We start from the raw sequence: 189,295 nt of genomic DNA, 5'->3' as shown, positions 1-189,295 counted from the left end.
GACCGGGCGCCCCTGGGACAACAGCACGTCGACCTGGCGCAGCTTCGCGACGATCTCTTCAGGCTTGTGCTTCTTCTGCGGCATAATGGGCATCCTCCAAGGCTCGAAAGCCTACTTCAGGGAGGGCCACTTTTCAGGGGGCAGGCCATTCGTCGCGATCGGCCACAAGCCGGCCACCGAGCTCTTCACCGGCCAGCTTGCCATGCGCGAATCGGGATATCTCGAAGTGACGCCGGGCACGACCCAGACCAATGTCCCCGGCGTTTTCGCCGCCGGCGACGTCACCGACGAGCACTACCGCCAGGCCGTGACCGCCGCCGGATTGGGCTGCATGGCCGCTCTCGATGCCGAGCGCTGGCTCGCCGCCAATGAAAGCGAGCTCAGCGAGGCCGCCGAGTGAGGCTCCCGTGATCCATCAGTGTTGCTGATGGATCACGCCACTAGTTTAAGGGCTAAAAATCAGGCATCCGGCAAAGGAAACATTGACCTCTCGCACCCACCCTCCCATCATGCGCTGAATGCATAACGGGGGAGGAAAGCGGTGGATTGGGACCGCATCCGTATTTTCTACACGGTCGCAGAATCGGGCAGCTTCACCAAGGCCGGTGACGGGCTTGGGCTGAGCCAGTCCGCCGTCAGCCGCCAGATCGGCGCGCTCGAACGCGAGCTGCGGGCCCCGCTCTTCCACCGGCATACCCGTGGCCTGATCCTGACCGAGCAGGGCGAGCTGCTCTGGCGCGCCGCCCGCGAGATGACGCAGCGGCTCGAGCGGACGCGGGCCCAGCTCTCGGAAACGCGCGAGCACCCGTCCGGCGAGCTCAAGGTCACCGCGACCCGCGGGCTCGGCGGCCATTGGCTGACGCCGCGCCTGGCCGAGTTCCTCGATCTTTATCCCGACATCAAGGTCGACCTGATCCTCACCGACGAGGAGCTCGACCTTTCGATGCGCGAGGCCGACATCGCCTTGCGCCTGCGCCAGCCGCAGCAACCGGACCTGATCCAGCGCCGGCTCTTCACCGTGCACTTCCACGTCTACGGCTCGCCGGCCTACATCAAGCGCTTCGGCGAACCGAAGAGCTATGAGGATCTCGACAATCACCGGCTGCTCTCATTCGGCAACACCTCGCCATCCTATCTGACCGCCGTGCACTGGCTCGGCACGCTTGGCCGCGACCAGCGCAATCCGCGCCCGATCCATCTCACCGTCAACAACATCACGGCGATGAAGCGGGCGGTCGACTCGGGAGCCGGCATCGCCATCCTGCCGGATTATCTGATCGAATCGGGCTCGCCGCTCGTGCAGCTGATGCGCGAGACGGAGATGCCGCAGCTGGAAAGCTATCTAGTCTATCCGGAAGAGATGAAATCGGTCGCCCGAGTACAGGTTTTCCGGGATTTTCTTATCCAGAAGGCCCAGCGCTGGACGTTCTGAGCCCTGACTATCTTGCGGGCAGAGCCTGCCCGAAAACCCGGCGACGGGCTCGCCCGTCCCGCCTCTGATGCATTGCCAAACGTCAATTATGGCAATTATGTCAAATTCTAGCATTTCATCATGCCATGGATGCATGGCCGCCCCGCCCAATGCTGCATTGCAAAAAAGCAGGTCCTGCTCGATATTGTGCTCACGGTTGTTCGGAACGGGCTCCGCATTCTCCTCCCGGCGTTGAGTTCGTTCCAGCCGTTCCCCTCTGAGATGTTTGGCGCTTGCGCCGAATATTTCAAACTTCTAGGCCGGCTCCTTCGGGACGCCGGCCTTTTTTCTTGGCCACAGCCCGACGACTACCGTCATTCTGGGGCTGCGCCGCTTCGCGGCTTGCCAGGAATGACACCGCGCTCTTCGTTGGATTGGCCTGCTGCCCTATCGCCGCCGGGCTTCCAGCGGCAGCGAATCGAACAGCGACGGCTCGGCACTGGTCCGCGCCTTCTCGATCGTCAGGATTCGAAGCTTGGTCTCGACGCCGCCATCGGCCGAGAAGCCGCCGGTCTTGCCGCCGGCCGCCAGCACGCGATGGCAGGGCACGATGATCGGGATCGGGTTCTGGCCGAGCGCCACGCCGACGGCGCGCGCCGCACCGGGCTCGCCGATCCGGGCCGCGACCTCGCCATAGGTCAGCGTCTCGCCGGGCGGAATCGCCAGCGTGACGCGATAGACGCGCTGGTTGAACTCCGACGTGGCACTGAGATCGATCGGCAGATGGGCGAGATCGCGCTGCTCGCCGGCCAGCAGGGCGACGATCTCGGCGATCGCTTCCCGCACGAAAGCAACGGGCTCGGCCTCGCCAGCCTCCGGAAAACGGCGGGCCAGGCGCCTGCGGGCCGTGGTCTCGTCATGCTCCGGCAGTTGCGCGGCGATGATCGTCTCGCCCTGCCACACCAGGGCACAGCTGCCGATCGCGGTTTCGAAGAGACAGAAGCTTTGCATGGCGCGAAGCTAACGCAGGCGAAGGCCTTACGGCACCCGGTTTCTGCCCCCTCCCTGTTCAACCCGGACGAGCGGCGAGGCCGCGCCGGGATGACAAACGAGACGCGGAGCCAAGCGCCAACTCAGGCCCAGAGCCGTTCCTTCTCCAGTCCCTTGTAGAGATCGGCGACCTGCTCCCCATAGCCGTTGAACAGCAGGGTCGGCCGCCGCTCGCGCGAGCCCAGCACCTGCTCGCTCGCCTGGCTCCAGCGCGGATGCGAGACCTCCGGGTTCACATTCGCCCAGAAGCCGTATTCCGACGCCTGCAAACCCTCCCAGAAGGTCTTTGGCCGCTCGGCGACGAAGCTGATCTTGTTGATCGACTTGACCGATTTGAAGCCGTATTTCCACGGAACGATCAGCCGCATCGGCGCGCCATGCTGGTTCGGCACCGGCTTGCCGTAGATGCCCGTCACCATCAGCGTGAGCTCATTGGTCGCCTCGGCGATGGTCAGCCCCTCCGTATAGGGCCAGGGATACCAGCGCTGCGACTGACCGGGCGCGACGCGCGGGTTCATGAAGGTCTGCATCTGCACGTATTTCGCGCCCGAAAGCGGCTTGGCGAGCTCGACCAGCTTCTTCAGCGGAAAGCCGGTCCAGGGTACCGCCATCGACCAGGCCTCGACGCAGCGGAAACGGTAGAGCCGCTCCTCCAGCGGCATCTTCCGGATCAGCTCGTCGATGCCGATCTCGATGGGCTTCTCCACCAACCCGTCGATCGTCACCGTCCAGGGCCGGGTGCTGAGGCGCTTCGCCGAGGCGACCACGTCCTTCGAGGTCCCGAACTCGTAAAAATTATTGTAGTTCGCGGCCAGCTCCTCCTCCGTCACCGGCCGGTCGAGCGTGTAGGCCGCGTTGCGCTTGGCGGGATAGAGATCGAGTGTCGGCTCCGGCCCCTGGGCGAAGGCCAGCTCCGGCAAGGCGGAGCCCGCGATCAGCCCGGCGCCCGCTGCGATGAAGCGGCGACGATCGAGGAAAACCGTCTCCGGCGTGGCCTCGCTCTCGGGGATTTCCCAGCCGGGACGGCTCTTGATCAGCATCGGATGACGAACTCCGGTTGTCCGGGGCAGCTAGTCCACAGCGCGATCCGATGCGCAATTCACGAGGGGGAGAGGATCAGCGGCGCTCTGTCGCGCCTTGCGGCAGGGCCACCGGGCGGCGCCATCCCTCTTGCATCGCGGTCATGCTCGCCATGCTCGCCGGCAGGGCGTGCCCGGATCGCAGGCGCATGCTAGAAATTTCGGCAATGGTCGGACAGTCAGCTCCGCTCGGTAGAGAGTTCGGGCCTTTCGGAGGAAGGGCCTGTCGCGCGTCCCCGACCAGCGCGGCCAAACCACGGGCGGAAGCTGCACCAACCTTGAGGAGACGATTGCGATGGGCAAGTTGAAATTCCTGGTCGGAACGGCCTTCGCCGCCACCCTTCTGGCCGCTCTGCCGGCCCGCGCCGAGATCGTCATCGGGCTGATCGCGCCGCTGACCGGCGCCGTCGCCGCCTATGGCGACCAGGTCCGCAACGGCGCCGAAGCCGCCGTCGAGGCAATCAACAAGAAGGGCGGCATCCTCGGCGAGAAGGTGGTGCTGAAGCTCGCCGACGATGCCGGAGATCCCAAGCAGGGCGTCTCCGCCGCCAACCTCCTGGTCGGCGAGAAGATCAAGTTCGTCGTCGGCCCGGTGACCTCCGGCGTCGCGATGGCGGCTTCCGACGTCCTCGCCGAGCACGGGGCGCTGATGGTGACGCCGACCGCGACCGCCCCGGCTCTCACCAGCCGCGGCCTGAGCAATGTCCTGCGCACCTGCGGCCGCGACGATCAGCAGGCCGAAGTGGCGGCCAAATACGTCCTGAAGAACCTGAAGGACAAGCGGATCGCGGTGCTCCACGACAAGGGCACCTATGGCAAGGGCCTCGCCGATTCCTTCAAGAAGGGCATCAATGACGGCGGCGTCAAGGAAGCGCTCTATCTGACGCTGACGCCCGGCGAGAAGGACCTTTCGGCCGTCATCACCCGGCTGAAGGCCGCCAATATCGACCTGATCTATTTCGGCGGCTACCACCCTGAAGGCGGCCTGCTGGCCCGCCAGCTCAAGGACGCCGGCATCGCTGCCACCATCATCGGCGGCGAGGGCCTGTCCAACACCGAGTTCTGGGCGATCGCCGACCAGTCGGCGGCCGGCTCGCTGTTCACCAACGCGACCGACGCCCAGAAGAGCCCCGATTCGGCCGAGGCCGTGGCGGCGTTGAAGGCGAAGGGCATCCCGGCCGAAGCCTTCACGCTCAATGCCTATGCCGCCGTCGAAGTGCTCAAGGCCGGCATCGAGAAGGTGGGCAAGGCCGACAGCGCCACCGCCGTCGCGACCGCGCTGAAGTCCGGCATGACGGTGCCGACCGCGATCGGCAAGCTGTCCTACGGCAAGAACGGCGACCTCAGCTCGCCGGCCTTCTCCATGTTCAAATGGGAAGACGGCAAGATCGTCTCCGTCGACTGACGAAAAAGGTCCGGTGCGGAAACCTCTCCGCACCGGCCCTGATCTTGAACCGATATGCGCGGCCCCGGCCGGGACCACGCATGCGACGATAAATCGCCTCAGCCGCGCGCTTCGAGCGCCTTGATGATGGCCTCGCCCATTTCCGTGGTCGAGACGGCGTTGGCGCCGGGCGCGGCGATGTCCTTGGTGCGGGTGCCGGCGCCAAGCACATCGGCGATCGCGCCTTCGAGCCGGTCGGCCGCCTCGCCTGCGCCGAAGGAATAGCGCAGCGCCATGGCGAAGGACCCGATCATCGCTATCGGGTTGGCCAGGCCCTTGCCGGCGATGTCCGGAGCCGAGCCGTGCACGGGCTCGTAGAGCGCCTTGCGCTTGCCGGTCGCCGGATCCTCGGCGCCGAGCGAGGCCGAAGGCAACATGCCGAGCGAGCCGGTCAGCATCGCCGCGACGTCGGAGAGGATGTCGCCGAACAGGTTGTCGCAGACCACGACGTCATACTGCTTCGGCCAGCGCACCAGCTGCATCGCGCAATTATCGGCAAGCACGTGCTCGAGCTCGACATCCTTGTACTCGGCAGCGTGCAGCGCTGTGACCGTCTGCTTCCAGAGCACGCCGGTCTTCATGACGTTGTGCTTCTCGGCCGAGGAGACCTTGTTGCGGCGGGTGCGCGCCAGCTCGAAGGCGACGCGCGCGATGCGCTCGATCTCGCCGGTGGTGTAGAGCTGGGTGTCGACGCCGCGCTTCTGGCCGTCTTCGAGCGTCACGATCTCCTTCGGCTCGCCGAAATAGACGCCGCCGGTGAGCTCGCGCACGATCAGGATGTCGAGGCCCTCGACCACTTCCGGCTTCAGCGACGAGGCCGAGGCCAGCGCCGGGTAGCAGATAGCCGGACGCAGATTGGCGAACAGGCCGAGATCCTTGCGCAGACGGAGCAGGCCGGCCTCGGGGCGGTGCTGATAGGGGACATCGGCCCATTTCGGCCCGCCGACCGCGCCGAAGAGCACGGCGTCGGCTTCCTGGGCGAGCTTCATGTCGCCTTCCGAGATCGCCGCCTTGTGGACGTCATAGGCCGAGCCGCCGACGAGGCCGCGCTCCATCGAGAAGGACGCGACGCCCTGTTTCTCGAACCAGGAGACGATCTTCTCGACCTGGCCCATCACCTCGGGGCCGATGCCGTCGCCGGGGAGCAGCAGGAGCTTGTGGTTCGCCATGGTCGCCTCTCGGGATGCTGTTCTCTTCAGGGCCTTCGCGCCCCTGCGCGCTGGTTACGGGCGGAAGCCCGGCGAAGCAAGCCGCAGGCTGGACTTGGGCGCAGCGGAAGCCTATCCCTGACGGGTCTCAACGGGGTGCCCGGCAGCCGGGCTGAGAGGGGCGCGTAAAGGCGCCACGACCCGTAGAACCTGATCCGGGTCGTGCCGGCGGAGGGATTGAGCATCGTCGCCCGCTGCGGGCGACGCACAGCCCTCCCCGTCAGAACCCCAACGATGCATGCGGGGACGTCATGACTGGTCTGAGCGGCAGAACGGGCCTGATCGCCGGAATGCTGGCGGCACTGCTCTTCGCAGCGCCGACGCTGGCGCAGGACAAGCCGGCGCTGAACGTCTACACCTATTCCTCCTTCACCGGAAAATACGGCCCCGGCGCCAAAGTGAAGGCCGCCTTCGAGGCCCAGTGCCAGTGCACGCTGAACTGGGTCGCCGCCGACGATGCCGGCTCGCTGCTCGCCCGGCTGAAGCTGGAAGGCGAAACGACCAGAGCCGATCTCGTGCTCGGCCTCGACATGAACCTCGCCGCCGAAGCGAAGGCGACCGGCCTGTTCCAGCCGCATGGCCAGGACAGCACGACGCTCACCCTGCCGACGCCCTGGACCGACGACACCCTCCTGCCCTTCGACTGGGGCCACCTCGCCTTCGTCTATGACTCAACCAGGCTGGCGACGCCGCCGCAGAGCCTGAAGCAGCTCGTCGACGATCCCAAGGGACCGAAGCTTGTGCTGCAGGACCCGCGCACCTCCGCGCCCGGCCTCGGCTTCCTGCTCTGGATGCGGGCGGTCTATGGCGACGAGGCCGACGCCGCCTGGGGCAAGCTGAAGCTGCGCATCGTCACCTTCACCAAGGGCTGGTCGGAGGCCTATGGCCTGTTCCTCAAGGGCGAGGCCGACATGGTGCTCTCCTATGCGACCTCGCCCGCCTATCATCTCGGCGCCGAGAAGAAGACGCAGTACAAGGCCGCGCCCTTCGCGGAGGGGCACTACCTCCATGTCGAGCTTGCGGGCATGACGCGGGCGACGAAACAGCCCGAGCTGGCGAAGCGCTTCCTCGCCTTCATGCTCTCCGACGCCTTCCAGTCGCTGATCCCCGAGGGCAACTGGATGATGCCGGCGAAGCAGCCGGCAACCGGCCTGCCGACCTCCTTCGCCGAGGTGATCAGGCCGGAGAAGACGCTGCTGGTCGCGCCCGAAACGGTTCGCAGCCAGCGCCGGGCCTTCATCGACGCCTGGCTCGCCGCGACGAGCCGCTGAGACCTTGCTCCGGCCGGCCACGCTCACCGCACTCGCGATCCTCGCCCTCGCCTGCGGCTCGCTCATCGGCCTGGCGCGGGCCGGCTCCGACTTCGCGTCCCTGCTGACGCTCGGTCCCTATCTCGCGCGCTTGCTCGCCTCGGCCGGGCTGCAGGCGGCGCTTTCGACGCTGCTTTCTCTATTGCTGGGCACCGCGCTCGCGCTCGCCCTGTTGCGCCGGTGCTTTCCCGGCCGCGAGCTGCTGCTCGCTTTGCTCACCACCGCCGCGGTAGCGCCCACCATCGTCATCGCCTTCGGCGTGGTCGCGATCTATGGCCGCTCGGGGCTGTTGGGCTCGCTCATGCGCGGCATCGGCGCCGAGCCGCCCTCGATCTACGGGCTCCACGGCATCGTCCTCGCCCATGTCCTGATGAACATGCCGCTGGTGACGCGCGCTTTGCTCCACGCCTTCGAACGCGAACCAGGCGAGCGGCGCCGGCTCGCCGCGGCCCTCGGCTTCACCGCCGCCGATTGCTTCCGGCATCTCGACTGGCCGGTGATCCGACGCGAGGCGCCGGCGCTTGCCGTCCTCGTATTCCTGCTCTGCTTCACCAGCTTCGCCATCGTGCTCTCGCTCGGCGGTGGGCCGGCCAATGCGACGCTGGAGGTCGCGATCTATGAAGCCGTGCGCTTCGAGGCGGACTTCGTCCGCGCTGCCGCTCTAGCTGGCCTGCAGCTCGTGATCTGCCTCGGCCTCGCCGCAAGCCTCAGCGCACTGACGCCGCGGGCCCGCGCCGAAGCCGGCGCCGGACACCGCGCGCCGCGGCCCGATCTTCGCACCATGCGCGGCATCGATGCAGGCGTGCTTGCCCTCGGCACGGTGCTGGTCGCGCCACCGCTCCTCAGCGTCGCGAGCGGCCTCGCTCATCTGCCGAGCCTCGCCTCCGTGGAGTTCGTCCGCGCCGCCGCAACCAGCGCCGTCATTGCCATCACGGCCGGGCTGCTCGCCTGCCTGCTCGCTCTGCTGCTCGCCAGCAGCGCGCGCCGGTTGCCGCAGCGCTCGCGCCTCGCCGATCTCGCCGCTTTCGCCCTGCTCGGCCTGCCGCCCTTCGCCTTCGTCGCCGGGCTCTATGTCCTGCTGCGCGGCCTCGGTGACCCCGCTTCGCTCGGCCTGGTGCTGGTGCCGCTGGTCAATGCGCTGATGGCCCTTCCTTACACCTATCGCCTGCTCGCTCCGGCGCTCGCCACCAGCGCGGAGCGGCATGGTCGGCTGGCCGAGAGCCTGGGACTCGCCGGCTGGAACCGGCTGCGCCTCGTCGAATGGCCGGCGCTGCGCGGCGCACTCGGCGCCGCCTTCGCCTTCGCCACGGCGCTCTCGCTCGGCGATTTCGGCGTCATCGCTTTGTTCGGCGGCCCGGAGCTGACCACCCTGCCCTATCTGCTCGCCAACCGCCTCGGCGCCTATCGCATCGACGAGGCGGGGGCTCTGGCGCTGGTGCTCGTCCTCAGCGCCGGCGGCCTTGCCTTCCTGACCCAGCGCTGGAGCGCGCGCCATGCTTGAGATCGCCGGCCTCGCCTTGCGCTATCCCGGCTTCACGGCACGCTATGAGCTGACGGTACCCACCGGCGCGCTCTGCGCCGTGATCGGCCCATCCGGCGGCGGCAAGACGACGCTGCTCCACGCCATCGCCGGCTTCGAACAGCCCGAGGCAGGCTCCTTGCGCTTTGCCGGTCAGGATCTGCTGCCGCTGGCCCCGGCGCAGCGGCCGGTCTCGATCCTGTTCCAGGACCACAACCTCTTCCCACATCTGACCGCGGCCGAGAATGTCGCGCTAGGACTGAAGCCCTCGCTCAGACTCGACGCCGGCGAAAGAGAGCGAGTCGCTGCGGCGCTGGCCGAGGTCAATCTGGCAGAGTTAGCCTCCCGGCGGCCGGCGGAGCTGTCGGGCGGCCAGCGCCAGCGCGTCGCGCTCGCCCGCGCCCTGCTGCGCGGCAAGCCGCTCATGCTTCTCGACGAGCCTTTCGGCGCGCTCGATCCCGGCCTGCGCCGCGAGATGATCGCGCGCGTCGACGCGCTCAGGCGCAGCCATGGCCTGACCGTGCTGATGACGCTGCACACCCCCGAGGAGGCGGCGCAAACCGCCGACCTCTTCGCCTTCGTCGCCAATGGCCGCGTCGAGACCTCGGGCCCCTGGGGCAGGCTGACCGCGAAGGACGGGCCGGCACCGGTCAGGCGCTTCCTCGGCCTTTGAAGCCCGTCAGAGCCGCCCGCCCTTCAGCGCGCGCAACACCTTTTCGCCCGGCCGGCCGGTCGGCTCCATGCCGATCTTGCCTTCGACATCCTTGATCGCCGCCCGCGTCAGCGAACCGACGGCGCCATCGGGCTCGCCGACATTGTAGCCGCGCGCGATCAGCAGGCGCTGCAATTCGCGGCGCTGCTCGCGCGACAGCGGCAAATCGTCGGTCGGCCACTGCCCTTGCACGCCGGGCCGGCCGCGCAGCCGGTCGGAGAGGAGCGAGATGGCGAGCGCGTAGGAATCAGCGCCATTATAGCTGAAGGCGGCGTCGTAGTTCTTGAAGACCAGGAAGGCCGGGCCGTTGCGGCCCGCCGGCATCAGGAGACCTGCATTGCCCGTGCCGTTCAGGGCCGAGCCGTCGAACTTGACGATGCCCTGGCCCGCCCAATGCGAGACCGGCCGCTTCGGATTGCGCCCGGTCGCGCCGGAATAGCTGCGCGGCACCTTGACCTCATAGCCCCAGGTCGCCCCGGTGACCCAGCCGGCCTTGTCCATGAAGTTCGCGGTCGAATGCAGCGCATCGGGGATCGAATCGACGAGGTCGCGCCGCCCGTCGCCATCCCCGTCGACGCCGAGCCTGAGATAGGTCGAGGGAATGAACTGGGTGTGGCCGAAGGCGCCGGCCCAGGAGCCCACCAGCCGGTCGGCCCGGACATCGCCGCGCTGGATGATCTGCAGGGTCGAGATCAGCTCGCCACGGAAGAAGGCGTTGCGGCGCGGCGCGAGACAGGCGCCTGTTGCCAACGCCTGGACCAGCGGCCAGCGGCCCTTGGCCTTGCCGAAATCGCTCTCGACGCCCCAGACCGCGACGATGGTGTGCCGGTCGACGCCGAAGCGGCTTTCGGCGGCCGCCAGCGTCGAGGCGTGCTGACGCAGCATGGCCCGCCCTTCGGCGACCTTCTCATCGTCGACCAGCGTGCCAAGATAGTCCCAGATCGGCGTCTTGAACTCCGGCTGGTTGTTCATCGCCTCGATGATCTTCATGTCGGGCGTGACGCCGGCCATGGCCCGGTCGAAGGTCGCGCCGGAGACGCCCTTGGCAGCGGCGGCCGAGCGCAGCCCGGCGACGCAGCTGTCGAAATTGGCGAAGGCCGCCGGGGCGGCGAGGACGAAAGGCAAGGCCAGGATCAGAGCGCGCATGGGTCCACCGAATCGCAGGAATGGCACGAAACTAGGGCGCTGCGGTTAAAGGAGGTTAACCATGCGGCTTTTCGTGGCTGAGCCAGCTTCGTGCCTTGTCTGTCGCGCGCAGGCACGTCCTGATCTATGCCTGCGCAGAAGCGCGAATCGCCCCCGGACCAGCCATGCAGACCGCCCTGATCGAGACACTCGGTTTCGCCGCCGCGACGCTGACGACCTTGTGCTGGCTGCCACAGGCCGTGCAGACCATCCGGACCCGCGACACCCGCGCCATCTCGCTCTGGACCCAGGCGATGTTCGCCAGCGGCATCGTTCTCTGGCTGCTCTATGGCCTGTTGATCGCTTCCTGGCCGCTGATCGGCGCGAATGCCATCTCGCTTTGTCTGGTTTCGGTCATTCTCGCCATGAAGCTGCGCCACGGCTGAGACGCGCGGACGCCACTTCGAGACTTCAGAGCCAGCCCACCAGGGAACCGAGACATGCCCGCTATCACGACCGCGCATCTCTTGCCGATCGTCATGCTGATCGCCTCCAATGTCTTCATGACCTTCGCCTGGTACGGGCATCTTTCCTACAAGAGCTCAGCAATTTGGCTGGCGATCCTGGCGAGCTGGATGATCGCCCTGCCCGAATACATGCTTGCCGTACCGGCGAACCGCATCGGCCACGGGGTCTATTCGGCCGCCGAACTGAAGACGATCCAGGAGGTCGTCACGCTCTGCGTCTTCGCGCTGTTCTCGGTATTCTGGCTGAGGGAATCGCTCAGCTGGAACCACGCCATCGGCTTCGCGCTGATCGCGGCCGGTGCCTTCTTCATCTTCCACGGAAAGGCCTGATCGATGGCGCGCTACCCCGCTACCGGCCACCCAGCGGTCGAGGCCTATCTCGCCGATGGCTATGAGCGGGTCGTCGGCATGTCCTCGCGCTTTGCCGCCGCGATCTGCGCCAGGCTGCTGCGGCTCCAGACCGAAGAGGGGGTTGGCGGCCCGATCGCCGAGATCGGCGCCTTCGAGGGCCGCTTCTTCATCGCGCTGGCGCATGCGCTCGAGCCCGGCGAGCTCGCCCTCGGCATCGACATCTTCGAATGGCCGAATCCGCAGGTGCAGGAGCGCTTCGAGGCCAACTGCCTGAAACACGGCATCGTTCCCGAGCGCCGCGTCACCATCAAGGGCGATGCCGGCGCCATGGCACCGGCCGAGCTGATCGCCCATGCGCGGGGCGAAAGACTGCGCTTCATCCATGTCGACGGCGAGCATTCGCGCGCCGCGCTGGCGAAGGACCTTTCGCTCGCCACCGCCTGCCTCGCCGAGGGCGGGCTGATCGTGCTCGACGACATGCTGCACCCCGGCTATCCGACGCTAATGGTCGCGGTGCAGGACTATCTCGAAGCCAATCCCGGCATCGTTCCTTTGTGCATCATCGATCGCGAGAGCATTGTCGGCGCGACCAAGTTCGTGCTCTGCCAGAGGGATCGGTTCGAACGCTATCAGGCGGCGATGCTCGCGATCTTCAAGGATCAGATCTGGCCGCTCGGGGCCGATTTCGAGCCACATTGGTGCCTCGTTTTGTCGCTCGATACCCGGCTCGCCGAGATCACCTGACTCGCCCACCAAGGACCACCGACATGAAGAAACTGGCATTCCTCGCCAGCACGCTTGCCATTGCCGCGAGCCCGGCGCTCGCGGGACCGACCTGCGCGCCGTCAGACAGCCGTGCCCAGATCCTCGCCTCGGCGATGATCGACGATCTCCACCCCGCCTGGCGCGGCGGCAAGCGCGTCGGCTATGGCTGGTCCCTGCAGGTCCGGCGCAACGCCCATGACGATGCCGGGATCACCTATTATGTCGGCGACCTCTACGACACCCGTGGCCAGCTTTCGACGCGCAATGTCTTCGTCGTCGAAAGCGAATGGGATTGCGGGCCGTGAGGCAGACTGCTCACTGAGCATTGCTCTCACTTGCCGTCATGATCGGTCTTGTTCCGACCATCCACGTCTTTGCCATTCGAGGTCAGTGTTCAAGACGTGGATGCTCGCCACAAGGGCGAGCATGACGGGCTGGAGCGGCGGCATGTTCATGGGTTCCGGGCTCGCCGCTTTGCGGCGCCCCGGAATGACCGCGGAATCTACCGCGCCGGCCGGACGCGCAGGATCTTGCCCTTCGCGTCGTCGCTGAGCAGGTAGAGATAGCCGTCCGGCCCCTGCCGGACGTCGCGGATGCGCTCGCCGATATCGGTCAGCAGCCGCTCCTCGCCGGTAACCCGCTCGCCCTGCGTCGAGAGACGCACCAGCATCTGGCCGGCGAGCGCGCCGACGAAGAGCGAATTCTTCCAGGCCGGCCAGCGCTCGCCGGTGTAGAAGGCAGCGCCCGACGGTGCGATCGACGGATCCCAGTAGAACAGCGGCTGCTCCATGCCGGCCTTGGCCGTGCCCTCCCCGATCCTGAGGCCGGAATAGTCGATGCCATAGGTGATCACCGGCCAGCCATAGTTCAGCCCGGCCTTCGGCGTGTTGATCTCATCGCCACCGCGCGCGCCATGCTCGGCCGTCCAGAGCTGCCCGGTCTGCGGGTGGAGTGCCGCTCCCTGAACGTTCCGGTGGCCGATCGACCAGATCTCCGGCTGCCAGCCCGGCTTTTGCGGATTATCGGCCGGAACCCCGCCTTCCGGGCGGATGCGGATGACCTTGCCGATATGGTTCTCCGGGTTCTGCGCCTGGTCGCGCTGGCCGTAGCGGTCGCCCGTGGTGACGAAGAGCGCCCCCGTCCGGTCGAATACGAGCCGCGAGCCGAAATGCATGTTGCTGTTGACCGTCGGCATCTGCCGGAAGATCACGCTCGTCCCTTCCAGCGCAGTTCCGGCCGCATTCAGCTTGCCGCGCGCCACGCTGGTGCCGTTGCCACCAGCCCGCGGCTCGGAAAAGGAGAGATAGACCAGACGGTTCTGCGCAAAGCCGGGATCGAGCACCACGTCGAGCAGGCCACCCTGGCCGCGCCCGGTGACGTTGGGCACGCCAGAAAGCGGGGGCGAGAGCTTGCCGTCCGCCGCGACCAGCCGCAGCCGCCCCGGCCGCTCCGTCACCAACATGCGGCCGTCGGGCAGGAAGGCGAGGCCCCAGGGGTTTTCCAGCCCGCCTGCCACCGTCTCGACCAGCAATTCCCCCGCACTCGACGGGTAGCGCTGCTGTGCGCCTGCCGGCAGTGCCGCGAACATGGCGGCGAGGCAAAGCGGCGCGAGGAAAAGGCGCATGAGGTTCTCCCTGAACGATCCTGTCCGGATCAGATAGGGAGAACCGCGCCGCTCACCAAGCGTGAGCCGCGAGCTCGCGCCGGAGTTGGACGATCTGGGAGGCCTCGTCGAGCACGACATCCTCCGCCGTCACCACCGCACCGGCAGCGACATCCCGCTTCAGCTTGACATGGTGGGCGAGCCCGATCGGCAGCGCGCCGCTGGCGCGGCTCGCATCAGCCGACATCAGCTTGCCGTAGACGGTGTAACCGCCCTCGCCGTCCAGCGTCTCGCCGGCCTTCAGCGCGCGCTTGGCGGTCGCCACCGCATCGCCGCGCCAACCGCGCGTCGCGCCCGTCGCCTCGCCGCGCAGCGCCGCGTTCAGCACAGAGATCGAGAGTTCGAGCCCGATCAGGTGGAAGGGCTTGTACATCGCCGCGTAAAGGCCGCTGGAATCGGTCGGCAGTCCGTATTGCTTGAAGCAGGCGGCGGCATAGGCGTTCGGCGCCTTCAGCACGACATAGACGCCCCAGCGCAGGTCGCGAAAGACCGGGCGGCCATCGCGCTCCAGCGAGGACACCACCTCGACCATGCCGTCGCGCTCGAGCTGGCCGCCGACCGCCTTCGGCCGCAGCAGATGGGCGAGATCGTCGACGCCGCAGGGCGGGAAGGACAGCCCGTCCTCCGGCACGGCGAGCCCGCAGGCATTGGCGATAGCCGCCATCTCGATCGCCGATTTGGTTCCGTCGAGGAAAGAGTTGAACATTTGCGGGTTCATGCCGGCGGCCTTGGCCGCTTCGGGCGTCAGCCCGTAATGGCCCCAGACCTCGTCCGGCGTCACCCGGTGATAGGAAGGCAGGTATTTCGTGCCCTTGCCGGCGGCCGCGACGGTGAAGCCGGTCGCCCGCGCCCAGTCGACCATCTCGGAGACCAGCGCCGGCTGGTCGCCATAGGCCATCGAATAGACCACGCCGGCCGCCCTGGCCTTCGCCGCCAGCACCGGGCCGACCAGAACGTCGGCCTCGACATTGACCATGACGACATGGCGTCCGGTCGCGATCGCGGCGAGCGCGTGCCTGGCGCCGGCCGCCGGATGCCCGGTCGCCTCGATTACCACCTCGACGCCGTCCATTTCGGCCGCGCTGACGCCGCTATCGACGAAGCATGTGCCGGCGATGCGGGCCTCGTCCCAGCCGACTGCGCGACAGGCATTGCGCGCCCGCTCGGGATCGAGATCGGCGATCACCGCGACTTCGAGCCCTTCGATATGCGGCACTTGGGCGAGGAACATCGAACCAAATTTGCCGGCCCCGATCAGGGCGCAGCGAACGGGGCGGCCGGCCTCGGCACGGGCGGCGAGTTTTGGCATCAGGTTCATGCAGTCCTCCCGAAAGAACCGCAGCCCTCATCCTGAGGAGCCGCGCAGCGGCGTCTCGAAAGATGTTCCAGAGCGCGCTGGAAACATCCTTCGAGACGCGACCTGCGATCGCTCCTCGGGATAAGGGCTGCGAATATCAACGCCTGAAACTAGATCACTCCGGCTTCACGCCGGCTTCCTTGATGATCTTCTCCCAGGTCGCGATCTCCTGGAGATGGTAGGGCTTGAAGGCGGCGGGATCGCGCACCTTCAGGGTGAAGCCGAGCTTCAGGATCTTCTCGGTGATCTCCGGCTTGGCGATCGCCGCCATCACCGACTGCGAGAGCTTCTCCAGCACCGGTGCCGGCGTCGCCGCGGGAGCGAAGAAGGCGGCCCAGCTATCGGCGTCGGCATCACTGACGCCCTGCTCGCGCAGCGTCGGAATGTCCTTGGCGCGCGGATTGCGCTCCGGCGAGGCCAAGGCCAGCGCCCTGAGATTGCCGGCATTGATCTGCTCGAGCACCGAAGGCAGCGTCGAATTGGCGATATCGATGCGCCCGCCGATGATCTCCTGCACCAGCGGCGCCGCGCCGCGGAACGGCACATGCGTCATCCTGATGCCGGTGCGCTGCATGAACAGCTCCATGGCGAGATGAGAGCCGGAGCCGACGCCTGTCGAGCCGTAGTTCAGCTTGTCGGGATCGGCCTTGGCGAGCGCGACCAGCTCGGCGATGTTCTTGGCCGGCAGGTCCTTGCGCACGACGAAGGCATGCTCGAAGGCACCGACGCCCGCGACCGGCGCGAAATCCTTGACCGCGTCATAGCCCGGCTCCTTCAGCAGGAACATGTTGTTCCCATGCGTCTGGTTGTTGCCGAAGATGAAGGTGTGGCCGTCCGGATCGGCCTTGGCGACGGCGCGCGTGCCGACCGCACCCGAGGCACCGGCACGGTTGTCGACCACGACGTTCTGGCCGATCGTCGCGGACATTTCCTGCGCCACGAAACGCGCGATCGCATCGGTCGGCCCGCCCGCCGGATAGGGCACCACCAGGGTGATCGGCTTCGACGGGAAGCTCTGCGCCCGGGCGATGGCCGGAGCGAAAACGGCGCCAGCGACGAGGCCGAGCGTGGAACGGCGGGTAAGCATCATCAAATTCCTCCCGGAAGCCCGATCCTGCGACGGGCGTTGGGCCGAGGATTACGGGCAAAGCGCCGATGCGTCCAGCACTGGCCGGCGCGGCACACCAAGCTGTAGCCTGTGGGCAAAGACGTCAGAGTCGGATCCGACTCCGGGGAGGAATGCCGCATGACCGTCCGCATCGAGCGCGAAGGCAAGGTCGCGACCGTGATCCACAGCCGCCCCGAGGCACGCAATGCCATGGACCCGGACAGCGCCATCGCGCTGACGCAAGCCTTCCGGGAGCTCGACGCCGACCCGCACACCGCCGCGATCGTGTTCTGGGGCGAAGGCGGTGCCTTCTGCGCCGGCTGGGACCTGAAATATGCGCAGGCCTTCACCGATGCCGGACGCTTCCAGAGCGAGATCGTCGAGGGCCTCGCCTTTCCCGAGGGCGACGCTCCGGTGCCGCGTGGACCGATGGGCCCGTCGCGGCTGGAGATGAACAAGCCGCTGATCGCGGCGATCGAGGGACCGGCCGTGGCCGGCGGCATGGAGCTCGCGCTCTGGTGCGATGTCAGGGTGATGGCGCATGACGCCTATTTCGGCGTCTATTGCCGGCGCTGGGGCATCCCCCTGATCGACGGCGGCACGGTGCGTCTTCCCCGCCTCGTCGGCCAGGGCCGGGCGCTCGAGATCATCATGACCGGCCGCAAGGTCGAGGCGCAGGAAGCGCTGCGGATCGGGCTCTGCGAACAGGTCGTCGGCCGCGGCCAAACCCGTGCCGCCGCCGAGGCGATGGCCCAGCAGATCGCCCGTTTCCCGCAAGGGGCGATGCTCGCGGATCGCAGAAGCGCCATTGCCGGCCACGGCCTGCCCATGCGCGAGGCGCTGGCGCGCGAATGGAAAGGCGGCGTCCAGACCATCGCGACGGAAGGCGCGGCCGGCGCCGGCCGCTTCGCCGCCGGAAAGGGCCGCGGCGGCGATTTCGGGGATATCTGACAGCGACGTCATTCTCGGACGGAGCGAAGCGCAGATCCGAGAATCTCACGACCAGCTAACGGGTTTTCGAGATGCTCGGGTCAAGCCCGAGCATGACGCGACTCAAGCCGCGAAGCCCGCCCGCTTCAGCCGCTGGATCGCCAGGTCGAGCGCCTGCAGAAAGGCAGAGCGATCCCTCGGCGAGAACGGCTTCGGCCCGCCGCTCGCCGCCCCCATCGCCCGCAGATCCTCCATCATGTCGCGCGTCGCCAGCGCCATGCCGATCGAGGCCTCGGTGAAGGGTTTGCCGGTCGGCCCGATCACCTCTGCGCCCGCCTTGAGGCAGCGATCGGCCAGTGGGATGTCGGCGGTGATCACGATCGCGCCGCGACGGGCCCGCTCGGCGATCCAGTCATCGGCCGCGTCGAACCCGTCGGAGACGATGACGCGTTCGATCCAGGGCTCGCGCGGCACCATCATGAAGCTGTTGGCGACGACGAAGACCTTCAGCCTGTGCCGTTCGGCGACGCGGTAGATCTCCGGCTTCACCGGGCATGCGTCGGCGTCGACATAAATCGCGATGGTGTTGGGGCTTTCATCCATGGAAGGGCCATCGCAGGGACGAGGCGCGCATGCAAGCCGGCCCTTATGCCGGCCTTATGCGCCGCCGCACCTTCCGCATGGCGGCCTTATCGGCGTCGGACATACATCCAAAGGCCTCAACGGAGGTCGAAATGTCGACTGAAACTGCCCTCAAACGCAATTCCCAGCAGCGCCGCGCCAACGCCGTCTACAGCAGCCTCGCCCATAAGCGCCCGATGATCGGCATCCTCTGCACCGAGATGCTCGCGCTCGCCGTGCTCACGCTCGCCATCGCCGGCATCATCGGCCTGCGCGCCTGGCTCGCTCTGCCGAATTGAGACCCGCCATGCCCCGTTCCAAATCTCTTCTGCCGCTCGGCGCCGAAAGCCATCTCTTCCTCGTCGGCCAGTCGAAGCGCGGCTTCTGGGTGGCGCGCGATCTCGAAGGCCGCAGCGAAGGCATCTTCCGCGACCAGAAGGAAGCGATGCGCTTCGCGCTCTACGAGGGCGGGCACGCCAACGCCGTGCTGCTCTCGCCCGCCCCGGTCGAGCCCTCCTTCGGCACAGGCATCCACTGACCCATCCCCGTCATGCCGAGCGGGCAGCGCGTGCTTTGGAGCGCGCGCTGCTCGAAATCTTCCTGGAGGCCGCGGGCGCGCTGATCGACCAGCTCGTCGAAGCCGGCATCCACGATCCCGCCGACATCGCCCGCCGGCTCAACCGCCGCGGCTTCCCCTGCTTCGGCCGCCCGCGCTGGAACGCCGTCGCGGTCTCGACGGTGCGGCGCCGGCGCCAGCGCCTGGCGGAGGTCGGCTGAGATATCCTGCCCCCCATCCTGGCCGTCGGGGTGCAGCCAGGTCATTCGTGTTGCTTCTGGCCGATATCAAGGAGTTGCGCTTGCGGTACCGGCGCTTGGGTCCTAAACCACGCCCGCGCCTGAAGGCGCGCCCTGCAAGCTCCCGGAGATATGGATCATGGCTTTCCTTGCCGACGCCCTGAAGCGCGTGAAGCCGTCTGCGACCATCGCCATCACGCAGAAGGCGCGCGACCTGAAAGCGCAGGGCAAAGACGTGATCTCGCTCTCCGTCGGCGAGCCCGATTTCGACACGCCGGACAATATCAAGGAGGCGGCGATCGCCGCCATCCGCCGCGGCGAGACGAAGTACACGCCGGTCGCCGGCATCCCGCAGCTGCGCGAGGCCGTCGCCGCCAAGTTCAAGCGTGAGAACGGGCTCGACTACAAGCCCGGCCAGACCATCGTCTCGACCGGCGGCAAGCACGTCATCTACAACGCGCTGCTCGCCACGCTGAACCCCGGCGACGAGGTGATCTGCGTCGCGCCCTACTGGGTCAGCTATCCCGACATGGTCCAGCTCTGCGGCGGCAAGGCGACCTTCGCCAACACCCGCATCGAGGACAACTTCAAGCTCCAGCCGGAAGAGCTCGAGCGCGCCATCACCCCGAAGACCAAATGGGTGATCATGAACTCGCCCTCGAACCCTTCGGGCGCGGCGTACACCCATGACGAGATGAAGAAGCTCACCGACGTGCTGATGCGCCATCCGCATGTCTGGATCCTCTCGGACGACATGTACGAGCATCTGGTCTATGGCGAGTTCCAGTTCGTCACTCCGGCCCAGGTCGAGCCCGGCCTGTACGAGCGCACGCTCACCATGAACGGCGTCTCGAAGTCATATGCGATGACCGGCTGGCGCATCGGCTACGCGGCCGGCCCGCAGCAGCTGATCACGGCGATGGACACCGTGCAGGGCCAGCAGACCTCGGGCACCTCGGCGATCTCGCAATGGGCCGCCGTCGAGGCGTTGAACGGCACGCAGGACCATCTGCCGGTGTTCAAGAAAGCCTTCGAGCGTCGCCGCGACCTCGTGGTCTCCATGCTGAACCAGACCCGCGGCCTGAAGTGCCCGGTTCCCGAAGGCGCCTTCTACGTCTATCCGGACTGCTCGGCCCTGATCGGCAAGACCATGCCGAACGGCAAGAAGATCGAGACCGACGAGGATCTGGTGCTCGGCCTGCTCGAAACCGAATCGGTCGCCGCCGTGCACGGTTCCTCCTTCGGCCTCGGCCCGAACTTCCGCATCTCCTACGCCACCGCGGACGAGACGCTGGAAGAGGCCTGCCGCCGCATCCAGCGCTTCTGCGCCGAGCTGCGCTGAGATTGAAGGTAGAGGCCGGCGGTTCAGACTGCCGGCCTCGGCCCTGCTCCACGATGAACCTCGACGAACAGCGCGCCCTGATGCGCTCGGGGCAGATGTATGACGATCACACCCAGGAGCTGATCGCGGCCCGCGCCCGTGCCGTCGGGATGACCGACGCCTATAACCGCAGCTTCGGCCAGCCGGCCGCGGAACGCGAGGCGTTGCTGCGCACCTTTCTGCGCGAGGTCGGCGACGGCGCGCTTTTCGAGCCGAACTTCCGCTGCGAGTTCGGTTTCAACATCTCGATCGGCCGCAGCTTCTACGCCAATTTCGACTGCGTCATGCTCGACGGCGCCGAGATCACCATCGGCGACAACGTCCTGCTCGGGCCGCGCGTCGGCATCTATACCGCCAACCACGCCATCGACCCGGCCGAGCGCGTCGCCGGTGGCTGCTATGCCAGGCGGGTCAGCATCGGCAACCGGGTCTGGATCGGCGGCGGCGTCCAGATCAACCAGGGCGTCAGCATCGGCAACGACAGCATCATCGGTGCAGGCAGCGTGGTGACGCGCGACATCCCCGCCGGCGTGATCGCGGCCGGCGTGCCCTGCAAGGTACTGCGCGAGATCACCGAGGCGGACAAGACCGGCTTTCGCCCGTTACGCGGCTGAGAGCCGCGGTCGCTGCGCCGCTTCCAGGCATCGTGAATTGCAGTCCCTGGCGGCATTCGCTAACGCTCCGGCATGACACGCCGCGCCTTCCTCGCCATCGCTGCCCTGCTCCTGCTGCCGCCTCTCGGCCAGGCCCAGGCGCCCGCTCCCTCGCTTTCGGTCCGCGAGGCGCATGAGGCCGCGCAGGCGGGGCGCGTCGTCCTCGTCGACATCCGCACGCCCGAGGAATGGGCCGATACCGGCCTTCCCGAGGGCGCGATCCGGCTCGACATGGAGGGCGCCGGCTTCGAAGCCCGCCTCGCCGGCGTGAAGCTCGACAATCCCGGCAAGACGATCGCGCTGATCTGCCGGACCGGCAACCGCTCGTCCAGCCTGCAGCGCAAGCTCGCCGGCCGCGGCTGGCGCGATGTCGTCGACGTCCGCGGCGGTCTACTCGGCAATCCCCGGGACAAGGGCTGGCTCAGCGAGAACCTGCCGGTGAAGGCGTATCCGTAAAGCGCCGGGCGACCTACGCGTGCCGTCCCAGGCGGAGCGAAGCGTCGACCCGGGACGACGACGCTTCCTTTGGTAAAGCCGCGGTCACGGCTTCAGCAAATCCGGCCTTCTTTCCCTCGTGATCTTCTCCGCCTGCTCGCGCCGCCAGCGCGCGATGCGGGCATGGTCGCCCGAGAGCAGCGCCTCTGGCAGGCCCCTGCCCTCCCATTCGCGCGGCCGGGTATAGTGCGGGTATTCGAGCAGCCCGTTCTCGAAGCTCTCCTCCTGCCCGGAGGCCTGCTTGCCCATCACGCCGGGAATCAGCCGCACGCAGGCATCGAGCAGCACCATCGCCGCCATCTCGCCGCCGGAGAGGATGTAGTCGCCGATCGAGATCTCGGTCAGGCCGCGCCCCTCGATGACGCGCTCGTCGACGCCCTCGAAACGCCCACAGACGATGACGACGCCCTCGCCCGCCACGAAATCCCGGACCATGCGCTGGTCGAGCCGGCGCCCGCGCGGCGACATCAGCAGGCGCGGGCGCGGATCGTCGGCAGGGACGGCGGCATCGATCGCCGCCGCCAGCACGTCGCAGCGCAGCACCATGCCGGCACCGCCGCCGGCCGGATTGTCGTCGACATTGCGATGCCGGCCGATGCCGTGATCGCGGATCTGGTGGGTGTCGAGCGACCACAGCCCGCTGCGCAGGCCCTCGCCGGCCAGCGAGGCGCCGAGCGGGCCCGGGAACATGTCGGGATAGAGCGTCAGGATCGAGGCATGGAAGGTCATGGCCTTCTGCTGGCACGAAACGACGGCCGCGTCATCAGCGCGCCACGGCCGTCGCTCCCTTAGCCACGCCTTGCGGCGCGCTATGCGGCCGAGCCCGCCTTGCTGCGCTGACGCCAATGGGCATGCAGCCCCTCGATGTCGGCGCTGGTCAGCAGCGGCATGGCATCGCGCAGATGTGCATCGCTCCAGTCCCACCACGCCATGTCGAGCAGCATCGCGATCCTGGCCTCGTCGAAGCGCTTGCGGATCGGCTTAGCCGGATTGCCGCCGACGATGGCGTAGGGCTCGACATTACGGGTCACCAGCGCCCGCGTCCCGATCACCGCGCCATGGCCGATCGTGATGCCCGGCATGATGATTGCCTCGGAACCGATCCAGACATCGTTGCCGATCACCGTATCGCCCGCCGGCAGATAGCCGTCGCGCGCGCCCGCGAAATGCGGCTGGTCGGGCACATAGTGGAACGGGAAGGTGCTCGCCCATTCGTTCCGGTGGCCCTGATTACCGGCCATGATGAAGGCGGCGCCCGAGCCGATCGAGCAGAAGCTGCCGACGATCAGCCGGTCGGCGCCTTCGTGCGGGAGCAGATAGCGCGCGCAATCGTCGAAGCTGTGCCCGTGATAGTAGCCGGAATAATAGCTGTAGCGCCCGACGCGGATATTGGGATGGCGCACCTGCTCGGTCAGCGGAATGCCCTTGAACGGGCTCTCGAAGTAGTTGGTCATGAGTTGCTGCTCGCAAAGCCGCGCGCTCGTGGAGCGCTGCCGGCTGGAAGACATGGGAAAAGCGGGCGCGCGACCTGGCCGGCGCCCTCCGGTCTTCGTCCCTCGGCTCAGTGGCGCGGGGACGCGATGCAGCTGGTACAGTGTGCCTGCTTCATGATGCCCGACCATAGCCGCCGCTGCGGCCTCGGGGCAAATCCGCGGGGCCGGAGGCAAACCAGCCCGGCATGTCAGGCGAAGCGTAGCGCCGGCAGCCCGTCCAGCGCGGAAAAGTCCGGCACGCTGGCGATGACGTTGTCGAAGCCGGCGAAGGCCTCGGCGTCGAGCATGGTCAGGAGCGCGACCGCGCGCATGCCGGCACGCCGCGCCGCCTCGACGCCGTTCGGTGCATCCTCGAAGACGATGCAGTCGGCCGGATCGACGCCCATCCGCTCGGCGGCGGCGAGGAACATGTCCGGGTGCGGCTTGCCGGGATAGCCCTGGCTCGGCGAGACGATGGTCGCGAAGCGCTCGCGCAAGGAGAGCGTATCAAGGATCAGCGCGATGTTCGGCGGGGCCGCGGCGGTCCCAACCGCCATCGGCACGGCATGGCTGCGAGCCCGGTCAAGCAGGCCGACCAGGCCGTCGATCGGCGCGACATGCGGCCTGTAGGTCTCGCGGTAAAGGCGCTCCTTCTCCTCGGCGAGCCGCTCGAGCTCGGCCGCATCGGCGCCGGGGAAATGCGGGCCGATGATGTCGGAGATCGCCATGCCCGCAGTGCGCGCCGAGAAGGTCGCGCGCTCGAAGGGCAGGCCGTGGCCGCCATACCAGCGCTCCCAGGCATCGTCATGGAAGCGCATATTGTCGACGATGGTGCCGTCCATGTCGAAGATCAGCGCCTTCGCCGGCATGTCACGCAGCATCGTCATCCTCGAACAGGCCGGCCGGCGGCAGCGCCTCGATTCGCTTGCCGGCGACATCGATGCGCGGCGTAAAAGCCTTGGTGAAGGGCATCAGCACCGAGCGGCCATCCGGCGTCTCGATGTCGAGCAGGTCGCCGGCGCCGTAATTGGCGACGGCGGTGACGGTCCCGAGAACGGCCCCGTCGGGGCCGATGACCGAGCAGCCGACGAGATCGGTCTGCAGGAACTCGTCCTCGTCCTCGGGCGCCGGCAGGCGCGAACGCTCGACGAAGAGCTTGACGCCGTTCAGCGTCTCGGCTCCCTCGCGGCTGGTCACGCCCTTGATCTGGGCGACGACCACTTCCTTGGCCGGGCGCAGCGACGAGATCTCGAAGCGCCGACCCTTCTCGTCGGTGAGCGGGCCGTATTCGGCCAGCGCCAGCGGATCGCCGGTGAAGGTCTTGATCCGGACCTCGCCGCGCACGCCATGGGGCGCGCCGACGATGCCGAGCAGCACGAGGGAGTCGTCAGCAGCCACGGCTTACACCACCACGCAAGGACGGCCTCCCCGTCATGCTCGCCCTTGTGGCGAGCATCCACGTCTTGAACATGAACACCGCACGCGACCAGTAAAGCCGTGGATGGTCGGGCCAAGCCCGACCATGACGACCGGCATCGCGGGCCGCGATCGGCATCACGCCTCGGCTTCGGCCGGGGCAGCGTTCTTGGCGGCGTGCTTCTCGGCGCGCTCCTTGGCCTTCTCGCCGGGAACCGCCTTGTTCGGGTTGTTGCGGGCCGGGCGCTTGGCGATGCCGGCGGCATCGAGGAAGCGCAGCACGCGGTCGGTCGGCTGGGCGCCCTTGGCGAGCCAGGCCTTGGCCTTCTCGACGTCGAGCACGACGCGCTCCGGCGAATCCTTCGCCTTCATCGGATCATAGGCGCCGATCTTCTCGATGAAGCGGCCATCGCGCGGCGAGCGAGCGTCGGCGACGACGATGCGGTAATAGGGGCGCTTCTTGGCGCCGCCACGGGTCAGGCGGATCTTCAGGGACATGGTCTTCTTCCTTCAGTCTTGCTTCTTGCTTCACTTGACCGGCCATGAGGCCGGCGTCTCTCCGTCATGCCCGGGCTCGTCCCGAGCATTCACGTCTTGAACACCAGATGCGACCAGCGAAGACGTGGATGCTCGGCACCAAGCCGACCATGACGCCCTGAGCGCAGGCAGGTGAACCTCTCACTTCTTCTTCCCGAACGGGTTGCCGAGGCCGGGCATGCCGCCCAGGCCCGGCAGCTTCGGCATCATGCCGGCAGGCGGGGTGACGCCCTTGGGCAGGCCCGGAAAGCCCCCCGGAGGCAGAGAGGGAAGTCCCCCGCCGGCACCGAGCTGCTTCTGGAGCTCGGCGAGCTGTGCCGGGTCCATCTTCGAGGGATCGGGCATGCCGGCCGGCAGACCGCCCATGCCGCCGCCGAGCCCGAACATCTGGCCGAGCTTGCCGAGCATGCCGCCCTTTTGGCGGGCCATCTGCTTCATCATGTCCGCCATCTGGCGGTGCATCTTGAGCAGCTTGTTGATCGCCTCCGGCGAGGTGCCGGAGCCAGCGGCGATGCGCTTCTTGCGGCTGTTCTTGAGCAGGTCGGGATTCTTGCGCTCGGCCGGCGTCATCGAATTGATGATCGCGATCTGCCGGCCGATGACCTTGTCGTCCATCTTGGCGTTGGCGAGCTGGCTCTTCATCTGCGCCATGCCGGGCATCATGCCCATGAGGCCGCCGAGACCGCCCATCTTCTCCATCTGCTGGAGCTGGGTGCGCAGGTCGGAGAGGTCGAAATTGCCCTTGGCGAGACGCTGCGCCAACGCCTGCGCCTTGTCGGCGTCGACGGTCGCGGCCGCCTTCTCAACCAGGCCGACGATGTCGCCCATGCCGAGGATGCGGTTGGCGACACGCGAGGGATGGAAATCCTCGAGCGCATCGGTCTTCTCGCCGGTGCCGACGAGCTTGATCGGCTTGCCGGTGACGGCGCGCATCGAGAGCGCCGCGCCGCCGCGGCCGTCGCCGTCCATGCGGGTCAGGACGATGCCGGTCAGCCCGACCCGGCCGTCGAAGGCGCGGGCGGTGTTGACCGCGTCCTGGCCGGTCAGAGCGTCGGCAACGAGCAGGACTTCATGGGGATTGGTCGCCGCCTTGACCTCGGCGACCTCGGCCATCAGCGCCTCGTCGAGGGTGACGCGGCCGGCGGTGTCGAGCATGACGACGTCGTAGCCGCCGAGCCGGGCGGCCTCGACCGCGCGCCTCGCGATCTGCACGGCGGACTGGCCGGCGATGATCGGCAGCGTCTCGACGCCGACTTGGCTGCCGAGCACGGCGAGCTGCTCCATCGCGGCCGGACGGCGCGTATCGAGCGAGGCCATCAGGACCCGCTTCTTGTTGCGGTCGGTCAGGCGCTTGGCGATCTTCGCGGTCGAAGTCGTCTTACCGGAGCCTTGGAGACCCACCATCAGGATCGGCACCGGCGGCACGGCGTCGAAAGTGATGCCCTCGCCCTCGCCGCCGAGCGTGTCGATCAGGACGTCGTTGACGATCTTGATGACCTGCTGGCCGGGCGTGACCGACTTCAGCACCTCGGCGCCGACGGCGCGCTCGCGCACCTTGTCGGTGAAGCTGCGGACGACCTCGAGCGCCACGTCGGCCTCGAGGAGCGCGCGGCGAACCTCGCGCAGCGCGGCGTTGACGTCTTCCTCGGTCAGCGAGCCCCTGCGGGTCAGGCCCGAGAGGATGCCGGAGAGTCTGTCGCTCAGCGTGCCGAACATGCGTTCCTGCTTACTGCCTCAATGCCGGCCCGACCAGGCTCAACCCCCAAGCGGTTTCGCGCCCGAGGGCGCAGACGCGCTGTCGGGCGTTGACCTCCGGGCTCATAGGGCTCATGCGAGCGGCCCGGTCGGCGGATGAAGTCTCGTCGATGCGGCGAAACGGATGGCGCCTTAAAGCGGAAGATTGCGGCGAAAGTCAAGCTGAACGCCACAATAGAGCCGCGGCTGCCGGCGGGCGCACGGCGCGCGGGCAGCCCTCTTGTGCCCTGAAACCCGGTTCCGACCCGCCTTCACCTAGGAGACGACATGAAGCTCTTGGCCATCACCGCGACAATGCTGGCGCTGGGCCTGACCCAGGCGCAGGCGCAATCCTGCGAGGGCAATTTCTCGGTGGTCGGCACGCCGATGCTGACCGGCTTGACCTACAAGACCTGGGACAGCATCGCCAGGCGCGCCCCGGCCGCGGTGCTCAAGGACCTCGCCGCCGCCGTCTCGGCCGAGGGCTTCGCCGATATCCGCATCGACAAGGCGACAAGCTCGGTGCTCGCCGTGCAGGAGACCTCCGGCTCCGGCCGCCCGCAGACCTTGCGCATCACCGCCCGCAAGAGCGGCGGCGGCACCCGCGTCGACGCCGCCTTCGTCGTCCAGCAGGGTCAGGTCGCGCCGGAAGCCTATACGCGCGCCGCGCTCTGCCGGGTCATCGCCGGCGGGCGCGGCTGACGCGCTGCGACATTCTCGGGCGCAGCGACATTCTCGCCCGAATCCGGCATTAGGCCGTCCCGCTGCCCGCATGCGGCGGAACGGACAAAGATCGATGAGCATGATGTCACCCTCGGGCGCTGCCCTCCTGGCCGCCCTTTTCCTGGCCGGCTGCGCCGGAAGCCAGCGCGAGACCATCGCGCCGAATGCAAAGCGGCAGGAGCGCCTCGCCGCCGTCAGGCTCGATCCGGCCGAGGCGGTGCGCATCCTCAACGCCCATCGCGCCGAGCGTGGCCTCGGCGCGGTTCGGCTCGACCCGGCCCTGACCACGATGGCCCAGCGCCAGGCCGATGCGATGGCGGCCTCCGACAGCCTCTCGCACACCGCCGCCGGGACCTTCACCGCGCGCGTCCATGCCGCCGGGCTGGACACGGTGCGGGCGGCCGAGAATCTCGGCGCCGGCTATTTCTCGACACAGGAAGCCTTCGAGGGCTGGAAGAAATCCTCCGGCCATGCCGCCAACCTCGTCATGCCGCAGGCGACACGCATGGGCATCGCCCTCGCCAAGAATCCGCAGACCCGCTACGGCGCCTGGTGGACGATCGTGCTCGCCGCCGAGCCGGAAAAGCGCCAGGAACTCTCCGCCGGGCCGCTGGTACCGGCCAGTGGCCGCGGCACCACCACATTCCGCTGGGGGCCGCCGCTCTGAGCGCGGATCGGCGCCCGGCATATCGTCTCTTCCAAGCGTCTTGTCGTCATCCCGGCCGAAGAGAAGCGGAGCGATGGGATTCGGCGCGGCTGTCGCGGCTTGTCCGGGAAGAAGGCAGCGGCTCTCTGACGCTTCGTCAGACCGGCCGAACTGCCCCTTTACAATCCGCCCCGGCTGGTGATGGCTCTCGTCTTTAACGGGAGCCTTTCCTCATGACCTTCGAAACCTGGGCCGCCTTCGCCGCCGCCACCGCCGTCCTGCTCGTCATTCCCGGCCCGACTATCCTTCTGGTGATCTCCTATGCGCTCGGCCAGGGTTGGCGCACCGCCTTCCCGATGGCGGTCGGCGTCGCTCTCGGCGACTTCACCGCGATGACGCTCTCCATGCTCGGCGTCGGCGCCCTGCTCGCGACCTCGGCGACGATCTTCACCGCCCTGAAATGGATCGGCGCCGCCTATCTCATCTATCTCGGCATCAAGCTCTTCCGCGCCGGCGGCAGCCTGAACGCCGAGCCCCGCAAGGACGCGACCTCAGCGTGGAAGATGCTCGGCCATGCCTGGCTGGTGACGGCGCTGAACCCGAAGGGCATCACCTTCTTCGTCGCCTTCCTGCCGCAGTTCCTCGATCCCAAAGCCGATTTCTGGACGCAGATGCTGATCTTCGAGGCGACCTTCATCGGCCTCGCCTTCGCCAATGCGCTCGGCTACGCGCTGATCGCCTCGCGCGCCCGCTCCGTCGTGAGCAATCCGCGCGCCATCGGCCTGTTCAACAAGGCCGGCGGCACCCTGCTGGTCGGAGCCGGGATCGCGACGGTCGCGATGCGCTCCGGCAGCAACTGAGGACCCCATCATGCCTGCACGCGACAGCGCCACGCTCGGCTTCTACGTCGAAGAAGCCGAGACCTATGCGGGGCGCGGGCGGGAAGCCGATCTCGCCCGCATCGAGCGCTTCGCCAGCCTGCTTCCGGCGGGCGGGCAGGTGCTCGAACTCGGCTGCGGCGGCGGGCAGGACAGCGCCGCCCTGTTGGGGCGCGGCCTCGAGGTCACCCCGACCGACGGCTCGCCGGAACTCGCCGCCCAGGCGGCGCTGCGGCTCGGGCGGCCGGTCTCCGTCCTGCTCTTCGAGGACCTTGATGCCAGCGCGGCCTATGACGGCGTCTGGGCCAAGGCCTGCCTGTTGCACGTTCCGCGCACCGCCCTCCCCGCCATCATCGCCAAGGTCCATGCAGCCTTGCGGCCGGGCGGCGCCTTCTATGCCAGCTTCAAGGCCGGCGAAGCGGAAGGGCGCGACCGTTTCGGGCGCTACTACAATTACCCCTCGGCCGAATGGCTGCGCGAAACCTATGGCACTAGCGCCTGGCACAGCCTCGATATGACCGAAGAATCCGGCGGCGGTTATGACGGTCAGCCGACCCGCTGGTTGCACGCCTTCGCGATCAAGAACGCTTGAACGCGGTGCTGCCCCTGCTTTCCGTCCAAGCCTGCGACTTGAAACCATCCGATCGCCGCCCACATCGGCAGTCATGAACCGCCGAAAATTCCTCCGCTTCCTCGGAATCCCCGCCCTCTTTGCCTCCGGTGGCGTCGCCTGGGCTTCCTATCAGCGCTCGCGCAACCCTTATTATCAGGGGCCGGTCAGCGACCATTTCAACGGCCTGACCTTCAGCGACGGGCGGCCGGTGACCAAGGGCTTGCTCGATTTCCTGCGCTGGCAGACCGGGAATCGCGAGAAGGAGGCGTTTCCGGAGCATTTTCCGGCGCCGCCGCAGGACCAGCCCCCGGCAAGCGTCGAAGGCCTGCGCGTCGCCCATCTCGGCCACGCTTCCTTCCTGCTCCAGGCCGCCGGCCTCAACATCCTCATCGACCCCGTCTATTCCGAGCGGGCGAGCCCGTTCTCCTTCTTCGGTCCGAAGCGAGTGAATGCGCCCGGCGTCGCCTTCGCCAACCTGCCGAAGATCGATATCGTCCTGGTCACCCACAACCATTACGACCATCTCGACGTCGACACGCTGGCGCGGCTGCACCAGCGCGACCGGCCGCGCATGATCATGCCGCTCGGCAATGACAGCATCGTCAAGGGCCATGACGCCACGATCCAGGCCGAGGCGCATGACTGGGGCGTGCGCCTTGCGCTGTCCGACAACGTCACCGTGACCTTGGTGCCGAGCTATCACTGGTCGGCGCGCGGTGCCTTCGACCGGCGCATGGCGCTCTGGTGCTCCTTCATCATCGAGACACCGGCCGGCAAGCTCTTCCATATCGGCGACACCGGTTTCCATGACGGCTCGCTCTATCGCGAGCTCGGCGAAAAGCACGGACCCTTCCGCCTCGCTCTGCTGCCGATCGGCGCCTATGAGCCGCGCTGGTTCATGGGCGACAATCATATGAACCCGGAAGAGGCGGTCGAGGTGATGCGCCTCCTGCGCGCCGAGCAGGCGCTCGGCCATCACTGGGGCACCTTCCAGCTCACCGACGAAGGGGTCGGCCGGCCGCCCGAGGCGCTCAAGGTCGCGCTCGGCAAGGCCGGGATGCCGCCGGAGCACTTCAGGGCGATGCAGCCCGGGTTGGTCTGGGAGGTCTGAGCCATCGCCCGCCATGCTCGCCCTTGTGGCGGGCATCCACGTCTCGAACACCGCATCCGACCAGTTAAACGAAGACGCGGATGGTCGGACGGGCCCGACCATGACGGCAAGGCCGTGCGTTACTTCGGCTGCACGTAGACGTTGATCTCGAGATTGGGGTCGCCCGGGTCCTTGAGCTCGCCGACATATTCCTCGAGGAAGGCGTCCTTCACCACGATGTTCTTGGCCTCGAGATAGGCGGTGATCGTCTCATAGGTCGAGTCGATGTCGTCATAGGGCGCCGTATGGACGAAGCGCAGCGAGCGCCCGGTCGGCGACTGGCCAGCCCGCACGCCATTGGCAAGAGCGCCCGACGCTGCTGCATCCGGCGCCCGATCGACCGGCAGCATCGCCTCGAACTTGAAGCCGTTGTCGTCGGTCTCGACGAACAGGGCGAGCGGGCGTCCCGCGATCTTCAGCCCGGCCTTGCCCGCCTCGGCACGCAGCAGGTTGATGCTCTCGGAGAGACGCTGGAAGCCCTGGTCCCAGCTCGCCTGGCCCGGCAAAGCGAGCACCGGCCGGGCGGTGAGCGCGACCTCGTCGACATCGGACGGATCCCCGGGCTTGCCGGCGAGGGTGGCGTTCGGATTTGGCGTGCCTGTCTGCTGCTGCGCCGGCGGCGCCGGCAGCGGATTGGGCAGGGTCGGCGGCGGCTGCACGGGTTGCGGCTCGGCCGGCGCCTGCGGGGCGGGCTGGACCGGCTGCGGCGCCGCGGGAGCCGGTAGGGTCGGCGGCGGCTGGACCGGCTGCGGTTCGGCCGGCGATGTCTGGCCCTGCGCCGGCTGCCCTTGCTGCGCCTGGGCCGACGGGGCGTTCTGCGCCGGCGCGGCCGCTCCGGATGGCGGCGCCAAGGGCGTGCTTTCGACGCCGGCCGGCGGGGCGACCCTGGTCTGGGCCGGCACGGCGACGGGGGTCGTGAGGCAGGCCGCCAGGGCGATCATGCACAGGTTGGAGTGTCGCATCCCGATAGTCCCGACCTGACACGACCGATTCGCGTCGTTGCGCCGCAAGCTACGCCGTTCGTATCGCCAGACAAGAGCCCTACAGGGTGGCGTTTTTTCGACGTCTCGGTCATAGAGCCGCATCATCATGGACATGTGACGACATGAACGCTCTCGCGCATCGCCGGTTCCTCAGGATGAACGGCCTCGGCAACGAGATCACCGTGCTGGACCTGCGCGGAACCAAAACTGTCGTATCGGCAGGCGAGGCGCGTGCCATCGCCGCCGCACCCGGCATGCATTTCGACCAGTTGATGGTCCTGCACGATCCCAGGACGCCCGGAACCGACGCTTTCGTCCGGATCTACAACACCGACGGCTCCGAAGCCGGCGCCTGCGGCAACGGCACGCGCTGCGTCGCCTGGGCGATGATGGCGGATCCGCAAATGGGCGATCCCGCAAAGAAGACGCTCACCCTCGAGACCAAGGGCGGCCTGCTGCCGGCCAGGCGCCTCTCCGACCTCGTCTTCACCGTCGACATGGGCGAGCCACGTCTCGCCTGGGACGAGATCCCGCTCGCCGAGCCCTTCCACGACACCAGCGGCTTCGAATTGCAGATCGGTCCGATCGACGCGCCGGTCCTGCACACGCCGGGTGCCGTCAACATGGGCAACCCTCACGCCGTCTTCTTCGTCGACGATCCCTATCGCTTCAATCTCGAGCAGATCGGCCCGCTGCTCGAGAACCATCCGATCTTCCCCGACCGCGCCAATATCGGCCTCGCCGCCGTCAAGGCGCCCGACCATATCGTGCTGCGCGTCTGGGAGCGCGGTGCCGGCATCACCCGGGCCTGCGGCTCCGGCGCCTGCGCGGCCCTGGTGGCCGCCGTCCGGCGCGAACTCAGCGACCGCAAGGCCACCGTCAGCCTGCCCGGCGGCGATCTCGTCATCGAATGGCGCGAGAGCGACGGCCATGTCCTGATGACCGGGCCGGTCGAGCTCGAGCGCGAAGGCGTGCTGGAGCCGGCGCTGTTCGCCGCCTGAGATGCCGATCGAGACCCTCACCTTCGGCTGCCGCCTCAACCTCGTCGAGAGCGAGGCGATGCAGGCGCGGGCCGAGGCGGCCGGCTTGCGCGACATCGCCATCGTCAATAGCTGCGCCGTCACGGCCGAGGCTGTCCGCCAGGCCAGCCAGGCGATCCGCAGGCTGGGGCGTGAACAGCCGGACCGGCCGGTGATCGTCTCGGGCTGCGCGGCGCAGATCGAGCCGGCACGCTTCGCCGCCATGCCGGAAGTCGCTGCGGTGCTCGGCAATGCCGAGAAGCTCGAGCCTGAGAACTGGCGCCGGCTCGCCGCCTCGAACAGTCTGCGGGGTGGTGCCGTCCGGGCTCCCGAGGAGAAGCTGCAGGTCGGCGACATCATGCAGGCGCGCGGGGCCGCACCGCAGCGCACGCGGCCGCTTGCCGAGCACACGCGCGGCTTCCTGCAAGTGCAGAATGGCTGCGACCATCGCTGCACTTTCTGCGTCATCCCGCTCGGCCGCGGCAATGCCCGCTCTTCCACGATCGAAGCGGTCATCGCCCAGGGACGGGCGCTCGTCGCCGAAGGCGCGCGCGAGATCGTGCTGACCGGCGTCGATTTGACCAGCTATGGCCGGGAGCGGCCGGGCACGCCTTCGCTCGGCGCCCTCGTCCGCAGCCTTCTGGCGGCGCTGCCCGAGCTGCCGCGTCTGCGCCTGTCCTCGCTCGACGCGGTCGAGATCGACGATGAGCTGCGCGATCTCGTCGCGACCGAGCCGCGGCTGATGCCGCATCTGCATCTTTCCCTGCAATCGGGCGACGACCTCATCCTGAAGCGCATGAAGCGCCGCCACGGCCGGGCCGATGCCGTCCGGTTCTGCGCCGAGATGCGGGCCCTGCGCCCGGAGATCGTCTTCGGCGCCGACCTGATCGCCGGTTTCCCGACCGAAGAGGAGGCGATGTTTTCCCGCACCCTCGCTTTGATCGAGGAATGCGGCCTGTCCTATGTCCACGGCTTTCCGTTCTCCGCCCGGCCCGGGACGCCGGCGGCCCGCATGCCGCAGCTTCCCGGCGAGATCGTACGCGAGCGGGCCCAGCGCCTGCGCGATGCGGCGCAAGCCGCCCACCAGCGCCATCTGGAGGCCAGGATCGGCCGCAGGCTCGCCGTCCTGACCGAGCGCGGGGACAGCGGCCGCGCCGAGGACTTCACCCTGGTCCGCTTCGGTCACCATGTTCCGGCAGGTCGGATTCTGCCGGTCACGGCCACCTCATGCGGCGACAAGGCGCTGCTCGCAGCTTGACGCACCACCCGCTTGCCCTTCATGCAACGGCAGACGGCGCAAACGTCTCGCCCATGTCGCAATCCGGACCCAAGCCTCACGCCATGATCGACCGCTTCCGCAAGACCGCCCTCCTCGCCGCGCTCCCGCTCGCCCTCGCCTGGACTTCAGCCAGCGCCCAGTCCTATGGCGACGCGGCCTCGGGCCTTTCCGTGTCTCCGCCCAAGCCCTTCGTCGGCAAGGCCGGCAAGCCGCATCCGCAGTTCGACGTCACCATCGACATCGATTCGAGCACCGGCACGCCCAAGGCGGTCAATGCCGATGGCCGGCTCTGCACGCTCGGCTTCAAGCCCGCCGCCCAGAACGCCGCCCTCAACCGCGAGGCCATCAATGCCCAGATGGCCAAGCCGGAATGGCAGAAGCTCTATCGCGACATGTTCGAGACGATCGGTACCGTCTCCGATCTGAAACTGTTCGAGCACCAGGGCTTCAGCGGCATCGAGCTGATCGTGACGCCGAAGGCCGGCCCCAATGCCGAAAATGTGCGGATGTTCACCTCGACGCTCGAGACGCCCAAGGGTCGCACGGCGCTGATCTGCGTCACCGACAAGGCGGGGCTCGCCTCCGCGCTGACGCAGTTCAAGGCGCTGCGGGCGACGATCCACGCGCCCGAATGACCGGCACCCCGGCTGGGGCGCCGCGCCTCAGCCCTTTTTCGCCGAGGCGGCGACCTCTTCGCGCAGCGCCCGGCGCAGCACCTTGCCGACATTGGTCTTCGGCAAGCTGTCGCGGAAGATGATCTGCCTGGGCACCTTGTAGCCGGTCAGGCTGTCCTTGCAGAAGCCGCGCAATGCCTCGGCCGTCAGCGCCGGATCCTTCTTCACCACGAAGGCGGCGACGGATTCGCCGGAATGCTCGTCGGGCAGGCCGATCACCGCCGCTTCGAGCACGCCCGGATGGGCCGCAAGCACGTCCTCGACCTCGTTCGGATAGACGTTGAAGCCCGAGACCAGGATCATGTCTTTCATCCGGTCGACGATCTTGACCTGGCCGTCGGGCAGCATGATGCCGATGTCCCCCGAGCGGAAATAGCCGTCCGGCGTCATCACCTTGGCCGTCTCGTCCGGCCGCTTCCAATAGCCTGACATCACCTGCGGCCCGCGAATGCAGATCTCGCCGGGTTCGCCCAGCGGCGTCTCGTTGCCGTCGGCATTGCGGATCACGATGTCGGTCGAGGGCAGCGGGAAACCGATCGTACCGGTGAACTCGCTGATGTCGGGCCGGTTGACCGAGGCCATCGGCGAAGTCTCGGAAAGGCCATAGCCCTCGATGATCGGCTTGCCGGTCACCTCGCGCCAGCGCTTGGCGACGATCGCTTGCGTCGCCATGCCGCCGGCGACCGAGAAGCGCAGCTCCGAGAAATCGACCTTGCCGATGTCGGGATGGTTGCCGAGCGCGTTGTAGAGGGTATTGACCCCGGAAAAGAGCGTGAACCGGCTCGCCTTAAGCGTCTTGATGAAGCCGGCGATGTCGCGCGGATTGGCGATCAGCAGCCCCTTGGCGCCGATGCGCAGCATGAACAGGCAGCAGCAGGTCAGCGCGAAGATGTGGTAGAGCGGCAGCGCCGTGACCATGACGTGCTGGTAGTCGCTGCGTCCGAGCGGTGGCTCGATCGCCCAGCCCAGCCAGAGCCGGGCCTGCTCGACATTGGCCGCGACGTTCCGGTGGGTCAGCATCGCGCCCTTGGCGACACCGGTGGTGCCGCCGGTATATTGCAGGAAGGCGATGTCGTCGGGCACCACGGTGACCGGCGCCATGGTGGCGGGACCGGCCAGGATCTCCTTGAGCTGGAAAGAGCCCGGCAAGGTGAAAGGCTTCACCACCTTCTTGATCTTGCGAGCGACGAAATTGACGATTGTGCCCTTGAAGCCCATCAGGTCGCCGGCCGTCGCCACGACGATCGCGTCGAGTTTCAGATGCGGGCGCGCCTCCTCGACGACATGCGCGAAATTCTCGATCACCACCAGGGCGCGGGCGCCCGAATCGGTCAGCTGATGCGTCAGCTCGCGCGCCGTGTAGAGCGGATTGACGTTGACGACGGTGTAGCCGCCGAGCAGTGCGCCGAAGATCGTCGCCGGATAAGCGAGGATGTTCGGCATCATCAGCGCGATCCGGTCGCCCTTCCGGAAGCCCTGCCCCTGCAGCCAGGCGCAGAATGCCCGCGCCGCACGCCCGATCTCGGCATAGGTCAGATTCTTGCCGAAGCTCTCGAAGGCCTCGCGCTGCGGATAGCGCTCGCAGGCCAGGCGGATCAGCTCGGCCAGGGTCCCTGGCGCGGCCGGATCGATTTCGGCCGGCACCGCTGCCGGATAATGGGCCAGCCAGGGCCGCAGGTCCGAACCGGTGCCCGCGGCGGTCATCGCGCTCATCATCGTCCTCCCTTACCGCTCCTTACCCTGTCGCCGGGCTTGCGGAGCTCTCCCGAGGCGGCTCGCCCAGCCATTTCGGCGGCGGAAAACCGTCTCTTCTCATGGCCTTGCTACACTGCGAAATGCTTGCGGCGGGTGCAAGCACCCGCCGCGGCCTCGCCACAGATAGTTTATGTATAAACTTATTCGCCGCAACCGGATTATCGCGCCTGCGCCATGGCCTGCGCCGCGACCACCGCATCGGCCGGTTTGCCGGCGAGTTCGGCGAGATGGTCGAAGCGGGCGCTGAACGAGCCGACGCCGGACGTCGCCGAGCGCAGCTCGACGATCAGCCCCGCCATTTCCGCCTCCGGCACCTGGGCATTGATCTGGTCCCAGCCACGCCAGCCCGGCCGGGCGTCATAGCCGACGATCTGCCCCCGCCGCGCCGAGACCAACGCCGAGGCGCGCGACATCGCATCCGAGGGGATGACGATCTCGACCGCCAGGATCGGCTCGAGCAGCACCGGCTTCGCCTGCGGGCAGGCCTCGCTCATCGCGATGCGGGCCGCCTGGCGGAACGCCATGTCGGAGGAATCGACGGTGTGATAGGAGCCGTCGGTCAGGGTCACCTCGATATCGACCAGCGGAAAGCCGAGCGGCCCGCGCTGGCAGAAATCGCGCACTCCGGCCTCGACCGAGGAGATGTACTGGCGCGGCACGACCCCACCGGTGATCCGGTCGACGAAGCGGACACCCTCGCCGCGCGGCAGCGGCGCGACCTCCAATACGACGTCGCCGAACTGGCCATGGCCACCGCTCTGCTTGCGATGCCGGCCCCGCGCGCTCGCCTTGCCACGAATGCTCTCGCGATAGCCGACTTCCGTGGCAGCACTCTCGACGGAGACGCCATAGCGTCCCGAGAGCCGTTCCAGCGCGACCCGCAAATGCATCTCGCCCTGGCCGGAAAGACGCATCTCGCCGAACTCGGAGAGATGCTGCAGGCTCAGCCCCGTATCCTCCTCGATCAGCCGGGCCAGGGCCGCGGCCAGCCGGACATCGTCCTTGCGCTCCTTCACCGTCACTGCCAGCGCATGCACCGGCTCGGGTGGCGCAACCGCGCTGATCGCGTCCGGCCTGACCTTGCCGGCGGCGATCGCATCGCCGGTGCGCACGCCTTCGAGCCGCGAGAACGCCGCGACCTCACCCTCCTCGGCCGCCTGCAGGCGCGACTGCTCGGCCCCCTTCAGCTCGAGCACGCCGCCGATCCGGGCCTCGTTGCCGGCCGAGGACGTCACCATGTCCCCCTCGGAAAGCCGGCCGCGCAGCACGCGGGCGAGCGAGAGTTTACCGCCCTGGCCGGAATGCCAGGTCTTCATCACCAGGCCGAGCGCCGCACCGCCTTCGACCACCCCGATGCGACCACGCGTCGTCTCCAGCCCCGGCGCCTCGTGCCGGAGCGCCTTGAGCAGGCGGGTCACGCCATTGCCACGCTCCGCCGCGCCGATCAGCACCGGCACGACATGGCGTTCCCGGAGCTCGCGGGCGAGATCGTCGAAGATCAGGTCGCGCGGCGGCTCGATGTCGCCGAGCAGATCCTCCATCAGGGTGTCGTCGTAATCGGCGAGCTTTTCGAGCATCGAGAAGCGGGCGTCACGTTCCCGTTCGATCTCTTCGGCTGCGAGCGGCACCACCTCGCTCGGCGCATGCTCGCGGTAGACGAAGGCGCGCTCCAGAGCCAGGTCGATGAAGCCGACCGCAATGCCGTTGCGCCAGATCGGGATCTGCCGCAGCAGCAGCGGCGTGCGCGAGGCGCGCTGCAGCAGCGCAAGCGTCTCGCGGACCCGGCGCGTCGCGGTGTCGATCTTGTTCAGGAACAGGAAGCGCGGGATGTCGGCTTCCTCGAGCTCGCGCAGCACCAGTTCCAGCGCGGGCGCCTTGCGATCATCCGCCTCGCAGACCACGACCGCGGCATCGACCGCCGTCAGGACATGGCGCATTTCGTGCAGGAACTCGACCGAGCCGGGACAGTCGACGAAGGTGAAGCGTTCACCGAGGAAATCGACGGTAGCGACGTTCGGCTCCGTGCTCATCTGATGGGCGCGGGCCTCTGTCGAGGCGTCGCCGACGCTGTTGCGGGTTTTGACCGAGCCAGCGCGCGAGACGGCGCCGCAGCGTTCCAGGATGCTTTCGAACAGGCTGGTCTTGCCGCTCTGGAAGGGGCCGACGATGGCGATGCATCGTGGCCCCCTGGCTCTGACCCCGGACGAAGTTCCTCCATTGGCGGGAGCCGCAGCCATGTCGTCCTCCTTCGGTTATGGCCGCGTGAGGGCATCAAGGCCGAAGGCCCCCGCTCCCGGCGGCGGAAAACCGGCGGGACCGGAAAGCGCCCACGCCGGGAAGGCGGCGGTCGCTCGGGCCCGACAGGGTCGGGCGGCCGTCGAAGAGGGATGTCGAGCCGAAGGTTCGCGCCGAATGCGGGCGCGCGCAAGGAGAATGTTGTCGCGGCTGCTAGCTCGCGGCTCAGCGGTTGCGTCGCTGCCCGCGCAGGGTCGGCAGGCCGATGCCGACCGCGTCGAAGCCGCCATCGACGGCGAGCACCTGGCCGGTGATGTAACTCGCCTTGTCGCTGCACAGGAAGAAGATCGCCTCGGCGAGCTCCTCCTCCAGCCCGTAGCGGGCGAGCGGGATCGCGTCGTGATAGTCGGCGCGGATCTCCGGCGAATGCACCGCCTTGGCCATGGCGGTCTCGACCGGGCCGGGCGCGACCGCGTTGACGCGAATGCCGAGCCCGGCGAGCTCTGCCGCCTGCTGCTTGGTGAGATGGGCGAGCGCCGCCTTGCTGGTGCCGTAGGCGACCCGCAGCGTCGAGGCCCGCAGGCCCGAGATCGAGGTGATGTTGACGATCGCACCGCCGCCATTGTCGGCCATCGCCGGAGCGGCGGCCTGGGTGGTCAGGAACGGCCCGGTCAGGTTGACGTCGAGCACGCGCTGCCATTCCTGATGGGTGGTCTCGAGCAATGGCTTGAACACCGCCGTCCCGGCATTGTTGACGAGGGCGTCGAGCCGGTCGAAGCGCTCGACCGTCGCGTCGACAGCCGCCGCGACCCCGGCGGGATCAGCAACGTCGCAGACCAGCGACAGCGTCACCGTCGGCGCATCGAGCTGCGCCATCGCTTCGCCGAGGCCATGCGCGTCGATGTCGAGCAGGGCGACGCGCCAGTTGTCGGCGAGGAAGCGCTTGACCGTCGCCAGCCCGATGCCGCGCGCCGCGCCGGTGACGAGAACGGTCCTGATCGAGCTATCCGACATTTCACTGAACTCCGGACGACGGGCCTTTCGCCCTCCTTACAACCGGCGAGCGCCGGCCGGAAGCGTGTGCGCCGGTTGCCGGCGCTGCAATCAGCGGAAAGCGGCTGCGATCAGGAAGAGCCCCGAGAACAGCATCATGCCGTCGAGCAGGAGCTGGAAGGTCCCCCGGTCCATGCGCATCACCAGCGCCTTGCCGGCGAAGGTGCCAAGCATCAGCGAGGCCCCGACGATCAGTCCCTTGGCGAAGATGGCGAGCGGCATCGCGCCGAGCGAGCGGAAGGTCGCGACCTTGGTGACGTAGATGAACAGCGAGGTCGCGGCCTCGGTCGAGAGCAGCGCCCCCTTGGTCAGCCCATAGGCCATGAAGGCGGGGATGCTGAGCGGGCCGGTCGAGAGCACGAGCCCGGTCAAGAAGCCGATCACGGCTCCAGCCAAGCCGAGCTGCCCGAGCGAGAGCCTGATCCGCCGCGCCTCGAGCCAACGCCGGCCGGGAATCATCGCGAGGAAGAACAGGCCGAGCCCGATATCGATCGCGGCCGAGGGTAGGCGCAGCAGCGTGCTCGCGCCCAGCATCGCCGCCGGAATGCCGGGCAGCGCATAGGCCAGGAAGGCGCGCCAGTCGACCTCGCGCCACCAGGCGAGGACACGCGCGAGATTCGCCATCACCGCAGCAACGGCCATGATCGGCACCGCCTGCTTCGGCCCGAAGGACCAGACCAGCACCGGCAGCAGCATGATCGACGAACCGGTCCCGACCACGCCGCTGACGACGCCGGCAACCAGCCCGACCAGCAGCGTGAACAGGGAGGCGTAGCTCACGATATCCGCCACTCTGCTCTACCCCGTCGCACCGCCACCCGTGGCTCACCGCATCCGATTCTGCTATTCTCGCGCAAGCCCTGTCACAAGCGCGGCCGTTTCATGCCGCCTGCGGCACCGCCGCCATCTCGACAAACCCGCCACGCTCCTGTATGGCCGCGCTCTCAACTGAAAACAGCGAGCCGTAACGCCCGCGCTCAGCGCGAACACGGCCATGGAGAGACCCATGAACATCATCGAGCAGCTCGACCAGGAGCAGATCGCCAAGCTCGCCCAGAGCAAGGAAATCCCGCATTTCCAGCCCGGCGACACCGTGCAGGTCAACGTCAAGGTCAAGGAAGGCGAGCGCAGCCGCGTCCAGGCCTATGAGGGCGTCTGCATCGCCCGCAATGGCGGCGGCCTCAACGAGAGCTTCACCGTCCGCAAGATTTCCTATGGCGAGGGCGTCGAGCGCGTCTTCCCGCTCTATTCGCCGAACCTCGACTCGATCAAGGTCGTCCGCAAGGGCAAGGTTCGCCGCGCCAAGCTGTATTACCTGCGCGATCGTCGCGGCAAGTCGGCCCGTATCGCCGAGCGCGTCGAGGCCAAGGGCACCAAGGGTGCCAAGAACGGCGGCAAGTAAGCCTCGCAGCCTGAAATATGACGGAACGCGGTCCCTCGGGGCCGCGTTTTGCGTTTCAGGGCGTCGCTCGGGGAAGGCCTGCGAGCACCCGCCCTGGCTAGCGCTCGCGCTAGGCGAGGCTCGCCAGCCGCGCGAGCAGGGCTTCGGCATCGGCGGCATTCTGGTAGAGTCCGAAGCCGAGACGCAGACGGTCTCCGCGCAAATCGACGGTGATGCCGGCCTGCCTGAGCTTTTCATGCCAGAGAGCCGCATCGGCATGGCGGAAGGTCAGGAAGTTGCCGCGTGCCGTTTCCTGCAGCGGCACGACGAGATTCTCGAGCGCGAGTACACCGCAGGGCCGCCGCGCCAGCCCGTCGGCAACGATCGCCTGCAGCGCCAGCGCATGGGCATGGATCTGCGCGGCATCGAGCGCATGGCCGTCGAGCCAGTCGAACACCGCACCCATGCGGTAGAGGCCGGATGGATCGAAGGTCGCGCCCATGAAGCGCCAGCCATTCTGCGCATAGCCGATCTCGCCCTGCGGGCCCGCGAGCGCGCCGAACGAAGCGTACCAACCCGTGTCGCGCGGCCGCATGCCGAAGCCCGGCGGGCAATGCATGAAGCAGGCGCCCTCGCCCGACATCGCGTATTTGTAGCCGCCGGCGATGTAGAAGGCCTTGTCGGCGATGCCGGAGAGATCGGTCGGCCGCGCCAGGAAGCCGTGATAGCCGTCGATGACGACGAGGCGACCGGGCGCCGAGACGCCCTCGACCAGCGCGTCCAGATTCGTCAGCGCATAGCCGGAATTGAACTGGACCTGGCTGACGAAGACCATGTCGATGCCGGCATCGGCTCTTGCCGCTGCGACCAGCCGCTCCGGCAAGCTCGCGAAGGGCTCGGCCGGCACCGCGACGAGTTCGACCAGCCCGTCTTCGGCGAGCCGCTCCACCTGCCGGCGGAAGGAGTGGAACTCGGCATCGCTCGTCAGGATGCGGGGCTTGCGTTCGCGCGGCAGGCAGGAAAGCAGCCGGTTGACGAATTCATGCGTGTTGCTCGCCGGCACGAGCCCGTCGGTTCCCGGCAGGTTCAGATGCTTCGCGATGCCTTGCGCGACACGCTGCCAGACCGGGCCGAGCACCTCTTCCCATTTGCCGTCGACCAGCCGGGCCGCGTCGTCCCAGCAGCGCAAATGGGCGGCGCGCGTGGCGTCCGGCCAGAAATGATGGCTGTGCGCCGCGAAATGCAGCCGCTCCGGCCAGTTCTGGCGAAAGCGCGAGAACTCCGTAGCAAGGTCGAAGGGCGGAGCACCTGTCTCCGGCGTCGCCACCGCAGCAATCTCACCGGAAACCGTCATCGCAACCTCGCCGCAGCTTGTCCGCCCGTCGAAATACTTTAAACTTAAAATATCCGGCCCCCACCTTGCGTCAAGGCGCCGGATCGCAGGCAAGGAGGCCGCGATGACGGGCAATACAGGCAGCACGGGCAGCCGGATCGAGCCCGGCATGACGACCGATTTCAAGGACCGGATGGACTACGGCTCCTATCTCGGTCTCGACCTCTTGCTCGCGGCGCAGAAGCCGCTCAGCGACGCCCCCGACGAACTGCTGTTCATCACCATCCACCAGGTCCAGGAGCTCTGGCTCAAGCTCGCGACCCATGAGCTCGACGGCGCCATCGCCGCGCTTCGCGACGACGAATTGCAGCCGGCGTTCAAGTCGCTGGCGCGGGTCTCACGCATCCAGGCCCAGCTGATCAGCGCCTGGGACGTGCTCTCGACGATGACACCGGCCGACTATCTCGCCTTCCGCGGCGCGCTCGGCCAATCCTCCGGCTTCCAGTCCTACCAGTACCGCGCCCTCGAATTCCGGCTGGGGGCCAAGGACCCGCGCATGCTGGCGATGCACAAGCACCATGAGGCGCATCACGCCCATCTCGAAGCGCTGCTGGCGGCGCCGAGCCTCTATGACGAGGCCTTGCGGCTGCTCGCCCGGCACGGCCTGCCGGTGCCGGCCGAATGCCTGGAGCGCGACTGGCGCCAGCCCCATGTCTCGAACCCGGCGGTGCGCGCGGCCTGGCTCACGGTCTATCGCGACACCCATCGCTATTTCGACCTCTACGAGCTCGCCGAGGAACTGGTCGACGTCGAGGACCAGTTCCAGCAATGGCGCTTCCGCCACATGAAGACGGTGGAGCGCATCATCGGCTTCAAGCCCGGCACCGGCGGCTCCAGCGGCGTCAAGTTCCTGAGAACGGCGCTGGAGCGCTCCTTCTTCCCGGAGCTCTGGGAGCTGCGCAGCGAGCTCTAGGTCGCAGCCGTCAGCCCGCTCCCGAATTCCCGCTCGTCATGCTCGCCCTTGTGGCGAGCATCCACGTCTTGAGCATCGCTCTCGCGCAGAGAAGACGTGGATGGTCGGGACAAGCCCGACCATGACGGAAAAAATCCGGTCCGACTTCGGGGCTCAACGGCTCGCGTCCCCCCAAAGAGCGATGGCGGAACTACGTCCTACTCCTGATTGCCGAAGGTCATGTCGCGCCGCGCCGTCAGGATACTGATCGAATAGCCGGCGACGACGTCGACCAGCGACATCAGCGTGATGATCAGGAAAGTGCCGGTGCCGAAGCCCGGAACGAACAGGAAGATCAGCCCGCAGGCGATGAACAGCACCAGCGACAGGCCGTGATTGAAGATCGAGCTCGATTTGGCACTGGTCGCGTTCATGATCTCGAAGAACAACACGATGGTCGAGATCGAGAGCAGGAGCTCGCTCATCGTCAGGGTGAAGACCGAGCCGGACGGCAGCGCAAGATTCAGGAGTTCGCGCGAGAGCGGCACGCCCATGGCGGCGACCGCGACGCCGTAGGCGACGACCGCCAGCAGCATGAAGGGAAAGAAGCGCGCCATCTCGTAATCCTGTCATTGTCGGGCCGCAGCCTGTCGTTGCGGAACACCCGGAGCCGTTAAAGCATGTCCGGCCGCATCGGGAAGTAATTTTGCGGCAGGAGCGGGTCCGCGCCTCGATTTCTATCCAGCACCCTTTCGGCGCGCCAATACGCGGCTGCCGCAAGGGCGCTCTGCCGCCGCTTCGCGTTGCCGCCGCAGATTGGAACTGATAGAACCACGCCATGAACAAGAAGCCGCACATTCAGGACGGTTGCCGGCGCGTGCTGCGCCGCACGCTGAATCCGCGCCGCTTCCCGACGACGCAGGGCTTTGCCGCGTTGCATGACCACGCCCGCCTGCCCTGGCGCTTCTTCGGCCGCTTCACCGCTTCGCTCGCAGCCGGCCTTAGCCAGGCCTGAGACCGGCCGTCCGGCCGGCGACAGGCCCGCCTCACGCGCCCCGGCCCGCCCGGCCACCCAGTTCGATTTCCGTACCGAAGGCACGAAGCCCATGACTGCGACCAAAGCCCCGACCACACTCTACGACAAGATTTTCGACGACCATGTCGTCGACCGCCAGGACGACGGCACCTGCCTGCTCTATATCGACCGCCACCTCGTCCATGAGGTCACCAGCCCGCAGGCGTTCGAAGGGCTGCGCATGAGCGGCCGCAAGGTCCACGCGCCGGAGAAGACGCTCGCCGTCGTCGACCACAACATCCCGACCACCGACCGCAGCAAGGGTATCGCCGAGGAGGAGAGCCGCATCCAGGTCGAGGCTCTGGCCAAGAACGCCAAGGAATTCGGCGTCCTGTATTTCGATGAGCTCGATATCCGCCAGGGCATCGTCCACATCGTCGGCCCCGAGCAGGGCTTCACCCTGCCCGGCACGACCATCGTCTGCGGCGACAGCCACACCTCGACGCATGGCGCTTTCGGCGCACTGGCACACGGCATCGGCACCTCAGAGGTCGAGCATGTGCTCGCGACCCAGACGCTGATCCAGAAGAAGGCCAGGAACATGCTCGTCCAGGTGGACGGCACGCTGGCCAAGGGCGTCACCGCCAAGGACATCACCCTCGCCATCATCGGCGAGATCGGCACCGCCGGCGGCACCGGCTCGGTGATCGAATATGCCGGCGACGCCATCCGCGCCCTCACCATGGAAGGGCGGATGACCGTCTGCAACATGGCGATCGAGGGCGGCGCGCGCGCCGGCATGGTCGCCCCCGACGAGAAGGCCTTCGCCTATCTCGAGGGCCGGCCGCGGGCACCGCAGGGCGCCGCCTGGGACGAGGCCGTGCGCTACTGGGAGACGCTGCGCTCCGACGAGGGCGCGCATTTCGACCGCATCGTCAAGCTCGACGCCAACAACCTGCCGCCGATCGTCTCCTGGGGCACGAGCCCCGAGGACGTGATCTCGGTCGCCGGCGCCGTGCCGGATCCCGATCAGATCGCCGACGAGGTCAAGCGCGCCTCGAAGAAGCGGGCGCTCGAATATATGGGCCTGACCGCCGGCACCAAGATGACCGACATCCCGCTCGACGTGATCTGGATCGGCTCCTGCACCAATGGCCGGATCGAGGATCTGCGCGCCGTCGCCAAGATCGTCGAGGGCAAGAAGATCCATGCCAGCCTGGACTACGCCATGGTGGTGCCGGGCTCGGGCCTGGTGAAGCAGCAGGCCGAGGCCGAAGGCATCGACAAGATCCTGATCGCCGCCGGCTTCGAATGGCGCGAGCCGGGCTGCTCGATGTGCCTCGGCATGAACCCCGACCAGCTCAAGCCGGGCCAGCGCGCCGCCTCGACCTCGAACCGCAATTTCGAGGGCCGGCAGGGCTATCGTGGCCGTACCCACCTCGTCTCCCCCGCCATGGCGGCGGCTGCGGCGCTGGCCGGCCACTTCGTCGACGTGCGCACGCTGGGCTGAAGCGCGAGGCGGTCGCGGGAGGACGTCATGAGCACCGATCCCCGCGAGGCCGCCCGTGCTGGCGAAGCCAAGGAGACCCTGGACCGCGTCAAGCGCGATTCCGAGAGCTTCCTCGGTTCGTCCATGGGCCGCGCCGCCGACCATTTCTCCGGCAAGGACGCGCCGGAAGGCGACAAGATCGAGCTCTGGGGCCGTCGTATCGGCCGCGGGCTCTCCCTGATCGCCTTCATCGGCCTGTCCTGGTGGCTCGGATACCAATTGAAGATCTGGTGATGGCAGGCGTTTGATGGCAAGCGTTCCCTCGATCAAGGCCTCCGCCCCGGCGGAAAGCTCGCAAGGGCTCGACTGGGACGGCGTGCGCGCACCGTCGGGCGCCGAGTTCGAGATCCTCGCGCAGGCAGCCTATGACCGCCTGCCTGAGGATTTCCGCAAGCTCTGCGCCGACCTGATCATCAACGTCACCGAGTTTCCCGAGGACGATGTCCTGAAGGAGCTCGAGGCGGAGAGCCCGTTCGACCTGCTCGGCCTGTTCTCCGGCGTCGGCCTGCCGCAGCAGGGCTATGCGCCGCAGACCGGGCAGATGCCCAACACCATCCATCTCTACCGCCGCCCGATCCTCGATTACTGGGCGGAACATGACGAGAGCCTGGGGGCGATCGTGACCCATGTCCTGGTGCACGAGATCGGCCACCATTTCGGCTTCGACGACGACGACATGGAAGCGATCGAGCGGGCGGCGGGCTGACAGGCCACCGCAAGCCGCCTTCCCAACAGCATTCAGGAGATCAAGCCATGCAGCCCTTCACTACCCTGACCTCGACGCCCGCCCCGCTGAAGGTGATCAATGTCGACACTGACATGATCATCCCCAAGCAGTATCTGAAGACGATCAAGCGCACCGGGCTCGGTACCGCGCTGTTCTCGGAGATGCGCTACAAGGAAGACGGCTCGGAGAATCCGGACTTCGTCCTGAACCAGCCGGCTTATCGCAAGTCGGAGATCCTCGTCGCCGGCGACAATTTCGGCTGCGGCTCGTCGCGCGAGCACGCCCCCTGGGCCCTGCTCGACTTCGGCATCCGCTGCGTGATCTCCACCAGCTTCGCCGACATCTTCTACAATAACTGCTTCAAGAACGGCATCCTGCCGATCAAGGTCTCGCAGGAGGACCTCGACAAGCTGTTCGACGATGCCGATCGCGGCTCGAACGCGACGCTGACCATCGACCTCGAGAGCCAGACCATCAAGGGCCCCGACGGCGGCACGGTGACCTTCGAGATCGACCCGTTCCGCAAGCACTGCCTGCTCAACGGCCTCGACGATATCGGCCTGACCATGGAGAAGGCCCCGAAGATCGAGGCCTATGAGGAGAAGCTCAAGACCCGCGCCTGGGCTTGACCCCTGCGTTCGGGCCATGTGGCGGCACGGCCTTTGTCAAAAAATTCGGCCGCGGCTCCTACGAGCCGCGGCTTTTTCGTGGGCCGGCATGGCGGGCGTGACTTGAAAACGCCCTACCGCGGTGCAACATAAGCGGGCGAGGACGACCTCCCCCGTGACGGGCAGAACCGCTGGGACGACCCGGCCCGTCTCCAAGGGAGAAGATCATGGCCTGGCTCTACCTCATCGTCGCCGGCGTCCTCGAAGTCGTCTGGGCATTCTACATGAAGCAGTCGGACGGCTTCACCAAGATCACGCCGACCGTCATCACCCTCGTCACCATGATCGGCAGCTTCGCCTTGCTGGCGCTTGCGATGCGCAGCCTGCCGCTCGGCACGGCCTATACGATCTGGACCGGCATCGGTGCGGTCGGTGCTTTCATCGTCGGCATCCTGGTGCTGGGCGAGGCCGCGACGCCGATGCGCCTCGCCGCCGCCGGCCTCATCGTCTCCGGTCTGGTGATGATGAAGCTGTCGACCCACTGACACCGACCGGCTCGGCCTCGCAACCCTACGCGCATAGCCGGCAGGCAGTCGTTATTGCGAAAGGCGGCGCATCATCATGAGCGCCGCCTTCGCCTTGTCTATGTGCCATCGCCCGGTGCGGCAGCGCATCCGGGCGATGGCGATAGCTGCTGATCAGCGGATCGGCGGAGCGAACTGAATGCCGCCCTTGGACCAGAGATTGTTCAGCCCGCGCGGCAGGTTGATGCGACTGCCGGAGCCGAGATTGCGCTCATAGGACTCGCCGTAATTGCCGACATGCCGGACGATCCTCGCCGCCCACTCTGCCGTCAGGCCGAGCCCTTCGCCGAGCTTCGTGCCGACGCCGAGCAGGCGCTGCACTTCCGGATTGTCGGATTTCAGCATCTCGCCGACATTCGCAGAACTCACGCCGAGCTCCTCGGCATTGATCATCGCAAAGACGGTCCAGCGCACGATGTCGAACCACTGGTCGTCGCCCTGGCGGACATAGGGGCCGATCGGCTCCTTCGAGATCACCTCCGGCAACAGGATGTGCTCGGCGGGATCCGCCATCTTCAGCCGGTAGGAGACCAGCTGCGAGATGTCGGTCGAGATCGCGTCGCAGCGGCCGCTCTCATAGGCCTTCACCGTCTCGTCGATGCCCTGGAAGGCGACGACCTCGTACTTCATCTTGTTGACGCGGAAATAATCGGCGAGGTTCAGCTCGTTGGTGGTGCCCTGCACGGTGCAGATCGAGGCGCCGTCCAGCTCCTTCACCGACTTGATGCCGGCCTTCTTGCGCAGCTGGAAACCCTGGCCGTCATAGTAGTTCACCGCCGTGAAATCGAGGCCCTGGCCGGCGTCGCGGCTGAGCGTCCAGGTCGTGGTCCGCGGCAGCACGTCGATCTCGCCGCTTTGCAGCGCGACCAGCCGGTCCTTGCTGGCGAGCGGGATGAAGTTGACCTTGCCGGGATCGTCGAAGATCGCCGCGGCCAAAGCCCGACAGACATCGACGTCGAGCCCCGACCATTTGCCCTGTCCGTCGGCGAGGCTGAAACCGGCAATGCCGGTGCTGGTGCCGCAGAGCAACTGGCCGCGCTCCTTGACCTTCGCCAGCGTCGTCTGCGCCAGGGCACCGGTGCTGATCAGCAGTGAGCCGGCCAGCGCCAGCAGCGCGGTCTTTCCGATCCGGGACATGAACTTTCCTCCTGCGGTTGATGGTGATCGAGCCGAATTCGGCTTTCAGAGGCCCAGGCGCTCATAGCGCCGGTGGGCGGTGGGCTTGGGCGCGGGGTCGTCGCTGATCGCGATGATCTCGGCCGGATGGCTGGCGGGCGCGGCCTCGCCTTCACGCCAGAGCCAGTAATGGTTCTCCGGCAGGCCGTTGACGGCGACGACCTTGTGACCATCGGCGGCGTCGATCGCATGGATGGTGACGCGGCCGATCAATCCGCCCTTCAGGGCGCGCATGTCGTCGACGGCCTCATGGACAGCCTCCTCCACGCTCATGCCCATCTTCATGTAGAGCACCACGGCGCGGGCGGTGCCGGCCCGGATGCTCATTTCGCCGACGCCGGTGCAGGCGCAGGCGCCGTAGCGGGTATCGGCATAGGAGCCGGCCCCGATGATCGGGCTGTCGCCGAGGCGGCCAGGGTATTTCCAGCCCCAGCCGGAGGTGCTCGTCCCCGCCCCGATATGGCCAGCCTTGTCCTGCGCCAGGAAGACGGTGGTGTCGCGGCCGATCTCCGGGTCGATCGCCTGTTTGCAGAGCTCGGCCATCGGCACGTCGGGCCAGGCGGAACGATCGGCCTCGCCGACCTCGTCCGCGAACCAGCGCGCCCAGGCGGTGCGGGCATGCGGCATCAGGAGTTCCCCGGCCTCGGCCCCGATCTCGGCGGCGAAGCGCCGCGCACCCTCCCCGACCAGGAGCACATGCGGCAGCCGCTCCATCACCTGACGGGCGATGCTGATCGGATGCAGATAGCCGCCGAGCGCCCCAATCGCCCCCGTGCGAAGCGTCGAACCATCCATGACCGATGCGTCGAGCTCGACCTCGCCGAGCAGATTCGGCCAGCCACCGCGCCCGACCGTCCGAACGCTCTCATCGGCCTCGACCAGCCGGACGCCTGCCTCGATCGCGTCCAGCGCCCTGGCGCCGCCGAGGAGTTCCCGTGCCGTCGCACCGATGCCGCTGGCCCCCTCATTGTTGCTGATCGCGATCATTTCAGGCGCCTTTAGAAGAATTGAATATTGAATCCAATTTTTCTGTATCGGATGCAACCGACGTTCGCAACAGCGCCATTCTGAGGAAATGGCGCTCTCCAATGGCCTCTCGCGCAATAATTCATAGGATCCAAAATATCCGCCATAGAGCGTTCACGGGGGCGCCGGATTGAAAGAAGTACGGTTTTCCGGCAGGAACGGAGGCAAGCCGCCGAGGCCGGGAATCCAGAAATCAGGCGATGACAACCGCGACCAGCCCCGAGAAGACCATGACGCTGCACCGCGTCACGACGACCGGCCGGGTCGTCGACCTCCTGCGCGAGCAGATCCTGTCCGGCGCCCTGCCGGAAGCGACCTTGCTGCGGCAGGAGAAGCTGGCGGCAGAGTTCGGCGTCAGCCGCGTGCCGATCCGCGAGGCGCTGCACCAGCTCGAGGCCGAGGGGCTGGTGACCATGCAGTCCCATAAGGGCGCGGTCGTCTCCAGCCTGTCGATCGACGATCTCGAAGAGGTCTACGAGATCCGGGCCCGGCTCGAGACCTGGCTCCTGGAACAGTCCATGCCGCTGCTCTCAGAGCCGCATTTCCAGAAGGCCGAGGCGCTATTCGCCCAGATGGTCGAGGACCGGCGCGACGAGAACTGGTCGAACCTCAACTGGGATTTTCACGCGACGCTCTACGAGCCGGCCAATCGTCCCCAGACCCTGGCGCTGGTACGCAAGCTCTATCTCAACGCCTATCGTCACTTCCCGCTGCCGATCAGGCTGACCGGTTCGCGCGAGAAGATGAACCGCGAGCATCAGGTCCTGCTCGACCTCTGCCGGCAGGGCGACGTCGCCCGCGCCAGCGCGCATCTGGAGCAGCACATCCTGATGGGCGCCCGCCATCTGATCAGCCGGCTGAAGGCGCTGCGGCGGCAGGAGGCCGACACCGGCCGCGCCTGAACGCGCCAGCCGTTACATCACCACCGTGATCGTCTCGGCCGCGCGGGTCAGGCCGGTATAGAGCCAGCGCGCCCGATGCTCGCGAAAGGCGTAGGCCTCGTCGAACAGCACGACATCGTCCCATTGCGAGCCCTGCGCCTTGTGGACGGTGAGGGCGTAGCCGAAGGTGAACTCGTCGGTGTGGCGCCGCAGCTCCCAGGGCACCTCCTCCTCGGTGCCGTCGAAGAAGTACGGCAGCACCGAGACTTTCACCGGTTTCCCGCCGGTATCGTCCTCCGGCGTCACCCGCATGGTGACCAGCCCCTTCTTCGAGGTCTTCAGTTCCTGCACGATCCAGGCGCCGCCATTGAGCAGCCCCTTGCTCTTGTCGTTACGCAGGCAGACCAGCTTCTCGCCGACGACGGGCACGTTCGAGCTGTGCCCCATCAGCTGCCGCATCCGGGCATTGTAGCCCCGGCGCGTCTTGTTCAGGCCGACCAGCACCTGCCCGGCCGAGAGTACGATCTCGGGCGTGATCTGATCACGCCTGATCACGCGGCTCTCGCCGTATTCGCCGACCTCGAGCCGCCCGCCCTCGCGCACGATCATCGACATCCGCACGATCGGGTTGTCGGCCGCCTGGCGGTGCACCTCGGTCAGCATGATGTCGGGCTCGGCCTCGGTGAAGAAGCCGCCGCCCTTGACCGGCGGCAGCTGCGCGGGGTCGCCCAGCACCAGCACCTTTGTGCCGAAGGAGAGCAGGTCGCGGCCGAGCTCCTCGTCGACCATCGAGCATTCGTCGATGATGATCAGCTTGGCCTTGGCCGCGACACTCTCGCGGTTGAGCACGAAGGTCGGGCTCTCCTCGTCCACTCCGCGCGAGCGGTAGATCAGCGAATGGATGGTCTGCGCGCCCTCGCAGCCCTTGTTGCGCAGGACGAGGGCCGCCTTGCCGGTGAAGGCGGCGAAGACGACCGTGCCGTCGACATCCTCGGCGATGTGCCGGGCGAGCGTGGTCTTGCCGGTACCGGCATAGCCGAACAGGCGGAAAAGCTGCGGCGAGCCACTCTTCAGCCAGTCCGAGACGGCACGGAGCGCGTCGTCCTGCTGTGGCGACCAGTTCATGATGAGATCGATTCTGCGGACATGGCGCCCAATGGCCGCGAGTCGCGCTCATACGGCAAGTGCCGATCACGCAGAGCGCAGGCGTCGTGCGAACTGGTTCGCCTCGACCTGCAATGCGGTGATGCGCTCGTCGAGCCGTCTGGCACCGCTCGCTCCTTGCTCGGCACGCGTCACGCTGAGGGAATTGGCCTCGACGATCGCCGTCATCGCCTCGACGCCGCCACGTGTCACTTCCGATATGCGGGCGATGGTCTCGCCAAGATTCTGCAGCAGGCCGCTATGCGAGGCGACCATGCTGGAAATCTCGGTGCTGGTCTGCTCGACCGCACCGACACGCGTGACGATGCCGGAGATCGCGGTCGCCGCCTGCGACAGCGCCTCGTCGACCGCAACGATCCGCGTGGCCACCTTCGCCGTGGCATCGGCCGTCTGAGCCGCGAGCGCCTTGACCTCGCTCGCGACCACGGCGAAGCCGCGGCCATGCGCCCCCGCGCGGGCGGCCTCGATCGTGGCGTTCAATGCGAGCAGGTTCGTCTGGCGCGCGATCGCCTCGATCAGCGCGACGACATCGCGGATCTGGCCGGCATTATCGGTCAGCCGCCCGACCAGACTGGCCGTTCCGGCGGCGTCACGTGTCGCTTCGGTCGCCGTCTGCGAAACGCGACGGACCTCGTGATTGATCTGCTCCACCACGTCCTCGAGCCGCAGAGCCGCATCCGAGATCCGGTTCGCTTCCTCGGCGGCGTCGACCACCGCCCCCGCGGCAGCCCCGCCGCTCTGCGAGATCTGTTCGGCCTGGACGGCGGAATCGCCGAGCGCGGCCCGCAAGCCCTCGCTCGCCGCGGCGATGTCGCCGAGCAGGCGGCCGATCTTCGTCTCGAATTCCTCGGCGATGCGATGCAGCTCCTCGGTGCGGCGCGCCTGATGCGCCTGCGCCAGCCCGGCTTCGGCATCACGCGTCACCAGCGTGGCGCGCACCTCGCTCAAAGTCCGCACCGTGCGGGCGAGCTCGCCGATCTCGTCGCGCCGGCGCCGATGCGGGACCTCGATGACATGCTCGCTCGCCATGGTCGCATCGATCGCCGCCATCAGCTCGCGCAATGGCCGGGTCAGATGGGCGCGCAGCAGGGTGATGGCGAGCGCTCCACCGGCGAGCGGCAGGCCGACGGCGATCAGGAGCACCCGCAGCCGCACCTGATGCGCCAGCATCTCGGCACTCGAGGCGGCCTGCCCCGCCTGCCGGTCGAGATCGTCACGGATCGTCGCGGTGACGCTGATGATCTGGCGGACATTCTCCTTCGCCGCTTCCGCCGAGGCCTCGATCAGCGCTGCCTTGGCCGAGACGCGGCGGCCGATGTCGACAATGTCGCGCTGAAAATCGATGAAGGTGCGGATGCTGGCATCGAGCGTCGGATGGGCCTGCGACAGCTCCGGCGGCAGCGCCGAGACCAGGCTCGCACGCGCGGCATCGACCAGTTCGATCGCGGCATCGAGAGCATCGAGAGCCTGCTCGACCTGTTGTGGACTGGCGCCGTCATCGAAGCGGCTGAGCAGCGAGGCCTGCGCCACGCGGCTCGACAGCAGCGAGGCACGATTGGCGAGCTGAAGCCCGTTGAACGCTTCGCGGTCGATCTGGTGCACCGAGGCAAGGCCACCGAGCGCGCCCGCCAGCCCCAGCGCCGCAGCGATCCCGAACAGCGCGAAGAGCAGGGTGATCTTCGCCGTCAAACCAAAGCGCCGCATCTCGCCTCACTACCGTTTCGCGCGCGGCCTTTCTCGCAACCGCGAGCGAACAGATCCTTAATGAAGCCAGCTAAGCATTTGAAATAATAAGAATTTTTCGACAGGACATCGGCCGAGACTCAAGCCATCAGGCTGTCGAGGCCACGGCGCAGACCGGGCTGCTCACCGACGCGCCGCGCCGCCAGCAAGGTTCCCCCCACATAGGGAGCAGCGGAGGTGCCGGCATCGTGGCGAATGACCAAGCGCTCATCCTCAAGGCCGAACACCGCCTCGCAGGAGAGTACGAAGCCGGGCATGCGCAGCGAATGCACCTGTACCGGATGCGGCACACCGATCGCGCCGCCGCGCGTCTCGCGGACCCCGCCGAGCGCGGAGACGGGCAGCGAGGTCGCGGCCATGCGCTCGGCAGCGAGCGTTTCGGCCAGTTCGAAACCCGTGCCCGAGGGCGTGTCCGGCTTTCCGGGCGAGGAATAGTCGATGATCTCGACATCCGGCACATATTTCACCGCCTCGCGGGCGAAACGCCGCAGCAGCGTCGCGGTGATCGAGAAATTGCCGGCGGCGAGCACCCCGACGCCCGCTGCGAGCGCGGCCTGCTCGATCCCGGCATAGTCCGCGCCCGACATGCCGGAGGTGCCGACCACGACATGGCGCCCGGCGGCGATCGCCGAAAGCACGTTGCTCTTCACGCTGTCCGGCTTGGTGTAGTCGATCAGCACATCGCTCGGCACGCCAAGCGCCTCCGCGACCGTTGCGAAGATCGGCAGCCCGCTCGCCGGCAATTCCGCCGCCTCGCCGAGATCGCGCCCGGCGGCCTGGCGCGAAACGCCCGCGACCAGTTCGAGATCGGGCGCGGCCATGATCGCGGCGACGAGCGCCTTGCCGACCCAGCCGGTGCAGCCGGCAAGCGTGATGCGGATCATGAACGGTTCCTCACAAGCTTCGAACAAGCGAGGATTAGGCGAGCGTCTGGCTCAGGTCCATCGCGACCGGCTTGTGGACAGCCGCGGCATTTACCAGGGGATCGTTTCGCCCTTCCAGGTCCGGAAGCTGTTGGTCTGCGCCATGCCGGAAGCGTCGATGGTTTCGATCAACCCGGCGGCGCTCTCCGTCGCCGGGATATCGGCCCCGCCGCCACCCATATCGGTCTGCACCCAGCCGGGATGGAACAGCAGCACGGCGATCTCGCTGGCGCGCACCGCATTGCCGAGGACGACCATCACCATGTTCACCGCGGCCTTGGAGGATCGGTAGGCGATGGCGCCGGACGGATTGCCGCCGAGCGAGCCCATTCGGCTCGAGATCGTCGCGATCTTCCGCCCGCTGCCCGCCTCGAGATTGGGCAGGAAGGCCTGCGCCACCCGCAAGGGCGCGTAGACATTGACCTCGAAGACCTCGCGCCAGGCGTCGAAATCCATATCGAAGGCCGATTGTCGGTCCCGCGGCCCGTAAATGCCTGCATTGTTGACGAGCACGTCGAGCGGCCGCCCGGCGAGCGCCCGCTTGGCAGCGGCGACGCTTTCGTCGGAGGTCACGTCGAGTTCGAGCGGCGTCAGTTGCCCGACATGCACGCCTGCCAGCTCGGCCAGCGCCCCGCCCCAGGGATCGCGCGCCGCGGCGATCACATGATCGCCCCGCCGCAGCAACTCCATGGTCAGGGCCAGTCCGATGCCGCGATTGGCACCGGTGATCATCCAGGTCTGGGGCATGGTCGGTCTCCTTCGCGCAAGCGTCGTTGCAAGGAGACTTCAGCCGGCGGAGCAATCCAAGGCGACAATGCGCAATTCCGGATTGCTTCGCCGTGCTCCCGACGACGACAAGCGAGGAGCTATGCCTCAGCCCTTGCGCTTTCCATAGCCCCCGGCCGTCGGCGTCAGCACGGTCACCGCCTCGCCGGCCTCCAGGAAGGTCTGGTCGGAGGGCTTGAGCTCCTCGACCTCGCCCGAGAGCCGGCGCACCAGCGTCCGCCCGAGCTCGCCCGGCTCGCCGCCCTTCATGCCGAAGGGCCTGACCTTGCGATGCGAGGCGAGGATGGCGCAGTCCATGCTCTTGCGGAACCGGATGGTGCGGCTGGTGCCGTCGCCGGCATTCCACTCGCCCTTGCCGCCGGAGCCGGCGCGGATGTGGAAGTCCTCGAGCACGACCGGGAAGCGCGTCTCCAGGATCTCCGGATCGGTCAGGCGCGAATTGGTCATGTGGACATGCACGCCCGAGGTGCCGTTGAAGCCCGGCCCCGCCGGCGAGCCCGAGCAGATCGTCTCGTAATACTGGTACTCGTCATTGCCGAAGGTCAGGTTGTTCATCGTGCCCTGCGAGCAGGCCATCGCCTCCAGCGCGCCGAACAGCGTGTTGGTCACCGCCTGGCTGACCTCGACATTGCCCGCGACGACGGCGGCCGGATAGCGCGGCGCCAGCATCGAGCCTTCCGGCACGATCACCTTGATCGGCCGCAGGCAGCCGGCATTCATCGGGATCGCATCGTCGACCATGACGCGGAAAACATAGAGCACGGCGGCGCGGGTGACGGGCGCCGGCGCGTTGAAGTTGTCCTCGCGCTGCGGCGAAGTGCCGGTGAAATCGACGGTCGCCTCGCGCTTCTCGCGATCGACGGTGATCTTCACCTTGATCGCGCAGCCCTGGTCCATCGGATAGGTGAACTCGCAGTCATGCAGACGGGCAAGCAGCCTGGCGACGCTCTCGGCGGCGTTGTCCTGGACATGGCCCATATAGGCCTGGACGACGTCGAGGCCGAAGGAGCCGATCATCTTCTTCAGCTCTGCCACGCCCTTTTCATTGGCCGCGATCTGGGCCTTCAGGTCGTTGACGTTCTGGACGACGTTGCGCACCGGATAGCGCGCGCCGGTCAGGAGCTGGACCAACTCCTCCTCGCAGAAGCGGCCGCGATCGACGATCTTGAAATTGTCGATATAGACGCCTTCCTCCTCGATATTCGTCGCCAGCGGCGACATCGAGCCCGGCGCGGTTCCGCCGACATCGGCATGGTGGCCGCGGCTGGCGACCCAGAACAGGATCTCCTTGTCCTGCGTATCGAAGACCGGCGTGCAGATCGTGATGTCGGGCAGGTGCGTGCCGCCATTATAAGGCGCGTTCAGGCAGTAGACGTCGCCCGGCCGGATCACCGGATTGTTCGCGATCACGGTCTCGACCGACTTGTCCATCGAACCGAGATGCACCGGCATGTGCGGGGCATTGGCGACGAGGCCGCCGGTCTGGTCGAAGACCGCGCAGGAGAAGTCGAGCCGCTCCTTGATGTTCACGGAATAGGCGGTGTTCTGCAGCGTCACGCCCATCTGCTCGGCGATCGACATGAACAGGTTGTTGAAGATCTCGAGCATCACCGGATCGGCCTTGGTGCCGATCGCCGCCTGCTGGACCAGCGGCTTGCTGCGGGTCAGCACGAGATGATCCTTGGCCGTGAGCCTGGCGCTCCAGCCCTCCTCGACCACCACGGTCTGGTTGGGCTCGATCACGATGGCAGGGCCGGCAATGTTCTGGCCGGGCTTCATCGCCTCGCGGCGAATGATCGCCGCGTCATGCCAGCGCCCCTGCGAGAACAGGCGGGTGCGCTCGGCGGCGACCGGCTCGCCCGCGCCTTCGCTCGCCAGCGCTTCCTCGAACCGGGCGCCGCCGCCGACCGCCTCGACCTCGACCGCCTCGACGACCAGAGCCTTGGTCTCGTCGATGAAGCCGAAGCGCGCCTTGTGTGCGCTCTGGAAAGCGGCCTGCATCTCCTCCCGGCTGCCGAAAGGCGTCGCGATCGCCGTATCGGTCCCGGCATAGCGGATATGGGCGCGCACATGCAGGGCGATATCGCCCTCGGCGACGCCCTGGCCGGCGACCTCCGCCTTCGTCTCGGCACCGAGGCGCTCCGCGACCGCCGCGATCGCGGCCTTGGCCTCGGCATCGAGGGCGACGTCGAGCGCCGCGGTCCGCGTCGCACGAATCTCGGCGAGGCCCATGCCATAGGCCGAGAGCAGGCCGGAGAACGGGTGCAGCAGCACGGTCTTGATGCCGAGCGCGTCGGCGACGAGGCAGGCATGCTGGCCGCCGGCGCCGCCGAAGGAGTTCAGCGCATAGCGGGTGATGTCATAGCCGCGCTGCACCGAGATCTTCTTGATCGCCTCCGCCATGTTGGCGACGGCGATCTGGATGAAGCCATCGGCGACCTCCTCTGGCGAGCGGCCATCGCCGACCTCTGCCGCCAGCGCCGCGAACTTGGCGCGCACCGTCTCGACGTCGAGCGGCGCATCCTGCTTCGGGCCGAAGATCGCCGGGAAATAGGACGGGATCAGCTTGCCGACCATGACGTTCGCGTCGGTCACGGCGAGTGGGCCGCCGCGGCGATAGGCGGCAGGGCCGGGATTGGCGCCGGCTGAATCGGGACCGACGCGGAAGCGGGCCCCGTCATAGTGGAGAATGGACCCTCCACCTGCGGCAACCGTATGGATCAGCATCATCGGCGCGCGCATGCGCACGCCGGCGACCTCGGTCTCGAAGGCGCGCTCGTATTCGCCGTCGAAATGGGCGACATCGGTCGAGGTGCCGCCCATGTCGAAGCCGATCACCTTGTCGAACCCGGCAGAGCGGCCGGTCTCGGCGAGGCCGACGACGCCGCCGGCCGGACCCGACAGGATCGCGTCCTTACCCTGGAAGAGTTCGGCCGCGGTGAGCCCGCCCGAGGACATCATGAACATCAGCCGCGCGCCGGTGCGGACGATGTCGAGCTCTTCGGAAACCTGCGCGACATAGCGGCCGAGGATCGGCGAGAGATAGGCGTCGACCACCGCCGTGTCGCCGCGGCCGACCAGCTTGATCAGCGGCGAAACCTCATGGCTGACCGAAACCTGCGGAAAACCGATCTCACGGGCGATGCGCGCCGTGGCCTGCTCATGCGCCGAATAGCGATAGCCGTGCATGAAGACGATGGCGACGGCGCGGAAACCGTCATCATATCGCGCCTGCAGTGCGGTGCGGATCGCGGCCTCGTTGGGAGCACGCTCGACCGTGCCGTCGGCAAGGACCCGTTCCTCGACCTCGACCACAGCCTCATAGAGCTGCTCCGGCTTGATGATCTCCTTGGCGAAGATGTTCGGGCGGGCCTGATAGCCGATGCGCAGCGCATCGCGGAAACCTTTGGTCGTGACCAGCAGCGTCCGATCGCCCTTGCGCTCGAGCAGCGCATTGGTCGCGACCGTGGTGCCCATGCGCACTTCGCCGACCAGCCCGGCCGGAATCGGCTCGCCCGTCTTCAACCCGAGATGGTCGCGAATGCCCTGCACGGCCGCGTCGCGATACGCCCCCGGATTCTCGGAGAGCAGCTTCCTGGCGTGAAGCTTGCCTTCGAGATCGCGGCCGATCACGTCGGTGAAGGTGCCGCCACGATCGATCCAGAAGTCCCAACGGCTGGCAGTCATCGCACCCTCCCGGAGATCAAAAAACAACATCGACACTTCATCGATAAATCGTCGATGAAAAATTGACAAGCTCATTCCGCCGGCTACGATCTCGATTGTGACCGGAACAAGGCAGAGGGGCCAGACCGTGCAAGCAACCAGGAGAGGGCAATGACGGGATCGGCACTGGCCGCCGGCAGGCGCGTCGCAAAACGACGCGACCTGACGGCGCATGGCGAGGCGCGCGCATGATTCGTCGCATACTCGACATGCTCTACCTGGTTTCCGGCTGGCTCGCCGGGATCAGTCTCGTGGCGATCTTCGCTTTGATGATGTTCCTGTCGATCGGGCGCGAGATCAACTTCAACATTCCCTCCGGTGACGACTTCGCCTCCTGGGCCTTGGTGGCGATGGCCTTTCTCGGCCTGGGCCACACCTTCAAGCGCGGCGAGATGATCCGCGTCGGCCTGCTAATCGAGCGCCTGGAAGGCGGCCGCAGGCGCGCCGCAGAGCTGAGCGCCCTGACGATCGCCGCAGCTTTCATCTGCTATTTCACCTATCAGGCCGGACGCTTGGCCCATGATTCCTGGCGCTTCGACGACATGTCGACCGGCGTCGTCTCGGTGCCCTTGTGGATCCCGCAGCTCGGCATGGTAATCGGGCTCGGCATTCTGCTGATCGCGCTAATCGACGAATGGGTCATCGTCGCGCGCGGGGGTCGGCCGACCTATCTGCCCAAGCCGCCACAATCGGTCGAGGAACTGGTCGAGCGCGTCGCCCAGGGCGGGGGCGTCTGATGGCGCTGCCCGAACTTTCGCTCGTCCTGCTCCTCTTCCTCGTCGGCATTCTCGCGAGCGGCGTCTGGATCGGTGTCGGCCTCGGCCTGGTCGGCCTGCTGGCGATGAATCTCGTCACCGATGTGCCGATCGGCCAGGTCCTGGCGACCACGGTCTGGAGCTCGACGGCCTCCTGGACGCTGGCCGCGTTGCCGCTCTTCATCTGGATGGGCGAGATCCTGTTCCGGACGCGGCTCTCCGAGCAGATGTTCCAGGGCCTCTCCCCCTGGCTGCAATGGCTGCCGGGCCGGCTGATCCACACCAATATCGTCGGCTGCGGCATCTTCGCGGCGGTTTCGGGCTCCTCCGCGGCGACGGTCGCGACGATCGGCAAGATCGCCCTGCCCGAGCTCAAGAAGCGCGGCTATGACGAGCGCCTGAGCCTCGGCACGCTCGCCGGCTCGGGCACGCTCGGCCTGCTGATCCCGCCATCGATCCCGATGGTGGTCTATGCCGTCACCGCCAATGTCTCGGTGCTGCAGGTCTTCCTCGGCGGCTTCCTGCCGGGCCTGCTCGTGATGGCGCTCTATATGGGCTATGTCATCGTCTGGTCCTGGCTAAACCCGGACAAGACGCCGCCGCGCGATCCCGCCATGCCACTGCGCGAGAAGCTGCGCCAATCGGCCAAGCTGGCGCCCTGCCTGCTGCTGATCGCCGCCGTGTTCCTGGCGCTGGTGCTCGGCTTCGCGACGGCAACCGAATGCGCCGCTTTCGGCGTCACGGGCGCGCTCTTCCTGGCCTGGTGGAGCGGCACGCTGACCTGGCCGACCTTCCTCGAAAGCATCATGAGCGCGACGCGGCTCACCTGCATGATCATGCTGATCCTGGCAGGTGCAGCCTTCTGCACGGCGGCAATGGGCTTCACCGGCATTCCGGCGGCGCTCGCCGCCTGGGTCAAGGGCCAGGAGCTCTCGCCGCACATGCTCGTGCTGGCGCTGACCGTGATGTACATCATCCTGGGCTGCCTGATCGACGGCATCTCGATGATCGTGCTGACCGCCGTCATCGTCCTGCCAATGGTCAAGGAGGCCGGCTTCGACCTCGTCTGGTTCGGCGTCTACCTCGTCATCCATGTCGAGATGGCGCAGATCACCCCGCCGGTCGGCTTCAACCTGTTCGTGCTGCAGAACATGAGCGGCAAGGACACCTGGACGGTTGCGAGGGCCGCTTTTCCGTTCTTCATTCTGCTGAACATCGCGGTGCTGATCATCACGACCTTCCCGCAGATCGTGCTCTATTTGCCGAAGCTCGCCTTCCCGGATTGAGATCAAGACCAAGACCAAAGCCAACAGAGAGGGAAAACGACATGTTCGACCGCAGATCCGCCATCGCCGCCTTCGCGCTCGGCTGCAGCGCCTTCGCGCTTGCCGCCCCGGCCTCCGCCCAGACCAAATGGAATTTGCCGGCCGCCTATCCCGCCGACAACCCGCATTCGGAGAATCTCGCCCTCTTCGCCAAGGACGTCGAGAAGGCGACATCGGGCAAGCTGCAGATCACCGTCCACCCCGGCGCCGCGCTGTTCAAGGCGCCGGAGATCAAGCGCGCCGTCGCCAGCGGCCAGGCCCAGATGGGCGAAGTGCTGATGTCGATCCACGAGAACGAGGACCCGGTCTTCGGCATCGACGTCGTGCCCTTCCTCGCGACCTCCTTCGCGGACTCGATGAAGCTCTACAAGGCCTCCAAGGCGGCGATCGAGAAGAAGCTCGACAGCCAGGGCATCAAGCTCCTCTTCATGGTCCCCTGGGCGCCGCAGGGCGTCTACGCCAAGAAGGAGCTCAACACGATCGAGGACATGAAAGGCCTGAAATGGCGGGCCTATAATGTCGGCACGGCGCGCCTCGGCGATCTGCTCAGCATGCAGTCGGTGACGATCCAGGCGGCCGAGCTGCCGCAGGCGCTGGCCACCGGCGTGGTCAACTCCTTCATGTCGTCGGGCGGCACCGGCTATGATTCCAAGGCCTGGGAGACCCTGACCCATTTCTACGACGTCCAGGCCTGGATCCCGAAGGACGCGACTTTCGTCAACAAGGCCGCCTTCGCCGCGCTCGACAAGCCGACGCAGGATGCCCTGCTCAAGGCCTCGGCCGATGCCGAGGCGCGCGGCTGGAAGATGTGGGAAGAGAAGACCAACTGGTATCTCGACCAGCTCAAGGCCAAGGGCATGAAGGTGCAGGCGCCCTCTCCGGCGCTCGCCGCCGGCTTCAAGAAGGCCGGCGAGACGCTGACGGCCGACTGGCTGAAGAAGGCCGGCGCCGACGGCCAGGCGATCATCGACGCCTACAAGAAGATGTGAGACCACGCGGCGCCGCCCTTTCGCGGGGCGGCGCCGCCGACGCGCTGGCGATGAATGGCCCGCCGGGCCAGCGATCAAGGCCCCGGCGACCCCCACCAGCGAGAACGCAGGCGCGATGCAGGACCCCGACGCCGCCATGTCCGATCAGAAGCCCGCGGTTGCCCCGCTCGGCCCCATCGTCTCCTCCGGCCACCTCGCCTCCGGCGCCATGCCGGCCCTGTCGGAGTTCGAATTCGCGCTCTCGATGACCGTGCATGCCTTCCATCGCTGGATGCTGCGCGGCATGACGGCCTCCGGCCTCGCGGATCTGACGCCGATGGACGTGCTCGTCCTGCACAATGTCAACCATCGCGGCAAACCCAAGCGGCTCGCCGACATCTGCCTGATCCTCAACATCGAGGACACGCATGTCGTGAACTACGCCCTCAAGAAGCTCGAGCGCCTCGGCCTGATCAAGGGCGGGCGCAAGGGCAAGGAGAAGACCGCCGCAGTAACGCCGGCGGGCGAGGAAGCCTGCCGGCGCTATGCACAGGTACGCGAACAACTCCTGGTGAAATCTGTCCTCGCCTCCGGCATCGACCCGCAGCGCCTCTCCGAGATCGCCGCCGCGATGCGCTCTCTTTCGGGACAATACGACCAGGCGGCACGGGCAGCGGCGAGCCTGTAACCACCGCCATCGCAACGCGAAGCCCTGCCGACCGGACAGGCGACATAGCCGCGCCGACTGTCCGCGAGCCGTCATCGAGCGCGGTCCCTGTGATGATGTCCGGCGTTTCGCCTCAACCTTGATGACGGTGCCTGCTCGGCACCTTCAGGCGGGGCTCTGCGGCAGATCGGCGTAGCGCGCAGCGTACTCCGTCTCGAGCCCGCCAAGCCTCGACCAGAAACCGCGCGGCGCCGCGCCGGCGAGCCGATCCTCGAGGATGCCGAGATGCAGGTGCCAGCCGCCGGAGACGCTGGTCATCTCGGTCCTATCGGCGAGCTTGCGATGCGTGACGACGAGCCGGACACGCTCGCCTTCCGGGGTGAGCTCGAACGTCACCTCGGATTTCGTCGGCGCCTCGCCCGGCCAGGTGAAGGCGATCGCCCGAAGCGGCTCGTAGCGCGTCACCGCACCATGGCCGAGCCAGCCCTTCTCATGCGCCTCGCGATAACGCTCGGGCGGCGCCTCGTCGGTGATCTCAGAATGCTTGAACAGCAGCGCGACCTTGCCGCCGACGCGCGGCTCGATCTCGCCCGACGCGAGCCAGGTCCCGCGCTTGCCGGACTCGGTGATGTAGGCCCAGACCCGCTCCAGAGGTCCCGGCAGGATCCGCTCGAAGCGCACCGCCCCGCTTTCCAGAACAACGCCATGCTCGTTCATCATTCCACTCCCTCATCTGTCCCGGGCTTTGCCAGTTCCTGCTCGAGCCGGCCGAGCGAGGCGGTCCAAAAACCGCGCACCTGCCGGACCCAGGCCTCGAACGTGTCCAGGCCGCCGGGCTCGAGCCGGTAAATGCGGCGCTGGCCGCTGATCTCGACGGTCACCAGCCCGGCCGCCTTCAGAACCTTGAGATGCTGCGAGATCGCCGGAGCACTGACTTCGAAGCGCGCCGTGATTTCGCCCGCTGCCAGGGCGCCTTCGCCCAGCATCTCGATGATGCGTCGACGGGTGGGGTCTGCGAGCGCCATGAACCGATCCATGGCCATATATTTCTTATCTCACTTAATTAAGTCAATACGAAAATAAAGTATGCCAGCGGCCTTGTGCAGGACGCGGCCTGCCCTTGCGTCGGGCGACTTGCTTCGGCGTCGGCTACGGGCGATGGAACCGGCTCCTGCTCTGCCCAAAAGATCGCCATGCCCAGCCGCAACACCACGCTCGCCGGTATCGCCATGATGCTGCTGGGCATCCTGCTGTTCTCGCTCAACGACGTGATGGGGAAATGGCTGGTCGCGACCTATACGGTCGGCCAGGTCCTGCTCCTGCGCTCGGCTGCTGCGCTGCTGGTGATCATCCCCTTCGTGGTGAAGCAGGGCGTCGGCCGCACGCTCCGCCCCGAACGGCCGGGCCTGCAACTGCTGCGGGTCACGCTCGGATCCTGCGAGGTCGCGCTGTTCTATTGGGCGGTCTCCTATCTGCCGCTCGCCGACACGATGACTCTCTGGCTGGCCGCACCCGTCTGGGCGGTGGTGCTCGCCGCATTGCTGCTCGGCGAACGGGTCGATGCCGGCCGCTGGCTCGCCGTCGCCGCGGGCTTCGTCGGTGTCGCGATCGCACTCAACCCCTCCGGGCAGAGCCTGTCCCTGCCGGCATTGATCGCGCTGGTCGGCAGTTTCTCCTTCGCCGCGATGATGATCACCGGCCGGCAATTGCGCAGCACGCCCGACGTCACCCTGGTCTTCTGGCAGACGCTCGGCGCGCTGGTGATGGGCCTCCTGCTGCTGCCCACCGGCTGGGTGACGCCGACCCTGGCCGATCTCGGCCTGCTCGCCTTGCTCGGCATCATCGCCATGGTCGCGCATCTGTGCGTGACGCGCTCGCTGAAGCTCGCCGAAGCCTCTGTTGTCGTGCCCTATCAGTACACGCTGATCGTCTGGGCGCTGGTCTTCGGCTGGTTCGTTTTCGGCGACTGGCCGACGCCCGCCATGCTGCTGGGTGCCGCCCTGATCGTCGCCGCGGGCCTCGCTCTGCTCGTTCTCGAAAGGCGCGCCGGCAATGCGGCCGCCGAAGCCGCCAAGGAACGGGTGACGATCGAGCAGCACTGACGGCGGGGCGGGAGCGAAAAGGACGGGACCGCCTGCTCACGCGAGCGCGACCGACATCGCGATCGAAATGGCGATCGGTTGTTGCCGCGGCCTGTCGAGCCCACCGCATGACGGCGCCTCGCTTCGCCAACATCGCGTTCTCGCCGGGGCGTCCTGCACCGGTGTCAGGACGCCGGGGGTGGCATCGATGGCGCGAACGCGCGACAAGACAGCCGACCGGCCGCAGCGCCGAAAGCTCGCGAGGAAATGTGATGGCGACGATCTCCTATCTGACGACGGTGCAGTTCGGCTTCGGCGAGCTCAAGACGGTTGCTGACGGCCTCGCCCAGCTCGGCATCTCCCGTCCGCTGATCGTCACCGATCGCGGCCTCGCCGCCACCGACCTGATCGATCGCCTGCGTGCCGCCTCCCCTGTCCTCGGCAATGCCGCGCTCTTTTCGGAAACGCCGACCAATCCGACCGAGGAAGCCGTTCTCGCGGCGCTGGCGGTCTACCGCGAACATGGCTGCGACGGCCTGGTCGCGATCGGCGGCGGCTCGCCGATCGACCTCGCCAAGGGCGTCGCCCTGCTCGCCGGCCATGACGGTCCGCTCGAAAACTATGCCGCGATCCTCGGCGGCATCCCGAAGATCACCGCCAAGGTCGCGCCCGTCATCGCCATCCCGACCACCGCCGGCACCGGCAGCGAGGTCGGCCGCGCCGCGCTGATCACGCTGAACGACGGCCGCAAGCTCGGCTTCATCTCGCCCCATCTGATCCCGAAGCTCGCGGTCTGCGACCCCGACCTGACGCTCGGCCTGCCTTCCTGGCTCACCGCCGCGACCGGCATGGACGCGATCACCCATTGCATCGAGACCTATCTCAGTCCGCGCGACAACCCGGTCGCCGAAGCCATCGCCCTCGACGGGCTGAAGCGCGCCGTCGGCCATATCGAACGCGCCGTCGCCGACGGCTCGGATCGCGAGGCCCGCAAGGAGATGCTGATGGCGGCCCTGCAGGGCGGCCTCACCTTCCAGAAGGGGCTCGGCGCCGTGCACGCCCTCTCCCACCCTCTCGGCGGACTGAAGCAGATCTCGCTGCATCACGGCACGCTCAACGCCGTGCTGCTGCCGGCCGTGCTGCGCTTCAACGAGCCTTCGGCCAAGGAGAAGTACGCCGAGATCCGCCGCACGCTCGAACTTGCCCCCGATGCCGATCTCGCGGCATGGATCGCTGGCCTGACCGCGCGCCTCGGCATGCCGGCGAGCCTTTCGGCCATGGGCGTGCCGCACGAGGTGCTCCCGGCGATCGCGCAGGCCGCCGTCCAGGATCATTCCAGCGCCACCAACCCGCGCGCCGCCACCGCCTCCGACTACGAGGCCATGCTGGTCGCGTCCTTCGGCTGACCGAAAAGCGCGATAGGAAAGTCACAACCCGCGACGGTTTGCGGCCGGAACGCAACCGTCGCCTTGACCGGGACGGGCCTCGCCTCCATCGTAGCGCGACGGATTCAGTCCCATTTTCCGAAGGCCGCCCATGCGCCGCGTTTCGCTTTTCTCGGCCCTTGCCGCCACGCTCTGCCTCGCAGCCCTGCCGGCTCAGGCAGGCGGCGAACCTTATGGCGACCCGGCCTATCGCTCGGGCGGCCGCTATGTCGACCCGGCCGACCGGGCCGAAGCGCGCATCATCCCGATGCATGGCAATCTGCCGGCCTGCGAGGATCCGGCCGTGCTCGGCGAGATCACCAGCTGGTTCAACTCGCGCGAGGCCAAGTTCTGGGGCCCGCTGCAGATCGTCAATTTCGATCGGGTCAGGCCGATCGCCTGGCGCCCCTGGGGCGCGGACTTCATCCCGCGCCGCTTCTGCACCGCCCGCGTCATGACCAATGACGGCGTGCTGCGCCGCGTCGACTATTCGGTGCGCGAGAATCTCGGCCTGTTCGGCTGGACCTGGAACGTCAACTGGTGCGTCGACGGCCTCGACCGCCATCGCTCCTACGCCCCCGGCTGTCAGATGGCGCGCCCCGGCCCCGAGCGGTAACATCCAACCATGAAGCTCCCGCGCGCCTGGCTGTCAGCGCTGGCGCTGCTCGGTCTTGCGGCGTTCGGCGCTCCGGCGCAGGCGCAGTATGGCCGCGGCGGCGCACCCGGTGATTTCGACTTCTATGTGCTCGCACTCTCCTGGTCTCCGGGCTTCTGCGAGCTCGAAGATGGCGGCCGCGGGCGCTCGCGCGAGCAATGCGCGCCCGGGGCCAATCCCGGCTTCGTCGTGCACGGGCTCTGGCCGCAGAATGAACGCGGCTATCCGACCGATTGCGGCCCGGCCGGGCGCAGCCCGTCGCGCATGGCGTTGTCGGAAGCCGAGGGCTTGTTCCCGACGGAAGGCCTGGCCCGCTATCAATGGCGCAAGCATGGCACCTGCACCGGCTCCAGTCCCGCCGGCTATTTCGCCGATGTCCGCCGTGCCCGTGAGAAGGTCGTGATTCCGCCGGCGCTGCGCGGCAGCGACCGCGAGCAGACCTGGACACCGATCGAGCTCGAACGCGCCTTCGTCGCCGCCAATCCCGGCCTGCGTACCGACATGATGTCGGTCGCTTGCCGCCGCGGCCTGCTGCAGGAGGTGCGAATCTGCTTCACCCGCGATCTGCGTGGCTTCCGCAGCTGCCAGGAGGTCGACCGCTCCGGCTGTCGCGCGCCCGATATCAGAATCACGGCCAGCCCCTGAGCGCATGCGGCGGCGGCCGATATCGGCCGGGCGCAAAGCAGGCTATAGCATCGGACCGAGAAGTGGATTCCACTTTTCGAAAAACTCCGATGCGATAACAAAGAGATAGATCACCGTGACCGCGTCCGAACGGACGCGCGGCGATCTAAGAGCGCCCCATGAATTACCGACACGGTTTCCACGCCGCGAACTTCGCCGACATCCTCAAGCACGTCGTGCTGATGCGCATCCTCACGCATCTCAACGCCAAGGATAAACCCTATCGCGTCATCGACACGCATGCCGGGGCCGGACGCTACGATCTCGGCTCTGACGAAGCCCTGCGCACGCATGAATGGCGCGACGGCGTGGCACGACTCGATCAGGCGCCGCTCGCGCCGGCGGTCGAGACGCTGCTCGTCCCCTGGCGCAAGGCGGTTGCGGCCGCGCGCGCCCTCTACGGCGCAACCTCCTATCCCGGCTCACCGTGGTTCTGCCGCCAGGCGATGCGCGACGACGACCGGCTGATCGCCGCCGAACTGCATGAAGGTACCTATAGCAAGCTCGTCCAGGCGATCGGCCGCGACGCGCGCTGCAAGGCACTCGCCATCGACGGCTGGACCGCGCTCGGCGCCAATGTCCCGCCGAAGGAACGGCGTGGTCTCGTCCTGATCGACCCGCCCTTCGAGGAGAAGGACGAGTTCGAGACGCTGGCCCGCGCCCTCATCGCCGCCTGGCGGAAATGGCCGACCGGCATCTATGCGCTCTGGTATCCGATCAAGGACCGGCGCGCCGTCGACCACCTGATCGAGGCCATTGACGAAGCGGGCATCGGCCGCCTGCTCAGGCTCGAGATCGATGTCGATCGCCCCGAGGCGGCCGGCGGGCTGAGCGCCACCGGGTTGCTCGTCGTCAACCCACCCTGGTTGCTGATGCAGGAAGCCGAGATCCTGCTGCCGGCCTTGTGCGAGCGCCTCGCGCAGGGGCCGCGTCCGCGCTATCGATGCGAGGCGATCCGCCCCGACGGCTGATCCCGCTTCCGATTCGCTTCGAGCCCGAAAGCCCTGCCATGCTGATCCTGCGCTCCTCGCCCGCCTCCCCCTTTGGCCGCAAGGTCAAGCTCGCCCTCGCCGAACTCGGCCTGAGCGACCGGGTCGAAGTCGCCGCCACCGATACGACCAATCCCGCGGATTCGCTGCGCACCCAGAACCCGCTCGGCAAGATCCCGACGCTAGTCCTCGAGGACGGCACCACGCTGTTCGATTCGCGCGTCATCGTCGAATATCTCGACCATCTCGCCGGCGGCGGCAGGATCATCCCGGCAGGCGCAGAACGCTTCGCACAATTGCGGCTGCAGGCGCTCGCCGACGGGATCTGCGATGCGGCACTCCTGCAAGTCTACGAGGTTCGCTTCCGGCCCGCCGAAATCCGCCATGCCGGCTGGGTCGAGAACCAGCAGGGCAAGATCGACCGGGCACTGGCGGCGCTCGAAGCCGAGCCGCCGGCCTTCGCCGACCGGCCGCGGATCGGCGAGATCGCGCTCGCCTGCGCGCTCGGCTATCTTGATCTTCGTCATGAGGGCAAATGGCGCGCCGCGCATCCTCGGCTCGTCGCCTGGCTCGACGCTTTCTCCGCAAAGATGCCGGCCTTCGAGGCGACGCGCGTCAAGAGCTGAGGGCCCGACGGCTCCGGCAGCGCGCGCCGCGCAAGTCGCCGGCGCGTTCATATTTCAGCGTCACAAGATCAAGGCCGCCTCCAAGGCGGCCTTTTGCATGTTCGGGCAGGACCACATCCTCGGCCACGCCGTGCTCCAGACAAAGAAAAACCCGGTGGCCGAAGCCACCGGGTCCGTTCCGTCTCCGTGAGGAGAGATCAGAACTTGTAGCTGAGGCGGGCGCGCACGACCGAGAAGTCGGTGCCGACCTTGGTGCCAGCGCCGGCGATGTTCTTCTCGCCGAGGTCGACGTAGAGGTACTCGACGCCGCCGATCAGGTTGTTGGTGAAGGCGTACTCGACGCCGCCGCCGACAGTCCAGCCGCCGGTGTGCGAACGATCCGACGAGAAGGCCAGGGTCGGGATCGAGGTCTTCACGTTGCCATAGGCCCAACCACCGGTGATGTAGGGCATGAACCGGTCGAAGGCGACGCCGACGCGAGCGCGGACGGTGCCGAAGTATTCGGTCTTGACGCTGTCACCGAAGACGTTGCGGCCGGTGCCGAGGTCGGCGCCCTGGATGTCGGCTTCGGCGCCGATCACGAACTGGCCCATCTGGTAGTTGTAGCCGATCTGGCCACCACCGACGAAGCCGTCGAGATTGCCGATGTTGTTGGCCCAGCCGTTGAGGTTCACATTGCCCCAGCCGTAGCCGGCGTTGGCACCGACGTAGAAGCCGGTCCAGGTGAACACGGGAACGTAAACCGGGGCAACGACCGGGCCCTTGCGGCTCGGAAGGTCGGCAGCGGAGGCAGCGCCAGCGGCGACGAGACCGAGGGCCGCAACGCCCGAAAGCAGGAACTTCTTCATGGTGTACTCCTTGATAGTCGTCGCTGAGGCCGGCACCGGTCCGGCAGTGATATCGATGACCCCTTTATAAGGTCGATAGCCAGCCGTGTCTGTTGCGGCAAGAACACATCTGCTTGCCAGACCGCGGCGAAATTGCGGCAGAATGCGGAAGCAAGAAGGCATATTGATCAACGCCAGTTAGTGATTGTTAAGACAGAGTGAATGGTGAATCAAATACTAACGCAACGGCAGGCGCCAAAACACCGAACGGCCGGGGCCACCACACAAACGCCGCAATCCGAATTGGGTTCCCGTTCGCACCGATAGGCGCCGGGGCCGGGCTTGCTTGCAGGGGGCGGCAGCCCATGCTTAAGCCGGGATGCCCTCCCACAGAGACGTCTGCGTGCCGCCTATCTCGATCTTCATCATCGCCCGCGACGAAGCCGACCGGATCGGCCGCACCATTGCGGCGGTACGCTCGCTCAGCGACGACATCGTGGTGGTCGATTCCGGCTCCACCGACGGCACGCAGGCCGTTGCAGCCGAACTGGGCGCTCGCGTCATAGAGAATCCCTGGCCAGGCTATGGCCAGCAGAAGCGCTTCGCCGAGGAGCAATGCCGCCATTCCTGGCTGCTCAATCTCGATGCCGACGAGGTGGCACCTCTCGAACTCGTGAACGAGATCGCCGCTCTCTTCGCAGCCGGCGAGCCCTCCGCGGACGCCTACAGGCTGCGCATTGCCGAGGTCTTCCCCGGCGAAGGCGCACCGCACCGCTTCGCCTATGCCCTGACTCCGGTCCGCCTCTACCGCAGCGACAAGGGACGCTATTCGCCCTCGCCGGTTCACGACCGGGTCGAGCTGCAGCCCGGAACGCGGGTCGGCAGCCTGAAGGGCACGATCCATCACTATTCCGTGCGTTCGCTCGGCGAGCAGATCGCCAAGTTGAATTCCTATAGCGATGCCCAGGCCGAGGATCTCGACCAGCGCGGCGAAACGCTCTCGGCCTTGCGGCTGGCGCTGGAATTCCCCGGCAACTTCTTCAAGGCCTATATCGGCCGCCGCCACGCTCTGCGCGGCGTCTACGGCTTCATGACGGCCATGAATTACGCGTTCTACCGCTATCTACGCGTCGCCAAGCACTGGGAGCGCCGGCTCCAGCGTCGCGGCGAACGCCACGAAGGAGGCCCGAATGGCCGGTGAGGTCGCACTCGTCACCGGAGGAGCCCGTCGCATCGGCCGCGCCATCGTCGAACGTCTGGCGGAATCCGGCTATGCGGTGGTGATCCATTGCAACCAGTCGCGCAGCGAGGCCGAGGAACTCGCCGCGCAGATTCGTACGAAAGGTGGCCAGGCCGCCGTCGTCACCGCCGATCTGGTCGATGCCGCAGCGGTCGACGGCGTTCTGCCGGCCGCGGAAGCAGCCTTCGGCCCCGTCACGCTGCTGGTCAACAACGCCTCGAGCTTTCTGATCGACGATGTCCGCTCGCTCGAGGTGCTGCGCTGGAACCGGCAATTCTCGATCAACCTGCGGGCCCCTTCGGTCCTCGCCGGGGCGATGGCCAACCGGCTTCCGGCGGAGCGGCAAGGTGCGATCGTCAACATCATCGATCAGCGCGTCCGGAAGCTGACGCCGCAATACTATTCCTACACGCTGACCAAATCGGCCCTGCTTGCGGCGACGACGACCATGGCGCAGGCGCTCGCCCCGCGCATCCGCGTCAACGCCGTCGGCCCCGGCCCGACCTTCGCCAATGCGCATGGCGGCGAAAGCGCCCTTGCCGCCGAGGCGGCCGGGACGCTGCTGAACCGCAAGGTCGAACCCCGGGAGATCGCCGATGCCGTACTTTATCTTGCCCGCGCCGAAGCGATCACCGGCCAGATGATCGCGGTCGACGCCGGCCAGCATCTCGCCTGGCGCACGCCCGATATCGTCGACTGACGGCGCCGGCCGCTCAGACTTTCGCCTCGGTGCTGTAGGGCGCCCGGCCGCTCGCCAGCGCGTCGTCGAGCAATTCGAGCCTGTCCTGGCCCCAAAACACCTCGCCGCCGAGGACATAGCTCGGCGCGCCGAAGACACCGGCCTTCACCGCCGCCTCGCTCGAAGCCGCATAGCGCGCCGCAACCGCCTCCGACTCGGCTTCGCCGACCAGCGCCTCGCCGTCGAGCCCGGACGCATCGGCCATCCCGATCACCAAATCGCGCTGTGACAGGTCGAGCTCCTGCGCCCAGACGCCGGCCAGCACGCGCTCCATGAAGCCGCCAGGGTCCTTGCCGGCGAGCGTCGCGGCGATCAGCGCCCGGTCGGCCAGTGCGATGTCGAGCGGGAAATGGCGCGGGAACAGGTTCAGCGCCTTGCCGCGCCGCTCGCGCCAGCGCTGCAATTCGAGGATGCGATAGCGCTGGCGTACCGGGTGGCGCTTGGGCAGCGGCAGGCCGCCGGTCTCGTCGAAGACCGAGCGCAACGGCACCGGAAGATAGTTGACGGCGCAGCCATGACGCGCGGCGATCGACAGGAAGAGCTCGTGCCCGAGATAGGTCCAGGGCGAAAGGAGGGAAAAATAATAGTCGATCTGTCGCTGCATCGCCGGTCTCCACGCAAGGCGTGCGAGATTGCCCTCCCGCAACGCGCCGCGACAAGGGGTTCCTGCGCGACGGCTCATGCGCGAATCGCGTGTACGGATCGAAGGCCAGCGCCCTCCGCGCGGGCGCAGCGAATTCCGGCGGAATACGCCTCAGGCGGTCTTGTTCTTCACCGCCCCGATGATCGCCGTCAGGATCGCGCCGCCGGCACCGCCGCTGATCAGGTTGGCGAGAATGCCGCCGATGCTGAGATTGCCGCCCGCCGCCGCCGCGGTGATCGCCGGCAGCACGATCGGGACCAGTTGGCCGAGCACGCCGCCGCCCACAAGTCCGGCGATGGTGTTGCCGATGGTGCCCAGATCGAAGCTTGGCGAGGCCTTGCCGGCCGCATTGCCGCCGATCGCGCCGGCGACCAGATTCATCAGAATCTGTTCCATATGTCCCCCGCAGCCATGTTGATGGTGGATGACCGCGGAAGGATGACTCCGTCCCGTCCCGCAAGCAACCAGAGATGACGCAAGGGCAGGCCGGCAGTGATCAGGTCAGCGTGATCGCCGAAATCAGCCGGCCGTAATCCCCCTCCTGGCGATGGGTGGTGCGGCGGTAGCTGTAGAAGCGCGCCTCGTCGGCATAGGTACACAGGCCAAGATCGATGAAACGACCGATCCCCGCCTCCTGGGCGCGATGGGCAATGAAGGCCGGCAGGTCGAACATCGCATGCGCCGGACGCTCCGAGGCATGAAAGAAGCGCGAGAAGGTCGGATTTTCCGCCTTGAAGCGCTCGATGAACTCCGGCCCGACTTCATAGGCCGCGGCACTGATCGTCGGGCCGAGCACGGCGATGATGCGCTCGCGCCGCGCGCCGAGCTTCTCCATCGCCGTCACGGTCGCGCCGACGATACCGCTGAAAGCGCCCTTCCAGCCCGAATGCGCGGCACCGATGACCCCGGCCTCGCTGTCGGCGAACAGGATCGGCCCGCAATCGGCGCTGGAGACGCCGAGCGCGACACCGTGAGCGATCGTCACCATCGCATCGGCCTGCGGACGCTCGGCCGGCCAGGGCCCGGTCACGACAGCCACATCGGGCGAATGCACCTGGTAGACGCTGACGAACTTGTCGCGCTCGACGCCGAGCTGCGCCGCCATGCGCGCCCGATTCTCGGCGACATGGCCCTGGTCGTCACGCGAACCGACGCCGCCGTTCAGCGAGGCGTAGATCCCGGTCGAGACCCCGCCCTCGCGCGTGAAGAAGGCATGCCGGATGCCGGTTTCACCGGCAAGATCGGGAGAGGTGATGAACATCGCTTTCCAGCTCCGATTCAGGGGGCGGCCTGCTCTGGCAGGCGATGAAGGTCAAATCCGGGCAGCAAGGGCAGGCGCGGGTCGGCCAGTGCCAACACCTTGAAGAGCTGCCCCATATCAGTCCCACGGTCGGCTGCGACGAGCCGGCTCGCGCCGGCTGCGAGCCTCGCCGCATGCTCCGGCACCGCCCGCCGCGACAGCGCCGCAACGCGCTGTTCGAGCCCCAGCGCCAGCAGGAAATCGCGCTGCCTAACCGCGCCATGCACTGCCGCGCCAGCCGCCCGACCAGCCTGCGCCATGCGCGCGAAATCGACGTGGACGGTCAGATCGGCATCACCGGGCTCGGCCAACGGATCGACGAAGCCGTGCTGCCGCATCGCCTGCAGGGTATCGCCGAAGCCGGTCTGCACCGCGCCATAATCGATGAAGAGACCCACACCGCCCTCTGCCGCGACATGGCGCGCAACGGTCGCGACCGTCTCCAGCGCCGCGAGCGGCTGCTCCAGCACGGCGCCTTGCGAGGCTGGGCGCGCAATCCGCCCTTCGGGTGCGGCAGACAAGCCGAAAGCGAAGCGCCCCTCGCCGTCGAGGCCGACCAGCCGCTCGCGCCAGCCTTCCGGTGTCAGGACGAACTGGTCGAGCGGCAGGGCGTCGAGGAATTCATTGGCGACGATGAGCGCCGGCCCATCCAGCGCGTCCTCGATCCGCTCATACCAGACGGGAGCCATGCCGCTCGCGGCCAGCGTCGCCCTCTGCCGCTCGCGCAGCACCGGGCTGGTCTCGACCATGTGGACGGTCAGCGCCTCGCGAAAACCGGACACGACCTTGCCGGCTCGCAGCATGTCCTGCATCAGCGTGCCACGGCCGGGGCCGAGTTCGACAAGGCGGAACGGCGCCGGCTTGCCCATCATGCGCCAGGCGGTCGCCGCCCAGAGCCCGATCAGCTCGCCGAATATCTGGCTGATCTCCGGCGCCGTGGTGAAGTCTCCGGCAGCGCCGAACGGATCCTGCTTCATGTAGTAGCCATGACGCGGATGGCCGAGGGCGAGTGCCATGTAGCGGGAGACGCTGAGCGGCCCCTCGTCGCGGATCAGCCGGGCGAGCTCCTGCCCCAGCGGCGTCACGATTGCGCCTGCCCTCGCCGCGCACGCAGGACCAAAGCGAGCCCCGCCAGGAACAGCGGGATCGACAGCAGCATGCCCATGGTCAGCCCGCCGCCGCTGCCCATGCCGGTGCCGAACAGGAAGCCGAGCTGCGGATCCGGCTCGCGGAAGAACTCGGCGGCGATGCGCGCCACCGCATAGCCCATGCCGAACACGCCGGCGACGAGGCCCGGCCGCCTGAAGCCGCCGGCCCGCACGACCAGAGCGAGCAGGAGGAAGAGCACCAGCCCCTCGCCGAAGGCCTCGTAGAGCTGGCTTGGATGGCGCGGCACCGGCCCGGCATGCGGGAAGACCATCGCCCATGGCACGTCCGGCGCCGGCCGGCCCCAGAGCTCGGCATTGATGAAATTGGCGATGCGGCCGAGGAACAGGCCGATCGGCACGACCGCAGCCGAGAGATCGAAGACACTGAGCACCGGCACGCCGCGCCGGCGCGCGAACAGGACGAGCCCGGTCGCGGCTCCGACCAGCCCGCCATGAAAGGACATGCCGCCCTGCCAGACCGCGACGATGTCCTGCGGGCGCGCCAGATAGCGCTCGAGATCGTAGAACAGCACGAAGCCGAGGCGCCCGCCGAGAACCACGCCGAGCGCGACGAAGAGCAGCATGTCGTCGAGCTGGTCGGCGCCCGGCCGGGCGCGGCCGCCCCACAGCCCGTCGGCCATCACCAGCTTGCGGGCATACCACCAGCCGCCGAGTAGCCCGGCGACATAGGCAAGACCATACCATTTGATCGCGACCGGCCCGAGCTGGAGCGCGACCGGATCGATCACGGGGAAGGGAATGGCGAAGACGGGCATCGGCAGGCAATCCGGGAGGCTGAGCGCGTGATGTCGAACGCTGACAGGGCGCGGTCAAGCGGAAATGCGCACCGCTCGCCCGCTGGCGACCGCATTGACGGGCCCGGCCTGCGCTCCGGTCAGGGCAACCCGGAATAGCCGAACCGCGGTCAGTTGTCCTTGGTCCGGCGACGGCGAACCGGCTTCGCCTCGCTCGGCTCCGGCAGCTTGGCCTTGGCTTCGGCCTCGATCGCTTCCTTGGCGAGACGCAGCGCCTTCAGGCGCTCCGTCTTCTGTCGCAACTGGAGGGCTTCGTCCTCGATCGTCTGCCAGACCAGCGAGGCATCGCGCTTGCGCTGTTCGGATTTCTCGAAAGCGACCTGCGCGCGCGCCTTGGCATCTTCCAGCTTCATGTTGCGGCTCGACATGGCAACCTCTCTCCAGCTGGTGTCGGATGCGCGTCAGCTCGCCGGGCGGGGCGCCATGCCGGGCCGGGGCGTCCTGCCAAGCGGTGGCTTGCGCTTCGGCGCGGGCAACAGGCCGTCGCGCTGCGCCTGCTTGCGCGCCGCTTTCCTTGCACGCCGGATGGCATCGGCGCGTTCGCGCACACGCCGCTCGGACGGCTTCTCATAGGCCCGGCGCTGCTTCATTTCCCGAAACACGCCTTCGCGCTGCATCTTCTTCTTCAGGACACGCAGCGCCTGATCGACATTGTTGTCGCGCACAAGAACCTGCATCGGCATCCTTTCTTCAAAAAACAAAAAAGGGCCGGGCTTGATGTCCCGACCCCTCGATAGCCCTTGCCTCAGAGCGTTACGTGATGGCGCCAGTACATCCGTGGTCGCCGTTCAGATCGCTTCGCCCGTGGCAGCGGGCCTTCATTCGGCGCGCAGATTATCCGCCGACATCTTGCCGGAGCGCTTGTCCTGGACCAACTCGTAGCTGATCTTCTGGCCATCGCGCAGATCGCGCATGCCTGCCCGCTCGACGGCGCTGATATGGACGAACACGTCCTGACCGCCATCATCCGGCTGAATGAAACCAAAACCCTTGGTGGCGTTGAACCACTTGACCGAACCCGAGCTCATCGGAGCCTCCTACAGTCGTGCTTGATGAAGCCGCACGAAACAGTGCAGCGGCGATTTCGAACAGAGGAGGAAGATCGTCAGCGCGGCGCATTCACGAGCGCCGAGGCCAAGTCGTTCGGCCCAATATCGAAACACAGATATAGAGTCCGGGATCGATTTTGTCAATAAAAAATTCAAAAAGAGGTCAAATCACCTCTCGGCCGCCCTTGCAGATCGCCCGGAAAATCTCGATCACATCAACGGAAAATGAGCAAGCCGACCGCCTGAATACAAAGCTATTCAAGCGGGCGAACGACCCGTTCATCGGCGCGAAACCGTACGTGATGCGCCGGGCAGGACGGAGCCGCTCCTGACATGACGAAGCGCCTGCGGCATCCTACATGCAGACCATGAATCGCGAACGCCCCGACATCCCCGAAGACGAGATCGAGCTGGAGGACGAGACCAGCCTCCCCGCGCCTGAGCCTGCGCTCGACCTCGGCGAGGCCTCTCCCGGCGCGCTCAAGGCCGGCATCGAGGTGATCGCCGAATTCGCCAGGCACCTGCCGAACAAGCCCGGCGTCTACCGGATGTTCGATCGCGCCGGCGAGGTGCTCTATGTCGGCAAGGCCAAGAGCCTGAAGAACCGGGTCTCGGCTTACGCCCGTGGCATGGCCCACACCAATGCGGTGGCGCGGATGATCGCCGAGACCGCGAACATGGAGTTCGTCACCACCGGCACCGAGACCGAGGCGCTGCTGCTCGAATCGAACCTGATCAAGCAGCTCAGGCCGCGCTACAATGTGCTGCTGCGCGACGACAAATCCTTCCCCTACATCTTCCTCTCCGGCGACCATCCGGCGCCGCAGATCGCCAAGCACCGCGGCTCGCGCCAGCGCAAGGGCGATTATTTCGGTCCCTTCGCCTCGGTCTGGGCGGTGGAACGCACCATCGACGCCCTGCAGAAAGCCTTCCTGCTGCGCTCCTGCTCGGACAGCTATTACGAGAACCGCACGCGGCCCTGCCTGCTCTTCCAGATCAAGCGCTGCTCGGGCCCCTGCACCGGCGAGATCTCGCATGCCGACTATCAGGCCCTCGCCGATCAGGCGCGCGACTTCCTCTCCGGCCGCTCCTCGGCGGTGAAGCAACTGCTCTCCGAACGCATGCAGGCGGCGGCCGAGGAGCTCGAATTCGAGAAGGCAGCGCGTTATCGCGACCGGCTGGCGGCGCTCTCGGCGGTGCAGGCCGGGCAGGACATCAACACCCAAGGCGTCGAGGAAGCCGACGTCTTCGCCATCGACGAGCAGGCCGGTCAGTTCTGCGTCGAGATCTTCTTCTTCCGCAACAAGCAGAACTGGGGCAACCGCGCCCTCTTCCCGCGCGCCGACAAGAGCCTGAGCCCGGCCGAGGTGCTCGCCTCGGTCGTCACGCAATTCTACGACGACAAGCCGCCGCCACGGCTGGTCCTGGTCTCGCATGATCTGCCCGAGGCCGAGCTGATCGCCGAAGCGCTCTGCACCCGCGCCGGCCGCAAGGTCGAACTCGCCGCCCCCAAGCGCGGCGAGCGGCGCGATCTCGTCGCCCATGCCCAGAAAAACGCGCATGAGGCGCTCGCCCGCAAGCTCGCCGACAATGCCGGCCAGCAGAGCCTGCTCAGCGCGCTCGGCGTCGCCTTCGGCATGGCGAAGGCGCCGCGCCGCGTCGAGGTCTACGACAACTCCCACATCATGGGCACCAACGCGGTCGGCGGCATGGTGGTCGCGGGCAGGGACGGCTTCATGAAGAGCCATTACCGCACCTTCAACATCTCCAGCGACACCATCGCAGGCGACGATTTCGGCATGATGCGCGAGGTGCTGAAGCGGCGCTTCTCGCGGCTGGCGAAGGAGGGAGCAGCAGCAGATCCCCCTTCCAGCCCTCATCCTGAAGCGGCCGTCTCGAAGGATGCTCCAGAAGGCGACCGCGCTTCGGCCATCATCCTTCAAGACGCGCCTAACGGCGCTCCTCAGGATGCGGTTTCCGCTGGGACGGATGAACCAGCGCCCGAGGCCGACGACGCCCCCTTCCCCTCGCGGCCCGACCTCGTCATCGTCGACGGCGGCAAGGGGCAGTTCGAGGCGGCGCGCAAGATCATGGCCGAATGCGGCGCGAGCGACATTGCGCTCGTCGCCATCGCCAAGGGCGAGGACCGCAACGCCATGCGCGAGACCTTCTTCATGGTGGGGCGCGAGCCGTTCAAGCTGCCACCGCGCGATCCGGCGCTCTATTTCATCCAGCGGCTGCGCGACGAGGCTCACCGCTTCGCCATCGGCACGCATCGCGCCAAGCGCAAGCGCGACATCACCAAGAACCCGCTCGACGAGATTCCCGGCATCGGCCCCGCCCGCAAGCGCGCGCTCCTGCTACATTTCGGCACGGTCAAGGCGATCCAGCGCGCCAAGCTCGACGACCTGATGAAGACGCCCGGCGTCAATGCCGCGACCGCCAAGGCCGTTCACGACCATTTTCACGAGCGCTGAGCCCCTCTCACGGCTGATCGGCCCGATCTGAGCCGGGCCGGCCTCGCCAACGGCGGCCGGCGTCGAAACGCAGCTTCGCCATGCAATCACCTTGTTCCGTGTTGACGCTGTCGCAAAGGCGCGGCTTGGTGTTCTTCGTGACGATTCTTCCTGATGCTATCCGGCGCCGCGGCCCCTGGTCGCTGCCAAATCTTCTGACCTATGGCCGGATCGCTGCGATTCCGGCGCTGGTGGCGCTGCTGTTCTGGCCGCGCGACGACTGGGCCCGCTGGGCGGCGCTGGCGATCTATGTCGCCGCCGCGATCACCGACTATCTCGACGGCTGGCTCGCGCGCGCCTGGAGCCAGCAATCTGCGATCGGCCGCATGCTCGATCCGATCGCCGACAAGCTCCTCGTCTGCGCGCTCCTGCTGATGCTGGTCCATACCGAGACGATCAAGGGCTGGTCGATCTGGGCGGCGATCGTCATCCTCTGCCGCGAGATTCTGGTTTCGGGCCTGCGCGAGTTCCTCGCCGACCTCAAGGTCAGCGTCCCCGTCAGCAAGGTCGCGAAATGGAAGACGACCGCACAGCTCTTCGCGCTCGGCTTCCTCGTCGTCGGCCCGGCCGGCGACCAGGTCCTGCCCCACAATACCCAGATCGGGATCGTCATGCTCTGGATCGCCGCCGTGCTGACGATCTATACCGGCTGGGACTATTTGAACGCCGGCATCCGGCATCTCGTCGCCATGGATGAGCGCGCGCCATGAACCAGCATGTAGCCGCCCCGCCCCTGAAGCTCGTCTATTTCGCCTGGGTGCGCGAGCGCGTCGGCCTCGCCGACGAGATCGTCTCGCCGCCGCCCGGCACCGCGACCATCGCCGAGCTGGTGCGCTGGCTGAAGACCCGCGGCGAAGGCTATGAGCTCGCCTTCGAGAACGAGGCGATCGTGCGTGCCGCCATCGACCATACCCATGCCAAGCCCGCAGCCTCGATCGCCGGGGCCCGCGAGATCGCCTTCTTCCCGCCGATGACCGGCGGCTGAGCGGGGACGGACGATGACCCCGGTGGTCCGCATCCAGCGCGAGGATTTCGACCTCGGCGCCGAGGTCGCGGCGCTCGCCCGCGGCGATGCCGATATCGGCGCCGTCGTCAGCTTCACCGGCCTGTGCCGCGACGAGAGCTGCCGGCTCGCCGCTCTGGAACTCGAGCATTATCCGGGCATGGCCGAGGCCGAGATCGCGCGGGTCGCTGCGGAGGCCGCCGCGCGCTGGCCGCTCTCCGGCCTCCTCGCCATTCACCGCTTCGGCCTGATCAGGCCGGGCGAGCAGATCGTCCTGGTCATCGCCGCATCGAGCCATCGCCGCGAAGCCTTCGAGGCCGCCGATTTCCTGATGGATTATCTCAAGACCCGTGCCCCGTTCTGGAAGCGCGAGCATCTCGCCGATGGCAGCATCGGTGGCTGGGTCGAGGCCAAGGCGGATGACGACAGGGCGGCGGAACGCTGGAGCTGACGGTGGGCACGCTATGGTTTCTAACGAGGCTGGTCCCGCTCTGCGGCGCGATGCTCCTGGCTGCGATGGTCCCGGCATCGGCACAGGGCCAGAGCAAGACCTTCCGCGACTGGACCGCCGGCTGCGACAACCTTCGCAGCTGCACGGCGCTCTCACTGCCCGATGAAACCGCCCAGACCGTCGGCTATCTCAGGCTCGAACGGCCCGCCGGCCCTGGCGGCGCCGTCTCCCTCTCACTCAAGCTGACGGGCGAGAAACTCAAGGCGCCGCTCACGATCGGCCTCAAGCTCGACGACGCGCCATTCCCGGCCGGCGGCAAGCCGCTTGCCGCCGGCGTCGAGGACGGCGAGACCGCCCGTATCGTCTTTTCGGAGGTCGACACCGCGGCGCTGATCGCTGCTGCGCGCAAGGCGAGCAGGCTTTCAGCCACGCTGGCCGGCAAGACCTATGCGATTTCGCTCGCCGGCTCGGTCGCGGCCATGCTCTGGATCGACGAGCAGCAGGGCCGGCTCAACACCATGACGGCGCTGATCCGCAAGGGCCCGGCCGCCGCGAGCACCGTGCCGTCTCCGCCGGCCCTGCCGGTGATCGCCGCCAGGGCGACCGGCCCGGCGCTGGCCGACGGTACGGCGAAGGCGTTGGGCGCCGCCCTGCGCAAGCATCTGAAGGCGAGCGACCCGGACGCCTGCGAGGACGATGACAGGGGTGCCCGCCACAACCCGGACCGGGCCTGGCCCCTCGATGGCGGACGCAAATTGATCGGGCTGTATTGCGGCGCCGGCGCCTACAACATCCTCACCGGCTACTGGCTGGTCACGGGCGACGCGATGGCCGGCGCACGCAAGGTCGCCTTCGCCGGCAATGACGACAATGTCCTGATCAACTCGGATTACACCCCGGAGAGCGGCCAGATCGGCTATTTCGCCAAAGGCCGCGGCATCGGCGACTGCGGTGGCTCGGGCAACTACGCCTGGACCGGCTCCGACTTCGCGCTCACGGCGCTCAGCGCGATGGGCGAATGCCGGCAGCTGCCGTCGGACGACTGGCCGGTGCTCTTCCGCAGCGAAGTGAAGGTCACGAAATGAAAAATCCCGGGCAGCGGAGCTGCCCGGGACGAATTCAAACCAAGATGTTGGGCAGCCTCAGGCCGCCTTGGACTTCGGACGAACCTCGTCCGAATAATCTTCCATGACCACCTTGCCCATATTGCCGGTGACGAAGTTGTAGGGTCCGATCTCGGAGACCAGCGTCACCTCGGCGGCCGAGCCGGTGATGAAGCACTCGGAGAAGCCTTCCAGCTCCTCCGGCCGGATTCGGCGCTCGACCACCTCGAAACCGCGCTTCCTGCACAGTTCGATCACCGACTGGCGGGTGATGCCGTTCAGGAAGCGGTCGGCGGTCGGGGTGTGGATCACGCCGTCCTTGATGAAGAAGATGTTGGCGCCCGTGCATTCGGCGACATTGCCTTCCCAGTCGAGCATCATCGCATCGGCATAGCCGGCGCGCTCCGCCTTGTGCTTGGAGAGCGTCGCGATCATGTAGAGGCCGGCGGCCTTGGCATGCACCGGGGCGCAGGCCGGGTCGGGACGGCGATAGGTCGCGATGTCGAGGCGCACGCCCTTCAGCTTCTGCGCCATGTCGAACATGCTCGGCCATTCCCAGACCGCGATCGCGGTATGGATCGCGTTGTTCAGACCGGAGACGGCCATCATCTCCGAGCCGCGCCAGGCGACCGGGCGGACATAGGCGTCGCGCAGGCCGTTTTCCTTGAGGCAGAGATACTTGGCTTCATCGAGCTCGGCGACCGAATAGGGGATCGTGAAATCCATGATCTCGGCCGATTTGTGCAGGCGCTGCGAGTGCTCGGTGCACTTGTAGATCACGCCGTCATAGGCGCGCTCGCCCTCGAAGATGCAGGATCCGTAATGCAGCCCATGGGTCAGTACGTGCACCTTGGCGTCCTTCCACGGCACGAGCTTGCCGTCGAACCAGATGACGCCGTCGCGCTGGTCGAAAGGAATGACTGACATGGTACAGATCCTCCTGATCCTCTTCTTGCAGCCGACATCGCCACAAGGCGAAACCGGGTGCAAGCGCGGTATCAAAACTACGCCGAAGCCGGCGCTTGCGACATAATCGGTCGCACCGCGTGCTTGACCGGTAATCTTACGTCTGAGATATGTCAACAAGGCTGACATAAAAAGAGATCACGAACGTGAGCACGCCCACCCCGACTCCCGTAGCACCGGCCGCATCAGAAACGTCGAGCCAGCCGGTGCCCTACGACCTGATCGAGCTGTTCTTCTTCGCATATCGCGACTTCGTCGGCGATCCCGACCGCATCCTCGCCGATTACGGCTTCGGCCGCGCCCATCACCGCGTGCTGCACTTCGTCCAGCGCCGGCCGGGCATGACCATCGCCGAGCTGCTCGATATCCTGCAGATCACAAAGCAGAGCCTCAACCGGGTGCTGAAGGAGCTGGTCGAGACCGGCTTCGTCGAGCAACGGCCCGGCACCCGCGACAAGCGCCAGCGCAAGCTGCACGCCACCGCGGCAGGGCGCGAGCTCGCCATTCGCCTCGCCGAGTTGCAGGCCAGGCGCATCGGCCGCGCCCTCGAAGCGGCGGGCCCCGAAACGGCCCCGATCATCGCGCGCTATCTCGCCGGACTGATCGATCCGGCCGCACGACGCGGCGTTATGGCGCATCTGGCTGGGTCGACCTGACGCTTCGTGCTAGTCGGAAGGGCATGAGCCCGAAGACGACATTGGCGAGAGGGATGGGATGATGGCGCCGAGCGGCCAGCGCAAGCCGATTCCGGACGAGGCCCCGCATATCCTGGTGGTCGACGACGACCGCCGCCTGCGCGACCTGCTGGCGCGCTTCCTCGGCGACCACGGCTACCGCGTCACCACCGCCGCCAACGCGGCTGAGGCCGATAATCGTCTCGGACATCTCGTCTTCGACGCCATGGTGCTCGACATCATGATGCCCGGCGAGAACGGCTTCGACTTCGCCCGTCGCCTGCGCACCGGCTCGGAGATCCCGATACTGATGCTGACGGCGCGCGCCGACAGCGGCGACCGCATCACCGGGCTGGAACTCGGCGTCGACGACTATCTTTCCAAGCCCTTCGAGCCGCGCGAGCTGATCCTGCGGCTCGGCAACATCCTCAAGCGAAACGCCCAGCCCGAACCGCCACCCCCGCCGCCGCGCCCGGACTATGTCCGCTTCGGCCCTTTCATCTTCGGTCTCGCCCGCGGTGAGTTGCGCCAGGGCGAGGAATCGATCCGCCTGACCGAACGCGAGCGCGAGATCCTGACCGTTCTCGCCGAGCGGGCCGGCGAGCATGTGCCGCGCGAGCAGCTCGCCAATCAGGGCTCGGCCGCCAACGACCGCACCATCGACGTCCAGATCAACCGGCTGCGCCGCAAGATCGAGCGCGACCCGACCGATCCGCTCTATCTCCAGACCGTCCGCGGCGTCGGCTACCGCCTCGTCGTCGACCGGGGCTGAAGGTCATGGCCGACGCCTCGCTCCGGCGCCGCCTCCTCCCCCTCGCCACGGGGATCGGTACCTGGCTGCGCCGGGTGGGCACCGTTCTGGCGCGCATCGGCGCCGCCCTGTTCGCACCGCTCAAGCGCCTGCAGAAGCGCCCGGCGCGGGCGATCAGCCGGGTCATGCCCAAGGGCCTCTATCCGCGGGCGCTGGTCATCGTCATCGCGCCGGTCGTGCTGCTGCAATCGGTCATCGCCTATGTCTTCATGGAGCGTCATTGGCAGACGGTGACGCAGCGGCTCTCCGCGGCGGTCTCGCAGGACATCGCCGCACTGATCGACGTCTATGAGAGCTACCCGCAGGACAAGGACGCGACCCTGCTCTCGCGCATCGCCGAGGAGCGGCTCGGCCTCGATGTCGACATCCTGCCCGACACCGACCTGCCGGCGCCGGGTCCGCGCCCCTTCTTTTCGCTGCTCGACAGCGCGCTCTCGACCGAACTCAGCCAGCAGGTGAAGCGGCCGTTCTGGCTCGACACCGTCGGCCGCTCCAGCCTGATCGAGATCCGCATCAAGCTCGGCAAGGACGTAATGCGTGTCCTGACCCGGCGCAGCCAGGCCTATGCCTCGAACAGTCACATCTTCCTGCTCTGGATGACCGGCACCTCGCTGATCCTCCTGACCATCGCCGTGCTCTTCCTGCGCAACCAGATCCGGCCGATCCTGCGCTTGGCCGACGCGGCCGAGGCCTTCGGCAAGGGGCGCGACGCCGATTTCCGCCCGCGCGGGGCCCGCGAGGTCCGCCGCGCCGGCAATGCCTTCATCGAGATGAAACGCCGCGTCGAGCGCTCGATCGGCGAGCGCACCATGATGCTGAACGGAGTCAGCCACGATCTGCGCACCATCCTGACCCGCTTCAAGCTCTCGCTCGCCTTGCTCGAGCGCTCTCCCGACCTCGAGGCGATCGAGAAGGATGTCGACGAGATGAGCCGCATGCTCGAGGACTATCTCGCCTTCGCGCGCGGCGATGCCGGTGAATCGCCGGTCGAGACCGATATCCGCTCGCTGCTGGAGCATCTCAAGGCCGATGCCGAGCGCCAGGGCCACCAGACCGAACTCACCGTCGCCGGCGACCCGCTCGTCGTCGTCCGCCCCGACGCCGTCCGCCGGCTGCTGACCAATCTGGTTTCCAACGCGGCCCGCTTCGGCGACCGCATCGCCATCCGCGCCACGCATGATGCGCGCTATCTCATCGTCATGGTCGATGATGACGGGCCGGGCATCGCGCCGGAGCTGCGCGAGGACGTGTTCAAGCCGTTCTTCCGCCTCGACGAGGCCCGCAATGTCGATGGCGGCGGTACCGGTCTCGGCCTCGCCATCGCCCGCGACATCGCCCGCTCGCATGGCGGCGACATCATGCTGGGCGACTCCCCGCTCGGCGGCCTGCGCGCCACGGTGCGCCTGCCGGTCTGAGCGGGCGGACTCTCCAGCCTGTGCGCAAGAAGCCCCGGGGTCGAGCTACGCTCGCCCGGGCCCACGACCGATGGCCCGTTCGGCTGGAAGCGCTCTACTGGCGCCAGGGCGCCTTGCGGGCCGAGCGGTTCACGCGCTCGACATCGCTCTGCGACAAGGCGAGATCGGACAGCGCCTGGTCGTCCATGCGGTAGAGGGCACGCGCGCTCGCCCGCCTGGCGAGCCAGTCCTCGAAACGCAGCAGCAGCCCGGAAAGGCCCATAGCGGCATGCTTCTCGGCGAGTTGGGATAGATTTTCTGTGGCGGTCCTGGCCGGCATGGCGGCCTCCTGTCATGGCGATTATGCTCATGAATCTGCGCCTTGCGGACCAGCCGAGCAAATGAGAACTTCTACGCTTCCGCCCAAGCTGAACTTGGCCAGTCAATGTCCCGTCGCCAGCTTCCGCCACTGACCGCGCTGCGCGCCTTCGAGGCGGCGGCGCGGCATCTCAACTTCGAGCGGGCCGGCGACGAGCTGGCGGTCACCGCAAGCGCCATCGGCCAGCAGGTCCGGGCGCTCGAGAGCTGGCTGCGGCGCCCCCTTTTCACCCGGCTGCCGAGCAAGGGCGTAGCGCTGACCGCCCTCGGCGAGCGCTATGCCACCACGATCTCGGGCCTGTTCGACCAGCTCGACGAAGCCACGGCGCAGGCGATGCGTCCCGATGCCTCGACCGCGCTGACGGTCAGCACCATGCCGAGTTTCGCCCTGAGCTGGCTGATCCCCAGGCTCGGCTCGCTGAAGGAGCGCCATCCCGAGCTCGAAGTGCGGATCTCGATCTCGGCGCATCTGACCGATTTCGGGCGCGAGGATGTCGACGTGGCGATCCGCTTCGGCCAGGGTGTCTATCCCGGCCTGCGCTCCGACCTGCTGATGGAGGAGCACTTCTTCCCCGTGTGCAGCGCCGCGCTGCTCGGCAACCCTCAGCGCCCCTTGCGCGAACCCTCCGACCTTCGTCATCACACTCTGCTGCACGAGGCGGCGGAGAGCATTCCCGGCTACATCACTTGGCCGCGCTGGCTCGCCATGGCCGGCGTCGATGGGGTCGATTCCGCTCAGGGACCCCGCTTCTCGCACACCTTCCTGGCCTTGCAGGCTGCCGCCTCGGGCCAGGGCGTCGCGCTCGCGACCAGCGTGCTGATCGGAGATTATCAGGATGCGGGCCGCCTCGTCCGGCCCTTTCCGCATCAGGTCAGGAGCCCCTACCAATATTATCTGGTCTGCCCGGAAGCCTCGGCCGAGCGGCCGGCGATCGCGGCGTTCCGCAATTGGATACGAAACGAGGCGAAGGCCCACAACGAACGGCACTGACCCGGATCGCCGGGATCAGGCGCCGGGCTCCGGTCGGATCACCGGCAATTGCTGCAGCCGCGCCACGGCATGGTCGAGGAACACCCTGACCTTCGACGCCAGCTGCTGGCCGCCTGGTACGACGAGCTGGACCGGCGCGGCCGCGGGCTCCCATTCGCGCAGCAGCCGGATCAGCGTGCCTTCCGCGAGATCCGGCGCGACCTGATAGGACAGCGCCCGTGCCAGGCCGCGCCCGGAACGGGCCGCGATCAGCACCGACTCGACTTCGTTGACGATCAGGCGTGGCGTGATCGTCACGCCGGCGTCGCGGCCGCTGCCGGCGAAGCGCCAGAACAGCGTCTGGCCGGCGGCGATGCTGGCGATGGTGTCGTGCCCGGCAAGATCGGAGGGCCGCTGCGGGATGCCACGCCGCGCGAGATAATCGGGAGACGCCACCAGCACCCGCCTGACCTCACCGACCTTGCGGGCGACCAGCCGCGAATTCGGCAGCGCCCCGATCCGAACGGCCAGGTCGAGCCCCTCCTCGATCAGGTCGAGATTGCGGTCGGACAAGGTCAGCTCGACCTGCACCTCGGGATGAAGGTCGAGGAACTCGGCCACGATCGGCGTGACATGGCGCCGGCCGAAGGCGAGCGGCGCCGTGATCCGCAGGACCCCGCGCACCGGCGCGCCGGCGACGTCCGACAGCGAGGCATCATATTCCGACAGGATCCGCCGCGCCGAGGCCGCCAGTTCCCGTCCGGCTTCGGTCGCCATCAATTGCCGTGTCGTGCGCGCGATCAGGCTGACACCGGCTCGCCTTTCGAGGGCGGCGAGCGCCCGCGTCACCGCCGGGCGCGAGCGTCGCAATTGCCTTGCCGCCCCGGCGAGGCTGCCCGTGTCGATGATCGCGACGAAGATCGAAAGCTCGTCGAGACGGTCCAGCTTCGTTGCTCCGAATGGAATTCTGATTTGCGACGATACTGTCTTTCGACCGTCAGGCGAAACAATCAGATTTGCCGGGCAACAAGGAGGTCCCCATGTCCGGCTCCCGCATCGTCCTGCACGGCACCGCTCTCTCCGGTCACACCCACCGGGTCGAACTCCTCCTGCGCGCATTGGAGCTGGCGTTCGACTTCGTGCCGGCGCCGGCGGAAGTCCGCCGGGCCGAAGCCTTTCGCGCCCTCAACCCGTTCGGCCAGATCCCGGTGCTGCAGGATGGCGACCTCACCCTCGCCGACAGCAACGCCATCATGGTCTATCTGGTCAGGCGCTATGCGCCGCAGAGCAACTGGCTGCCGGACGAGCCGGTCGCGGCAGCCCAGACCCAGCGCTGGCTCTCAATCGCCGCCGGCGAGATCATGCACGGGCCGGCCATCGCCAGGCTGATCGCCCAGTTCAACTTCCCCGACGAGCCGGGCCGGGCCGAACGCATCTCGACCCGTCTCCTCGCCTTCATGGATGGGCATCTCCAGGATCGCAGCTTCCTCGCCGCCGGGCATCCGACGCTGGCCGATCTCGCCTGCTACTCCTATGTCGCGCATGCCCCGGAAGGCGGCATCGACCTCGCCCCCTATCCAGCCGTCGGCGCCTGGCTCGCCCGCGTCGAAGCGCTGCCCTTCTTCAAGCCGATGCCACGCTCACCCGTTCCGGCGAGGGGGTGACCGCGATGGACGGGCAGCCTTTCCACCCGGGCGAGCTGAAGGCGCAGGCGCTTGCCGGGCAAAGCTCACGCGGGACCGGAATCCGCAGCTTCATGCCGGACCAGCATCGGGAGTTCTTCGCGCTGCTGCCCTACATCTTCGCCGCCGGACTCGACACGGCCGGCCATCCGATCGCGACCGTGCTGACCGGCGAAGCAGGCTTCGTCACCAGCCCGTCGCCGACCGAGCTTGCGATTGCCGCCCGGCCCGCGGCGTATGACCCGGCCATGGCGGCCTTCGCGGCCGGAGCGCCGATCGGCCTCCTCGGACTGGATTTCCGTACACGTCGGCGCAACCGTGCCAATGGCAGGATCACCGCGCTCACCGACGGCGGCATGACGGCCGCGATCGGCGAAAGCTTCGGCAACTGCGCCAAATACATCCAGGCCAGGCAGCACGAAGCCGTGCCGGCCTCGGCACCGACGACCGAAGAACTCGCTGGTCTCGCCGCGGCGGCCAGAAGCCTGATCGCGCAGTCGGACACGCTCTTTATCGCCAGCGCCTCGAAAAGCGGGGTCGATATCTCGCATCGCGGCGGCCGGCCGGGCTTCGTCGCCGTCGAGGGCGACCGCCTGACGGTCCCCGATTTCGCCGGCAACAGCTATTTCAACACGCTCGGAAACCTGCTGCTCGAACCAGCCGCCAGCCTGCTCTTCATAGATTTCTCGAGCGGCGATCTCATCCAGCTCCAGGGCGAGACCGAGATCGTCTGGGGCGGGCCGGAATGCGACGAACTCGCCGGTGCGCAGCGGTTCTGGCGCTTCCACAGCCAGCGCGGCTGGAGGCGCCGGGAAGCGCTGTCGTTGCGCTGGTCCGCCCCGGAACCTGCCCCCACCACGCTCGCGACGGGGCGCTGGCGGCCGACATCAGCGGCCGCCGGCTGACCGCTCAGTACATCCGCCCGCCATCCGGAACCGGCAGCCCGGGCCCGATCAGCACGACCTCGCCATCGGCATCGGGAATGCCGAGCGTCAGCACTTCCGACATGAACTTGCCGATCTGGCGCGACGGGAAATTCACCACCGCCAGAACCTGCCGGCCCGGCAGGTCCTCGGGCCGATAGTGCCTGGTGATCTGTGCCGAGGACTTCTTGCGACCAATCGTGCCGCCGAAGTCGATGACGAGCTTGATCGAAGGCTTGCGCGCCTCGGGATAGGGCTCGGCCTCGACGATGGTGCCGACGCGGATATCGACCTTGAGGAAATCCTCGAAGCCGATCGGCGCTGCGGGCTCGGACGACGTGCTCAAAATTCCTCCCAACCGCGATCATTGCTGGCGAGAACCGGCTTGCGTGGCACCGCATGGCCGTTGCTAGCGGCCGCGCGCGTCGGGCGCGGCGCCGGTGCCGGTGCCGGTGAAACGTTCGCGACCTCAGCCATCCTCGCGGCCATGGCCTTGAGCGCGGTCACGTCGCCACCGAGCTTGAAGCGCGAGACCAGGGCGGCGAGGCGGTCGGCCTCCTGCGCCAGCGCCTGCGAGGCGGCAGTCGACTGCTCGGCCATCGCCGCGTTCTGCTGCGTCGCCTGGTCCATCTCGTTGACGGCGGTGTTGACCTCCTGCAGCCCCGTCGCCTGCTCCCCGGCAGCCGAGGCGATCTCGGCGACGAGCGAGGTGGCGCGGGTGATCTCGCCGGACATGCGCTCGAGCGCCTTGCCGGTCTGCCCGACCAGCGCCACGCCCTTCTCGACCTCGACCGAAGAGGCGGTGATCAGCCCCTTGATCTCCTTGGCGGCATCGGCCGAACGCTGGGCGAGCGCCCGCACCTCGGAAGCGACGACCGCGAAGCCCTTGCCGGCATCGCCGGCACGCGCTGCCTCGACGCTGGCGTTGAGCGCCAGCAGGTTGGTCTGGAAGGCGATTTCGTCGATCACCCCGACGATCTGCGAGATCTCCTCGGAGGATTTCTCGATGCCGCCCATGGCGGCGACCGCCTCGCGGACGATCTGGCCGGACTGCTCCGCCTCACCCTTGACCTGGGTCGTCGCCTGGCTGGCCTGGCGCGCGCCTTCGGCGGTCTGGCGCACCGTCGCGGTGAGCTGGTCGAGCGCGGTCGCGGTCTCCTCCACGGACGAGGCCTGCTGCTCGGTCCGGCTGGCGAGATCGTCGGCAGCCTGACTGATTTCGCCGGCGCCGGCCTTCATGCTCTCGGTATTGTTGGCGATCTGGCGCATCGTCTCTTCGAGCTGAGCGATCGCCGCGTTGAAATCCTGCTTCAGCTTGGCGTACTCACTGCTGAAGACGGCATCGATGCGATAGGTCAGATCGCCAGCGGTCAGGTGCTCGAGACCGGCGCCCAACTCCGCCACGACAACGGCCTGCTTCTGCGCCTCGTCGCTGCGCTGCGCCTCGTTGAGGCTGCGCTGCGTATCCGCGGCACGGCGCTGCTCGCTCGCATCGGCTTCGGCCTGGGCCTTCTCGGCCTCGACCTGTTGCTTGGCCAGGGCCGCATCGCGGAACACGACCAGCGCCCGCGCCATGTTGCCGACCTCGTCCTGGCGCTCCTGATGGGCGATCGCGACCTGAAGATCGCCAGCGGCGAGCGCGCTCATGTTCTCGGACAGCCCTGCGAGCATGCGTGAGGCACGACGGCTCAGATAGAAGACCAGGCCAAACATCAGCAAGGCAAGCGGCACGAGCACGATGGCGACGTCCCGGACCAGCTCGGCGAAGGCCGTGTCGACGCTATCGAGATGCGTCCCGGTCCCGATCACCCACTGCCATTTCGGCACGGTGGCGACATAGGACATCTTCAACGACGGATCCTTGTCCCCCGTCTTCAGCCAGTGATAATCGACGAAGCCTTCACCCCGAGCCTTGCCGAGCTCGACCATGTCCTTGACGAAGAAGCGGCCATTGGCGTCCTTGAAGCCCATCATGTCCGACCCGACCAGCTTGGGGTTGGCATGGGCAATGTTGACGCCGTCGAAGCGCACCACAAACAGGTAGTTGCCATTGTCGAAGCGGGCATTGGCGATGGCGTCGATCGCCAGCTTCTGGGCGTCCGCCTCCTTCAGCTCGCCCTTCTCGACCCGCGCAAGATAGGCGTTCACCGTGGAAGCCGCCGCCTCGACGATCTCCTTCACCTCGGACCGCTTCAGCTCCACCAGATCGATACGCGCCTGATTGAGCGTCACCGCGACGCTGACCACCGCAATCACGGCGGCGAGAATCGCGACCACGCCGAACGAGCGGCCGATCGACAGCAAGGCAAATTTCTTCAGAAGGGGCATGCGCGGGCCTCGGAGGAGAGATGCCGCACAGTTGCCAGAAATCGCTAAGGGCCACTTAATGGCGCCACGTTTCCGCCACGATAGGGCGCGGCAGCTCAGATCGCCGTCGCGTAGCCATCGCCTTCTTCGCTGCGCATCCGCTCCCTTCGGCTCTCGCGCCGGCCGCCGCATAGCGCCCGCGCGAGGCCGCGCAGCGGCGCGGTGAGCCGGTGCACATCCTCGACACGGGCCATGATCCGGCCGGCGGATTTCAGCTCGCGATCGAGCTTGGCCATCGTCCGCGACAGCTCCGGCTCGTCATCATCGAGCCAGGTCTCAGCGACGCGGCTCATCAGCAGCACCGCGCCGCGGACCCTGACGGCACCGAGGCTGTCCTCGGTCGGGATGCCCGCCGAGGCCAGCAGATAGCGCCAGGAATTCACGGCGTTGCGGCCGAGCGCCGCCAGCGCCAGCGGGTCACGCCGCAACGCCGGCATCACGGCGCGCAGCCCGGCCTTGTAGGGCGCCAAGGCGTCGAGCCGGCGCATCACCAGATCGAAGACGCGCTCCTTGTAGCTTTCCTCCATCAGATCGTCGGAGTTTCCCGCCAGCACCGCGTCGTCGGCGATCCGCCCGAGCCCGCCGAGAATGGCGAGCTTGGAAGGGAACAGGCCACGCATCTCGGCCAAGCTCAGCCCGGCCTCGCGGGCGATGTCGGGCAGTTCGATCTCGTCCCAGGAGCGATTGGCCGCGAGCCGGAACAGCGCATTGATCACGGCGCGGCGCGGATCGGACTTCGGGGCCGCCGGTTTCGCGGCGGCCGGCTCGGCTTTGGGGGAAGCGGGCTTGCGTGCCATCGGATTCTCCTGTCGCCTGCTGATGCCCTGAATCTAGGCTCCGCAGGCGCCGGATGAAAGGCCGCTCAGCCGGAAAGCTCTTCAGCGCGACGTTTGGCGGCAGCAACCGCACGCCGCATCAGCAGCGGCATGCCGTCCTCAGCCATCAGGACCTCGAGCGCGGCGGCGGTCGTGCCGCCCGGCGAGGTCACATTCTGGCGCAGCGTCCCCGGAGCAAGATCGGACTGGAACAGCATCTCGCCGGCGCCTTCGACCGTCGCCCGCGCCAGCCGCCCCGCCAGATCGGCCGGCAGGCCGGCAGCTGCGCCGGCAGCCGCGAGGCATTCGACGAGATGGAAGACATAGGCAGGCCCGGAACCCGAAACCGCCGTCACGGCATCGATCAGCCCCTCGTCACCCAGCCATTCGACCTTGCCTATGCTGCCGAGCAGCGCGTCCGCCATCTCCCGCTGGCCGGCGCTGACGCCGGGGCCGGCGGCGGCGGCGGTCACGCCGCGCTGCACCGAGGCCGGCAGATTCGGCATGGCACGCACGATCGCCCCGGCATTGGGCAGGCGCTGGGCGAGATCGCCCAGCGTCTTGCCGGCGAGGATCGAGATCAGAAGGGTGCGCGGGCCGATCAGCGCCTGCACCGACGGCGCCGCAGTGTCGAGCATCTGCGGCTTGGTCGCCAGCACCACGACCTCGGCCGGGGCGACCGTCGGTGGGTTGACCGTCATCCCCTTTTCCGCAGCCAGCGCCGACATGGCATCGCTGATATGCGGGTCGACCAGGGTGATCCCCGGCCCCTTCATGCCGATACGGAGCCAGCCCTCGAGCATGGCGCCGCCCATTTTGCCTGCGCCGACGAGCACGAGGGATTGCGGAAGCTGGCTGGACATGGGCGTCTCTCTTGTCGATGCCGCGCGTCATTCTCGGGCGCAGCGAAGCGAAGACCCGGGAATCTCCTTCCGGAGACGCTCGGGTCAAGCCCGAGCATGACGCGCAATGGCGGTCCTCGACAAGCCTATGCTTCGCCGACCGTCTCCAGCATGGCGCCCTCGAGCCCCTCGCGGGCGCTCTTCCCGGCCCAAACGACGAACTGGAAGGCCTGGAAATAGCGCTCGCAGGCGTCGATCGCCGCCTTGATCATCCCGGCGGCCTGCTCCTCGGTCGGCTCGGCGCCGCCCGAGAGCAGCAGCGCATGGCGATACATCACCACGTTCTCATTGCTCCACAGGTCGAAATGGCCAAGCCAGAGCTGCTCGTTGACCAGGCTCACCAGGTTCAGGACTTCGGTCCGGCGCCGATCCGGCACCCTCAGGTCGAAGGCACAGGCGACATGGATCGACTCCACTTCCGAGAGCCAGGTGATGGCGACATGGTAGTCCGCCCAGCCGCCGGTGACGGCGACGGAGAGCTCGTCGTCGCTGTCGCGGTCGAAGCTCCAGTGGTTGAGGGCGGCAAGGCGTTCAATCAGATCGAGAGGATTGGAAGGCCGATCACTCTCGGCATCCAGATCAAGGTCCATCATGCCCAGGGTCCAACTGCCGGCGCCCTGCCCGCAAAGCAGGTCCGACGCGTTTGAGAACAGGAACACGGCGACTGGGAAAAGCGTAAGGCACACAACCCGACTGAACGACCGCGAGCGGCCGCCGGATCATCGGAAAGCTTCGCGGGACGAAGCCTGCCGACGAATCACCTCTCTTCATCGACGATAGCGCAGGCGGTCAACGTGCCCAACACGCTATCCAAGCTCGGCGGATTCGACCGTCGGCTCAATCCCCTCGCGGCGCTGTCCACAGCGCGAGACATGCGAGGGGAGCAGTTCAGTCCTTCGCGGACTTGCCCTCGAGCGCGGCGAGGCGGGCGGCGAGCTTCTCGTTCTCATCGCGCGCCAGCAGCGCCATCTCGCGCACCGCCTCGAATTCCTCGCGGGTGACGACGTCCATGTCGCGCAAGAGCCGCTCGATCTGGGTCTTCACCACGGTCTCGACCTCCCGGCGTACGCCTTGCGCCGCCCCGGCGGCGTCGGTGGCCAGACGGGCGATGTCGTCGAGGATGCGGTTGCTGGTGCTGACCATGGCGGCCTCCGGCGCTGCGGCGCCCTGCGCGCCTTGAACCGGAGATATGGCGAAGGAGCGCGCCAGGCGCAATCGCGCGCTGCGGGACGCTGCGATTTCGTCGCGGGCGACCGCTTCGTCCGACCGGCTCGCCAGCCCGTCGGGTCCGCGCTATCCATGTTCGACCAGCATCGCCGGACGGTTCCTGCCATGGCTCTGCACTTCTCGCCCGCCGAGTTCGCCCGCCGCCGCGATGCCCTGCTCGCCGCGATGGCGCGCGACCGGCTCGACGCCGCCTTCCTGTTCCAACAGGAATCGATGTTCTGGCTCAGCGGCTACGACACGTTCGGCTTCTGCTTCTTCCAGTGCCTTGTCGTGAAGGCGGACGGCACCATGGCGCTGCTGACCCGCTCAGCCGATCTGCGCCAGGCACAGCACACCTCGAATCTCTCCGACATCCGGATCTGGAAGGATGGCCGCGACGCCAACCCCGCCCGCGATCTGCTGGAACTGGCGCGCGAGATGGGACTCGCCGGCAAGCGCATCGGCGTCGAGTTCGAATCCTACGGCCTTGTCGCCGCCAATGGCCGCAAGCTCGAAGCCGCCTTCGCCGGCATCGCCGAACTCGTCGATGCTTCTCTTCTGGTGACGCGACTGAGGGCGGTGAAATCGGCGGAGGAGATCGTCCATGTCCGCCGCGCCGCTTCCCTCTCCGACGCGGCCGACAAGGCGGCGCTCGACCTGATCCGCGCCGGCGCCGACGAAGGCGAGATCCTCGCCGCCCAGCACAACGCGATCTTCTCGGGCGGAGGCGACTATCCCGCCAACGAGTTCATCATCGGCTCGGGCCGCGACGCCCTGCTCTGCCGGTACAAGAGCGGCCGCCGCAAACTCGACACCGACGACCAGATCACCCTCGAATTCGCCGGTGCCGACCGGCACTACCATGCCGCGATCATGCGCACGGTCGTGGTCGGCAGGCCGCGCCCGCTGCACCTGCGCTATCACGAGGCAGCGAAAGCCGCGCTGCTCGCCTGCGAGGCGGCGCTGAAACCCGGCAACACCGCCGGCGACGTCTTCGCCGCCCATGCGAGCAGCTTCGACGCCCATGGCCTGTCAAGCCACCGGCTCAACGCCTGCGGCTACTCGCTCGGCGCCAAATTCACCCCGTCCTGGATGGATTGGCCGATGTTCTACGAAGGCAATGACTGGGTACTGGAGCCCGGTATGGTGATGTTCGCCCACATGATCCTGATGGATTCGGAAAGCGAGACCGCGATGTGTCTGGGCCGGACCTATCTCGTCGGCGAAACCGGCGCCGAGGCGCTGAACCTGCCCGATCTCGACCTGACTGTGCGCTAGACAAGGCGACAGATTCGGGCCGTGGCGCGGCAAGAGCGACGAGGTGACAAGGGGGACGTCCCGCCGCGACAGCCAGTCAGAGCGCGCCAGCCTCGCGTTTTTCAGCGTTCCATCGTTCGGCGGAGCGCGCTCCCATCAGGAAGATCGCGCCCATCGCCAAATCGACCAGCGACATCAGGAAACCTGGCAACGCGATCTCGCCCAAGCGCCAGGAAATCAGCATCAACAGGCAGAACACCGCCTTCGAGAGGCCGAAGATCGTCAGCACGGGAGCATCGAGCATCGGCCGACGCGCCTGCCAAAGCCCCACGAGCCCGAACAGCAGAATATTGCTGGCGACGAAGCCACTGTGCAGGAATGGCACCGAAGCCGGCAGACCTGCCATTCCGCCGAATGTTTGCGGCATCAGAAACGTGAAGAAGCCCATCAGATTATAGGCGACGGTAAAATAGAGCGTCCGCCGCAACAGCTTTTCCGAGATCGTCATTCTGGCTCCCTCCAGAAAACCGACGGCGGCCGAGCCGCCTGCACGCAACTTGTCGAAGCCGAGCAGTGTCCGGTCCGGGCGCTCCGTATTGAAGGCGCCTCTCCCGCTCTCCTGCCATCGAAGTAGTCGTAGCGCCCTTGCTGGCCATCGTTTCGCGTGGAGGATGCCCCAGCCTGATCTCGGCGCACGGATCCCACCGCGGGTCCCCGGCGATCTCCACAAAAGCCTTGCTTCCCGTCATCGTCGCGCAATGCGGTACCGTCCTCGCAAACCTCTCGTTCGCCAACCGGAAACTGCCCGTTTCAGCTGGTCTTGTGACCAACGCGGCGAACCGACAGATCAAATCGCCGTACTGCATCTAATCGGGTCGGATTTCGGGCACGAGCCGGATGTTTCACTTTACCGCGACATGATCTAGAACGAGCGAAGCAGGGAAGACCAAAGCAATCCGAGCCCGACAACAAACAGGGCGGGAGGCAATATGTCGAATTATCGTTCCGCCCCTCTCCTCGGGGCTATCGCCGCGCTTGCGCTCGCCGGCTGCCAGGAGACCACGACGGCAGCCCGCCCGCGGGTCGATGCGCCAGGCGTCCCCGTCTCCGTGCAGAGCATTTCCGGCGCGCCGGATCAGGTCACCACCGCCTTTGCCGGCCTGCTCGGCGAAGCCGCGGCCGAGCGCCGGATGGAGATCGTGCCTGGCGACAAGCCCGCCCGTTTCCGGGTCCGCGGCTATCTGACGGCGCAGCCCACTGCTGATGGCCAGACCGCGCTCGCCTTCGTCTGGGACGTCTATGACGAGACCAAGAAGCGGGCACAGCGCGTCCAGGGCGAGAGCATCGGCCGCGGCAGCGGTGGCAGCGACCCCTGGGCCGGCGTGAACCAGACCATTGTCGCCAAGGCCGCCTCCGATTCGATGGACGCGATCGCCGGCTTCTTGACCACGGCGCCCGCGGCGGAAGCCAAGCCGAACGCACGCGAGGCCACCCGCACCGCCCAGGCGGCGCCGGCGAAGCGCCGCTGACCTTAGGTCGCCGACCGAACACCCGAGGCCGATCGGCCACAGAGCGCGTGCAAACGTAAATTTGCACGCGGAACGCCCGCGTCTTTTGTCGACTCGGCGTCATCGCACTGTTATGAGCCGCTCCAATTTGAACCGCCCCGCGGGCGGCCATTCCCGTCTGCGTTTCTGGTGCGCTCGGTATGAATTCCTCGATCAAAGTCGTCGCCGGCAACTCCAACCGGCCGCTTGCGGAGGCGATCTGCGCCTCGCTCGGTATCCCGCTCGCCAAGGCTTCCGTACGGCGCTTCGCCGACATGGAGGTCTTCGTCGAGATCCAGGAGAACGTCCGTGGTCAGGATGTCTTCGTCATCCAGTCGACCTCGTTCCCGACCAATGACCACCTGATGGAGCTGCTGATCATCACCGACGCCCTGCGCCGCTCCTCGGCCCGGCGCATCACGGCGGTGATCCCCTATTTCGGCTATGCACGGCAGGATCGGCGCGCCTCGGGCCGCACCCCGATCTCGGCCAAGCTCGTCGCCAATCTGATCACCCATGCCGGCGTCGACCGGGTGCTGACGCTCGACCTGCATGCCGGCCAGATCCAGGGCTTCTTCGATATCCCGACCGACAACCTGTTCGGCGCCCCGCTGATGGCGCGCGACATCAAGGACCGGCTCGACTGGAAGAACGCCATGGTCGTCTCGCCGGATGTCGGCGGCGTCGTGCGCGCCCGCGCCCTCGCCAAGCGCATCGATGCGCCGCTCGCCATCGTCGACAAGCGGCGCGACCGGCCGGGCGAGTCGGAGGTGATGAACATCATCGGCACGGTCGCCGGCCGTTCCTGCATCCTGCTCGACGACATCGTCGATTCCGGCGGCACGCTCTGCAATGCCGCCGAGGCGCTGCTCGAACAGGGCGCTAAGGACGTCTACGCCTACATCACCCATGGCGTGCTCTCCGGCGGCGCCGTGGCGCGCATCGCCAATTCCAAGCTCAAGGAGCTGGTGATCACCGATTCGATCATGCCGACCGAAGCGGTGAAGGTCGCGCGCAACATCCGCGTCATCTCCATCGCCAATCTGATGGGCGAGGCGATCGAACGCACCGCGAGCGAGACCAGCGTCTCCAGCCTGTTCGACTGAACGGCAGAGCGCCCCTTTGAAGTCATGGCCCGGAAACGCAGCGTCATCCCAGGCGACCGAAGGTCGACCCGGGACAACGCTGCGGCCGTGACGACTGGAATGCCATGAGCAATTCCCGCGCCCTCGTCCTCTTCTCGGGCGGCCAGGATTCGACCGTCGCCCTCGCCTGGGCGCTGGAGCGTTTCGCCGCCGTCGAGACGGTCGGCTTCGACTACGGCCAGCGCCATCGCATCGAGCTGGAAGCCCGGCTGACGATCAGAGACAAGCTGCCCGCGCTCGACGAAACCTATGCCGAGCGCCTCGGCCCCGATCATCTGCTCGACCTGACGACGCTGGGCAGGATCTCTGACACCGCCCTGACCAGCGAGAGCGAGATCGCCTTCGCCGAGAACGGCTTGCCGACGACCTTCGTGCCCGGCCGCAACCTGATCTTCCTCTCCTTCGCCGCCGCCCTCGCCTATCGCCGCGATTGCCGGCACATCGTGCTCGGCGTCTGCGAAACCGACTATTCCGGCTATCCCGACTGCCGCGACGACACCATCAAGGCGATGCAGGTCGCGCTCGGCCTCGGGCTCGACCGCAGGCTGGTGCTGCATACGCCCCTGATGTGGCGCGACAAGGCCCAGACCTTCGCGCTCGCGCGCCGGCTCGGCGGCCAGGCCCTGCTCGACCTGGTGGTCGAGGACAGCCATAGCTGCTATCTCGGCGACCGGAGCAGACGGCACGCTTGGGGCTATGGCTGCGGCCACTGCCCCGCCTGCGATTTGCGCTCAAGGGGGTTCGCGGCTTATCAGACGGCTCCAGACGACAGCGGACCGAGTTATGACGACTGACCGGCAACGGCGCATCGAAGGGCTGATCGCCCTCGTTTTCTTCGGGCTGAGCATTCCGGCGGCGAATTGGCTGATCGGCAATGCCGGCACCGTCTGCGTGCCGAACGGGCCCTGCCTGGTGCCGGTCGCCCCCGGCGTCATGGCGCCGAGCGGCGTCCTGATGGTCGGGCTCGCGCTCGTGCTGCGCGACATCGTCCAGCGTCGGCTGGGCGCGAAGGCGGCGCTGATCGCGATAGCCGTAGGCGCCCTGCTCTCCGGGCTGCTCGCGCCGCCGGCCATCGTCATTGCCTCGATGGCGGCCTTCCTGCTGTCGGAGCTGACCGACTTCGCCGTCTACACGCCGCTTCAGCGCCGCAACTTCGTAGCGGCGGTAGCCGCATCCGGCGTCATCGGCCTGGTCGTCGACAGCATCGTCTTCCTGCAGCTGGCCTTCGGCAGCCTCGATTTCATCGGCGGTCAGATCATCGGCAAGGCCTGGATGGTGCTGCTGGCTCTGCCGCTGATGCACTGGCTGCGCCGGCGCGACGAACGGCTTGGCCTGGCACCGGCCTGAGCGCATTTTTCCGACAATTCGAGGCAACGACGCAACCAGAGGTTCATGCCCTTGCGGCATGATCGCCAAATCGTGCTCGTCGCTGCCCCGAGGCTTGTTTGGACTCCGTCGAACGTCTCCAGTCCCTGCAGAATGCAACCCTGGAGGCGATCGCGCGCGGCGAGCAGCTGGCGGCTATCATGCTGTCGCTGTGCCTACGGGTCGAAGCCATCGCCCCCGACATCGTCTGCTCCGTCGTCGCCGCCGATGCCGAGCGGAGGCTGCAGCCGCTGGCCGCGCCGAGCCTGCCTGCGAGCTATTCCGACGCACTTCGGGGTGCTCCGTCCGGACCACGGGCCGGCTCCTGCGGAACCGCGATCCATCGCGGCTGCGCCGTCGAGGTCACGGACATCGCGACCGATCCACTCTGGCAGGGCTATGAGCATCTCGTGCTGCCGCTTGGCCTGCGCGCCTGCTGGTCGAGCCCGATCAAGGCCCGCGACGGCCGCGTGGTCGGCAGCTTCGCCTTCTACTACCGCAGCAGGCGCGGCCCGGACGCGCTGGAGCGCCGGATCGTCGCGACCTGCGTCCATCTCTGCGCCATCGCGATCGAGCATGACGAGGTCAGGGCGCGCAATCATCAGCTCGCCTATTTCGACAGCCTGACCGGCCTGCCGAACCGGGCGCAGTTCAACGACGCCATCGCCCGCATGACCGCCAGCGCCGAACCGCGCTTTGCCCTGCTGCTGATCGACATCGACCATCTCAAGGCGGTCAACGACACGATGGGGCACGCCACCGGCGACCGGCTGATCGAGACGGTCGCGGCCAGGTTGGCGAAGATCGCCGGCACCGCCTTCCGCATCGGCGGCGACGAGTTCGCCGTGCTGCTGCCGGATTGCGGCCAGACTGCGCAGCTCCGCTCGGCCGCCAACGGCATTCTCGCCGCCATGCCGGCGCCTTTCGACTACGACGGCAACACCATCATCCCGAGCGTCACCATCGGCGCCGCCCTGGCGGGAGCCGACGGCTCTGACAGCGTCACCCTGCGCCAGAACGCCGATTTCGCGCTCTATCACGCCAAGGAGACGCGGCGCGGCCGCTATGTCCGCTTCAAATACGGGCTGCGCACCACGATGATGCGGCGCGTCCAGATCGTCCAGGCGGTCGGCGACGCCCTTGCCGGCGGGCGCGTCCTGCCACATTACCAGCCGGTCGTCCGCCTCGACACCGGGCAGGTCTCAGGCGTCGAGGCGCTGGCCCGGATGCGGCTCGACGATGGCCGCATCGTCGCCGCCGGCGAGTTCCATGAGGCGATGCTCGATCCCAAGATCGCCTACCGGATCTCGGGCCAGATGCTCGCGGCGGTCACGGCCGACATGGCCAACTGGCGGCGCGCCGGGCTCGATCTGCGCCATGTCGGCATCAATTTCACGACGGCGGACTTCCAGAAGGGCGACCTCGTCCAGCGCATCACCCGCGCCTGCGAGCGCGCCCAGCTGCCACTCGACAACCTCGTCGTCGAGATCACCGAACAGGTCATCATGGGTGGCCGGCGCGACGGCGTGGCCCGCACCATGGAAGCGCTGCGCGAGCGCGGCATCCAGGTCGCGCTCGACGATTTCGGTACCGGCTTCGCCTCGCTGACGCATCTGCTCGACTTCCCGGTCGACATCATCAAGATCGACCGTTCCTTCATCGGCGGCATCGAGGCGGGGGCGCGCAGCAGCGTCATCGTCGAAGCACTGGTCGGCATCGCCAACCGGCTCGGCGTCAAGATCGTCGCGGAGGGTATCGAGACGTCCGAGCAGTTCGCACGCCTGCGCGCCATGGGCTGTGACCTCGGCCAGGGCTACCTCTTCTCCCGGGCCGTTGCCGCCGAGGACGTGCCCGACCTCATCCGCGAGCTGTGCCCGCGCAAGCCGGCGCCGCGGAGTCCGACGCACGCCGCGACGGCTGCCTGAGCCGGAAGGGGTTGAGATCATCCGGTATTTCGCCTATGAGCCTGCCTGCGCTCCACTGACACCCTTGGAGGCAGGAGCGCGAACCGAGACGGCCGCCATCAGGCGGCCTTGTCATTTACAAAGCAAGGACTAGATCCATGACCGCTGTGAAGCAGATTCAGGCTTCGGCGCGCGCTCAGGTCGGCAAGGGGGCCGCCCGGGCAGTTCGTCGCCAGGGCCTCACCCCCGCCGTCATTTACGGCGCCGGCGAAGCCCCTCAGGCCATCGCGCTCAATGCCAACCAGACCCGCCTGATGATCTATGCGGGCCACTTCCTGACCACGCTGCTCGAGATCGACGTCGACGGCAAGAAGACCCGCGTCATCCCGCGCGACTATCAGCTCGACCCGGTCCGCGACACCCCGCTGCATGTCGACTTCCTGCGCGTCGCCACCGGCCAGACCATCAAGGTTCAGGTCCCCGTGCACGTCGTCGGCCAGGAGGACAGCCCCGGCCTGAAGAACGGCGGGACCATGCAGATCGTCGAGCACACCGTCGAGATCGACGTCGCTCCCGAGAGCATCCCGGACTTCCTCGAAGTCTCGGTAGCTGGCCTCGAGGTCGGCGACACCCTCCACAGCAACGACATCAAGCTGCCGGCCGGCGTCTCGCTGACCTCGCGTGACAACCTCACGCTGGTCACGATCGTGCCGCCGACGGTCGATGCCGAGGCGGAAGCGGCTGCCGAGACGGAAGCCGCCAAGGCCTGATCGGGCCCCTTTCGCCATACGGGGCGACTACCGTCAGACGGCCGGGCTCGCCCGGCCGTTTTCTTTTGGCAGATGCTGGAGAGCAGGAATGCTGATCTTCGCCGGCCTCGGCAATCCGGGCACGCGCTATGCGCGCAACCGCCACAATATCGGCTTCATGGCGGTCGACGAGATCGCCCGTGCCTGCCGCGCCGCGCCCTGGCGCGTGCGCTTCCAGGGCCAGGCCAGCGAAGCCACGATCGGCAACGAAAAGGTCCTGCTGCTCAAGCCGCAGACCTATATGAACGAGTCCGGCCGGGCCATCGGCGAGGCGGCGCGCTTCTACAAGGTCGCGCCGGCCGACGTAATCGTCTTCCATGACGAGCTCGACCTTGCGCCGGCCAAGCTGCGGATCAAGCTCGGCGGCGGCAATGCCGGGCATAACGGGCTGCGCTCGACCACGGCCGCGATTGGAAACGAGTATCGCCGCGTGCGCATGGGCATCGGCCATCCCGGCGACAAGGCCCTCGTCCACGCCTATGTGCTGAACGATTTCGGCAAGGCGGAGGAGCCCTGGGTCGAGGATCTCTGCTCAGCCTGCGCCGACAATGCCGCCCTGCTCGCCGCCCATGACGATACCGGCTTCCAGAACAAGGTCCATCTCTTCATGGAGGCACGCGGCCATGGCGCGGTAAAGCGCCTCGGCGAGAAAGCCGACTGAGCGGGGGCGGGCGCTGCCGGGAGCTTTCGACACCCAGAGCGCCACGCCATGCAGTTTCACACCGGCCACCTTCCGGCCTGCCATCTTGTGTTTTTGCCGCCGGGCACCAATAACGCCCCTGAGAAACCAATAATTCGACAGCAGCCGCCGGAGCGCGGCCGCCACTGACGAGCGAGCGAAAATGGGCTTCAAATGCGGTATCGTCGGCCTGCCGAATGTCGGCAAGTCGACCCTGTTCAACGCGCTGACGCAGACCGCGGCGGCCCAGGCGGCGAACTATCCCTTCTGCACGATCGAACCGAATGTCGGCGATGTCGCGGTGCCCGATGACCGGCTTGAGAAGCTCGCCGCCATCGCCGGCTCGAAGGAGATCATCCCGACCCGGCTGACCTTCGTCGACATCGCCGGGCTGGTCCGCGGCGCTTCGCGCGGCGAAGGCCTCGGCAACCAGTTCCTCGCCAATATCCGCGAATGCGACGCCATCGCCCATGTCGTGCGCTGTTTCGAGGATGGCGACATCACCCATGTCGAAGGCAAGATCTCGCCGATCGACGATATCGAGACCATCGAGACCGAGCTGATGCTGGCCGACCTCGAAAGCCTCGAGAAGCGCGTGCAGCCGCTGGAGAAGAAGGCCAAGTCCGGCGACAAGGAGGCCAAGGAAGCGGCGGAGCTGATGAACCGCTGCCTCGCTTTGCTGCGTGACGGCAAGCCGGCGAGGCTGGTTCAGGTCGCCGCCGAGGAGCGCAAGGCCTTCGCCATGCTCGGCCTGCTCTCCTCCAAGCCCGTGCTCTATGTCTGCAATGTCGAGGAGGCGAGCGCCGACAAGGGCAATGCCTTCTCCGAGCTGGTCAAGGCGCGCGCCGCCGAGGAAGGCGCGGTCGCCGTCGTCGTCTCCGCCAAGATCGAGAGCGAGATCGCGGTGCTGCCGCAGGCCGACCAGAAGGACTATCTCGACGCGGTCGGCCTCGAGGAGCCCGGCCTCAACCGGGTGATCCGGGCCGGCTACGCCCTGCTCAACCTCGTCACCTATTTCACCGTCGGCCCCAAGGAGGCCCGCGCCTGGACGATCGAGGACGGCACCAAGGGCCCGGCTGCCGCCGGCGTCATCCATACCGATTTCGAGAAGGGCTATATCCGGGCCGAGACCATCGCCTTTGACGACTACATCGCCCACAAGGGCGAGGCAGGCGCGCGTGAGGCCGGCAAGTTCCGGCTCGAAGGCAAGGAATATGTCGTCGCCGACGGCGACGTGCTGCATTTCCGCTTCGCCAACTGAGCCCGGCGCGATGCGGTATTTCGAGGATTTCGCCGCCGGTCAGGTCATCGAGACGGAAAAGCTCGAAATCACGCAGGCCGACCTCGTCGCCTTCGCCTCGCGCTTCGACGCCCAGGACTTCCATACCGATCCGGAAGCGGCGAAAGGCAGCTTCGTCGGCGGCCTGATCGCGTCGGGCTGGCACAGCTGCGCCCTGCTGATGCGTCTGATCGCCGAAAGCTTCATCCTCGAATCGACCTCGATGGGCTCGCCCGGCATCGAGGAGGTGAAGTGGCTGCGCCCGATCCGGCCTCAGGACCGGCTCTCGGCCCGGCACACCATCCTGGAGACGCGCGAATCCCGCTCCCGGCCGGAGATGGGCCTCGTCCGCTTCCGCTGCGAACTGCTGAACCAGGACGACAAGCCCGCCCTGGAGCAGACCTATTGGATCATGTTCGGCCGCCGCGGCTCCGGCTTCGAGACGCCGGCAGGCGACTGGTTGGCGCATTCGCGCAGCTATCTCGCCCCCGGCCGGACCAGCGAGGTCGAGCCGGCTGCCGGCCCGGCGATCCCCGCCCGTTTCTTCGACGACCTCGTCCTCGACGAGAGCCACGAGCTCGGCAGCCTTGTCTTCACGCCGGACGAGATCGTCGCCTTCGCCCGTTCCTTCGACCCACAGCCCTTCCATATGGACGAGGCCGCGGCCCGCAACAGCTCCTTCGGCGCGCTCTGCGCCTCCGGCTGGCACACGGCCGCAGGCTGGATGGCGGCGATGGTCGTCCACCGCCGCCGGCAGGAGGCCGCGTTCAAGGCCGCCTTCGGAGCCGGAAGCCCGCCGCGCCTCGGCCCCTCCCCCGGCTTCAAGAATCTGCGCTGGCTGAAGCCGGTCTATGCCGGCGACCGCATCAGCTATCACTCCAGGATCGTCGACAAGCGCGCCAGCGCTTCGCGGCCGCAATGGGGCCTGTTCTTCCACCACAATACTGGCGTCAACCAAAACGGCGAGACCGTGTTCAGCTTCGAAGGCTGCGCTTTCGTCGAGCGCCGCAGCTGATCAGCTGGCGGCGCGCCTCGGGCCGAGCGGCCCGCCCGCCGTCTCGATCCGGTCACGGCCATTGCGCTTGGCCGCATAGAGCGCCTCGTCGGCCTGGGCGTGCAGGCCGGTACCGTCGAGCGGCCCCTGCCCGGCTCCGAGCCCGATCGAGACCGTCACCGCCGTCAGCTCGGGATGCAGCTTCTGCCAGCACACCTGGTCGAGCGCGCGGCGAATGGCTCCGGCGATGTCATGCGCGGCCTCCAGGCGCTGTCCGGCGAGCAGAACACCGAATTCCTCACCGCCGATCCGCGCCACCAGCGCCGAGACCGGGGCGACCTGGTCGGCGACGACCTTCGCGATCATCCGCAGGCAGGCATCTCCGACCAGATGGCCGAAACGGTCATTGATCGACTTGAAGTGGTCGGCATCGATCATCATCAGCGAGACCGGCTGCGCCAGCGCGACCGCCTCCGCCAAGCGCGCGACGAAACGGCGCCGGTTGGCAAGCCCCGTCAACCCATCCGTCTCGGCCAGCTCCGCCAGCGCGGCATTGGCCCGGCGCAGTGCCTCCTGGGCCTCCAGCAGTTCCATCTGCTGGCGCTTGGCGACGGTGATGTCGGCATGGGTGAAGAAACTGAGGCCGCCGGCGCTGTGCCGTGCGATCAGCCTGAGCCAGCGCTGGCCCGGCAGCTCGATCTCGAAGGGCACCCCGTCATAACGCAGCCCGTTGCTGATGGCGGCGCGCCAGGCACCGACCGGCGGGAAGCCCGACCAGCAGCGGACAATGATCTCGTCGAGCTTGCGCCCCACCACCGCCGCGCCGCGCGGCAGGCCGTAGAGGCGGCGGAACGCATTGTTGGCCGCGATGATCCGCTCATTCGCATCGAGGATCGTCGCGCCATCGGGAATGAAGGGCAGCGCGTCGATCAGCGGCAGCGTCATCTCGGGCGCCGTCTCGGCCTGGCTGTCAACATCGAGTCGCTGCCACAGGCGCACGCGCCCGCCATCCGGCGCCTGCAGCGAGGCGGCGCGCAGGCGCCGCCCGTTATGGATGAACTCGAAAGGTTGCGTCTGATTCTCGTGGCGCGCGACCCCTTCCGCCACATGCCGGTCGATATCCGGCAGCTCCTCGGGCGGCAGACGGCGCCGGTAGAAGCGCAGCAGATTGTCGGCATAGGGTTCGCCGACATAGATCTCGCCCTCATCCTCTGGGAAGAACTGCAGGAAGGTGCCGTTCCAGCCTAGAGCCCGCATATCGGCATCGTATTCGCAGGCCCCGATACCGAGGGCGTCGAGCGAATCGAGCAGATAGCGCGAGAGCTTCATGCCCCTTGATTAGAGAAGAGGCCTTAACAAGCAGTAAGATGCGCCCTTAAGATCATCCGACCTTTCCGTAACCCGCGAACTTCGCCGAGACCCGCTCCATCTCGGCCGCATCGAGGATCACCGGTTCGAGCCCGGACGCGAGCAGGTCGAGATATTGCCCCGCGAGGTTCTCGACCTCGGCGACGATGGTGTGGGCGCCAGCAAGGCTGCCACCGAGCGCGATCACCCCGTGATTGGCGAGCAGCACCGCCTTGCGGCCCTCCAGCCCCTTCACCGCATTAGCCGCCAGTTCAGGCGTGCCGAAGGTGGCGTATTCGGCGCAGCGCACATCGGCCCCGCCGCAGAGCGCGATCATGTAATGGAAGGCCGGAATGCCGCGACGAGCGCTGGCGAGCGCGGTCGCGCGCGGCGAATGCGTATGAACGATCGCCTGCGCATCCGGGCGCGCCTTGTAGATCTCGGTATGGAACGGCCATTCCGAGGAGGGCTTGCCCGCTCCGGAGAGCACGGTACCGTCCAGCGTCAAATGGAGCAGATCCTGCGGCTTGGTCTTCGCATAGGGCAGACCAGACGGCGTGATCAGCAGCCCGCCTTCGAAGCGGGCCGAGACATTGCCCGATTTCGACGGGCAGAATCCGGCACGGTCGATCGCCTGCGCCACCTCGACGATCCCTTGGCGAAGTTCGATCTCGGTCATTTCACGCGCTCCTGCGCCAATTCGGGGAAAAGCCGGCTCAGCCCCTCGAAGCTCGCCGGCGCGACGCCGCGCTCGGTGACGAGGCCGGTGACGAGCCGGGCCGGCGTAACGTCGAAGGCCGGGTTGGCCGCCGGGCTACCCGGCGCCGTGACCTGGAAGAGCCCCGGACGGCCATCGGCGCCCAGTCCGCGCAGATGCGTGACCTCGCCGGCCGCGCGTTCCTCGATCGGGATCTCGGCGAGCCCGTCGCTGAGCGACCAGTCGATCGTCGGCGAGGGCAGCGCGACATAGAACGGCACGCCGTTGTCATGCGCGGCCAGCGCCTTGAGATAGGTGCCGATCTTGTTGGCGACATCGCCGGTCGCCGTCGTCCGGTCGGTGCCGACGATCACCATATCGACCTCGCCATGCTGCATCAGATGGCCGCCGGCATTATCGGAGATCACCGTATGCGGCACGCCATGCGCTCCAAGCTCATAGGCGCTCAGCGCCGCGCCCTGATTGCGCGGCCGTGTCTCGTCGACCCAGACATGCACCGGGATGCCCGCATCATGCGCGAGATAGATCGGCGCCAGCGCCGTGCCCCAGTCGACGGTGGCGAGCCAGCCGGCATTGCAATGCGTCAGGATATTGGTCCGCTCGCCAGCCGGCTTGCCGGCAGCGATGGCGCGGATCAGCCCGAGGCCATGCTCGCCGATGGCACGGCAGAGCGCGACGTCCTCGTCGCAGATCGCTGCGGCCTCGGCATAGGCGGCCGCGACCCGCTCCGTCTCCGGCAGGTCGATCAGCCGCGTCCGCATCCGCGCCAGCGCCCAGTGCAGGTTGACCGCGGTCGGACGCGTCGCCCCCAGCAAAGCGAGCGCCTGTTCCAGCGCGGCATCTGAGCTATCGCCCCGCAGGGCGAGCGCCACACCATAGGCGGCGGTCGCACCGATCAGCGGGGCGCCCCGCACGATCATGTCGCGGATCGCTGCAGCCGCCTCCTCGACCTGCGTCAGCCGGACCGTCTCGAAGCTGAAAGGCAGCCTGGTCTGGTCGATGACCACGACGCTCCAGCCATCCTCGCCCAGCCAGATCGTGCGATAGGCTTTTCCAGCGATCTTCATGCCCGCCTCAGTGCCCTTCGAAGGAGACCAGTGTGCGCACCGGCACGCCGAGACGGCGGACCTTGTCGGCACCGCCGAGATCCGGCAGGTCGACGATGAAGCAGGCGGCCACGACCTCTGCTCCCAGCGAGGAGAGCAGCTTGACCGCGCCCTCCGCCGTGCCGCCGGTCGCGACGAGATCGTCGACGAGCAGCACGCGCTCGCCCGGCCGGACCGCGTCCTTGTGGACCTCGATCTCGTCGCTGCCATACTCCAGCGAATAGGGCATGCTCACGGTCTGGTGCGGCAGCTTGCCCTTCTTGCGCACCGGCACGAAGCCGGCCGAGAGCTGGTGCGCCACCGCTCCGCCGAGAATGAAGCCGCGCGCCTCGATGCCGGCGATCTTGGCGATCTTCAGCCCGGCGAAGGGCTGCACCAACTCGTCGACCGCCCGCCGGAAGGCGCGCGCATCACCGAGCAGCGTTGTAATGTCTCGGAACAGGATTCCCGGCCTGGGATAGTCGGGTATGGTCCGGATCGCGTTCTTGAGATCGGCAAAAAGGGTCCGGTCCATCGGGTCTTCCATCGGCTGCGCTGCCTCCTCTTAGAGCAGGAGGCGAAGCGGTGGGAACCTGTTTCCGCATGAGCCCCGCCCTGCTCGTCCGTGTGAGACGAATCCGGCCGCGCGTGCACCTGAGGCAGGCGGAACTCAGCCGAGCGGCCGCAGCACCCGCCCCGCCACGGCATCGAGCTTGGCGAGCAAAGCGGGGTCGCGGAACGCCGGCGCCGTGATCAGAGCGAAGTCGAGCGCCTTGTCCGAGCCGACGGGACAGGGCTGACGTTCGGCCGGAAAATCCGCGGCGAGCCGCGCCACCAGCCGGCGCGCCTTGTCGGCGTTCTCGTGCAGCACCGCGATCACCGAGGCGACGTCGACCGCGCCGTGCTCCTCGTGCCAGCAATCGTAATCGGTCACCATCGCGACGGTCGCATAGGTGATCTCGGCCTCGCGGGCGAGCTTGGCCTCGGGCATCGCCGTCATGCCGATCAGATCGTAGCCGAGGCCTTTATAGGTCAGCGATTCCGCATAGGTCGAGAATTGCGGGCCTTCCATGGTGACGAGCGTGCCGCCATCGACGAAAGGCAGCGCCTCGGCTCGCGCCGCATCGGCTATCCGCTGGCGCAGCGCCGGGCCGACGGGATGCGCCAGCGAGACATGGGCGACGCAGCCCCGGCCGAAGAACGAGTTCTGACGTCCGGCCGTGCGGTCGACGAACTGGTCGACCAGCACGAACAGGCCGGGATAGAGCTCGGCCTTGTAGGAGCCGCAGGCCGAGAGCGAAACCAGATCGGTGACGCCGGCGCGCTTCAGCACATCGATATTGGCGCGGTAATTGATCTCGGAGGGCGGGATCGCATGGCCGCGGCCATGGCGCGGCAGGAAGACGATCCTCGTCTCTCCCATCCGCCCGATGCGGAGCACGTCGGAAGGCTCGCCCCAGGGGCTGTCGATGCGCTCCTCGCGCAGATCGGTCAGCCCCGGCAGGTCGTAAATGCCCGACCCACCGATGATTCCCAGAACCGCTTCAGCCATGTCCACTCTCCGATGCTTGCCGGATAAGGATCGAGATTCGTGACAGCCGCAACACGGTGGCGCGTTCGAGCAAACGCGTCGTCCCGGGCGGTGGAGCCGCGCCGTCATTCCGGGCGCGCCGCTTCGCGGCGCTCAGAAATGACCGAAGCCCCCAATAACAAAAAGGGCCCCGTCGCCGGGGCCCTTTTCAACTCAGGTCTCGCTCAGTGCGACGAGGCGTGCTCGGGCAGGCGCGACCAGACCTTCTTCTTGGTGTAGTAGAGCAGGCCCGCGAAGATGATCAGGAACAGCATGACCTGCATGCCGATGCGCTTACGCGCCTCGAGATGCGGCTCGGCCGTCCAGACCAGGAAGGCCGAGACGTCCTTGGCGTATTGCGCCACCGTCTCCGGCACCTGCGGCTTGCCGTCCGGCCCCTTCGGATACTCGACCTGGCCGTCATTGAGCGGCTGCGGCATCGCGATCAGATGGCCGGGCATATAGGTGTTGAAGTACTGGCCCGGCAGCAGTGGCGCGTGGCCGGCCGGCGGCTCGGTATAGCCCCGCAGCAGCGCCGTGATGTAGTCCGGCCCCTGCTCCTGGTACTGCGTGAAGATGTCGAAGACGAACCAGGGGAAGCCGCGCTCATAGGTACGCGCCTTGGCCAGGACCGAGAGGTCCGGCGGAAAGGCGCCGCCGCTCGCGGCGCGGGCCGCCTGCTCGTTCGGGAAGGGCGCCGGGAAGGCGTCCGCCGCCCGGCCGGGCCGCTCGAACATCTCGCCCGCATCGTTCGGGCCGTCCTTGATCTGGTAGGTCTGGGCCAGCGCCGCGACCTGCGATGCGGTGAAGCCCGGGCCGCCCGGCTGCGACAGGTTGCGGAACCGGATCAGGTTCATCGAGTGGCAGCTGGCGCAGACTTCCTTGACGACCTTGAAGCCGCGCTGGAGCTGGGCCTGATCGAACCTGCCGAAGGGACCGGAGAAGGACCAGGTCTCGGCCGGCGGCTTGATGCGGTCGCCGGCGCCGAAGGCCGGGCCGGCCAGCGCCATGACGGCGAGGCCAGCTGCGATCGTGAGACGGAAAGGGATCATGCGCATGGTCTCATCAACCCTTGGCGTTCGGTTCGGAGGCGGTGGCGGCACCGAGGCGCGCGCCGGAGCCACTCTTGATGTTTTCCAGCACCGAGTCCGCGATGGAAGCCGGCAGGGGCCGCGGCCGCTCGAAGATGCCGATCAGAGCCAGCGCGACGAAGTAGCCGAAATAGAGCACGGTGAAGATCTGCGAGGCGATGACGTAGCCGCCTTCCGCCGGCATGGCGCCGAGATAGCCGAGCGCGATGCAGACCACGAGGAACGCCCAGAAGAACTGACGGGCGATCGGACGATAGGTCATCGACTTGATCTTCGAGGTGTCGATCCAGGGCAGGAAGGCGAGGACGACGATGGCCGCACCCATGGCGAGAACGCCGCCGAGCTTGTCCGGGATGGCGCGCAGGATCGCGTAGAAGGGCAGGAAATACCATTCCGGCACGATGTGGGCAGGCGTCGCCGCCGGGTTCGCCGGGATGTAGTTGTCGGCGTGCCCCATGAAGTTCGGCTGGTAGAACACGAAATAGGCGAACACGAAGATGAAGCAGACCATGCCGAACAGGTCCTTGATCGTCGCGTAGGGCGTGAACGGCACCGTGTCCTTGGCGACGTTCTTCACCTCGACACCGGTCGGGTTGTTCTGGCCGACATGGTGCAGCGCCCAGACGTGCAGGATCACCACGCCGAAGATCATGAACGGCAGGAGATAGTGCAGCGAGAAGAAGCGGTTCAGCGTCGGGTTGTCGACCGAGTAGCCGCCCCACAGGAAGGTGACGATCGTCTCGCCGATCACCGGCAGGGCCGAGAACAGGTTGGTGATGACGGTCGCGCCCCAGAAGGACATCTGGCCCCAGGGCAGGACGTAGCCCATGAAGGCGGTGGCCATCATCAGCAGGAAGATCACGACGCCGAGGATCCAGAGGACCTCGCGCGGCGCCTTGTACGAGCCGTAATAGAGACCACGGAAGATGTGGATGTAGACGGCGACGAAGAACATCGAGGCGCCGTTGGAGTGCAGGTAGCGCAGCAGCCAGCCATAGTTCACGTCGCGCATGATGTGCTCGACGGAGTTGAAGGCCATGCTGGCATGCGGGGTGTAGTGCATCACCAGGATGATGCCGGTGACGATCTGCGCCACCAGCATGAACATCAGGATGCCGCCGAAGGTCCAGAGATAGTTGAGGTTGCGCGGCACCGGATAGGACACCGCCGAATCGTGCATCAGCCGCACGATCGGCAGGCGCGCGTCGAGCCAACGCTCGATACCCGTCTTCGGTTGATAGGTGCTGTGACCGCTCATGCTGCTTGCCTCAAGCTCTCTCAAATCCGCTGAATGCCGTCCTCGCCCGATTACGCAGGCTCAGCCGATCCTGATCTTGGCGTCCGCCGTGAATGCGTAGGGCGGGACCGGAAGATTGAGCGGCGCAGGCCCCTTCCGGATGCGGCCCGACGAATCGTAATGCGAGCCGTGGCAGGGGCAGAACCAGCCATCGTAATCGCCCTTGTTGTCGCCGGGCGCATTGCCGAGCGGCACGCAGCCGAGATGGGTGCAGTTGCCGTAGACCACGAGGAACTGCTCATGGCCTTCCTTGACCCGGGCCTGGTCGGTCTGCGGATCGGGCAGGGTCGCGACGTTGACCGCGCGCGCCTCGTCGATCTCCTTCTTGGTGCGGTGACGCACGAAGATCAGCTTGCCGCGCCAGAACAGCTTGATCGCCTGGCCTTCCGCGATCGGCGAAAGGTCGAGGTCGATAGGTGCGCCGGCGGCGACAGTCTGCGCGTCGGGGGCGAGCTGGCTGATCAGCGGCACCAGCACGGCGCCGGCTCCAACAATGCCTGCAGCCCCGGTCGCCAGCATCAGGAAGTCGCGGCGGGTGGTCTCGGTGCCTGTCGTCTCGGTCGCGTGCGCCACGATCCAGTTCCCTACTCGGCCGCCGGCCCTGCCGGCTCAAACAAAATGTCAGGCGCCCGCAATGCGAACGCCAGCCTCGGCCGCCGTGAGGCAGCTTGTCGGCTCGGGGCTCTTTGGCATGCAGTTTTGATGAAGTCTACTGTCGCGCTCGCCGCAGCCCGTCGCATTGCAGCATCTCTGCCGTGCGGCTGGGTCAGGCCGGAATTTCGTCGCTGTCCGCCAGCGCCAGGAAGCCGCCCGACTGGCGCGCCCAGAGCCGGGCATAGAGGCCGCCGCGCGCGACGAGCTCGGCATGGCTGCCGCTGTCGACGATTCTGCCCTTGTCGAGCACGATCAGCCGGTCGAGCGCCGCGATCGTCGAAAGCCGGTGGGCGATCGCGATCACCGTCTTGCCTTCCATCAACGTGGCGAGCTGGGCCTGGATCTCGGCCTCGACCTCCGAATCGAGGGCCGAAGTCGCCTCGTCCAGGATCAGGATCGGTGCATCCTTGAGCAGCACGCGGGCGATCGCGATGCGCTGGCGCTGGCCGCCGGACAGCTTGACGCCGCGCTCTCCGACCCGCGATTCGAAGCCCTTGCGCCCGTCCTGATCTGTCAGGCCGAGCACGAAGTCATGGGCGGCGGCGCGCCGGGCCGCCTCGGCGATCTCGGCCTGCGTCGCGCCGATCTTGCCATAGGCGATGTTGTCGCCGATCGAGCGGTGCAGCAGCGAATTATCCTGCGTCACCATGCCGATCTGGGACCGCAGCGATTCCTGCGTGACCCCGACGATGTCCTGCCCGTCGATCAGGATGCGGCCGCTTTCCAGCGGGTAGAGTCGCAGCAGGAGGTTGACCAGGGTCGACTTGCCGGCCCCGGACGGCCCGACCAGGCCGACCTTCTCGCCCGGGCCGATCGCGAGGTCGAGATCCTCGAACAGCCCCGTCTTGCGGCCATAGTTGAAGCGGACGTGCTCGAAGTGCACGGCGCCTTGAGTGACAGCCAGCGGCTTCGCGTCCGGCGCGTCGCTGAGATCGTGCGGCTTGGCGATCGTCTCCATGCTCTCCTGCACCGAGCCGATGTTCTCGAAGATGCCGCGCACGAGGTGGATCAGCCAGGTCGACATCTGGACGAGGCGCAGGACGAGACCGATTGACGCAGCCACCGCCCCGGGCGTCATTTCGCCCTGGCTCCACAGCATCAGGCACAGCCAGGCCGTCACCACGACGAGCAGGCTGTTCATCGTCTGCAGGATGACGCTGACCCCGGTGATCAGCCGCGACAGGTTGAGGAAGGAATCGTTCCAGCGCGTCAGCGAATCGCGCACCGCCGAGCGCTCGGCATCGGCGCGGGCGAAGAGCTTGACCGTGAGGATATTCGAGTAGGCATCGACGATGCGCCCGGTCGTGGTCGAGCGGCCGAGCGAGTTCGCCTCCGAGCGCTTCTTGGCGCGCGGCACGAAATAGACCAGCAGCGCGACATAGGCCGCGAGCCAGACGATCACCGGCAAAGCGAGCCAGAGGCTGGTCGAGCCGAAGAAGCCAATCGCCACCGAGGCGAAGATCAACGCGTACCAGAGATCGTCGATCACCTCGATGGTGGCGCCGCGAATGGCCTGGCCGGCCTGGATCACCCGCGCGGAGAGCCGGCCGGCGAAATCGTTCTGGAAATAGGAGAGCGCGTGGCCGAGCGTGTAGACATGGTTGCGCCAGCGGATCTGGTTGGTGATCTGCGGCACCACGACCTGGTCGACGATGGCGTGGTTGGCGAAATAGATCAGCGGCCGCACCACGACGACGAGGAAGGCCGCGCCAGCGAGCAGCCAGCCATGCTCGCGGAACACCGTCTGCGGCGACTGCGTGGTCAGCAGGTCGACGAACCAGCCGACCATCAGATACATCGCCGCCTCGATGCCGGAAAAACCGAGGCCGGTCAGCATGATCAGCGCCATCCAGCCCTTCACGCCCTTGATGTGGTGCCACATGAAGGGGAAGACGCCGCGCGGCGGCGTGCGGGTCTCGTCGAAGGGCTCGAAGACGTCGACGCGGCTTTCGAGGAACCGGAACAGCGGGGCGAACATGGAACCGCCCTCCTCGGACCGGCATGCTGGTGATGATGACGCCCTGCTATATGGGCCGCATGACAGCCGAGGGCCAGAGCATGGCCACACCGCAGCTTGACGCCCGCCGCGCGCCGGCCGCATGACGCAGGCCATGTTGCGCCTTGCCCTCTACCAGCCCGACATCCCGCAGAACGCCGGCACGATGATCCGCATGGCGGCCTGCCTCGGCATCGCCGTCGACATCGTCGAGCCGGCCTCCTTCGACGTCTCGGACCGCAATTTCCGTCGCTCGGGCATGGACTACCTCGAGCGCGCCGCGATCACGCGGCATATTTCCTTCGGCGCCTTCGAGAATTGGCGCCGCCAGGCCGGCCACCGCCTCGTGCTGGCCGAGACGGACGGCGCGACCGCCCATACCGAATTCGCCTTCCTGCCGGGCGATATCGTCCTGGTCGGGCGCGAATCGGCCGGTGTCCTGCCCGAGGTCGCGGCGGCGGCCGAGGCCAGCGTGCATGTGCCGATGCGCCCGGGCTTGCGTTCGCTCAATGTCGCGATCGCTGCCGCGCTGTTAGTTGGCGAGGCCTTGCGGCAGCTTGGCGGCTATCCCGGCCCGGCGGCCTGACGCGTTCGAACGAGTAGAGACATGCACAAGCAAGAGACCGCGAGCCAAAGCTTCGACCCTGCCACCGTGGAGGCGCTGAAGCCGCGTGCCGCCGCCTGGTTCGAGAGCCTGCGCGACCGCATCTGCGCCGCCTTCGAGGCGCTTGAGGACGAGGCCGTCGGCCCCTATCCGCCGGAGACCGCGACGCCCGGCCGCTTCGTCCGCACCCCCTGGCAGCGTCGCAACCATGACGGCGCGCCCGGCGGTGGTGGCGTGATGTCATTGATGAGCGGGCGCGTCTTCGAGAAGGTCGGCGTCCACGTCTCGACCGTGCATGGCACCTTCGCGCCGGAATTCGCCGGCCAGATCCCGGGCTCGGCCGAGGATCCGCGCTTTCATGCGACCGGCATCTCGCTGATCGCCCATCCCTGGAATCCGCACGCGCCGACCGTGCACATGAACACCCGCTTCGTCGTGACGACCAAGCCCTGGTTCGGCGGCGGCGCCGACCTGACGCCGGTGCTGGTGCGCCGCCGCGAGCAGGACGACCCGGACGCGCAGGCCTTCCACGCCGCGATGCGGGTGCCTTGCGAGGCCCATGCCGGCGTCGCCGACTATGCCCGCTTCAAGGCCTGGTGCGACGAATACTTCTTCCTGAAGCATCGCAACGAGCCGCGCGGCATCGGCGGCATCTTCTACGACTATGTCTGGAGCGGCGAGCCGGAGGCCGACCTAGCCTTCACCCGCGCCGTCGGCGAGGCCTTCCTCGACATCTACCCGAAGATCATGCGCGCCAATCTCGGCACGCCCTGGACCGAGGCCGACCGGCATGAGCAGCAGGTCCGCCGCGGCCGCTATGTCGAGTTCAACCTGCTCCACGATCGCGGCACGATCTTCGGCCTGAAGACCGGCGGCAATGTCGATTCGATCCTGTCTTCGCTGCCGCCGACGGTGCGCTGGCCGTGAAGCCATGGGTCCGCATGCGGCGCGATCTGGCGATGCCTGTACCGGCTCCGATCTGGCCTGCGGGATATCGCCTCGCGCCGTTCGCGACCGCCGACCTGCCGCTGCTTCATGACCTGCTGACGCTCGGCTACGGCCTCGGCGGCAGCCATGTCCCTCCGTTCGAGGATTGGCGGGCCGCCCTCCTGGCCGACAGCGATTTCGATCCGGCCCTGGTCTTCGTCGTCCGCGGCACCGGCGATGCCGTCGCCGCGATCTGCCTATGCTGGAGCTCGGCCTTCATCAAGGACCTGGTGGTCCATCCCTCGGCGCGACGGCAGGGTCTCGGGGAGGCCCTCCTCCGACAGGTCTTCACCACCTTTGCCGCCCGCGGCGCCGATGCCGTCGACCTCAAGGTCGAGCTCGACAACCCGACGGGTGCGAGGCGGCTCTACGAGCGCGCGGGGATGAAGGAGGTCGCCTGAGCACCGGACCGTTCCAAGGACCGTTCCAAGACCTGCCGGTCAGCGATTCGCCCCAGCGGCGGCCTCGCCCAGCATCCGCGATTGCGCCTCCCGCCCCGCCGGGCAGCCTGCCTCGATCCAGGCCTCGCGCGCCGCCTCGAGCACCTGTCCGACCTTCGGGCCGGCTCCGACACCGAGCGCCAGCACCTCCTTGCCGGTCGGCAGGAAAGGCGGCGTCCGAGCCAGTTCGGCGATCCGCGCTTGAATTTCAGTCGACGTGCCGTCGGGGCCCAGCAGCACCAGCCCGCCCGCGACGGCATCGGCTCCGATGCGGTGAGCCAGGCGGCGCAGGCCCGCGATCTCCGGCAGCGCGCCCTTGCCGGACAGCGCCTCCAACGCCGCGGCGATGCTTGAAATCCGCTCGAACTCGGCATTCGACAGCCGCAGCCGCTCGCGCAGCCGGAGCGTATCCTCGATAACGGAGACCGCCAGCGCCGCCAGCCGGAAGGCCGGGTAGACGCCCTCCCCCGCCTCCCCGGCGATCGCTGCGAAGCGCGAGAGACGGGGCACGCCGCCGATCACCGGCATCAGCAGCCCGGCGCCTGCCATCACCTGCAGGGTTTCTGCAGCACGCGGCGCGGCCAGCAGCTTGCGCAGTTCCGCCCAGACCCGCTCGCGCGACAGCCCCTCCAGCCCCGCGCGCCCAGCGATGCAGGCATCGAGCGCCACCCGATCCGGCTCGCCGCCACCGTAGCGGGCATGGAAACGGAAGAAGCGCAGGATGCGCAGGTAATCCTCCGCGATGCGTTGCCCCGCTGCGCCGATGAAACGCACCTTTCGCAGCGAAAGATCGGCCAGCCCGTCGGCATAGTCGTGCAGCCCGCCCCCCGCATCGAGGCCGAGCGCGTTGATGGTAAAATCGCGCCTGAGCGCGTCCTGCCGGAAATCGCGGCCGAAGGCGACGACGGCACGGCGCCCATCGGTCTCGACATCGCGGCGCAGCGTCGTGACCTCGAAAGGCATGCCGGCGACGACGACGGTGATCGTGCCGTGCTCGATCCCGGTTGGCACCGGCTTGAAGCCGGCCGCCTTGGCGCGGCGCACGGTTTCCTCCGGCAGCGCCGTCGTCGCGACGTCGATATCGGCCACCTCTTCGCCGATCAGCGCATTGCGCACCGCGCCGCCGACGATGCGCGCCTCCTCGCCGTCCCGGTTCAGCGTCGCCATCAGCGCCGCGACCTCCTCCTGCGCCAGCAGCGGCGCGAGGCGGCCGTGCTCAGGGTTTGTCATTGAACTGGCCCGGCACCAATCGGCCGTCCTCGACATGCGGCGGCACGAAGGCACCGGTATGCCGTGGCGCGACGATACCGGCATAGATGAAGGAGCCGATGCCGAAGACGAGCCCGACCACCGAGAGCCAGAACAGATGGCCGCTCCAATGCTCGACATCGAACGGATTACGCCGCCGGATCACGAGATAGCCCGCGAACAGGCAGAAGGGCAGGACGAAGAGCAGGAACTCCTCGATCAGCGTGCGCAGCATCAGGCGTGACCTATCCCCAAGAGCACCATGCCGAAGGCGGGGTTGCGATACTCGAACGGCATCATGCTCCTCTCACGACTCTCCGGCGGCGAGGCGCTCGTAAAGATTGCGGATCATCCCCGCCGTCGCGCCCCAGATATAGTGACCCTCATGCGGCATCGCATAGTAGGTGCGACGTCGCCCATTCCATTCGCGACCATGACGCTGGTGATTGGCCGGGTCCATCAGGAAGGAGAGCGGGGTCTCGAAGGCCTCGTCGACCTCATGCGGATTGATCGTCAGCACAAGCGGCGGCTCGACCAGCCCGACCACCGGCACGACACGATAGCCGGTGCCGGTCAGATAGGCGTCGAGATAGCCGACGGTGCGGACCTTGTCGCGTGCCAGCCCGATCTCCTCTTCCGCCTCGCGCAGCGCCGCGACTAGCGGCGAGCCGTCGACCGCATCCACCCGCCCGCCGGGGAAGGCGACCTGTCCCGAATGATTGCGCAGCGCGGTCGCCCTCTGCGTCAGCAGCATGGTCGGCCCGGCAGGATGCAGCACGATCGGGATCAGCACCGCCGCTTCGATCGCAGCCGCCTCGTCGGGGATTTCGACCGGCTCCTCCTGCAGGTCATGGTCGCCGCGCGGCCGGGCGATCAGATCGCCATAGGCCGGCGGCTGGGCGCGCAGCCGCCCCGCCAGAATGTCGGCGATGTCGGAGAAATCCCAATCCTGCCCCTGCCGCAGCAGCCGCCCCGAAACCGGCATCACAGTCCCTCGATCTCGCTCGCCGGAGCGACCACGTAGAACGCCCCGGCGACCGCGATGCCGAACTGCGCGACGCCGTCGACCTCCCGGATCTCGCCGAGCGCCAGCAGGTCATAGGTCAGGGCCCGCGTCACACGCGCCCAGAGGTCGCGCCGGACATGGACATAGGGCTTCACCCCGTCGCCGGCAGAGCGTTCGAAACGAATCGGGTGCTTGGCATCGACGCTCACGACCTCGTCGACCTGCGTCCTGAAAGCGATACTGCGCCCGTCCGCGTCGCCCGAGACCGCCATCTCGACCGCCTGGAACGGCGCATCCTCGACCTTGATTCCGACTTTCTCGACCGGGGTCACGAGAAAGTAATCGCCGCCCTCGCGCCAGAGCACCGAGGAGAAGAGCCTGACCAGAGCCGGTCGGCCGATCGGCGTGCCCAGGTAGAACCAGGTGCCGTCGCTGGCGATGCGCATGTCGAGATCACCGCAGAAGGGCGGGTTCCAGCGCTCCACCGGCGGTAGTCCGCGCGCTTTTCCACCGCCCAGCGCGCCCAGCAACCGGTCCATGGCGCTTCCCGTCTCACTCATCTGTGACCCATGTCCTGCCTGCGGCCTGCTTGTTGCATCGCCTTCTCGCCTTGAACTCTACATAATCGTGAAGCGCACTATTGTGCACCGCCGCTCTCAGGCCCCTTGAGCCGGCATCGCGCCGGGGCCACAGTTCTGGATTACACCTCATGGCCGCGCCGCGGCGAGGCTGAAGGAGATCGCCATGGTGGCGCAAGCCCGCGCACAAGCCCAGGAAGCTGGAGCCCCGATCAATCTCGACGACGGTGTCGTCGAGGCGGCCGAGGCGGCCCTCGCCGCCATCGGCGCCGCCCGCGACGAGATCGGCCAGGTGATCTTCGGCCAGCAGAAGGTCGTCGACCTCTCGCTGGTCACGCTGCTCGCCGGCGGTCACGGCCTCTTGGTCGGCGTGCCCGGCCTCGCCAAGACCAAGCTCGTCGAGGCGATGGGCACGGTGCTCGGCCTCTCGGCGCGCCGGGTTCAGTTTACCCCGGACCTGATGCCATCCGACATTCTCGGCTCCGAGGTCCTCGACGAGAGCGCCGACGGCAAGCGCCATTTCCGCTTCATCCGCGGCCCGGTCTTCGCTCAGCTGCTGATGGCCGACGAAATCAACCGCGCCTCGCCGCGCACCCAGTCGGCGCTGCTCCAGGCGATGCAGGAGCATCATGTCACCGTCGCCGGTGAGCGCCATGATCTGCCGGCGCCCTTCCATGTCCTCGCGACCCAGAATCCGATCGAGCAGGAGGGCACCTATCCGCTGCCCGAGGCGCAGCTCGACCGCTTCCTACTCCAGATCGACGTCGACTACCCCGATCGCGAGGCCGAACGCCGCATCCTGCTCGAAACCACCGGTGCGACCGAGCACAAGCCGGTGCAGGCGATGACCGCCGAGACGCTGATGTCGACGCAGCGGCTGGTGCGGCGCCTGCCGGTCGGCGAGGCGGTGGTCGACGCCATTCTCGACCTCGTCCGCTCGGCCCGCCCGGGCGATGGCGACAAGGCGATCACCGACAAGCTCGCCTGGGGTCCGGGCCCGCGCGCCAGCCAGGCGCTGACGCTCGCCGCCCGCGCCCGCGCCCTGGTCGAAGGCCGCCTCGCGCCCTCGATCGACGATGTCGCGGCCCTTGCGGGACCGGTGCTGAAGCACCGCATCGCATTGACCTTCGCCGCCCGAGCCGATGGCGAGACCGTCGAAAGCGTCGTCGCCAGGCTGGTGGAGCGCCTGGGGTGAGGAAAAGCTGATGCTGCGCACGCGCGTCCTCGGACCGGCCGAACGCCAGCCGGCCCGGGCGGTCCTCAAGGCCTCGCTCGATCTCGCCGCCCGCCTGCCGCGGCTGGTGCTCGAGGCGCGCCGGGTCTCGGCCAGCGTGCATGGCATCCATGGCCGCCGGCGCTCCGGCCCCGGCGAGACCTTCTGGCAGTATCGGCCTTTGGTCACCGGCGAATCCGCCTCGCGCATCGACTGGCGCCGTTCGGCCAGAGATGGCCATCTCTTCGTGCGCGAGCGCGAATGGGAGGCCTCGCACGCGATCTGGCTGTGGATCGACCGCTCGGCCTCGATGGGGTTTTCCTCTTCGCTCGCCCAGGCCAGCAAGGTCGACCGCGCCCTCGTCGCCGGCTTCGCGCTGGCCGAAGCGCTGGTCGAGGGTGGCGAGCGCGTCGGCCATATGGGCCTGACCCGGGCGCTGGCCTCGCGCCGCATCGTCGAAACCCTGGCGCAGGCGATCCTGGCAGACAGGGATGGCGGGCAAGCCGATCTGCCGCCGGACCAGCCGCTACCGCGCCTCGCGGAAGCCATCCTGATCACCGACGCGCTCACCCCGGCCGAAGGTCTCGCCAGGCGCATCGCCACCATGGCGAGCAGCGGCGCCAGGGGGCACCTCCTGCTGATCGTCGACCCGATCGAGGAGACCTTTCCCTTCTCCGGCCAGGCCGAACTCTTCGATCTCGAGGACGGGCTGTCACTGCGCGTCGGCGATGCCGGCGCCTGGGGCGAGGAATATCGCCAGCGCCTGCAGGCACATCGCGACGCCATCCGCGAGGCCTGCCGCCATGCCGGCTGGACCCTGACCCTGCACCGCACCGACCGGCCGGCCAGCGAGGGCGTGCTGCGCATCGCCAGCCTGATCGCCGCTTCGCGAGGGGTGGGGTCATGAGCATGAGCGCTCGTCATTACCTTCTTCGTCATCCTGGGCGACCGAAGGCCGGCCCGGGATCCATCGAAGGGCACCAAGCTCCACGATGGGTCCCGACGCTACGCTTCGCTCCGGCCAGGATGACGGCGGTCTGTTGGTCGAACTCTTGCGTGGGGGCCAGGTCATGCTGAGCTCCCTGCCGATCGCCTTCTCCGCTCCGCTGGCCCTGATCGCGCTGGCTCTGCTGCCCGCGCTCTGGCTGATCCTGCGGGTGACGCCGCCCCGGCCGCGGCGGATCGACTTCCCGCCGCTGAAGATCATGCGCGACCTCGTCGCCAAGCGCGAAATGCCGGCCCATACGCCCTGGTGGCTGCTGGCGCTGCGCATGACCGTGGCGGCGCTCGCGATCCTCGCCGTCGCCGGCCCGGTCTGGAATCCGGTGCGCGACACCGCGGCCCTGCGCGGCCCGCTGCTGCTGGTGATCGACAATGGCTTCGGTGCCGCGACCGACTGGACCGAGCGGCTCGCCATCGCCGAGAACCGCGTCGCCGCCGCGGCCCGCGACGGCCGCGCCGTCGCGCTGGTCGGCCTCGCCGAAGCCCCGGCCGACATCGCGCTGTCCGAGCCGCGCGCCGCGGTCGAACGCCTGCGCGCCTTCTCGCTGCAGCCTCATGCTCCCGATCGCGGCGCGCATCTCCAGCGCCTAGAAGCCTTCTGGCGGGCCCAGGCGCAGGCCGAGACCGTCTGGATCGCCGACGGGCTCGGGCTCGGCGGCGACGAAGATTTCCTCGCGAGGATGCGGCAGGAAGCCTCGGCGGGGCGCCTGTCGATCCATACCAGCCCGGCCGACCAGCTCGCTCTGGCGGCGCCGGAGAATCTCGCCGGCGCGCTCACCGTCAAGGTGCTGCGTCCGAGCCTGAATGCCGCCGCCAGTGGCCAGGTCAGGGCGCTCGACCTCAAGGGCCTGCCGCTCGGCGATGCGCCCTTCGTCTTCGGCGCCAGCGAATTGCAGACCAGCGCCCGGCTCACCCTGCCGATAGAGGTCCGCAACGCCGTCTCCCGGCTCGAGATCACCGGCGAGCGCAGCTCCGGGGCCGTCGCCTTGCTCGATGACCGCGCCAAGCGCCGCCGCGTCGGCATCGTCTCCGGCACCACCGCCGACACCGCCCAGCCCCTGCTCTCACCGACCTATTACGTCTCACGGGCGCTCTCGCCCTTCGCCGAGATCCGCGAGCCGCGCGCCGGCTCGATCGATCCGATCGGCGAGCTGCTGGCCCAGAACCTCTCCGTCCTGGTACTGGCCGATATCGGCGCGCTCGATCGCGACACCGCCGACAAGGTCAACGCCTTCATCGAACGCGGCGGCGTGCTGCTGCGCTTCGCCGGCGCGCGCCTCGCCGCCGCTTCCGACGAGCTGACGCCGGTGCGCCTGCGCCGCGGCGGCCGCACGCTCGGCGGCGGCCTGTCCTGGGAGACACCGCGCAAGCTCGCCCCGTTCAACCGCGAGAGCCCCTTCTTCGGCACCCAGATCAGCGACGAGATCCGCGTCAGCCGCCAGATCCTAGCCGAGCCCGAGGCCGACCTCGCCCGCAAGACCTGGGCGGCTCTGGAGGACGGCACGCCGGTCGTCACCGGCGAGCGCCGCGGCGACGGCATGCTCGCGATGATGCACGTCACCGCCGACACCACCTGGTCGAACCTGCCGCTCTCGGGCCTGTTCGTCGAGATGCTGCGCAAGATCGTCGCTCTCTCCGGCACCGATGCCGCAGAGGCGCAGGCCGGCGACGCCAGGATCGAGACCCTGTCCCCGACCCGCGTCCTCGACGGGCTCGGCGCCTTCCGCAGCCCGCCGGTGACGGCCCAGCCGGTGCCGCGCAGCTTCACCGGCCGCGCCATCCTGGCGCATCCGCCCGGTATCTACGGACCCAGCGACGGAACCATGGCCGTGAACACGCTCGTTCCGGCCGACAATCTCGCCGCGCTCGACCTCGCCTCCCTCGGCGCACCGTTGCTGCCGGTCGACCAGCCGGTCGCCAAGGACATCAGGCCGCTGCTCCTCGTGCTGGCGCTGGTTCTACTCGTCATCGACACGCTGGCAACGCTCTGGCTCGGCGGCCGGCTCAATATCGCGCGCCGCCGCGCCGCGCCGGTCACTCTCCTGCTCGCCCTCGGCTTCGGCCTGCTCGCCCTGCCCCAGCCTCTGCAGGCGCAACAGCCCGCCCCGGTCCCCGCGGCGCCGGCCGACCAGCGCCCGCCGATCCCGCGCGAACTCTTCGCCGCCGGCGCGGTGACGCGCCTCGCCTATGTCGTCACCGGCGACAAATCGGTCGACGAGATGTCGAAGGCCGGGCTGGCCGGCCTCAACATCGTGCTCGGCGCCCGCACCGCGCTCGAACCGGGCGAGGCGGTCGGCGTCGACATCGCCCGCGACGAGCTCGCCTTCTTCCCGATCCTGTACTGGCCGGTCGTCGCCGGCCGGCCGATCCCCTCGGCCGAGACCCTGCGCAAACTCGAAGCCTATATGAAGGGCGGCGGCCTCGTGATCTTCGACACGCGCGACGCGATGAGCGCCCGGCCCGGCGGCGGCGCGACGCCCGAGGGCGACCAGCTCCGCCGCATGCTCCAGACCCTCGACATCCCGGAGCTGGAGCCGATCCCGCGCGACCACGTCCTGACCAAGACCTTCTACATCCTCGATAATTTCGTCGGCCGCTACGATACCGGCACGACCTGGGTCGAGATCCTGCCGCCCGCGGGTGAGGACGGCCGGCGCCCGGCCCGCGCGGGCGACAGCGTCTCGCCGATCGTCATCACCTCGAACGATCTCGCCTCGGCCTGGGCCGTCGGCCGGCGCGGCGAGGCGCTCGTCCCGATGTCGGGTTCCGATCCGCGCCAGCGCGAAATGGCGCTGCGCGCCGGCGTCAACCTCGTGATGTACGCCCTCACCGGCAACTACAAGGCCGATCAGGTCCATGTCCCGGCCCTGCTGGAAAGGCTGGGCCAGTGATGCGGCGGACCGGCATGGGATTGGAATTCTAGCCGATGTGGAGCCTGACCTTCGCCCCGCTGGTGCCGCTGCCTCTGCTGATCGGGCTCGCCGTGCTGGCTGCGCTCGCCGCCGGCGCGGCGCTGGTGCTCGCCGGCCGCAGCGCCATCCTGCGCGCCCTGGCGCTGACCGTGCTGACGATCGCGCTGGCCGACCCATCTCTGGTCTTCGAGGAGCGTGAGCCGGTCAAGGACGTCGTCGCCGTCGTCGTCGACCGCTCCGGCTCGAACCGCCTCGCCGATCGCAGCGCGCAGACGCAGGCCGCCCAGGCCGAGGTCGAGAGTCAGCTGCGCGGCCTCAGCGGCGTCGAGGCGCGCACCGTCGAGGTCAGCGACGCGCAGGGCGCCGGCGACGGCACGAGGCTGTTCGAGGCGCTGGCCTCCAGCCTCGCCGATGTGCCTTCCGAGCGCGTCGCGGGCGCGATCGTAATCACCGACGGCCTCGCCCATGACGCGCCGGCCAATGCCGAAGCGCTCGGCCTGCGCGCACCGCTGCACGTCCTGACCACCGGTCGTGAGCGCGAGATCGACCGGCGCATCGTGCTCGTCGACTCGCCGCGCTTCGGCATCGTCGGCAAGGACCAGAACATCCGCCTGCGGGTCGTCGAGAAGGGCGGCCCCGGCCGCGCCGCGCTGACCGTGCGCCGCGACGGCGAGGTCATCGCGCGCCGCGAGGTCATCGCCGGACAGATTGTCCAGGTGCCGGTCAGGATCGATCGCGGCGGGCCGAACGTCGTCGAGATCGAGGCCGCCCCGCTCGACAACGAGCTGACGCTCGCCAACAACCGCGCCGTCATCACCATCGAAGGCGTGCGCGACAAGCTGCGCGTGCTCCTGGTCTCCGGCGAGCCGCATCCCGGCGAGCGGACCTGGCGCAACCTGCTCAAGGCCGACGCCAATGTCGACCTCGTCCACTTCACCATCCTGCGCCCGCCGGAGAAGCAGGACGGCACGCCGATCAACGAGCTCTCGCTGATCGCTTTCCCGACGCGCGAGCTGTTCCAGGTCAAGATCAAGGATTTCGACCTGATCATCTTCGACCGCTACGCCAATCAGTCGATCCTGCCGCTGCTCTACTTCGACAACATCGTCCGCTATGTCCGCGAGGGCGGGGCCCTGCTGGTCGCCGCCGGCCCGGAATATTCCGGCTCGCAATCGCTGGCGCGCACGCCGCTCGGCCAGATCCTGCCGGCACAGCCCGATGGCAGCGTCATCGACGAGGCCTATCGCGCCCGCGTCAGCGAGCCCGGCCGCCGCCACCCGGTCACCCGCGACCTGCCCGGCGCCGAGGTCGAGCCGCCGCGCTGGGGCGAATGGCTGCGCATGGTCGGCGCCCGCGCCCGCACCGGCTCGGCCGTGATGACCGGCCCCGGCGAGCGCCCGCTGCTGATGCTGGCGCGCGAGCAGAAGGGCCGCGTCGCGCTCTTCCTCTCCGACCATGCCTGGCTCTGGGCCCGCGGCTTCCGCGATGGCGGCCCGCATCTCGACCTGCTGCGCCGGCTCGGCCACTGGCTGATGAAGGAGCCCGATCTCGAGGAGGAGGCGCTGCGCGCCGTGGCCCGCGGCCGCAATCTCGAGATCGAGCGCCAGACGCTGGGCGACGCGCCGGCCCCGGCGACGATCACCGCCCCGGATGGCTCGACCCGCATTGTGCCCTTCGAGCCCGGCCGCCCCGGCCTGTTCACCGCCCGCACCGCGACGAGCGAATTCGGCCTGCACAAGATCACCGCCGACAATCTCACCGCCTTCGCCAGCGTCGGCCCGGAGAATCCGCGCGAGCTGATGGAGGTGGTCAGCGACCCCAGCCAGCTGCAGGCGCTGGCGGAAGCGACTGGCGGTTCCTCGCGCCGCATCGGCCAGGAGAACGGCTCCGGCGTCGGCGTGCCGCGCATCGTGCCCGTGCGCTCGGGCCGGCAATTCGCCGGTGCCGACTGGATCGGCCTGCGCATCAGCGATTCCGGCATCGTCCGCGGCGTGCAGATCTCGCCGCTGTTCATCGGGCTGATCGGGCTCGCTCTGCTCTTCGGCGCGCTGGTCGCCGGCTGGATCGGCGAGAGCGGCCGAAGATTCCGTAAGGAAAGCTAACCCGCACCGTCATTCCGGGGCATGCCGCAGGCATGAACCCGGAACCCACGACCGGGTGAGCCTTATGCCGCACCGTGTTCATGGCGTGTCACCTGGTCGTGGGTTCCGGGTTCGCCCTGCACGGCGAACCCCGAATGACGACAGAGAGCCCGGTCCTACCGCAGCGCCGTCACCGCGCCGCTGCGCCTGGCCAGAACGCCCTCGACGAGCTCCAGCGCCAGGAAGCGGCCGGGATCGGCCGGCCCGGGCAGAACGAGCTGGCCGGGCCTGACCGGCTTGAAGCCGAAGCGCGCATAATAGGGCGCGTCGCCGACCAGCAGGATCAGTTCGTGGCCCAGGCCGCGCGCCGCCTCGATCGCCGCGTTCATCAGGGCCCCGCCGATGCCCCGACCCTCGAAGGCCGGATCGACCGTCAGCGGCCCGAGCATCAGCCCGGGCTCGCCGCCGGCGAGGATCGGCGTCACCCGGACCGAGCCGACCAGGAAGGTGCCGACATGGCTGGCGAAGGAGAGCGCCGGCTCGTGCGGCCGGCCCTCGCGCAGACGCGACGCGGTACGGGCGAAGCGGCCCGGCCCGAAAGCGCGCTCGTGCAGGCGCTCGATCGCCGCGGCGTCGCCCGGCACTTCTTGGCGGATGGTCAGAGGCAGGGAGGTCATGATCGGCAGCGGGATGGCGGAATTTGCATGAAATGGCAATCGTGTGGTGGCTGCGAATCCCGGCGGCGTCAGACCGGCCTAGCCCAGAGGTCCTGATGACCGATCCGACCTGAGCTCGCCTTGGCGCGGACGGCGAGCCAGCTCGCGATCGTTTCCGCATCGACATGGCCGGTCTCGGCCACCGCCGCGGCAATGCCGGCCGTGAGCTCGCGTGTCAGCGCCGCGCTGCCGGCGTCGAGCATCCAGGGGCTCTCGCCCACGGTGACGGCGCAGCCGGACTTGCGGAAGGCCTGCGCCAGCGTCTCCGTCGCCTCCGGTCCGGCGGCCGGGCCGAAGCCCTTGTCGCTGTGCTGGTGATGGTTGAAGGCGGCGAGCATCCGGGCATCAGCCGGATGGGCCGGTTCCCAGCTCTCGCGCCCGTCATAGGTCAGCGCCGTGTAGAGCGGCAGCCGCTGGCTCACCAGCGAGGCGACGAAGCGCTCGAGCCAGCGCGCCGAGGTCAGGTCGAACAGCGCGGCGGCGGTGACGAGGTCGGGTTGCCAGCCCAGCACCCATTCGAGATCGGTGTTGAGATCGGCCTTGCGGAAATCGACGGTCAGCGATTTCTCGCCCTTGCGCAGCACCAGCTCCTCACCGAGCGCCTCCGCTTCATCGGCCCAGGCGGTCAGGCGTTCGCGCGCCACCGCCAGCAGGCGCGGATCGAAATCGACCAGCGTCCAGTATTGCCGCGCCGGCAGCACCGAATAGGTACCGCGCAGATTGGAGCCGGCGCCGCAGCCGAGGTCGATCACCGTCAGCGACTGTCGGCTGGCGAAGGCGGCACCGACCGCAGCCAGCACCTGCGGATTGCGGGCGGCATGGTCGGCCGGCTCGCGCAGAGCGAGCCAATCCGGGGAGAATCCACTCATGGCGACACCATCGCACAAGTTTGCGCGACGATCGTCGCGGTGTCTCGCCAGCGCGGCAATGCATCCGCTGCATGCCAGGCCGCATCGGAGCGTCTTTTGCGCTCCCCGGCATCGTCGAGCAGGCGGAGAAGCCCGGCCCGCAGCGCCGCTGCATCCCCGGGCGGAACCTTGAGCGCCGCCGCGTCCGGCGCCGTCTCGGCCGCCGCGCCGCCGGTCGTGCACAGGATCGGGAGGCCGCGGGCAAGGGCTTCGGTCAGCACCATGCCATAGCCCTCGAACAGCGAGGGCATGACGAAGAGATCGGCACCGCCATAGGCCGCCGCCAGCGTCTTCTGGTCGACCGCCCCGGCAAGATGGACGCGATCGCCGAGGCCGGCACCGGCGATCTGCGCGGCCAGTGCCGCCGCAGTCTCTGGAGCCCGATCGGCCGCGCCGATGATGGTCAGGCGCCAGTTTCGATCCGCGAGCCCGGCAAGCGCCGCGACCAGCACGTCATAGCCCTTTCGCGGCACCAGCGAGCCCACGGCCAGCAGTTGCAGCGGCGCCCCGGTCGGCGAGCCGGAGGCGCGCGGTGCCGGATCGACGCCGGGCTCCGCCACGGTGATCCGCGCTTCCGGCACGAAGAAATCCGCGACCAGCAGGCGCTTGGTGTTCTGGCTGGTGGCGATCACGGCGCTGGCATGGCGGAGCGCCGCCGTCTCCCGGGCCAGCAGGGCCGCAGCCCGCTCCGGGGAAAGCCCAGCCTCGAGCCCGAGCGGGTGATGCACCAATGCGACGACGCGTCCGGCGAGCCCGGCGGCGATGCCTTCCGGGAAGGCGCCATAGGCGAGCCCGTCGATCAGCAGCACGCTGTCATAGGGCTGCGACAGGATCGCCCTGCCGGTCTCGGCGAGCTCCGCCTCGCTCGGCGCCGGAAACCCGCCGGGCAGCGCGAGATGGCGCGACGCGACACCCATCTGCGCCCATTCCGCCAGCAGCCGCCGGTCATAGGCGTAGCCGCCGGTCGGCAGCGAAAGGTCGCCGGGAATGGCGAAGGCGATCTCGCTCACGCGAGGGCGCCCTCATAGCTGGCGCGGGCGAGGTCGGTCTCGTGCAGGGTGACGCGGATCTTCGCGAGATCCGCGGCATCCGCGCCGAGCTTGCCGGAGCGCGCCGCCGCCGCGATCGCGTCGAAAATGTACTTGCAGAGGAATTCGGTGGTGGTGAGCACGCCCTGGAACTGCGGCAGCGTGTCGAGGTTCTTGTAGTTAAGCGGCTTCAGCGTCTCGTTCAGCACCGTCAGCGCCGCGCCGATATCGACCACCACGTTCTGCCGGGTCAGGTTCTCGCGGAAGAAGGCGACATCGACGACGAAGGTCGCGCCATGCATGGCCTGCGCCGGGCCGAAGAAGGGATCGGGCAGCGAATGGCCGATCATGATGCGGTCGCGGACTTCGACGGAAAACATGGGCAGCCTCCTTCAGCCCAGTCTGCTTAAGCCCGTCGCGCGTTTCTGCCTACCCTTCAAGATCAATAGCGCAGCACCGCCGTGATGCCCTTGCCCGCGAACAGTGCCGGCAGCCGCGCCGGCGCCTCTCTGAATCCGATCTCCTCCGAGATTAGCGCATCGAGCCGCTCGTCGGCCAGCAGCGCGAGCGCTGCCTGCGTCCGGCGCGCATAATCGAAGCGCGGCCGGCGCGACGGTGAAACCTGCCCGACCTGCGACGAGACCAGTTGCAGTCGCTTCGCATGGAACGCCCCGCCCAACGGGGCCGCGACCGCACCTTCGCCATACCAGCTCAATTCGACGATCCGCGCCTCGAAACCGGCGGCGCCGATCGCGGTCGCAAGTCCGGCCGCGCTGGCGCTGGTATGGAAGACGAGATCGGCCTCTCCGGGGCAGTCCGGTGGCTGGGCGAAGCCGAAGCCGAGCGTCTCTGCCAATGCAGCGCGGGCGGGGTCGAGATCGACCAATGTCACCTCTGCGCCCGGTAGCTGCGCGGCAATGAAGGCGGTCAGCAGGCCGAGCACGCCGCCGCCGACCACGACGATCCGATCGGCCGGACCGGAACCGGCATCCCAATGCGCGTTGAGCGCGGTTTCCATATTGGCGGCGAGCATGGCCCGCCGCGCCGGTACCGCCTTCGGCACGAGCGCGAGCCGGCTGGCCGGCACCACGAAGCGATCCTGATGCGGGTAGAGGCAGAACACCGTTTCGCCGAGCAGGTGCGCCGGCCCCGCCTCCACGATCCCGACGGCGCAGTAGCCGTACTTCACCGGGAACGGGAATGCCCCCTCCTGGAACGGCGCCCGCATGCGCTCATGTTCGGAAACGGGCACGAGCCCTTCGAAGACCAGCCGCTCGGTGCCGCGGCTGACACCGCTCCAGCATGTCCTGACAACGCAGTCCTGCGGCCCGGCCTTCGCCAGCTCGACCTCGTTCAGGACGCATTCACGCGGTCCGACATACCAGAGCGCGGTTGCAGCCACATTGCCGCTTGCCTCGGCGGCCATTGCCGGTTCAATCACGCTGCACCTCCGCGACGTTCCCTGCCAGCTTCCGCCCGGCCCATCGCATGACAGAGACCGCCATGAACCAGCGCCCCGGTCCGAACACGTTCCAGGCGACGGCGCAAGAGCGCAATGATGCCAGCCACGGCACTGGCTTCACGCCGGCCGGCCTGCAGCGCATCGCGACCCTGCGCCTGCGCCGGCTGCTGGTCGCAGGCCTCAACCTCGCGACGCTCGCCGCCCTGCTCTACGGCCTTGTCCATGTGCTCTCGGCCGGCGGCTGGAGCCTCGCCGACATCGTGATCTTCATCGCCTTCCTGTTCGGTGCGCCCTGGACGGTGCTCGGCTTCTGGAACGCCGCGATCGGTCTCTGGCTGCTGCATGGCGTCGAGGACGGGCTCGAACGCGTCGCGCCCTTCGCGGCGGCCGGCGACGAGGCGACCCCGCTCGCCATCCGCACAGCGATCCTGATGACCCTGCGCAACGAGGACCCCGCCCGTGCCTTCCGCCGGCTCGCCATCGTCAAGCAGAGCCTCGACTCCACCGGCCAAGGCGCCTGGTTCGACTATTTCGTGCTCTCCGACACCGACGATCCGGCGGTCGCCGCAGCCGAGGAGAAACTCGCCGCCGCCTTCGCCGCCAGGATCGGCGACACCTCGCGCCTGACCTATCGCCGCCGGACCGACAACACCGGCTACAAGGCCGGCAATGTCCGCGACTTCTGCGAGCGCTGGGGCGACCGCTACGAGCTGATGCTGCCGCTCGACGCCGATTCCGTGATGTCGGGTCCGGCCATCCTCGCCTTGACCCGGATGATGCAGACCTGGCCGAAGCTCGGCATCCTGCAGAGCCTCGTCGTCGGCATGCCCAGCAAATCCGCCTTCGCGCGCATCTTCCAGTTCGGCATGCGCCACGGCATGCGCCCCTACACCATGGGCTCGGCCTGGTGGATCGGCGATTGTGGCCCGTTCTGGGGCCACAACGCCATGGTCCGGATCGCGCCCTTCCGCGACGCATGCCATCTGCCGGTGCTCCCCGGCGGCCCGCCACTCGGCGGTCCTGTCATGAGTCATGACCAGGTCGAGGCGACGCTGATGCGCCGCGCCGGCTACGAGGTCCGCGTGCTCCCGGTTGAGATGGGCAGCTGGGAGGAGAACCCGCCGACCATGCTCGAATTCGCAAGGCGCGACCTGCGCTGGTGCCTCGGCAACCTGCAATATCTCAAGCTGATGGACATCCCCGGGCTCAAGATCATGAGCCGCTTCCAGCTCGCCTGGGCGATCCTGATGTTCATCGGCCTGCCGGCCTGGACGTTGATGATCGCGCTCTTGCCACTCAAGGTCTGGCAGGATCGCGGCATTCTCAATTATCCCGCCGGCTTCGCCGCCTTCCTCTATGTCCTGTTCTTCGCGATGTATCTCTCGCCGAAGCTCGCCGGCTTTGCCGATATCCTGCTCAGCAAGGGCGGCACGAAGCGCTATGGCGGCACCGGCCGCTTCGTCGTCTCCTCGCTGATCGAGGTCGTCTTCGCCTTCCTGCAAGGCGCGGTCTCGACCTTCCGCACCACGATCTTCATGGTCGGCCTCGCCGTCGGCAAGGCGAGGATCGGCTGGAACGGCCAGGCCCGCGACGCCCATGCGCTCTCGCTCGCCACCGCCTTCGAAGGCCTGTGGCCGCATCTGCTCTTCGGCCTCTACATTTTCGGCACGCTCGCTCTGCTCTCGCCGACCGTGCTGATCTGGTCGCTGCCGCTGACGGCCGGCTATGTCCTCGCGATCCCCTTCGCCATGCTGACCGCCTCGCCGGCACTCGGGCGCTGGTTCGCGCGCCGCGGCCTTTGCGGCATCCCCGAGGATTTCGATCCGCCGCCCGAGCTCGTCGCCATCCAGGCGGGTGAGCCGAAATGAAGCCGGTCGCCTACCCCAGGGGCACGGCGAAGAGCCTGTCGCGCTCGCTGCGCGTCTACCATGGCGATAGCGCCCGCAATGCCGCCATGGACGCGCTCTATGCGCGCTTCCTGATGGCTGGCGAGCTTGCCTTCGACATCGGCTCGCATGTCGGCGACCGCGTCTCCAGCTTCCGCCGGCTCGGCGCACGCGCCGTTGCGCTCGAACCGCAGCCCGGACCGGCCCGCGCCATCCGCCTGATCCATGGCCGCGATCCCGACGTCACCCTGGTCGAAGCGGCCTGCGGCGACCGGCCGGGCATGGTGACGCTGAAGGTCAACAGCGCCAACCCGACGGTCTCGACCGTCTCGACCGATTTCGTCGGCGCCGCCGTCGACGCCGATGGCTGGCGCGAGCAGATCTGGGATCGCGAGTTCGAGGTGCCCTGCACCACGCTCGACATGCTGATCGGCCAGCACGGTATGCCGGCCTTCATCAAGATCGACGTCGAGGGCTTCGAGGCTCATGTCCTCGCCGGCTTGACGCGGCCGGTTCCGGCACTCTCCTTCGAGTTCACCACCATCCAGCGCGACGTCGCCGAGGCCTGCCTCGCTTTGGTCGCGGCGCTCGGCCCCTATCGCTTCAATGTCGCGCTGGGCGAAAGCCAGATTCTGGTCTTCCCGAAGGCGGTCGACGCCGAGACGATGGGCAGCTATCTGCGCGGGCTGCCGCATGCGGCGAATTCCGGCGACGTCTACGCGATGCTGACGCGCTGAAGGCGGCGATCCGAGCGGCCTCACCGATGAACCCGTGCCACCGCGCGCTTTCACCGGCGCACGGCCTTCTTTATGAAGCCTTGGGATGCGGGCCGGCGCCAGCCAGCCTGCGTTCATCTCGCCGTGCTCAGCATGGCGGCCCGCTCCGCTTTCGAAGGATGGACATGCTCAGCCTCGCCCGCCCGTTCGCCATTTCGCTCGCTTTGCTGATCTCCGCCGCTACCGGCCATGCCGCCAGCGACGTCGCCGTCGAGGTGAAGAACGAGTCGGAGCCGGTGCTCTGCGCCGAGAAGGACAACGTCACCATCAAGGCGATCTCGCCCGAGGTCCGGCGTTTCCGCATCGAGGCCGCCCATCCGGCCTATATCGTCGGCCTCCAGCGCGACAACTGGGACGCCGACTGGACCGATTGCGACATGACCGGCGATCCGGTCTTCAAGGCGCCCGTGCCGCCACAGCGCATCACCTTCTATGAGAGCATCGAATACTGGCTGGTCGGCTACACTTTCGAGAGCTTCTGGCGTCCGGCGGACACGACCTTCCGGGTCGGAGACCGTGTCGAGAAGGGCCTGCACCTCGTCCAGCTCTGGAAGCTCGGCAAGACCGGCTCCTATGAGGTGCTGGTGGTCTACCCGCAGGACGGCTACTGGCGCGTCCGGCCGCTGCCGCCGCCGCAGCTCTCCGCCGCCGCCTACGGCTCCTCCTTCCTGTTCGGGCCGATCGAGCAGGACGGCGCGCGTCCTGTCGTCAACATCAAGGAGATCGCCTTCGACCCGAAGACGCTCTCCTTCAACCTCGCCTTCAAGGACGGCTCCTCCGGCACGCTCAAGCTCGACAGCGTCGACCAGGACCGCATGGTGCTCGACGCCGTGCTCGACAGGCCGGTGACCGGCGGCAAGGCCTTCGCCGCGCTGCGCTCGATGTATGTCACCGAGTTCAACAACGACGTCGCCCGCATCGCCATCCGCGAGCCCGGCGCCAAGGGCTGGCGCGAGGAAGCGCTGATGCCCTTCGCCGGCAGCAAGGCAACCGATATCTGGATGGGCCGCGCCACCCATTCACGCCACAACACCTCCTCGCCCGACATGGTCTTCCGCAGCTTCTCGAAGGACCCGAACCCGCCGGCCAAGCCGGAGGCAAAGAAGTAGCGTCACTCGAGCGACCCCCTCGACGGTCATCCCGGACAAGCCGCGTCAGCGGCGCCGATCCGGGATCCATGCCTGAACGGTTCCGGCATGGATCCCGGGTCTCCCTCCGGTTGTCCGGGACGACCAGTGTCCCGATACAAAGGTGAGTGATCGGACAGGCCGGCTCATGGACACCACCATCCTGAGCCTCGCCTTTGGCGCAGCGCCGGCAGGCTTCGCTCGCCGCGTGGGTCTCCCCGGCGGCCGTTGAGCCCCGGCAATCGCGAGCGCAGACCGCGCATTCCGGAACGGAGTGCCACCAGTCGCGTTATCGACATGACGCGGCCGACGGATCGGACTAGCTTGCCTCGGCTTAAATCCACTGAAGAGACCTTCATGCCTCGCTTTGCCGCCAATCTCTCGATGATGTTCAACGAATGGGCCTTCCTCGACCGCTTCAAGGCGGCCTCGGATGCCGGTTTCGACGCCGTCGAGTTCCTCTTCCCTTATGAACATCCGGCGGAGAAGGTCGGTCTTGCGCTGGCCGGCGGCGAATTGGAGCAGGCCTTGTTCAACCTGCCGCCCGGCGACTGGAACAATGGTGAGCGCGGCATGGCGGCGATCCCCGGCCGCGAGGCAGAGTTCCGCGCCGGCATCGAGACCGCTCTCGCCTACGTCCATGAGACCGGCGTCAAGCGCCTGCACATGATGGCCGGCCATGCCGACCCCAAGGACCCGGCCGCGCAGAAGGCCTATCGCGCCTCGATCGCCTATGCCGCCGACAAGCTCGGCGAGCACGGCATCGACCTGCTGCTCGAGCCGATCAACGGCAAGGACATGCCGGGCTACTTCCTGAATGATTTCGACCAGGCAGCGGCCTATGTCCGCGAATCCGGCCGGCCCAACGTCAAATTGCAGTTCGACATGTATCATTGCGAGCTGATCCATGGCGATGTCGGCGCCCGCCTCGAAGCGCTCTACCCGCTCGTCGGCCATGTCCAGATCGCCAATGCCGAAGGCCGGCACGAGCCCGACGGCACCAAGCCCGACTATGCGAAGCTCTTCTCCCAGCTCGACTCGCTCGGCTATGCCGGCTGCGTCGGCTGCGAATACCGCCCCCGCGCCGGGACGCTGGAAGGGCTCGGCTGGTTCGCACCCTGGAAGAGGCGCGCTTGATCCCCGCCGTCGCCCTGCCCTGCCCCGTCCTAATCGCCGATATCGGCGGCACGAACTGCCGGCTGTCGCTGCTGGCGGAGCATGGCGCGGCGCCGGAAGCGCTCGCCCGTATCAGCACCGGCGCCTTTCCGACCCCGGAGCAGGCGCTGGAATCGGTCCTTTCGACATTGCACACCAGGCCGCGCTCGGCGGTTCTGGCGGTCGCCGGCCCGCTCCATGGCCATTCCGCCCAGCTGACCAATGCCGGCTGGTATTTCGACGGGCCGAAACTGGCGCAGGCGCTGCGGCTCGAGCAGGGCCTGCTGGTCAATGATTTCGAGGCGCTGGCGGCAGCCCTCGCCGTGCTCGGCGCAGAGGATGTCGTCACGCTGGTCGCCGGCCAGCCGGAAGCGACGGGGCCGCGGCTGGTGCTCGGCCCCGGCACCGGATTCGGCGCCGCAGCCCTGCTGCAGCGCGGCGAGGCCTGCGTGCTCGTCCCGACCGAATGCGGCCATATCGGAATCGGCCCGGAGGATCCGGCGGAGGTGAAGCTCTGGCCGGCCCTGTCGGAAGGATTGCCGCGCGTCACGATCGAGGCGCTACTGCGTGGTGACGGGCTCGTCCGCTTCCACCGGGCAGTCGCGCAGCAATCGGGACTCGCGGAACCGGATATCAGCGCGGCCGACGTCACCACCCTCGCCCTTGACGGCAACCCAGCCGCGCTGATGGCGGTGATCTGCTTCTGGCGGCTGCTCGCTCGCGTCGCCGGCGATCTGGCGCTCGCCTTAAAGGCGACCGGCGGGGTCTATCTCGCCGGCGGCATCGCTCCGCGCATCCTGCCGCTCGCCGACAAGGCGACGCTCCAAGCCGTCTTCAGCAGCAAGCCGCCGGTCGAGGATCTCGCCGCGCGTTTTGCGCTGCATGTGATCACCGCCGATGCCGCCGCCGAACGTGGCGCCGCCGCGATTGCCTGCGAGCCGGCACGTTTCGGGCTCGACGACCCCGCCCGGTTGTGGTTTGCGTGAACGCGCTGCGGCTCTCCTGACGCCGCAGTGCTCCTTTTCCCGCTTCCGAGCCGCTCACATCTTGTCCCAGCTCTACGGCATCCAGGTCCTGCGCGCCTTCGCGGCACTGATGGTCGCCGTGCACCATGTCCAGTCCGACGCCGTCTTCCTGGCCGGCCGGGCCGGCACGGCCTTCTCGCCTTCGGACATCCTGCCCTGGAACGCCGGCGTCGACCTGTTCTTCGTCATCTCCGGCTTCATCATGGTGCACGCTTCCTCCGACCTGTTCGGCCAGGCCGGCAGCGCGCGCCTGTTCCTCGCCCGGCGCATCGCCCGGATCGTCCCGCTCTACTGGGCGGCGACGACGCTCTTCCTGCTGGTGATGCTCGCCTCGCCGGCCCTGCTGAATTCGGGCGCGCCGGGTGCCGGGCAGATCCTCGGCTCCTATCTGTTCTGGCCCCTGCCCAATGCGGCCGGCGAGATCCAGCCGGTCTATTCGCTGGGCTGGACGCTGAACTACGAGATGCTGTTCTACGCGCTGTTCGGCGCGGCCCTGCTGCTCCCGGCGCGCCTGGTCGTGCCGGCGACTGCGCTCGCGCTGTTCGGCCTCGTCGCCACGCAAGCGGCGGTCCCCCTGCCCCTGCCCTTCGGCTTCTGGGGCCAGCCGATCGTGCTCGAATTCGCCGGCGGCATGGCGATCGCGCTGCTGCGCAACCATGGTCTGCGTCTCGAAGGCCGCCTGCGCTGGCTGATGGTCGTCGCGGGCGTCGCGATCCTGATCGCAGCGACCGGCAGCGAGTGGGCGCAGACGCCCTGGGGTTCGCTCGCTTTTCGCGGTCCGGCCGCGCTGCTCCTCGTCACCGCCGCGGCCTGCGGGCGCGGCCAGTCGGCCCCTTCGGCGCTGGTGCGCCAGCTCGCCCGGCTCGGCGACGCCTCCTACGCGCTTTACCTCGTCCACCCCTTCGCCATGCGGGCCATGCGCGAGCTCTTCCTGCGCATCGCCCCCGGAGCGACGGGATTCTTCGTCGTCGCGGCCTTGCTGGTCGCCGTCCTCGCAGCCCTTGCGGTCTATCGCTGGTTCGAGAAGCCGATGACGAAGCTGTTGCGGCGTCTGCTGCGCGCCTGACGGCGCGCACCTCGCTTCCACCTCATCCTGAGGAGCGGCCGCAGGCTGCGTCTCGAAGGATGCTCCAGACCGCGGCGGGACCTCCGAGATCATCCTTCGAGACGGCCGCTGACGCGGCCTCCTCAGGATGAGGTCGGAGGAGTTGTCCCGACGCAGCCGCTCTACGTCTTCAGCCGCATGCCCTTGAGCGACTGCCCGACCACGCCGCCGTCGCGACGGCGCTGTGGCCGCTTGGCGACGATCGTCTCGACATGCTCCGGCTGCGGGAAATAGCCGCGCTCCAACACTTCGAGGGTATATTCCTCATAGGTGAGCCCCAGCGTCTCGGCCCGCTCCTGACGCCTGAGCGCGATCTCTCGCGGCTTCTTCCAGGCCCGGCGATGGGCGAAACGCCAGTCGAAATAGCGGCCGATCTCGCCCTTGCCGCTCTCCGGCTCGCGCCTTTTCTCCTCCAGCGGCGGACCGCCATTGTCACCGATGCGGGCGCTGCGGGGCTTGCGAGGGGTCGGCTGTCTCACGGGAAGCATCCATCCACCAAGAGATACGATTTGTATCTTATAATGGATTCCGAGACAGGCAAGCCCGTGCCGGAGGTGACAGCACCCGCCGGGCGGTCTATCCGGGCGGCCTGACATCAAAGGAACGCCATGGCCCCCCTGCTGCATCTCCGCGACGTTGCTCTGACCTTCGGCGGCCACCCGCTGCTCGAAGGGGCCGAGATCGCGGTTTCCGCCGGCGAGCGGGTCTGCCTGGTCGGCCGCAACGGCTCCGGCAAGTCGACGCTGCTGAAGATCGCCGCCGGCATCGTCGAGCCCGACAGCGCCGATCGCTTCCTGCAGCCCGGTGCGACCGTGCGCTATCTGCCGCAGGAGCCCGATTTCTCCGGCTACAAGACCTCGCTCGCCTATGTCGAGGCCGGCCTCGGGCCGGGCGACGATCCCTATCGCGCCCGTTATCTCGTCGAGGAACTCGGCCTGACCGGCGAGGAAAACCCGGCCAGCATGTCGGGCGGCGAATCCCGCCGTGCCGCGCTCGCCCGCGTGCTCGCACCCGAGCCCGACATCCTCCTGCTCGACGAGCCGACCAACCATCTCGACCTGCCGGTGATCGAATGGCTCGAGCAGGAGCTGAAATCGCTGCGCTCGGCCATGGTGCTGATCAGCCATGACCGCCGCTTCCTGAGCTCGCTCTCGCGCGCCACGATCTGGCTCGACCGCGGCGTGACCCGGCGCGTCGAGCGTGGCTTTAGCGAATTCGAGGCCTGGCGCGACGAGGTGCTGGCGCAGGAGGAGCTCGACCGCCACAAGCTCGACCGCAAGATCGCCCGCGAGGAGGACTGGCTGCGCTACGGCGTCAGCGCGCGTCGCACCCGCAACCAGCGTCGTCTCGGTGAGCTCCACGCCCTGCGCGACCAGCGCCGCACCGCCCGCCATGCCGTCGGCTCGGTCCGGCTGGAGGCCAGCGAGGCGCAGGCCTCGGGCAAGCTGGTGATCGAGGCAGTCGACATCTCCAAGAGCTATGGCGACAAGCCGATCGTCCGGAACTTCTCGATCCGCGTCGCCCGCGGCGACTGCATCGGCATCGTCGGCCCCAACGGCGCCGGCAAGACCACGCTAATCAACCTGCTGACCGGCGCGCTTGCTCCGGATTCAGGCAAGATCAAGCTCGGCGCTTCGCTTGAAATGGTGACGCTCGACCAGCGCCGCGAAAGCCTCGACCCGGCAACGCCGCTCGGCGATGCGCTGACCGGCGGCGGCTCGGACCAGGTCATGGTCGGCGGCCAGCCGCGCCATGTCATCAGCTACATGAAGGACTTCCTGTTCCAGCCGATCCAGCGCGGCACCGCAGTCGGCGCGCTCTCGGGCGGCGAGCGCGGCCGGCTGATGCTGGCCCGCGCCCTGGCGAAACCCTCCAACCTCCTGGTTCTGGACGAGCCGACCAACGATCTCGACATCGAGACGCTCGACCTGCTGCAGGAACTGCTCGCCGATTATGCCGGCACGGTGCTGCTGGTCAGCCATGATCGCGACTTCCTCGACCGGGTCGTCTCCTCGACCCTGATCTCGGATGGCGACGGCATCTGGACCGAATTCGCCGGCGGCTATTCCGACATGCTGGCCCAGCGCGGCCGCGGCGTCGGTGCCAAGGCGCGGGCGGTGCCGGTAAAGGCAGCTGCGTCGGAAACCGCCAAGTCTGCCACAGCAACTGTGGCAACGTCGAAACGCAAGCTGTCGTTCAACGAGCAGCACGCGCTGAAGACCCTGCCCCAGCAGATCGAGAAGCTGCAGGCCGAGGCCGGCAAGCTCAATACCGCGCTGGCCGGCGATCTCTACACCCGCGACCCAAAGCTCTTCGCCAAGGCGACGACGCGGCTCGACGAGGTGACGCGCGAGATCGCCGAGGCCGAGGAGCGCTGGCTCGAGTTGGAAATGCTACGCGAGGAGATCGGCGCCTGAGCGCGCTTCGTTCGAGCGCAGACGCCGGCCGAGAGCACCCTGACCGGCGTCGAAAGCGCCCAGGCTACGGATTCTTGCCAAGGAACGGAAACGGCTTGGCCGGAACGAAACGGGCAGTGGCGTTGCCGGAATAGATCTGGGTCTGGTCCTTGCCGAGATCGAGCTTGCGGACACCGCCGGCAGGCGAAAAGTCGACCTGCTTCAGATCGACCCAGAAGGTGTTCGGGGTCAGCGCGGATTCGAAGAAATACAGCTTTCGCGCATGGTCGACGACGGTTCGCCAGCGCGTCGAGGAGATGTTCGGCTGGTCCGGCGTCGTCAGCCCGAACGGCACCGAGACATTGCGGATGACGCTGAAGACGCTGGCGACGGCACGGTCGGGATCCTCGAATTTCGGGATCGCGTTGACGTAGAACGAAGCGCGGGCGAAGCGGTCGGAGGCGCGATTGGTGCCGGGCAGCATCGCAGTGCCGCCGATCTGCTTCCAGTATGAGTTGAGCGCGAGCTGCTGGTCGAAGATCGGCGAATTGGTCATGACCTGATAGGCCCGGTCATGGTGGATCACCTGGCGGCCGTCGATGTACTCGACGATCGCGCTGTCGCCTGTCGCGTCCGAGATCGAAAGGTGCAGCGTCGCAAGCCGCGTCTCGCCCGGGACGGCATCGGTGACGATCGTGAACGGCTCCTTGCGCAGGGCGTCCACGGCCTCCGCCACGGTGCCGAAGCTGTCGAGAACGTACTGGGCCCAGGCGGCGATGGTCAGGCCCGGCTTCGAGGTAGCGTCGAACTTCGGATACTCCGATTCCACTAGCCAGAGCAGATTGGCCGAAAGCCCGGCTTCGTTCAGACCATCAGTCGTCGAGATGTCGTAGCCGGAAGCGATGACGCTGCCATATTTCGCCGTCCATCTGAACGAGTTGGGCCCGGCTTCGCCATTGCGCTCGATACCGCGGGGCAGGATCCAGAGATTGGTCGCGACGTCGCTCTTCCAGTCCATCGAGCGCGCCGTCAGGTTTCGCCCCTCGGCACCGAAATAGACCAGACGCGTGCAGGCCTGCGCGGCCGAATCCGCGAAAAGGGTGGCGGCAAGCACCAAGGCCGCGATACGGCGCCGCGCAAGCTGCGGCCGCTGATCCGGGCGATGGGATGGTCTGGTCATAGGCATTCTCATGATGGTCGTCTCGGAAACACATCCTAGCGCCGACAACCTGACAACACCGAGACGTCTCTGCATGGCGGCGCTGCAAGGAGGGCCCGCCGATCCGGCCGTGGCCGCGAGCCCGCCATGCCCGGCAGCCCATACCTTTTTGCTATCCGCCCGATCGCGAAAGCCTATTTATCCCCGCCGGCAAAACGCCCCAAACTCACCGGACACGAAGAATCCCGAGGAAACACCATGAGACTGAAGGGCAAGACCGCGCTGATCACCGGCGCGGCGCAAGGGTTCGGCTTCGGCATCGCCGAGACCTTCGTGCGCGAGGGCGCGCGCGTCGCCGTGCTCGACATCAATGGCGACAAGGCGAAGGAGGCCGCCAAGGCGATCGGCCGCAAGGCTTTTGCGGTCGCCTGCGATGTCGGCAAGGCCCGCAGCGTCGACAGTGCCGTCGCCCGCGTGATCAAGCGATTCGGCCGGCTCGACATCGTCGTCAACAATGCCGGCATCAGCCACCGCAACCAGCCGATGCTCGATGTCAGCGAGGCCGAGTTCGACCGCGTCTTCGATGTCAACGTGAAGTCGATCTTCCTTATGGCCAAGGCGACGGTGCCGCATTTCCGCGAGCATGGCGGCGGCGTCATCCTCAACATCGGCTCGACGGCCGGGGTCCGGCCCCGCCCCGGCCTGACCTGGTACAACGGCTCGAAGGGCGCCGCGAACCTGCTCTCGAAGTCGATGGCGGTCGAGCTCGCTCCCGACCGGATCCGCGTCAACGCCATCGCGCCCGTCGCCGGCGAGACGCCGCTGCTCGCGACCTTCATGGGCGAGGACACGCCGGAAAAGCGCAAGGCCTTCACCGCGACGATTCCCTGGGGCCGCTTCTCGACACCGCAGGACATCGCCAATGCCGCGCTGTTCCTGTGCTCGGACGAGTCCGAAATGGTCACCGGCTCGGTGCTGGCGGTCGACGGCGGCCGCTGCGTCTGACGCCCATTCGACAGCCGTCATGCTCGGGCTCGACCCGAGCATCTCGCGCCAGGCGAGGCGCCGAACAGGCGCCTTCTCGTCATGAGATTCTCGGCTCTGCGCTGCGCTTCGGCCAAGAATGACGGCGACGTCTCCTAGACGGTGCCGCCACCGGTCAGCGGCATTGTCTGCTGCAGCTTCACCGTGCCGTCGAGGTCGAAGCCGCGGCGCTCCAGTGTGATCGCCGGGGCCTCCGCCGTCCCCTCGATCCGCAAGAGGTGCCAGGAGGCAAGCTCGCCATGGCCGCGCGGCCCGATCGAGGCCGAGGGCACGCCGACGATCGGCACGTCGCGACCGGCGCCTGGCCGCCAGGCCAGCGAGAAGCGGTGATTATGGCCGTGCAGGACGAGGTCGGCGCCGACGCGGGCCAGCATCGCCTCGAAGGCCGGCGCGTCGAGCAGTTCGCGGGTGCGCCGGGCACCGCCGACATAGGGCGGGTGATGGATCAGGATGACGCGGATCAGCCCCTCGGCCTTGGCCTGCGCCAGGAACTTTTCGGCCATGACGATCTGGGCCGGGCCGACGCGGCCGGTCGCCATCAGCGGCAGCGTCGGAATGCCGGTGTTCATGCCGATCAGCGCGACCGGGCCGCGCCGGCGATACCAGGGGTAGCCGGGCTCGCCATCGTCGCTGGCGCACCAGGGGCCGAGTTCGCCAGCCAGGGCCTGCAGCGAGGAGCGGGCATAGGCGTCGTGATTGCCGGGGACGAAGGAGACTTTGTCGCGCGGGCCGAGCGTGTCGAGGAAGGTCAGCGCCGTCTTGAACTCGTTGGGCAGGCCGATATGCGAGACGTCGCCGGTGCAGGCGATATGGTCGGGCTTTTGCGCCAGGATGTCGGCGACGATCAGCCCGAGAATCTCCATGTCATGGGCGTGGCGACGCTTGCGCCGCCAGTTGACATAGCCGGTCGCGCGCTTGCCGATCAGCTCCCGCAGGGAGAACCGGGCAAGCGGCCCGAGATGCGGGTCCGACAGATGCGCAAGCGTGAACACGCCCTGCGCTTGCCCTCAGCAGGCGGGCGCAGTCAAGCGTGGACGCAAGATTGGATGAATGTGACGCAGGACCGCGGGCCGGCTCAGTTGAGCGAGTCGGTCAGTTCCGAGACGATGCGCGGATCGGTCAGGGTCAGCGCCGGCTTCCAGACGAAGGCGGGCTTGGCCTGAAACCAGGAGGTGATGAAGGCGAGCAGCATGGCGAATTCCCCAGCGGTGACCATCGCCTTATCTTCCTGATTTGCGGCGCGTTTGTGTTGGAACTCGAGAGCAAACAGAGGCCTGATATGCGCCTGTCGCATAGATCAATCACCAAGCTTGAGAAAATGCCGCCCCGATGAGCAATTCCTCCTCCCCACAGACGAGCCGGCCCGCGCCGATCGACAGGCTACCGCGGCCGATGCGGCGCCTGTTCGGCTGGGCCCTGCACCTGTATTTTCGCTTGAGCCGCGGCCTGACCCTCGGCGTGCGCGCCGCTGTCCTGAACGATGCCGGCGAGATTTTCCTCGTTCGCCACACCTACACCCCCGGCTGGCATCTGCCCGGCGGCGGCGTCGAGCCGGGGGAGACCGTCGCCGCGGCGATCGGCAAGGAACTGCGTGAGGAAGCCAATATCGAGATCATCGGGCCCGCCGTGCTGCATGGCCTGTTCCTGAGCGGCGAGAGCTCGCGGCGCGACCATGTCGCGGTCTTCATCATCCGTGATTTCACGCGGTCCGCACCGAAGGTACCCGATTTCGAGATCGCGGAAGCCGGCTTCTTCGCGCTGTCCGCGCTGCCTGAGGGCACGACGCCCGGCACCCGCCGGCGGCTCGCCGAGATCACGGCGGGCGCCCCGGTCGACGAACGCTGGTGAGGCCTATCTCAGCCCTGGCAGCATGCGCCGCAACACCCCGTCCCGGCGGATGAAATAGTGGTAGAGTGCCGCGCCGATATGGCCGGCGATCGTCAGTGCCAGCAGAATTGCCAGCCAGCCATGCAGCGCGAGCACGCGCTTGGCCGCCGCCTCGTCGGGCCCGGCCAGGGCCGGCAGGTTGAACAGGTCGAAGATCGTCAACGCCGGAAACAGCGAAACGCCGATCCAGCCCAGCAAGGGCACGACGAGAAGCAGCCCGTAAAGTGCCCAGTGAACGAGGTGCGAGCCAGCCTTCTGCCACCATGCCAGCGTCGGCTCGTCAGGTGGTGCGCCATGCAGGAGCCGATAGGCCAAACGTCCGGCCGTGAGCCAAAGCACGAGGAAACCCAGAAGCTTATGCGCGGAATAGAGCCCGTTGGTCAGCCCGTCCCAGATATCGAGCGTATTGCCGCGATAGGTCATGCCGAGGCCGAGCGGGATCATCACGAAGACCGCCGCGACGGTCAGCCAATGGAACCGTCGCGCCGTTGTGCTGTAGACCTCGGGCCGAGCTTTCGCCGCGATGGCGGGATCCCGTGGCTGCCACATCTTGCTCCCACCCCCCTATTGCCCCGTCAGGGTCGGCACCAGCATTCATCTCGCGTTCAATGTCGCGCTTTTAATAGGCCATCTTGCACTCGCTCGGCCGGCGGTCGACATTCGCCGGAAATCCGCCCGACATCACGCTTTTGGGAACCACGCAAGCCCGGACAAGTTGTAGCTACGCCGTATTGCGCCGGACAGCACCCGTCCTGCCGAAACGAACGTATAAGACCATCTCCTCCGCCGCCAGCCGGCGCAATCTGACGGACGCAGCCATGCCTAAGTCGCGTACGCTTTTCGGCCGTCCCGGCGAAACCGAGATCATAACCGTCGACCGGGCGCTTGCCGAGTTTCGGGCCGGCCGTCCCGTCCTGCTGCGCGATGGCGAGAACCTGGCGCTGGCGCTCTCGGCCGAACTGGCCGATGCCGAGATCGCCGGCCGGCTCGACACGCTTGCCGAAGGTAACGCCAGGCTGGTGCTGAGCGCCGCGCGCCTGCGCCGCCTCGGCGCCAAGGGCCGCAGCGAGACCGGTGTCCTCGCCATGCCCACGATCGACGTCGCCCGCGTCGAGACCCTCGCCCTCAGGATCGATGCGCGCGTCGATGCGCCGGTCGGTCCCGCCAATGCGCTCGACGCCGCGGCGCTCGAGCTCGCCGGGCTTTCGCTCGTGCTGCCCGCCATCATACTGGTGCCGGTCACCGCGGCGCAGATCGCCGGCGAACCGCTGGTCGAGGTCAGCATCGCAGCGATCAACGGCTACCGCACGGCGCAGGTCGCGACGCTCGCTATCGTCGGCCGCGCGCCGGTGCCGCTGGAAGGCGCTCCCGATACCGAATTCGTGGTCTTCCGCGGCGGCGAGGGCCTGCGCGATCAGGTCGCGATCATCGTCGGCAAGCCGGACCTCTCAGCCGCCGTGCCGGTGCGCCTGCACTCCGCCTGCCTGACCGGCGACCTGTTCGGCTCGCTGAAATGCGATTGCGGCGACCAGTTGCGCGAGACGGTCGAGTGGATGGCCCAGAACGAGGGCGGCATCCTGCTCTATCTCGACCAGGAAGGCCGCGGCAACGGCATCTCCAACAAGATGCGGGCCTACAAGCTTCAGAGCCAGGGTTGGGACACCTACGACGCCGACGAGGTGCTCGGCTTCGATCTCGATCAGCGCCATTTCGACTTCGCCGCGGAAATGCTGAAGCAGCTCGGCGTCAGCAGCGTCACGGCGCTGACCAACAATCCGCTCAAGATCGGTGCGATCAAGGCCGCCGGGCTCGAAGTCGCCGCGACCCAGCGCGTCCTCGGCCGCCCGAATATCCACAATGTCCGCTATCTCGCCTCGAAGCGCGACCGGGCCGGCCATTTCATCGATATGGACGCGCTGATGGCGCGAGCAGCCCCGAAGGATTGACCTCGCGCCAGGCAGCGAGCCCGTGCCGGGCATTGATCCGGCACGGGGCCTGGGGCAGGAAGCCGCCATGTCCGAACAGAAGCGGTCCGAGCAGAAGCTGTCCGAGCAAGAGCGGTCCGATCCAGCGCCGTTGCGCGCGCCCTGGCCTGTCGCCAAGGTCCTCCTGATCGTCGGCGCCGCCTGGCTCGCTCTGTCCTGGCCCTGGCTGTCCGGGGTCATGACCGTGCCCTGGGATGCCAAGGCGCATTTCCACCCGCAGCTCCAGTTCCTCGCCAGCGCTCTGCACAAGGGGCTGTCGCCGTTCTGGACGCCCTTCGTCTTCGCCGGCTCGCCGCAGGTCGCAGATCCGCAATCCCTGATCTTCTCGCCGCCCTTCGCGCTGATCGCCCTGCTCAATCCGACGCCGGATTTCCGCTGGAGCGACGGGGCGCTGCTCGGCTCGCTCCTGGTCGGCGCGCTCTGCCTCGTCCTGCTCTTCCGCGACCGCGACTGGCACCCCGGCGGCGCCGTGGTCTGCGCCCTCGCCTTCGCCTTCGGGGCTTCGGCCGCCTGGCGCATCCAGCATGTCGGGCAGGTGCTGAGCCTTGCCTATTTCGCCATCACATTGCTGCTGCTCTCGCGCGCTCTGGAGCGCGGCTCCTGGGGCTATGGCTTCTTCGCCGGCATCGTGGCCGGCTTCATGGTGCTCGGGCGCGACCAGGTCGCGCTGATCGGCGTCTACGTCCTCGCCGGGCTCGTCATCGCCGCGATCGCCATGGCGAAGCAGCCGCTGCGCGCCCTCAAAGGCAGCCTGATGCCGCTGTGCCTCGGCGTGCTCGGCGCCGTGCTGGTCGCCGCCATTCCGATCCTGCTCACCGCCTTCCTGGCCCAGGAATCGAACCGGCCGGCGATCGACTTCGCCGGTGCCGGCAAGGGCTCGCTTCATCCGGCCTCGCTGCTCACCGGGCTGGTCGCCAATCTCTATGGCGCCGCCGGCCCGCTGGAGAATTTCTGGGGGCCGCCGAGCCCGGCCTGGGAAGCCCGCTTCGGTGCGGTCGATCTCTATCTCGCCCGCAATATGAGCGAGCTCTATCTCGGCCTGCTGCCGCTGCTGATGATCATCGGCGTCGGCGTCGTCCGCGGCGGCCTCTGGCGACGGGAGATCGTGGCGCTGAGCGTCGCGGCCATCGTCGTGCTCATCTACGCGCTCGGGCGCTATACGCCCGGCTTCCAGATCCTCTTTTCGGCACTGCCCGGCCTCGACCTCTATCGCCGGCCGGCCGACGCGCTCTTCATCCTCGGCGCACTCTTCGCCATTCTCGGCGGCTACTTCACCCATCTCGTCCTGACCGACACCGCGCCGCGTCCCCGGCGCTGGCAGATCGCTCTGGAAGCCGCCTTGCTCGGCGCCGCCTTCGGCCTCGCCATCTGGCTGGCCTGGACGACCGGCCGGCTCGGCGTCGCCGCCTTGCCGCTGATCACCGCCCTGCTCTGCCTGCTGCTGGTCGCCGGAGCGCTCGTCGCAGCGCGCGGCCTCGCTCTGCAGGGCGCCGGCATGGCCGCCACGCTGATCCTCGCGATGACCATGACCATCGATCTCTCGGTCAATAACGGGCCGAGCGAGTCGACCGCCCTGCCGTCCTCGCGCTACGAGGTGCTGCGCGCCGACAGCGCCAACGAGACCATTGCCCTGCTCAAGCGCGAGACTGCGCGCACCGCCGGCCCGGATCGCCGCGACCGCATCGAGCTCGCCGGCATCGACTTCCACTGGCCCAATGCGAGCCTGGTCCACGGCCTCGACAATACACTCGGCTACAATCCGCTGCGGCTCGGACTCTACAGCGCCGCCACCGGCGCCGGCGACCATGTCGCTTTGCCCGACCAGCGCACTTTCTCGGCGCTGATGCCGTCCTATCGCTCGCTGCTCGCCGACATGCTCGGCCTGCGCTTCATCGCCACCGGCGTGCCGGTGGAGCAGATCGACAAGGCGCTCAAGCCCGGCGACCTCGTCCAGATCGCCCGCACCGCCGACGCTTTCATCTACGAGAATCCGCGTGCACTGCCGCGCGTCCTGCTCGTCACGAATGCGCAGCAGGCCGATTTCGACGCCATATTGAAGAATGGGCAATGGCCGGCGGGGTTCGATCCGCGGCGCACCGTGCTGCTCGACAGAACGCCGCCGAGGCTGCCGGGCGGCCCGGCCGGGCCGGGCACGGTGAGCATCCGCAACTACGGCACCACCGAGGTTATGCTGGAGGCCGACGCGCCCGCCGGCGGCTTCGTCGTCCTCAACGATGTCTGGCAGCCCTGGTGGCAGGTCGAGGTCGACGGCAAACCGGCCGAGCTGCTGCGGGCCAACGTCATCTTCCGCGCCGTGCAGGTGCCGCCCGGCCGCTCGACGATCCGCTTCACCTTCCGCCCCTTCGACGGGCTCTTCCGGGCGATCGGCCAGCGGATCCGCGAGGCGAACCCGCCGCCGGTGTGAAGGTTCAGGTCAGCGCCGCCATCGCCGCGACCGGAGCCGGAGCATGCCCCGCCAGAACCTTGGCGAGGCCGGCCGGATCGACCACGCCGTCGCGGATCGTCTCGTCGCGATGGATGCCGCCGGCGATGAACAGGCCGTCGAAGCCCATCAGCCGCGCCCCGGCGAGATCGGTGCGCACGGCATCGCCGATCACCAGCACCTTGCCGGCGTCGACATCCCGGCCGCCACGCGCATCGCGTGCCGCCGCCAAAGCGAGATCATAGGCCGGACGATGCGGCTTGCCCGCCCAGGCGACCCGGCCACCGAGTTCCTCATAGATCGTCGCCAGCGCACCGGCGCAGGGCAGGAGATCATGGCCGACATGGACGACGAGGTCGGGATTGCCGCAGATGAAGGGCAGTCCCCGCGCCGCGAAGCGCGCGAGCTGCGGCCGGTACTGCTCCGGCTGCTCGGTACGATAATCGTTGAGCTCGGTCGCGACGACGAATTCGGCATCATCCTCGTCGACGAGTTCGACGTCGAAGCCCTCGAACACGGCGCGGTCCTCATGCCAGCCGATATGATAGGCCTTGCGCAGATGGCTCGCTCCGATCAGCGCCCGCGTCACGTCGCCGGAAGTGACCAGCCGGTCCCAGGCGGTGCGCGGCACGCGCTTGTCGTCGAGCACGCCGGCGATCTGGTCGGAAGGGCCCGGCGCATTCGAGAGCAGGACGACGGTGCCGCCCGCCTCGCGATAGCGCTCAAGCGTCTCGCAGGCCGGCGGCAGCGCCAGCAGACCGTCATGGACGACGCCCCAGACGTCGCTAATCAACACTTCGTAGCGGGCGAGGAGATCGCCCGCTTGCGTCAGGATCGGAATAGTCATGCCTTGAGAGCTGCCTCTGCTGCGATCCGCGCCTCGACCTCGGCCCGGCGCGGCAGGGGGGCTACCGCACCATAGCCCTGGGTGGAGAGAGCCGCCGCGACATTCGCGTAGGCGCCGGCGACGAAGGCGTCACCGGTGCGGATATATTCGGCGAGGAAGGCACCGTCATAGCAGTCGCCGGCGCCGGTCGCATCGATCGCATCGACCTTGATCGGCACGAAGCGCTCGCGCCGCTCAGGCGTCGCCACCAGCGAGCCCTCATGACCGAGGGTCAGCGCCACCACCTTGGCGCCGAGCCCGAGATAGAAATCGACGATGGCGTCGGGCTCTTCCAGCCCGGTCAGCAGCTTGGCGTCGCCATCGCCCGGCAGGACGATGTCAGCCATCCGGCAGGCGGTGTGGACGATCGACCGGGCGCGGGTCAGCGGCCAGAGCTTGAGGCGCAGATTTGTGTCGTAGGCGGTCAGCACGCCGTTCTGGCGCGCCAGCTCGAAAGCCTCGAACACCGCATCGCAGGCGCTGGCCGAGATCGCCTGGCTGATGCCGGAAGCCTGGACCACCTTGGCCGAGGCGATCAGCTCCCGCGGCAGATCGGCCGGGCCGTAGAGGCTCGCGGCCGAGCCGGCGCGCAGATAGGAGAAGACGTGCCCCTGCTCGCCATGCGCCACGAAATAGAGCCCGGTCGGCGCGGTCGCATGGGTCGAGACATGTCTGTCGTCGATGCCTTCCTGCGCCCAGGCCGTCCGGAGCGCACGGCCGGGCTCGTCATTGCCGAGCGCGCCGACATAGGCGACTTTCGCACCTTGCCGGGCAGCCGCGATGGCGCAATTGGACGTGTCCCCGCCCAGTCCGAAACGATAGGCCCCCGCCTCGCCGCGCGTCGCGTTGAACTCGCCGAGCGGCTCGCCGATACAAACGATATCCGTCATCATCCAAACCGAAAAAGCCGTGCCCGGCGCGAAGGCGCAAGGCACATCTCCCTATAGCATCGGGCCGCAAAGTGGAATCCACTTCGCGGACGAATCCGACGCTGCCACAAAGAGATAGGTGCTTGCCTCACGCCGGGGCACAACCTTTGTGACCGCAAGCGAATCGCCGCACCGCAGCAAAGGGGGTCTATTCCGCCGCCTCGCGGCTTTCGGCCGATGCCAGCAGCGCGTCGGCCAGTCGCACGATCTCCTGTCGCAAGGCGGCCTCGCCCACCTTGTCCGCGCTGGCGCCCTCGCGCCGCAAGCTCGCAAGCTCGCGCTTCAGACCGGCCCGGTCCGCCCGCGCCTGGTCGCGCGCGCCCCGGAGAGTGAGCACCTCTCCATGCAGCGCCTCGATCGTCTCGTCGCGCTCGCGCATCCTCTCGTGCTGCTGGGCGGTTTCCTGCGCCAGCCCGTTCTTCAGCTCGACATTGGCTGCGGCGACCGCCGCGAGCTCGCCTTCGAGCCTGGCGATCCGTTCGAGCGCCTCGGCGAGTTCAGCCGTTCCTTGCTTCACCGCGACCTCCTGTCTGGCGATCTCGGCACCCAGCTTGACCGCGTTCGTATCGGCCACCACCTGCGCGGCTTCGGCCTCGACGGCACGGCCGGTGACGGCATCGGCGCGCAACCGCTCGCTATCGCGGTCGAGCTTCATCGCAGCCAGGGCCGCCCGTGTTTCCGCCAGCGTCTTCTCGCTCGCCATGAGCTTCACGGCAAGCTCGTCGCGCCGGGTTTCCAGGGTCAGCCGCTGCGTGCCGGCTTCGACCAGCGCGACATGCAGCGAATCGCGCTCGTCCCGCAGCGCCGCCAGCGCCGCGTCGCGCTCCGCGAGCACGGTTTCGAGCCGCCCATGCGTCGTCCTGATCTCGTCGAGTTCATGGCTTCGCGCCGCCAGATCGGCGCTGGTGCCGCCGAGCGCGGTCCGGGTCTCGGCGAGCTGCTGTTCCAGCGACGCCAAGTCGCTGACGCGCATGGCGAGCGTCGCCTGCGTGGTCTGATGGCCGGCGCTCTCTCGGGCGAGGTCCTCGCGTGTCACAGCGAGGTCCCGGAGGGTCTGCGCCAGTTCCGCCTCGAGCGCGGCGACCCGGTCGCGCCGTTCGGCGAGCTCCGCCTCGAGCCGGGCGATCGCCATGTCGCGCCGACCGATCTCACTCATCGCCCCCGCTCTGGCGGAAAAGCCGCTCTCGGCTCGCTGCTCGAGCGCCCGCTCGCGCATGGCGAGCTCGGCCCGCAGATGATCGCGATCCGCGGCGATCTCCGCCAGCGACAGTGGAAAGGCCGCTTCGGCCCGCCGGCGCGCCAGCCGATCCGCCCGTCGGGCCAGAGCCGGCAGTGCCGCCAGCGCAAGCAGGCTGGCAACCAGGAAGCCGAGCGCGACGAGCATGACGGCTTCGATCAAGGCTGGCAGCTCCATGATAGACTATGCGCGCAACGTCAGCTTGCCATGGCCGAAAGCACAATTCCAGTAACGGCAGCTCGATCGCTCAGAACGGATTCCAGGTCGCTTCCGGCGTGAACTTCAGATAGCCGAGATTGACGCCGAGCCTCCAGCCGACACCGGTCCGGATCGGGACGAGCGTCACGCCTTCGGCCGCCATGGCGGTGAAGCCGAAGCCGCCGACGAAATAGACCGAACCGTCGACCCCGACGAAGCGCTGGTAGAGCGCGTCGACCCGCGGCAGGTTATAGACGAGCATCATCGTGCGAGCGCCCTCGCCGCCGAAATCGAAGCCGACCGAGGGGCCCTGCCAGAAGACCTTGCGGTCGCCGGCATTGCGGGTGAACAGCGTGCCTTCGCCATAGCGCAGCCCCCCGACGAAGGCGCCTGAAGCCTCCTGGCCGAGAACATAGCCGTTCGGCTCTCCCCAGCGTCGCACCGCTTCCTCGATGGTCAGCGCAAGCCCCCGCGAGACATTGCCGAAGAACTGATGTCCGGAGGTAACGAGTTCGTTCTGGGAGAAGGACCGATCGCTCTGCTGCGCGGCGGCGGGGGCGCTGACGGAGGCGGCCGCGAGCAGGAGCCCGGCTGCCAACAAGGTGCGGCGGGTCTGGGTCATCACATCGTCTCCAGGCCGGCATCGGCGCGAGGCTGGCGGCCTTCGCTCCGGGCGGCGGCGGCGCAAGAACGCGCCAATGCGCGTCGTTTGACGCGATTACGGTAACCGCTTGGATACCCTGCATGTGTATCCAAGCGGTGAAGAACCGCCCGCTTATCGGCGCGACGACGCTTTTCCGAGGATTTTCCGGCAATGAAGGCCGCAGCAAGGCAGTCGCGTCGGCTGTTCGCCCTGATCGGCGCCGTGACCATCGTCGCCATCGCTCCCTCCGGAGCGCAGGAAACGCGCGCCGCTCTGCCGGCGGGATTGCCCGACCTGCCGGGCCTCGGCGAAACCATGATGCGCGACACCCGATCGCCGATCGCGCTCGCCGGCTTCGACCCCGTCACCTATCATCTCGAAGGCGGCCCCCTGCCGGGGCTCCCGGAGCATGAACTGACATATGGCGGCGCGGTCTGGCGCTTCGCCAGCGCCGCCAACCGCGACGCCTTCCTCGATTCGCCGGCGCTCTACGAGCCGCGCTTCGCCGGCTTCGACGCCAGCGCTGTTGCCGAAGGCTTCGTCGCCGATGCCGACCCGCGCCGCTACGCGCTGATCGGCTCCGAACTCTTCTTCTTCACGACGGAGGAAAACCGCCGCCGTTTCCTCGCCGAGGCCGGATTGCGGGATAAGGCGAGGCGCAACTGGCCGATGGTGTCGCGTCAGATCGCCCGCTGAGCCTCAACCCGTCGCGCAGGCCCGCGCAATGGCGCGCGCCGCAAGATCGGCGCTGCCGGCAGCCACGAAGGGCAAATTGCGGAAGGCCCGCCCGCTGCAGCCATATTCGGTCGCCGCGCCCGTCAGGGTCAGCACCACGCCGCCGGCTGCATCGAGGATCGCCTCCCCTGCCGCCACGTCCCATTCCATCGTCGCGCCGCAGCGGACATGCAGATCGGCCTCGCCGGAGGCAATCAGGCCGAATTTCACGGCTGACGACACCGGCGCATCCGCGCCATCGCCGATCGCGGCGGCGATAGCCGTGCTCACGGCATCGCCATGAAAGCGGCTGACCAGCATGCGCGGCCCCGCCGCCGGTTCGGGCCTGACCCGGATCGCCGACGGCGCGCCGGACGGCTCGGCATCCGGCCCCAGCGCCTGATCGAAGGCGCGCTCTCCACCATACCAGAGCCGGCCGATACCCGGAGCGGCGATCGCGCCCGCGATCGGCCGACCGTCGCGTATAATCGCGATGCAGACGCAATAACTGTCGCCGCCGGCCAGGAATTCGCGCGTCCCGTCCAGCGGGTCGAGCAGGATGAAGACCGGCGCGACCACGGCCTCGTCGACGCTTTCCTCGCTGATCACCGGGAAGCCGGGCAGAAGCTGCGCCAGGGCCGTTTTCGCCGCCTCGTCCGCCGCGATGTCGGCGGAGCAGACCGGCGAGCCGTCGGGCTTGAGCTTGACGTCGCGGGCCGAGCGCTTGGCGAGCAGCACGGCGGCGCTTCGGCGCGCCGCTTCGCCGAGGAGGCCGGCAAGCCGGTCCCGGTCATCGAGCAGCGGATCGTCGGGAGCAATCGTCATGATTTCCAGCCATAGCCGCGGCAATACCGGCCACGCCGCGCATCAATGACCACCTAGTCCATTGCAGGAAAAAGGGAAAGCCGACTTGCCTTCTGGCCGCCATCCCAGGCGGACATGCTGGCCGAAGTTATTCGCACCCGGCCCTTATGCTTAACTTCCCGCAAACCAGACTCGCGCATTCTGCGACACCTATGCCGGCGCCGGTGGCGCTGCCCCCCTATGACCCAGGACCAGATCATGACCGCCATCACGCTCGAGCCGCTCGATCTGGCCGCGCTTCTGTGCAGCCGCGTCTGCCATGACGTGATCAGCCCGGTGGGCGCCATCGTCAACGCGCTCGAGGTTCTCGAGGAAGACGATCCCTCGATGAAGGAGTTCGCGCTCGACCTGATCAAGAAGAGCGCCCGCAACGCCTCGGCCCGTCTGCAGTTCGCCCGTCTCGCCTTCGGCGCCGCCGGCTCGGCCGGTGCCATGATCGACCTCGGCGATGCCGGCAACGTCGCCAATGGCTTCCTGAACGACGAGAAGCTCTCGCTGGATTGGGAGGCGCCGCGCGCCCTGCTTCCGAAGAACCAGGTCAAGCTCGTTCTCAATCTGCTGGTGCTCGCAACGCAGGCGATCCCGCGTGGCGGCAAGATCACCTGCCGCACCACGGCCATCGGCGAGCAGGGCAGTTTCAGGATCACGGCGACCGGATCGCATGCCCGCATCCCGGCCCATGTCGAGGAGCTCATCGCCGGCCGCGCCGAAGGCGGCGCCATCGATGCCCACGCCGTCCAGCCGGTCTATACCGGGATGGTCGCGCGCGCGGCCGGAATGGCGATCGCCTTCAGCATCGAGGGCGACACCGTCAGCATCTCCGCCGACCCTGCCTGAGCCCGAGCACCGGAAAACAGGGCAAGATCGGTCCCAGCCCAGCTTTCCGGGCGATCTCAACCGATCTTAAACCCTTCGGCAGCACTATCCGGGACCGTATCGGTGGCGTGAGTGAACGGTCCTCGCATGGACGAGTTGCTGCAAGAGTTCCTGAGCGAGACCGGCGAGCATCTCGACACGGTGGATCGAGAGCTCGTGCGCTTCGAGCAGGAGCCGAACAACACCGACATCCTGCGCAACATCTTCCGGCTGGTTCACACCGTCAAAGGCACCTGCGGCTTCATCGGCCTGCCGCGCCTGGAGGCGCTGACCCATGCCGCGGAATCGGTGATGGGCCAGTTCCGCGACGGCGCCTCGGTCTCGTCGAGCGCCGTGACCGCCATCCTCGAGACGATCGACCAGATCAAGGAGATCATGGCCGAGCTGACCGAGAAAGGGCAGGAGCCACCCGGCAATGACGACCAGCTGATCGGCGAACTGCGCGCCCTCGCGGCCAGGGCCAAGCAGGAACTGGCGTCCCGTGAAGAGCCGGCCGCGCTCGACCCGGTCGCCGCCTACCTCGCCAGATCGGCCGGGGAGAACCGCTCGCCCGGCGAAGCCAAGGCCGACGATCTCGATCTCGTCTTCCGCGCGGCGCCGAGCCCGCTCGACCAGCCCCGTCCGCAGAGCGCGGAGGAGACCGCTGCCCGCCCTGTCGGTCCGGCCACGCTGCGCGTCAATGTCGACACGCTCGAACATCTGATGACCATGGTCTCGGAGCTGGTGCTGACACGCAATCAGCTCCTCGAGATCTCGCGCCAGCAGGAGGATTCCGGGATCAAGGCGCCGCTGCAGCGGCTCTCGCTGATCACCGCCGAGCTCCAGGACGGCGTGATGAAGACGCGGATGCAGCCGATCGGCAACGCCTGGTCGAAGCTGCCGCGCATCGTGCGCGACCTTTCCACCGATCTCGACAAGAAGATCGAGCTGGTGATGGAGGGCGAGGATACCGAACTCGATCGCCAGATCCTCGAGCTGATCAAGGATCCGCTCACCCATATGGTCCGCAACTGCGCCGACCATGCGATCGAACCGCCGGCGGAACGCCTAGCCTCGGGCAAACCCGAAACCGGCACGATCCGGGTCTCTGCCTATCACGAGGGCGGCTCGGTCACGATCGCGATCAGCGATGACGGGCGCGGCATGGACGTCGCCCGCATCCGAGCCAAGGCGATCGAGCAGCGCCTCGCCAGCGAAGCCGAGATCGAGAAGATGAGCGAGGCGCAGATCCTGCGCTTCGTCTTCCATCCGGGCTTCTCGACCAGCGAAGAGGTGAGCGCCATCTCCGGTCGCGGCGTCGGCATGGACGTCGTCAAGGTCAATGTCGATGCGATCGGCGGCGTCGTCGATATCGTCAGCGTCGCCGGATCCGGGACGGCGATCACGATCAAGATCCCGCTGACGCTGGCGATCGTCTCGGCGCTGATCGTCGCCTGCGGCAACCAGCGTTTCGCCATTCCCCAGGTCGTCGTGCGCGAGCTGGTCCGGGTCAAGGCCGGCAGCGAGCACCGGATCGAACGGATCAATGACTCGCCGGTCCTGCGCCTGCGCGACCGGCTGCTGCCGATCATCGCCCTCTCTGGGATGATGGGACACGACAGCAAGCTGCTTGAGGACGGCTTCATCGTGGTGACGCAGGTCGGCGAGCGCCAGTTCGGCATTCTTGTCGATTCAGTGTTCCATACCGAGGAAATCGTCGTCAAACCGATGTCTACGAAGCTGCGGCACATTCCGCTCTTCTCCGGGAACACCATTCTCGGCGACGGGGCGGTGGTGCTGATCATCGACCCCAACGGCGTCGCACGCCTCGTCGGGGCCTTTGCCGCCGGCCATGAAGATTCCGTGCCGGCCATGAAAGGCGAAGTCGTTTCAGCGAGCGAGCGCACCACCATGCTCGTCTTCAGGGCCGGGACGGGCCAACTCAAGGCGGTGCCGCTCGCCCTGGTGACACGGCTCGAGGAGGTCGACGCCGCGCTTTTCGAGAGCGGCGGCGGACGCTTCCTGCTGAATTATCGCGGCCGGCTGATGCCGATCGTGCCGGTCGAGGGGGTCACGCTGCGCCAGTCCGGGCTCCAGCCTCTGGTCATTTTCTCGGATGGCGACTTCGCCATGGCGCTCGCCGTCGACGCCATCGTCGACATCGTCGAGGAGGCGCTCGACATCGAAATGGTCGCCATGGCGGAGCGCGGCGTGGTCGGCTCGGCGATCATCCGCGGGCGGGCCACCGAAATCCTCGACCTCGCCCATTATCTGCCGCTGGCCAATGCGAGCTGGATGCACAGCCGCCGGGACGAAGGGGCCGCCGGGCCTCATGTGCTCCTGGTGGAACCCTCCGATTTCCTGCGCGAAATGCTCGTGCCCGTGCTCAAGGCCTCCGGAATGCGCGTCAGCCAGAGCGCCGATATCGCGCTGGCGGCAGGCCTTGCCGCCGGCAAGGCCGATCTCGCCGCGATCGTCCTCGATCTCGACCGCGATCCCGAAGCCGCCCTGGCACTGGCAAGCCAGCTGCGGGCCGAGCCGAGACATGCCGGCCTGCGGATCATCGGGCTGTCGACGCTGCCCACACCGGAGCTGCATCTGGCAGCAGCGCAGGTCCGCATCAACGAAGTCGTCACCAAATTCGACCGCCGTGCCCTGATCGCGGAACTGGCGGAGTGCCGGGCGGGACAGAGGCGAGCGGCATGACCACAGAGCGCTTTACGGGCGATCACGGCGGTCCCGGCTTCGAGGACTCGCTCGACTACGTCACCGTCTTCATCGGCGAGCAATTGCTGGGCCTGCCGATCGGCCGCGTCCAGGACGTCTTCATCGCCACGCGCATCACCCCGGTGCCGCTGGCGCCGCGTGAGATCGTCGGTCTGTTGAACCTGCGCGGCCGTATCGTCACGGCTATCAGCATGCGCGAGCGCATGGGCCAGCCTGCCGCACCGGCACCGCAGGAGGCCGGCGCTTGCGAGCTCGTGGCCGTCGGCATCGACCAGGGCGGCGAGGCCTTCGCGCTGATCGTCGACAAGGTCGGCGAAGTCATGCGCCTCGAACGCGCGACCTACGAACCCGTGCCCGTCCACCTCGACCGCGGCTGGGCCGGCCTCGCCAAAGGCGTGCACCGGCTCGATGATCGCCTGCTGGTCGTTCTCGACGTCGACGCTATCCTCAACATCGAACTGCCGATCGCCGCCTGAAGGCCGGTCCCGTCTGGAGAGACATGATGAAATACTGCCTCGTGGTCGATGACTCAGCCGTCATCCGGAAGGTCGCCCGCCGGATCCTCGAAGGCCTGCAATTCCGCATCGCCGAGGCGGAAGACGGGGCGCGCGCGATCGATTCCTGCCGCGGCGAGATGCCCGACGCGGTTCTGCTCGACTGGAACATGCCGATCATGGACGGCTATGACTTTCTGAGGAATCTGCGGCAGATGCCGGGTGGCAAGCGCCCCAAGGTCGTGTTCTGCACCACCGAGAACGACATCGCCCACATTGCCCGCGCCATGCATGCCGGCGCCGACGAGTACATCATGAAGCCCTTCGACAAGGACATAGTCGCCTCGAAATTCCACCAGGTCGGCCTGCTCTGAGCTGACTCAGCCGCACCTTTCCTGCCTGCCTTTTCAACCCTTCCGGGACCCCGTCGCCGCCGATGCCGCCCCCGAATGCGACGCTGATGACCGCCCCGCGGCCCAGCACCGTGGTGATCGCCGACGACTCGGTCGTCGTGCGCGGGTTGTTCGCGCGCTGGCTCGGAGAGAGCGGCAGGTTTCATGTCGTCGCAGTCGCCGGCGATGGCGAGACGGCGATCGAGCATACCGCCCGCCATCATCCGGACATCGTGGTGCTCGACATCGACATGCCGGGCCTGGATGGCATCGCCGCCCTGACCCGTCTGGTCCGACAGAGCCCCGGAACCGCCGTACTGGTGACGACGGCGCTGACCGAACGCAATGCGCAGCTCGCGCTGCAATGCATGACGCTGGGCGCCGTGGACGTCCTGCCCAAGCCCGATAGCCGCAGCGGTCTCACTCTCTCCCTCGATTTCCGAGGCGAGTTCCTCAGCAAGCTCGCCAGCATCGACCCGGCGCGAAGCAAGAGCGCTCCCGCCGATGTCGAGCCCACCCTGGCGCCCGCGCTCGTTCCGGGCAGCGTGTTCGATCTCAGGCCGCTCATCACGATACCGCCGCGCTATCTCGTGATCGGCGCCTCTACCGGTGGCCCGCGCGCCGTCGCCCGCGTGCTGTCCGATCTCGGCGATGCCGTCCACAATCTGACAACGCTGATCGTGCAGCACATGCCGCCGCTGTTCACCGCCTCCTTCGCCGACCAGATCGCCGCGCAGATCGGCGTGCCGGCGCGCGAACCCTATGACGGCGAGCGCCTCGCGCGCGGCACCGTCTATATCGCGCCGGGCGGACGCCATCTCGGCATCGATCGCAGGCTCGGTCATATCGTCGCCAGCATCAGCGACGGCCCGCCCGTGCGCTTCTGCCGCCCGGCCGTCGACGTGCTCTTCAATGAGGCAGCCCGCCATCTCGGTTCGGCAGCGCTCGGGCTGGTGATGACCGGCATGGGCAGCGACGGCACCGAGGGAGCCGCGTCGCTGCGGCGCGCCGGGGCAGCCGTCATCGCCCAGGACGAGGCTTCGAGCACCATCTGGGGCATGCCGGGCTCCGTGGTCCGCGCTCGCCACGCCAGTGCCGTCATTCCGCTTGCCGGAATCGGCCCGGCCATTCGCGCCCTGGTCGGCGGAGGCCAGGGCGCATGACGGAACAGGATTTCGATTTCCTGCGCATCCTGTTGCAGATCCGCTCCGGCCTGCATCTCAGCCATGAGAAGCGCTATCTGGTCGAAAGCCGCCTCGGCATGCTCTGCCGGCGGCGCGGCATCGAGGGCATCGGCGCGCTGGTCGCGATGCTGCGGCGCGAGCCCGGCCGGGAGCTCGAAACCGCAGTCGTCGAGGCGATGACCACCAACGAGACCCTGTTCTTCCGCGACCGCACGCCATTCGACCTGTTCCGCGACGTCATCCTGCCCGAGAAGCTCGCCAGCAATGCCCGAACCCGGCATCTGCGCATCTGGTGCGCTGCGGTCTCGAGCGGCCAGGAGGCCTATTCGCTGGCGATGCTGCTCGACGACGCGGCGCCCCGGCTCGCGGGCTGGAAGATCGACATCCTCGGCACCGACATCTCGACGGAAGTGCTCGAGAAGGCGAGGCAGGGTCTCTACAGCCAGTTCGAAGTGCAGCGCGGCCTGCCGATCCAGCTCCTGATCAAGCATTTCCGCCAGGAAGGCGACAAATGGCGCGTCAATGAGCGCATCCGCGCCATGGTCGAGCTGAAACCGCACAACCTGTTGGAATCGAGCAGCCATCTCGGCCAGTTCGACGTGATCTTCTGCCGCAACGTCCTGATCTATTTCGACGTTCCGACCAAGGCGCGGGTGATGGCGGCGCTGTCGCAGCGCCTCGCCCCGCACGGCGCCTTCGTTCTCGGCGCAGCCGAGACCGTGATCGGGATCACCACCACGCTTGTGCCCGATCCCGTCCATCGCGGTCTCTATCGCGACGCGGCGAGCCGCCAGGCGGCGACATCGACGCCCCCGGCGCAGCCTGCCTTGGAGACCGGACCGCGCCAGCTGCCGCCGGCCCTCGCCCCGCTCGGCTGAGCCCCTTCCCCCGATCGCCTGCGACCTGAGGCCCAAACAAAAACCCCGCCTCGCGGCGGGGTCCCCGTTCACCTGTCGTGTACATCCGACGATCAGGTGACTTTCCTGTAGCGCGCCGGTGATGACACGCTGATGACGAAATCTCAGGCCGGGATGCGTTCCTCGGCGTCGGACGGTTCGCGCAGCACATAGCCGCGGCCCCAGACCGTCTCGATGTAGTTCTTGCCGTCGGAGGCGTTCGCCAGCTTCTTGCGCAGCTTGCAGATGAACACGTCGATGATCTTGAGCTCGGGCTCGTCCATGCCGCCATAGAGATGGTTGAGGAACATCTCCTTGGTCAGCGTGGTGCCCTTACGGAGCGAGAGCAGCTCCAGCATCTGGTATTCCTTGCCGGTCAGGTGGACGCGCTGGGCATCGACCTCCACGGTCTTGGTGTCGAGATTGACGACGAGATCGCCGGTCGTGATCACCGACTGGGCATGGCCCTTCGAGCGACGCACGATGGCGTGGATGCGCGCGACCAGCTCGTCCTTGTGGAACGGCTTGGTCAGATAGTCGTCGGCGCCGAAGCCCAGGCCCTTCACCTTGTCCTCGATGCCGGCGAGGCCGGAGAGGATCAGGATCGGGGTCTTGACCTTGGCGACGCGCAAGGACCGCAGGACCTCGTAGCCAGACATGTCGGGCAGGTTGAGGTCGAGCAGAATGATATCGTAATCGTAGAGCTTGCCGAGATCGACGCCCTCTTCGCCCAGGTCCGTCGTATAGACGTTGAAGCTCTCTGACTTCAGCATCAGCTCGATGCTTTGGGCGGTTGCGCTATCGTCTTCGATCAGCAGAACCCGCATGTCACGTCCCCAATTTCGCCCCGAGGCCAGCGATCCGAATTGACTCCGTCCCGAACCCCCACGGCCCTGGACGGCGAAAGCTTGCCTGATGAAACGCCACGCGACACGCTACCGGGGAAATGGTTAACAAACCCTGATTCCCGGGCGCAAGCGCTTCTTCGGAGAAAGCTAACGATCCTTGCCCAGGTGAGTCGAATTTGACACGGATCGATCTTGCTTCAGCCGCGAAAGCGCCCTTCGCGGAAGCTCGCCCCGAGGAATTGCCCCAAATCGGCATTTCCCAGCGGCATAGCTTCGAAACGCAGTGTTAATCACAGAGGTAAATGAAAGGTTGACGGAAGCCATCATGAGCAGTGGACAGCGTGACCCTGAGCGGCTTTCCCATCTTGCCGCGCTCGTCGGCGGCATCGAGGGAATGACCGTCTATGGCCGGGTCAGCGCCGTTCGAGGGCTGATGGTCGAGGTTTCCGGGCCGATCTCGGCGATGAGCCTGGGCGGACGCGTCGGCATCGAGATCGCGGCCGGAACCCGGATTCCCTGCGAGGTCATCGGCTTCTCCGGCGACAAGGCCCTGGTCATGCCCTATGGCGGGCTCGACGGCGTCCGGCGCGGCTGCCCGGCCTATGTCGAGCGCACGGTTCCCGGCCTGCGGCCGACCACGGCCTGGCTCGGCCGCGTCGTCGACGCGCTCGGCCGCCCCGTCGATGGCGGGCCGCCCTTGCCGCTCGGCGAAACCACCATCCCCTTCCGCAACGATCCGCCACCGGCCCATGCCAGGCGCCGTGTCGGCCCGCCGCTCGATCTCGGCGTGCGGGCGCTCAACACCTTCCTGACCTGCTGCCTCGGCCAGCGCATGGGCATCTTCGCCGGCTCCGGCGTCGGCAAATCCGTGCTGCTTTCGATGCTCGCCCGCTATGCCAGGGCCGATGTCAACATCATCGGCCTGGTCGGCGAGCGCGGCCGCGAGGTCCAGGAGTTCCTGCAGGATGATCTCGGACCGGACGGGCTCGCCCGCTCGGTCGTCGTCGTCGCGACCTCGGACGAGCCGGCATTGATGCGCAAGCAGGCGGCGCTGACGACGCTGGCGCTGGCCGAGTTCTTCCGCGACCAGGGCCTGCAGGTGATGTGCCTGATGGATTCGGTGACGCGCTTCGCCATGGCGATGCGCGAGATCGGCCTCGCCGCCGGCGAGCCGCCGACCACCAAGGGCTATACGCCGACCGTTTTCGCCGAATTGCCGCGGCTGCTGGAGCGCGCCGGGCCGGGGACGGGCGACGGCGCCATCACCGGCCTGTTCACCGTGCTGGTCGACGGCGGCGACCATGACGAGCCGGTCGCCGATGCCGTGCGTGGCATTCTCGACGGCCATATCGTGATGGAACGCAGCATCGCCGAACGCGGCCGCTACCCGGCGGTGAACGTGCTGAAATCGGTCTCGCGCACCATGCCCCGCTCCTGCGACCCGACCTATTATCCGGTCGTGCAGAAGGCGCGCGCCACGCTCGCGACCTATGCCGACATGGAGGAGCTGATCCGCCTCGGCGCCTATCGCCAGGGCGCCTCCGCCGAGGTCGACGAGGCGATCCGCCTCAATCCAGAGCTCGAGGCCTTCCTGAAACAGGCCAAGGACGAGGCGACCGGACTGGGCGACGGCTATGCGAGGCTCGCCCGCATCATGGGGATGTGAGCCCCGGCTCAGTTGCCGGCGAAATGCGCGAGAAGTGCCCGCGCTGCCGGCTCGGTCCAGTCCGCCTCCCCGAGAAGATAGCCGCGCACCCCGCCGCGCGGATCGAGGACATAGGTGATCGGCAACCCCTCGGAGAGAGAGAACGGCGCCTCGCTGCCATCCTCGCGCGGCGCCGAAAGCCGCGTGCCGCCATGGTCGAGGAAGACCGGGAGCTGCTTCACGCCGAGGCGGGCGAGATAGGCCCTGACATGCGCCGGCTCGCGTTCATCGGTGGCGATCGTCAGCAGCTCGACGCCGTCCCGCCGGAGCTGCGCCAGCTGACGCTCGAAGCGCGGCAGCTCGATCCGGCAGACCGGACACCAGGTCGCCCAGAGATAGACCAAAGTGACCTTCCCGCTCGTCGGCTTCGCCAGGGCCGGCTTGCCGTCGAGCCGCGCCAGCTTCAGCGGCGTCATGGCGACGACAGGATCGAGCTCCCGGAACTGATAGCGCGAAGTGCGGAAGACCGGCGGGCGCCCGCCGGCCTGGGCCGACACAGCGAGCCCCCCCAGCAAGGTCTGCAGGGCCAGGCGGCGGGATAGTGACGGAAACGGCATAGGACGGGAGATTCTCGCATTGGGCGCGCATCGCCATGGCGCAGTACGGCGCTCCGGGACGAACGGAAGCGGTGACGATCCGGCACTGTTCCTGCCCTAACATGGCACGCCCAAGGCAGGGACCGCGACATTTGCGCCGGCTCGGCTCAGCCCCTGAGCCGACGGACCAGCAGCGCCATGGCCAGCAGCGCCGTGAACTGGATCGCCGCCGAGATGTAGAGCGCTCCGGCCGGGCCGATCCGCTCGATCATCAGCGCGAACAGCAGCGGGGCCGCCGCGAAGGTCAGGTTCTGCGGCACAGCCAGGCGCCCGAGCATGCTACCGAAGCCGAGCCGGCCGAACAGCGCCAGCGGCAAGGTCGCGCGCGCGACCGCGATCACCCCCATCGCGGCGTTGAACAGCAAGATGAAGGCGATCGCGACCGGGGGCGAGCCCGGTGCGAGCGCCATGAGCAGACATGACAGCGGCCCGAGCGCGAGGCCGGCGAGCGCGACACGCTCGACCGGCAGCCTGTGCCCCGCCACAGCATCGATCGCCCGGGCGGCCAAGGTCGCAGGGCCGCTGAGCGTGGCGATCGCCACCGCCGTCGCATTGCTGAGGCCGGCACTCTGCATCAGGCCGATGACGTGCAGCGGCAGCCCCCAGGAGACCAGGCCGCTGGCGGAGAAGCTCAGCGCCATCAACCAGAAGATCGCCCGCCGTTCCGACAGCGGCACCCGGCCTTCATCGCCCTCCGCCTGCGCGGCTTCGGGCGCCTCGCCCGCCGGCTTCATACGGTAGCGCGGAATGGCGAGATGGATCGGCAGGACGACGAGCAACTGGGTGGCGGCGAAGATCAGAAGACAGCTCCGCCAGCCATAGGCTGCCGAAAGCGCCGCCGTCAGCGGCCAGAACACGCTGGAGGCGAGCCCGGACACCAGCATCATCAGCCCGATCACCCGGCGCGTACGCTCGCCCATCAATTGCGCGACCGTGACATTGCCGGTGTTGGCGAGCTGCATCGCATGGCCGATGCCGATGACGAACCAGGTTGCCAGATAGCTCACCGGCCCCTGTACCTGCGAGAGCAGTGCGAGCCCGATCGCGGCTATCACCGCGCCGACGCACATCGCCTGTCGCGTGCCGCGCTGGTCGAGATGGCGCCCCAGCGCCGGCGAAAACGCGGCACCGGTGACCAGCAGGATGGTCACGCCGCTGAAGACCACGGCCGGGCCGAGGTCGAGATCCCGGTCGAGATAGGCGGCCAGGACCGAGGGCGAATAATAGATCGACCCCCAGCCGATGATCCGGGTGAGGGCGAGGCCGGCGAGAAGCGGCCCGTGCTGGGGGAGACGGAAAGAGCCAGGCAAGGCGAAAAGTCCGACAGCACGCTCGGTGCTTGTTCTTGATTCCGGCGACGGTAATCGAGTCGTCAGGGAAGCGGCAGGCTTTGCGGTGCAGATGCAACATGCGTCAAATGCGGTCTCTGCCGGTAAGGAACGGTCAACCTCCTTGCGCCATTATCCTTTTCGTCTCGCGGAAGTCTTTCGGGCGCCGCGCCGAGGGGTCGGTGCGCCGCCATGCGTAATCAGGAGTTAGAGCCGACATGAAGTCGCGAGAGACCCTTTTGCGTCTCAAACGGTTCCAGGTGGACGAGAAGCGCCGCCGTGTGAGCCAGATCGAGATGATGATCGCCGAGTTTCACCGCATGGCGGGCGATCTGGACCGCGAGATCCAGAACGAGGAAACCCGCGCCGGCATCTCCGATCCCGCCCATTTCGCCTACCCGACCTATGCCAAGGCGGCGCTCGGCCGCCGGGATAATCTGCGCCAGTCCGCCGACAACCTGCAGGGCCAGCTCGAGGAAGCCAAGGGCGAGCTGCAGGAGGCCTTCGAGGAAATGAAGAAGGTCGAGATCCTCGAGGATCGCGAACGCGCCTCCGAGCGCGCCGCCGACGCCGCCCGCGATCAGGCGATGATGGATTCGATCGGCCTGCGCACGCCGCGCGCCGGCATCTGAGCGCTTCCGCCCTATCCGTCGATCACCGGATGATGCGGCGCCGCGGCTCGCGGTAGATGCCCTGCGAGCCTGGGATCGTCGACCACCTCGATGCTGCGCTTGAACGCCTCGAAGCCAGAGCGCTGGTAGAACTCCGGCGCGCTCTGGTGGTCGAGCGTGCAGGTATGCACCCAGAAACGCGAGATCGGCCGGGCCCAGGCCAGTTCCAAGGCCCGGTTCATCAGCCAGCGCCCCGCGCCCTTGCCGAGCACGCTCTCCTCGAGGCCGAAAAAGGCGAGCTCGCCCTCCCCCGCTACCCGAAAATCCAGTTCGAGCAGCCCGACGTCGCGCCCATCGAGACGGACGACGAAGCACAGCACCGCCGCGTCGGCGAGGATCGCCTCGCTGTAGGCTGCCGGCTTGACCAGGCGGCTGAACCACATCCAGCGCTCGCCGAGCACCCGGTAGATCGAAAGATAGCGCGCCGTGTCGGCGGCGCCGATCTGTTCGAGAGAAAGCCCTCCCGTGCCTGGCGGATCAGGCCTCAACGGCGGCGCCGCACGCATTTCCAGCGAGGTCACGATGGCGGCGAGCTTGCCCCGCGGCAGATCGGTGATGCCGTTCAGGCTGATGGAGAAGGTCTCGGACATGGGGCTCCGCCGGGCCGGCCGCCCGGGCTCGATTCGTTTCGCCGCGATCATGACATGATCCCGGCCCAACTGGACCAGGCCGGCTGTTCGTCCGGCAGCCCGCCCACAGGCGATACCCGGCTCTGCCCGGTGCGGCCTGATGGCGGCTCAGTGCTTCGAAAGGATACCCGATGACCATCGACCGCAGGCTTTTCGCCGGTCTCGCCCTGTCCGGCGCCCTCGCCTCCTCCGGCTCCGGCTTCGCCCAGAGCCATCAGGGACATGCCGGCCACGGCGCCAGCGCCTCGGACAGCCCGGCGACCGCAGCCTACAAGGCCGTGAACGACAAGATGCACAAGGACATGATGATCGCCTTCACCGGCGATGCCGACGCCGATTTCGTGCGCGGCATGATCCCGCATCATCAGGGCGCGATCGACATGGCCAAGGTCGTGCTCGCCCATGGCAAGGATCCGGAGCTGCGCAAGCTCGCCAACGCCATCATCACCGAACAGGAGAAGGAGATCGCCTTCATGCAGGCCTGGCTGAAGAAGAACGGCCACTGAGCATTTTCAATGCGAAACCGGTACCGGCTCGCATGAGGAAAATGCGATGAAGCGATGAATGAGTGTCTTTCCGCGTTTCAGGAAAAACGCGGAAAGGCCCTGGCCGCCGCTGCGGGCAACCCGGCGCCGGAATGCCAGCCGGGCCGCTTGCCCTCGCCGCAGCGCGCTGGCAGAGAGACGAAACGCGACCCGCGCGGTTCTCGCATGCGCAGGCTGCTGACTGCGCATAGCCTTGTTTCTCCGCCATCCTTCACGCCGTCCGGCCGCCTGCGGGTTTCATGAAGAAATATCTCGACTATCTCTGGCCGCTGATCGGCCTCGTCGCCGTTATTTGGTCGGTCGAACTGCTCTGGGACAAGCTCAAGGCCGAGGCGCTGACCAACGAGGCGATGAGCGCGCGCCTCGAGCATGCCGGACTTTGGGAGAGCATCGGCATCGTCGCCGGTGGCATCGGCGAGAAGATCGCGCTGATCTCGCCCGCCGCCTTCTTCCATGCGGGCCTCGCGACGCTCGTCGCCTATGCCGCGCTGGCCTGGTATGACCGCATCGCCCTGCTCCATCTGCGCAAGGAGAAGGGCATTTCCTGGCCCTATATCTCGCTCTGCTCCTTCGTCACCTATGCGCTGTCGCATAATATCGGTGCCTCGGTGTTTTCGGGCGGCATGGTGCGCTACCGCGCCTATCACGCGAAAGGGCTTTCCGCGGCCGAGATCGCTGTCCTGGTCGCTCTCTGCTCCTTCACCTTCGCCTTCGGCACCATCCTGCTGCTCGGCCTCGTCCTCGTCGGCGAGCCGCAGATCCTGCGCCCGCTCCACCGCCTCTCGCAATGGTTCGGCATCGGCGACACCCAGGCGAGGCTTATCGGCTTCGGCCTGCTCGGCTTCTGCCTGCTCTACACCATCGGCTCGTGGCTGCGCTTCAAGCCGCTCAGGATCGGCAAGTTCGAACTGGTCTATCCCCGCCTGCCGATCGTCTTCCGGCAATATCTCGCCGCGCCGCTAGAACTGATGGGGGCGGCCGGCATCATCTATTTCGCCCTGCCCGACCAGGGCAATCCCGGCTTCTTCATCGTGCTCGGCGCCTTCCTGATCTCGTTCTCGGCCGGGCTGCTCAGCCAGGTTCCCGGCGGCGTCGGGGTGATGGAGGCGGTGTTCCTCGCCGTCATGCCCGGCGTGCCCGCGCCCGCCGTCTTCGCGGCGCTGCTGATCTGGCGCCTGTTCTACCTGATCCTGCCGCTGGTGCTGTCGCTGCCGGTCGTGCTCGCCTTCGAGCGTGCCCAACTGCGCAAGACGATGGCGCATGAGACGCAAGTGAAGGCGCAGGAGCAGGCGGCCGCGAAGGCCGCGGCCCTGCACATCGACAAGCCGGATTGAGGCTTCAGCGCGCTCGCTTGCTGACGGAACCATGCCGTCTTTGCCGGGCAGGCTGAAGGCCTGAACCCGGCCCCCGAATTTTGATGGCATCGCAAAAGAAGCCGACGCGCTCAGCGCTTGAGCGCGATCGCGGCAGCGCCGAACATCAGGAGGCTGCCGAGGGCTTCGCTCCAGCCGAACGGCTCGGACAACACGAGCACGCCCGCGGCCACCGCGACGGCCGGACTGATGAAGGCATAGAGTCCGGCCCGGAAGGCGCCCCAGTCGCGCACCAGTCGGATATAGACGGTGAAGCCGATCAGCGAGCCGCCGACGACGAGGAAGGCGAGCGAAGGCAGGGTCGGCCACGCGACGAGCGCCTGGAAATGCGCGGCCGTCACGGTCTCGAAGCTGACCGAGACGAGGCAAAGACCGACCCCGCCGATCAGCGTCTGCCAGCCGGCGAGCGCCAGCGTCGGCATGCGGCTGGCGATCGGGCGTGCCAGGACGGCGCCGAAGCAATAGAGCAGCGTTCCCAGGGCGATCGCGGCGAGGCCCCAGATTTCCAGCGGGTTGCCGCTTGCCGCCTCGAGCCCGCCGAGCGCCCGCGTCGCGAACAGGAAGCCGAGTCCGAGCGTGCCGAGGCCGATGGCCGCGAGCTTGCGGGCACCGATCTCATGGCCTTCGATCATCCGGCTGGCGATGATGGTGAAGATCGGGATCGTCGCGAAATTGACGATTGCGGCGAGTCCGCTCGGCGCCTGCGCCGCCCCCCAGAACAGCAGCGAGTAATTGCCGGTGTTGAGCAGCACCGCCGTCGCGATCAGCCGCGGCCAGGCATCCGCCGGAACCAGCTTGAGGTCGCGCCCCGCCCAGGCGAGCATCAGCGTGCCCGCTATGGTGAAGCGTGCTGCGGCGAGGAAGACCGGCGGCACATGCTGCGCTCCGACCTTGATCGGCAGCCAGGTCAGCCCCCAGACCAGGCACATCAGCGCGAAGAGAGCGGCGTTGCGGGACATGGGCTGCGCTTAGCGGGGGTGACGGGGAAGAGCCAATGCGAGCCGGACATGCAGCCATGGCGGCAATGCAGAGCGCTTGCCTCGCCATCTGGCCAATACCCCTGACGCAGTCTACTATATAAGAAAGAAGGGTATGATGATGGACGATCTCGGGTCAAGACTGGCAGAGCGGCTACGCGGTGAGCGCGAGGCCCGCGGCTGGAGTCTGAACGATCTCGCCGAGCGCTCCGGCGTCTCGCGCGCCATGATCAGCCGGATCGAACGCGGCGAGGCCAGCCCGACGGCGGTGCTGCTCGGACGCCTCTCCGGGGCTTTCGGCCTGACCCTGTCGAATCTCCTGGCTCGCATCGAGAGCGCCGGCGAACGCCTGCGGCGCGCGGGCGACCAGCCCTCCTGGCGCGACCCCGAGACCGGCTTCGTCCGGCGCGCCATCTCGCCGGCCGGCAATGGCGACCTCGAACTGGTAGCCGGCGAGCTGCCGCCCGGCGCCGCCATCGGCTACCCCGCCAGCTCCTACGCCTTCATCCGCCAGCAGATCTGGATGCAGTCCGGAATGCTGGATTTCGACGAGGGCGGCGTCGTCACGCGGCTCGAACCCGGCGACTGCATGGAACTCGGCCCGCCTTCCGATTGCCGCTTCAGCAATCCCGGCCCCGAGCCGGCGCGCTATCTCGTGGTGGTGTCGCGGCGATAGCTGTCGGCGCAGTCGAACGAGACGCCGTCATTCCGGGGCAGGCCGCAGGTCTGAGCCCGGAATGACGATGCGGTTCGAGGTGAAACCGGCGGCCGCTACACGCTCCCGACCGTCCTGAGCTTGGCGCGCGGATGGATTTCGCCCTGCGAGAGCACCGGCGTCTCGCGCCGGAACCGCTCGACGATCTGGCGCACGAAGGGCCGGGCCATGCCGGAGGTGACCAGCGCCGGCATCTCGCCCATCCGCGCCGCATCCTCGAACTTGTCGCGCACCGCATGGACGAAGTCCTGCAGGCGCGAGGGCTGCATGGCGAGATGGCGGTCCTCGCCCTGGCCGACGATCGACTCGGCGAAGACGCTTTCCCAGGCCGGCGACAGGGTGATGATCGGCAATTGCCCGTTCTGGTTGGAGAACTGGGCGCAGATCTGGCGGGCGAGCCTGACGCGGACATGCTCGGCGATGTCGCGCGGGTTCTTGATGCTGCCGGCGACCTCGGCGATGCCCTCGACGATGGTCGCGAGGTCGCGGATCGAGATCCGCTCGGCGAGCAGCAGCTGCAGCACGCGCTGGATGCCGGTGGTCGAGATCTGGTGCGGCACGATCTCCTTGACGAGATCGGCATGGTCCTTGGGCAGTTCGCGCAGCAGCTTCTGCACTTCGCCATGCGAGAGCAGCTCCGGCATGTGCGATTTCAGCACCTCGGTGAGATGGGTCGAGATCACGGTGGCGGCGTCGACGACGGTGTAGCCGCGCAGCTGCGCCTCGTCCTGCAGCGCCGCGTCGATCCAGGTCGCAGGCAGGCCGAAGGTTGGCTCAAGCACGCTGTGGCCAGGCAAGTTGACGCTGCCGCCCATCGGATCCATCGCCATGTACTGGCCGGCATAGACGACGCCGTGGCCGGCATCGATCTCCTTGATCTTGATGTAGTAGTGGTTCGCTTCGAGCTGGACGTTGTCGACGATCCGCACCGCCGGCATGACGAAGCCGAGCTCGGCGGCGAGCTGGCGGCGCAGCGCCCGCACCTGGTCGGTCAGGCGGTCGGCCCCTCCGGGCGCATTGACCAGCGGCAGCAGCCCGTAGCCGATCTCGATCTTGAGTTCGTCGAGCTTGAGCAGATCGTTGAGCGTCTCTTCCTTCGGCGTGCCGTCGGCGGCCAGCGGCGAAGCGTCCTGGGCCGCCTGCGCGGTCTCCACCGCACGCTCCTTGGCGAGCCGGCCGAAATGCCGGGCGAGCCAGGCCGAGCCGGCGGCCAGCAGCAGGAAGGGGACCATCGGGATGCCGGGCAGGATCGCGATCAGCGCCATCACCGCCGCCGACATGCCGAGCGCCTTGGGATAGCCCGAGAGCTGCTTGCCGAGCGCCTTGTCGGCGGCGCCGCGCACGCCCGATTTCGAAACGAGCAGGCCGGCGGCGGTCGAGACGATCAGCGCCGGGATCTGGCTGACGAGACCGTCACCGACCGTCAGCTGGGTGTAGTTCGTGGCGGCGGCGCTGAAGCTCATGCCCTGCTGCGCGACACCGATAATGATGCCGCCGATCACGTTGATGAAGGTGATCAGAAGGCCTGCGATCGCGTCGCCGCGCACGAATTTCGAGGCGCCGTCCATCGAGCCGAAGAAGGAGGCCTCGTCCTCGAGCGCCTTGCGGCGGGTCTTGGCGACGTCCTGGTCGATGAGCCCGGCCGAGAGATCGGCATCGATCGCCATCTGCTTGCCCGGCAATGCATCGAGCGCAAAGCGCGCAGCGACCTCGGCGATGCGGCCCGAACCCTTGGTGATGACCACGAAATTGACGATGATCAGGATGGTGAAGACGATCACCCCGATCACGAAATTGCCGCTCATCACGAAATTGGCGAAGGCCTCGATGACATGGCCCGCCGCCGCCCCCCCCTCATGGCCATGCGCGAGGATGAGGCGCGTCGAAGCGAGGTTCAGCGCCAGCCGGAACATGGTGACGATCAGCAGGACCGTCGGAAAGGCCGAGAATTCCAGCGGCTCCTCGATGAACAGCGCCGTCATCAGGACCAGCACCGACAGGATGATCGATAGCGCCAGCATCAGGTCGAGCAGCACCGCCGGCAGCGGGAAGATCAGCACCACGAGGATGCCCATCACGCCGATCGCGAGGAAGAGGTCCGGGCGGTTGAGCAGGCTGCCCACCTGGCCGCGGGTCGGCATGGTCATGCCGCCGCCGGTGCCTGCCGTCACATCGCTCATCGCGTAACCCACTCCCGGCACGGACATCGCAAGGCGCGCCCCGTACCCGGCAATTCTTGCCGGGCTCATGGTAAACGAGTGGTTAATCCGGGTCGAAAATTCCCGTTTGGAACCTTTCCCTGAACAGACCGTTATCGAATGGCCGTGTTCTGGCCGCATTCGGCCAGCCAACTCGCGTCCGGGTCGACAAGATTGCTCCGCGAGCCGGAATTACTGGAGGATGCTTTGGATAGACGTTCCTTTGTTTTGAGCCTTTTCGGTGGCCTCGCAGCGGTCGGCGCCCTGACGAGCGCCCAGGCCGCACCCGCCGCTCCTGCCCCGGCCGCGCCCCAGCCGGATGCGGCCGCGCTCGACGCGACGACCAAGGCAGCCCTCGACGCGGCGCCGGCCGAGTTCACGCAGCATCGCCGGCACCACCATCGGCACCGCCATCCCCATCGTCACCGCCATGCCTATCGTCACCGCCATGTCTATCGCCGCCACCGCCATCATCATCGCCACCGCCGGCCCGTTGCCGTGCGGCGTCCGAGCCATACGGTGATCATTCGCTAGCAGTTTCCGGGGAAGGCGGCGCATTGCGCCGCCTTCTTCGCTTGTGCCGCCATCGGCGCGGAGAACCGGGTTGAAGCCGTTGAGCCAGAAAAGCCCTGTCGCCGACGAGATCGTCACCGATGTTCCCGCCAGGCTCGACCGCTTGCCCTGGTCGCGCTTCCACACACTCGTCGTCGTCGCGCTCGGCGTCACCTGGATCCTGGACGGGCTCGAGGTCACCCTGGCGGGCGCCGTCTCCGGCGCGCTGAAGGAAAGCCCGGTCCTGCGCTTCAGCAACACCGAGATCGGCCTCGCCGGAGCGGCCTATCTCGCCGGCGCAGTGATCGGCGCCGTGTTCTTCGGCTGGCTGACCGACCGGCTCGGCCGCAAGCGCCTCTTCACCATCACCCTCTTCGTCTATCTCGCCGCGACGGCCGCAACGGCCTTTTCCTGGAATCTCTGGAGCTTCCTGCTCTTCCGCTTCCTGACCGGCATGGGCATCGGCGGCGAGTACACGGCGATCAACTCGACGATCCAGGAACTCATCCCCGCCCGGGTCCGCGGCTGGACCGACCTCGTCATCAACGGCTCCTTCTGGGTGGGCGCCGCCATGGGCGGGATCGGCGCGATCGTGCTGCTCGATCCCCGGGTGATCGATCCCGAGATCGGCTGGCGGCTCGCCTTCTTCATCGGCGCCACGCTCGGCCTGGTCATCCTCTTCCTGCGCCGCTGGATTCCCGAAAGCCCGCGCTGGCTGATGAGCCATGGCCGCCTTGCCGAGGCCGAGGCCATAGTGGCGCGGATCGAGGCTTTCGCCCCCGCCCCACCGCCGCAGGCCCCGCTTCCGACCCTGACCCTGCGGCCGCGGCGCTTCACCCCGATGCAGGAGGTCATGCGCACGCTCTTCATCAGCCACCGGCCGCGCACGATGGTGGCGCTGGCGCTGATGTCATCGCAAGCCTTCTTCTACAACGCCATCTTCTTCAGCTACGCGCTCATCCTCACCGATTTCTACGATGTGCCCTCCAATGCGATCGGCTGGTTCATCCTGCCATTCGCCGCCGGCAATTTCCTCGGGCCCCTGCTGCTCGGACGGCTCTTCGACAGCCTCGGCCGCCGTCCGATGATCGCCTCGACCTATGTTCTCTCCGGCGTGCTACTGGCCGCCACCGGTTTCCTGTTCGCGCGCGACCTGCTCACCGCCAGCCAGCTCACCGCCTGCTGGAGCGTCGTCTTCTTCTTCGCATCGGCAGCCGCGAGTTCGGCCTATCTGACCGTAAGCGAGACCGATCCGCTCGAGATCAGGGCGCTGGCCATCGCCGTCTTCTATGCGCTCGGCACGGCGCTCGGCGGCGTCGCCGGCCCTTGGGTGTTCGGCGCCCTGATCGACACCGGCTCGCGCATCAGCGTCTTCGGCGGCTACCTGTTCGGCGCCCTGCTGATGATCGGCGCCGGGCTGATCGCCGGCAAGTTCGCCGTTCGAGCCGAAAGGCGTTCGCTGGAGGAGGTCAGCCGCCCGCTCGGCGCACGATGAAGCAGCTTCAGGGAAGGACCCTTCACAATGCTGGCGAGGCGCGGCGATTCCGGCTCAGACTTCCCCAAACCGCTAACGGCCGGCCCCCCGCGCCGTCAGCCCCCGCACCCATCGGCGCGTCGCGGACGTGACGGGTCGGTAGCAGGGGAATAGAGTAGCTTCGCGGGAACGCGGCGCTCGGATCGAACCTGATGGAGGAATGCATGGATAGACGTTCATTCGTGATGGCGCTGTTCGGCGGTCTCGCCGCCGCCAGCGTCGGCGGCATTGCTGCGGCCGAAGCGGCCCAGGCCAAGCCCGTTCCGACGCCGACCCCGGAGCCCAAGGCCGCCGAAGGCGGCGAGGCGCTCGATGCTGAGACCAGCGCCGCGCTCGACAAGGCCGACGCCGACTTCAGCCAGTACTATTACTATCGCCGCCCGCGCTACTACCGGCGGCCGTACTACCGTCCGCGCTATTATCGGCGCCCCTATTATCGCCCGCGCTACTATTACCGCCCGCGGCCCTATTATCGCCGCCGCTACTACTACTGAGCTGCCTTCCACGGGCCGGAGCCTGCGCTCCGGCCCGCTTCAATTCGGAGGCCCTCAGAGCGACTGTATCCGCGCCTGCCCGGGCTCGGCCACCGGAATGCCCGCGGAAACATATTCGCCGAGCTTGTTGCGCAGGGTCCGGATCGAGATGCCGAGGATCTTGGCCGCATGGGTACGGTTGCCGAGGCAATGGTCGAGCGTGTCGAGGATCAGGTCGCGCTCGACATCGGCGACGGTGCGCCCGACGAGACCGCGCGTCACCGCTTCCGCCGTCTGGGCGGCGCGCGAGGCCACGTCGCGTCCCGTGGCCGGGCCGAGCGTCTCGCCCTCAGGGGTCAGCATCGCATCGGCGCCGATTTCGACGCCCTGCGCCAGCAGCACGGCGCGGTGGACGGTGTTCTCGAGCTCGCGGACATTGCCGCGCCAGCCATTGCCGAGCAGCAGCTTGCGCGCCTCGGCCGCGATCGGGCGCTGCGGCAGGCCGTTCAGCTCGGCATATTTGCGGGCGAAGTGATCGGCCAGGGCGAGGATGTCGCCCGGACGTTCGCGCAGAGCCGGCAGGCGCAGATGCACGACGTTGAGCCGGTAGAACAGGTCCTCGCGGAAGGAGCCGTCGCGCACGGCGTCGCCGAGATTGCGATTCGAGGTCGCGATGATGCGCAGATCGACCTTGACCGGCTGCGTGCCGCCGACCCGGTCGATCATCCGCTCCTGGAGCGCGCGCAGCAGCTTGGCCTGCAGGCGCACATCCATCTCGGAAATCTCGTCGAGCAGCAGCGTGCCGCCATTGGCTTCCTCGAACTTGCCGATGCGGCGGGCGATCGCGCCGGTGAAGGCGCCCTTCTCATGGCCGAACAATTCGGATTCGAGCAGATTGTCGGGGATCGCCGCGCAGTTCACCGCGACGAAGGGCCTGTCCTTGCGCAGCGACTGCCGGTGCAGGTGCTGGGCGATCATCTCCTTGCCGGTGCCGCTCTCGCCGGTGACCAGCACCGGCGCGTCGGAGCGGGCGATCTGGTTGGCGAGCTGGACGACGCGCTCCATCGCCGGGTCGCGCCAGATCAGGCTCGCCTTGTCGGAGGCGACGGCGGCGAGCACCGCCGCGATCAGCTCGGGATCCGGCGGCAGCGGCACATATTCGCGCGCGCCCGCCTGGATAGCCGCGACCGCGGCCCGCGCATCGGTCGAGGTGCCGCAGGCGACCAGCGGGGTACGGATGCGCTCGGCCTCGAGCGCCGCGATCAATCGCGCGATCGGCTGCTCGACATCGACCATCAGGAGGTCGCCGCCCTTGGCGCGCAGCACGGCCAGCGCCTGCTCGGCACTCTCGGCATGGGTGACCGCGGCGCCCTGCGAGACGGCGATCTTCGCCGCGGTGATGAGCTGGCCCTTGAGGCTGCCGACGATGATGAGGCGCATGGGTCAGAGCTTCCTTGCGTGATCTGCTTGCGCCGTCCGGTTCGTCACCGGTCGGCCTTGATGATTTCCGTCATGGTGACGCCGAGCCGCTCCTCGACCACCACCACCTCGCCGCGCGCCACCAGGCGCTCATTCACGAAGATGTCGATGGCCTCGCCGACGCGCCGGTCGAGCTCGAGCACAGCGCCGGGCGTGATCCGCAGGAGGTCGCCGACGGCGATGCGCGAGGAACCGAGCACGGCCGAGACCGTGACCGGCACGTCGAAGACCTGCTCCAGGTCCTCCGCCGTCTTGACCGGTACCGGCCCGGAACGGGCGACGGAAGCGTCGCTGTTATGGTCGAAGGAGAGATCGGCCGGGTTCAGCGGTGGCAGGTTGAGGTCGTTCTCGGCCATGTCTGTTACCTCACGGTCCCGCCGGACGAAGCCGCCGGGCCAAATACGCTTCTGATCGCCGCCTCGATGGCGTCGTCCTGTTGGGAGCGGTCGATGGCGAGCCCGCCATCGGCCCATTCGATCCGCCCATCCCCCGGCGCGATATCCGGCTCGCCGAGCACGACGATCCGGCCGGCGAAGCCCGTCTCGCGCGCCAGCCCGCCGAGCCTGCCCTCGACGGTTTCGACCAGGCTCTCATGCACATGGATCACCAGATGCGGCGCCAGCCTTGCATGGCCGAGGCATTCACGAACGGCCGCCAGCAGCTGCACCAGCGGCTTGTCGGCCAGAGCGGCGCCAGCAAGGCCGCGCGCCACGGCCACGGCGAGATGCGCCGCCTGTTCCTCGATCGCGGCGAGGCGCGCATCCTGTTGCGCCAGCAACTGCTGGCAGGAGCGAACCAACTGCGACAGCAGCGTCCCCGTCTGGTGGTCGGCCTCGCGGCGTGCCTGGTCGAGACCGCTGTGGAAGCCCTCGGCCCGGGCCGCATCGAGCGCGCCCTCGTCGACCGCCTTGCGGCTGTTGCCGCTGAAATCGGTGGCGAACAGGAATTTCTTGGCGGAGGCCATCGTCAATAAACCAGCTCGTCTTCGGAGTTGCCCTTGGCGATGACGATCTCTCCCTTCTCGGAGAGATCCTTGGTCAGCGTCACCATCTTCATCTGCGCTTCATCGACTTCCTTCAGGCGGAGAGGGCCAAGCCCCTGCATGTCGTCGAGCAGGTTCTTGGCGGCGCGCTGCGACATCGCACCGAGGAAGAATTTCCGCATCTCCTCGCCGGCGCCCTTGAGCGCGCGCGCCAGCGTGTCCTTGTCGACCTGGCGCATCAGCGTCTGCAGCCCGGCGGAATCGAGCTTGGCGAGATCCTCAAAGGTGAACATCAGAGCCCGGATGCGCTCGGCCGATTCCTGGTTGGTGGCGTCGAGCGCCGCCAGGAAGCGCGTCTCGGTCTGGCGGTCGAAGCCGTTGAAGATCTCCGCCATCATCTCGTGCGGGTCACGCCGGCGCGTCTGCGTCAGGGTCGAGACGAATTCGGTGCGAAGCGTATTCTCGATATGGTCGAGCGCTTCCTTCTGCACCGACTCCATCCGCAGCATGCGGCTGACGACCTCGATCGAGAGCTCGCCGGGCAGATTGCGCAGCACATTGGCGGAGTGCTCGGGACGGATGCGCGACAGGATCACCGCGATGGTCTGCGGATATTCGTTCTTCAGGAAATTGGCGAGCACGACCGCGTCGATATTGCCGAGCTTCTGCCACATATTGCGGCCGGCCGGCCCCCGGATCTCCTCCATGATCAGGGCGACCTGATCGGTCGGCAGGATCTTCTCGAGCAGCGAGATCGTCCGGTCGAAAGAGCCGGTGATGGCGCCTGCGCTGGAAAGCTTGCCGACGAAGTCCAGCATCAGCCGCTCGACCTGGTCCGAATCCACCGTGCCGAGCTCGGCCATCGCCCGGGTGATGATCCGGATTTCCTCGTCGTCGAATTCCTGCCAGATCACCCGGCCGTGCTCCTCGCCGAGTACCAGCAGGATCACGGCAGCCCGCTGCGGACCGGTCATGGCATCCAGCGAAACCGTCGGCAGTTGCTCGGCCAGGCTTGCGGCGAGGTCGTTTTCTCCGGCGCTTCTCGTGGCGATCGAGCGTGTGGCCATGGCTCAGCCCCTCACGCCGGCGCTTTTTCGTGGATCCAGCCACGCAGCACCGCGACCGAGTCGGCCGGGTTCTGAGCAACCATCGCACCGATCTTCTCGACGGACTGTGCCTTGAGCTGGCCCTTCACCTGCGCGATCGCGAGCATGCGCTCGGACGGGGCGGCGACATCCACATCCCCGAACTCTCCGGATTCGGAGCCATTGGCGGGCAGGCTTGCCGGGTCGCCGGTGCCCTGGGCCGCGCTGGTGACGATGACGCCATTGCGCATGAAGCTCGGGATCGCGCGGAACTCCTGCTCGGGCGCCAGCACCTGCTTGAGCAGCGGCCGCACCACCACCATCAGCACGATCAGGATCAGCAGCGAGATCACGCCGATCTCGGCGAAGCGGACCATATCCTCCTTCGAGAAAGAGAGAAGCTGCTGCACCAGGCTCTGCTCGACGAGATCGACCTGCGCCTGCGGCCCTTCGGCGAAGCGCAGATTGACGACCTCGACCTGGTCGCCACGCTGCCGGTCGAAGCCGATCGCGGTCCGCACCAGCTGGCTGATCCGCTCCAGCTCCTCCTGCGTGCGCGGCTGATAGCTCGCCTCGGCACCCTGGCCGCGGGCATAGGTGCCGTCGACCAGCACCGCGACCGAAAGCTTGCGCACCCGCCCGCCCTCGAGCACCTCGGTGCGCGTGGTCCGCGAGATCTCGTAGTTGACCACCTCCTCGTTCTTGTTGGTGGCGTCCTTCTGCACGCCCTGCTGGGCCTGGTTGGGCTGCTGGGCACCCGGCAGCTCGTTGCCGACGGTGACGCCCTCGCGCGCCTCGTTGGTGGTCGAGGTCTCGTTGCGGTTCTGGCTCGAGCGGATGACCTTGCTCTCGGGGTCGAAGGTCTCGGAGCGGCTCTCGATGCGGTTGCTGTCGAGCGAAGCCGAGACCTGGACGCGCGCCCGGCCGGGGCCGACGATGCTGGCGACGATATCCTCGACCTGCGACTTGATCCGCCGCTCGATCGCGCCCTGGCGCTCGTCGAGGCCGACGCCGGCCAGGCCCTGCTCCCCCTGGGCGCCGTCCGCCAACAGCCGGCCGCGCTCGTCGACGATCGAGACGCGCTCGGGCTTCAGCCCGTCCACCGCCGAGGCGACGAGATGGCGCACCGCCCGGACCTGGGCGGCGTCGAGATCACCGGCGAGCTTGAGCGCGATCGAGGCGCGCGGCGGCTCCCGGTCACGCTCGAACAGCCGGCGCTCGGGGATGACGAGGTGGACGCGAGCCGCCTGGACGCGGCTGATCGAGCGGATGGTGCGCGAGAGCTCACCCTCGAGCGCCCGTAGATGGTTGATGTTCTGGACGAAGCTGGTCGAGGAAAAGGCGTCGCCCTTGTCGAAGATCTCATAGCCGACACCGCCGCCGGACGGGATGCCCTTGCCGGCAAGATCGAGGCGCAGGCGCGGCACATCGGCGCGCGGCGCGAGAATGGTCTGCCCGTCGCCGCGCAGTTCGTATTTGACACCGCGCGCGTCGAGATCCTTCAGGATCGCGCTGACATCCTGGCTCGACAGGTCGGCGAAGAGCACCCCCATCGCCGGCTGCGACATGCGCAGCATGACGAAGGCGAAGAAGCCGACCAGCGCCAGCGTCACTGCCAACATCGCCGCCAGCCGCGCCGCACCGAATCTCCGGAACTGATCGACCAAGCCGTTCACGCCGTTCCTTCCGTCGCCGTCGCCCCGCAGAACCGGCCGCGGGATCATCCACTAGGCAAGTTTTTCCCGGTGCATGGTTAGCACCGGGTTAACGACGGTTAATTTTTCGAAAGGAAGGCGCCGGTTTCGTCCCGGCGCGAACGCAGAAAGGCGCCGGTCCTGCCTGGACCGGCGCCTTTCTGGAAACCTTGGAATGACGGGCGCGGCTACTGGCGGTAGTGCTGGATCCGCGTCGTGCGCAGACCGGCCAGCCCGTGCTGGTCGATCGACATCTGCCAGCTCAGGAACTCGTCCACCGTCAGCGTATAGCGCTGGCAGGCCTCCTCCAGGCTGAGCAGGCCGCCGCGCACGGCGGCGACGACTTCGGCCTTGCGCCGGATAACCCAGCGGCGGGTGTTCATTGGCGGCAGGTCGGCGATGGTCAACGGGCTCCCATCGGGCCCGATGACATACTTCACGCGCGGTCGCAGCGGCTCGGTCATGGTACTCTCACACAACTCAACAAGACCTACTTGTCGCTGACCGTACCCCCCCGGACTTAAATTTTGCCTAAGGCAACCGCGCAGGCTTTCACTATGCAGCACCGACGACGGAGCCCACACGTCAAGAGCCGCTCTTCACCGACTTGACCCGATCGAGCGGCACCTTGATCGCGCCGATCAGCAGGGTCGGAACCGCCGTCGAGAAGTCGACGCCGTCGACGACGCCACTGATCTCGGTCTTCACCGTGATCGCCGTACCGGCGAGGTCCTTGGCGTCGACGGTGATCGTATATTCGCCCTCCGGAGCGGTGCTTCCGGTCGACGTCTTGCCGTCCCAGCTATAGGTCTGGTCGCCGGCCGTCAGCGTCGTCGTCCCGGTCTGCACGACCTTGCCGCTCGCATCCTTGATCGTGATCGTCGCAGTCCCGCCCTTGGAAGCGTTGAGTTTCCATTCGGCCTTGCCTTCCTTGAGCTGCGTCGCCGCCCCGTCCGCCGTCACCGTCTGGCCGACGAAACCGATGGCGCTCGCCCCCGTCGTCGCCTTGCTGACCCCGAGCAGCGCCGTCAGCGTCTCGTTCTGCTTCAGTTGCTGCTCGACGCCGGCGAACTGCACCAGCTGCTGGGTGAACTGGTTGGTGTCGAGCGGATCGAGCGGGTTCTGGTTCCGGAGCTGCGTCGTCAGCAGCGTCAGGAACTGGTCGAAATTATTGGCGATCGAGGTGCCGTTGCCGGAGGTGTTAGTGTTGTTCTGCGCGGCGTTGACGGCCGCATTGCTCAACTTGCTGGTATTGGAGACGCTCACTTTGTCGCCTTTCTTCAGATGCTGAGGTCGACGCCGCCGAGCCTTGCGGCCCGGCTCAGCGGCGCCGTTTCGGTGACGAGCGCGCTCTCTTCGGCAGTTTCGACCCAGCTTCGACGCAGGCGTGCGCCTTCCTCGTCCTGGCGGTGCTGGCGCGAACTCTGGTCGGGAGAATCGCGCAGGCTCATCTCGACCCCGCCCTCGGAGGCTTTCAGACCCGCCTGCTCGAAAGCCCGTTCCAGCGTCCGCGCATCGCGCTGCAGCAATTGCAGCGTCTCGACCCGGTCGACCGTCAGCTTGGCGCTGACGCTGCCGTCATCGGAGATTTCAAGACGGACATCGACGCGACCGAGTTCGGCCGGATCGAGCCTGATGTCGAAGCGCTTGCTGCCGGCGAGCGCCCGCGCGCCGATCTCCACCGGCACGACATGCAGCGGGGTCGGGCGCGTGGTCTCGACCTGTGCCCGCATGCTTGCCTCGGCCTGCGTCCGGGCATTGGCCTGGGCGGCAGTCTCGAGAATCTCGGCCTGCGGCTCCGGCCGCCCCGGCACCTGGGGGCCGGATGCGGGAACGGCCTGCACGGCCGGCGTCGTCGCCTGTTGTGGCGCCTCGGACTGCGCATCGGCAGCAACTGCGTTCTGCGCCTGCCCCGCCGTCGCCGGCCGCTCGGCAGCCTTGGTTTCGGCCCCGGCGCTTGTCGCGGCCTTGGGCTGGCCGGCTTCGCTCGCTTCGCCAGTCTCGGAAGCCGTCTTGACCGTCTCCGCCGGCATTATGGCGGCGGGGGTGGCGGTCTTGCGCCCGGCTTCGGCCGGCGCCGTGCCCGTCTCGACCGCGGCATTCCCCTCGGCATCGCTCTGGACCGCCTGCTCGGGCGCGATCGGCGAGATCAGAGCTTTCTGCCCGGGGATCGCCATTGTCGCCTGCTCGCCGCTCTGGCGCACCGGGCTCGTCTCGGCCGCAGCCTTGGCCTGCGCCTCATCGGTTGTCACGGGCTGGGCACCGGGCTGGACCGGATTCGCGGCCAGCGCCAGGAACTGCGCCTCGGTCGCGCTCGCCCCTGTCGCCGGCTCGGCGCCTTCCGACTGCGCCTTCTCCTTGTTGACAGGGGTAGGGTTGGCGGTGGATGGCGCCGTAGACGCCGCGGTCCCGGCATCGAGCGCCTTCTGTTCGTCGCTCTTGACCACGGCCGGTGCCAGCTGCGGCAGAACCGGGCTGGTTTCCGTGCCGGCCCCGGGCTTCTCGCCGGTCGCATTCTCCGAACCGCTCTGCTTGCCTGTCTCGGCCTTCGTCTCGCCGGACACCGGTTCGCCGGAGAACGCGACGACCTCGCCATCGGCCTTCGCCGCTCCTTCAGCCGGGGCGACAGCCTCTGCCTTTTCCGCACCGACGGCGCGCTCGCCTGCCGGAGGCGCGGTCTCATTGGCGGCGCGCGTCTCGTCGGGCCGTGCGCGGCTCACCGGGGCTTGCGCGACCGGCTTTTCGACGGGCGGCAGCGTGAAGGCCTCGCTCGTCGCGCGCGCCTTGCCCGGGTCGCGGCGGACGGGCGGTGCAGTCTCGAACGGAGAACGCGAGATCGACGCGGTGGACATGGAATGCTCCGGAACTGGGCGGATGGCGAAAACGCACCGCCCCCGCCCGAGCAAGAGCCGAGCCAGAGCGATAGTTGTTTGAATTCAATACTTTGCGAAACAAAGACACCATCCGGACCGGCAGGAAGCGCCGGCTGTACGCCGGCACCCGGCAGTATTTGCCGGGCCGATGCTGGTCCAGACCCGGCAAAGCCGGTATAGAACGCGCCAGGAGGGCACCCCGTCCTCGCTTCACCCTGCGCCAGACATCGCCATGACCGTCCCGCTCAACTCGCTCGACATCGCCAAGCCGCCCGCGGCGACGCGCGTCGTCGCCGCGATGTCAGGTGGCGTCGATTCCTCGGTGGTGGCGGCGCTGCTGAAGCGCCAGGGCTATGACGTCGTCGGGGTCACGCTCCAGCTCTATGATCATGGCGCCGCCGTCCACCGCGCCGGAGCCTGCTGCGCCGGCCAGGACATTCACGACGCTCGCCGCGTCGCCGAGGCGATCGGCATTCCCCATTACGTGCTCGACTATGAAAGCCGCTTCCGCGACGCCGTGATCGAGCGCTTCGCCGAAAGCTATCTCGCCGGCGAGACGCCGATCCCCTGCGTCGAGTGCAACCGCACCGTGAAGTTCCGCGACCTGCTCGGCCTCGCCCGCGAGCTCGGGGCGGATGCGCTCGCCACCGGCCACTACGTCGCCAGCCGCGATCTCGGCAACGGCCATCGCGGCCTGTTCCGCGCCGCCGACGAGAACCGCGACCAGAGCTATTTTCTCTACGCCACCACGCAGGAGCAGCTCGACCTGCTGCGCTTCCCGCTCGGTGAGATGGAAAAGGCCGAGACCCGGGCGCTCGCCGCCGAATTCGGCCTCGCCATCGCCGACAAGCCCGACAGCCAGGACATCTGCTTCGTGCCGAACGGCCGCTATGCCGACGTCATCGAGCGCCTCAAGCCCGGCGCCGCCCGCCCCGGCCAGATCGTCCATCTCGACGGGCGCGTGCTCGGCCAGCACGAAGGCGTGCTGCGCTACACCGTCGGCCAGCGCAAAGGCCTCGGCCTCAGCGCCGCCGAGCCGCTCTATGTCGTCGCGCTCGACGCGCAGAACGCCCGCGTCATCGTCGGCCCGCGCGAGGCGCTGAGCGTCAGCCGCGTCGATCTGCGCGATCTCAACTGGATCGGCGACACACCGCTTTCCGCGCTGCCGCCCGAAGGCCTCGAAGTCGCGGTGCGCGTGCGCTCGACCCGGGCGCCGCGCGAGGCGCGCCTCCACGCCGACGACAAGGGGGTGCATGTCCTGCTCGCCCAGGGCGAGGAAGGCGTCTCGCCCGGCCAGGCCTGCGTGATCTACGATCATGCCGGCGCAGGCGCGCGCGTCCTCGGCGGCGGCGTCATCCTGGCGGAGAAAGCCCGCCAGCTTCCCGACACACCGGAACTTTCGCTCGCGACATCATGACGGCTGGCAAGGGTCTCGACGCGCAGAAGCGCGTCTATGCGGTCTGGGCGAAATTCTACGACCGGATCTATCAGGGGCTGCTGTCGCGCGCCCAGCGCGAAGCGGTGGCGGCAGCCTGCGCCTGCGGCCGCGACATCCTCGAGATCGGTGTCGGCACCGGGCTCACCCTGCCCTATTTCGATCGCGACCGGCAGGTCGTCGGCGCCGACCTCTCGCTCGACATGCTGCGCGTTGCCCACGCCAAGGTTCAGAGCCAGGGGCTCGATCACGTCATCGGCCTGCTCGTGATGGACGCCTGCCGCCTCGGCTTCGCCGACCGCTCCTTCGATGCGGTCACCGCGCAGTTCGTGATCACGCTGGTGCCGGATCCGGAGCAGGCGCTCGCCGAGATGGACCGCGTGCTGCGGCCGGGCGGCGAGATCGTCATCTCCAGCCGCCTCGTCGGCGAAGGCGGGCTTGCCGCGCCGCTCTGGTCGCTGGTCGCGCCGCTGGCCAAGGCGGTCGGCTGGAGCAGCGATTTCAAGGTCAGCCGTTTGACCGACTGGACCGCCGCGACGGGCCGCTATGAGACCGCCCATATCGGCCAGGGCTACTTCAAGGTCGTGCGCCTGAAAAAATTGCGGTGAAAGCCTGCGCCGGGAAGGCTTGACGCGCCCCCCCGCAAAACCCTATATCCGCGCCGTCGCGATTGAGCGTCTTTCGAGACGCAGCGCATCGGGGCGGGGTAGCTCAGCTGGTTAGAGCAGCGGAATCATAATCCGCGTGTCGGGGGTTCAAGTCCCTCTCCCGCTACCATTTTTCCTCGGAAGCCAGCCCGAGCGATTTCAAGCACTTATAACTGATCAATCGCGGAAACCTGCGCGATATGTGCCGTTTCCGTGATTCTGGCCCTCCGGCTCGATCCGACTCAAAATCGGAACAATCCACCTCCGCCCGGCCCCGCCCGCGCCCCGCCTGCAGCCAAGAAGACGAATCCGGAGGTCTACCACCTCGTTCTGTCCGATCTCGGCTTGCCGGCGCTGTAGCGCGAACTTTCAAATGGCAATGAACGAACAATCAAATGGCAACAGATCGTCAATCTGACGACCATGGCCCTCTCGCGAGGCAGGTAGTAAAATTGACCGGTTCTGGACGCGCCTGCGAGATCGCGAAGGCGGCCCAAATCTCGTCTTCTAAAGCCCGGAATGCCGGCTCCATATCCGACCGGTTAGACCATGAGAACGGCCCGATGGCCGCGTGGTTCTCGGCAGGGTGAGGAATGCTCATCATGCCTGCCACATGAGCCTTCACTCCCTCGAAGTCGATCTCGATATCGACCTCTACGCCGACATCTAACCGGCCCGCTCGCGCGCGGAGCCTTTCGGCAATTACTATCACCTGGGCGGTGTTGAGTGCATACCAACCGGGGTAGTGCTCGACGTCGCCGTCACCGACAAAAGCCGCCACTGATACAGTGCAGTCGTCGCCAATCGACCAATAGGCGCTTGCCCCAGTGCGAGAGACAACCCCACGCTCCCAGCCATCACCAACCCTCTTGCCGGCTGCCCTCGTACCAACTGAAGAGGGTTAGCAGATGCTGTAAAGTGGTTGGCGCGGTTTTCATCCTCGAAAGCCGCTCCTGTCTCAGTCGATTTCGAGGCTGTCGATCGTCGTCTCGTACTCCCGCCAGCCGATGTAACCACCAGGGCTGCGGTCGCGGCAGAAGAACACCCTGCTGCTGCCCTCGGGGATAAACGGGCGAAAATGCTTGGCCGCACCGGAACTGAGTTGCGTCAGGGTCCAGTTGTCGCCGCCGTCAGCGGTCACCGCCTTGAAGAGGTGGTGAATGCCATGGTCGTTCGTGACAACGTTGCCATCGCCGTCGACCTCGCAGGAGCAGATGACGACGTTGGGATCGGCCGGATCGCTCACCGCCCCGCCGGAGTAGGAGTACTCGTAAGGCACGCTATCGAGGGGATAGAGCGAGCCGCCACCGTCGCAGATCTGCTTCACCACCCAGGCCGAGCCCGTCCAGCGGCCCTGCCGGTAGAAGTGGTCAGTATGATCGGGGTCCGGCTTGGAGAAGGTGGCGAAGGTCGCCACCGGATGGCCGGAGACCGGATCGAGCGTCACATCCCAAACCCAGCTCTCGCTGTTTTGCGTGACGGCATCCCAGACGGTCGTCAGGTCGGTGAGCTGGTTGAACGGCAGGTCGTCGAGATCGCCGATCAGCGTGCCATCACTCTTGTGGAAGGTGGTGGCCGACGTGTCGAAGTAGAAGTGTAACGTCGAGTTGTTCGCCGATTCCTCCGGGTGGCCAGAATTCACCAGGAGATCGATGCGGTTGGCACCCGTCTTCCTGACCTTGAAATAGGGTCGACCGGCACCGAGCAACTGGCGCGCCTGCACCCAGGTCGCGCCACCGTCATCCGACCAGGACAGGAACAGCGTGCGCAGGCCGCCGATATCGGCGCGGACGAAGAGATAGATGCGCGACCCGACGAGGATAGCGTTCGCATAGGAGAAGGTCGCGCCGACACCGGGCGCGATCTGCGGGCCGATATCGACCTCGGCCTGCCAGGCGCTGGGATCGCCGACATTGGCCGACCGGCGCATGAAGAAGCCGCCGGTCAGGCTGTGGCCGGTGTAGAAAGCCAGGATGTAGCCGGCCGCGTCGAGCGTGAAAGCAGGGTTGTTGTGGTCGTCCTGCTGGAAGAGCTTTTTCAGCACGGCCTGCGAGATCGAGCCTGCATCGTAGTCATAGACCGCAGACATCATCGATCCGGCGCTGCTGACGCCGCCGACGACATAGCGATCGTCGCCGAGATGCATGACGCGCGGATCGTTGAACCAGGTCCAGGCGGCCGGCAGAAGCGCGGTCGGGTCGTAGTCGGTCGACGCTTCCAGCGCGTCGATATAGGTCTTGACCGCGAGAAATTCGGTCATGCCTTCCAGCGTCTCGTCGTCAGCATCGATAATCGCGACGATCTGCGAGATGCGCCCGACGAACCGGGAACCTGAGTTGCCTGACCATCCGCCGAAATAGGTGCGCAGCTCCAGAGCGCCGTCGGAGGCACCCGGCCCGTCGAAACTCGCCGCGCCCTCCGGCCCCTGAATGCCATTGCGATAGCGCTTGATCGTGCCGTTTCCGAAGTCGAAATCGGTGCGGGTGACGACCGGGACGCCGGACGTGGCCTCGCGCGGGCTGTAGGCGATCTTGGCGCTCTCGCCACTGACCCTACGGGCTGCGCCGGCAGGCCAAGCATAGGGCGACTGACCTGGTTGCTGGCCGATGCTGACGCGGGCCTGCGTTGCGGAGATTCCGGTCGAGAAGAACAGCAGCGGTCGGGCTGCGGGGCCTGACGAAACGCT

The 189,295-nt window shown here is 67.6% G+C and carries 194 protein-coding genes, 1 tRNA gene, 1 pseudogene and 1 riboswitch; of the genes and pseudogenes, 102 read left to right on the top strand and 94 right to left on the bottom strand.

The window, feature by feature from the left end:
* Positions 1–148: 148 nt before the first annotated feature.
* Both J0J10_RS15615 and J0J10_RS15610 read left to right on the top strand, forming a co-directional pair.
* Positions 149–400 (top strand): annotated as a pseudogene (locus tag J0J10_RS15615) (FAD-dependent oxidoreductase); the annotation flags it as partial.
* A 141-nt stretch (positions 401–541) separates the two neighbouring features.
* The gene (locus J0J10_RS15610; RefSeq protein WP_291641940.1) at positions 542–1,432 is read left to right on the top strand and encodes a LysR family transcriptional regulator; all 891 of its coding nucleotides are present in this window, start codon (positions 542–544) and stop codon (positions 1,430–1,432) included.
* A gap of 426 nt (positions 1,433–1,858) precedes the next feature.
* Here J0J10_RS15610 and J0J10_RS15605 read toward each other — a convergent pair whose 3' ends face one another.
* Together J0J10_RS15605 and msrP are read right to left on the bottom strand one after the other, a co-directional pair.
* Complete coding sequence (locus J0J10_RS15605) at positions 1,859–2,422, bottom strand: methylated-DNA--[protein]-cysteine S-methyltransferase (protein WP_291647339.1); 564 nt, start codon at positions 2,420–2,422, stop codon at positions 1,859–1,861.
* 122 nt (positions 2,423–2,544) lie between these two features.
* Entirely contained in the window at positions 2,545–3,501 is a 957-nt protein-coding gene (gene msrP, locus J0J10_RS15600; RefSeq protein WP_291647338.1) for a protein-methionine-sulfoxide reductase catalytic subunit MsrP, read from the bottom strand.
* Between the two features lie 334 nt (positions 3,502–3,835).
* On the opposite strand from msrP, the gene J0J10_RS15595 reads away from it, so the two are divergent.
* Entirely contained in the window at positions 3,836–4,945 is a 1,110-nt protein-coding gene (locus tag J0J10_RS15595; RefSeq protein WP_291647337.1) for a branched-chain amino acid ABC transporter substrate-binding protein, read from the top strand.
* A gap of 98 nt (positions 4,946–5,043) precedes the next feature.
* On the opposite strand, the gene leuB is transcribed toward J0J10_RS15595, so the two are convergent.
* Positions 5,044–6,153, bottom strand: a complete 1,110-nt coding sequence (leuB, locus tag J0J10_RS15590; RefSeq protein WP_291647336.1) for a 3-isopropylmalate dehydrogenase — start codon at positions 6,151–6,153, stop codon at positions 5,044–5,046.
* 121 nt (positions 6,154–6,274) lie between these two features.
* Positions 6,275–6,386, top strand: a riboswitch (TPP riboswitch).
* A gap of 57 nt (positions 6,387–6,443) precedes the next feature.
* On the opposite strand from leuB, the gene thiB reads away from it, so the two are divergent.
* From thiB to J0J10_RS15575, 3 genes are read left to right on the top strand one after another with little or no spacing between them, the layout of a single operon-like run.
* Entirely contained in the window at positions 6,444–7,463 is a 1,020-nt protein-coding gene (gene thiB / locus J0J10_RS15585; protein WP_291647335.1) for a thiamine ABC transporter substrate binding subunit, read from the top strand.
* Between the two features lie 4 nt (positions 7,464–7,467).
* Positions 7,468–9,003 (top strand): ABC transporter permease family protein, encoded by a 1,536-nt coding sequence (locus tag J0J10_RS15580; protein ID WP_291647334.1) that lies wholly within the window; start codon positions 7,468–7,470, stop codon positions 9,001–9,003.
* Entirely contained in the window at positions 8,996–9,694 is a 699-nt protein-coding gene (locus J0J10_RS15575; RefSeq protein ID WP_291647333.1) for a thiamine ABC transporter ATP-binding protein, read from the top strand. Before J0J10_RS15580 ends, J0J10_RS15575 begins: the two co-directional genes overlap by 8 nt.
* Positions 9,695–9,700: 6 nt before the next feature.
* Here J0J10_RS15575 and J0J10_RS15570 read toward each other — a convergent pair whose 3' ends face one another.
* Positions 9,701–10,879, bottom strand: coding sequence for a lytic murein transglycosylase (locus J0J10_RS15570; protein WP_291641956.1), 1,179 nt, complete (start codon positions 10,877–10,879; stop codon positions 9,701–9,703).
* Positions 10,880–11,043: 164 nt separating this feature from the next.
* Here J0J10_RS15570 and J0J10_RS15565 point away from each other — a divergent pair, with 164 nt between their 5' ends.
* From J0J10_RS15565 to J0J10_RS15550, 4 genes are read left to right on the top strand one after another with little or no spacing between them, the layout of a single operon-like run.
* Complete coding sequence (locus J0J10_RS15565) at positions 11,044–11,304, top strand: SemiSWEET family sugar transporter (RefSeq protein WP_291641958.1); 261 nt, start codon at positions 11,044–11,046, stop codon at positions 11,302–11,304.
* A gap of 54 nt (positions 11,305–11,358) precedes the next feature.
* Positions 11,359–11,715, top strand: a complete 357-nt coding sequence (locus J0J10_RS15560; RefSeq protein ID WP_291647332.1) for a DMT family protein — start codon at positions 11,359–11,361, stop codon at positions 11,713–11,715.
* 3 nt (positions 11,716–11,718) lie between these two features.
* Positions 11,719–12,480: a class I SAM-dependent methyltransferase gene (locus tag J0J10_RS15555; protein ID WP_291647331.1), complete on the top strand. Its 762-nt coding sequence runs from the start codon at positions 11,719–11,721 to the stop codon at positions 12,478–12,480.
* A gap of 23 nt (positions 12,481–12,503) precedes the next feature.
* Positions 12,504–12,806, top strand: coding sequence for a hypothetical protein (locus J0J10_RS15550; protein WP_291647330.1), 303 nt, complete (start codon positions 12,504–12,506; stop codon positions 12,804–12,806).
* A 197-nt stretch (positions 12,807–13,003) separates the two neighbouring features.
* Here J0J10_RS15550 and J0J10_RS15545 read toward each other — a convergent pair whose 3' ends face one another.
* The 3 genes from J0J10_RS15545 to J0J10_RS15535 form a co-directional block, all read right to left on the bottom strand.
* A complete protein-coding gene (locus J0J10_RS15545) occupies positions 13,004–14,125 on the bottom strand; it encodes a PQQ-dependent sugar dehydrogenase (protein ID WP_291647329.1) in 1,122 nt (373 codons plus the stop codon).
* A gap of 52 nt (positions 14,126–14,177) precedes the next feature.
* Entirely contained in the window at positions 14,178–15,482 is a 1,305-nt protein-coding gene (locus tag J0J10_RS15540; RefSeq protein ID WP_291647328.1) for an NAD(P)H-dependent oxidoreductase, read from the bottom strand.
* Between the two features lie 154 nt (positions 15,483–15,636).
* A complete protein-coding gene (locus J0J10_RS15535; RefSeq protein WP_291647327.1) occupies positions 15,637–16,608 on the bottom strand; it encodes a Bug family tripartite tricarboxylate transporter substrate binding protein in 972 nt (323 codons plus the stop codon).
* A 159-nt stretch (positions 16,609–16,767) separates the two neighbouring features.
* Here J0J10_RS15535 and J0J10_RS15530 point away from each other — a divergent pair, with 159 nt between their 5' ends.
* A complete protein-coding gene (locus tag J0J10_RS15530) occupies positions 16,768–17,580 on the top strand; it encodes a crotonase/enoyl-CoA hydratase family protein (protein ID WP_291647326.1) in 813 nt (270 codons plus the stop codon).
* A 102-nt stretch (positions 17,581–17,682) separates the two neighbouring features.
* Here J0J10_RS15530 and J0J10_RS15525 read toward each other — a convergent pair whose 3' ends face one another.
* On the bottom strand, positions 17,683–18,162 hold the full coding sequence (locus tag J0J10_RS15525; RefSeq protein ID WP_291647325.1) for a YaiI/YqxD family protein: 480 nt from the start codon (positions 18,160–18,162) through the stop codon (positions 17,683–17,685).
* A gap of 131 nt (positions 18,163–18,293) precedes the next feature.
* Here J0J10_RS15525 and J0J10_RS15520 point away from each other — a divergent pair, with 131 nt between their 5' ends.
* The 6 genes from J0J10_RS15520 (at position 18,294) to J0J10_RS15495 (ending at position 21,465) form a co-directional block, all read left to right on the top strand.
* A complete protein-coding gene (locus tag J0J10_RS15520; RefSeq protein ID WP_291647324.1) occupies positions 18,294–18,479 on the top strand; it encodes a hypothetical protein in 186 nt (61 codons plus the stop codon).
* An 8-nt stretch (positions 18,480–18,487) separates the two neighbouring features.
* The gene (locus tag J0J10_RS15515) at positions 18,488–18,718 is read left to right on the top strand and encodes a hypothetical protein (RefSeq protein ID WP_291647323.1); all 231 of its coding nucleotides are present in this window, start codon (positions 18,488–18,490) and stop codon (positions 18,716–18,718) included.
* 35 nt (positions 18,719–18,753) lie between these two features.
* Positions 18,754–18,957, top strand: a complete 204-nt coding sequence (locus tag J0J10_RS15510; RefSeq protein WP_291647322.1) for a hypothetical protein — start codon at positions 18,754–18,756, stop codon at positions 18,955–18,957.
* Between the two features lie 157 nt (positions 18,958–19,114).
* On the top strand, positions 19,115–20,317 hold the full coding sequence (locus J0J10_RS15505) for a pyridoxal phosphate-dependent aminotransferase (RefSeq protein WP_291647321.1): 1,203 nt from the start codon (positions 19,115–19,117) through the stop codon (positions 20,315–20,317).
* Between the two features lie 53 nt (positions 20,318–20,370).
* Positions 20,371–20,970 carry a sugar O-acetyltransferase gene (locus J0J10_RS15500; protein WP_291647320.1) on the top strand — a complete coding sequence of 200 codons (600 nt, stop codon included), beginning with the start codon at positions 20,371–20,373 and terminating at the stop codon, positions 20,968–20,970.
* Between the two features lie 72 nt (positions 20,971–21,042).
* Entirely contained in the window at positions 21,043–21,465 is a 423-nt protein-coding gene (locus J0J10_RS15495) for a rhodanese-like domain-containing protein (protein WP_291647319.1), read from the top strand.
* An 84-nt stretch (positions 21,466–21,549) separates the two neighbouring features.
* Here the strand turns inward: J0J10_RS15495 and trmD are convergent, their stop codons facing one another.
* The 6 genes from trmD to ffh all read right to left on the bottom strand — a co-directional run bounded on the left by trmD (position 21,550) and on the right by ffh (position 26,645).
* Positions 21,550–22,233: a tRNA (guanosine(37)-N1)-methyltransferase TrmD gene (gene trmD, locus J0J10_RS15490; RefSeq protein WP_291647318.1), complete on the bottom strand. Its 684-nt coding sequence runs from the start codon at positions 22,231–22,233 to the stop codon at positions 21,550–21,552.
* Positions 22,234–22,313: 80 nt separating this feature from the next.
* Entirely contained in the window at positions 22,314–22,958 is a 645-nt protein-coding gene (catB, locus tag J0J10_RS15485) for a type B chloramphenicol O-acetyltransferase (RefSeq protein WP_291647317.1), read from the bottom strand.
* 227 nt (positions 22,959–23,185) lie between these two features.
* Complete coding sequence (locus tag J0J10_RS15480; protein ID WP_291647316.1) at positions 23,186–23,857, bottom strand: HAD family hydrolase; 672 nt, start codon at positions 23,855–23,857, stop codon at positions 23,186–23,188.
* Entirely contained in the window at positions 23,847–24,374 is a 528-nt protein-coding gene (gene rimM / locus J0J10_RS15475; RefSeq protein ID WP_291638831.1) for a ribosome maturation factor RimM, read from the bottom strand. The genes J0J10_RS15480 and rimM overlap by 11 nt, the downstream gene beginning before the upstream one ends.
* Before the next feature lie 156 nt (positions 24,375–24,530).
* Positions 24,531–24,890, bottom strand: a complete 360-nt coding sequence (gene rpsP, locus J0J10_RS15470; protein WP_291638830.1) for a 30S ribosomal protein S16 — start codon at positions 24,888–24,890, stop codon at positions 24,531–24,533.
* 180 nt (positions 24,891–25,070) lie between these two features.
* On the bottom strand, positions 25,071–26,645 hold the full coding sequence (gene ffh / locus J0J10_RS15465) for a signal recognition particle protein (protein WP_291647315.1): 1,575 nt from the start codon (positions 26,643–26,645) through the stop codon (positions 25,071–25,073).
* 306 nt (positions 26,646–26,951) lie between these two features.
* On the opposite strand from ffh, the gene J0J10_RS15460 reads away from it, so the two are divergent.
* From J0J10_RS15460 to J0J10_RS15440, 5 genes are all read left to right on the top strand, one after another.
* Positions 26,952–27,365 carry a hypothetical protein gene (locus J0J10_RS15460; protein WP_291647314.1) on the top strand — a complete coding sequence of 138 codons (414 nt, stop codon included), beginning with the start codon at positions 26,952–26,954 and terminating at the stop codon, positions 27,363–27,365.
* Between the two features lie 94 nt (positions 27,366–27,459).
* Positions 27,460–28,053 (top strand): CAP domain-containing protein, encoded by a 594-nt coding sequence (locus tag J0J10_RS15455; protein ID WP_291647313.1) that lies wholly within the window; start codon positions 27,460–27,462, stop codon positions 28,051–28,053.
* A gap of 212 nt (positions 28,054–28,265) precedes the next feature.
* Entirely contained in the window at positions 28,266–28,892 is a 627-nt protein-coding gene (locus J0J10_RS15450) for a LysE family translocator (protein WP_291647312.1), read from the top strand.
* A gap of 10 nt (positions 28,893–28,902) precedes the next feature.
* A complete protein-coding gene (locus tag J0J10_RS15445; protein WP_291647311.1) occupies positions 28,903–29,502 on the top strand; it encodes a class I SAM-dependent methyltransferase in 600 nt (199 codons plus the stop codon).
* A gap of 73 nt (positions 29,503–29,575) precedes the next feature.
* Positions 29,576–30,634 carry an MBL fold metallo-hydrolase gene (locus J0J10_RS15440; RefSeq protein ID WP_291647310.1) on the top strand — a complete coding sequence of 353 codons (1,059 nt, stop codon included), beginning with the start codon at positions 29,576–29,578 and terminating at the stop codon, positions 30,632–30,634.
* A 119-nt stretch (positions 30,635–30,753) separates the two neighbouring features.
* Here the strand turns inward: J0J10_RS15440 and J0J10_RS15435 are convergent, their stop codons facing one another.
* Positions 30,754–31,635, bottom strand: a complete 882-nt coding sequence (locus tag J0J10_RS15435) for a GyrI-like domain-containing protein (protein ID WP_291647309.1) — start codon at positions 31,633–31,635, stop codon at positions 30,754–30,756.
* A gap of 143 nt (positions 31,636–31,778) precedes the next feature.
* Between J0J10_RS15435 and dapF the strand changes: the two genes are divergently transcribed.
* From dapF to J0J10_RS15420, 3 genes are all read left to right on the top strand, one after another.
* Positions 31,779–32,657, top strand: coding sequence for a diaminopimelate epimerase (dapF, locus tag J0J10_RS15430; protein WP_291647308.1), 879 nt, complete (start codon positions 31,779–31,781; stop codon positions 32,655–32,657).
* Between the two features lies 1 nt (position 32,658).
* Complete coding sequence (mtaB, locus tag J0J10_RS15425; RefSeq protein WP_291647307.1) at positions 32,659–33,933, top strand: tRNA (N(6)-L-threonylcarbamoyladenosine(37)-C(2))-methylthiotransferase MtaB; 1,275 nt, start codon at positions 32,659–32,661, stop codon at positions 33,931–33,933.
* Positions 33,934–34,016: 83 nt separating this feature from the next.
* Positions 34,017–34,589: a hypothetical protein gene (locus J0J10_RS15420; protein ID WP_291638820.1), complete on the top strand. Its 573-nt coding sequence runs from the start codon at positions 34,017–34,019 to the stop codon at positions 34,587–34,589.
* Positions 34,590–34,616: 27 nt separating this feature from the next.
* On the opposite strand, the gene J0J10_RS15415 is transcribed toward J0J10_RS15420, so the two are convergent.
* The 4 genes from J0J10_RS15415 to J0J10_RS15400 all read right to left on the bottom strand — a co-directional run bounded on the left by J0J10_RS15415 (position 34,617) and on the right by J0J10_RS15400 (position 40,451).
* Positions 34,617–36,332: an AMP-binding protein gene (locus J0J10_RS15415; protein WP_465247213.1), complete on the bottom strand. Its 1,716-nt coding sequence runs from the start codon at positions 36,330–36,332 to the stop codon at positions 34,617–34,619.
* Positions 36,333–36,541: 209 nt separating this feature from the next.
* A complete protein-coding gene (locus J0J10_RS15410; protein ID WP_291647305.1) occupies positions 36,542–38,620 on the bottom strand; it encodes an elongation factor G in 2,079 nt (692 codons plus the stop codon).
* A gap of 223 nt (positions 38,621–38,843) precedes the next feature.
* Positions 38,844–39,632 carry an SDR family NAD(P)-dependent oxidoreductase gene (locus J0J10_RS15405; RefSeq protein ID WP_291638817.1) on the bottom strand — a complete coding sequence of 263 codons (789 nt, stop codon included), beginning with the start codon at positions 39,630–39,632 and terminating at the stop codon, positions 38,844–38,846.
* 90 nt (positions 39,633–39,722) lie between these two features.
* Positions 39,723–40,451 (bottom strand): sulfite exporter TauE/SafE family protein, encoded by a 729-nt coding sequence (locus J0J10_RS15400; RefSeq protein WP_291647304.1) that lies wholly within the window; start codon positions 40,449–40,451, stop codon positions 39,723–39,725.
* A gap of 226 nt (positions 40,452–40,677) precedes the next feature.
* Here J0J10_RS15400 and rplS point away from each other — a divergent pair, with 226 nt between their 5' ends.
* On the top strand, positions 40,678–41,073 hold the full coding sequence (rplS, locus tag J0J10_RS15395) for a 50S ribosomal protein L19 (protein WP_291638815.1): 396 nt from the start codon (positions 40,678–40,680) through the stop codon (positions 41,071–41,073).
* Between the two features lie 109 nt (positions 41,074–41,182).
* Here the strand turns inward: rplS and J0J10_RS15390 are convergent, their stop codons facing one another.
* The gene (locus J0J10_RS15390) at positions 41,183–42,406 is read right to left on the bottom strand and encodes an aminotransferase class V-fold PLP-dependent enzyme (RefSeq protein WP_291647303.1); all 1,224 of its coding nucleotides are present in this window, start codon (positions 42,404–42,406) and stop codon (positions 41,183–41,185) included.
* 103 nt (positions 42,407–42,509) lie between these two features.
* On the opposite strand from J0J10_RS15390, the gene kynA reads away from it, so the two are divergent.
* Positions 42,510–43,358 carry a tryptophan 2,3-dioxygenase gene (gene kynA / locus J0J10_RS15385; protein ID WP_291638813.1) on the top strand — a complete coding sequence of 283 codons (849 nt, stop codon included), beginning with the start codon at positions 42,510–42,512 and terminating at the stop codon, positions 43,356–43,358.
* 197 nt (positions 43,359–43,555) lie between these two features.
* On the opposite strand, the gene J0J10_RS15380 is transcribed toward kynA, so the two are convergent.
* Entirely contained in the window at positions 43,556–43,954 is a 399-nt protein-coding gene (locus tag J0J10_RS15380) for a hypothetical protein (protein WP_291638812.1), read from the bottom strand.
* A 221-nt stretch (positions 43,955–44,175) separates the two neighbouring features.
* Between J0J10_RS15380 and J0J10_RS15375 the strand changes: the two genes are divergently transcribed.
* The 6 genes from J0J10_RS15375 to sugE all read left to right on the top strand — a co-directional run bounded on the left by J0J10_RS15375 (position 44,176) and on the right by sugE (position 47,781).
* Positions 44,176–44,352: a hypothetical protein gene (locus tag J0J10_RS15375; RefSeq protein WP_291638811.1), complete on the top strand. Its 177-nt coding sequence runs from the start codon at positions 44,176–44,178 to the stop codon at positions 44,350–44,352.
* Between the two features lie 91 nt (positions 44,353–44,443).
* Complete coding sequence (gene leuC / locus J0J10_RS15370; RefSeq protein ID WP_291647302.1) at positions 44,444–45,862, top strand: 3-isopropylmalate dehydratase large subunit; 1,419 nt, start codon at positions 44,444–44,446, stop codon at positions 45,860–45,862.
* A 27-nt stretch (positions 45,863–45,889) separates the two neighbouring features.
* Positions 45,890–46,135 carry a hypothetical protein gene (locus tag J0J10_RS15365; protein WP_291647301.1) on the top strand — a complete coding sequence of 82 codons (246 nt, stop codon included), beginning with the start codon at positions 45,890–45,892 and terminating at the stop codon, positions 46,133–46,135.
* 13 nt (positions 46,136–46,148) lie between these two features.
* A complete protein-coding gene (locus J0J10_RS15360) occupies positions 46,149–46,607 on the top strand; it encodes a metallopeptidase family protein (RefSeq protein ID WP_291647300.1) in 459 nt (152 codons plus the stop codon).
* Between the two features lie 47 nt (positions 46,608–46,654).
* A complete protein-coding gene (gene leuD / locus J0J10_RS15355; RefSeq protein ID WP_291638807.1) occupies positions 46,655–47,257 on the top strand; it encodes a 3-isopropylmalate dehydratase small subunit in 603 nt (200 codons plus the stop codon).
* A gap of 206 nt (positions 47,258–47,463) precedes the next feature.
* A complete protein-coding gene (gene sugE, locus J0J10_RS15350) occupies positions 47,464–47,781 on the top strand; it encodes a quaternary ammonium compound efflux SMR transporter SugE (RefSeq protein WP_291638806.1) in 318 nt (105 codons plus the stop codon).
* A 153-nt stretch (positions 47,782–47,934) separates the two neighbouring features.
* On the opposite strand, the gene J0J10_RS15345 is transcribed toward sugE, so the two are convergent.
* Positions 47,935–48,957 carry an amino acid ABC transporter substrate-binding protein gene (locus J0J10_RS15345; protein WP_291647299.1) on the bottom strand — a complete coding sequence of 341 codons (1,023 nt, stop codon included), beginning with the start codon at positions 48,955–48,957 and terminating at the stop codon, positions 47,935–47,937.
* Positions 48,958–49,002: 45 nt separating this feature from the next.
* Entirely contained in the window at positions 49,003–49,983 is a 981-nt protein-coding gene (locus tag J0J10_RS15340; protein WP_291647298.1) for a N(4)-(beta-N-acetylglucosaminyl)-L-asparaginase, read from the bottom strand.
* A gap of 239 nt (positions 49,984–50,222) precedes the next feature.
* Here J0J10_RS15340 and J0J10_RS15335 point away from each other — a divergent pair, with 239 nt between their 5' ends.
* Complete coding sequence (locus tag J0J10_RS15335) at positions 50,223–50,924, top strand: GntR family transcriptional regulator (protein ID WP_291647297.1); 702 nt, start codon at positions 50,223–50,225, stop codon at positions 50,922–50,924.
* Between the two features lie 12 nt (positions 50,925–50,936).
* Here the strand turns inward: J0J10_RS15335 and J0J10_RS15330 are convergent, their stop codons facing one another.
* The 5 genes from J0J10_RS15330 to J0J10_RS15310 all read right to left on the bottom strand — a co-directional run bounded on the left by J0J10_RS15330 (position 50,937) and on the right by J0J10_RS15310 (position 59,206).
* Positions 50,937–52,028, bottom strand: coding sequence for an ATP-dependent DNA helicase (locus tag J0J10_RS15330; RefSeq protein ID WP_291647296.1), 1,092 nt, complete (start codon positions 52,026–52,028; stop codon positions 50,937–50,939).
* A 66-nt stretch (positions 52,029–52,094) separates the two neighbouring features.
* The gene (locus J0J10_RS15325) at positions 52,095–53,771 is read right to left on the bottom strand and encodes a methyl-accepting chemotaxis protein (protein WP_291647295.1); all 1,677 of its coding nucleotides are present in this window, start codon (positions 53,769–53,771) and stop codon (positions 52,095–52,097) included.
* A 119-nt stretch (positions 53,772–53,890) separates the two neighbouring features.
* Positions 53,891–54,694, bottom strand: coding sequence for a 4-hydroxy-tetrahydrodipicolinate reductase (gene dapB / locus J0J10_RS15320; RefSeq protein ID WP_291647294.1), 804 nt, complete (start codon positions 54,692–54,694; stop codon positions 53,891–53,893).
* A gap of 90 nt (positions 54,695–54,784) precedes the next feature.
* Positions 54,785–55,480 (bottom strand): SDR family oxidoreductase, encoded by a 696-nt coding sequence (locus J0J10_RS15315; RefSeq protein WP_291647293.1) that lies wholly within the window; start codon positions 55,478–55,480, stop codon positions 54,785–54,787.
* Between the two features lie 126 nt (positions 55,481–55,606).
* Entirely contained in the window at positions 55,607–59,206 is a 3,600-nt protein-coding gene (locus J0J10_RS15310) for a hydantoinase B/oxoprolinase family protein (protein WP_291647292.1), read from the bottom strand.
* A 227-nt stretch (positions 59,207–59,433) separates the two neighbouring features.
* Here J0J10_RS15310 and J0J10_RS15305 point away from each other — a divergent pair, with 227 nt between their 5' ends.
* The 4 genes from J0J10_RS15305 to J0J10_RS15290 all read left to right on the top strand — a co-directional run bounded on the left by J0J10_RS15305 (position 59,434) and on the right by J0J10_RS15290 (position 62,981).
* The gene (locus J0J10_RS15305; RefSeq protein ID WP_291647291.1) at positions 59,434–59,982 is read left to right on the top strand and encodes a TRAP transporter small permease; all 549 of its coding nucleotides are present in this window, start codon (positions 59,434–59,436) and stop codon (positions 59,980–59,982) included.
* Positions 59,982–61,286, top strand: a complete 1,305-nt coding sequence (locus J0J10_RS15300; protein ID WP_291647290.1) for a TRAP transporter large permease — start codon at positions 59,982–59,984, stop codon at positions 61,284–61,286. The genes J0J10_RS15305 and J0J10_RS15300 overlap by 1 nt, the downstream gene beginning before the upstream one ends.
* Before the next feature lie 41 nt (positions 61,287–61,327).
* On the top strand, positions 61,328–62,314 hold the full coding sequence (locus tag J0J10_RS15295; RefSeq protein ID WP_291638795.1) for a TRAP transporter substrate-binding protein: 987 nt from the start codon (positions 61,328–61,330) through the stop codon (positions 62,312–62,314).
* Between the two features lie 136 nt (positions 62,315–62,450).
* Entirely contained in the window at positions 62,451–62,981 is a 531-nt protein-coding gene (locus J0J10_RS15290) for a winged helix DNA-binding protein (RefSeq protein WP_291638794.1), read from the top strand.
* A 144-nt stretch (positions 62,982–63,125) separates the two neighbouring features.
* On the opposite strand, the gene J0J10_RS15285 is transcribed toward J0J10_RS15290, so the two are convergent.
* The gene (locus J0J10_RS15285) at positions 63,126–63,677 is read right to left on the bottom strand and encodes an SRPBCC family protein (RefSeq protein WP_291647289.1); all 552 of its coding nucleotides are present in this window, start codon (positions 63,675–63,677) and stop codon (positions 63,126–63,128) included.
* Positions 63,677–63,985, bottom strand: a complete 309-nt coding sequence (locus J0J10_RS15280) for a metalloregulator ArsR/SmtB family transcription factor (RefSeq protein WP_291647288.1) — start codon at positions 63,983–63,985, stop codon at positions 63,677–63,679. The genes J0J10_RS15285 and J0J10_RS15280 overlap by 1 nt, the downstream gene beginning before the upstream one ends.
* Positions 63,986–64,153: 168 nt before the next feature.
* On the opposite strand from J0J10_RS15280, the gene J0J10_RS15275 reads away from it, so the two are divergent.
* The 6 genes from J0J10_RS15275 to J0J10_RS15250 all read left to right on the top strand — a co-directional run bounded on the left by J0J10_RS15275 (position 64,154) and on the right by J0J10_RS15250 (position 69,419).
* The gene (locus J0J10_RS15275) at positions 64,154–65,062 is read left to right on the top strand and encodes a DMT family transporter (RefSeq protein WP_291647287.1); all 909 of its coding nucleotides are present in this window, start codon (positions 64,154–64,156) and stop codon (positions 65,060–65,062) included.
* A 251-nt stretch (positions 65,063–65,313) separates the two neighbouring features.
* Entirely contained in the window at positions 65,314–66,447 is a 1,134-nt protein-coding gene (locus J0J10_RS15270) for an iron-containing alcohol dehydrogenase (protein WP_291647286.1), read from the top strand.
* A 130-nt stretch (positions 66,448–66,577) separates the two neighbouring features.
* On the top strand, positions 66,578–67,081 hold the full coding sequence (locus J0J10_RS15265) for a hypothetical protein (protein WP_291638789.1): 504 nt from the start codon (positions 66,578–66,580) through the stop codon (positions 67,079–67,081).
* 9 nt (positions 67,082–67,090) lie between these two features.
* Positions 67,091–67,765, top strand: coding sequence for a ribonuclease T2 (locus tag J0J10_RS15260; protein ID WP_291647285.1), 675 nt, complete (start codon positions 67,091–67,093; stop codon positions 67,763–67,765).
* Positions 67,766–67,923: 158 nt separating this feature from the next.
* Entirely contained in the window at positions 67,924–68,775 is an 852-nt protein-coding gene (locus tag J0J10_RS15255) for a 23S rRNA (adenine(2030)-N(6))-methyltransferase RlmJ (RefSeq protein ID WP_291647284.1), read from the top strand.
* Between the two features lie 38 nt (positions 68,776–68,813).
* The gene (locus J0J10_RS15250) at positions 68,814–69,419 is read left to right on the top strand and encodes a glutathione S-transferase (protein WP_291647283.1); all 606 of its coding nucleotides are present in this window, start codon (positions 68,814–68,816) and stop codon (positions 69,417–69,419) included.
* A gap of 197 nt (positions 69,420–69,616) precedes the next feature.
* Here J0J10_RS15250 and J0J10_RS15245 read toward each other — a convergent pair whose 3' ends face one another.
* Positions 69,617–70,267, bottom strand: coding sequence for an outer membrane protein (locus J0J10_RS15245; RefSeq protein WP_291633386.1), 651 nt, complete (start codon positions 70,265–70,267; stop codon positions 69,617–69,619).
* Between the two features lie 382 nt (positions 70,268–70,649).
* On the opposite strand from J0J10_RS15245, the gene J0J10_RS15240 reads away from it, so the two are divergent.
* Both J0J10_RS15240 and J0J10_RS15235 read left to right on the top strand, forming a co-directional pair.
* Positions 70,650–71,447, top strand: a complete 798-nt coding sequence (locus J0J10_RS15240) for a glycosyltransferase family 2 protein (protein WP_465247212.1) — start codon at positions 70,650–70,652, stop codon at positions 71,445–71,447.
* Positions 71,437–72,186: an SDR family oxidoreductase gene (locus J0J10_RS15235; protein WP_291647281.1), complete on the top strand. Its 750-nt coding sequence runs from the start codon at positions 71,437–71,439 to the stop codon at positions 72,184–72,186. The genes J0J10_RS15240 and J0J10_RS15235 overlap by 11 nt, the downstream gene beginning before the upstream one ends.
* Before the next feature lie 13 nt (positions 72,187–72,199).
* On the opposite strand, the gene J0J10_RS15230 is transcribed toward J0J10_RS15235, so the two are convergent.
* The 8 genes from J0J10_RS15230 to J0J10_RS15195 all read right to left on the bottom strand — a co-directional run bounded on the left by J0J10_RS15230 (position 72,200) and on the right by J0J10_RS15195 (position 77,159).
* Positions 72,200–72,829 (bottom strand): 2-hydroxychromene-2-carboxylate isomerase, encoded by a 630-nt coding sequence (locus tag J0J10_RS15230; RefSeq protein WP_291633380.1) that lies wholly within the window; start codon positions 72,827–72,829, stop codon positions 72,200–72,202.
* Between the two features lie 150 nt (positions 72,830–72,979).
* Positions 72,980–73,264, bottom strand: a complete 285-nt coding sequence (locus tag J0J10_RS15225; RefSeq protein WP_291633378.1) for a hypothetical protein — start codon at positions 73,262–73,264, stop codon at positions 72,980–72,982.
* Between the two features lie 100 nt (positions 73,265–73,364).
* The gene (gene pgeF / locus J0J10_RS15220) at positions 73,365–74,129 is read right to left on the bottom strand and encodes a peptidoglycan editing factor PgeF (protein ID WP_291647280.1); all 765 of its coding nucleotides are present in this window, start codon (positions 74,127–74,129) and stop codon (positions 73,365–73,367) included.
* A gap of 17 nt (positions 74,130–74,146) precedes the next feature.
* Complete coding sequence (locus J0J10_RS15215) at positions 74,147–75,253, bottom strand: class I SAM-dependent methyltransferase (RefSeq protein WP_291647279.1); 1,107 nt, start codon at positions 75,251–75,253, stop codon at positions 74,147–74,149.
* Positions 75,250–76,092 (bottom strand): prolipoprotein diacylglyceryl transferase, encoded by an 843-nt coding sequence (lgt, locus tag J0J10_RS15210; RefSeq protein WP_291647278.1) that lies wholly within the window; start codon positions 76,090–76,092, stop codon positions 75,250–75,252. The genes J0J10_RS15215 and lgt overlap by 4 nt, the downstream gene beginning before the upstream one ends.
* A 149-nt stretch (positions 76,093–76,241) precedes the next feature.
* Positions 76,242–76,499 (bottom strand): hypothetical protein, encoded by a 258-nt coding sequence (locus J0J10_RS15205; protein WP_291647277.1) that lies wholly within the window; start codon positions 76,497–76,499, stop codon positions 76,242–76,244.
* Between the two features lie 33 nt (positions 76,500–76,532).
* The gene (gene rpsU / locus J0J10_RS15200) at positions 76,533–76,808 is read right to left on the bottom strand and encodes a 30S ribosomal protein S21 (protein WP_291633371.1); all 276 of its coding nucleotides are present in this window, start codon (positions 76,806–76,808) and stop codon (positions 76,533–76,535) included.
* 141 nt (positions 76,809–76,949) lie between these two features.
* Positions 76,950–77,159 carry a cold-shock protein gene (locus J0J10_RS15195; RefSeq protein ID WP_066471138.1) on the bottom strand — a complete coding sequence of 70 codons (210 nt, stop codon included), beginning with the start codon at positions 77,157–77,159 and terminating at the stop codon, positions 76,950–76,952.
* 389 nt (positions 77,160–77,548) lie between these two features.
* Here J0J10_RS15195 and uvrC point away from each other — a divergent pair, with 389 nt between their 5' ends.
* The 5 genes from uvrC (at position 77,549) to J0J10_RS15170 (ending at position 82,235) form a co-directional block, all read left to right on the top strand.
* Positions 77,549–79,657, top strand: coding sequence for an excinuclease ABC subunit UvrC (gene uvrC, locus J0J10_RS15190; protein WP_291647347.1), 2,109 nt, complete (start codon positions 77,549–77,551; stop codon positions 79,655–79,657).
* A 137-nt stretch (positions 79,658–79,794) separates the two neighbouring features.
* A complete protein-coding gene (gene pgsA / locus J0J10_RS15185; protein ID WP_291647276.1) occupies positions 79,795–80,406 on the top strand; it encodes a CDP-diacylglycerol--glycerol-3-phosphate 3-phosphatidyltransferase in 612 nt (203 codons plus the stop codon).
* 23 nt (positions 80,407–80,429) lie between these two features.
* Positions 80,430–80,681, top strand: coding sequence for a molybdopterin converting factor subunit 1 (gene moaD / locus J0J10_RS15180; RefSeq protein WP_291633419.1), 252 nt, complete (start codon positions 80,430–80,432; stop codon positions 80,679–80,681).
* A 13-nt stretch (positions 80,682–80,694) separates the two neighbouring features.
* Positions 80,695–81,150, top strand: a complete 456-nt coding sequence (locus tag J0J10_RS15175) for a molybdenum cofactor biosynthesis protein MoaE (protein WP_291647275.1) — start codon at positions 80,695–80,697, stop codon at positions 81,148–81,150.
* Between the two features lie 2 nt (positions 81,151–81,152).
* On the top strand, positions 81,153–82,235 hold the full coding sequence (locus J0J10_RS15170; RefSeq protein ID WP_291647274.1) for a DUF1176 domain-containing protein: 1,083 nt from the start codon (positions 81,153–81,155) through the stop codon (positions 82,233–82,235).
* Positions 82,236–82,292: 57 nt separating this feature from the next.
* On the opposite strand, the gene J0J10_RS15165 is transcribed toward J0J10_RS15170, so the two are convergent.
* Positions 82,293–83,180 (bottom strand): branched-chain amino acid aminotransferase, encoded by an 888-nt coding sequence (locus J0J10_RS15165; RefSeq protein ID WP_291633365.1) that lies wholly within the window; start codon positions 83,178–83,180, stop codon positions 82,293–82,295.
* Positions 83,181–83,365: 185 nt separating this feature from the next.
* Here J0J10_RS15165 and J0J10_RS15160 point away from each other — a divergent pair, with 185 nt between their 5' ends.
* The 3 genes from J0J10_RS15160 (at position 83,366) to J0J10_RS15150 (ending at position 86,119) form a co-directional block, all read left to right on the top strand.
* Positions 83,366–83,875, top strand: a complete 510-nt coding sequence (locus tag J0J10_RS15160; RefSeq protein WP_452118593.1) for a MarR family winged helix-turn-helix transcriptional regulator — start codon at positions 83,366–83,368, stop codon at positions 83,873–83,875.
* 61 nt (positions 83,876–83,936) lie between these two features.
* Complete coding sequence (locus tag J0J10_RS15155; RefSeq protein WP_291633415.1) at positions 83,937–84,665, top strand: response regulator; 729 nt, start codon at positions 83,937–83,939, stop codon at positions 84,663–84,665.
* 5 nt (positions 84,666–84,670) lie between these two features.
* Positions 84,671–86,119 (top strand): ATP-binding protein, encoded by a 1,449-nt coding sequence (locus J0J10_RS15150; RefSeq protein WP_291647273.1) that lies wholly within the window; start codon positions 84,671–84,673, stop codon positions 86,117–86,119.
* A gap of 94 nt (positions 86,120–86,213) precedes the next feature.
* Here the strand turns inward: J0J10_RS15150 and J0J10_RS15145 are convergent, their stop codons facing one another.
* The gene (locus J0J10_RS15145; RefSeq protein ID WP_291647272.1) at positions 86,214–86,438 is read right to left on the bottom strand and encodes a DUF1127 domain-containing protein; all 225 of its coding nucleotides are present in this window, start codon (positions 86,436–86,438) and stop codon (positions 86,214–86,216) included.
* A 105-nt stretch (positions 86,439–86,543) separates the two neighbouring features.
* Here J0J10_RS15145 and J0J10_RS15140 point away from each other — a divergent pair, with 105 nt between their 5' ends.
* Complete coding sequence (locus tag J0J10_RS15140; RefSeq protein WP_291647271.1) at positions 86,544–87,467, top strand: transcriptional regulator GcvA; 924 nt, start codon at positions 86,544–86,546, stop codon at positions 87,465–87,467.
* Positions 87,468–87,482: 15 nt separating this feature from the next.
* On the opposite strand, the gene J0J10_RS15135 is transcribed toward J0J10_RS15140, so the two are convergent.
* Positions 87,483–88,391 carry a LysR family transcriptional regulator gene (locus tag J0J10_RS15135; RefSeq protein ID WP_291647346.1) on the bottom strand — a complete coding sequence of 303 codons (909 nt, stop codon included), beginning with the start codon at positions 88,389–88,391 and terminating at the stop codon, positions 87,483–87,485.
* Positions 88,392–88,486: 95 nt separating this feature from the next.
* On the opposite strand from J0J10_RS15135, the gene J0J10_RS15130 reads away from it, so the two are divergent.
* Positions 88,487–89,110 carry a glutathione S-transferase gene (locus J0J10_RS15130; protein ID WP_291647270.1) on the top strand — a complete coding sequence of 208 codons (624 nt, stop codon included), beginning with the start codon at positions 88,487–88,489 and terminating at the stop codon, positions 89,108–89,110.
* A gap of 5 nt (positions 89,111–89,115) precedes the next feature.
* On the top strand, positions 89,116–90,033 hold the full coding sequence (locus J0J10_RS15125) for a pyridoxamine 5'-phosphate oxidase family protein (protein ID WP_291647269.1): 918 nt from the start codon (positions 89,116–89,118) through the stop codon (positions 90,031–90,033).
* A gap of 4 nt (positions 90,034–90,037) precedes the next feature.
* Here J0J10_RS15125 and J0J10_RS15120 read toward each other — a convergent pair whose 3' ends face one another.
* From J0J10_RS15120 to J0J10_RS15095, 6 genes are all read right to left on the bottom strand, one after another.
* Positions 90,038–90,397 (bottom strand): tRNA-binding protein, encoded by a 360-nt coding sequence (locus tag J0J10_RS15120; RefSeq protein ID WP_291647268.1) that lies wholly within the window; start codon positions 90,395–90,397, stop codon positions 90,038–90,040.
* Positions 90,394–92,379 carry a methyl-accepting chemotaxis protein gene (locus J0J10_RS15115; protein ID WP_291647267.1) on the bottom strand — a complete coding sequence of 662 codons (1,986 nt, stop codon included), beginning with the start codon at positions 92,377–92,379 and terminating at the stop codon, positions 90,394–90,396. The genes J0J10_RS15120 and J0J10_RS15115 overlap by 4 nt, the downstream gene beginning before the upstream one ends.
* 95 nt (positions 92,380–92,474) lie before the next feature.
* Positions 92,475–93,215 (bottom strand): TetR/AcrR family transcriptional regulator, encoded by a 741-nt coding sequence (locus tag J0J10_RS15110; RefSeq protein ID WP_291647266.1) that lies wholly within the window; start codon positions 93,213–93,215, stop codon positions 92,475–92,477.
* 65 nt (positions 93,216–93,280) lie between these two features.
* Complete coding sequence (gene proC / locus J0J10_RS15105; RefSeq protein ID WP_291647265.1) at positions 93,281–94,096, bottom strand: pyrroline-5-carboxylate reductase; 816 nt, start codon at positions 94,094–94,096, stop codon at positions 93,281–93,283.
* A 125-nt stretch (positions 94,097–94,221) separates the two neighbouring features.
* Complete coding sequence (locus tag J0J10_RS15100; protein ID WP_291633345.1) at positions 94,222–94,728, bottom strand: type III secretion system chaperone family protein; 507 nt, start codon at positions 94,726–94,728, stop codon at positions 94,222–94,224.
* A 295-nt stretch (positions 94,729–95,023) separates the two neighbouring features.
* Complete coding sequence (locus J0J10_RS15095) at positions 95,024–95,278, bottom strand: accessory factor UbiK family protein (RefSeq protein WP_291633343.1); 255 nt, start codon at positions 95,276–95,278, stop codon at positions 95,024–95,026.
* Positions 95,279–95,467: 189 nt separating this feature from the next.
* Between J0J10_RS15095 and J0J10_RS15090 the strand changes: the two genes are divergently transcribed.
* On the top strand, positions 95,468–96,619 hold the full coding sequence (locus tag J0J10_RS15090; protein WP_291647264.1) for a M24 family metallopeptidase: 1,152 nt from the start codon (positions 95,468–95,470) through the stop codon (positions 96,617–96,619).
* 76 nt (positions 96,620–96,695) lie between these two features.
* On the opposite strand, the gene J0J10_RS15085 is transcribed toward J0J10_RS15090, so the two are convergent.
* Positions 96,696–97,106: a hypothetical protein gene (locus J0J10_RS15085; protein WP_291647263.1), complete on the bottom strand. Its 411-nt coding sequence runs from the start codon at positions 97,104–97,106 to the stop codon at positions 96,696–96,698.
* A 481-nt stretch (positions 97,107–97,587) separates the two neighbouring features.
* Here J0J10_RS15085 and J0J10_RS15080 point away from each other — a divergent pair, with 481 nt between their 5' ends.
* The 9 genes from J0J10_RS15080 (at position 97,588) to J0J10_RS15040 (ending at position 106,341) form a co-directional block, all read left to right on the top strand.
* Positions 97,588–98,127 (top strand): hypothetical protein, encoded by a 540-nt coding sequence (locus J0J10_RS15080; RefSeq protein ID WP_291647262.1) that lies wholly within the window; start codon positions 97,588–97,590, stop codon positions 98,125–98,127.
* A 179-nt stretch (positions 98,128–98,306) separates the two neighbouring features.
* A complete protein-coding gene (locus J0J10_RS15075; RefSeq protein WP_291633336.1) occupies positions 98,307–99,251 on the top strand; it encodes a ribose-phosphate pyrophosphokinase in 945 nt (314 codons plus the stop codon).
* Between the two features lie 104 nt (positions 99,252–99,355).
* The gene (gene queC / locus J0J10_RS15070; protein ID WP_291647261.1) at positions 99,356–100,084 is read left to right on the top strand and encodes a 7-cyano-7-deazaguanine synthase QueC; all 729 of its coding nucleotides are present in this window, start codon (positions 99,356–99,358) and stop codon (positions 100,082–100,084) included.
* Entirely contained in the window at positions 100,074–100,637 is a 564-nt protein-coding gene (locus J0J10_RS15065; protein ID WP_291633332.1) for a VUT family protein, read from the top strand. Before queC ends, J0J10_RS15065 begins: the two co-directional genes overlap by 11 nt.
* Before the next feature lie 98 nt (positions 100,638–100,735).
* Positions 100,736–102,580 (top strand): putative bifunctional diguanylate cyclase/phosphodiesterase, encoded by a 1,845-nt coding sequence (locus J0J10_RS15060; protein ID WP_291647260.1) that lies wholly within the window; start codon positions 100,736–100,738, stop codon positions 102,578–102,580.
* Positions 102,581–102,717: 137 nt separating this feature from the next.
* Complete coding sequence (locus J0J10_RS15055) at positions 102,718–103,329, top strand: 50S ribosomal protein L25/general stress protein Ctc (protein ID WP_291647259.1); 612 nt, start codon at positions 102,718–102,720, stop codon at positions 103,327–103,329.
* A gap of 88 nt (positions 103,330–103,417) precedes the next feature.
* On the top strand, positions 103,418–104,029 hold the full coding sequence (gene pth / locus J0J10_RS15050) for an aminoacyl-tRNA hydrolase (protein WP_291647258.1): 612 nt from the start codon (positions 103,418–103,420) through the stop codon (positions 104,027–104,029).
* A 181-nt stretch (positions 104,030–104,210) separates the two neighbouring features.
* Positions 104,211–105,308 (top strand): redox-regulated ATPase YchF, encoded by a 1,098-nt coding sequence (gene ychF, locus J0J10_RS15045; RefSeq protein ID WP_291633324.1) that lies wholly within the window; start codon positions 104,211–104,213, stop codon positions 105,306–105,308.
* A gap of 10 nt (positions 105,309–105,318) precedes the next feature.
* Positions 105,319–106,341 carry a MaoC family dehydratase gene (locus J0J10_RS15040; protein ID WP_291647257.1) on the top strand — a complete coding sequence of 341 codons (1,023 nt, stop codon included), beginning with the start codon at positions 105,319–105,321 and terminating at the stop codon, positions 106,339–106,341.
* On the opposite strand, the gene J0J10_RS15035 is transcribed toward J0J10_RS15040, so the two are convergent.
* The 9 genes from J0J10_RS15035 to J0J10_RS14995 form a co-directional block, all read right to left on the bottom strand.
* On the bottom strand, positions 106,342–107,649 hold the full coding sequence (locus J0J10_RS15035; RefSeq protein WP_291647256.1) for a GGDEF domain-containing protein: 1,308 nt from the start codon (positions 107,647–107,649) through the stop codon (positions 106,342–106,344).
* Between the two features lie 52 nt (positions 107,650–107,701).
* Positions 107,702–108,346 (bottom strand): class II aldolase/adducin family protein, encoded by a 645-nt coding sequence (locus tag J0J10_RS15030; protein WP_291647255.1) that lies wholly within the window; start codon positions 108,344–108,346, stop codon positions 107,702–107,704.
* Positions 108,343–109,452, bottom strand: a complete 1,110-nt coding sequence (gene mtnA, locus J0J10_RS15025; protein ID WP_291647254.1) for an S-methyl-5-thioribose-1-phosphate isomerase — start codon at positions 109,450–109,452, stop codon at positions 108,343–108,345. Before mtnA ends, J0J10_RS15030 begins: the two co-directional genes overlap by 4 nt.
* Positions 109,453–109,459: 7 nt before the next feature.
* The gene (locus tag J0J10_RS15020) at positions 109,460–110,005 is read right to left on the bottom strand and encodes an adenine phosphoribosyltransferase (protein WP_291633313.1); all 546 of its coding nucleotides are present in this window, start codon (positions 110,003–110,005) and stop codon (positions 109,460–109,462) included.
* 135 nt (positions 110,006–110,140) lie between these two features.
* Entirely contained in the window at positions 110,141–111,022 is an 882-nt protein-coding gene (locus J0J10_RS15015; protein WP_291647253.1) for an S-methyl-5'-thioadenosine phosphorylase, read from the bottom strand.
* A 203-nt stretch (positions 111,023–111,225) separates the two neighbouring features.
* Complete coding sequence (locus J0J10_RS15010) at positions 111,226–112,092, bottom strand: cytochrome c1 (RefSeq protein WP_291633309.1); 867 nt, start codon at positions 112,090–112,092, stop codon at positions 111,226–111,228.
* Positions 112,093–112,105: 13 nt separating this feature from the next.
* Positions 112,106–113,389: a cytochrome b gene (locus tag J0J10_RS15005; protein ID WP_291633307.1), complete on the bottom strand. Its 1,284-nt coding sequence runs from the start codon at positions 113,387–113,389 to the stop codon at positions 112,106–112,108.
* Positions 113,390–113,449: 60 nt separating this feature from the next.
* On the bottom strand, positions 113,450–114,001 hold the full coding sequence (gene petA, locus J0J10_RS15000) for a ubiquinol-cytochrome c reductase iron-sulfur subunit (protein ID WP_291633305.1): 552 nt from the start codon (positions 113,999–114,001) through the stop codon (positions 113,450–113,452).
* Between the two features lie 193 nt (positions 114,002–114,194).
* Complete coding sequence (locus J0J10_RS14995) at positions 114,195–116,060, bottom strand: ABC transporter ATP-binding protein (protein WP_291647252.1); 1,866 nt, start codon at positions 116,058–116,060, stop codon at positions 114,195–114,197.
* 133 nt (positions 116,061–116,193) lie between these two features.
* Here J0J10_RS14995 and J0J10_RS14990 point away from each other — a divergent pair, with 133 nt between their 5' ends.
* From J0J10_RS14990 to J0J10_RS14980, 3 genes are read left to right on the top strand one after another with little or no spacing between them, the layout of a single operon-like run.
* Positions 116,194–116,664, top strand: a complete 471-nt coding sequence (locus J0J10_RS14990) for a tRNA (cytidine(34)-2'-O)-methyltransferase (RefSeq protein ID WP_291647251.1) — start codon at positions 116,194–116,196, stop codon at positions 116,662–116,664.
* Positions 116,665–116,685: 21 nt separating this feature from the next.
* A complete protein-coding gene (hemF, locus tag J0J10_RS14985) occupies positions 116,686–117,609 on the top strand; it encodes an oxygen-dependent coproporphyrinogen oxidase (protein ID WP_291633299.1) in 924 nt (307 codons plus the stop codon).
* Between the two features lie 32 nt (positions 117,610–117,641).
* Entirely contained in the window at positions 117,642–118,070 is a 429-nt protein-coding gene (locus J0J10_RS14980) for a GNAT family N-acetyltransferase (RefSeq protein WP_291647250.1), read from the top strand.
* Positions 118,071–118,109: 39 nt separating this feature from the next.
* Here J0J10_RS14980 and J0J10_RS14975 read toward each other — a convergent pair whose 3' ends face one another.
* From J0J10_RS14975 to J0J10_RS14960, 4 genes are all read right to left on the bottom strand, one after another.
* The gene (locus J0J10_RS14975; RefSeq protein WP_291647249.1) at positions 118,110–119,339 is read right to left on the bottom strand and encodes a CCA tRNA nucleotidyltransferase; all 1,230 of its coding nucleotides are present in this window, start codon (positions 119,337–119,339) and stop codon (positions 118,110–118,112) included.
* Positions 119,326–119,592, bottom strand: coding sequence for a DUF6111 family protein (locus tag J0J10_RS14970; protein ID WP_291633294.1), 267 nt, complete (start codon positions 119,590–119,592; stop codon positions 119,326–119,328). Before J0J10_RS14970 ends, J0J10_RS14975 begins: the two co-directional genes overlap by 14 nt.
* 72 nt (positions 119,593–119,664) lie before the next feature.
* Positions 119,665–120,342, bottom strand: a complete 678-nt coding sequence (locus tag J0J10_RS14965; protein WP_291633292.1) for a CoA pyrophosphatase — start codon at positions 120,340–120,342, stop codon at positions 119,665–119,667.
* Positions 120,342–120,923, bottom strand: a complete 582-nt coding sequence (locus J0J10_RS14960; protein ID WP_291647248.1) for a DUF1285 domain-containing protein — start codon at positions 120,921–120,923, stop codon at positions 120,342–120,344. The genes J0J10_RS14965 and J0J10_RS14960 overlap by 1 nt, the downstream gene beginning before the upstream one ends.
* A gap of 184 nt (positions 120,924–121,107) precedes the next feature.
* Here J0J10_RS14960 and J0J10_RS14955 point away from each other — a divergent pair, with 184 nt between their 5' ends.
* The 4 genes from J0J10_RS14955 (at position 121,108) to J0J10_RS14940 (ending at position 128,170) form a co-directional block, all read left to right on the top strand.
* Positions 121,108–122,136, top strand: a complete 1,029-nt coding sequence (locus J0J10_RS14955; RefSeq protein WP_291633288.1) for an AAA family ATPase — start codon at positions 121,108–121,110, stop codon at positions 122,134–122,136.
* A gap of 10 nt (positions 122,137–122,146) precedes the next feature.
* Positions 122,147–123,061, top strand: coding sequence for a DUF58 domain-containing protein (locus J0J10_RS14950; RefSeq protein WP_291633286.1), 915 nt, complete (start codon positions 122,147–122,149; stop codon positions 123,059–123,061).
* 166 nt (positions 123,062–123,227) lie between these two features.
* Positions 123,228–126,047 carry a DUF4159 domain-containing protein gene (locus tag J0J10_RS14945; RefSeq protein WP_291647345.1) on the top strand — a complete coding sequence of 940 codons (2,820 nt, stop codon included), beginning with the start codon at positions 123,228–123,230 and terminating at the stop codon, positions 126,045–126,047.
* A gap of 35 nt (positions 126,048–126,082) precedes the next feature.
* A complete protein-coding gene (locus J0J10_RS14940; RefSeq protein WP_291647247.1) occupies positions 126,083–128,170 on the top strand; it encodes a hypothetical protein in 2,088 nt (695 codons plus the stop codon).
* A gap of 155 nt (positions 128,171–128,325) precedes the next feature.
* On the opposite strand, the gene J0J10_RS14935 is transcribed toward J0J10_RS14940, so the two are convergent.
* The 5 genes from J0J10_RS14935 to J0J10_RS14915 form a co-directional block, all read right to left on the bottom strand.
* Entirely contained in the window at positions 128,326–128,826 is a 501-nt protein-coding gene (locus J0J10_RS14935; RefSeq protein WP_291647246.1) for a GNAT family N-acetyltransferase, read from the bottom strand.
* A 68-nt stretch (positions 128,827–128,894) separates the two neighbouring features.
* Positions 128,895–129,734, bottom strand: a complete 840-nt coding sequence (locus tag J0J10_RS14930) for a class I SAM-dependent methyltransferase (RefSeq protein WP_291633281.1) — start codon at positions 129,732–129,734, stop codon at positions 128,895–128,897.
* Positions 129,731–130,783 carry a glycosyltransferase family 4 protein gene (locus J0J10_RS14925; RefSeq protein ID WP_291647245.1) on the bottom strand — a complete coding sequence of 351 codons (1,053 nt, stop codon included), beginning with the start codon at positions 130,781–130,783 and terminating at the stop codon, positions 129,731–129,733. Before J0J10_RS14925 ends, J0J10_RS14930 begins: the two co-directional genes overlap by 4 nt.
* A complete protein-coding gene (locus tag J0J10_RS14920) occupies positions 130,780–131,181 on the bottom strand; it encodes a 6-pyruvoyl trahydropterin synthase family protein (RefSeq protein ID WP_291633277.1) in 402 nt (133 codons plus the stop codon). Before J0J10_RS14920 ends, J0J10_RS14925 begins: the two co-directional genes overlap by 4 nt.
* Positions 131,182–131,243: 62 nt before the next feature.
* Entirely contained in the window at positions 131,244–132,242 is a 999-nt protein-coding gene (locus tag J0J10_RS14915) for a zinc-dependent alcohol dehydrogenase (RefSeq protein ID WP_291647244.1), read from the bottom strand.
* Positions 132,243–132,304: 62 nt separating this feature from the next.
* On the opposite strand from J0J10_RS14915, the gene mdoH reads away from it, so the two are divergent.
* The 6 genes from mdoH to J0J10_RS14885 all read left to right on the top strand — a co-directional run bounded on the left by mdoH (position 132,305) and on the right by J0J10_RS14885 (position 139,298).
* A complete protein-coding gene (gene mdoH / locus J0J10_RS14910) occupies positions 132,305–134,131 on the top strand; it encodes a glucans biosynthesis glucosyltransferase MdoH (protein ID WP_291647243.1) in 1,827 nt (608 codons plus the stop codon).
* Positions 134,128–134,886 carry an FkbM family methyltransferase gene (locus J0J10_RS14905; RefSeq protein WP_291647242.1) on the top strand — a complete coding sequence of 253 codons (759 nt, stop codon included), beginning with the start codon at positions 134,128–134,130 and terminating at the stop codon, positions 134,884–134,886. The genes mdoH and J0J10_RS14905 overlap by 4 nt, the downstream gene beginning before the upstream one ends.
* 164 nt (positions 134,887–135,050) lie before the next feature.
* Positions 135,051–136,034, top strand: coding sequence for a hypothetical protein (locus J0J10_RS14900; protein WP_291647241.1), 984 nt, complete (start codon positions 135,051–135,053; stop codon positions 136,032–136,034).
* A gap of 375 nt (positions 136,035–136,409) precedes the next feature.
* Positions 136,410–137,189, top strand: a complete 780-nt coding sequence (gene otnI, locus J0J10_RS14895) for a 2-oxo-tetronate isomerase (RefSeq protein WP_291647240.1) — start codon at positions 136,410–136,412, stop codon at positions 137,187–137,189.
* Positions 137,186–138,193 carry a glucokinase gene (locus J0J10_RS14890; protein WP_291647239.1) on the top strand — a complete coding sequence of 336 codons (1,008 nt, stop codon included), beginning with the start codon at positions 137,186–137,188 and terminating at the stop codon, positions 138,191–138,193. The genes otnI and J0J10_RS14890 overlap by 4 nt, the downstream gene beginning before the upstream one ends.
* Positions 138,194–138,254: 61 nt before the next feature.
* Positions 138,255–139,298, top strand: coding sequence for an acyltransferase family protein (locus tag J0J10_RS14885; protein ID WP_291647238.1), 1,044 nt, complete (start codon positions 138,255–138,257; stop codon positions 139,296–139,298).
* 161 nt (positions 139,299–139,459) lie between these two features.
* On the opposite strand, the gene J0J10_RS14880 is transcribed toward J0J10_RS14885, so the two are convergent.
* Positions 139,460–139,816 (bottom strand): hypothetical protein, encoded by a 357-nt coding sequence (locus J0J10_RS14880; RefSeq protein WP_291647237.1) that lies wholly within the window; start codon positions 139,814–139,816, stop codon positions 139,460–139,462.
* Positions 139,817–139,945: 129 nt separating this feature from the next.
* Between J0J10_RS14880 and J0J10_RS14875 the strand changes: the two genes are divergently transcribed.
* Positions 139,946–141,754 carry an ABC-F family ATP-binding cassette domain-containing protein gene (locus J0J10_RS14875; protein ID WP_291647236.1) on the top strand — a complete coding sequence of 603 codons (1,809 nt, stop codon included), beginning with the start codon at positions 139,946–139,948 and terminating at the stop codon, positions 141,752–141,754.
* Between the two features lie 64 nt (positions 141,755–141,818).
* Here J0J10_RS14875 and J0J10_RS14870 read toward each other — a convergent pair whose 3' ends face one another.
* Positions 141,819–142,913, bottom strand: a complete 1,095-nt coding sequence (locus J0J10_RS14870) for a linear amide C-N hydrolase (protein ID WP_291647235.1) — start codon at positions 142,911–142,913, stop codon at positions 141,819–141,821.
* A gap of 237 nt (positions 142,914–143,150) precedes the next feature.
* On the opposite strand from J0J10_RS14870, the gene J0J10_RS14865 reads away from it, so the two are divergent.
* Positions 143,151–143,897, top strand: a complete 747-nt coding sequence (locus J0J10_RS14865) for a glucose 1-dehydrogenase (protein WP_291647234.1) — start codon at positions 143,151–143,153, stop codon at positions 143,895–143,897.
* A gap of 134 nt (positions 143,898–144,031) precedes the next feature.
* Here J0J10_RS14865 and J0J10_RS14860 read toward each other — a convergent pair whose 3' ends face one another.
* Both J0J10_RS14860 and J0J10_RS14855 read right to left on the bottom strand, forming a co-directional pair.
* Positions 144,032–144,928 (bottom strand): metallophosphoesterase family protein, encoded by an 897-nt coding sequence (locus J0J10_RS14860; RefSeq protein ID WP_291647233.1) that lies wholly within the window; start codon positions 144,926–144,928, stop codon positions 144,032–144,034.
* A gap of 83 nt (positions 144,929–145,011) precedes the next feature.
* The gene (locus tag J0J10_RS14855; protein ID WP_291633257.1) at positions 145,012–145,152 is read right to left on the bottom strand and encodes a hypothetical protein; all 141 of its coding nucleotides are present in this window, start codon (positions 145,150–145,152) and stop codon (positions 145,012–145,014) included.
* 113 nt (positions 145,153–145,265) lie between these two features.
* On the opposite strand from J0J10_RS14855, the gene J0J10_RS14850 reads away from it, so the two are divergent.
* Positions 145,266–145,784 carry an NUDIX domain-containing protein gene (locus J0J10_RS14850; protein ID WP_465247211.1) on the top strand — a complete coding sequence of 173 codons (519 nt, stop codon included), beginning with the start codon at positions 145,266–145,268 and terminating at the stop codon, positions 145,782–145,784.
* A gap of 3 nt (positions 145,785–145,787) precedes the next feature.
* On the opposite strand, the gene J0J10_RS14845 is transcribed toward J0J10_RS14850, so the two are convergent.
* Positions 145,788–146,372 carry a cytochrome b gene (locus J0J10_RS14845; RefSeq protein ID WP_291647232.1) on the bottom strand — a complete coding sequence of 195 codons (585 nt, stop codon included), beginning with the start codon at positions 146,370–146,372 and terminating at the stop codon, positions 145,788–145,790.
* 269 nt (positions 146,373–146,641) lie between these two features.
* On the opposite strand from J0J10_RS14845, the gene ribA reads away from it, so the two are divergent.
* A complete protein-coding gene (ribA, locus tag J0J10_RS14840; RefSeq protein WP_291647231.1) occupies positions 146,642–147,769 on the top strand; it encodes a GTP cyclohydrolase II RibA in 1,128 nt (375 codons plus the stop codon).
* A gap of 67 nt (positions 147,770–147,836) precedes the next feature.
* Positions 147,837–150,233 (top strand): glycosyltransferase family protein, encoded by a 2,397-nt coding sequence (locus J0J10_RS14835; RefSeq protein WP_291647230.1) that lies wholly within the window; start codon positions 147,837–147,839, stop codon positions 150,231–150,233.
* Positions 150,234–150,237: 4 nt separating this feature from the next.
* Here the strand turns inward: J0J10_RS14835 and J0J10_RS14830 are convergent, their stop codons facing one another.
* The 4 genes from J0J10_RS14830 to J0J10_RS14815 all read right to left on the bottom strand — a co-directional run bounded on the left by J0J10_RS14830 (position 150,238) and on the right by J0J10_RS14815 (position 154,123).
* Positions 150,238–151,098 carry a TIGR01459 family HAD-type hydrolase gene (locus J0J10_RS14830; protein WP_291647229.1) on the bottom strand — a complete coding sequence of 287 codons (861 nt, stop codon included), beginning with the start codon at positions 151,096–151,098 and terminating at the stop codon, positions 150,238–150,240.
* Positions 151,095–152,027: a sugar kinase gene (locus tag J0J10_RS14825; protein WP_291647228.1), complete on the bottom strand. Its 933-nt coding sequence runs from the start codon at positions 152,025–152,027 to the stop codon at positions 151,095–151,097. Before J0J10_RS14825 ends, J0J10_RS14830 begins: the two co-directional genes overlap by 4 nt.
* Before the next feature lie 187 nt (positions 152,028–152,214).
* Entirely contained in the window at positions 152,215–153,465 is a 1,251-nt protein-coding gene (locus tag J0J10_RS14820) for a coiled-coil domain-containing protein (protein WP_291647227.1), read from the bottom strand.
* 85 nt (positions 153,466–153,550) lie between these two features.
* The gene (locus J0J10_RS14815; RefSeq protein ID WP_291647226.1) at positions 153,551–154,123 is read right to left on the bottom strand and encodes a DUF1134 domain-containing protein; all 573 of its coding nucleotides are present in this window, start codon (positions 154,121–154,123) and stop codon (positions 153,551–153,553) included.
* A 192-nt stretch (positions 154,124–154,315) separates the two neighbouring features.
* On the opposite strand from J0J10_RS14815, the gene J0J10_RS14810 reads away from it, so the two are divergent.
* Positions 154,316–154,840 (top strand): YHS domain-containing (seleno)protein, encoded by a 525-nt coding sequence (locus J0J10_RS14810; RefSeq protein ID WP_291633248.1) that lies wholly within the window; start codon positions 154,316–154,318, stop codon positions 154,838–154,840.
* A 3-nt stretch (positions 154,841–154,843) separates the two neighbouring features.
* On the opposite strand, the gene J0J10_RS14805 is transcribed toward J0J10_RS14810, so the two are convergent.
* On the bottom strand, positions 154,844–155,683 hold the full coding sequence (locus J0J10_RS14805; RefSeq protein ID WP_291647225.1) for a 3'(2'),5'-bisphosphate nucleotidase CysQ family protein: 840 nt from the start codon (positions 155,681–155,683) through the stop codon (positions 154,844–154,846).
* A gap of 237 nt (positions 155,684–155,920) precedes the next feature.
* Here J0J10_RS14805 and chpT point away from each other — a divergent pair, with 237 nt between their 5' ends.
* From chpT to J0J10_RS14775, 6 genes are all read left to right on the top strand, one after another.
* Entirely contained in the window at positions 155,921–156,559 is a 639-nt protein-coding gene (gene chpT / locus J0J10_RS14800; RefSeq protein ID WP_291647224.1) for a histidine phosphotransferase ChpT, read from the top strand.
* A gap of 126 nt (positions 156,560–156,685) precedes the next feature.
* Positions 156,686–159,283 carry a hybrid sensor histidine kinase/response regulator gene (locus J0J10_RS14795; protein WP_291647343.1) on the top strand — a complete coding sequence of 866 codons (2,598 nt, stop codon included), beginning with the start codon at positions 156,686–156,688 and terminating at the stop codon, positions 159,281–159,283.
* Positions 159,280–159,780 carry a chemotaxis protein CheW gene (locus J0J10_RS14790; protein WP_291633245.1) on the top strand — a complete coding sequence of 167 codons (501 nt, stop codon included), beginning with the start codon at positions 159,280–159,282 and terminating at the stop codon, positions 159,778–159,780. Before J0J10_RS14795 ends, J0J10_RS14790 begins: the two co-directional genes overlap by 4 nt.
* 26 nt (positions 159,781–159,806) lie before the next feature.
* A complete protein-coding gene (locus J0J10_RS14785; protein ID WP_291633244.1) occupies positions 159,807–160,172 on the top strand; it encodes a response regulator in 366 nt (121 codons plus the stop codon).
* Positions 160,173–160,258: 86 nt separating this feature from the next.
* Positions 160,259–161,353, top strand: coding sequence for a chemotaxis-specific protein-glutamate methyltransferase CheB (cheB, locus tag J0J10_RS14780; RefSeq protein ID WP_291647223.1), 1,095 nt, complete (start codon positions 160,259–160,261; stop codon positions 161,351–161,353).
* A complete protein-coding gene (locus J0J10_RS14775; protein ID WP_291647222.1) occupies positions 161,350–162,252 on the top strand; it encodes a CheR family methyltransferase in 903 nt (300 codons plus the stop codon). The genes cheB and J0J10_RS14775 overlap by 4 nt, the downstream gene beginning before the upstream one ends.
* A gap of 143 nt (positions 162,253–162,395) precedes the next feature.
* On the opposite strand, the gene ctrA is transcribed toward J0J10_RS14775, so the two are convergent.
* Complete coding sequence (gene ctrA, locus J0J10_RS14770; RefSeq protein ID WP_291633241.1) at positions 162,396–163,097, bottom strand: response regulator transcription factor CtrA; 702 nt, start codon at positions 163,095–163,097, stop codon at positions 162,396–162,398.
* A gap of 346 nt (positions 163,098–163,443) precedes the next feature.
* Here ctrA and fliI point away from each other — a divergent pair, with 346 nt between their 5' ends.
* A complete protein-coding gene (gene fliI / locus J0J10_RS14765; RefSeq protein WP_291647221.1) occupies positions 163,444–164,784 on the top strand; it encodes a flagellar protein export ATPase FliI in 1,341 nt (446 codons plus the stop codon).
* Positions 164,785–164,792: 8 nt separating this feature from the next.
* Here fliI and J0J10_RS14760 read toward each other — a convergent pair whose 3' ends face one another.
* On the bottom strand, positions 164,793–165,380 hold the full coding sequence (locus J0J10_RS14760) for a TlpA disulfide reductase family protein (RefSeq protein ID WP_291647220.1): 588 nt from the start codon (positions 165,378–165,380) through the stop codon (positions 164,793–164,795).
* A 146-nt stretch (positions 165,381–165,526) separates the two neighbouring features.
* On the bottom strand, positions 165,527–166,729 hold the full coding sequence (locus J0J10_RS14755; RefSeq protein ID WP_291647219.1) for an MFS transporter: 1,203 nt from the start codon (positions 166,727–166,729) through the stop codon (positions 165,527–165,529).
* 236 nt (positions 166,730–166,965) lie between these two features.
* On the opposite strand from J0J10_RS14755, the gene fliJ reads away from it, so the two are divergent.
* Positions 166,966–167,379: a flagellar export protein FliJ gene (gene fliJ, locus J0J10_RS14750; protein WP_291633237.1), complete on the top strand. Its 414-nt coding sequence runs from the start codon at positions 166,966–166,968 to the stop codon at positions 167,377–167,379.
* An 11-nt stretch (positions 167,380–167,390) separates the two neighbouring features.
* Here the strand turns inward: fliJ and J0J10_RS14745 are convergent, their stop codons facing one another.
* Positions 167,391–168,008 carry a GNAT family N-acetyltransferase gene (locus J0J10_RS14745; protein ID WP_291647218.1) on the bottom strand — a complete coding sequence of 206 codons (618 nt, stop codon included), beginning with the start codon at positions 168,006–168,008 and terminating at the stop codon, positions 167,391–167,393.
* A gap of 170 nt (positions 168,009–168,178) precedes the next feature.
* Here J0J10_RS14745 and copM point away from each other — a divergent pair, with 170 nt between their 5' ends.
* Positions 168,179–168,553 carry a CopM family metallochaperone gene (copM, locus tag J0J10_RS14740; RefSeq protein ID WP_291647217.1) on the top strand — a complete coding sequence of 125 codons (375 nt, stop codon included), beginning with the start codon at positions 168,179–168,181 and terminating at the stop codon, positions 168,551–168,553.
* A gap of 278 nt (positions 168,554–168,831) precedes the next feature.
* Positions 168,832–169,926, top strand: coding sequence for a lysylphosphatidylglycerol synthase transmembrane domain-containing protein (locus tag J0J10_RS14735; RefSeq protein ID WP_291647216.1), 1,095 nt, complete (start codon positions 168,832–168,834; stop codon positions 169,924–169,926).
* Positions 169,927–170,036: 110 nt separating this feature from the next.
* Here the strand turns inward: J0J10_RS14735 and J0J10_RS14730 are convergent, their stop codons facing one another.
* Positions 170,037–170,924, bottom strand: coding sequence for a DMT family transporter (locus J0J10_RS14730; RefSeq protein ID WP_291633229.1), 888 nt, complete (start codon positions 170,922–170,924; stop codon positions 170,037–170,039).
* A gap of 136 nt (positions 170,925–171,060) precedes the next feature.
* On the opposite strand from J0J10_RS14730, the gene J0J10_RS14725 reads away from it, so the two are divergent.
* Positions 171,061–171,618 (top strand): helix-turn-helix domain-containing protein, encoded by a 558-nt coding sequence (locus tag J0J10_RS14725; protein WP_452118652.1) that lies wholly within the window; start codon positions 171,061–171,063, stop codon positions 171,616–171,618.
* Positions 171,619–171,713: 95 nt separating this feature from the next.
* Here the strand turns inward: J0J10_RS14725 and flhA are convergent, their stop codons facing one another.
* Positions 171,714–173,837 (bottom strand): flagellar biosynthesis protein FlhA, encoded by a 2,124-nt coding sequence (gene flhA / locus J0J10_RS14720; protein WP_465247209.1) that lies wholly within the window; start codon positions 173,835–173,837, stop codon positions 171,714–171,716.
* 210 nt (positions 173,838–174,047) lie between these two features.
* Positions 174,048–174,506, bottom strand: a complete 459-nt coding sequence (locus J0J10_RS14715; RefSeq protein WP_291647215.1) for a hypothetical protein — start codon at positions 174,504–174,506, stop codon at positions 174,048–174,050.
* On the opposite strand from J0J10_RS14715, the gene J0J10_RS14710 reads away from it, so the two are divergent.
* On the top strand, positions 174,469–175,902 hold the full coding sequence (locus J0J10_RS14710; RefSeq protein WP_291647214.1) for an MFS transporter: 1,434 nt from the start codon (positions 174,469–174,471) through the stop codon (positions 175,900–175,902). The genes J0J10_RS14715 and J0J10_RS14710 overlap by 38 nt on opposite strands.
* A 203-nt stretch (positions 175,903–176,105) precedes the next feature.
* Complete coding sequence (locus J0J10_RS14705; RefSeq protein ID WP_291633223.1) at positions 176,106–176,435, top strand: hypothetical protein; 330 nt, start codon at positions 176,106–176,108, stop codon at positions 176,433–176,435.
* A gap of 54 nt (positions 176,436–176,489) precedes the next feature.
* Here J0J10_RS14705 and flbD read toward each other — a convergent pair whose 3' ends face one another.
* From flbD to J0J10_RS14665, 8 genes are all read right to left on the bottom strand, one after another.
* Positions 176,490–177,854 (bottom strand): sigma-54-dependent transcriptional regulator FlbD, encoded by a 1,365-nt coding sequence (gene flbD / locus J0J10_RS14700; RefSeq protein WP_291647213.1) that lies wholly within the window; start codon positions 177,852–177,854, stop codon positions 176,490–176,492.
* A 44-nt stretch (positions 177,855–177,898) separates the two neighbouring features.
* Positions 177,899–178,249 (bottom strand): flagellar motor switch protein FliN, encoded by a 351-nt coding sequence (gene fliN / locus J0J10_RS14695; RefSeq protein ID WP_291647212.1) that lies wholly within the window; start codon positions 178,247–178,249, stop codon positions 177,899–177,901.
* 5 nt (positions 178,250–178,254) lie between these two features.
* Positions 178,255–178,857, bottom strand: coding sequence for a FliH/SctL family protein (locus tag J0J10_RS14690; RefSeq protein WP_291647341.1), 603 nt, complete (start codon positions 178,855–178,857; stop codon positions 178,255–178,257).
* A 2-nt stretch (positions 178,858–178,859) separates the two neighbouring features.
* Positions 178,860–179,942: a flagellar motor switch protein FliG gene (gene fliG, locus J0J10_RS14685; protein ID WP_291647211.1), complete on the bottom strand. Its 1,083-nt coding sequence runs from the start codon at positions 179,940–179,942 to the stop codon at positions 178,860–178,862.
* 11 nt (positions 179,943–179,953) lie between these two features.
* A complete protein-coding gene (fliF, locus tag J0J10_RS14680; RefSeq protein ID WP_465247208.1) occupies positions 179,954–181,636 on the bottom strand; it encodes a flagellar basal-body MS-ring/collar protein FliF in 1,683 nt (560 codons plus the stop codon).
* 206 nt (positions 181,637–181,842) lie between these two features.
* Positions 181,843–182,118, bottom strand: a complete 276-nt coding sequence (gene sciP / locus J0J10_RS14675) for a CtrA inhibitor SciP (protein ID WP_038359348.1) — start codon at positions 182,116–182,118, stop codon at positions 181,843–181,845.
* 121 nt (positions 182,119–182,239) lie between these two features.
* The gene (locus J0J10_RS14670; protein WP_291647210.1) at positions 182,240–182,920 is read right to left on the bottom strand and encodes a flagellar hook assembly protein FlgD; all 681 of its coding nucleotides are present in this window, start codon (positions 182,918–182,920) and stop codon (positions 182,240–182,242) included.
* 14 nt (positions 182,921–182,934) lie between these two features.
* A complete protein-coding gene (locus tag J0J10_RS14665; protein ID WP_291647209.1) occupies positions 182,935–184,506 on the bottom strand; it encodes a flagellar hook-length control protein FliK in 1,572 nt (523 codons plus the stop codon).
* Positions 184,507–184,759: 253 nt separating this feature from the next.
* On the opposite strand from J0J10_RS14665, the gene mnmA reads away from it, so the two are divergent.
* The 3 genes from mnmA (at position 184,760) to J0J10_RS14650 (ending at position 186,739) form a co-directional block, all read left to right on the top strand.
* Positions 184,760–185,944 carry a tRNA 2-thiouridine(34) synthase MnmA gene (mnmA, locus tag J0J10_RS14660; RefSeq protein WP_291633184.1) on the top strand — a complete coding sequence of 395 codons (1,185 nt, stop codon included), beginning with the start codon at positions 184,760–184,762 and terminating at the stop codon, positions 185,942–185,944.
* On the top strand, positions 185,941–186,570 hold the full coding sequence (locus tag J0J10_RS14655) for a class I SAM-dependent methyltransferase (protein ID WP_291647208.1): 630 nt from the start codon (positions 185,941–185,943) through the stop codon (positions 186,568–186,570). The genes mnmA and J0J10_RS14655 overlap by 4 nt, the downstream gene beginning before the upstream one ends.
* A 92-nt stretch (positions 186,571–186,662) precedes the next feature.
* Positions 186,663–186,739: transfer RNA gene (locus tag J0J10_RS14650), tRNA-Met, on the top strand.
* 279 nt (positions 186,740–187,018) lie between these two features.
* Here J0J10_RS14650 and J0J10_RS14645 read toward each other — a convergent pair.
* Positions 187,019–187,390, bottom strand: a complete 372-nt coding sequence (locus J0J10_RS14645) for a hypothetical protein (RefSeq protein WP_291647207.1) — start codon at positions 187,388–187,390, stop codon at positions 187,019–187,021.
* A gap of 177 nt (positions 187,391–187,567) precedes the next feature.
* Positions 187,568–189,295 (bottom strand): BNR-4 repeat-containing protein (locus tag J0J10_RS14640; RefSeq protein WP_291647206.1); only part of this gene is annotated, 1,728 nt, incomplete at its 5' end.

The sequence above is a fragment of the Allobosea sp. genome, from assembly GCF_017308075.1.
GTDB lineage: Bacteria > Pseudomonadota > Alphaproteobacteria > Rhizobiales > Beijerinckiaceae > Allobosea.
This window is presented reverse-complemented; position numbering and strand designations above follow the sequence as displayed.

Bases quoted from the DNA above. Each gene is read 5' to 3' on its own strand.
- J0J10_RS14900 (WP_291647241.1), top strand. From the start codon at position 135,051: ATGCTCAGCCTCGCCCGCCCGTTCGCCATTTCGCTCGCTTTGCTGATC.
- J0J10_RS15230 (WP_291633380.1), bottom strand. From the start codon at position 72,829: ATGCAGCGACAGATCGACTATTATTTTTCCCTCCTTTCGCCCTGGACC.
- otnI (WP_291647240.1), top strand. From the start codon at position 136,410: ATGCCTCGCTTTGCCGCCAATCTCTCGATGATGTTCAACGAATGGGCC.
- fliN (WP_291647212.1), bottom strand. From the start codon at position 178,249: ATGGCCGAGAACGACCTCAACCTGCCACCGCTGAACCCGGCCGATCTC.
- leuB (WP_291647336.1), bottom strand. From the start codon at position 6,153: ATGGCGAACCACAAGCTCCTGCTGCTCCCCGGCGACGGCATCGGCCCC.
- J0J10_RS15455 (WP_291647313.1), top strand. From the start codon at position 27,460: ATGAGCATGATGTCACCCTCGGGCGCTGCCCTCCTGGCCGCCCTTTTC.
- J0J10_RS15380 (WP_291638812.1), bottom strand. From the start codon at position 43,954: ATGGCGCGCTTCTTTCCCTTCATGCTGCTGGCGGTCGTCGCCTACGGC.
- J0J10_RS14705 (WP_291633223.1), top strand. From the start codon at position 176,106: ATGGATAGACGTTCATTCGTGATGGCGCTGTTCGGCGGTCTCGCCGCC.
- J0J10_RS15055 (WP_291647259.1), top strand. From the start codon at position 102,718: ATGACCGCTGTGAAGCAGATTCAGGCTTCGGCGCGCGCTCAGGTCGGC.
- J0J10_RS15130 (WP_291647270.1), top strand. From the start codon at position 88,487: ATGTCCGGCTCCCGCATCGTCCTGCACGGCACCGCTCTCTCCGGTCAC.
- J0J10_RS15360 (WP_291647300.1), top strand. From the start codon at position 46,149: ATGGCAAGCGTTCCCTCGATCAAGGCCTCCGCCCCGGCGGAAAGCTCG.
- J0J10_RS15480 (WP_291647316.1), bottom strand. From the start codon at position 23,857: ATGCTGCGTGACATGCCGGCGAAGGCGCTGATCTTCGACATGGACGGC.
- J0J10_RS15415 (WP_465247213.1), bottom strand. From the start codon at position 36,332: ATGACCGCCGCGGGCACCGGTTCGGACCTGCGGCCCTGGCTGGCCCAT.
- J0J10_RS14665 (WP_291647209.1), bottom strand. From the start codon at position 184,506: ATGTCCACCGCGTCGATCTCGCGTTCTCCGTTCGAGACTGCACCGCCC.
- J0J10_RS15330 (WP_291647296.1), bottom strand. From the start codon at position 52,028: ATGAACTGGTCGCCACAGCAGGACGACGCGCTCCGTGCCGTCTCGGAC.
- J0J10_RS15515 (WP_291647323.1), top strand. From the start codon at position 18,488: ATGCCCCGTTCCAAATCTCTTCTGCCGCTCGGCGCCGAAAGCCATCTC.
- J0J10_RS15285 (WP_291647289.1), bottom strand. From the start codon at position 63,677: ATGAACGAGCATGGCGTTGTTCTGGAAAGCGGGGCGGTGCGCTTCGAG.
- J0J10_RS15250 (WP_291647283.1), top strand. From the start codon at position 68,814: ATGCTGATCCTGCGCTCCTCGCCCGCCTCCCCCTTTGGCCGCAAGGTC.
- rplS (WP_291638815.1), top strand. From the start codon at position 40,678: ATGAACATCATCGAGCAGCTCGACCAGGAGCAGATCGCCAAGCTCGCC.
- J0J10_RS15095 (WP_291633343.1), bottom strand. From the start codon at position 95,278: ATGGTCAGCACCAGCAACCGCATCCTCGACGACATCGCCCGTCTGGCC.
- uvrC (WP_291647347.1), top strand. From the start codon at position 77,549: ATGAATCGCGAACGCCCCGACATCCCCGAAGACGAGATCGAGCTGGAG.
- mdoH (WP_291647243.1), top strand. From the start codon at position 132,305: ATGAACCAGCGCCCCGGTCCGAACACGTTCCAGGCGACGGCGCAAGAG.
- J0J10_RS14970 (WP_291633294.1), bottom strand. From the start codon at position 119,592: ATGCTGCGCACGCTGATCGAGGAGTTCCTGCTCTTCGTCCTGCCCTTC.
- mtaB (WP_291647307.1), top strand. From the start codon at position 32,659: ATGCCGATCGAGACCCTCACCTTCGGCTGCCGCCTCAACCTCGTCGAG.
- ctrA (WP_291633241.1), bottom strand. From the start codon at position 163,097: ATGCGGGTTCTGCTGATCGAAGACGATAGCGCAACCGCCCAAAGCATC.
- fliG (WP_291647211.1), bottom strand. From the start codon at position 179,942: ATGGCCACACGCTCGATCGCCACGAGAAGCGCCGGAGAAAACGACCTC.
- J0J10_RS15555 (WP_291647331.1), top strand. From the start codon at position 11,719: ATGGCGCGCTACCCCGCTACCGGCCACCCAGCGGTCGAGGCCTATCTC.
- kynA (WP_291638813.1), top strand. From the start codon at position 42,510: ATGACGGGCAATACAGGCAGCACGGGCAGCCGGATCGAGCCCGGCATG.
- J0J10_RS15445 (WP_291647311.1), top strand. From the start codon at position 28,903: ATGCCTGCACGCGACAGCGCCACGCTCGGCTTCTACGTCGAAGAAGCC.
- J0J10_RS15260 (WP_291647285.1), top strand. From the start codon at position 67,091: ATGAAGCTCCCGCGCGCCTGGCTGTCAGCGCTGGCGCTGCTCGGTCTT.
- dapF (WP_291647308.1), top strand. From the start codon at position 31,779: ATGAACGCTCTCGCGCATCGCCGGTTCCTCAGGATGAACGGCCTCGGC.
- J0J10_RS15535 (WP_291647327.1), bottom strand. From the start codon at position 16,608: ATGCTTACCCGCCGTTCCACGCTCGGCCTCGTCGCTGGCGCCGTTTTC.
- J0J10_RS15390 (WP_291647303.1), bottom strand. From the start codon at position 42,406: ATGACGGTTTCCGGTGAGATTGCTGCGGTGGCGACGCCGGAGACAGGT.
- J0J10_RS15520 (WP_291647324.1), top strand. From the start codon at position 18,294: ATGTCGACTGAAACTGCCCTCAAACGCAATTCCCAGCAGCGCCGCGCC.
- J0J10_RS15315 (WP_291647293.1), bottom strand. From the start codon at position 55,480: ATGCCCCAGACCTGGATGATCACCGGTGCCAATCGCGGCATCGGACTG.
- J0J10_RS14810 (WP_291633248.1), top strand. From the start codon at position 154,316: ATGAAGGCCGCAGCAAGGCAGTCGCGTCGGCTGTTCGCCCTGATCGGC.
- J0J10_RS15550 (WP_291647330.1), top strand. From the start codon at position 12,504: ATGAAGAAACTGGCATTCCTCGCCAGCACGCTTGCCATTGCCGCGAGC.
- J0J10_RS14870 (WP_291647235.1), bottom strand. From the start codon at position 142,913: ATGACCAGACCATCCCATCGCCCGGATCAGCGGCCGCAGCTTGCGCGG.
- J0J10_RS15065 (WP_291633332.1), top strand. From the start codon at position 100,074: ATGACGACTGACCGGCAACGGCGCATCGAAGGGCTGATCGCCCTCGTT.
- J0J10_RS14990 (WP_291647251.1), top strand. From the start codon at position 116,194: ATGTTGCGCCTTGCCCTCTACCAGCCCGACATCCCGCAGAACGCCGGC.
- sugE (WP_291638806.1), top strand. From the start codon at position 47,464: ATGGCCTGGCTCTACCTCATCGTCGCCGGCGTCCTCGAAGTCGTCTGG.
- J0J10_RS15495 (WP_291647319.1), top strand. From the start codon at position 21,043: ATGACACGCCGCGCCTTCCTCGCCATCGCTGCCCTGCTCCTGCTGCCG.
- J0J10_RS15195 (WP_066471138.1), bottom strand. From the start codon at position 77,159: ATGAGCTCGGGTTCGGTCAAGTGGTTCAACGCCACCAAGGGTTTTGGT.
- ychF (WP_291633324.1), top strand. From the start codon at position 104,211: ATGGGCTTCAAATGCGGTATCGTCGGCCTGCCGAATGTCGGCAAGTCG.
- J0J10_RS14785 (WP_291633244.1), top strand. From the start codon at position 159,807: ATGAAATACTGCCTCGTGGTCGATGACTCAGCCGTCATCCGGAAGGTC.
- J0J10_RS14980 (WP_291647250.1), top strand. From the start codon at position 117,642: ATGCCTGTACCGGCTCCGATCTGGCCTGCGGGATATCGCCTCGCGCCG.
- cheB (WP_291647223.1), top strand. From the start codon at position 160,259: ATGACCGCCCCGCGGCCCAGCACCGTGGTGATCGCCGACGACTCGGTC.
- J0J10_RS15525 (WP_291647325.1), bottom strand. From the start codon at position 18,162: ATGGATGAAAGCCCCAACACCATCGCGATTTATGTCGACGCCGACGCA.
- J0J10_RS14815 (WP_291647226.1), bottom strand. From the start codon at position 154,123: ATGACCCAGACCCGCCGCACCTTGTTGGCAGCCGGGCTCCTGCTCGCG.
- J0J10_RS14735 (WP_291647216.1), top strand. From the start codon at position 168,832: ATGAAGAAATATCTCGACTATCTCTGGCCGCTGATCGGCCTCGTCGCC.
- thiB (WP_291647335.1), top strand. From the start codon at position 6,444: ATGACTGGTCTGAGCGGCAGAACGGGCCTGATCGCCGGAATGCTGGCG.
- J0J10_RS14795 (WP_291647343.1), top strand. From the start codon at position 156,686: ATGGACGAGTTGCTGCAAGAGTTCCTGAGCGAGACCGGCGAGCATCTC.
- copM (WP_291647217.1), top strand. From the start codon at position 168,179: ATGACCATCGACCGCAGGCTTTTCGCCGGTCTCGCCCTGTCCGGCGCC.
- J0J10_RS15345 (WP_291647299.1), bottom strand. From the start codon at position 48,957: ATGTCCCGGATCGGAAAGACCGCGCTGCTGGCGCTGGCCGGCTCACTG.
- chpT (WP_291647224.1), top strand. From the start codon at position 155,921: ATGACCGCCATCACGCTCGAGCCGCTCGATCTGGCCGCGCTTCTGTGC.
- queC (WP_291647261.1), top strand. From the start codon at position 99,356: ATGAGCAATTCCCGCGCCCTCGTCCTCTTCTCGGGCGGCCAGGATTCG.
- catB (WP_291647317.1), bottom strand. From the start codon at position 22,958: ATGACCAACTACTTCGAGAGCCCGTTCAAGGGCATTCCGCTGACCGAG.
- J0J10_RS15040 (WP_291647257.1), top strand. From the start codon at position 105,319: ATGCGGTATTTCGAGGATTTCGCCGCCGGTCAGGTCATCGAGACGGAA.
- J0J10_RS15235 (WP_291647281.1), top strand. From the start codon at position 71,437: ATGGCCGGTGAGGTCGCACTCGTCACCGGAGGAGCCCGTCGCATCGGC.
- J0J10_RS15280 (WP_291647288.1), bottom strand. From the start codon at position 63,985: ATGGCGCTCGCAGACCCCACCCGTCGACGCATCATCGAGATGCTGGGC.
- J0J10_RS15225 (WP_291633378.1), bottom strand. From the start codon at position 73,264: ATGGAACAGATTCTGATGAATCTGGTCGCCGGCGCGATCGGCGGCAAT.
- J0J10_RS14950 (WP_291633286.1), top strand. From the start codon at position 122,147: ATGCTGCGCACGCGCGTCCTCGGACCGGCCGAACGCCAGCCGGCCCGG.
- rpsP (WP_291638830.1), bottom strand. From the start codon at position 24,890: ATGTCCCTGAAGATCCGCCTGACCCGTGGCGGCGCCAAGAAGCGCCCC.
- J0J10_RS15290 (WP_291638794.1), top strand. From the start codon at position 62,451: ATGTCCGATCAGAAGCCCGCGGTTGCCCCGCTCGGCCCCATCGTCTCC.
- J0J10_RS14905 (WP_291647242.1), top strand. From the start codon at position 134,128: ATGAAGCCGGTCGCCTACCCCAGGGGCACGGCGAAGAGCCTGTCGCGC.
- J0J10_RS15410 (WP_291647305.1), bottom strand. From the start codon at position 38,620: ATGGCTGCGGCTCCCGCCAATGGAGGAACTTCGTCCGGGGTCAGAGCC.
- J0J10_RS15340 (WP_291647298.1), bottom strand. From the start codon at position 49,983: ATGATCGCGATCAGCAACAATGAGGGGGCCAGCGGCATCGGTGCGACG.
- J0J10_RS15085 (WP_291647263.1), bottom strand. From the start codon at position 97,106: ATGACGATCTCGGAAAAGCTGTTGCGGCGGACGCTCTATTTTACCGTC.
- J0J10_RS14775 (WP_291647222.1), top strand. From the start codon at position 161,350: ATGACGGAACAGGATTTCGATTTCCTGCGCATCCTGTTGCAGATCCGC.
- J0J10_RS15460 (WP_291647314.1), top strand. From the start codon at position 26,952: ATGAAGCTCTTGGCCATCACCGCGACAATGCTGGCGCTGGGCCTGACC.
- leuC (WP_291647302.1), top strand. From the start codon at position 44,444: ATGACTGCGACCAAAGCCCCGACCACACTCTACGACAAGATTTTCGAC.
- mnmA (WP_291633184.1), top strand. From the start codon at position 184,760: ATGACCGTCCCGCTCAACTCGCTCGACATCGCCAAGCCGCCCGCGGCG.
- ffh (WP_291647315.1), bottom strand. From the start codon at position 26,645: ATGTTCGGCACGCTGAGCGACAGACTCTCCGGCATCCTCTCGGGCCTG.
- J0J10_RS14830 (WP_291647229.1), bottom strand. From the start codon at position 151,098: ATGACTATTCCGATCCTGACGCAAGCGGGCGATCTCCTCGCCCGCTAC.
- J0J10_RS14745 (WP_291647218.1), bottom strand. From the start codon at position 168,008: ATGTCCGAGACCTTCTCCATCAGCCTGAACGGCATCACCGATCTGCCG.
- J0J10_RS14825 (WP_291647228.1), bottom strand. From the start codon at position 152,027: ATGACGGATATCGTTTGTATCGGCGAGCCGCTCGGCGAGTTCAACGCG.
- J0J10_RS14935 (WP_291647246.1), bottom strand. From the start codon at position 128,826: ATGACCTCCCTGCCTCTGACCATCCGCCAAGAAGTGCCGGGCGACGCC.
- J0J10_RS15300 (WP_291647290.1), top strand. From the start codon at position 59,982: ATGGCGCTGCCCGAACTTTCGCTCGTCCTGCTCCTCTTCCTCGTCGGC.
- J0J10_RS15405 (WP_291638817.1), bottom strand. From the start codon at position 39,632: ATGTCGGATAGCTCGATCAGGACCGTTCTCGTCACCGGCGCGGCGCGC.
- trmD (WP_291647318.1), bottom strand. From the start codon at position 22,233: ATGACCTTCCATGCCTCGATCCTGACGCTCTATCCCGACATGTTCCCG.
- J0J10_RS14865 (WP_291647234.1), top strand. From the start codon at position 143,151: ATGAGACTGAAGGGCAAGACCGCGCTGATCACCGGCGCGGCGCAAGGG.
- J0J10_RS14730 (WP_291633229.1), bottom strand. From the start codon at position 170,924: ATGTCCCGCAACGCCGCTCTCTTCGCGCTGATGTGCCTGGTCTGGGGG.
- pth (WP_291647258.1), top strand. From the start codon at position 103,418: ATGCTGATCTTCGCCGGCCTCGGCAATCCGGGCACGCGCTATGCGCGC.
- J0J10_RS15155 (WP_291633415.1), top strand. From the start codon at position 83,937: ATGGCGCCGAGCGGCCAGCGCAAGCCGATTCCGGACGAGGCCCCGCAT.
- lgt (WP_291647278.1), bottom strand. From the start codon at position 76,092: ATGCCCGTCTTCGCCATTCCCTTCCCCGTGATCGATCCGGTCGCGCTC.
- J0J10_RS15605 (WP_291647339.1), bottom strand. From the start codon at position 2,422: ATGCAAAGCTTCTGTCTCTTCGAAACCGCGATCGGCAGCTGTGCCCTG.
- J0J10_RS15500 (WP_291647320.1), top strand. From the start codon at position 20,371: ATGAACCTCGACGAACAGCGCGCCCTGATGCGCTCGGGGCAGATGTAT.
- J0J10_RS15080 (WP_291647262.1), top strand. From the start codon at position 97,588: ATGTCGAATTATCGTTCCGCCCCTCTCCTCGGGGCTATCGCCGCGCTT.
- J0J10_RS14760 (WP_291647220.1), bottom strand. From the start codon at position 165,380: ATGCCGTTTCCGTCACTATCCCGCCGCCTGGCCCTGCAGACCTTGCTG.
- J0J10_RS14850 (WP_465247211.1), top strand. From the start codon at position 145,266: ATGAGCAATTCCTCCTCCCCACAGACGAGCCGGCCCGCGCCGATCGAC.
- mtnA (WP_291647254.1), bottom strand. From the start codon at position 109,452: ATGAAGATCGCTGGAAAAGCCTATCGCACGATCTGGCTGGGCGAGGAT.
- J0J10_RS15450 (WP_291647312.1), top strand. From the start codon at position 28,266: ATGACCTTCGAAACCTGGGCCGCCTTCGCCGCCGCCACCGCCGTCCTG.
- J0J10_RS15145 (WP_291647272.1), bottom strand. From the start codon at position 86,438: ATGCCGGCCAGGACCGCCACAGAAAATCTATCCCAACTCGCCGAGAAG.
- J0J10_RS15365 (WP_291647301.1), top strand. From the start codon at position 45,890: ATGAGCACCGATCCCCGCGAGGCCGCCCGTGCTGGCGAAGCCAAGGAG.
- J0J10_RS15010 (WP_291633309.1), bottom strand. From the start codon at position 112,092: ATGATCCCTTTCCGTCTCACGATCGCAGCTGGCCTCGCCGTCATGGCG.
- J0J10_RS15310 (WP_291647292.1), bottom strand. From the start codon at position 59,206: ATGACTGCCAGCCGTTGGGACTTCTGGATCGATCGTGGCGGCACCTTC.
- J0J10_RS14725 (WP_452118652.1), top strand. From the start codon at position 171,061: ATGATGGACGATCTCGGGTCAAGACTGGCAGAGCGGCTACGCGGTGAG.
- J0J10_RS14965 (WP_291633292.1), bottom strand. From the start codon at position 120,342: ATGCCGGTTTCGGGGCGGCTGCTGCGGCAGGGGCAGGATTGGGATTTC.
- J0J10_RS15245 (WP_291633386.1), bottom strand. From the start codon at position 70,267: ATGAAGAAGTTCCTGCTTTCGGGCGTTGCGGCCCTCGGTCTCGTCGCC.
- pgeF (WP_291647280.1), bottom strand. From the start codon at position 74,129: ATGTTCATCACCTCTCCCGATCTTGCCGGTGAAACCGGCATCCGGCAT.
- J0J10_RS15420 (WP_291638820.1), top strand. From the start codon at position 34,017: ATGATCGACCGCTTCCGCAAGACCGCCCTCCTCGCCGCGCTCCCGCTC.
- J0J10_RS15335 (WP_291647297.1), top strand. From the start codon at position 50,223: ATGACAACCGCGACCAGCCCCGAGAAGACCATGACGCTGCACCGCGTC.
- J0J10_RS15100 (WP_291633345.1), bottom strand. From the start codon at position 94,728: ATGATGGACCTTGATCTGGATGCCGAGAGTGATCGGCCTTCCAATCCT.
- J0J10_RS14845 (WP_291647232.1), bottom strand. From the start codon at position 146,372: ATGTGGCAGCCACGGGATCCCGCCATCGCGGCGAAAGCTCGGCCCGAG.
- J0J10_RS14655 (WP_291647208.1), top strand. From the start codon at position 185,941: ATGACGGCTGGCAAGGGTCTCGACGCGCAGAAGCGCGTCTATGCGGTC.
- J0J10_RS15175 (WP_291647275.1), top strand. From the start codon at position 80,695: ATGACCCCGGTGGTCCGCATCCAGCGCGAGGATTTCGACCTCGGCGCC.
- J0J10_RS14975 (WP_291647249.1), bottom strand. From the start codon at position 119,339: ATGACAAACCCTGAGCACGGCCGCCTCGCGCCGCTGCTGGCGCAGGAG.
- flbD (WP_291647213.1), bottom strand. From the start codon at position 177,854: ATGCGCCTCATCATCGTCGGCAGCCTCAAGGGCCAGCTCATCACCGCG.
- J0J10_RS15435 (WP_291647309.1), bottom strand. From the start codon at position 31,635: ATGCGACACTCCAACCTGTGCATGATCGCCCTGGCGGCCTGCCTCACG.
- J0J10_RS14690 (WP_291647341.1), bottom strand. From the start codon at position 178,857: ATGGCCTCCGCCAAGAAATTCCTGTTCGCCACCGATTTCAGCGGCAAC.
- J0J10_RS15205 (WP_291647277.1), bottom strand. From the start codon at position 76,499: ATGTCGAGCCGCAACATGAAGCTGGAAGATGCCAAGGCGCGCGCGCAG.
- J0J10_RS14875 (WP_291647236.1), top strand. From the start codon at position 139,946: ATGGCCCCCCTGCTGCATCTCCGCGACGTTGCTCTGACCTTCGGCGGC.
- J0J10_RS15005 (WP_291633307.1), bottom strand. From the start codon at position 113,389: ATGAGCGGTCACAGCACCTATCAACCGAAGACGGGTATCGAGCGTTGG.
- J0J10_RS15075 (WP_291633336.1), top strand. From the start codon at position 98,307: ATGAATTCCTCGATCAAAGTCGTCGCCGGCAACTCCAACCGGCCGCTT.
- J0J10_RS14835 (WP_291647230.1), top strand. From the start codon at position 147,837: ATGTCCGAACAGAAGCGGTCCGAGCAGAAGCTGTCCGAGCAAGAGCGG.
- fliJ (WP_291633237.1), top strand. From the start codon at position 166,966: ATGAAGTCGCGAGAGACCCTTTTGCGTCTCAAACGGTTCCAGGTGGAC.
- hemF (WP_291633299.1), top strand. From the start codon at position 116,686: ATGCACAAGCAAGAGACCGCGAGCCAAAGCTTCGACCCTGCCACCGTG.
- J0J10_RS15305 (WP_291647291.1), top strand. From the start codon at position 59,434: ATGATTCGTCGCATACTCGACATGCTCTACCTGGTTTCCGGCTGGCTC.
- J0J10_RS15440 (WP_291647310.1), top strand. From the start codon at position 29,576: ATGAACCGCCGAAAATTCCTCCGCTTCCTCGGAATCCCCGCCCTCTTT.
- flhA (WP_465247209.1), bottom strand. From the start codon at position 173,837: ATGAGCGATGTGACGGCAGGCACCGGCGGCGGCATGACCATGCCGACC.
- J0J10_RS14960 (WP_291647248.1), bottom strand. From the start codon at position 120,923: ATGAGTGAGACGGGAAGCGCCATGGACCGGTTGCTGGGCGCGCTGGGC.
- J0J10_RS15090 (WP_291647264.1), top strand. From the start codon at position 95,468: ATGGCTCTGCACTTCTCGCCCGCCGAGTTCGCCCGCCGCCGCGATGCC.
- J0J10_RS15125 (WP_291647269.1), top strand. From the start codon at position 89,116: ATGGACGGGCAGCCTTTCCACCCGGGCGAGCTGAAGGCGCAGGCGCTT.
- J0J10_RS15540 (WP_291647328.1), bottom strand. From the start codon at position 15,482: ATGAACCTGATGCCAAAACTCGCCGCCCGTGCCGAGGCCGGCCGCCCC.
- J0J10_RS15020 (WP_291633313.1), bottom strand. From the start codon at position 110,005: ATGGACCGGACCCTTTTTGCCGATCTCAAGAACGCGATCCGGACCATA.
- J0J10_RS14995 (WP_291647252.1), bottom strand. From the start codon at position 116,060: ATGTTCGCCCCGCTGTTCCGGTTCCTCGAAAGCCGCGTCGACGTCTTC.
- proC (WP_291647265.1), bottom strand. From the start codon at position 94,096: ATGTCCAGCCAGCTTCCGCAATCCCTCGTGCTCGTCGGCGCAGGCAAA.
- J0J10_RS14955 (WP_291633288.1), top strand. From the start codon at position 121,108: ATGGTGGCGCAAGCCCGCGCACAAGCCCAGGAAGCTGGAGCCCCGATC.
- J0J10_RS15165 (WP_291633365.1), bottom strand. From the start codon at position 83,180: ATGTCAGTCATTCCTTTCGACCAGCGCGACGGCGTCATCTGGTTCGAC.
- J0J10_RS15375 (WP_291638811.1), top strand. From the start codon at position 44,176: ATGAACAAGAAGCCGCACATTCAGGACGGTTGCCGGCGCGTGCTGCGC.
- J0J10_RS15035 (WP_291647256.1), bottom strand. From the start codon at position 107,649: ATGAAGCTCTCGCGCTATCTGCTCGATTCGCTCGACGCCCTCGGTATC.
- leuD (WP_291638807.1), top strand. From the start codon at position 46,655: ATGCAGCCCTTCACTACCCTGACCTCGACGCCCGCCCCGCTGAAGGTG.
- J0J10_RS14920 (WP_291633277.1), bottom strand. From the start codon at position 131,181: ATGTTTTCCGTCGAAGTCCGCGACCGCATCATGATCGGCCATTCGCTG.
- J0J10_RS15565 (WP_291641958.1), top strand. From the start codon at position 11,044: ATGCAGACCGCCCTGATCGAGACACTCGGTTTCGCCGCCGCGACGCTG.
- J0J10_RS15295 (WP_291638795.1), top strand. From the start codon at position 61,328: ATGTTCGACCGCAGATCCGCCATCGCCGCCTTCGCGCTCGGCTGCAGC.
- J0J10_RS15275 (WP_291647287.1), top strand. From the start codon at position 64,154: ATGCCCAGCCGCAACACCACGCTCGCCGGTATCGCCATGATGCTGCTG.
- fliI (WP_291647221.1), top strand. From the start codon at position 163,444: ATGAGCAGTGGACAGCGTGACCCTGAGCGGCTTTCCCATCTTGCCGCG.
- J0J10_RS15570 (WP_291641956.1), bottom strand. From the start codon at position 10,879: ATGCGCGCTCTGATCCTGGCCTTGCCTTTCGTCCTCGCCGCCCCGGCG.
- rpsU (WP_291633371.1), bottom strand. From the start codon at position 76,808: ATGCAGGTTCTTGTGCGCGACAACAATGTCGATCAGGCGCTGCGTGTC.
- J0J10_RS14930 (WP_291633281.1), bottom strand. From the start codon at position 129,734: ATGAGTGGATTCTCCCCGGATTGGCTCGCTCTGCGCGAGCCGGCCGAC.
- sciP (WP_038359348.1), bottom strand. From the start codon at position 182,118: ATGACCGAGCCGCTGCGACCGCGCGTGAAGTATGTCATCGGGCCCGAT.
- J0J10_RS15265 (WP_291638789.1), top strand. From the start codon at position 66,578: ATGCGCCGCGTTTCGCTTTTCTCGGCCCTTGCCGCCACGCTCTGCCTC.
- J0J10_RS15560 (WP_291647332.1), top strand. From the start codon at position 11,359: ATGCCCGCTATCACGACCGCGCATCTCTTGCCGATCGTCATGCTGATC.
- J0J10_RS15545 (WP_291647329.1), bottom strand. From the start codon at position 14,125: ATGCGCCTTTTCCTCGCGCCGCTTTGCCTCGCCGCCATGTTCGCGGCA.
- J0J10_RS15140 (WP_291647271.1), top strand. From the start codon at position 86,544: ATGTCCCGTCGCCAGCTTCCGCCACTGACCGCGCTGCGCGCCTTCGAG.
- J0J10_RS14790 (WP_291633245.1), top strand. From the start codon at position 159,280: ATGACCACAGAGCGCTTTACGGGCGATCACGGCGGTCCCGGCTTCGAG.
- dapB (WP_291647294.1), bottom strand. From the start codon at position 54,694: ATGATCCGCATCACGCTTGCCGGCTGCACCGGCTGGGTCGGCAAGGCG.
- J0J10_RS14940 (WP_291647247.1), top strand. From the start codon at position 126,083: ATGTGGAGCCTGACCTTCGCCCCGCTGGTGCCGCTGCCTCTGCTGATC.
- J0J10_RS15150 (WP_291647273.1), top strand. From the start codon at position 84,671: ATGGCCGACGCCTCGCTCCGGCGCCGCCTCCTCCCCCTCGCCACGGGG.
- J0J10_RS15110 (WP_291647266.1), bottom strand. From the start codon at position 93,215: ATGGCACGCAAGCCCGCTTCCCCCAAAGCCGAGCCGGCCGCCGCGAAA.
- J0J10_RS15505 (WP_291647321.1), top strand. From the start codon at position 19,115: ATGGCTTTCCTTGCCGACGCCCTGAAGCGCGTGAAGCCGTCTGCGACC.
- J0J10_RS15530 (WP_291647326.1), top strand. From the start codon at position 16,768: ATGACCGTCCGCATCGAGCGCGAAGGCAAGGTCGCGACCGTGATCCAC.
- J0J10_RS15595 (WP_291647337.1), top strand. From the start codon at position 3,836: ATGGGCAAGTTGAAATTCCTGGTCGGAACGGCCTTCGCCGCCACCCTT.
- J0J10_RS15325 (WP_291647295.1), bottom strand. From the start codon at position 53,771: ATGCGGCGCTTTGGTTTGACGGCGAAGATCACCCTGCTCTTCGCGCTG.
- ribA (WP_291647231.1), top strand. From the start codon at position 146,642: ATGCCTAAGTCGCGTACGCTTTTCGGCCGTCCCGGCGAAACCGAGATC.
- J0J10_RS15255 (WP_291647284.1), top strand. From the start codon at position 67,924: ATGAATTACCGACACGGTTTCCACGCCGCGAACTTCGCCGACATCCTC.
- msrP (WP_291647338.1), bottom strand. From the start codon at position 3,501: ATGCTGATCAAGAGCCGTCCCGGCTGGGAAATCCCCGAGAGCGAGGCC.
- J0J10_RS15575 (WP_291647333.1), top strand. From the start codon at position 8,996: ATGCTTGAGATCGCCGGCCTCGCCTTGCGCTATCCCGGCTTCACGGCA.
- J0J10_RS15115 (WP_291647267.1), bottom strand. From the start codon at position 92,379: ATGCCCCTTCTGAAGAAATTTGCCTTGCTGTCGATCGGCCGCTCGTTC.
- J0J10_RS15270 (WP_291647286.1), top strand. From the start codon at position 65,314: ATGGCGACGATCTCCTATCTGACGACGGTGCAGTTCGGCTTCGGCGAG.
- J0J10_RS14805 (WP_291647225.1), bottom strand. From the start codon at position 155,683: ATGACGATTGCTCCCGACGATCCGCTGCTCGATGACCGGGACCGGCTT.
- J0J10_RS14855 (WP_291633257.1), bottom strand. From the start codon at position 145,152: ATGGTCACCGCTGGGGAATTCGCCATGCTGCTCGCCTTCATCACCTCC.
- J0J10_RS15030 (WP_291647255.1), bottom strand. From the start codon at position 108,346: ATGACCGAGATCGAACTTCGCCAAGGGATCGTCGAGGTGGCGCAGGCG.
- J0J10_RS15015 (WP_291647253.1), bottom strand. From the start codon at position 111,022: ATGGCTGAAGCGGTTCTGGGAATCATCGGTGGGTCGGGCATTTACGAC.